Below are 230,686 nucleotides of genomic sequence, written 5' to 3'. Positions count from 1 at the left end.
AACAACAGGAGCACGGTCATGCCGAGTCCGTGCACGAGGTTTTCCACGTTGGGGGGCACGCGGCGTCGGAAGATCAACTCTGGCAGGAGGAAGATGATGCGTCCACCATCCAGCGCGGGGAACGGGAACAGGTTGAAGATGCCGAGGCTGATCGAAAGCCCGGCAATGAGTTCAAGTGTGCGTACCGGTTGGTCGGCGGGATCGGTTGGGGCGGCGTTACCAACATTTGTGTTGGCTGTCGCTTCCATATCGTGACTCACGGTTTGCCCGATGATGTCGTAGATGCCTTTCAATCCAATCACGCGGCTTTGCTCCGGGGTGAGGGTGCCGCGAATCATTTGCGCGGGGAGCGAGATCAAATTACGGATGTTGAAGTAGGTGTACCTCGCGCCGAGGCTGAGAGTTTCAAGGGGCGAATCAGACCGAACGAAGGGCACACCCAGCCCCACTCCGATCATGACGCGGTTTTGCGTCTTGTCGAATTGCGGCTGGGCGATCAACTCCAGTTCCTCTCCGTTGCGGTTCACGAGGAAGGTCACAGGTTGGTCTTGGCCCGCATCCACGATCATGCGGAGTTCGTCGTAACTGCGGATGGGTTGCCCGTTCCCGCTGATGAAAATATCGCCGGATTGAAACCCCGCCGTCTGGGCTGGGCTTCCATCGACCACCGATGACACGAGCACGCGGGTGGTATCGGGGGCGCCGACGCGGTAGAAAATAAAACTGTAGATGAGCACAGCCGTAAGCAGGTTCATCAACGGGCCGGCGACGAGCACGGCGAAGCGCTTCCACGGTGTTGCGGCCGCCAGCCCGCCCGCCACGTTCGGGTCGTTCTCGCCTTTGGGTCTGACGAAGCCTCCGAGTGGGAGCCAGTTCAGCGTGAAGCGCGTTCCCCGCCAGGTGAAGAGGGTGATCGCGCCCGGGGTGGGCAAGCCTAACCCGAATTCTTCCACTTCGATATTGCACCAACGCGCAACGATGTAGTGCCCGAATTCGTGGATGATGACCATGCCGCTAAAGGCAAGGATAAAGACAATGGGTGTGAGAATGGTTTCGTTCATAGTTTTCCTTCGCGCGAGGATTATATCGCCAATTGACAAGACGCTCTGAGACGCAAAGAAGTTTCTAATGCTTTTCATAGGTCTGGGGTAGAATTATTCCATTGTTTTCTACCGTACAAAAGACGAAGCTGAACCGCGAAATGTCGCCATGGCGCCATGCGATACCTGCTTAGGGCACGAAGAAAACCTTAACCGGAAAGGAAAACTCTCATGACCGATAGCGCCTGTCTTTTCTGTAAGATCATTTCAGGTGAAATCCCCGGAACCGTCGTGTACCGCGATGAGCAAACCACCGCTTTCCGCGACATCAACCCGGTCGCGCCGACGCACATTCTGATCGTGCCGAACCGTCACATCGAGTCGGTTGCCGCGCTCGAGAAAGCGGATGAGTCGTTGATGGGGCATCTCGTCACGGTTGCGCGGTCCCTTGCAGAACAAGAGCGCATCGATACCACGGGCTACCGACTGATCACAAATCACGGCGCGGATGGCGGGCAAACCGTGTTCCATTTGCACCTCCATTTGATCGGCGGGCAGAGGATGAAGCACCCGATGGGGTGATGTTAGGATGAAGGATGAAAAAGCCGCCGAAAATTTCGGCGGCTTTTATGTTTTACCTTTTATCCAGCGGGCTTCCCTTCAATTTGCTTTGGGGTTGACCGGCGCGCCAGGAATAATATCCAAGCCCGGCGCCGGCGAGCAACAGCAAAATACCGAAGATACCCAGAATAGACGATCTGCCGCCGCCTTCGGTCGGTTCGCTGACTGTCACCGTTTTGGGTTGCGCCCCAAAATCAACAGATGCCCGGTCGCCTGCCCTCACGGTGAAGTTATAGCTCATCACCATGGTCGGGTTGTAACTATCGGGCACCGCCATGCTGACGTTGTAATCTCCCTGCGGCACATCTTCGAAGCACGAACGATCCGGTTCCAGCGTGTCTGGGTCGAAGGTGGAAACAGTATCCTTGGTCTCGGCATACGAGCCGTTGATGTTCGTCAGACTGACCGCGCCGCCATCGATGCCGAATTCCGTTTCCTGCCGCAACGCGTCTCCGTTGGCATCGTTGAAGAGCAGGACGCACACGATCGTTGTCCCATCGATCGGCGTGGAGGTGGGTGTCGGCGACGGAAGTGTGGGCGCGGGGCCGGCGGTAGGCTCAATAGAGATTACGCCGACAACAAGTTGTTGACCTACTGTTAGATTGCAATCCTGATCGAGGCGCGTGTTTAATAAACGTAGTTGCGCGACGGTGATCCCATGCAAGAGCGCCACCTGCCCGCAGTTATCCCCGTCCACCACTGTGTATAGGATGCGACCATCCGCTCCCGGCGTGGCAGTCACAAATCCCTGCCCGCGCGGCGCGGCGGAGGCTTGCGTCGAAGAGAAGGCAATGCCCACAACAAGAATCGACAGCAAATAAAAGCAAATAATGAGTATGGTTCTGCGGTTCATCGGCGGGATTATATCAGGGTTGGTTATTGCCTCGCGCGCGGCACTTGGAACTGCAAAGCGCGCAAGGGAAAATCGTTTCGCGCTCCTACATTCTTGCTTAGCGATAAGAACAATCGATCTACGAGAGTGTTTCTTAAGTCTTTTTGGCTCTACCGTTTTTAACGGGAAACCATTTTTCAAACACAAAGGACACGACGGTCACAAAGGAAAAACACAAGGAATCTAGGCTCTTTTCCCCCTTTGTGTACTTTGTGTCCTTCGTGGTGAGGCTCTTTCTCGTTGATTACGGGACACCCGTCTTTTTTTTGGACACGGATAACGCGGATTTCACGGAGAAAACCATTTAAAAATCCGTGTTTGACCGTGTCATCCGTCAAACTTGTACTGCGACTGAAAGGAGTGTCGAAGTATCCGTGTACTTAAGAAACAGTGTCTAAGCGTTATATCGCTTTCGGATTTCCGGCAAAAAATAATCGTCGAAGAATCGATCCGCATCGTATTCCGGTTGCCAGCCCCACTCGGCGCGCGCCAGTGAATCGTCCACATCTTCGGGCCACGAGTCGACGATGCCCTGCCGGCGCGGGTTCGGCTCGAACGTAATCTCCGCGCCGGGAAAGGCTTTCAACGCGCGGTCGCGGAACTCGCCGGCGGTAAGCGCGAATGCCGCAATGTTATATACCTGATGGCTCAACTTCTCGCGCGGCGCGTCCATCAACATCAACAGCGAGCGGATCGCGTCGGGCATTGCCATGAACGAAATTTTCGCGTCTTCGCGCGCGAAACAGGCATAGGGCTTCCCCTGCGCCGCGGCGTGGAGCATTTCCGGTCCGTAGTCGCTGGTGCCGCCGCTCGGCAGGGTAAAGGCTGAGATCAAGCCGGGGAACCGAATCGACCGAAAGTCCAGGAAGTGAGGCGGGTTTTCATCCAAATGTTTTTGACCGAAAAACTTGCTGTAATAAATTCCCAGTTTTTCACAATACAACTTATTGCATCCATACATGGTCTGCGGCGCGTTATATTCGTTTTCCTTCACGCGCCCCGCCGAGTTCTTCACCGCAAGAGTCCCCATCCCGTAGGCCGCGATCGAGCTCGGGAACAAAAACTTCACCGACTTGCGATGCTTCTCCGAACGATACGCGGCGAGCATGAGCAACTGCATGGTGCCCTCCACGTTGATGCGATGCGCCTCCTCGCTTGCCACCTCGGCTTTGGAAGACAGCGACGCCGCAAGATGAAAGATCACATCGAAATCGTAATCGTAAAATGTTTTGATCTTGTACACCAGGTCCCCCTGCACATGCTCCGCAGAAATATTCTTGATGCTCTCGGGCAACGGCGCCAGGTCCGACGTTGTGATGTGATACCCGCCGCGCCGCGCCAATGCCTGCACCAGAGCCTGACCAATTTCTCCGCACGCGCCCGTCACCAGCGCCTTCTGTTCAGTCATACAATCTCCTTGTATGCTAGAATGTCGAACGACGATATTGTACTTCATGCGAACCCTACTCGTTATTTTTTTGATGGGATGTCTCACCTCATCCTGCTCGCCAGCGGATGCGATTCCAACCGCCTCAGCCACATCGTCCTCGGAGACTCCGCTTCCAACGCCGAGTGTGGTCTGGTTCCCCCCCTCTGCCACGCCAACCCTTCCAGCGGTGGTGACAGCCACCTCCACACCAGAGATGAAACCCGGCATTGGCGCGTTGATCCTCAATGACGATTTCTCCGATTTCGCCTCATGGGACACTGCCGTATCGGACCAGGGGAGCGCCGCCATCAGCCGCAACCGCTTGACCATTGTTGTGCAACCCGGCATTTATCTCGCCAGCCTAAGGCACGATCTGGCTGTGGGTAACTTCTACGCCGAGATCACCGCGCGAACGAGCACCTGCCGCGGCGACGACAACTACGGGCTGATCCTCCGCGCCGCGGGAAATTCGTTCTATCGTTTTGCTCTCGCTTGCAATGGTCTGGTCTTCGTGGAGCGAGTCAAAACCGGCACGCGGCTGACCATCTTCGAGCCGGTCGCCAGCGGGGACGCCCCCCCGGGCGCACCGGGCGAAGCGCGCATTGGCATTTGGGCGGTCAACGCCGAGATGCGGGTCTTTCTCAACGGTCGTTTTCAATTCAGCATCATCGATAAAAGTTTTCCCAACGGTGGTTTCGGCGTGTACGCGCGTTCGGCGGGCGATACCCCGGTCACGGTTACGTTTTCCGATTTAATCATCTACGATGTCAATTACACCGCGCCCACCAGAACTCCTTCGCCATAATTCAGAATTAAAGAACAAAAGAACTCCGAAGGAGTGGGATTTTTATAGATGGAAGGCAATATATGATGCAACCTCGAAGGCACCGCGTTGAGCTTGTCGAAACGAGTGTCATGTTTTGGAGCATCATGTCATCCCTTCGGGATTTAGAAAAATTAACGTTTCGTTCTAGAATCGTTACATCCCTTCGGGATTGATTCAACGTGAAAGCAATTTGCCGATTTACGAATTACCACTTACCAATTACTATTAAACAATGTCGCGCAACAAATTGAATAACCTGACCAACAAGGAATGGTTGAAGTTCCAGAAGTCGTGGTTCATCCATAATCCTCCGCCGCGCAAGAAGGGCGTGTTGGTTCATCCCGCCAAATACCCAGAGACGATGGCGCAGGAGTTCATCGAGTTCTTCACCAAGGAAGGCGAGACCGTCCTCGACCCCATGGCAGGGACAGGTTCGACTCTCGTCGCGGCATTGCGCGCAGGGCGGAATAGTTACGGCATCGAGTTGAATCCCAAATACGCAAAGATCGCGGCGAAGATCATTGAGGAGGAAAGAAAAGTGTTGGGCGAAGAGGTCGAAGGTCTAACGTCGAAAGTCATCAATGGAGATGCCGCCTCAATTACCAATTACCAATTACCAAGTATTGATTACGTCCTCACCTCCCCTCCCTATTGGGATATGTTGAAAGCAAGAGGCGCAGAGACTCAAAAGAAACGCCGCGACTCCGCCGAGTTGGACGTCCACTATTCGGATGACCCGCATGACTTGGGAAATATTGAGGATTATGAAAAATTCTTGGAGGGGTTGGTTGAGATTTACAAACGACTGAAGCCGTTACTACGCGAGAAGGCGTATCTCACGATCATCGTCAAGAACGTGAAGAAGGGCGGGAAGATCTATCCGCTGGCGTGGGATATTGCGAGGGAACTGGGGAAGACGTACACACTAAAAGACGAAAAAATCTGGTTGCAGGATAACCAATCCCTCGCGCCGTTCGGGATGGGTTCCGCGTGGGTGAGTAATACGTTCCATCATTATTGTTTGCAATTTAGGAACGAGCGCGGAAACCCATGAGCAAAAAAGAAAACAAACAGCCCGAAGGCGACGATTACCTTGAACAACTCCAATGGCAATCGAGTTTTCGAGGGCGCTGGAGCTCTCGTTTTACGCCACGATGGAAATATAAAATCGCGTATGGCAACAAAAAGCAAACCCTGGTCGATAGGATATTAAGTTGGCTGGTAGTGGTTTTGTTGGTTGCGGGCTTGTTTATCGCAACCACGACTCCAATTTCACATGGAGAATATGGTTTGCCAATTGTGGCGGGATCGATTATTTCATTGGCTACCGTTTTCTTTCTGTTTGCCGTTCGAGACGCTAAAAAAGTCAACGATGATGATGACGAAGACTTCGAATGATTACCCCCTCCAACCTCCTCCACCTCCCCTACACCCGCGATTTGACCGAGGCGGGGATTGCCTACGCGCTGAGGTCGTTGCCGCACATGTTCAATCGCATGGGCGCGTCGCCGTATGACAAGTTGCGACGAACTGTCGCGGGCGTGGCGGTGGAGTTGGCGTTTCGGCGGCATCTTTCGGAGCAGAAGATTCCCTTCGATGTGAAAGGCGCGGCTCCGTTCACGAACCCGCATCGCTATGATGTGTCGCTTGGCGGGCGGAGATGCGACATCCAATCTTTTTTCATTTCGCATCGCGATCAAATTTCAGAGATGAAGCGCAACCCGCAGGTGATCTTGAACGCGCCCGCGCTTATCCCCTCCGACCAAAATGCGGCGGAGGGACATTTGGACAGCGACATTTACCTCTTCGCATTTTTATCCGGTCTCATCGCCGCATCGCAGGAGGATTTGAGGAAAGCCGTCGGCGCGGGACAGCCGCATTACTTGGTTCACGTCATGCCTGATGCGTGGGCGCGTCCCGCCGCGTGGGCTCCGCTCGGCGCGCTGGTCGTCAAGTCGGAAGCGGAGGAGACGATGAGGCTCGAGTTGGGCGGGCAGGTCGAAGGGCGAGAGACGCGTCTGCTGGAGGTGGAGATTCCGCCGCGCGGGCGAGTCGAAATCTCCAATGAATTCTTTTCGCTGGCGCGCATCCACAGTAAAACGCCGCCGAACGCGCGGATCGGGATTCGAAAAATGAGCGAAAGCGAAGCGCATGTGATCGGCGCGTTCGATTGGGGTAATATCTGGGTCTACGGCATGGGCATTGTGCTGGCTGGCTATCTATCGCGCGAAGAGTTCAACCGCCGCGCCGCGCCCATCCCTGAAGGCGCGCGAGTGTTTCAATATGAAAAGACGCGCGTCAAGAATCTCGCGGTGTCGGTGGTCGATCTGAAACCCATCGCCAATTTATTCAACCGCATAAAGGAACAAACAATATGAAACTAAAACGCATTGGTTTGGGTTTGTTGGTTTTATCCATGCTTTCATGCAATTTCGTCACGCGGATGATTATCCCCGCGACCGCTACGCCGATCCCAGCCTCGACGCCGATCGCAACCCTCACGCCAACTCCCTCTCCGTTGGTCCCATCGTACATTCCGCCAGAGTGTCAGGCCTCCGCGCCGTTCGCCACGATCTCGCCGGACCTTGCGCTGGCTCAGCCCACCGTCACCTTTGAGCCGAACCCCGAAGTTTCCAAAGACCTGCAAGTGGATGTGTTCGACGAACTCACCAAAAAAGTGGATGCGGTGTACGTGTACCCCGATTTCAACGGCAAAGATTGGGCAGAGATCAAAGCGCGTTACCGCGCCAAGATCGAAGCGGGGTTGGATACCGAATCGTTCTACCTGGAAATGCAGGCGATGATCAACGAACTGGGCGACGAGCATTCGTTTTATCTTTCGCCTCTCGAGGTGGAAGCCTCCGAAGCGGAGTTGCGCGGCGAGAACGATTATGTGGGCGTGGGTATTTTCTCCCTGCCCGATCCCGAGCGGCAGATCATCTCGATCATTTCCACCTTCCCCGACTCGCCCGCCGAACATGCGGGAATTAAACCGCACGATAAAGTGATTGCCGTGGATGGAGTCCCTCTGCAATTCGATGTCGACGCCACGCGCCAAATTCGCGGACCGAAATGTTCGGCGGTGACGCTCACGGTGCAAACGCCGGGCGAGTCGCCGCGCGACATCATGTTGGTCCGCGCCTCCATTCAGGGAAACCTGAACATCGTTTCACAACTTGTGCCAACCGCCGACGGTTCGAAGATCGGCTATATTTTCATCCCCACCTTTTTCGATGAAACGATTCCCCCGCAGATGATCGACGCGCTGGAAGCATTCGGTCCGCTGGATGGGCTGATCCTCGACGTGCGCTTGAACGGCGGCGGGAGCAGTTCGGTGGTGGACCCGATCTTTGAACTGTTCGTAGACGGCGTGCTGGGGAAATTCGTCAGCCGCAACGATTCGCGCACGCTTCAGGTCAAAGCGGACCCCATCAACAACTCGCAGACCGTGCCGATCATCGTCATCGTAAGCGAGGATACCGTCAGCTATGGCGAGATCTTCGCCGGGGTGTTGAAAGACCTCGGTCGCGCAAAAGTGGTCGGGCAGACCAGCCTCGGCAATGTGGAAGTGTTGCACGGCTATGACTTCGACGACAACTCACAGGTGTGGATCGCCTCTGAAACTTTTTACTCCGCCACCTCCGAAACCAATTTCGAACTATCGGGGATCATCCCCGATGTGGAAGCCTTCGCCGAATGGGATTCGATCACCTTCGAGACCGATCCTTCCATCAAAGCGGCAGTTGAGTTATTGGGACATTGACCCCTCCGCCGCTGTAACGGCGGGAGGAGTGGATCGGATTAAATTTGACTCATCCGCTTCTGGTACACTTTTTCGCATGACAAAAAGAAATATCGCATTGAGCATAGTGGGGTTGATTGTGTTCGCCATTCTGCTCTATCAAATCCCCGCGATCAACAGCCGTTTATCGTGGCGGTTTGAAGTGGCGCGAACGTATGTGAGAAATGTTCTTCACCCGGTGGGCAATGTGCCGACGGCAATTCCACAGCCGGCGAACACTGTTGCGCCGACGATTGCGATTCAACCAACGCAGACGAATGACCCACAGGGCGCAAGCGGAGTCGTCACTACGATCATTCCTCCGACGCCCACGCTTGCGCCGCCTCCCGCTCAGGCATTCCTCAATTCCCCTCCGTATGAAAAACAGACCGCGAACAACTGCGGTCCCGCCGCGCTTTCGATGATGTTACACATGTTCGGCTGGAACGGTTCGCAAAAAGATATTTCGGATGTGATCAAACCCGTCAATGGCGACCGTAACGTCAACCCCGAAGAGATGGCGTTCTGGGTGCGTAATTATGCGGGCTGGCTCCGCATCGAATACCGCGTGGGCGGCGACCTCGAAACGCTCAAACGACTGCTCGCCGCGGCGTATCCAGTCATCGTTGAATCCACCACCGCGCTCAACCGCGAAGACTCGGGCTGGGCAGACGACGATCTCTGGGCGGCGCATTATCTATTGCTCACCGGCTACGACGACGCCGCGCAAACCTTCACCGCGCAGGATACCTATCGCGGACCCGACAAAACAATTCCCTACGCCCAACTCGAATCGGAATGGAAGCCGTTCAATTATGTATACCTGATCGTCTACCTGCCGGAACAGGAAGAGGCGATCAAGACGATCCTCGGTTCCAACTGGGACGCGGACCTGAATCGCCAGCGGGCGCTGGAACTCGCCCAAGCCGCCACAGCCGCGGATGCCTCCGACTCGTTCGCCTGGTTCAACGTGGGGAGCAACCTCGTCTACTTCGAACGCTACGATGAAGCCAACGCCGCGTACGACACCTCGCGCGAACTCGGTCTGCCCCAGCGGATGTTCCGCTATCAATTCGGTCCGTTCCTTGCCAACTTCCACGCGAATCGAAACAACGATCTGCTCGCGCTCACGGAGTACGCGCTCCAACGCACCGAAATGTCCGAAGAGACCTGGCTCTGGCGCGGCTGGGCGCTCTATCGCGATGGCGATCTCAACGGCGCGATCAAAGCATGGCGCAAAGCGTTATCGGTTCGCCCCGGGTACGAAGACGCGTTGTACGCGTTGAATTTCGTCGGATCGACGCCGTAATGCAAACTTCAGTTTGTATGAATCGTAAAACTACGCCTTGCGAAACTATGGCGCAAAATCAATTTTGCGTTACGGGAAGCGCCTCATGAAAAAAATTTTTCCAATTCTCATTGCCATCCTCACTGCCTGCGCGAGCGCGCCCGCGAGTCCGATCGTTGCGCCGACATCGCTTCCATCGGCAACCGCCGTCGCGCCGACCTCCACTGCCGTCCCTGCGGCAACTGCCGAGGTGACTGCGCCCAGCCCCACATCCACGAGTGAAGCGCAGATCTTCCGCTTCTCGTCCGTGGACGGGATGCCGCAAGTCTACATTCCCAACGGCATCCTCCACATGGGCGGCTACGATGTCCGCGCCGCGCCGGATGAATTCCCCGCGCGCGATGTGACGCTCGACGCATATTGGATGGACCAACTCGAAGTGACGAATGCAATGTATGCGTTGTGCGTGAATGCGGGCGCGTGCGAGCCTCCGCAGAATCTCGGCACGGCGAGAATCGCCGACTATTTCGGCAATTCTGAATTCAAAGATTATCCTGTGGTTTACGTCGCGTGGGGGCAGGCAAAAACGTATTGTGAATGGGCAAACCGCAGGCTCCCCACAGAGGCGCAATGGGAACGCGCCGCGCGCGGCGACGATCTGCGAACCTTCCCCTGGGGTGAAGACAAACCCGATTGGCGCTTCGCAAATTTCAACATGCTCGTGACGGATACCTCGCGCGTGGGAAGTTACGCCATGGGCGCCAGCCCGTTTGGCGTGTTGGACATGGCGGGCAATGTGGCGGAATGGACGAACGATTTTTACGATTTCGATTTTTATCTGACATCGCCGTTGGCGAATCCGCTGGGACCCGAATCGAGTTCAAGTTTGAACCGCGTGGTGCGCGGCGGAAGTTTGGGCGATGCGGAGATCAACATCCGCGTGTCGAAGCGTTCGTCGGTGCGAGGGTCGAACTTGAACGCCGCGCCGGGGTCGGAATCTTATCTTGGCGATTTTTCCCCCCGCATTGGGTTTCGCTGCGCGGAAGATGAGTAATGGATGGTACGCAGTTTGTAGCGCGGCAAAATTTATGGTCCTTTGGTCGTTGCCGTGATTCTGCGCGCGGAGTGGGCGGATTTCGCGGAATATCACGGATAAAATCCTTTTAAAAAAACGCGTGAAACCGTGTTGTCCGTGAATTCCGTGTCCAAAGAGTTCGTGAGTACAGCGATTCCCAGAGACCTAAATTTATTTTGCCTGCGGCGGCAATTTATTCCCCTCGCCCAACTGGGTCACTTCCACCCATAACGAACCCGCCAGTTCATACCCGATCAAGTGATTGTTCGGCTTCACCTGCAAATTAAGCGGTCCTTTGAACGGCGCGCAACTGAACAGGTGAAATTTTACCCCGGGCACCAGACCCAGGTCTGCGAAGTAACGGAGTTTATCGCCATCGTGAGTGCGCACGCGGGAGATGACGCAATCGGACCCGGATGGAACGTCCAATAAATTGACATCCTTCACCAGCGGCATCACGCCGTCTTTGGATGGAATCGGTTCGCCGTGCGGACAACGCGCGGGGTGTTCGGTAATTTCATCGATCCGATCCTCGATCTGGTCGTTGACCCCCAACGCGAACGAATCCGAAATCTCGTGCGCTTCATCCCAGCCGTATTTCATCACTTTCACCAGGAACACTTCCACCAGCCGGTGACGACGCAACGACGGCATGGCGATCTTCTCCCCTTTGGTTGTCAGCCGCACGCCGCGATATTTTTCGTGATCGAGATAATTCAACTTCTTCATCCGCGCCACCATACGCGCCGTGGCTTGCGCGGACGAATTTGCGTGTTCCGAAAGTTCGGTCAACGCCACAAATTGCGAATCCTGCTGTAGCCTATAGATTTCCGCCGCATAGCGTTGCATTGCGGGTGTCGCCATCGAATCTTCTCCACAAACCGAAATGTTTCACTGGATGTGAAACAGAGTAATCAACCAATGCCTGGAAATTCCCAGCGCAGGCATTATAACATCGGCAACCCGACCACTTTCCTCGGAATAGGAGAATTTCAAAGCGGATCAAAACAAGCGCATAATCCGCAATTTCCCAGACACATCGAACGATCGCTTGGACTTTTGCCGGGACGATGCGAGCGCGGTTCCCTCCACGACGACGGCTGATTCGCCAGCGTAGAGTCGCTCTCCCTTTTAGAAACAGGCTCCCCGTCAAAATGACGCGGAGCCTGTTTTTGTTTCTGCGCATGTCATGCTAAGCCGTTTTTTGGCGAAGCATCTCCTCCACGACAAAGGAGACTCTTCGCTATCGTTCAGAGTGACATGCCTAACTGAATATCCCCATCTCGCCCGTCGGTGTATACCCAGGAAAAACAGACGCGACATCTGCGTTGCCCAAGCGGTGTGTGAGCATCTCGCTCAACACCTGACGATAATCGGTGGTGATGGCGAGGTCGGCGTGATCGTAGAGTTGATCGTTGTGCAAGCCAGGCCACGCGCCGTAGACCTGCCCGCCGTTGACTCCGCCGCCAAGCGCGAACATCACATTGCCATGACCGTGATCGGTGCCGTAGGATTCATTTTGCACGAGGCGGCGACCGAACTCGCTGATGACCACGACGGATAATTTATCGGTGTAGCCCGAATCGAGATCGAGATAAAAATTGGATAGTCCGCTGGCGAGGTTGCCGAGCAAGTCTGCGATGTAACCGCCGTCGCCGTCGTTTTCGTATTCGTGCGTGTCCCAGCCGCCGTAATCAACAGTCGCCACGCGCAGACCTGTGTCGAGTTTGATCATCCGCGCAACGGTTTTCAGTTGCTGGCTGAGTTCATCGTCGTTATAACTCGCGCCGTTCGATGGCTGATACTCTCCCTCCACGATGGGGCTGACGATGTCGAGCGAATCGAGCGTGCGGATGCCCGCGCGATGCAGGAGAGTCTCGCCGTTGTACATCTGACGTAGCGCGGTTTGTTGCGACGCGGCGAGACCGTTATCCCATTGCGAGAACTCGGAGGGGTCGTTGAGATTCACAGTGGGGACAAAATTCAACAGCGACGACGGCGCGCCCGACGTGGACAGCGCGGGCAAAATAGACGACACGCCTTGTGTCTGCAAATGGCGCGTGATCCATCCTGAGGTTGTGCTTTTCTGCCCAGGCGTTCCCAGCTCGATGTATTCCATCGCGTCGAAGTGACTGCGCGTGTCGTAGTTGAGTCCCACCGCGTGGACGACCGCCATCTTGCCTTGCTGGTATAGTCCATGCAACGGGGCAAGAGCGGGATGCAGACCGAATTGATCGTTCAACGGCAACAAATTGCTGATCTTGATGTTCGGTCGCGCCAATTCGTAATAGCCGCGATCGTCGCCAGCCATCGGCGGGACAACGTTGAGCGCGTCCCAGCCGCCGCGTAAAAAGACGACGACGAGCGTATCTGCCGAAGAATTATCCTGCCTGAACGCGACGTTGGTTAATCGCGCGCCAGCCAGTTCGGCGATGGCGGCGGAGCATCCCTGCAAAAAGTTTCGGCGTGAGTGTTTTTGTGTTGGCATGAAAATTATCCTTGTCAGATTCTTAGCCACAGAGCGCACAGAGAAAATGAGTTTTTCTCAGAGGTCTCTGTGAACTCTGTGGCAAAGCAAAGTTATTTCCACTGAAAATCGGGGCTCATGAGAATCACTTCGACCATCGCGGGCAGGACGTAATCAATGTGATCCTGCGGCAATTCATCTTGCGTTCCATAGTCCTGCGCCATGACCGCGATCACTGCCTGACGGTCCGCGTCGGACATGGGGCGATTCAAGATGCGCGGAATCCAAAAGTCCGCGAGGGATTCGGCGGTGCGGAGTTCGGCGGGAGTCTGTGCAACGATGTCCGTGCGGATGATGCGTTGTTGTTCCTCGTCGTCCATCCAATTTTCAGTGATGCCGACCGCAAAGTTCCAACGATACAACAAAGACATCGTGTTCGCCCACGCCTCTTTGACATCGGGATAGCCATCAGGCGGACGCCGCTCGAACATGGCTTGACCCATCATCCCGCACATCCATGCGATTCCGCCAGGAAGTTTGGTGAAGTCCGTGTTGACGGCGCGCATCATCGAGATGGCGGCTTCGATGGGACGTTTGATCTTCGCGCCCCACGTCTGTTTGAATTCGGGCGAAAGCAGGATCGTCTCGACCACGCGCTTGAGTTGATCGGGCGCGGTCAGGTTCGCCATAAAAGTGGACGCGGCGGCTTCCACGACCGAATCAGGCGGATTGTCCGAAATGAAGCGGCGAGCGAGTTTGCGCGAAATGAATCGCGCGGTGCCAGGATGATACGCGAGCAAATCCAACACGTCGCGTCCATCCTTCATATCTTCCTGATCGGCGGGGATGTATCTTCCGAGGATCAATTTATTGAAGCGGTCGTGCCACGGCTTGTAATATAAAAAGCGCCCCGTCTTCTCGACGCCGTCTTCGTACTCGTAAATGTCGTCGTCCACGCGCCAGCCCGTGAGCGCGCGCGCAGATTCATAAACGTCGTTATCCACATAGCCGATTGCGATGCCATTCGCATCTTTCGCGATGGTGTTCGGGTCTTGCACGCCGAAATAATTTTCCGCGCCAAGCGTGTGCAGTTCGAAAAGTTCGCGCGCAAAATTTTCATTCGGTCCCGCATCCGATGAATTGTTTTGATTCAAGTAATACAACATCGAGGGATGCGTCGCCACCGCTTCAAGCATTTGCCTGAAGTTGCCGAGCATGTGCGCGCGCAACACGTCGCGGTTGTATGAAGCGAGCATCGGCACGCCATCGTCCTGCCAAAAATAAACATTGAAATGATTGTGCCAAAAATCGGCAAGCACTTCGACGAGTTGTTTTTTGCTATACACCGCGCGCAAGAAAGTCGCGTCCACTAATTCGTACGCGGGTTTGGAATACCAATCCCAATATGCTTCATCATTTGAATCATACGGGTTGCTGGCGATGTGATCGAAATACAATTCGTCCTGCGTTTTGTGCAGTGTTTCAAATCCCGCCGCGGCGTAACGCGCTTCGAACTCGCCGTCGTCAATCGTATCGGGATTCAATTGTTGCGCAACGTAATTTTGCAGACGTTCATCATCCGTCGCGCCCAACGCGTTGAACGCGTCGAGGTCGCCGACGCGCGCTCCGTACGCCATGCGACTCAACGCGATGATTCCCAACGCAACAGGCGGAAGCACAGGTTCGAGAGGAATGCCCGTCGGATTCATCGGCGGCTCGACCACCCGCGTCGGGTCCGGACCTGGAAACTGCTCCGGCGCGCACGCCGCCAGCGCGGCAGACGTTCCCGCGAAAGCGCCCATCAACTTGAGAAAATCCCTGCGATTCATTTTGGTTCTTTGTTGAAGCATATTTACATCTCCTCGTGAAAACGAAGCGGAAGTGTATCAAAACTTTTTCCACCCCTGAAATCACCCGTTGGTATAAAAACTTAATCATTGACACTGTATCCTTGAGGGGAGCATTCATCCTAAACGGCCCCCAAGACCCCGAAGGGGTCAAATGATCGTAGCAATGATGTCGCACCAAGGGCGATCAACCCCGAAGGGGTGTCAGAGGCGATAAAGATATGTCATCCCTTCGGGATTTGAATCGATGCTGCCAATTTTCTATAACCCTGCCATCCCTGCGGGATTGACATGGTGAGTTTCTAACCAGCAACAACACCAAATATTTCATGAAACGCTTCCACAATCTCCTCTTTCACGCGCTCCATCGAAGGCGGTTCGGGGAATAGATCGGCAAGCGAGACAATTGGCTCATCCTGCAAACCGCAGGCGATGATGCCGTCCCAATATTCCATGTCGGGATTCACATTCAACGCAAAGCCGTGACGCGACACGCCGCGCGCGTCCACCTTGATGCCGATCGCCGCGATCTTGGCTGGCTTCTTCCTATCTTCCGGCGAACAGCGCGGACAACGTGAATGCACATCGGCTTGAATCCATACGCCGGTTAAACCTTGGCGTTGTCCCGCTGCGAGACCGAGTCGCGCCAAGGCGGTGATGATGGTCTGCTCCAGTTTGCGGACGTAGCCGACGTAATCGGCTTCGGGGATTCTTCCATCAGACCTCACAGGTCTCAGAGACCTGTGAGGTCTTAACGGAATGAGTGGCAACAACGGATACCCAACCAATTGACCCGGTCCATGATAGGTCACGTCGCCGCCGCGATCTACCCAGTGGATGGCGATTCCTTTTTCTTTCAGTTGCGATTCGCCCCACAGCAAATTTTCCTGTTTGCCGCGCCGACCGAACGTGTAGACGTGCGGATGCTCAAGAAGCAAAAGAGTCGGCGGGCGCTTCCCCTCCGCGATCTCTTCCGCGTATTGATCCTGCAACTTCCACGCGGATTCGTATTCGATCAAGCCAAGGTCTTCAACAACAAAATTCATTTTGAAACTGGCAGACGCGCGGGTCTGCCCCTACAGAAATATTCTCCGATACAAATCCGATTCCAACAAACTGTTCGGATCGCATCGTTTTTTGAGTTTCTTGAACTTCTCAACCGCTTCATCCCCAAGGAATTTTCGAGTTGACTCGGCGGTCGTCTCGCTGTTCTTGGCGAAATAGAATCGCCCGCCCGCATCCAGCACGATGCGGTCGAACTCTTGCAACACCGCTGACAACTTGGCGCGATTCGAATCGGTCACTTTGAAATCCAACGCGAGCGAGAAGCCGTCCACGCCGTGTGTCAGCAGAAATTTATCGGGGCGGTGACGTTTGGTCACGCCGAGATAAGATGGTAACTTGTTTCGATGTGAAAATCGAATCATTTCGCGCCACGCATCCTCTGCCGTTTCTTTTGGGAGGAACGATTGATATTGGATCAACCCGCCGCGCCCGAAGGAACGTTCCCAGCCGGGCGCGTAATCCAACAGAAAATGAAACTCATCGTGCGATTGTTGAAACGTATGCGCGCGTAATGCCAGTAAATACCTGCCGATGTTGACAAAACGCATCCCAATATTATTCATCATCGGCTTCATGAAATAATACAGCATGGATTTCGGCACCACGCCGAAAAAACGATCGGGCAAATGTTGATTCGAAAGGTCTTCAGTCTTTTGCGGATTCGGGTCTTCGCCTTCGTTGAGTTGCCTCGCGGCGTGGATCTGTCCGCGCCCCAAACTGTTTCCACTCGCAAACGCGTCTAGCCAGCCGACGATGTAATCATGGGTTGGCGCGTGTTCGCGCAGGTCGCTTAAGTGTCGGCTGAGATCCGGCGCGTGCCAGGCGTCCACAGCCACAAGTCCGGAAAAGATGCGTTTCATCTGTAACGTGATGGAAGTAAAGACTCCGAGCATCCCCAGCCCGCCGATCATCGCGTAAAACAAATCCGCGTTTTTCTTTGGCGCGCAAGTGATTAACGCGCCGGTCGACAGCATCGCGGTAAATTCAATCACGTGTTCGCCGATGGGACCGACCTGAAAATTATTTTTTCCGTGGATGTTCGCGCTGAGGCATCCGCCCAGCGTCGTTTTCATCGTGCCGGAGACGACGGGGGGCCACCAGCCGTCGGGTTCGACTCTCTGCCACAACTGTTCGAGCGTGACGCCCGACTCGCATCTCACCACGCCTGAGGCTGGGTCCCATTCGGCGATCTGATTCATCCCCCGCATATCCAGCACGATGCCGCCGCCGTTAAGCGACGCGTCGTTGTAACTGATGCCCGTGCCGCGCGCGGTCACTTTCAACCCGAGTTTCTTCGCGAGTTGAAACGCTTCGTAGATATCTTCTGTACGTTGGATTGGAATTCGATACGATGAGGCTTGGAACGAATGACCGAAATTTTCGAGTTTTGTGAAGGTGTGGTTGAGGTTGAGGGACATTGCAAAACTGGAGACTAGAGACTGGAGACTAATCTCTAGTCTCCAGTCTCTAGTCTCTGCCTTTAGAATGACAATCTTCTAAAAATAAACGACGGCGTATGTTGGATCGCCAGCATGATCCAACGCCAGATCGGCGCGGTGTAAATGACCTGCTTGCGTTTCTTCATCGCTTTCACAATATGCTCTGCGGCTGTAGAGGGTTCAATGGCAAACGGAGTTGGACCGAGCGCGGCTTTGAGCATTTCAGTTTTCATGAAGCCGGGTTTCACCGTCAACACGTTCACGCCGTGACGGGTGAGCCTGTTTCGCAACGCTTCGAGGTACGTCGTCAGCCCGGCTTTGGAGGTGTTGTAGCCGGGATTTCCAACACGCCCGCGATCGCCAGCGACAGAGGAAATGCCAACGATCTGTCCCGCCTTTGCCGATTGGAACATTTCGGCAATCGGCGTGAGCCATGCCATCGCGCCGATCAAATTGACTTCGATCATCTGGCGGTCGTTCTCGAAGTTGTATTTGTCCATTCCGCCGGGCGGTTGGTTGACGCTGGCAACATAGACAACCGCATCCAAGCCACCGAGGTCGGCAACGATCCTGAGGAGCAGGTCTGGAACTTTATCGTACTCCGTCACGTTGTGCGCGTATGAGCGAGCGTTCCCGCCTTGTGAATTGATCTCCTGACACAGCGCGTCCAGCGCATCTTTTCTACGAGCTAGCAGGGCTAGGGAATAGCCGTCTGAGGACAGTTGGCGGGCAAGTTCCGCGCCAAGTCCATCCGACGCTCCGATGATAAGTCCGCGGCGGCGTGGATGAAGTGGAGTGGCTGGGGCAGGTATGGGTGGGAAAGACACGATTCCTCCAGATATGGGACGCTCTCCATTGTAGCATATCCATTTTGACAAGGTTGTAATGGGCATGTAACCCCATCATCGCCCATGCTGGTTATAATTTGCGCCATCATGGTCAAACAGGACAAATGAGTCAGTCCCTTGCGTCGGGATCATGATTAAATCTAGGTTCTTGTGTGAGTATATGGACGATATCCGATCCAAAATTTTAGAAGACGCTTATCAGGTGTTGGAAACTCAGGGCGAATCCCCGATTGCGCGGGAATATCTGCTCAAACTCTTGGATGTGCTTTCCGTCGCCCTGGAAAAATATTCGCAAGGCAATCCCGAAGAATCGAAAAATCTGGCATTGCAGTTGATCGATCATCGCGCCATGCTGATGATGCTCAAACAACAGACCGATGAACTGGACGCGCTCAAAAAGTTGAGCATCAATCTCACCTCCAGTCTCGAACTGGCCGATGTGCTCAATGCTGTGGTCACCGAGGCGATGCGCCTGGTGTTCAACGCGCGCGATGTCAGCATTTTTCTTTATGACGACCAGAAACTCTCGTTCGGCGCGGCGCTCGATTCGGAAGGCAAGCGCAACAAACCGTTCACCAAACCGAGAGGCAACGGGCTAACCTATACGGTTGCGCGCACCGGGGAGATGATCATCGTTGAGAGCACGCGCGCCCATCCGCTCTTTAAAGATATTGCGGATAATTGGGCGGGTTCTATAATCGGAATCCCTCTCAAGGTGGGGAAAAAGGTTGTCGGCGTGATGAACCTCTCCCGCGTGACGGCGGGAAAATTTTCGCATGCAGAACTGCGCCTCTTGAGCCTGCTTGCCGACCAGGCAGCGGTTGCCATCTCTAACGCCCGCTTGCACTTGATGATCAGCCGACAGGCATTCAGCGATACCGTCACCGGGTTACCCAACCGTCGCGCGCTCGATGAACGGCTCGAAGATGAAGCATCCGCCGCGCGCAGGAATAACTACTCCTTTGCCGTAATCATGATGGACCTCGACGGGTTCAAGGAAGTTAACGATACCTACGGGCATGGCATCGGGGATGAGGTATTACGCTATGTTTTTAATTTCATGGCGCGAGGCGTCCGCAACACAGATTTTCTGGCGCGTTACGGCGGCGACGAATTGACCCTGATCCTCACCCAGTCCGATTTATCCTCCGCCCGCATCGTAGCCGAAAAAATCGTCGAAAGCATGCAAAAACTCAAGTTCAAATTGCCCGACGGAAAAAACCTCAAACTTGGGATTTCCGGCGGCATCGCGCTCTACCCCATGCATGGTCGCACCGGTTCGGACCTGTTACGCGCGGCGGATGCGGCGCTCTATCAGGCAAAAAAATACGAACGCGGTTCATTTCAGATCGCGCGCGGGGTTACCGCTCCGCTCTCGAAGATCAAACTTCCCGAATAAGAGCCTCCGCTTTACAACGCGGGTTATAATCGACGAAAACCAAAGTGACAGCCGCCTTGAAGGTGACTGCCGCTTCTCACGGAGGACTCTTCATGCCGCCCAAAGTAAAAATCATCCTCAACCCCATGGCAGACATGGGCAATGCCTGGCGCGTCGCGCGCGACCTGCGCTCCATCACCGCACAACACGGCAACGTCACATGGAGCGGAACGGTCTACCCGGGTCACGCAATTGAATTGGCGCGTGAAGCAAGCGAGGAAGGCTACGAACGAATCATCGCGATGGGCGGCGATGGCACAGTCCATGAAGTGGTCAATGGAATCATGCAGGCGCCTGAGCATAAACGTCCCATTCTCGGAGTTGTCCCCGTCGGCTCAGGCAACGACTTTGCGCACGGCATCGGCGCGACGAAAAAATCAAATGAAGCGCTTGCGCGCGCGCTGAGCGGCGAAGTCTCCACCGTTGACCTCGGCTTGATGACCGACGGCGGCGGGCGCAAAGAATATTTCGACAACACGCTCGGCATCGGCTTCGGCGCGACGGTCACGATCCGTTCGCATCGCCTGCCCCTCTTGCGCGGCTTCCTCATGTATCTCACATCCGTCATACAAACGATTGTCATCGATCATAATCCCATCGCCATGCAGATCGAAACCGACACGGAACAATGGGAACAAAAAGTCATCTACCTCGTGCTATGCAACGGTCCGCGCGAGGGCGGCGGCTTCCTCATCGCGCCCGAAGCAAAAATCGACGACGGCATCCTCCACTACGCCATGATCACCGACGTAAGCCGCGCCATGATGTTCCGCATTTTGCCTGAAGTGATGAAAGGCACGCACGGACGATTCAAAGAAGTCAAAATGGGCACATGCAAAAAATTCTCGATCATCGCAGACCGCCCGCTCTACATCCACACCGACGGCGAAATCTTCTCAGGTCCAGGCACCGATGTCCGCAAAGTGAGTTTTGAAATTTTGCCGAACGCGCTCAAAGTTGTGCGCGGGTAATTACTCCCTGCTGTCCGCTTTCTACCGTAGAATATAGAAAGTGGAAAGTAGATATGCCCGACTTAATCCATTCCCTCCTCAACCAAGACATCGGACACCTCCGCATCATCGCGGATCTATGGGGACTCGATTTGGATTCTACGGATTCAGATTCAGCGCGGGATGAACTGTCCGCTTCTCTCCTCGACTTCGACCTGCTCGGAGACCATTTAGCCTCTCTCCCCCCCGAAGCGGCCTCCGCCCTCGCCGCCCTCCTCGCCTCCAACGGGCGGATCGCCTGGGCGGCGTTCTCGCGTCAATTCGGCGACATCCGCGAAATGGGCGCAGGCAAACGTGACAGGGAACATCCGCATCGCAGTCCCATATCGGCGGCAGAGATTCTTTTTTATCGCGGCATACTGGCGCGCGCGTTCTTTGAAACAGACAAAGGCTCGCAGGAGTTCGCGTATATTCCAGATGATTTACTCAAACTCATCAGCCACAGAGACACAGAGTCACAGAGAGAAATTCAAAAAGAATCTCCGCGTCTCCGCGACTCTGCGGCAATAATTGATCCATTGGGTCGCCCCGCCTCCCCCAACGAAAAAGGGACGGAGATTCCCGCCGACGATTCCATCCTCGACGATGCAACCACCCTGCTCGCCGCGCTGAGAATGGGTCGGGCGGATTGGCAATTTGACCAACGACTCGCCGCATTGCTTGCCGCTGCAAATCTCATTACGAACAACAACATCCAAACTGAACTTGTAAAAACTTTCCTCGAATCCCCACGCGCGGACGCGTTGAAGATGCTCCACGACTCATGGCTCGCAAGCGACTCGTTCAACGAACTCAAACTCATGCCGAACATCGTCTGCGAAGGCGAGTGGAACAACTCACCGCGCGAGACACGCAACACGATCCTCGGGTTCATCAATTCTGTCCCTGCCAACAAATGGTGGAGCGTGGCAAGTTTCGTCCAAGCGATAAAGCAAAACCAACCCGATTTTCAGCGTCCCGCAGGCGACTATGACTCATGGTTCATCAAACGCGCCTCCGACGGGCAATACCTGCGCGGCTTCGACTCATGGAACGAAGTGGACGGCGCGTTGATTCGATATTTCATCAATATTCTCCATTGGTTGGGGAGGGTTGATCTTTCGATTGCAGAGGGAACAACAGAACCCACTTCTTTCCGAATCAAGTCGAAGGTTGAAAGTCACAGGTCAGACCTTCGACCTTCGACCTTTGACGAGAGAGGCAAGGTTGCTGTTGCTTCCAATGGAAAAATTTCTATTCCGCGAGATGCGCCGCGCGTGGTTCGTTATCAGATTGCTCGTTTTTGTGAATGGGAAGACGATGGTTCTGACACATCACTTCGAAAATATCCCGCCAGTAGGAGCGCATACAAATATCACATCACTGCGCGATCGCTGAAACACGCCAAAGAGCAGGGACTCAAAGCCGAGCAATTGTTGTCACTGCTGGTGAAGCATACCGACAACAAAGTCCCGCCGCCGCTGGTGAAAGCGCTCAAACGCTGGGAGGCTAAGGGCACCGAGGCTCGGGCGGAGACTCAAACCATCCTACGGGTGAGTCAGCCCGAAGTGTTGGAAGAGATGCGTAAATCGCGGGCGGGAAAATTTTTGGGCGAGGTATTAAGTCCAACGGCGGTCATCGTCAAAAGTGGAGCCATCCAAAAAGTGATGGAGGCGATGATCGAGTTGGGCTTGTTCGCAGAGGGGAATGATTAGCCGCCCAACGCCATCACAACGGCTTTATTGATGTCGAGCGACTTGCCGCGTTCCAGTTCGAGTTCGATATCGTCGGTTCTTTCCTGTTTCATTTCATCGAGGATAATTTGAATATCGCGATGCGTGTCGCTATTGGCTTCAGGGTGATGCAGGCACGCGCCAAGGACGCGCAAGGCTCGTTCGCGTTGTCCTTCAACGCGCAAGACATAAGCATAGCCAACCAGTGAAAAGATGATCCACGAGCCGAGGTCGTTTTCGATGTTGAGTTGCAACGCCTCGCGCACCGACGCATAGGCTTCGCGAATTTCACCCAGCCCCGCCTGAGAATACGCGAGATTGACGAGCATGATCGAAAGCGCGTAGCGGTTGCCAAGTTCGCGGGTGATCTTGATCCCCTCCACCGTGTGCAGTCTGGCTTCGGCATAGCGTTTTTGAATTCGCAGTAACTCGCTCAGGTTACTTTCGGCGCGCGCCAACCCGTACCGGTCGCCGGAGGTTTTGCAGATCCCGATCGCTTGCAGGTGATACCGTTGGGACGATTCGTAGTCGCCGCGGTTGACACTGCTCATTGCCAGCATATTCAATGAAAACGCCTGCGCAATGGCATCGCCTGTTTTTTCGGTAATCGCGTAACTTTCTCTGCCAAACTGCTCCGCCTCTTCGTAAAGCCCCTGATAGTGATAAATGTAGCCCAAACTCGCCAGAGCATAGGCGGTGAGGTCGAGATCGTTCAACTCGCGCGCGATGGCAAGACTTTGCTGAAAACAGGTTTGGCTCACGTCAACATTATTTTGCTCCAAGCCGATGCGCCCGAGGCGGGCTAATGCCTTTGCCTTCAGGGCATGGTCGCCCGCCGAATGAGCCAGCGCGATACATTCCTCGAAGCGCGCCTTGGCAGTGGGGTAATCCGTCAGCCAGAGACAGGATGCGCCGATATGAAAAAGCATGAGCGCCCGCATGGCGGGGTTTTTATCCTCCGATGCGGCAATGATCGCCAACGCCCGCTCCGAGGCGGATAATGCCTCGTGGTACGCGCTCAGCCGCAGAGATTGGTCCGCCGCGCGTTCGAGAAAGTCCACCGCCCGCGTGGTGTCGCCTGCCAGTTCGTAATGCTGGGCGATCAAGCCGAGATACTCGCCGATCCGTTCGCCGCTTTGTTGGATCAGCCAATCTGCCGCCATGCGATGATACAGTTTGCGCCGGGCTTTGAGCACGCGCTCGTACGTCACCTCGCGCAGGATGGCATGTTTGAAAATAAACTCCTGCGCTCCTGCAAAGGCAGATGGCTGGTGGGAAAACACCAATTCCTTCGTGCGCAGGGCTGTGAGCGCGGAATGAACATCGTGACCGCCCGCCAGCGCCCGCGCAGCCTCGGAGCCGCGCATGGCTTCAACTGCCGCATCCCAAAAGGTGCGCCCGATCACGGCGGCGCGCTCGAGTACGTCGCTTTCGGTGGAAGGGAGTCGGTCGAGACGCGCCTGCAACACACCGGTCAATGTGGCAGGAACGCGCATTTGCGTAAGCCGTTGCGGCACGATCTGCCAGGCTTCATCCCCTTTCACAATCACTCCATCTTCGATCAACACCTTGATCAATTCTTCCAGGTAAAACGGATTCCCCTCCGCGTTCTTTGCCACCGTTTCAACCAGTTCGCGCGGCAGGTCGTTGACGTTTTGCAAAATGTTGCTTGCCAATGCGCGGCTCGATTCGATATCCAGCGATTTGATGGCAATGATCTCGCTCAACGGAAAATCCGCGCCCCAATTTGGGTGTATTTCATCCAGGATCGGACGCGCCGTGCACAAAATGAACAGAGGCAGGGCGGAATCCAATTTCGCAAGATAGTCAATCAACTCAAGCGAGCCGTTATCTGCCCAGTGAATATCATCAAGCAAGATCACAATGGGAAATTCGCGGGCAACCCCGGCAAAAAATTGCGCGAGATGGCTAAATGACCGCGCGCGAATCTGTCGCGCATCGTTGCGAATACCGCGCAAAAATTCGCTCTCTGAAAAATCAAACCCGATCAACTCGCCGATGAACGCGGCGCGTTCCTCGCTCCCCTCGCCGATCATCTCGGTCATGCCTTTTCGCAATTTATCGCGCGCTTCCGCCTGCGTGTCGCTGTCCAAAATCTGAAACCGTTCACTTAACACGTCGCGTAATAAACTGTATGGCAAGCTGGTTGTCTCCTCGTCCGCGCGTCCCTTGAACAAAAAGAAATCTGTCGGGTGAGTATCGAGCCAGGCTTCGAATTCGTAGATCAAACGACTCTTCCCCAAACCCGCGTCGCCTTTGACGACCGCCAGCGTAACGCGTTGATTCGTCGCGCACTGCTCGAGCGCCTGTTTGATGATGGAGAATTCCGCTTCGCGCCCGACCATTCGAGTGGATACGCCTTCGACGCCGCGTCTCCCCAGCCTGAACGCCCGCGGGCGGACGCGCTGTACCACATACGTCTGCAACGGCTCCGCTTTGCCTTTGACAGTAATCGGGGTCTGAATTTGCACATCGAACACCCCGCGCACGAGCTGATAGGTATCGTAGGAGATCAAAATCTGGTTCCCGCCTGCCGAGGTAACCAAACGACTCGCCGTGTTCACCGTATCTCCCATTGCGGTGAATTCGCCCTGCGTGCCGATAGAACTCAATAAGACTTGCCCGCTATTAATTCCCACCTTCAAACTAATAGACATGTTGCCCGCATTCTCTTTGAAAATTTCCTGCATCTTTAACGCGGCGCGGATGGCGCGTTCGGCATCGTCCTCGCGGGCGGCATCGGCGCCCCAGATCGCCATGACCGAATCGCCGATGTGTTTGTCGATATGCCCGCCATATTCTTGAATGACGCGGTCGGCGCGAATCCACAAGTGATTGACGAGGTTCGCCACATCTTCCGCGTCCATGGTTTCGGAGAGCGCGGTAAACCCTGAGATATCGGCAAAGAGGACTGAGACCAGCCGCCGTCGGGCTTGATTCGCCGCATCCTGCTGGGCAGATTGCCGCTCCAGTTCATCCAACTGTCCGCGCAAGACGGCGAGGGTGGTATCCACCACAGCATCCCCCAGTGTTGAGCGCATGGTTTCCTGCGCGGCGATGGCGGTTTTGAGATCGGTGATCTGCTCGGGGATGGCTTTGGCATTCATAGAATGAACGAATTATACAGAGGGACTGTTGGAAATGTATTCTTTTTTCATGACGGCTTTCGCTAAAAATGATGACAGGTGAAGAGGTGAAAGTTGCTATAATCTCTGCGCAGATAAAGGCGCGTTGAATTACCAATTACAAATTACGGTTTACAATTCTCCAATCTCTAATTCTCTACTCTCTTTTTAGCAGGAGTTCCCATGACAAACAAACTCACTTGGCTCGCGCAGGAAATTGACGGATTGAAAGAGCAGGGATTGTACAACCGCATCCGCACGATCGGCTCGGCGCAGGGCGCGCGCATTATCGTGGATGGAAAAGATGTGCTGAATTTTTGCTCGAATAATTATTTGGGCTTGGCGAATCATCCGAAGCTGGTCGAAGCCGCAAAAGAAGCGACGAAAAAATATGGCGTGGGTCCCGCCGCAGTGCGGACGATCGCTGGCACGACCGACCTGCATGTGCAACTCGAACAGCGGCTCGCAAAATTCAAGGGCGCGGAGGATGTCATCACGTTTCAATCGGGCTTCACCGCAAATCTCGGAGCGATCTCGGCGCTGGTCGGAAAAGAAGATGTGATCTTTTCGGACCGCCTGAACCACGCTTCGATCATTGACGGGTGCCGACTCTCGGGCGCGAAGATCGTCGCGTACGAACATAACGACGCGAGCGCGTTGGAAGATGCGATCAAAGAACACGCGTCATCTTTCCGCCGCGCGTTGATCATCACTGACGGCGTCTTCAGCATGGACGGCGACATCGCCCCTCTCCCCGCTCTGGTTGAGGTCGCAAAGAAATACGATATTTTATTTATGGTAGACGACGCGCACGGCGAAGGTGTGCTCGGCAAAGGCGGACGCGGCATCGTGGATCACTTCGGCTTGCACGGTCAAGTGGATATTGAAGTCGGCACGATGTCGAAAGCGTTCGGCGTCGTCGGCGGAATCGTCGCGGGCGATAAAGTCATCATCGAATGGCTACGTCAACGCGGACGACCGTTCCTGTTCTCATCGGCAGTCACCGCGCCCGATGCGGCGGCATGTTTGGCGGCGGTTGACCTGCTTGAAGAATCAACCGAACTTGTGGATAAACTTTGGGACAACGCCAAATACTTCAAGACTGAAATGAAGAAACTAGGATTCGATACAGGCGTCAGCGAAACTCCCATCACGCCCGTGATGCTCGGCGAAGCGTCGCTCTCGCAACAATTCAGCCGCGAACTCTTTGAGGCAGGCGTGTTCGCCATGTCCATCGGATTCCCCACCGTGGCAAAAGGCAAAGCGCGGATTCGCGTGATGATCTCCGCTTCGCACGACCGCGATGATCTCGGTCAGGGGTTGGAGGCGTTTGCGAGGGTTGGGAGGAGGTTGGGAGTGATTCAGTGAGTCGGTGAGAAAGTGATCAGTTATCAGTCATCAGTGGACACGACCTCCAAGTCAAAAACTCGGAGGTCGTGTCTACGTGTCTACCTGTTTACCTATCTACCTACTCTGACGGCACGTACGCGCGCAAGAATTATCTTGCATACGAGTCTAGAAACTCATCCCATGAGGTTTGGATAGCGAGATCGATCATTGAACGATAGTAAAGATAGTCGGGGTCTTTTTCGGAAGCCGTTGAAATATGATAGATCGTGATGCCGTTCGCGCCGCTATATTCTTCAGCGCGTTTTTCAAACAAGACCACCTGCCGGACCGCATCCATCACCGCCTGACTCTTGGTTTTTATTTCCCGATCGGCTACATTACGCTCCAATTCATACGCCATATCATACAAGTCTTTGTCCATTGGCGCATCCCAAAAAGACTGCGTGGCTTCGAACGCGCGTTGATACTCCGCGCGGTTCTCGGGCAATCCGTTCAGCAAAGCGATAGACCAGTCGTCCACAGCGGCAAGAAGCGTATCGAGACGGGCATCAGTAGCAAGCGCAGACCAGGTCTTATCGTATATTGCGCTCTGGCTGGTGGCAATCGCCACGTCATCGGCGTTCATATTTGGGTTGGCAAGTAATTCGGCAAGGAGAACATCATATTCAATTCCATAGTCCTCCACGTATTCCTGCGAACTGGTCAGGGCTGTGCTGTACCCGCGCCAAACCTGCAACATTTCAAGAGACGCCATGTTGCATCCGTCATAACCCACCACATCGATAAAGCCTAAAGATGGAATGGCGTTTTTCAATTCGTCGTAATCGAGCGTGTCGCCGTCCGTCTCGTCGATCAGAACCCAGCCGGGATGCCAACTCCAACCGTGATCCCAAAAATATAACGCGTAGTGATCGGCAGGATAGTTGGCTTTCGACCAGGCGATAAATTCGATCAAAGTTTGCGCGTCGCCCATATTTCTCTCACCCCAATCCGCTACCGCGTTCGCCGAATCTGCGGTCATCCCTTGTGTAACGTAAAACAACTTCGTTGTCTGCCAATCGCCTTGACTGATATCGTACCCTGGGGCGCGGTCTGCCAACACGAGAACATTGACATCCTGACTCGATCCTGTACTAGCAAGTTCATCTTCAATATCCGGGATCACATACTCTTCCAATTCATTATCCCCCACCATGTACACCATCACTGTCCATTTGTCCTGCGCCGCCAACGCGGCGGGCGCGGCGCAAGATTGCCCAACGATGAGCGTAAACCAAACGAACAGAAAAGAAATTCTATTTAATAATTTTGTTGACTTGCGCATTGTCTTTTGCCATAGACCGGATGTGGCGCAGTGTAGCACAGGAGAGACCTGCCAGCAGAACAGGAAAGTTACAACCTGCGTTTTTTACGCCGTCTCCCCCTCATCATCATCGCTTCGATCCATGCGGCGAGCGGTTCGGCGGGCGGATAGGGTTGCGCGTCAAACGATTCTTTTCCGCAGGACGATAACACGCGGTTCGCGGCTTCGAGTCCCGTCACGCAGGCGCGTTCTAAAAAGAAGGCGGGAGTTTCATGCCGCACCCAATCACCCGCGCAGAAAAAATTTTCCCATGGCGTTTCAACACCAAGATGCGTGCCGCGCGCGCCCAACGCGGGCAATGTATGGGTCGCGGCGTTGCGTTGCAGATGCGGCTTGATGAGATGTCCCTTCAATTCGGGGAACGCGCGATAAAAATCCGTCAACACAGTTGTCAGCAGAACGGCGTCGGTTTGTTGCAACACGTCCTCGGGTCCGTACACGTGGACTTCGATGCACGCGCCGCCCGTCTCGTTGCTCCACGCGCGATACTCGTCGTAAATTTTATCGAGCCAGAAAAAATTGTGCATCACAAAGTCGCCGCTGAAAATTCCCGCTTCGGGATGTTTGCGCGGTTGTTTGCTAAACCATAATCGAATCACCACGTGGGCGAGTCCATGTGGGAAGAACAAACCGTCAGTGTGGAAACTGTTGAGGATGAGCGATTCAGCCGAAGGGGAGTCGGAAGCGAGGATGACGAAGCGGGAACGAGTCGAAGAGGGGATTCCATCTGACTCGTAGTGCGTAATCCAATCATCATCTTTTTCAACACGCTTCACACGCGACTTGAACCTGAGCGCGCCTCCGTGTTGCATGATCTTCGCCGACAATTTTTCGCACACGTCGCCGCCGCCGTTGGGAAGATAATCGAAGCGCCACGCGTCGCGCCGCATCACCGTGTAAAAACGGAGGAAGGCGAGGAAGCCCGCGAGCGGAACATCGTCGGGATTTGTGGAGAGCCCGTTGCGCGTGAGACCGAAGAACAACGCGCGGAATGCGGGACCCCAACGCTTGAGCGATTTGCCAAACGTGAGCCCTTCGAGCGGCTGGTCTTCCACGAACGGATCGATGCCGATGGACATGAGGAGCGTGCCCCACACATGGAACAGCGACGCCCAATCGCTGAGGCTGAGCATCCACATAAATTTTGGATGGAATAACAACGGCAGATAATGAAGCGGCGCAGGCAGGATGCTGTTGCGAATCATCGAGCCGATATTCACGCGCCCGATAAAATTGTTTTGACGATAGATCCATTGCTCGTCGTTGGCAGGGATGAGGCGGTCAATGATCCCCTGCCGCCGCAACATCGTTTTGAGATTCAAATACGACGACCAGATGCCATGCACGCCATGTTCGTTTGGGAATTTCCACCCGTTGATGTTGATCTCGTCTTTGCCCGACAATCTTCCGCCTGCGCGTTCATCCGCTTCGAGGAGGAGCGGCTTGAGTCCGCGTTCGGCGAGGTGGAGCGCGGCGGTGAGTCCTGCCACTCCCCCGCCGATGATGATGGCGTCGTAGTGTTCGTCCATTGCGGGGATTATATGTCAGAACGCATTTCCATTTGGTTGTTAAGCAGCCCAGCACGCGCTAATTGGAACTCTATTGCCATTTTTTCGGACAAAAATAGTCCGTTTCATGCTGTATAATCTTTTATATGCCAGACTGGCTTGGCAAAACGATTGGCAGAGTTCGAATAGATAAATACCTTGCGCACGGGGGTATGGCTGAGGTGTATCTTGGCACGCACCTTACCCTGGACAGGCAAGTCGCCGTAAAAGTATTGCATAGCTACATTGAGGAAAACTCAGACCTGCTGGCGCGCTTTCACCGCGAGGCGAGAGTTGTCGCGGGGTTGAGGCATCCCAATATCGTTCAAATCTACGATTTCGACGCGGTGGATGGGCATCCCTACATTGTCATGGAATACCTGAAGGGACCGACGCTTGCATCCTACCTGCGTGAATTGCATGGGCGCAACGAGCGGATTCAACCTCATCAAGTGGCACGGCTCCTCAAGGCATTGACCGCCTCGCTGGATTATGCGCACGAGCAGGGCGTGATCCACAGAGACATCAAACCGGGGAACATCCTCCTCCATAAAAAGACGGGGGAGATTCCTCTCGACCAACCGCTCACGAACGACGTCGAAGCGATTCTCACCGACTTCGGGCTGGTTCGCATTGCCAATTCAGCCTCTCAGACCGCCTCAGGCATGGTCAGCGGGACGCCCGCTTACATGTCACCGGAACAGGCGCGGGGCGATTCGATAGACCACCGGACAGACATTTACTCGCTGGGCATCGTATTGTATGAAATGCTGGCAGGGCGCGTTCCGTTCGAGGCAGACAGTTCATTGACCGTGATCTACAAACAGATCAACGATCCGCCTCCGCCTATCTCCGGCATTTCTCCAGCCGTTCAAAAAGTGATCGACCGAGCGCTTACCAAAAAGCCCGAGGACCGTTATCCGACGTCGAGCAATATGGCAGTTGATTTTTATCTTGCCATTGGCATGAGCCGAGAGGCGGAGACGATCATCAATGCGCTCCCCGAAGAGGCAAAAAGTGTGCACAGCAATGTGTACGGATCAGCGCCTCAGATCGCCGCACCGCAAGCTCAAATGACAGCCTCACGCAAGAATGTATGGATCGGAGTGGGAGCCTTTTTTGTTATAGGATTGATCACGCTGTTGATCGGCGCGTTCTTCTTATTCTCGCGGCTAACCGGGGCGGTTGAAACTCCCGTGAACAATGAAACGCCAGTGAGCGGCCCAGCGTCTGCAACCGGGGACCTTCCCAGCGCGGAAGGGATGGCGGAGATTCCCTCCGACACGTATGTGGTCGGTTCGTTGGCTGGAGATGATTATCACAGCCCTCCAAAAGAGGTATTGTTAGATAGGTTTTGGATCGACAAATATCAAACTACGTATGACCAGTACGCACAATTCTTAACCGCGACAAACGGGCAGTCACAAGAAATACTTGGAGCCGGGAATCAACCGGTCCGCGGGGTGACGTGGGATCAAGCATTGGCATATTGCACTTGGGCGAACAAGCGTTTGCCAACTGAGGCAGAATGGGAAGCGGCTGGACGCGGGTCCGGTCCGAATCCGCGCTTATATCCCTGGGGTGAAGATCCAACCGCGGGAGGTAAGGTATTGGACCTTCCCAGCCAGGATACTTATGAAGTTGGGTCTATGCCCTTCAATCAAAGCCCATTTGGGGTGTATGACTTGGCAAGTAACGTCTGGGAATGGGTTGGGGAACCGTATGCAGAGACACCCGCCGGTTCGAAAATCTTGCGCGGGGGACGATTCGGTTTGCCGATCCTCGACCTCGCATATCGTTTATCGGTCCTGCCGGATGACGAGCGTTATGTAAAGTTTGCCGGCTTTCGTTGCGCCGCCGATCAGGTTAAGTAACTGATGTTACGCAGTTGAAATCAATTCAGTTCTCGTAACGCGACATTTATGTCGCTCTTGCGCAAGGACAGCCTAAAACGCGAGGCGCTTCGCAGTCTCGCGTTACGACCTTTACTGCGTAAGGTGAGTTAAGTAACGGAGTGCTACTATGATAAGAAATGTACACTACAAGTATTTCTGGCTTTCATCGCTCTTGATCATCGCAGTATTGTTATCAAGTTGTTCGATAGGAGCGTCCCCTGAGGGACAAGCCACGCAAACATCCCCACTGACTCCAACAGAAGAGGCTGTAAGCACGCCTACACCTGAGCATGATCACGGCGAGACGGTGGCTGATAGTAATGTCCTGTATCACGATGACTTTACGAATCCTGCCACGGGTTGGCCCGAAGAGAAGTTCGACAATTTTTTCATTGGGTACCACGAGCCGGAGTATTACCACGTCGAAATTTCGAGTCCAAACTACAAGACGACCGTATTTGAACCCGGCAAGCAAAGTTATGGCGACGTCAGCATAGAGGTTAAAGCGTTTGCCGCGGCGAGCAAGACGGCTGAAACTGGTGACTTCAATTTTGGCGTGGTGTTCCGCCGTTCGGGGGATCAGTATTATGCTTTCGCGATCTCACAACGCGCGAAGAAGTGGTATGTTCTCAAGAGTTCGCCAACCGCTTTGACGGTGTTGGCGGAGGGGACCGATGAAGGCATACACGACCCCGATGCGGAGGATGTGTTGCGCGTGGACGCGCAGGGAGCGAGCTTCAAGTTCAGCATCAACGACAAGGTTGTCGGTCAGGTGACCGATTCGGATTATGCGAGCGGCGAGGTCGGGTTCTTCGTTCAATCGTTGGATGTGACTGCCGTTCATATCCACTTCGATGAGTTGACGGTTCGCAAATTTGCCGGCCCCGCCTCCCCAGATTCTACAGCGGCACTTTATCACGATGACTTTACGAATCCTGCCACGGGTTGGCCCGAGGAGAAGTTCGACAATTTTTTCATCGGGTATCACGAGCCAGAGTATTATCACGTTGAAATATCAAGTCCAAACTATAAGACGACCGTATTTGAACCCGGCAAGCAAAGTTATGGCGACGTCAGCATAGAGGTTAAAGCGTTTGCCGCGGCGAGCAAGACGGCTGAAACTGGTGACTTTAATTTCGGTCCGGTGTTCCGTCGCTCGGGGGATCAGTATTATGCTTTCGTGATCTCACAACGCGCGAAGAAGTGGTATGTTCTCAAAAGCACGCCATCCGCATTGACGGTGTTGGCGGAGGGGACAGACGATGGCATTCACGATCCGGACGTGGAGGATGTATTGCGAGTGGACGCGCAGGGAGCGAGCTTCACGTTCAGCATCAACGACAAGGTTGTCGGCCAGGTGACCGATGCGGATTATGCGAGCGGCGAGGTCGGGTTCTTCGTCCAATCGTTGGATGTGACTGCCGTGCATATCCACTTCGATGAGTTGACGGTCAAGCCGCTTGTCTTGGTGGTCATTTGCGACGTCAGAGCGCAGACATTACGCGTGCGAAGCGGACCCGGAACCGATTATTCCTCCTCGGTCTATTTGAAGTCAGGGGAAACAGTTCAACCCATCGGTCGTTCGGAGGATGGAGATTGGCTCTTGATCGCTGTGGATGCCGACAATAACAAAAGCTGGGTTTTCAGTTCACCACAATATTTGACGTGTAACGAGTCCTTGGATGGGCTTCCCATTGTATCTCCATGACTCGTCGGATGAGATCCATTGACGAGCTGACAGCATTGCAGGCAAAACTTGATGAGATGCCCACGCAATTCAGGGAAGGCGCGATAAAAATATGACCTCTGCACTCATGGCATTTCTACATCACCTGTTTGCGTTCACGCTGGTGGCGTGTGTGGTGTACGAATTCATCGCCTATCGCAAAGGACTCGCTCTTGAAGAAACGCGCCTCATCCAGCGCGTGGATTTGTTCTACGGGATTTCAGCGGGGCTTTTGTTGATCGTCGGCTTGTTGCGCGTGTTCTTCTTTGAGAAAGGCGCGGCGTTTTACAGCCAGAGTCCATTCTTTTGGGTGAAGATGGGCGCGTTCCTCATCGTTGGTTTGCTGTCCATTGACCCGACGATCCGTTACATCCGTTGGAATAAAGCAATCAACGAGAACAAAATGCCAGAGATCAGCGACCAAGAATTCAAGCGGACACGCATGATCCTTTGGGTGGAAGTGATCGGGCTTGCCATCATCTTACTCGCGGCGGCGTTCATGGCGCGCGGCATCGGATTGAATTAGCCACCGATTTCACTGATTTACACGAATTAAGCCAACCGGTTTCATAGGTTGGCTTTTCGATTTTCTCAATTCAAGATCAATAACTCACCTGACGCAGTAAAGATCGTAGCGCGAGATTTATCTCGCTTTTCTAGTCATTCTTGCGCAGGCGCGACATGAATGTCGCATTACGAGAACCAACCTGACTTCAACTGCGTAATGTCCGTCAATAATTAACCTGAACAATGGATAAACCAAAACTACCGTTATGTCACCCTGAGGGAGCGGTTTTCAGCGACCGAAGGGTCTCGGATGAGCCTTTCCGAGATGCTTCGGGGCAAAATCGCCCCTCAGCATGTCATGATTCTGTTATCCATTATTGACGTTAATTAAAAATTCCGAGACAATTCGTATGATCGGTGGCTTAATAGTTTAGGAGTTACGCAATTGAACCTGTTTCGCCGTAGTTGCAGTACGGCGGCAGTACAACTGCGTAAGTCCTATCGTTATATGATTTTCGTCCCTTACGCACTTTTCGTTCCACAAGTATCATTTACCCATGCCTCACAAAAAAGCGGAACATAACGACGTGATGCAAAACCGCGCATCGTTGACGCGGTTTGCGTGGTTATCCATCGGCGCGGCGCTAGCGACCATCGCGTTGAAAACCGCCGCGTATTTTCTGACAGGTTCGGTGGGTCTGCTTTCGGATGCCATCGAGTCGTTGGTGAATCTCGTCGGCGCGGGGATGGCGCTGGGCATGTTGACCATCGCCGCGCGCCCGGCGGACGAGAGTCACGTGTATGGTCACAGCAAAGCGGAATATTTCGCCAGCGCGACAGAGGGCTTGCTCATCCTCGGCGCGTCGGCGGGGATCGTCAGCGCGGCGGTTCCGCGGTTGATGAATCCGCAACCGTTGGAACAGTTGGGGCTGGGGTTGGGCGTATCCGTTTTGGCGTCGGTGATCAACTTCCTAGTGGCGCGCAGGTTGACCGTCGAGGGGAAGCGGCGCAAGTCCATCACCCTTGAAGCCGACGCGCAGCATCTGATGACCGACGTGTGGACGTCTGCGGGAATCATCGCAGCGGTGGCAATTGTCGCGCTCACAGGCTGGACGATCCTCGATCCGCTCATCGCTATCCTTGTCGCGTTGAATATCATTTGGACGGGGTATCAACTCATGAGCCGCTCGGTCGCCGGGTTGATGGACGCGTCTCTGCCACTGAGGGAAATTAAACTGATCGAAGATGTGATGGAAAAATATCGCGTTAGGCGCGTGACCTTTCACGCCTTGCTCACGCGACAAGCCGCCGCGCGACAATTCGTGTCGGTACATATGCTCGTGCCGGGCGAGTGGACGGTGCACGACGCGCATCACATCGCCGAGGATTTCGAAGCGGATATTCGCGTCGCACTCGGCGGCGCGGTGACGGTCTTCACGCATCTCGAACCTGTGGAAGACGAACTCTCGATGGAAGATATGAATCTGGATCGTTGATCAAATTGTGACAGGACAAAAACATGCCGATTTTCATTACGCAAAGCTTGGTCGCCGGTATCATTGCCAGTTTCACCTGCGGGCTGGGCGCGCTGCCGCTGGCGATCAAAGCCTTCGATCTTCGCAAGCATACGGGTCTCGCTTACTCTGCGGCGGGCGGACTCATGTTCGCCGCTTCGGTCTACAATTTGATCTTGCCAGGGCTGACCATCTCCTCCGGTCACATCGGACTTGCCGACGCTTTGCCGATGGTGTTCGGGATCGTTCTCGGCGCATTGTTCCTTTCGCAAGTGGATACCTATTTTTCAGCGGAGCGACTTGAGCAAGGAAATTGGAAACGCTGGGGCAACAAAACTCAGGTGCTGATCTTCGTGGCGATGGCGATCCATAGCATTCCCGAAGGCGTAGCGGTGGGAGTCGGGTACGCCTCCTCGGCGGTGTACGAAAACAACCTCGGCAATTACATTGCGGTCGCCATCGCGCTCCACAACATTCCCGAAGGGCTGGCGGTCGCCATTCCCATGCGCGCGGCAGGCGCGTCGATCTGGAAATGTTTTTGGGCGGCGTTCTTCACCAGCCTGCCCCAGCCGATTGCCGCGGTCCCTGCCGCGTATGTTTCGTGGTTATTTCAACCCATCATGCCCGTTCTGATGGGGTTCGCCGCTGGCGCGATGATCTTCCTCGTCATCCTTGAACTGATCCCCGAGGCGTTACATGCCTCCACGCCGATCAAAGTGGCTTGGGCGTTCATCATCGGGTTCTGCGTGATGATCCTGGTGCAAGTGTTGCTCTAACAAAAGACATAACCGCCTTGCTAACCAAAGACCGAATTTACTTCCCCAACCTCAACGGCTTGCGATTTATCGCCGCGCTGCTCGTCATTGTGCATCACATCGAGCAGATCAAAGACATTTATGGATTGCCGAATAATTTCTCCTCGACGTTCATTCAGATCATCGGCGAACTCGGCGTCATCCTCTTCTTCGTGCTGAGCGGATTCCTCATCACGTATCTCTTACTCGAAGAGGAAAACAGAACGCAGACAATCGCTATAAAAAATTTTTATTTGCGAAGAATTTTGCGCATCTGGCCTCTCTATTTTCTGATCGTTGCCCTCGCGTTTGCAGTCCTCCCCAACCTGCCCCTTTTCGTCCTCCCTGGGTATGACCGCGCGACGATCTACGAAAACCTGCCTCTGAAATTATTGTTGTACATATTTTTTCTACCCAACCTTGTCCCAGCCGTTCTCGGCGTGGTGCCGTATGCGTCACTGGCTTGGTCCATCGGCACGGAGGAACAGTTTTATCTCCTTTGGGCTCCCCTGCTGAAATTCATCAAGCGCTACAGGATCGCGTTGATGCTCCTCATCGTGTTCGGATATTTACTCTTCGCCCGCGCCTTGTATTCAGACCGCACGAATTTTCTCGTCTACAAATACGAGATCAACGCCTTCTGGCAATCATTCAACATCCCCAGCATGGCGATCGGCGGATTCTTCGCGCTCCTGCTTCACTCGAATCATCGCGCGCTGAAAATTTTTCTCAACAACTATTTGTTTTATTTCGCGCTTGTCTTCACGTCCATCATGTTGTATCGCGGCGTGTATTTTCCGCATATCACGGTCAACGATCTTCCCTTCCCCTATCTCTACAAGGAATTTTATTCGGTCTGGTTCGGCATCCTCATTTTGAATTTCGCCGCGAACAAAAACATTTTTATTTCTTTGGAACAAAAACCGATTCGCTATCTTGGCAAAATATCGTACGGACTCTACATGTACCATCCCATCGCCATCGTCCTCGCGCTTCATACGACGGGCTGGCTGGGCGCGCCTTCGGACGCCTTTCTCTACCCCCTCACCCTCGCGTTGACGGTTCTCCTCGCAGGCGTGTCGTATAAATATTATGAGTCGTATTTCCTGAATTTCAAATCCAGTTACACCAGCATCAAAAGCGGAGATGTGAACACGTAGGGGCAGATCTGCGTGTCTGCCTTAGAGACTGTTTCTTAAAGGCTTTTTACCACGGAGAACACTGAGATCACCGAGAAAACCTTTTAGAATCCTCTGTGGACTCCGTGTTCTCTGTGGTGAATGCTCTTTTCGTACGCGCGATTCAGACTTAAGAAACACTCTCTTAATAGCAACAACCGTCAATGCGGCGAGGGCGATGAATGTTGAAAGTCGGAGGGAATGCGAATCTGGTCGTGTTGAATCAGCCGAATGTGCTGGAGGCTCTGCGCGAACACTCCACGCCGAGGGTGATGGTGAGTCACGGGAAATTATTGCCACAGGAATTTGGCTTATAATATCGAACATGCAGAAAGGATAGCCGCATGTTACAAGAAATTGTTATCCGTACTGAAAATGCAGACGCGCTCAAACCTTTAGTTCGCGCGGCAATGGATCGCGAAGCGAAACTGCTCGAACATTCCGTCGAGCGGACACGCGCCGCATTGGAAGCTTTCGAAAAACGCTACGACATGACCACGGAGGAGTTCGAGCGGAAGTTCAAAGCGCGCGAAATCGAAGAAACAGTAGACCTCCTCGACTGGTGGATGGAAGTAGAAGCCATGCACCACCTTGAGAATCAACTTCAATCTATGCGCGAGGCGCAAGTTGAATGAGTATTTCGAGAGGTTGCAGACTCTACTTGCTGCATCTCCTTTCGTGCATGAGCCGCTCCTCTCGTTCGACGACCGCAAAGATGCCTGGTTCATTCGCGGCGACATTTACTTCATTGACAATTCCCGATTACATTTTCGGGAATTGTTTGTAGGACAGGGCAACCCAGTAAAAATTGCATACTCCTACCACTATCAGCAAGGGGATGCAACGATGATTTTCCGCTACGACAATTCCCCACATTATCCCGATCTCTCTTCCGCGCCTCACCATAAGCATACAGCCGATGAAATCGTTGTTGAAGCAGGTTTGCCTGATTTCGAATCCGTGCTTCGTGAGATTGAAAATCTTATTGCAGTGAAATAGAAATTTATGGAAACAATAACCTGGGACGAATTCGCCAAAGTCGAACTGCGCGTGGGACGGGTGATCTCTGCCAAGCCTTTCCCCCAAGCGCGGAAGCCCGCCTACATCCTTGAAGTGGATTTTGGCGCGGGACTTGGAATCAAGAAATCGAGCGCGCAGATCACGCATTTGTACAAGCCAGAAGAACTGGTTGGGAAATTAGTTGTTGCGGTGGTGAACTTCCCCAAGAAACAAATTGGTCCGTTTATGTCGGAATGTTTGGTGACAGGCTTCCACAACGAAAACGGCGAAGTCGCTTTGTGCGTGCCTGACAAGTCCGTGCCGTTGGGGAGTAAGTTGTTGTGAGGGTTGGGAGCGGGGTTATAATCTCGTCAATCATTAATCTATGACCGCCTAATGTCCTAATTGAATTAGGCGTTTAGGTGGAAACGTCTGTTTTTAGGCAGTTATATGAGACTAACGGTATAAACACTAGTTAGCCCGTCACTTTACATCATTAAGGCATTGAAAAGTTGAGGCAATTTCAATGAGTGATTTCTTGTTTCGCTACCATCATAGTCCCCACGATTTTTCCTGCTACTCAAAGGAGTTGCGGACGTGTGATCTTTGCGGCAATCTATCCTCTGGTTACCAAGGCGGCGTATTTTACGGAGACATTGACATCGAATTCGTCTGTGAAACATGCCTTATTAACGGCAAGTTGGCTGAGAAACAAGTATTTACTAATTCAGGCAATTTGCATGAACTAAAAATACAGATTCGAGAGAAACAACCAAACTTAAGTATTCTAGAAGTTGAACGCTTAGCGCAGGCTAAAGATGATGAATTAATCCATCGCACACCGACTGTAATAACATGGCAAGATTTTCATTGGCCCATACATTGTGCCGATTATTGTTGTTTTATTAAAGAGGCAGGAAAACCCGATATATTGGAAATTGCCCCTAAGGGCAGAACGCACTTGCTTTTCCATCCGAGAGACGAAAGATTCTCTAGCGATGATGAAGAATTCTGGCAGTGGTTTGATAATATCCGACCCGATTCACCCGATGATAAATCAGTTTCCTATTCAATCGGTGTCTATCTCTTTCAATGTTTGAATTGTCAAGAGTATCTGGCTTTATGGGATTGCGATTAATTCACACATCTATAAAATCAAAACGAGCTAACCGTTACTTATTCTTCCACACCGTAAAATCCTTCAGAATCGAACCGCCGAGGAACTCGCGCATGATCGAAGTCTCAGGGACGAGATTCAAATCGAGCGGCACAAACCATTCGAGGAACGCAAGCAGGCGTTTGGCTTCGATGTATTCGGGTGTGCCGAATTGCACCTGCCTGAGCAACGGCTCGGCAAGAGACTTGATCGCCGCCATTTCATAGACCAGCGCGGAGTTGAACATCACATCGGCATTTTCTTGATTGGGGAAGATATATTTCGCTTCGCCGCGCCGCACCGACTCCCAGCGCGAGATGGTCTGCGTTGCCGTGTAGCCGCGTTCGCGCGCGTCGCGCACGGTGCGTCTCAGCAGGCGCGTGTCGGTGGTAGAGACCCGGTTATGGCGATCCAGGTTCAATTGCGTCAGAGCCGAGATGTAGATGCGGAACGCCTCGCCGCTGAGGCTCGCCGGGATGAGTCGCGGGTCGAGTCCGTGAATCCCCTCGAGGATGATCGGCTGTCCGCGCGCGAGTCGGATAACCTCCCCTGCCTCGCGTTGACCGGTCTTGAAGTTATAACGCGGAAGTTGAACTTCATCTCCATGAATTAATTTTTGCAAATGATCGGCAAGCAACGCGAGGTCGAGCGCTTCGAGGGCTTCAAAGTCTGGCTTGCCGTCTTCGCCGAGCGGGGTTTGATCGCGCGACAGAAAATAATTATCGAGTTCGAGCGGGAACGGCGAAATGCCGAGAGCCAGCAATTGCACGGTAAGCCGCCGCGAGAATGTCGTCTTGCCCGCGGACGAGGGACCCGAAACCAGAATCACATGCGCGCGGTCGATCCGTTCGGCAACCTGACCCGCAATTTGCGAAAGCCGCTGTTCATGGAACGCCTCCGAAACCATCACGATCTCATCGCCATGACCCGCTTCGATCGCGTGGTTCAACGCGCCAACGTTCGAGATGCCGAGTTTTTCGAGCCAGCCGCCGTATTGCAAAAAGGTCGCCAGTAATTTCGGGTATTCGGAGGTCGGCGAAAGTTCATTAGGATTATGCCGACTCGGATACAGCAAGGTAAAGCCATCGCCGGCGGGAACGAGATCGAACCAGCGCAAATATCCCGTAGACGGAACCATATAGCCGTGATGATAGTCCATGCGTTCGTTGAGGCTATAGAGCGTAAGATATGCTTTCTTGCGATATTTCAGCAATTGCACTTTATCTTCCTCGCCGCGCGCCAGAAAATAATCCATCGCCTCTTTCAACGGGACTTCTTTTCGCAAAAACGGCAGGTCGTCTTTGACAAACTTTTGCATCAAGACCTTCAACACGCCCAATTCAGAAACAGACAGCGGATCGCGCCCCTTCACTTCGCAGTAAAATCCGCCTGTGGCGACCGAATGGTCGATGAACAACGTCGCCAGCGGATACATATCCGCGAACACCATCTCCAGCAAAAACGTGAGGGAGCGCCGGTAGATGCGCGTCCCGTCGGGCGTAGACATGGTAACCGGGCTGACGCGCGAATCCATTCCGACGGGGAAGCTTAATTCACGCAGATTGCCGTTGACCACCGCCCCAACGAGCTGTGAATCGTGTTCGACCACCGACAGAAAATCTCCCACGTTGCTCCCGCGCGGACCGGCGATCACGCGCCCATCCGGGAGGTGGATTTCGACTTCAGGTCTAGGAGAGACAAGATTGAATTCTTTCATCTTTCTTCTTTCATTACAGTCAAAGGTCGAAAGTCAAACCTCAACTCGACCTTTGACCCTTCGGCAGGCTCAGGACAGCGCTTTCAACTTTCAACCATAATTTCTCAGGCTTCTTTTCAAACTCATCCAACGGAATTTCTTTGCGGACCAATGCGAGCAATGTTTCTGTCAACATTTTATTCACAGGCGTCGGCGCGTTGAATTGTGCGCCCGCGCGGACGACCTCGCCGTGCAGATAATCCACTTCGCTTTTGCCGCGACCCGAGCGCAAGTCAATGTGAAAGGACGGCATTTTGTTTCCACGCCCCGCGCCAGCCGCCCGGCTGAGGAACGGCTTGGATAACCACAACGGCAATTTCGTCGCAAACGCCAACGCGCGGACGGGCGTGCCAGGCAGGTCAATCACTGCAATGCCTTGCGCCTGCATCACCGCGAGGCATTCGCTCAGCATTGCCACTTCCAATTTATATAATTTTCTATTCGCAAGGATCTCGGCGGCGGTCATATCGAGGATGGCGGAGGTGGGGTTGGCGATCAGGTTCGTCAACAGCTTCGACCATTTCATCGAAGCCGCGTCAGCGAACAAGCGCGGGTTGAGCAGGGCATTATCGAACGCGACCAGCAGACCCGGCACAAGAGGATGTCCCTTGGCAATGCCGATGCCGCGCAATTTTTCAAGGACAATATCGCCCGGTCCGCGTTTGCCGACGGCGGTGGTCACCGTGCCGGGGATGACTTTATCTTTGCCGACAACTTCCGCGATCAATTGTTCGTTTGAAATGCCGTTGGAGAGACACAGCACCGGCGGCATTTTATCCGCGTAAGGCTTGAGGGTTTCGAGAGCGGCTGGGGTGTCGTACGATTTCAACGCAAACAGGATCAGGTCGAAGGGTCCGTAACGAAGCGCATCTTCCATCGAAGAGACGAAGACAACAGACGAGGAGTCCAGCCGAAAAGCATCTTTCGTCTTTCTTCTTTCATCGAGAGTGAGATCGAGCCTCAAACCGCGCGCGCGGAGTTCATCCACTTTCGCGCCGCGTTCGAGAAACACAAGTTGACTGCCCGCGAGCGCGAGGCTCCCGCCGACGTAAGCGCCGATGGCGCCCGCGCCAAAGACAAGGACTTTCATGCGCGCGTTGATGTGGATCGCGGTATCGGGTGTCGCCACGAAAGTTTCCTATTTCAAAGTCTGCGCGTGGGCGCGATCGTTGAGCGCGTCGATCGCCCAGCGATGCAAATGAGGTTGATAGATCACGCGCGCGAAGGCTGTGTTCTCGAAGCGGAAGCGCACGCCCGAAGGGTCGGCATGATGCGCCACGCCGACGATGGCGTGCATAAGTTGATTCAACAGTCCACCGTGCGACACGATGAGATAACTTCCCGCAGGCCGCTGTAACAAGCCATGCAATGCCTGCCCCGCGCGCAGGAACAATGCCCAATCGCCTTCGCCGTCGCCGCCGATCGAATCGTACGGCGTCACGTAGGATGGCTTCGGTCGTAATTGGACTTCGGCAGAGGTTAACCCTTCCATCTCGCCAATATCGCGTTCGAGCCAGATCTCGTCGAGTTCGAGTTTGACGTCCAACACGGAGGTCACGATCTCAGCGGTTTCCTTTGCCCGCTGTAACGTGCTCGAAATGGCGAGGTCGAACTTTGCGCCTTCCACCTTCCAGCGATTCGCCAATGCGAACGCCTGCGCGCGCCCGCGTTCGGTGAGCGGGTAATCAGACTGCCCCTGCCAACGCGACTCGGCGTTGCCGGTCGATTCGCCGTGACGCAAGAATACAAATTGATAGACCGGTTTTGGGGTTGAACTCAAGTTACTCCTCTTTCTTCAATAAATAGACGGGTCTGCGTTTCACTTCCTGAAAAATATACCCGACATAAACGCCAATAAAGCCTAACAAGATCATGATGATTCCGCTGGCGATGAGCAGGACCGCCATCAGCGAACTCCAACCTGGGGCAATCACCTGCTCGGTGTTCTTTGTGACCGACAGCCAAACCACCCAACTCAACTGCACAGCCGCCAACGCAAAGAACACCAACCCCGAACTCAACCCAATATATAACGGGATCAACGAAAAAGAAAAGATCGCGTCGGATGCGAGCCGAAACATTTTTCCCAACGAATATTTCGAATGCCCTGCCACACGCGGCGGCTGGCGATACGGCAGAATGACGCTCTTGTATCCCATCCACGTGATCATGCCGCGCAGAAAACGGTGAAACTCGGGCATGGCTTTGAGCGCGTCTACCGCCTGGCGCGTCATTGCGCGGAAGTCCGCCGCGCCGGCAATCATGTGCGTGCCGCTGATGGTGTTGATGAAGCGGTAGAAGGCATCCGATGTCCATTTTTTGAAAACCGTGGGCTGTGTTTCCGCGGCGCGTTGCCCCTGCACAATGTCGTAACCATGCCCGATCAACTCAATCATTTCAGCGATCAACTCCGGCGGATGCTGGCCATCGCCGTCCATACTGATGACGATATCGCCACTCGAGCGATCGAGTCCGGCGGTGAGCGCCGCCTGGTGACCGAAGTTGCGACTCAACGTGAACACGGTCACGCGCCGGTCAGCCTGCTTCAACGACTGGAGCGACTCGGCCGTCCCGTCGTCTGAGCCGTCGTCCACGTAGAGGAAGCGAAAGTCGTGCGGAAGCGCGTCCACCACGCCGCAAATCCGCGCGTGGATTTTCTCGATCACCCCCGCTTCGTTGTAGACCGGGATGACGAGGTCGACTTTGAATCTGCGTTTTTTCGTAGGCATCGGGATGATTCTACCCCATGAAATCAATCATGCTTGCACAGAGATTCTGCCAGCAGTTCGCGGTCGTATTCGGCAGGAGTTCCGACGAGTGGTTTTAGGTTTTGGCAGATGCTTTGATAGGTCTTTTTATCCACGCGGATGAGGAGCGCGATGCGCTTTGCCATCTTCTGATCGCCAACATGGATGTAGGCTTCAAGGGCGGGCAACCATTCCGACACTTCATAAGGTTGATAGCCAAGCGCAATCGCTTCATCGGCAAATGTTGCCGCGCTCTCCCAATCTTTGCGTTGGCGGGCAAGGTCCATTTGTTGATAGTAATAACACCAATCGTGGGAGGGCTCACTCCCAAAAATTTCGCCCGGAGGGACAGCCTGCGCTCCGGAGGGGTCGATCAAGTTCACGTCCGAAAAGGAAGCGAGGCGTTGTACGTCCAGCCGTTCCTGTGCGGTGAGTTCCGCGCGCGCGCCATCGATCACATGCAGGCACGAAAATGCCGAAGGCTGTGTCACCAGCAAGAGTTTGGTGTAATCGCGCTTCACGGTTACCGTTCCGCGCACGAGCCGTTCCTCCTGCGCGCCGAGAACCGCCTCAAGCCATAGTTCATCGTACATCACCTGCCCCGCGATTTTCAATTCCTGGCGCGGGTGATACACAAGGTTGATCGGACCCCAGACTTCGTATTCCTCCGCGAGCGCGTAATTGCCCGGCAAGACCAGCACGACCGTTGTGCCATCTTCGATCTGTGGCGCGCGCCATGCCAGTTGCCACATGGCATCGCTTTCCACCCGCCAAAATCTACGATAATAATTTGCCGAGAATAACTGGGTGAGGACGCCGCTCATCAACAGCAGGCATAGCGCCGCCCAGCGCAACCGTCCCTTCAATCCATAAAAAACAATCCCGCCCATGAACAACGCCACGCCCGCCACGGATTGATAGGTATAACGATCCCATTGGATATCGAAGATCACGTTCCGCCCCGCGAGGATGATCGGCAATGTGGTGACGAAGATGATCGCCGCGCCAAGCCACAGCCAGTCTCGGCTTGCTTGCGGATCCTCACTCGCTTCACCCAACGGGGAAGCCTGCCCTCGCATGAGAAAGAGATACGCGCCTGCGAGCGATAACACGATCAACGCCAGCCCAATCGCCATCGCGGTGATGCGCGCATCCCCCACGCTCGTGGAAAACTGATAAAAAGGGACGCCCCATGCAAGCAGGCTGGTCTCGACTAAATCGAGAATCATTTCCACGGCAATGTGAAGCACGCTGGTCAACGAAAGCGGGCCAAAGTTACTCAGCACCACGTCTACATTCGTGGCGCGACGCGTGCTTTCGAACAGGAACAAGCGCCAGAATAAGAATACGGCGGCAAATGTCAGGTAGGGAATAGAGGCAACGATCGTTTTGCGAAGCGACTCACGGATGGTTAACTTTCCATCACGTTTCAGCGCGTACCAGATCAAAATAAGACGCACGGCTTCGATGCCGATCAATGCTTCGTAGATGAAAATGCTGAGGGCGGCTAGCAGGATCGAAGCAACAATGAGCGTCGTTTTTCGGAAGAAGGGAACGACCTTTCAGCGCCAGAACTGTGCACGCCAACGACGCCATCGCCGCGCCGTACGCCAGCAACAAATTCTTGAAGGTGGCCGCGTTTGGCTGTTGATAAAAGCCCGGATACACCACAAACAACAACGCGATCAGGGTGGTCTCGATCTTCCGTTCCTTCCAAACCACCCGCAATAGCCAGAGGAAAGCCAGCGCGCTCAACGCTTTGATGATCAGCGCGTACACATGCCAGTTCAACGGGGCGTTGCCCAGCAGGTTGTAATCCAGCGCGTAGAGCCACCCAATAAACGGACGGTCTCCTTGAAATAGGCTCATGATTCCCTGCGCCCCGCGCGCCTGTGCCGTCCAGATCAGGTACCAATCGTCACGGTAGAAGCCGAGCGAAGGCACAAGCGGAGCATATGTTAGCAAGGTGACAGTCATCACAAGAGCGGCTGAAAGCCAGCCTTCCAGGCGGGGGGAAACCTTCGGGAACTTCATTAATATATTCTCCTCGATCAAGCCAGAAATTTCAAAATCAGGCTGGTCAATCTCTCTGCTCGATCATAGTCAAAGTGATGGTCATTGAACAGATTGATCACCTCCCCCGCCAATGCCTCCGCCACCGGCGCGCGCCCAGTGGACATAATTCCCGCCAGCGACGCGTAATGCGAACTGGCGAACAGCCTGTTTGCAAAGATCTCATCCATCATTCTTTTCTTATTCTTCACGCGGATGTTGAACCGCCACGTTTGATATTGTTGCTGTAATTGTATCTCGATTGGCAGACGGGCTGAATACACCGCATTCAATCTTCTTTTTTGTAGCAGGGACAATTCCAACCCGACCGCGACCATACGACGATAGTCCTCCCAGACGGGCAATTCTCCTTCTGTCTGCAACCAATCGCTATCGTCATATTCAAATCGCGTCAGATTCTGAACGGCAGCTTTATAGTCCCTTTCAAGTTCCTCGTGATGCGCAGGAGCGTATTTCAATTGCGTGGATTCGCACTTCCCATCATCCTTCATAAACGCATATCCGCCAAATTCAAGTTCGACGATCTTGGCGTAGCCCGTGCTAAACAAAACAACGTCAGCCGAGGATTCCGATTCAAACTTTGGAATGCACAGACAGCGGTCATCCACGATCAACAATTCGGGATTCAACGATTTCGCCCGCGCAAAAAAATCATCAGGCGTGGACTCGTCCCCGTAGGTATGCGCGTACAGCAAACCACCAAACTCGTGCGTCTTCATTCGCGCTTCTGCCTGATCCAAATCCATGTGCAAGGACTCTGGCGAAATATCCGCAAACTCAAATGGAATCTTCGCCTTCATAAACGTGATCGGCACGATGGGACAAATGTTCGCGGGCAACAGCCACGGCTTTGCCTGTTTTTGGCTCGCCAGCAAATTATAGAGGATCGCAGAAGCGCGCGGGGCGAGGATGGTTTTCATTTTACTAAAAGCGGACGCTAGAGAACGTCCGCTACACAAATAGTATCCTGTGTGATGGCGCTCTCTAGCGCACACATTCTTGATTACACATTCTTGCGGACGAGGAGCGTGAAATCGTACAATCCATAATCGTGAAGCAATGCCACGTTACGCGAAAAATTGCGTTTGCAGAAATCGAAGAAAAATATTGGGTCGCCGTAAAAGAGGTCGGGTCTCTGCGCCATGCGCTCGGCATCGGAATATTTGGTGAGCATGTTGAAGGCAAAGCCCTTCGAGCAAAGCGCGTTCATGCGTTGGAGCGTTGCGCAGGCGAATTTCTGCCAATCGTCGTACGATTCTTCCAATTTGATATTGAAGATCGCACCCGCCAGCAGATAATCGACCATGGGAACTTCGCTCTCGTTCGTGGTGAAATGAGCGTTGGGAAAATCCTTGTGAGATTCACGCCCAGCCACAACCATTTTCTCGAGTAGGTCAATGCCGTAATATTCGAACTGCCAACCTTTACCGTGTAAGAAATCAAACATTCCGCCATAGCCGCTTCCGTAATCGATGACGGAAAATGGCTGCGAGGCGTCAATGACCTTCACGAGTTGCTCGAAGCGCAACGCCTGCGATTCGAGTCCGTTGTAATCCACACCTTTGGGCGTCGCGCCGAATTCTTCGAGTTTTTCAACAAAGTATTCGCCGAGTTTTTTCTGGGTTTCATCCATGCTCATGTTGAAGTGTGGCGAAGATTCCGTCAAATGAAATTTGGACGGAATTCGCGTTCCTTTCCAGTTTCAAAATATTCGCCCGCTTGTTTTCCCGTCATGAACAGCAAATCTAGAATGGAAACATACGGGTCGTACGGAGGATACATCTGCGAGTATTCAGGGTAGGCGTAGTCCATGTATTCAAACGTGATGCCCGCCGCCTCGAATTTTTCAGGCTCCATGTAGGAACTCGCCGAGGGACCGCAAATGTAATGCGTCGCGCCGACTTGTTTCAACACGTTGATCACGCGGTCGGTTTTTTGTCCCTCGACGTTCGATAACTCGGAGGAGCGCATGAATCTCGTGGAAGTGAATCCCAACTCGCGCGCGAGGCGGATCGAGGACTCGATGGTGAAATCGGCGAGGAACTCGTCGCGGCGTTGATAGAGTTCGTCGAGCAGGGACAGATAGCCCTTGAAGTAAGGCGATTTGGAATAGGAAATCGTCAACGTTTTGAGATGACTCTTCGCCCAGGGCTTGGACCAGTCGATGCGCACGTCCTTGATCGGCACGCCCTGGGTAACGCCTTTTGAATTGACTGGGATCGTCAGCCATTGTTTTCCCTGGTGCGTTTTGATCAGGTTGCGGTTACGCCAGCCGTGTTTGTCGTATTGAATATCATCGTAAAAGATGAACAGGTCTGCGCGGTGGACCTGATCGAAGTAACCGCGCCAAGGGATATAGGAAGGTTGCAAAATGACGACGTTCATTTCCCTACCGTCTCGTGAATGATGTACGTGGGACGATCCATACTACGGTCGAACATGCGCGCCAGATATTCGCCGAAGATTCCCAGCGCGAATAATTGGGCGCCGCTGAATAACGCAATGATGGAGGCAAGAAACGGGAAGCCCGGGATGCCGCCCTCCATAAATGAAATGACGACCACATACATGAACACGCCCAGCCCAAACACGGTCATCAAGAATCCGATCCAACTTGCCAGGCGCAGGGGCGCAGTGCTGTAGCCGGTGAGAATCAACAACGCGGCTTTCACCAGCGCGGAAAACCTGTAGTTCGAACGTTCTTCGGGTTTTTCGATCTCAACGGAAACCGATGTAAAGCGCGACGTGCCCCATGAGAGCAACACATCGATGATCAACGTGGGGCTTTGAAAGTTCGTGAAGGCGTTGCGCAACTCGGTGCGAAAGGCGCGGAAGGCGGATATGTTTTTCACAGACGGGACGCCCATCACCCGCGCAAGAATTCGTTTGATGTTCTCGGTCATCGCGTTGCGCAAGAATCCCTGCGGCAGTTTTTTCGGCGCGCCGTAGACCACGTCGAATCCGTTTTCGAGTTGTTTCAACAAAATGGGAATCTCTTCGGGCGGATGCTGCAAGTCCTGATCCATCGTGATCGTAATTTCATATTGAGCGGCGCGAACTCCGCAGAGGGTGGCGTTATGCTGTCCATAATTTCGCATCAGGCGGATGCCCCTCACCCACTTGTATTTACGCGCGAGTTTTTGGATCACATCCCAGCTATTGTCGGGACTGCCATCGTTCACGAGCAACACTTCATATTTTTTTGAAAACGCGGGCAGGGATTTCGCCAATCGTTCGACAAGCGACTCGATCAACGCTTCGCCGCGATAGACGGGGACGACAATGGAAATATTCATCGGGACGAGATTCTACCACCTGCGCGCTTCATAACCGGACCTCGTGCCTGTCCGCCAAAATGGACAGGGCGCGCGCCGCTTCGGCTTTTTTCTGCTCGCCGTCCCAGCCGAGGATGTCGCCCAGCGTATGCGTGAGTTCGAGGATCATCTCGCGCGTTAACCGTCCCAGCATGGCAAGCATGGATCGCCTCAGCAGGAAATCATCGAGGTGAATGATCTTTTCGTGCTGGACGAGATACGCAATTTCGCGGAAGGAATAATCGGGCAGTGACTTGAGGGTGGAGTCGGTGCCGCTGTTGATGTAGGTGGCGATAGTTTCGGCGCGCGTGCCGTAACGCTCGAACAAGATTTTCAGCCGTTCTTGCGAAACGCCCGTCCATGCGAAGAGACTTCCCATTTGCCGATTCGGTTCCAGAACATCGCGTTCATAACCGCGCCCGCCGCCGATGGGCATGGAGCGCGTGTCGCGTTTGCGCGTGAGACCGAGATACGCGAGGGCTTTATCCGCCGCTTGTTCGCCGAACGCGCGGAAAGATGTCCACTTGCCGCCGACGAGGGAGAAGACCGGGAAAGTGAGGTTGGTCCAGTCGCCGCTCAAAACTTCAATTGTGTGGTCGCGCGAGATTTGGCTGACCGTCTTCGCGGTGGAGCGCGGGAGCGGACGAACACCGGAGTAGCGATAAACGATGCGCTGGCGAGTCAGGTCGAGGTCCGGGAAGACGCGTTTCGTCATCCGCAAAAAATAATCCACTTCGTCTTCGGTGCATCGCGCTTCTTCGGGATTCTCGATGGGGATGTCGGACGTGCCGATGAGGACTTTATCGAACAGCGGAAAGATCAACACGATGCGACCGTCGTCGTTCTCGAAGAAAAATTCGTGGTCGCCGATCGCGGCGCGGAGTTCGGGATGATCCACAACGATGTGCGAACCTTTCGCGCCGCCGATGAAGTTCGTGGACACGCCGAGTTTTTTGTTGGTCGAGTCGATCCACGCGCCCGCCGCGTTGATGACAAGCTGCGGGTGAACGTCGTAGGTTTCGTCGGTGAGCTCGTCGCGCAGGATGATCGTGTTCTCCGCGCCGCCCACCATGCTGACGTAATTGAGCGCGCGCGCGTTTACGTTTTCTGCTTCGGCGTCGAGGATCATTTCAACGCCGAGCCGTTCGGGGTTGGTGATCGCGCCGTCATAATACACAGCCGTGTTGACGATCTCTGGGTTGATCTGATTCCATTTGGCAAGCGATTTCTTGCGCGAGAAAAATTGATGACGGGGAACCGTGTGCTGTTTGCCGGTGAACGCATCGTAGAACATCAAACCGATCTTGATAACGAGCGAGCCGCGCTCGCTGGGTTTATCGAGCCAGCCAAAAAATTTTAGCGGCGCATTGAGCAGACCTGAGAATCGTTTGAAAATGGGAATGGCAGTGGGAAGGGGCTTGACGATATGCGGCGCGTTCTGCAACATGAGGTTGCGCTCGCGCACGGCTTCGCGCACGAGACGGAACTCCCCGTTTTCAAGATAACGAATCCCGCCGTGCGCCATGTGCGAAGAGGCAGACGACGCGCCCGAACAAAAATCCCCGCGCTCGACGAGCAAAACATCCACGCCGTTGATGGCGAGGTCGCGGAAGGCGCCAATACCGTTGATCCCTCCGCCGATGATGAGGACGGAGGGGTTTGGATTTTTTTTGAGGGCAGCGAGAGTTTCCGGAACGGTTCATTCGATTCTAAACACAAAGGACACGAAGTACACAAAGTTTTTAATTCAACACAAAGAATCCTTCGTGACCTTTGTGTCCTTCGTGTTAAAAATTATTCCATCCAGTTAAAAGTTCGTGTCACCGCTTTCTTCCAACCCGAGTATAACGTCTTTCGTCCTTTCGAGTCCATTGAGGGATTCCATTGTTTGTCGCGTCCCCAGTTGTTTTTGAGCTCGTCGAAATCCTTCCAAAAGCCGACGGCGAGTCCCGCCGCGTATGCCGCGCCGAGCGACGTGGTCTCCGCTACTTTGGGTCGCACCACTGGCACGTTCAAAATATCCGATTGAAATTGCATGAGCAGTTCGTTGAACACCATACCGCCGTCCACTTTTAGCGATGTTAATTTCACGCCCGAATCTTTTTCCATCGCATCGAGTACTTCGCGCGTTTGATAGGCGGTCGCTTCGAGCACGGCACGGGCAATGTGACCTTTGTTGACGTAGCGCGTCATCCCGACGATCACGCCGCGCGCGTCGGATTTCCAATATGGGGCATAGAGTCCGCTGAACGCAGGGACGAAATAGATTCCGCCGTTATCCTCGACGGACTTCGCCAACGCTTCCACCTCCGGGGACGACTGAATCAACCCTAGGTTGTCTCTCAGCCACTGAACCAACGCGCCCGCGATCGCAATCGAACCTTCGAGCGCGTAGACGGCTTTGCGGTTTCCAATTTTGTATCCCAACGTGGTGAGCAATCCCGCTTTGCTCTGCACGGGTTTCTCGCCGGTGTTCAACAGCATGAAACAACCTGTGCCATAGGTGTTCTTCGCCTCGCCTGCTTTGAAACAGGTTTGACCGAACAATGCGGCTTGTTGATCGCCGAGATCGCCAGAGACAGGGATGCCGTGTAATAAATTGCTCTCGCCGCCGTCCCCGGCGGCGAGGACGCCGCCTCGAGCATTTACATATCCATAAATTTCCGACGACGATTTGATCGTCGGCAACATCGCGCGCGGGATGCCCATTACTTTGAGAATCTCCTCATCCCAATCCAAGGTCTTGAGATTCATCAACAAGGTACGCGAGGCATTTGTCACATCGGTGACGTGCTCACCTGTGAGATTCCAGATCAACCACGAGTCAATCGTCCCAAACAACAAGTCCCCTCGTTTGGCTTTCGCCTTTGCGCCTTGCACGTTATCCAAAATCCATTTTATTTTTGGACCCGAGAAATACGTGGCAAGCGGGAGACCTGTTTTCTTCCGAAAGCGATTCTGTCCGCCCGCGCTTCGACTTCGGTCTTCGTCTCCGCTATCGCTTCGCTCAGACCTCCGCTCAGCGCGAGCCAATTTCTTGATGATCTCATCCGTCCGCGTGTCTTGCCAGACGATGGCGTTGTAGACGGGCTTGCCGGTGTGTTTGTCCCACACGATAGTTGTCTCGCGTTGGTTTGTGATTCCAATGGCGGCAAGGTCAGCGGGTTGAAGGTGTGCGGACTTAAGTCCGCGCTCCGTCACTTCAAGCGTATTCCTCCAAATCTCCAGCGGATCATGCTCCACCCAGCCGGGCTTCGGGAAAATTTGTTTGTGCTCTTTTTGGGCGACAGAAACCACATTCCCGCCATGATCGAAAACAATGAAACGCGTACTGGTCGTCCCTTGGTCAATCGCCGCGACGTATTTTGCCATGAGAAACCTCTACCCCATTGTAAAACAAAAGTCTCCGCTGAAAACATCGGGGACTCTCTTCTAGATTGAAATTCGCTTCGCCACAGAGTCCACAGAGACCTTTGAGAAAATCTCTTTTTTTTCTCTGTGATCTCTGTGGCGAAGAAACTTTTGTTTCATTTCTTCTTTGGCGGCGTCTTTACGGCTTCCACGCCGCCGCTATTCAAAAACTTGAACACACCCACCGCCGCCGCCGACCCCAGCAACGGACCAACGAAGTACGCCACATAAAAGATCCAATTTGCAAGATCGGGATTCTCCAGATCGATGGAGGTGGAAAAGATCGCGGGACCGAACGAACGCGCCGGGTTGAGCGAGGCGCCGCTCATCGGTCCGCCGGCGAGGATGGCAAACGTCACGGTAAGACCGATCGCCAAACCGGCAAACGAACCCGCCTTGCCCGCCACCATGCCATGCAACACCATGTTGACGAGGAAGAAGGTCAACACCGCTTCAACCGCCATGGCAATGAACGGCGAAGGGCTGGTGAGCAAACCGATCGTGGCGCCTTCTTGAATGCCGTTCACGCCGATATTCCCCACAAACAGATTCAGCGAAAATGCCGCAATCGCCGCCCCAAGAAATTGCGCCGCCCAATAATACAACGCCTCGCCCCACCGGACCGTGCCGTTGAGCGCGAGTCCGAACGTCACCGCGGGGTTGAAATGCGCGCCCGAGATATGAGCGTACGCGTACACAAACGTTGCGATCACAAATCCGTGCGCCAGCGCCACCCCCACCAAACCGCCAAAGCCAGAGATTGCCGCGCCCGCGCCGATGAACACCAGCGCAAACGTGCCGATCAATTCAGCCACAAACACTTTTGCATTGAACATGCTTCCTCCACAGATTGATTTGAAGATAAAACCCCTCGCGGGATGATGAGTCACGCCCAATGACGCGCGCCCGCAAGAAACGACTTCCCGCTCATGGATTTTTTCCCAGCGGGCTGTACCTCATCCAGGATGAGAACCCCGCCTCTCGCGCCGACGGCGGGCTGGTTCGCCTGCGTCAGCCTCTGCCCTACCTCGGCGTTTTTCACAAGTTCAACAGCCAAACTGGAAGTTTGGCGTACGTGCGCGCGATGGATTTTTAAAATCGCCCCATCGAATTCCATGAACGCGCCGGGCCACGGGTTCAACGCGCGGACTTGTCTTTCAAGTTCGTTCACATCGCGCGCGAAGTCGAGTCGTCCATCATCCTTTTTCATCATCGGCGCGTACGTTGACAGTGAATCGTCTTGCGGCTCTGGTTGAATTTCGCCGGCGATCCAGCGCGGAAGAGTCTCGATGAGCAAGTCGGCTCCAAGGTGAGATAACGCGTCGGTGACTGAACCAGCCGTCCCGTCGGAAGAGAGGCGTATTGCGCGTTTCGCCAGCATCGCGCCGGTGTCGAGTCCCGCATCCATTTTCATGATGGTCACGCCCGACTCTTCATCCCCATGCAAAATCGCGGCGTTGATGGGAGCCGCGCCGCGCCAACGCGGAAGTAACGAGGCGTGGATGTTGAGGCATCCGTAGCGCGGTAAGTCAAGAACATCTTGTTTGAGAATTTGACCGAACGCGGCAACGACGATGAGTTCGGGCGACCACGCGCGGAGTTGATCCATCGCTTCGGGCGCGCGCAACTTTTCGGGTTGCATGATCGGGAGTCCCAACTCGAGCGCGAGCGTTTTGACGGGAGGCATCTTCACCTCGCGCCCACGCCCGGAGGCGCGGTCGGGTTGTGTGACCACGCCCACCACGTTGTACGCGCCCGCCAGCGCGCGCAGGCTCGGCAACGCAAATTCGGGCGACCCCATGAAGACGATTTTTATCATGCGGCGATTTTAGCATAGTAACATTTTTGCAAGAAAAGCCAGTTGCGCTTTGCCTGTAAAGGTTGTACAATTGCCGAAATTCAAAATCAAGTTATTCGGAGGAATAAAGCAATGGAAACTACAAGCGATGACAAACTTTGGGCGGCGTTGGCGTACGTTTTTTCACCTCTCGTCCCCATCATTATCCTGCTGATGCCCGACAAGAAGGATCGCCCTTTCATCAAGGCGCATAACACACAGGCGTTGGTGCTCGGTATCGTCACCGTTGTTACTTCCACCTTTTGTGTCGGTATTCTCATCTGGTTCTACCAGTTGTACTGCGGCTATCAAGCGTATCAGGGTCAGTTGATTGAGATCCCCGTCATTTCGGGCATGTTCAAGAGCTAAACAACGTTCACGACGAAAGACTCACTGGAAACAGTGGGTCTTTTTGTTTAATTTTTGTGATAGACTTTTTACAAAACTCACCTCGTCTCGCAGGCTGAAAACCAGCGAATTGCGCGTGTCCAGAAACCGGCGGGACGATATAAACATTGGAGACACACATGAACATCGGCAAATCATTTTCATACGCATTCGACGACAAGCAATGGATCAGCAAACTCGGCTTGGGCGCGTTGGTTACTGTCATTCCCATCGTCAACTTTGCCTGGACGGGGTACATGGTCGCCATCATCCGTAACGTGATGAACAACTCGCCCGAACCCCTGCCCACGTGGGACGACTTCGGCAAAAAACTGACCGACGGTTTGCTATTGACCGTGGCAACTATTGTATACTCCCTGCCGATCATTATCGTGTTCTGCCTGCCGATGAGCTTTATGATCGTGCCAGCCATCCTCTCCGGGAACGCAGATATGCAAGGGCTTGCGGAAGCAGTCGCCGGGTTGGGAACCGCGTTGTTTTTCTGTCTCCTGTGCGTGTTCGTGGTCTACTCGCTGGCTCTTTCGGTGATCTTCCCCGCCATTCTTGTGATCTTCGCCCGCGAAGGGACGCTCGCCTCATGCTTCAAATTCCGCGAGGTGTTTGAACTCATCAGCAAAAACTCAACTCCCTTCCTCACGGCATGGGGCGTGAGCATCGGCGCGAGCATCGGCGTGAGTCTCATCGTCAGCACGGCGCAATTTGTTCTGAATTTCATCCCCTGCCTTGGTCAAGTCGCCGCGTTCATCCTCGCTTTTGGGATCATCGTATACACCACCGCCATCTACGGTCATTTGTTTGGTCAATTTGGCAACATTGCGTATGGGCAAAATCAAGCAATGACTCAAGGCTAATTTTGTCTCAACAAACATCCCGCAGGTTTATGAAACTTGCGGGATGTTTGACTCACGCAACCAATCTCCTGAACTCTCGTATAAACCATAGAAAATAAATCAGGAGATCGTTATGAACACTACCAAACCCACCCTCGTCCACGTCATCGCATGGACCACCCTCGCCAGCGGCATCGTCAACATCGTCTGGGGATTTGCCGCATCGGGCACTGCCCTCGGCACCTTGATCGGCGCCATCTGCGTGCCGCTCACCATCCTGCCCACGATCCTCGGCGTATTCGAACTAATCTACGCCGCAAAACTCTTCAGTAATCCTCCGCAAGCCGTCCAGCCATCCACCAACATCGCCGTCTTTGAAGTCGCCTGCGCTCTGCTGGGCAACGCCTTCTCGATGGCGGTCGGCATCCTCTCGCTGGTCTTTTATAACGACGCGATGGTCAAAGACTACTTCACCCGTCTCAATACCGGGACTCTCGCGCCCGCATCACCCTCCGACGTGACGCCTGCCCCGGCCGCGGAAGCGTTGCCCCCACCCGTCGTTGAATCCCCCGCCGCCCTCGCGGAGGAATCTCCAATCGAAACGCCCAAACCGAAACGGACGCCGCGAAAAATGGCAAAGAAGTAGATTCGCAACCAGTCCCCCGAATTCTTCAAGAACTCGGGGGACTTTGCTCTTGACTCTCATCCCCCACAACCGTAAAATCACATCACAATTGAACGGGCAACAGGGAAGAGACTCAAAAGTAGTGACGACTTCAGTCGTTACTTGCTGACGACTGAAGTCGTCACTACAACACGGGCGCCGAAGGTGCAAATCTGGATCAGGCGAAACCAGATGAATCTCTCAGGCAAAAGGACCCTGTCCCCGAATCCACTCTGGAAAGTTTGATTGTCTCGCAGTTCAACTGCGAGACATCAATACCGACGGTGTAAAGTTAGTTAGTTGGATAGTTTGGTAGTTCAATAGTTCGGTAGTTGAAAAACTACAAAACTAATTAACTAACTGACTACCAAACTAACGAACTAATCTCTCAGGTCACATTACAGAGGCGCGCGATTAACTTCGTGCGCCTTTTTGATTCGCCGCATCGTAACGCGACATTCATGTCGCAACTCGCAAGCAGCGAGATAAATCTCGCGCTACACATCACCAAGGAGATTGATAATGAACACCCCTTCCAATTTGAAATATGCAAAGTCCGATGAATGGTTCGACCCCGCGAGCGGGAAAGTGGGCATCACCGACTACGCCCAAAACCAACTCTCCGATATCGTCTTCGTGGAGATCCTGGTCGAAGCAGGAGAAGAGATCGCGGCGGGCAAGCCAATCGCTTCGGTGGAGTCGGTGAAAGCCTCATCGGAGATTTATGCACCCGCCAGCGGAAAAGTCGCGGCGGTGAACAAAGACCTCGCCAACAAGCCCGAGACCATCAACACCGATGCTTTTGGCGCGGCGTGGATGATCCAGCTCGAAGGCGCGACCGCGGGCGACCTGATGGACGCGGCGGCGTATGAGAAGCATTGTGAGGAGAGAAGTCATTAGTAATCAGTGAATAGTGAACAGTGATCAGTACTGATAACTGATCACTGATAACTCCCTCACTGGTCTTGGAGTCACCATGACATATATTCCCATAAGCCCCCACGAACGCGATGAGATGCTCGCAACAGTCGGCGTTAAATCGCTCGACGATTTGTTCGATGCCGTGCCTGCCAAACATCGCTTCCCCAAACTTGACCTGCCTCCCGCGTGGACAGAAATGGAAGCGTTGGAGGAACTGTCCAACATTGCCAGCGCCAACGAGAATGTGCGCGGCGATCTGATCTCGTTCCTCGGCGCGGGCATGTATCATCACTACATCCCGTCGGTGATCGATCACATGTTGAGGCGCGGAGAATTTTATACCGCGTACACGCCGTACCAGCCCGAAATTTCACAAGGCACGTTGCAAGCCATCTTCGAATATCAATCGTTGATGGCGGCGTTGACAGGCATGGACGTGTCGAACGCGTCGCACTACGACGGCGCGACTGCCACTGCCGAAGCGGTGAACTTGGCGAACGCGCAATTCCGCGGCAAACGCAAGAAGGTGGTCATCTCCCCCACTGTGCATCCGCAATACCGCGCGGTGATCCGCACGTACACGCAAGGCATGGACATGCACCTCGTCGGCGATGAAGCGGACGCGGAACTCGATACCGATCCGAGCGATCTGCTCGCACATGTTGGCGAGGATACGTGTCTCGTCATCGTGCAGTACCCCGACTTCTTCGGGCGCGTGTACGATTATAAAAAATTCATTGATGATGTTCACGCAAAGGGCGCATTGGTTTGTGTGGTTGCAAACCCGACCGCGCTGGCGTTATTCAAAACACCCGGCGAAATGGGCGCGGACATTGTCGTGGGCGATGGTCAGCCGCTGGGAATCCCGATGTGGTTCGGCGGACCCAGCGTCGGATTTTTCACGACGCGCAAGCAATACGTCCACAAAATGGCGGGACGCTTGATCGGCGAAACGGTGGACAACAAAGGTCAACGCGCGTATGTGCTGACTCTCACCGCGCGCGAGCAACACATCAAACGCGAACGCGCCACGTCGAACATCTGCACCAATCAAGGCTTGCTCGCGCTGGCGTCTGCGATCTACCTCAGCGTGCTCGGCAAAAACGGATTGAAGCAGGTAGCAAATCTTTGTTATCAAAAAGCGCATTACGCCGCGAGCGAATTGAGCAAACTCAAAGGCTATAAAGTTTCGTCCGAAACATTCTTCCACGAGTTTGTGTTGGAATGTCCGCAGCCCGCCAGCGAGGTCAACGCGCATTTGCTCGAACACGGCATCCTCGGCGGATACGATCTGAGTCAGGATTATCCCTCGCACAAAAATCATTTGCTGGTTGCCGTCACCGAGATGAATTCAAAAGAAGAAATTGACACGCTCGTTGAGGTGCTGTCGGAGGTGAAACATGGTTAGCAATAGCAGCGCTTCGTCTGCGGGACTGACGAACACAGTCCCTCCGCTCAGCGCGAAGATAGTGGAGCCGACGATCTTCGACTTATCCTCGCCCGGACGAGTCGGCGTGCGGATGCCCGAATCAGACGTCCCTGCGGCTGAATCGCCTCCTCCGCATTTGCTGCGCTCCGAACTGCCGCTTCCCGAACTTGCGGAGGTGGACGTTGTCCGCCATTACGTCCGACTCTCAAAATTTAATTACAGCGTCGACGGCGGATTTTATCCGCTTGGCTCATGCACGATGAAATACAACCCGAAGATCAACGAAGACACGTGCCGACTGCCAGGCTTCGTGTTCACGCATCCACTGCAACCTGTTGAGACCGTGCAAGGCAATCTCGCGTTGATGTATCAGTTGCAGGAAATGTTGAAAGAGATTTCGGGATTCGCGGGCGTGACGTTGCAACCCGCCGCGGGCGCGCACGGAGAATTTACGGGCGTGTTGATGATGCGCGCGTATCATAAATCGCGCGGCGACGATAAGCGCGTGAAGATGCTCATCCCCGACGCGGCGCATGGGACGAACCCCGCGTCTGTTGGAATGATGGGCATGACGGTTGTGACGATCCCCTCCGATGAGCGCGGCAATGTTGATCTGAAAAAATTGGAAGAGGCGTGCGACGATACCGTCGTCGGCATGATGCTCACCAACCCGAACACGCTCGGCATGTTCGATGAACATATCGAGAAGGTGATCGCGCTCGTGCATGGATGCGGCGGTTTGATGTATGGTGACGGCGCGAACTTGAATCCGTTGCTCGGCATCGTCCGCCCTGGCGACTTGGGCTTCGACGTGATGCACTTCAACTTGCATAAAACGTTTGCCGTACCGCATGGCGGCGGCGGACCTGGCGTCGGTCCTGTTGGAGTCGGTCCCAAACTCGTAGACTTTTTGCCTGAGCCTTTGGTTGGAATCGTCGAAGATGGCAATGATGAAATGCCTCCGCTGTATGGATTCGTCAAGCCTGCGAAGACGATCGGTCGCATGAAAGCCTTCCACGGACATTTCGGCGGCGGCTTCGTCCGTTCGTTCACCTACATCGCCATGCACGGACCCGATGGACTCAAAGACATCGCGCAATACGCCGTGTTGAACGCCAACTATCTGCAAGCAAGGTTGCGCGACCATTATCACATCCCGTTTGACCGCATCTGCATGCACGAGTTCGTGGCAGAGGGACAATTTGAAGGAAGCGATGTGCGCGCGCTGGACATCTCCAAACGACTGATGGATTACAACTTCCACCCGCCCACAAACTACTTCCCGCTCATCGTCCACGAAGCGTTGATGATTGAGCCGACCGAGACCGAGAACAAAGACACGCTCGATGCCTTCGCCGACGCGATGATCCAGATCGCCAAGGAAGCGAAGTCTACGCCTGAGATCGTCAGGTCCGCGCCGAATAATACGCAGTTCGGGCGCATGGATGAGGTCAAAGCGGCGAGGGAGTTGGTGTTGTGTTGCTGGTTGCCTGAGGGGTATGATTTGAGCGCGTGAAGTAAATTAGAAAAGCCTCGGAGAATAATGTCTCCGAGGCTTTTAATATACTTGGCTAAGTTGTACAGTTGTATAATTTAAGAAGCGTAAAACACGATTCAATCCCTATACAGGAAAGAAGACAAAATGACTGAAACAGGCGAAATCACAATCTTTGAAGATGATAAGGTAAAAATAACCAACCTAAGGGCCATCATTGGAACGAAAACTTATGCAATATCTAATGTTACATCTGTAAGCAAAAGCCAGAAGGCGGCAAGTAACATACCCTTCTTGCTGGTCATTGTTGGGGCGTTTTTTATATTTTTAGGTATAGTCGGTATTCGAGAGTTTTGGGGATTCTTGATTATCGGTTTGATAATTGCCATTTTGGGAATACGTGCCGTTAATACTAAGCCTGCATACATTGTAAAAATAGGAAGCGCGTCGGGAGAAACTAATATTTTGGTATCAGAAGACGGAGCATATATAAAGAGAATTGTTGATGCGATGAACGATGCAATTGTTCGAAGAGGATGAATATATTTAGCGCGGCGGGATACCGCAGGGCTAAAGCCCGTTGCTCAGTACGTGGAAGCCGTTTCGACAAGCTCAACGTGTCACCTTCGGGCTGACGAGCGAGTCGGCTTCCAGCCGACTTTCATGAACTGAGGCAGGGATTTATCCCGCCGAAACGTGGAATTGAACGAGCATTGGGTATAGTATTCAAGCCGCTTTCTAAAGTAAAATCGGAAATCCTTTAGATTGGATGAAGGAGAATATCTAATGAACGCACAAATGATGACGCCTCAACAAATTCGTGTCGCTGGTTTGGCGGCGCTTTCCTGCGAACTGGGTCTGGTTGGGATGATTCGTTTTATGCAACAATTCGAACTGGGACAGGGCGATTACTCCAAAGACCGACACGAGTGGCTGGATAAATTCACAGTTGACGATATTGCCAAAATGGTTCGCGAGAAAAAAGGGACATATAAAACTGGCAAAAAGAAGAAGTGAAAAGGTGAACGACATCGAGAGAGACCTCGGAGTTCTTGAAGAACGCCGAGGTCTTTTCAAATTCCCTGTTACGATTCAAGCCTCTACTGGCACTTCCTACTGTGCGCACAACACAGCAGGAGACGCCTCACACGTTTATGACCATCCCTCACTACCCGTCTATGGACGATGCTCACCTTGCGCGGCTGGCGCGCGCCGAGCCAGAGGCGTTTGCCGAGTTATATCGCCGTCACGTTGCGAGCGTCTATCGCTATCATATGGCGCACACGGGAAACGTCCACGATGCGGAGGATCTCACTTCGCAGACGTTCATGGCGGCGTTGGAGGGGATACGATCCTATCGCGGCGCGGCTCCGTATATTGCGTGGCTGATGGGAATCGCGTCGAGGCTTCGCAGACGCTTGTTTCGGCGCACCAAGCCTGAGGTCCCGTTGAATGCGGCGCTTCACATCCCGACTCCCAGCCTGCCTACCGACAAGTCGGCTTTTCAACGCCTCGAGCGGACTCAGATCATCAACGCGATCAAACAACTCAGCAGTGACCGCGCCGAAGCGTTGATCCTATGTTTCTTCAGCGGACTCAGTTTCGCCGAAGCGGGGTCGGCGCTGGGCAAAAGTGAAGCCGCCGTCAAAATGCTCGTCTCGCGCGGACTGCAAGACCTGCGCGCGCGTTCTTCCATTGCATTGGAGATGGACTATGAATAAAGAACTCTTCGACCAACTCCCCGCCGACGAACAATCCGTCGCCGCGAAATTAAATTCAGTAGCAGACAACATGAAAGTTTCTCAAGACTTTCAATGGACATTGGAGACTCGATTAATGGACGCATATAAAAACAAATCACAGCCTGCAACAGGCTGGTTTGCAAAACTCGTCGTGCCTGTCGCATGGACAGTTGCCGCCGTGCTCGGATTCGTTTTGTTCCACTGGACGATCCGCTCGCTCGTCCCATCCGAACAAGTGCCTGGCTCATCTAGCACTGAAATTTCTTCTGATACATTCGAATCGAATGTAAGGCAGGGAATTATTTGCGAAGGTCCGCTCGCGCTCGCGCATGGCTTTTCGGCATTTATAAGCAACTCAGAGAAAACAGAGTTTATCGATCTTGACCCACAGCGAACAATCGGAGAGTTGCGCTCTTTGTCGTGGTTGGCGAACGGCGAACAATTGGCTCTTGTTGGGAATACAACAGGCACAGGCAATATCTATCTAACCGACTCTACTGGCAGTCAACTTCAACCTGTTCTCTCAAACTCAGAATTAGGATACCTAATGGATGTTGCCTGGTCGCGTGATGGGAAAAGAGTTCTGACATGGTCGGTTGCAAATCCTACTGTGATCTATCTTATCAATAACGCTGAATCTACAGTTACCGAATTTCAACGCGATCAACAGATCGGATCCACTCCGCAATTCTCGCCTAATGACCAGAGTATTATTTTTTATGGTCTAGGTCCAAGTACTGGCCTCTTCGAGGCAAATTTAGAAAGCGGGCTGGTAAGATTAATCAGCGCGCTTGTTGAGTACGACAATAGTTTCGCATGGTCGCCAGATGGCTCAAGACTTGCCTATTTTGAAATGAGAAGAACTTCAGGAGAAGCAGTCTTGATCCTTCAAAATCCAGACGGAAGCAACAAATCTATCATTGCCTCATTGCCTATCCCGAAAGGACACAGTTCGACTATTCCCGATGTTGCTCACCTCAGCTGGTCATCAGATGGAAAATTCCTTGTCTTTGAATTTGGCATGAGCGCGTCCGACCGCGCGATCTATCTGGCATATGCGGACGGCTTAGGGTTAATCAAATTAGCTGACTCAGCCCATGCACCGACAGTTTCATCAGACGGAAATTGCCTTGCATACATCAGTGACAAACAAGTCTTTCTCCTGGATTTGTCGGATATATCTCTGACTTCCGATATACCTGCACCAATCGTATTAGCAGACTTGCCCGCCGGGCGATCCACGTCCGATTTTCGATTGGATAAATTACAGTGGAAGCCGTGAGTACGTTGAAATTACGGCAAGAAATCTCACCAACGCGTCTGACCCCGAAGTTTCGCCCACCGAAAGAATTTTGCTCATCGGAAGATAAATATTTTCACCATCAAGCAAAGCGTCAAACAATTCACGCCACAACTCCCCCGCCTCGCCTTTCAACCTCTACTCTCTACTCTCTATTCTCTATTCTCCTATTCTCTATTCTCCAACTGACTACTCCCGCCTCCCCTTCGTCACAATCCGTATTGGCGTACCTAAAAACCCATATTCCTCGCGGATCTGATTTTCCAAATACCTCAAGTAAGTAAAGTGCATCAACTTCGGGTCGTTGACGTAGATCATAAACGTCGGCGGGTCGGAACGGACTTGCGTGCCGTAGAACATTTTCAACGCGCGCCCCGCATGTGTGGGATGCGGATGAGCGTCCTGCGCTTTGTGAATCACCGCGTTAATCTTCGAGGTGGTCAAACGCGCGAGGCGTTCCTCCTGCACGCGCAACGCCATCGGCAAGACAGTATCCACGCGTTGACCGGTTTTCGCCGAGATGAATAACAGCGGAACGTAATCCATAAAGTTCAAATCGGAGCGAATCTTGCGCGTGTACTCCTCCATCGTGAACGAATCTTTTTCGATGGCGTCCCACTTGTTGACGATCACCACACACGATTTCCATTGCTCGAGGATAAAGCCCGCAATGTGCGCGTCCTGCGCAGTGATGCCCGTTGTGGCGTCGATCATCAGCAGGGCAACGTCGGCGCGTTCGATGGCTTTGAACGAACGCAACACGCTAAACTGCTCCACGCCGCGCTCGATCTTGCCGCGCTTGCGGATGCCCGCCGTGTCGATGAGCGTAACCTGCAACCCTTCCATTTCGATGAGCGTATCGGTCGCATCGCGCGTGGTGCCGGGGATCGGGCTGACGATGGCGCGTTCCTCGCCCACGAGTTTGTTGAGCAGGCTGGACTTGCCCGCGTTCGGCTTGCCGACGATGGCGATCTTGATGCTCTCATCCTCCTCCGCCGCTTCCTCCGCAGGGAAGTTTGCCACAACCGCGTCGAGCAGGTCGCCGGTGTCGCTTCCATGCACGGCAGAGACCGGGTGAGGCTCGCCCAGCCCCAACTCGTAGAATTGACTCGCCGCATCCCGTGTTTCGCGCGCCTCGCATTTGTTCGCCACCACAAGGATCGGCGGGAAGAACGAACCGTCCGGCAATTTCTTCTGCGAGCGGCGCAGGATGTCTGCCACCTCCAAGTCTGCGCCGGTCACGCCGCTTTGCCCATCGTTGACGAACAGCACCACATCCGCTTCGTCGATCGCGGCTTGCGCTTGCGCGCGGATATCCTCGATAAAATCCGCCGAGCCGACCGAGAGCGGTGTTTTGCCGCCATGCGTCGGGTCGATGCCGCCAGTGTCGATCACATGGAAGGCGCGCCCGTTCCATTCCGCTTCGCCAAACAGGCGGTCGCGCGTGGTGCCGGGCGTATCGTCCACGATCGCCATGCGTTCACCGACGAGGCGATTGAATAAAGTTGATTTTCCAACATTGGGTCTGCCGACGAGGGCAACAATAGGTTTAGGCATGTATGATTTCCGATTTACGATTTGCGATTTACGATTTACGATTTACGATTTCAACTGATCACTATTCCCTGCCGCAACCTACGGGCTTGGCGTTCCGGTGCCGGGGACAGAGATGACCACCTCCACGGCGCCGGGCAAAATCGATTCGACCAGCACATTTTCGACAAGGATTTCGATGGTGGGTGTGAGTTGATACGTGCCAGCCTCCAGCCCGGTCACATCGATATTTACGATGATATCCTGCGGCGTCAGCGCGTCGAGCACAGGCAACGGACCCGAGATGATCACATCCACCGTTTGCGGCGAAACCTGCGCGGCTAGCCCATCGCTCAAGCCGGTCACATGGATGGGTTGATTCAACAGCGTTACACTGGTCTGGATCGGCGAAACTTCAACCGTTACTTGCACGGTTTGCGCCCCAACAATGCTGATGTTGGCCGGCAATAACAGCGCGAGCCGCGTAGAGATGGCTTCTTTCGCCTCCTGCAAATTGAGCGTTTCGGTTTCGATCACGCCGGGCAACGCATTCACCAATTGTGGGTCGGAGGCAAACACCGTGATCACCGGCGGGACGACCGAAATATTTTCAAGCCGGTACCCCGCCGCCACCTGTCCGCTGACGATAACTTTTACCGCCACATCGCGGAAACCGCCTTGTTGCGTGACGGGAATGGTGACATGAATCGACGAAGGATTAATCGACACGCCATCCACGACGGCGTTTTGCGCATCGAGCGCCAGCACAGGCAAAGCTTGATCGATACTTTCGCGCGTGCCGGAGAAACTCAACAGGATGCGCGCTCGTTGCACCTGCTCGACCAGCGACTCGGGACCGGAGATCACCACCTCGTTCGCATCAGCCTGCGGATCTCCGGCTTGATAGCCCACCGCCGGCTGTCCGCTCAGGGAGAGGTCGATGGGCAGGGCGCGGGTGGCGAGTCGCTCGAGGGTGACAGAAACAGAAGCAGGGTCCGAAAGAACGAGTTGGATCGGTCGCGCCGCGATCTGAATCTGGATATCCTTTGTATGTTCGCCCGCGCTCAAGTTGGAAATATCCAGGATGGCGCGGATGGAATTTTCCTGCGCGGAGATCCGTTCCCAAACCGAACGAGGCGCGCGCAAGGTGACGTTCACTTTGGCTGGGATTTCACTGGTGATGACGAGCGACGGCTCCTGCCCGACGATTTCAAGCGGCACCGCAATGGGCGCGCGGATCTCATCCGGGTCGGCGGCAGTGACGGCAGAAATCCAGACCGCGACGGCAAGGACAAAGGCGAGGAGGATCGTGCGGATATTGGTAGCGAGCCAGCGCATGTTATTTATCCCTGCGGAAGAATCGTTGGAACCAGACTTTGCGCGGCGTGGAAACATCGGTTTGGTAAAACGCAATGAGGATGTTTTCAAGCCGCTCCGGGTCGATGCGGCGAATCATGCGCCCGGCATGCGCGATGGAGATCGAACCGCTTTGTTCAGAAACGACGACTGCGACCGCGTCGCTCACTTCGGAGGAGCCGAGCGCGGCGCGATGGCGTAATCCCATTTGTCGTTCGGGGTTGCGGGTGAGAATACCGCTTGACGAGAGCGGCATGACGCACGCCGCCGCAAGCACCTTCCCGTCGGCGATAATGGCGCCGCCATCGTGCAGGGGCGTATCTGGGTAAAAGATCTGCAAGAGCAATTCGGGCGTCACTTGCGCGTACATTTGAACGCCGGTCTCGGCGTATTGCGCGAGGCTATCGGTGCGTTGCATGACGATCAAGGCGCCGTGTTGCCGCGCCGAGAGGCGGCGCGACGCTTCGACCACCGCATGGATCACTTTGACGATATCGGCTTGTTGCGGTTGTCCGCTTCCGGTGACGAAGTTGCCAGCTCGTCCCAGCCGTTCGAGCGCGCGGCGTATCTCGGGGGCAAAGATAACCGGGATGGCGAGGAGCAGGGCGGGCAGGGTGCTTTGCACCAACCACGAGAACGCCGGCAATTCAACAAGCGAGGTGAGCAAGATCAGGGCAATGATGAGGAAAATCGCGCCGCGCAACAACACCATTGCCTGCGTATCGCGCAAGGTATAGAGCAATGCAAAAAAGATCAACGTGACCAGCGCAATATCCAGAACGCTGAGCCAGTTGAGACGCTCGAAAATGAAGAAGATGTTATCGAAAAAGTTCGCCATCGGGTGGAAGTGTAATTCGTAATTGGGGATTGGTAAATGGGGCGGGAACATTTACACATGGCTTTCGCGCAACCCGGGTCGACGACTCTTGCGCGCGCGAATATCGTGGAACACGCGGAGGTTTTCCCATTTTGGCACTACCGTTTTTAACGGGAAACCTTTTTCAAACATAGGACTTACGCGGTTGAACCTGTTACGCCGTAGTTGCCCTGGGGCGGATGTGGCACAACTGCCCGCCAACTGCGTAAGTCCTGAAACATAAAGGACACGAGGGTCATAAAGGAAAACACAAGGAATCCGGGTCCTTTTCCCCTTGGTGTCGCTTCGATAGACTCAGTGCAAGCCTGCGTGGCGAGGTATTTTCCTGTTAACTACGGGAGACCCTTAAAGGGTAAGGAATCAGGGGTCTCCCGTAATTAACGGGAAAGAGCTTCACCACGAAGGGCACAAAGTACACAAAGGCAAAAAAAGAGCCTAGATTCCTTGGGTTTTCCTTTGTGACCGTCGTGTCCTTTGTGTTTGAAAAAAAGGTTTCCCGTTAAAACCGGTAGAGCCGGAATCAGTCAAGCGGCCGTGAGAAAGCCTGAAACGCCGGCAAGCTTCGTGTTCGGGCGCAGGCGAGGTATTTTGATTCCCCTTCTTTACAAATTACCCTGTTAGATCGGTCGCAGAACGCGGTCGGCGCGTAGTTGTTTGAAGAACAGCGCCGCGCCGCGCGGCATCGATTCGCTGGCGGCTTCCATCCAAGCCTGTGAGCCGAGAGTTTCCGGCGCGCGGCGCGAATAGCCGAGTCGTTTCCAAACCGTGTCGAAACCCACCAAGTCCATCGGCGGGAAGACGAGTGAGGCTTCGCATTGCAGGGCATTGGAGGCTTCCTCCACTTCATTGAGCATAAGCGGCAGTGATTTCTCTGCGGGTACTTTTGGGTCGATGAAGAGGTCGTCGGTGCGCGCCACCAGGTTTTCCACTTGCCAGCCTGCCACGCCCACCAGTTCGCTCCCGCTAAAGAGCATGAGGAATGCTTTCTCGCCGAAGGACTCCATCACATCGTCAGCATGCATGACGCGCCGTCCCTTGCTCTGGCGCGAGATGAACTCGGCAATCCTTTGCGCGTCGCGGGGGCGGCCGCGCAGGAGTAAATACGTTCCGGGTTGGGTGTTGGATGAGGGAAGTGGACCAGTTTCCGGCTTGGGCGCGAAGCGTTTCCACTCCGCGGTCACCTGTTTCCACAGTTCGTCGTACGAACCGGTGTTTCGGATGATGACCGTCGCCGCGGCGAGTTTGTCGCTTTGCGGAGCCTGCGCCCCGATTCGTTGCAACGCGTCTTCACGAGTTAGGTTGCGCTTGCGCATCAGCCGTTCGACCTGAACTTCCTGCGGCGCGTCGGTGACCCAGATAGAATCGCATTGCTCGCGCATACCCGATTCGATCAACTTGATCGCTTCCACTACCACCACGCGCTGGTTCGCCCGGCGGATGAGTAAATCCACCGCTTGCAACACGTACGGGTGCACGATCTCTTCGAGTTGGGCGAGCGCTTCGGCGTCTGCGAACACAAGTTTGCCCAGTTTAGCGCGGTCGATGTTCCCTTCCTTATCCAAAAGCCATTTGCCGAACCGGTCAATGGTAGGCTGATAGCCCGGCGCGCCCTTCGAGATGACGCGATGCGCCAGCGCGTCCGCATCGATGGTGTAGGCGCCCAGGTGTTCCATCATGCGCCGCACCACGCTTTTGCCGGTGGCGATATTGCCGGTTAGACCGATGATCGTTTTGCCAGTTCTTTTGCTCACAATGACTCCTCAAGGAAACATTATACAACTCCTATTCTAATGTTTTTTGAAAAATAATCCAGTGAAGTTGTCCGCGTTTTCAAATTTGTCAGGACTTACGCAGTGGGCGGGCAGTTGTACTGCCGCCGCCGCAGTGCAACTACGGCGCAACAGGTTCAACTGCGTAAGTCCCATTTGTCAGTTCTGCCCCGATGTTGACGCTCCCTCTGCTTGCGTGTATGATGACCTTGCCTCAGGTTGGTCGGGCGATCGCGGTGGCGCGTTGACGCCATCGAGGAAAGTCCGCACTCCATAGAGCACGGCGTCGGATAGTCCCCGGGGCGGGGAAGCCTCCGTAAGGAGCGAACCTGCCGGAAAAGGGCCACAGAAACAAACAGCCACCCTCACCCCTGCGCCCCTCTCCCAATGGGAGAGGGGATGGGGTGAGGGGGTGATGGTGAAAAGGTGGTGTAAGAGACCACCGGCGTTTGCAGTAATGCAGATCGTCAGGTAACCCCCGCCGGGAGCAAGGCCAAGCAGGGACGAAGCCATCTGCGGATGGCGGGAGACGGCTCGTCTTCATAGGTATCCAATCACGCGGTGGTTGGGTCAGTCCCGGGTAGGCTGCACCGAGCGGCGCGGCGACGCGCCGCCCAGAGAGATGATCGCACAGTGGCGTTCGCGTCACGGACAGAATGCGGCTTATAGACCGACCTGAGGTGACTGATTGAATTTCTTAGAAAAGCCTCAAGCCCTTAAACACGGAAACGCTGAGTCACGGAGTTCTTTTGTTTTTTCGGCTCTACCGTTTTTAACGGGAAACCTTTTTTTCAAACACAAAGGACACGACGGTCACAAAGGAAAACCCAAGGAATCTAGGCTCTTTTTTTGCCTTTGTGTACTTTGTGCCCTTCGTGGTGAAGCTCTTTCCCGTTAATTACGGGAGACCCGTTTTTTCTCTCAGTGTCTCCGTGACTCCGTGGTTCAAAACTTGCACAAGAGGATTAATTTTTTGAATCATCAAAAAGAATTCGAGCTCGCGCAATCCATCCTTGCAAAATCTCTTCAACGCGCGAGCGAGTCCAACACGAAGCAAATCACAACACTTCACATTGCCATCGGCGAGATCGCCGAACTCGATCGCGATCTGATCCAATCACACTGGCGCGAGATCGGCAAAGGCACGCTTGCTGAACAGGCGGAATTGCGCTTCCGCTTCATCACTGCCGAAGTTCAGTGTATGGCATGCTTCCAAAAATATCATCCTGAAGGCGGAGAGATTCATTGCCCCTATTGCGGAAGTTTCGGCGCGAAAATTTTATCGGGCGAGGAGTTTACTCTTGAAGAGGTTGAATAAAAAACAACATGGGACTGCGAGGGCTATCGCCTTCGCAATGACATTCATTCTATTTTCTGGATGTAACCTCCCCGCCGCTTCAACCCCGACGGCAGACCTGTTTGCCACTCTTCAAGCGTCTACGCCCTCCAACTTTACTCCTCCTCCCGCGACCGAATCCATTGCAACGCCTGATTTCAATTTTGCGACTCCCACGTTTACCGCGCTACCTCAAAATTCGATTCCATCCCCGTCGCCTTCCGATCAATTGACCGGGAAGATCGTCTTCACATGCCAGGTCAATAAAGTTCAATCCTCCGACCAGATCTGCATCATCAACGCGGACGGATCGGGATTCCGCCAATTGACCAGCGACAACGCGCGTCATTTTTACGCGTCCCTTTCACCGGATGGGGGAAGCGTGTTGTATTCGGCATTCCGCGAGAAAAATGTCTACGAGATTTATGAATTGAGTCTCACCGCGGGCAATACAAATCGGCTGACAGACCGACTCGGCGTGTCTAACGCGCCTGAAGTTTCGCCGAATGGCGAGAGTATCGTATTCATGCGCGGAAACCCAAACACCCAACAGAATCAAATCTGGGTCATGGATCGAAACGGCGATAACCCCGCGAATGTTCCGCAAGCGTTGGGCTGGGACCCGACCTGGTCACCGGATGGGAAATCGATTCTGTTCGCCTCCGACCGCGATGGAGGCGTTCAACTCTTCACGGTCAGCCTGAAGGGAAGCGCGATCAAGAGGATCACGAATCTGCCGTCCATCCGCGGAAGAAGCGATTGGTCGTCCGATGGGACGTTCATCGTCACGTACTCCGGCGAGCCGTGGAATCGCGAGGTCTACATCATGAGCGCGGACGGGTCGAACACGCGCCAGCTCACGCCGACGGGCGGCAACAGCCAGGGACCATCCATTTCACCGGACGGACAGTGGGTGGTCTTCACCGCGTACTTCGATCATTACGGCGACGATCATGGATGCGAGATCTATGTGATCCGCGCCAACGGCACAGACTTGCGGCGGTTGACGAACAACAGTTATTGCGATTACCAGCCGCGCTGGGGACCTTGATCAGTTTGTAATGTGATAATTCTCAACGAATATCATGTTGAGTGGCGCAGGTCGCCACTCAGCGTCCCCATCAGGTCGAGCGAGACCCTTCGGTCGCAGCGAGCGCTCCCTCAGGGTGACATATTGACACAGGAGTCTCTCATGGATCCAAAGGGCAAAGTTGTGATCGTGACCGGGGCATCGTCGGGGATTGGCGAGGCAACCGCCCGTCAGTTTGGACGCGAGGGGTCGAGGGTTGTCCTCGCCGCGCGGCGCGTGGATAAACTCGAAGCGTTGGCGAATGAGATCAAAGGTATGGGCGCGGGAGCAGATGTGTTGGTCGTGCAGGCAGACCTTTCCAAACTCGAAGATATTCAATCACTGATTCAAAAGACGCTGGAAAAATTCGGTCGCATTGACGTGTTGGTCAACAACGCAGGTTTCGGGCGATTGGATTGGCTGGAGAAACTCGATCCCGTGAAAGATATTCAAGGTCAATTCGATGTCAATGTGATGGGGGTGGTTCAGACCACGCGGCAGGCGTTGCCGGTGATGATCCAACAGCGGTCAGGTCACATCATTCAAATGTGTTCGATGGCGGGACTTGTCGGCACGCCGACTTACACAATCTATTCAGCATGCAAACACGCCGTGCATGGATTCTCCGAAGCGTTGCGCCGCGAAGTGAAGCCATGGGGCATTGACGTTTCGATGGTCTACCCCGGCGGCGTTTCAACAGAATTTGGTTCACACGCGGGCATCAAACGTAAAACAAAAGCCACAACCCCCAAGTTTATGTTGCTCACGGCTGAACAAGTTGCTGACGCGGTGGTGAGTCTCGTGCGCCGCCCGCGCGCCATGTGGATCATCCCCTGGCTGTGGACATTCACGATGTGGATGAACCGCAATTTCAATTGGTTTGTGGATTACACAACGATTAATCGGTTTACGATACCTGAACGGGAAGAAGAGTTAAGGGCGAAGTAGAGAGCGAACGTATACACGGAAACACGTACACACGTAGACAAGTACACAGGTTGTATCCCGTATCTCGTAACGTGTCTACTTGTTTACCTATGTACCTGTGTACATCCTCCCTAATCCGCCACCCCCGCCTCTTTTACATCTTTCAAATTCAATTGCAGAGATACCCGTCCGTTGTATTCGTTTGCTTCGAGCGTGTACATCACATCCACGCGCGGCGGCAGTGACTTTGCCACGTCGCCCATGCGGAAACCGATCGCATCGTATTTCAACGCGGGACCGTCTTCGAGTGTGAGTTTCAAGTGCCTGCCCTCCGAACCAACCGCGCGAAACGATTTCACTTTCACATTCCGCGAAACAAAGATGGCGTCGGGATTTCCGTAACCCGTCGGTTCGAGGAACGCGATGTGTTTCAAAATGCCGAAGTTCATATCCGCGAGGGAAACTTCCATATCGGCGGATAGTGTTTGGCGCAGGTCCTTCCCGTCCAATTTTTCTTTTGCAATTGTTTTGAGCCGCGCCACCAACTCGGTCAAATTTTCATTTTTCACCGTGAAGCCAGCCGCCGCGGCGTGACCTCCATGACGGACGAGCAAGTCTTTGCATTGATCGAGCGCGTCGGTGATGTGGAATTCGGGGATCGAACGGCACGAGCCGCGCGTTTCCTCGGCTCCCTTTGCCGCGACAACAGACGGGCGATAATACTTTTCCGTAAGCCGCGATGATGCCAAGCCGACCACACCCGAATTGAAACTTTCATGCGCGGCAAATAACAGAAACGCATTGGGGTCATCCTGCATGGCGATCTCTTCCGCTTGCTGTTGCATCGTCTTGGTGATCGTTTGTCGCTGGCGGTTCTGCACATCGAGTTGCTGCGCGAGTTGACCCGCGCGCATGAAGTCGGTGGTGGTGAGCAATTCAAACGACGCGAGCGCGGACTCGAGTCGCCCCGACGCGTTCAAACGCGGACCGAGCATGAATCCGATGTTGCCTGCGGTGATCTTGTCAATTTTGATCTGTGCCACGCCCGCGAGTGAAAATAATCCCTGCCGCTTCGTTTCGCGCAGTTGTTTGAGTCCATTGCGGACGAGTGAACGATTCTCGCCGACGAGGGGAGCGAGGTCGGCGACGGTTCCCAAGGCGACCAAATCGAGGAAAGAGGAAAGAGGAAAGATTTCGTCTTCTTTCGTCTTTCCTCTTTCTTGCGCTAGCGCCTCAACAATTTTATAAGCAATACCCACTCCCGCTAAATCTTTATCGGGATACGGATCGCCATGTTGTTTTGGATTGATGACTGCAAACGCGGGCGGCAGGTTTTCGCCGTCGGGGTGGTGGTGGTCGCTGATGATGAGGTCCAGCCCGATGGTCTGCGCGTGAAGCGATTCGTCTGGCGAGCGGATTCCGCAATCCACGGTGATGACCAACTTCACGCCGTCCGCTTTCAACGAATCCAACGCGTCTTTGTTGAGTCCGTAGCCCTCTTCGAATCGATTCGGGATGTAGCCGCGAACATCGGCTCCAAATTTTTGCAATGCTTCCACGAGCAAGGCGGTCGCGGTCACGCCGTCCACGTCGTAATCGCCATACACCGCGATGGGTTCGTGATGTTCAAGCGCAAAATTAATTCGATCCACCGCGGCTTGCATGCCGATCATCTGAAACGGATTCGTGTCTGCCAACGTTTTCGCGGCAACGAACGCGCGCGCTTGCTCCTCCGTGCCGATGCCGCGATTGAACAACACCTGCCGCAAAATCGGCGGCACAACCGTCAATGCTTCGGAGGCTTGTTGCGTGATGGTCTTTGCGATAACCCAGCGTTTGTTGTGTGTCATTTTGTGCATTCTAGATTTCGTGGCAGTTGCACTGCCGCGAAACTCGACGCAGTGCAACTGCGTCGAGAACTTAAACATGTTATTTTCTATTGATTCGATACAGCGTGTCGTTAATTTTTGTTACTTGATACAACTCGGAAAGTTCAGGAACATCAATGGCAAAATAAATCGGGCGCGTGTCAATGTTCGCGTCAATGTATTTCATCAGCGTCGTCGGCAAAATTTGATCTCCTTCATCGAGAACCTCGTGAAAAGAAATATCCATCTTGCCTTCCTCGATCTGCGCGGTGTATATGTACGAATACAGTTTATCCCAATTCGTAAAAACAATTGCGTTGTCTTCAACATTGTTGATAATTCGTTTCGCCTCACGGATGGCTTTATCAGGCGCGAACACGGGATAGATATGATTATCGCGGATGAACGATGTAAAACCTTTTTGGATCGCGAGACTCAAATCTTGCCGCGCATTCCAGATGGGCAAAATAATTAATACGATGGAGATGAGAACCCGCGTCATTCGCAGGGACGGCTGGTTCAGTTTCGTCAACCTCTCCCACGCGGACAGCGCCGCGCCTGCCCCCGCGCCGAACCACACCGACGTGACGACCGCCGCCGGCACATAAAACTCGCGATAGATCGAAAATGAAACCGTGATAGCGAGTCCCCAAATGAGAATGAACGCAATCAGTGGATACAGTCCCTCGCGCCATCTGCCGCCGAAAAACAACCAAACGATTCCGATGATGGTGAGAGTCAACTGCCACCATGGAAAATACGAAACATATTCGATCAGTCTATCGCGCATGTCTGTAGATGTGGCGGTGAAGTAGTACGACGATGCGCGGTTGGCAGGGAAGATGAACTTGAAACGATCCCAAGCAGAATCGTATTCGTCTTCGGTCAATCCCACCGCGCTCAAGTTGACTCGGAAGACCGCATTGTGAACGCTCGAAGGCGGGTCGTTGTAATCGAGGAAGAAAAAGAATCCGAGGAAGAGCGCCACGCCCAGGGTCGCTCCCGCCGCCGCGCTGAACCACTCCGCGCGTTTACGGGCGGTGAACGCCATCACTGCCAGCACGGACGCGCCTGTCATCACGACCGTACTATGAATACCTAAACTTAATCCGCCTGCCAAACCCGACAAGAAAAGATATTGCGGTTTACCTGTGCTTCTCCACAAAAGAAATAACAGCCACACCGTTGCCAGCATCCCTGCGGCGGGAGCGTAGGATTCGGCGACGAGCGCGCGCCACCAGAATCCGTCGGTGAGGGCGAGGACGAGCGAGGCGGAAGTCGCGGCGGTGCGTGAACCAGTCAACAAGCGGACGATGAGGAACGTGTTTGCCACCGCCAACGCGCCGAAAAACGCAGACATCAAGTTGACGCGCCATGCGATGCCGTTGATGGGAATCAGGGTAAAGATTTTTCCGAAGATGATCTGAGTCGCGTAGCCCGTGTGGTGAGTCATGCCGAGGGTGTAGGAAAGAGTCTGGAATTCGGCGGAATCTCCCCATAATAACGAAGGCGCGAGGGTGCGGATGTATAAGGCGAGGGCAGCGAGTCCGATGAGGAGGGCGAGGCAGATGTCAATGGGGGAAAGAGGCGAGGGTCGCCCGTTGCGGTCATCCATAAGGGTCAATCCGAGTATACGCCGGGATTGGAGGGGCGGGCAAGTGTATAATCCAATAAACTCGGAGGCGCCATGTATATTTTAAGACCCGATGAAAAATCGGCCCCTGTGATGCTATATTCGAACATGTCGTTCATTCGGGGGGATGTGGTGACAAAGCAAAGCGTGCGCGTGAATATCTGGTTGCGCACCGATGGCGCGCCGAAACATATCCATGTGTTGAAGCCGCAGACTTTGGTGTTCGGCGGAAGCCCAGCCAAAATGATGTCATTCGAGGAGATTTATTTTCCCGTGTCTGAGTTGGCGGCGTTCCATCCGCTGCCGCCATCCGATGAGCCGCTGGATTATGACGCTTCGGAAATAAACCGCCAGATGCAGGATATTGTGGTGATGGCGGGCACGTTTTTGATGAAGGGGAAGATTCGCATTTCGACTCAGACTGAAATGTCGCAAAGCCTTGAAGTGTCGCGCGTGTCGTGGATGTCGCTGTACGAGGCGGAGATTTCAAACCCGTTCCTGCCGCAGATGACCCCGCTGCATGTGCCGCTGGTATTGGTGAACCCTTCGCATGTGGCATTCGCCTTGCAATGATCGAGTGGCGCAAGGGTTCATGCGCAATATAAACACGGCGAGCGCAACTATACTGAAATCCTTGTATGAATCCTATTGACACCATCCTACATCATCATCCCGTTCTCGTCATCGACGGCGCGCTTGCCACCGAGTTGGAACGGCGCGGGCACGACTTGAAGAACGATCTGTGGTCGGCAACAATTTTGCTCGAACACCCCGAGGCGATTCAACAAGTGCATTACGATTATTTCAACGCGGGCGCAGATTGCGCCATCACCGCCAGTTATCAGGCAACCGTGGAGGGATTCAAGCGGCGCGGTTTGAATGAAAAAGAAGCCATCGCGTTGATTCAAAAGTCTGTGCGGATCGCAACAGCGGCGCGGGATGAATTTTGGGCGAAAGAATCGAATCGCGCGGGCAGGTCAAAGCCGTTCGTTGCCGCGTCGGTGGGACCGTACGGCGCGTTCCTTGCCAATGGCGAGGAATACGTCGGCAACTATGGGTTGAGCGAAACCGAGTTGATGGATTTCCATCGCGGGCGCATGCAAGCGCTGGTCGAAGCGGGCGCCGAACTGCTGGCGTGTGAAACCATCCCTTCCCTGACCGAAGCGCGGGCAATCGTAAAACTTCTCGATGAATTTCCGAACATCGCCGCATGGCTCAGTTTTTCCGCGCGGGATGAGGTGCGCATTTCCGAAGGTCAATCCTTTGCCGATTGTGTGAAACTGCTTGAGGGACATCCGCAGATCGCGGCCTTGGGCATTAACTGCACATCGCCAAAGTATGTTTCGTCACTGCTCCGCGAGGGCAAGCGGTTCACCAGCAAACCTATGTTGGTCTACCCTAACCTGGGCGAAGGATACGATGCGGCCAAAAACGATTGGGATGGGCATGCGGCTGTCGAATCGTTTGGAGAAGAGGCGCGGGTTTGGTATGAAGCGGGCGCGCGCATGATCGGCGGTTGTTGCCGCACCACACCGGAGGATATCCGTGTGATTGCGGGATGGGCGAGGGGATAAGTGAACTATGGGAAAATTAGTAATTGGCAATTTGGTGGTCTGAGGCTGGAGAAACGGAGGGGAGGAAAGTGGAGACTGGAGACTGGAGATTAATGTGAAAGTTGCGATGATGAAGGCAGTGCGGATGGTGGAAACTGGCAAACCGCTCGAGTTGCAGGAGATTCCCATCCCGAACATCAGCGAACGCGAAATTCTCACGCGCGTGCGCGCGGCGGGGATCTGTCACTCCGACGCGCATTATCGCGCCGGGCGTTCTGCCATGGGATTCATGCCGATCACACTTGGGCATGAGGTTGCGGGAGTGGTGGAAAAGATCGGCTCGCAAGTGACGAACGTCAAAGTGGGCGAGCGCGTCTGTTTGCATTACAACATCACATGCGGCGATTGTTATTCTTGCAGTACGGGCAACGAGCAATTCTGCGACTCGGTGAAGATGCTCGGTCATCATGTGGATGGCGGCTACGCGGAGTACATCGCCGTCCCTGCGCGGAACGCGATTCACTTGCCCGACGAGATTCCTTTCGAGGCAGGCGCGACGTTAATGTGCGCCTCAGCCACCGCCCTGCACGCGTTAACCAAAAGCAGGATCAAGGCTGGGGAAACTGTGGCAGTTTTCGGCGTGGGAGGACTCGGTCTGTCTGCCATCCAGTTGGCAAAAGCGATGGGAGCGGTCGAAGTCTACGCGGTGGACATCCAGCGCGACAAACTCGAACTCGCCTCTGAATACGACGCGATTCCCATCGACGCGAGCCGCGCCGACGCGGTGGAGGAGATCCGCAAGTTGACGAAGGGCAGGGGCGTGAATGTTGCGGTGGAGATGATCGGTTTGCGGAAGACGATGGAGCAGGCGATTGACTCTGTGGGCAATCTGGGACGCGCCGTGATGGTGGGATTGAATCAACAACCGATCTCGATCAACACGTACGCGCAGGTGCTCGGCAAAGAAGCGGAGATCATCGGCTCGAACGATCATCTGCTGAGCGAGTTGCCTCTGCTCGTGGAGTGGGCGCGGCGAGGGATTCTGGATACCTCGCGCGTGGTGTCGCAAGTGATACCGCTCGATGCGGGAAAGATCAATCAGCGACTCGATGATCTGGAAAAATTCACCGGCGATGTGCGCGTGGTGATCACCCCATAAGTTTCCGAACGCCGTCCAATTCGCGCGCCGCCCCCATCGCCTCAAAGAGTCGCTGCGCCCGCGCCAGATGTTCGGCTCGCGCGGCTGGGTCCGCGTTCCAAGTGTTGCGCTAATTTCACCCGCACGATTCCCTCCTCGTATTGCAAATGAAATTTCTCCGCCGCCTCCAGCGCTTTGAACCACGATCGCATCGCGACGTTTGGTTTCGCGATCAATGATTCGCGCCAGCCTTTGAAATATCCAAAATATGCCTGACCGATCGGAAGAACATTTTTGTAGGAATGCAACAGGGTCAGCGCTTCTTCGGCGGAAGCCCTCAAGTCGGCGGCGTCAACCATTCCGTCGCGCGCGCGAAGCGTTTCATCCCACAACGTGAAATAGACTTCCGCCGCGGCGGAAAACCCGATGAGCATAGCGTAATTGGTCGGCGAACTTCCCCTCGCCAGCCTGAGCGCTTCCGCCGCGTGCAATTTCGCCTTTCGCGTATCGCCGGTCTTCAAGAGCGCCAGGGCAAATTGGGCATTCGTATTAATGGAGGAAGCGCGGTTCGGAATCTTCTCAAGGATCTGCAACGCCTCCTCCAGCATCGGGATGGCTTCCGCTTCGTTCCCCAACCTCACGCTGTTTGCCGCAACCCCAGCCAGCCCCCATTCGATATGAAGCGGGCTGTTGCGTTTCCGCGCATCGTCCAGCAACACTTTTTGGAGGTTCAGTCCAAAGTCGATGTCGCCGGCAAGATACGCGCTCTCTGCCAGCAAGACCGTGCTATCGCCCCACTGGCGAGAATCGCCAAGTTCCTCGCACAGCATTTTAGAGGCGGTCACCTGTTTGCGAATTTCATCCCACTGCCCCACGCTCACGCGGTACACGCTGGTCACCACGCCGACCGTAATGAGGTTCGACGGCTGGTTGACCTCATTTGCCACGGTCAACGCGCGATGCACGTATCGCTCCGCCTGCGGGTGCAAGCGGGCAAACCCGGACAGCACCGCCATCCCCGAATACGCGTTCGCCAGTTCGGGTGAAGCGCCGGCTTTCTCTGCCGAGTTGAGGAACTGCAAGATCGAGTACATGATCGGCAGGGTTTCGTTCGCATAAAAATACATTCTGCCGATCAATTCATATAACCGCGCCAATTCCAGGGATGCGCCCCGTTCGCTTCCGCGCGCCGAACCGATCCGCGATGGGACATACCAGTGAAAAATCTGGCGGATGACCGGCACGATCAACCCCAGGGCAAACTGCCACGGCGACTTCGGCAATGGCTTGCCCAGCGTGCGAAACGCCTCGCGGATATTTTTCTCGCAATCCGGCAACAGCCCCAAACCGTAATACGCCAGCCCGATCTGCCCGTACCAACGCGCCCGTTTCACTTTGCGGTCGCGGGTTTCGTTCGCGCCGGCAGGTTTGGGAAGGCGCGAGTCCCAGGTGAGCGCGTCTTTGAAGAATTGGATCGCCTCGCGGTTGGCATTATTTTCCACTGCCTGCGCGCCGGCTTTATCCAAATATTTCACCGCTTTCTCGATGATCTGATGATTCCGCGAGGTTTCAGGCGTTTCAGCCGCTTGCGACCAGTGATAAGCAAGCAGGGGATAATACGAATCAAGGTTGCCTTCATTGCTGGTTTCGATCCACTCCGCCACCGATTGATGCAGTTGCCGGCGTTGGGAGAACAACATCAAGTTGTATGCCACCTCTTGTGTGACCGCATGCTTGAAAATATACGCCAGGTCGGGCGTTTCCGATTCGACCAGCGTGAGGCTCAAGCGCGTCAGCGATTCCATATATTCGCGCAAAGCGGGCTTGTCCGAATCGATCGGGTACACGGCTTGAAGCACGCGGAAGGCGAATATGCGACCGATCACGCTCGCCACTTTGAGGGCAAGTTGTTGCGAGGGGTCGAGGCTGTCGATACGGTTGGTGATGGCGGCTTGGAGCGTATCGGGCAGGGTTAATTCGGAGAAGTTCGTGAACGATTCGTTGATCGTCGCCTCATGCTCACGGACGATTAAGAAGCCGCTCTCGCGCAAAGCATACGCCAGTTCCTCGGCAAAGAAAGGATGCCCCTCCGACTTTTCGCGGATCAAACTCCCAATGGCGGGCGGTATGGATCGCACGCCCAGCCGCTGGCAGACCAGCGCCTCCACGTCATCGAGCGGCATGGCTTCGAGCCGAATCAAGCGCGCGCCCGGCGCCGCGAGGATCTGTTTGAAAATTTCAGGCAGGGGTTCCGCAAGCGGGCGGGTATTCAACGTCAGCAAAAGCGGGCGCACTTTTTGTTGCGCATCGACGAGCAACGCCCAGGATGCCGAATCGAACCAATGCAGGTCCTCTATCACGATCAAGAGCGGGGCATCGCTCGCCACCTGGTTGAGCAGGCGCGTCAACAATTCGCGCGTGTTGCTCGCGCGAATTTCGCCCGCCATGGCGGAGGTGAGTTCGTTATCCGGGATGGGAACAGGCAACAGCACGTCGAGAAGCGGAGCGTAACGCGCCAGATCGGGGTCGACGCGGGTGAGCGTCTCGACTACTTTTGTATGAATCAGCGAACGGTCATCGTCGCTGAATTCCTGTTGTATGGTGATCTCATCCACGCCGAGGATGCGGTGAAAGATGGGCCTCCAGGCGTGATAGGGGCTGTTTTTTTCGATGGCATCGCCCTCGCCGCGAAACAGATTTACGCGCAGGGTTTCAGCCTGGCGAATCAAATCCTCGAACAAGCGCGATTTGCCGATTCCCGCCTCGCCTTGAAACACGATCGTCTGGCGCGGCGCGCCGCGCGATAGTTCTTGCAGGGCGTTGCCGAGCAGAATCTTTTCATCCTGACGCCCGATCAGTTCGGTCTTCGAGCGGATGATACTGCGCTTCACGTCCAACGGGTGGAAGACTTCCACCGGCTCCACGCGACCTTTGACCTGTTGGGGCCTGATCGTTTGGAATTCGATCGCGTCTTTTGCGCTGTCGTAGGTGGCGCGGTCGCATAGGATGGGTATCTTGTGCTCGCCAATGATCTCATCCTGAAGCCTCGCCGCGCCCATTAACCGCGCCGACATATTCACCGCATTGCCGATGGTCGTATATTCGCGGCGTTCTTCATTGCCCACCGAACCGCAAAAAATACGCCCCGTAGCAACGCCAATGGAACTGCGCACGCCGAGCGCGTTGAGCTCTTTACGGATCATGAGGGCGGCTTGCACTCCGCGCGCGGGATCGTCTTCGTGCGAGAACGGCGGCAAGCCCAGGGCGGCAACCAGCGTGATCCCTTTATCGTCTACGTTAATTTTGTTGATACTACCCTCGTAGCGATACACCGAACGCTGGAGCAGGCGGGCAATCTCCTGAGCAAATTCCAGTTTGGAAGTTTGATCGAGGTCGGGCAGGTTGATGAACAGCACGGTTACGCGCCGCAGTTCGGCGATCCACGCAGTTTGACCGGCGGCGAGACGGTTGATGATCGCGCCGGGGATATAAGGACGCAGGGAATTTTCCACGCCGCCGGGAATGGTCGGTTTTTCTGGGATGTTGAAGATCGAAGATGGTTTGTTCAGCCCATCCAGCCGCCCGCCCTGGGCTATTGTCTCTTTCAATTCAAATTCGATAGGTCCGCCAATGCTGTCATTGCGAATCAACTTCCATGCGGAGGGTGTGATGAGTATCTCGCCGGCTTGGGCGAGGTTGTTGGCGATGCCCACTTCCACGAGCGGGTTGCCGGTGAGCAGGAATTCCCAGCGGTTGAACACGCCCCCCACGTGGGAGGTGGTGATGTTCCCCATACTGACCGCAAGTTTGAGGTAGAGGTTTTGGTCTTCAGCTTTGTAGTTGGTGAGCTTCTCACGGACTTTGAGCGCGCATTCGGCGGCGCGCATCGTCCACTGCCACTGGTCGGCGCGGGTGGGCGAGCCAGCCGTCCCGTCGTCTGAGGCGATATTCCAGACGGCAATCACCGCGTCGCCGGCAAACTTCACCACATCTCCGCCATATTCGTGGATGATGTCGATCAGTTGCCCGAAATATTCGTTGAGAATGCGCGCCAGACTCTCGACGCCGGTCGGCCCTTTTTCGGCGAGGCGTTCGGTCAGCAGGGTAAAACCGGAAATATCGGCGAATAAAACTGCCGCTTGAAACTCCTCCGTCGCCGGCGAGTCGATGGGAACAGAGTCGGCAACGATGCGTTTTTGAATCAGTTTTGGGACGTAACTTGCGAGAACTTCCGCGAGCGCGGGATTAGACATGCGGAAATGATACCGCCGCATCACCCGTTTGCACAGGGAAACATGCCGGCAGGAATGTTATGTTGTGATGAAAGCGCCCGCCTCCTCGTGAGCGCGAGAAGGCGGGAATTTTTCGAATGGGTTTAGTTATCCGGATAGAATGCGTGGATGTTTGTCATTTCACAGCGAGTGCCGAAATCCTTATTCGTGCCGGAAAGCAGTGTAAGGCCGAGATTGCCGTTCAGGTTCTTGCTTTGCGAGAGAGTGTATTTGCCGATCATGGCATCATCGACAAGCACGTAGGCGATACCATCGTTGACTACCAGCGTGAAATCAGCTTCGACGGGCTGGTCGGCGGGATTATCGAACTTCACGCGCCCAGTGCCGCTGGTTACACCGACACGGCGGGAGAATCCGGCAGCAAGGTCGGCATAGAGCATAAGCACTTGTGTGCGGTCAAGAAAAACCGCGTAGTGATCGCCATTGTCCTGCGCGGCGAACACAAAACCGCACCCTGAGATATCCGCATTTCGATACGCGCTCGACCATTTCAAGTGCGCGCTCAGGGAAAAGTTCTGTGCCTTTTCACTAAAGTGCCAGCGCTGATACCACCCAAGTTGCGCCCATTCTTCGCGGAAATCATCGTATTCTTTGAAACTTCCCTCCGCGCTGGAGAGATAGCCCTCTTCCACATATTTCTGCGCTTCCGCGAGGATCTCCTCCGCTTTTTGGGTCGCCGCCAAATTGGGAGTGCGGGTAGGGCGAGGGGTGTTGGTCGCCGTGGCGGTGGCTGTTGGAACGAGCGTTTGGGTGGCTGTAGGATTTGGCGTGCTGGTAGCTGTTGGATCGGCGAGAGCCCCTCCGCAGGCATACGCCGTCACGCTTAGGATAAAAATGAAGAGTAGAAAAGGATTCGATTTGAAGGGTCTCATTGAATTCTCCGTTTGGAACAAATATGATGTGCCTACAGTACTTCTCCTGACTGCCTAAGAAAAGTTTTGCGCCGTCACAAACTGCCAAAATCACTCAGTATGAATGAACTGTTCGATAATTTCTTGATTTGCAACACGGGCATTGTCTTCGATCTGTACCTCCCGATCGGGTTTTTAACATAATATGACACGTTCGATAAAATTTCAAGAGGAGGGTCGTTAATAAAGAGTTACAAGCCTAGATGCAACACTGCCCACCCTTATATATGGCTACATATGATCCGTTATAAAATGGCTTACAATACAAACACAGCCTCAAGGAGACGACCATGCAACTTTCTGCAGACGTGCAACAAAAAATATTGGATTTTCAACGCGCCGAGATCACCGAATATCACATTTATAGCAGGCTTGCGAAACGGATCAAGTCGCCTGAAAACGCAAGGCTACTGGAAAAATCTCGCAGGACGAACTGCGTCATTACAATGAATGGAAACAGCACAGCGGCGCTGATGTCCAGCCACAATGGCTCAAAGTGTGGTGGTATTACTTCGTCAGCCGCGTGTTCGGGTACACGTTTGGCGTCAAACTCATGGAACGCGGCGAGGAGAAGGCGCAAAAGAATTACGCATCCGTCGCGGAGGTCATCCCAGACGCGGCGCGGATTCAACACGAGGAAGACGAACACGAGGAACAGTTGATCGCCATGTTGAGCGAGGAGCGACTCGAATACGCAGGCTCGGTGGTGCTGGGACTCAACGACGCGCTCGTGGAACTCACCGGCGCTCTCGCGGGACTTACGCTTGCCCTGCAAAACGTGAAGTTGATCGCCCTTTCGGGTTTGATCACGGGCATCGCGGCGGCGATGTCTATGGCGGCGAGCGAATATCTCTCCACGCGTTCGGAGAACACAAACAAGAATCCCGCCCGCGCTGCGCTCTACACGGGTATCGCCTACATCTGCACAGTCTTCCTGCTTATCCTCCCATATCTTTTGTTCGAAAATTATTTTTTCGATCTGGCATGGGCATTGACCACCGCCGTGATCATCATCGCCGCGTTCAATTACTACATCTCAGTGGCGAAAGATGAATCATTCCGCGCGCGGTTTTTGGAGATGGCGGGGCTGAGTCTCGGCGTGGCGTTGTTCTCATTCATCATCGGGTATTTCATTCGGATGTGGTTGGGAATCGAGGTGTAACGACAAACTGAAGTTTGTCTTACGGGCAATATGAAAATTCTCACAGTAGACATCGGCACAGGCACGCAGGATATTTTCCTCTACGATTCGAATCTCGACCTCGAGAACGGATTCAAACTCGTCCTGCCTTCGCCGACCATGATGGTTCATCGCCGCCTCAAGCAGTCGCTTCTTTCGCGGACCCCGATCCTGCTCACCGGGCATCAAATGGGAGGCGGTCCTTCGGCGTGGGCAATCGAAGAATACGCGCGGGCAGGGATTCCCGTGTACATGACCCCGTCTGCGGCGACGACGATCAATGATGAGTTGGAGAAGGTGGAGGCGTTGGGGATAAAGATAGTTGGAGAAGATGAGGTTGAAGGTTTAAAGTGGAAAGTGGAAAGTTTGGAGTTGAGGGATTTTGATTTTGAGTTGATTTCCAAGACGTTCAGGGATTATGGTGTTTCACTTGATGACTTATCTGCAATCGCGGTGGCGGTGTTCGATCATGGCAATGCGCCTGCGGGGGTTTCGGATCGGCAGTTTCGGTTTGATTATTTGGATGAAAGAATAAAAGCCAAGAACTCACTTTCTGCGTTTGCTTATTTATCACACGATGTTCCAAAAATAATGACGCGCTTGCAATCGGTTGTCGATTCGGCGGGAGAGTTGCCATGTCCGCTGGTGGTGATGGATACGGCTCCCGCGGCGGTGTTTGGAGCAAACTTTGATCCTCAAGTGACTGCGCGGAAAAAGAAAATCATTTGCAACGTGGGCAACTTCCACACGCTGGCGTTTCGTCTGGGCAAAAAGGGGATCGAGGGAGTCTTTGAGCATCACACGGGCGAGATTGATTTGCAGAAACTCGAACAGTTGATTCATAAACTTGCAGATGGTTCCTTGAAACACGAAGATGTCTTCAATGACATGGGTCATGGCGCGTTGATGTACACCGATGAGGTGTTTGAGTTTGGGAAGGATGAATTCGATGTGGTGGTGACGGGACCGAGGCGGAGCATGTTCTCCCTCACCCCTACCCTCTCCCACAGGGAGAGGGGGAGTCTGCGACCGTATTTTTCTGTCCCGTTCGGGGATATGATGATCGCGGGGTGCTTCGGTCTGCTGGCGGCAACAGGGGAGGTCCTGCCAGGGTTGGGCGAGGCAATTCAAAGGTCGTTGAGAGGCGAGGGCAGGCGCGGAGTCGCTCCGTGGGACGCGGGATAAAACAGTTGTATAATTCACAGCATCAGGAGTATTGACATGGAAACTGTCACGCTTGAAGTCCCCGAACCTCAACTCGTTGAATGGGTGCGGCGTTTATCACCCGCCGTCAAACAGTCCCTTTTGCGCGTCTTGATTCCCGAAATGGACTCGCTGGAGCAATTGCTTGAATACGGCGATGACCGAATTCGAGAGATTGCCTTGCAACGCGGCATGGACTGGGATCGTTTGAACGAAGAGCAACGCGAAAAATTGGTCGGCGATATTTTGCATGAGGCTTGATGGCGGATCGCGTTGTTTTCGACACAAGCGCAATGATTTCGGGTCTATTGTGGAAAGGAAAATCCTATCATTGCCTGCTGTTGGCGCGGACTGGGGTAATTCGATCTGTGTATTGCAATCCGATGCTGGCTGAGCTCACTGAAAAGTTACGCGAAAAATTCAAGTATACAGAAAATCAAATCCACACGGTCGTTGCCGATATTCGTAAATATGGGGAACAGGTTGAAATACCCGGAGAGTTGAAAATGGTTCACGCAGATGCTGATGATGATAAATTTATCGAATGCGCGATTGCAGGGAATGCATCCTTTATCATATCAAGCGACAACCATTTGCTGACGATTGGCGAATATCAAAAAATCAAGATTCTTTCGCCTGGCGAATTTATTTCTCACTTTGCATAAAGCAACAAGCGGGCAAGCGTGGCATCGCGCCGTGGGATAATCCAGCATCGAGGAGTCAGGTCATGAAACAACGTTTACATCTTGTCACTTTGGGCGTGAGGGATTTCGAGAAGTCGAAAAAATTTTACGAGGAAACTCTCGGCTGGAAGCCAGCCAGCGCGAGCAGTGACGATGTCGCTTTTTTTCAGGCGGGAGGCGTTGTGTTTACGATTTATCCGCGCGAGAAGTTGGCAGAAGATGCGTTGACATCCGCAAAAGGGAGCGGCTTTGCAGGGTTCACATTGGCATACAACGCAAGAAGCGAAACGGAAGTGGACGAGATCATCGCGGACTTGAAATCAAAAGGCGTGAAGATCGTGAAAGAACCGCAGAAGGTCTTTTGGGGCGGGTACAGTTCTTATTTTGCCGACCCCGATGGGTTTCTGTGGGAGGTGGCGTACAATCCGTATTTTTCATTCGATCAAAGTGGAAATTTGCTGCCTACCTGATAGTTCTAAAAATAGGACCCAGACACTTGCGCCGAGCGCCAGTGCGGCGTGAACGCTGAAAACGCTGATCAATGTTTGCTTGTTTTTTTGAAACCTCCGCGTTCATCTGTGTTTCTCAGCGCCCAAAAAAAGAAAAGTGTCAGGTGGCTAGGAAATTTGACGTTGGAATAAAACATACAGGAGTGACACTCTCATGATTGCCAGGCGAATTACATTTTGTTTCGTTTATATTGCGTTCGCGTTGCACCTTATTGTTGCATGTTCCTCCCCTGCTCAGAATTTACAGGGCGAACACTGGACGATCTTTCCTGAACAACAAGCAAGAAAATTAGGCGTCGCTGGTTGGGTAACAACGAGTGGTCATACCGCTGACTATTGGACGCCTGCTCAAGAGAGCGTCTTTGCCCTTGAAGATGGCGTAGCCGTTTTCCTGCAAGAAAATTCAGATCGCTTTTATGAGCAAGGAACGCCTGTTTGGGAAAGACTCGATGAGTACAACCGCCAATACATCGGCATCGTTCTGGATGAAAAGCGAATCGTCTACGCCAATTTCTTTTGCAGTAGTTTTGATATCGATTGGCGAGAGGAGTTTGTTATGGTGCTCGATGGCGGCGATTGTTTTTTTCAATTCAAGTATGATGTCGATTCGGATACCTTGTTTGATCTGCAAGTCAACGGAATAGGATAAACAAGCCGACGCCATCGTCAACGCTGGCAGTACCGCATAGCCCGTGTTTATGAACACGTGCGCGGCCGCAACCTTACAGTGGCGATGGAATATAATGCGAGAGTCTGCGCAATCGGCAGGCAGAAACGAGCGCAACATGGCTTCTCGGGCAAATCGCATGTTGACGGTGGCGATCATTTGGATTGTGATCGTATTCGGTTGTTACTTCTTCACTGTGGCGTTCCCCGGACTGGGGACGAAATGGGAGCGACTCTCACCTCTCCCCGAACGAGCCATCACCATCGAATTGACCGATTTCGGGTTGATCCTTGCCGCCACGGAAAGCAGTAACGTGTATAGAAGAGGTCTGTGGGCTAATGAGCCATGGAAGTTATATGACGAGGTAACCGAAGACATGAATGCCACACCCTGCCAACTCGACGATCAGAGCCGATTCAGCGTCTCTTCGCCGCCAGGGAAAGTCGTTGCGCGCTCAAGCAGGAACTGCGTCGTGTCTGCGGAGAATTCGGCGCATGTGGAAGTGGCGCTGCTCGAAAACGGCGAGGTCTGGCTGTGGACGTATCTGTATGGCGGAATTGGCGGAGCATTCACACCGTTGCTTCTGCTTGCGGGAGGCGCTTTGGGGGTGATCCTTTTGGGGCTCGGTGGGATCATGAAGTTTTGGGAATCATAAGACGACGAGATGTTTGAACTATTCACTGCTATTACGCGCCATCCCGATGGTTTGGATAAAACCAGACTTGATTAACGAGAACCTTCGGGACGTTCTGCGTACGGCGAGCTGTTCATTGAGATTCTCATTGCCTTTGATTGCAGATTTACGCCAGACCGAAGCGGCATCAACTCTTCGATAAGAACAATGGTGATCGATCATCGCCACCTTGCTCTTATGCCGGATACGCCAAGACCCGATCAACGATAAAATCTCCTACTGAACTTGTCGAAAATATTGAGATGTGGATTGATGCGACCGATTTTTCCCTATGCGCTCCGCCTGCTGGGTATTCTTCTTGCGCCGCCTCTGCTGACGCTGATCGTTTTAACCTGTAGACTGCCGATAACAAGTTCGGGAGCGCTGTATCTGCTCGTCGGCTCACTGCTTGTGCTTGGATTGATCGCTGTCCCTCTGTCATACAAACAATCCCTGAAATTGATCTTCGCCGGTGCGCTCGGATTCTGTCTAGTCATCGCCGCCCGATCGATTCTCATGGGGCAGAATCAGTCATCCGAAATTCGCATGGTCACACTGCCCGAAGGGCACGGTCCGCGCTGGCTGGGTTCTATCATTGACGAACAGGACGCTCTCATTTTTGGCGAGGAGTTGTTTCATTTCATTGGAGGCGATTCCACTCGCGAGCATGAGGGTCTTGTCCCTGCTTTCGAGGCGGCATACTCCGAGATGAGAACTCAAGGCATGTACCCATCTCCTATCATCAGCACGTATCTGAACCTTCAACAACCAGACGCCTTCGATGCGGTCATTATTCAGCCGCGGGAACAGCCGACATTTGGAGTGATCTTTCTCCACGGCTTCATGGGAAACGTCACAGCGCAGTGTTGGGAAATTGCGCAAGCCGTAAAAGACATCGGCGGCATGACCGTTTGCCCATCCACAGAATGGACAGGTCAATGGTGGAAACCGCGCGGTCATCAGATCCTGAAACGTACTTTTGAGTATCTTAGAAGGCAAGGTATAACAAGATTCTATCTCGGCGGTTTTTCCAATGGGGGCTTCAGTATGGGGCGTTTGGCTTCCGAATTGGGGAACGAAAGCGGACTTGTCGGCTTGTTCTTTATTGACGGCTTCACGAACGGGACCGGTGTCAGAGGGATGGGTTTGCCTGTTCTCATCATTGAAGGCGCGCGCGATGAACGAGTCCCACCTGCGATGGCGCGTCAATTTGCGGCGGAGGTTGGAGAGTTGGGAACCTACGTGGAAATAGATAGCGATCATTTTCTGATCGTGAAAAAGCCCGAGGAAATAGAGAACGCCATCCATACATGGCTGAACGGGCAAATGAATCCTTGATTGGCACATGAGATCATATTACAAGTAAATGGTTCGGTTCTCCAAGGAATTGGTCCACGAAGCCGACTGTAGACCAGGGCGGAATTCTGCATGTTCGGTAGCGCCTTGACAAATAGACAAACTTCCATATAATGTCATATAGAAGATTGTCTATGTTTCATTGGAGTTGGATTTAATCAAGTTTTCAGTTCAATTGCACGGGAAGATTCTGCAAAATTTTTAGAAAAGGAGGAACCATGGAAAGAGGGTTGCTTTTTCTATTAACCCGCGGCGCATCGCTTTGCGGGTTCTGCAAATGCAGGCGCAAATCCGAAACGCCGCGAACGACGGACCACTTCTGAACGCGCTTTGCCTTTCCTGCCTGACACGCAAGGCTCAGAGGCGCGTGTCGGGCTATTTTTTTGCCATTACACATAGACATACATCTATATAAAGGACTTCACCCATGAACCTGTTCGAAACATCTCAGTTTGCCTTCAGTAAAGCCACAGAGACCTTTTTCGGTCTTTGGCCCCTTCTCTTATTGAGCGTTGTCATCAGTGTGGCGCTCAAACTCTTCATAGACCAAGACCGCGTGGCGGCCTTCCTCAAACGCAACCAACGTAACAGTGTCGTTATGTCCACCGCGCTCGCTGTGGCTACCCCATTTTGTTCGTGCGGCACCACAGCTGTGGTTCTCGGCATGATGGCTTCCACCATTCCATGGGCGCCCATTGTGGCGTTCCTTGTCGCATCTCCGCTGACCTCTCCTCAACAAATGATCTATAGCGCTGGGTTGTTTGGCTGGCCATTCGCCATTGCCTTCATGGCATCCTCCATCATTTTGGGATTGACTGGCGGAGCATTCGCCGGATTTGTCGAATCGCGCGGCTGGCTGAAGGATCAAGCCCGCCTCTCTTCCCAACGTGAAACTGCCTCGCCAGCGCTTGAGCCACTTCCCCGCCCCGGCAAACCAAAGGTCACTGTTCGGGCGACTTTGCGTGAATTTTTTGAGGTGTCGTGGAAATTAGCATTGATGTTCTTTGGCTTCTCCTTCATTGGCTATTTTCTGAACGAGTTGATTCCGCAAGACTGGATTCAAAATGTTTTCGGTTCCGGAGAGACCTTCAGCATTCCACTCGCGGCATTACTCGGAATTCCTTTCTATCTCAATACCGAGGCTTCCATGCCAATCGTCCGCGCCTTCATGGATTCGGGCATGAGCGAGGGGGCAGCGCTGGCATTCCTGATCACGGGCGCAGGCACGTCCATAGGCGCGCTGACCGGCGCGCTCACCATTGCCCGCTGGCGTGTGATCGCCATCGTGCTCGGGACATTAGTCGCCGGCGCGATCATCATCGGGATGGTATACGATCTGCTTACCCCACTCATCATGATCTAGGAAATCACAATGCAAAATATGAAAGTGAAACGCGCGATTATCGTCGGCGCTTCCAGCGGTATCGGCGCGGAACTGGCGCTCACACTCGCCCGCGAGGGATATCAACTCGTTTTGCTGGCGAGGCGCGAAGAGAAACTCAAAACGCTTTGTCAGCGCATTCGATCCGAGATTCGGGAAGGACTTGCTCGCTTCATCGTTCACGATGTTACCGATTTCGATTCCGTTCCGATGGACTTTCTACAAGCCATCGAACTCCTCGGCGGATTGGATTTGATCGTCTTCAACTCGGGAGTTCTAATCCCCACAGGAAAACACGAGTTCAATTTTTCGAAAGATATGGAGGTCATGCAAACCAACATTCTCGGCGCGATGGCATGGCTCAATCAGGCGGCCGCCTATTTTCAATCGCAAGGCCGCGGGCAGATCGTAGGCATCAGCTCGGTCGGCGGCGAGCGCGGACGAAGCGGCGCGCCTGCCTACAACACATCGAAAGCTGCGTTCAACACCTATCTCGAATCGCTTCGGAATCGCCTGTCCCGATATGGCGTGCATATCTTGACCGTAAAACCGGGTTTTATTTCCACCGACATGCTTCAAAATGCCGGCGCAAGTTTCTGGGTTGCGCCGGTAGAGACCGCAGTGTCGGATATCTGGCGCGGAATCCGTCAACGGCGGCAGGAGATATACACGCCCGGTCGTTGGAGATGGATCGCATGGTTTTTGCGCCATGCGCCATCCTCCCTGATGAGGCGGCTGGCGGTCTAGTACTGCCACAAGCCCAACAGAGCATCATCCAACATGATCGAGACCATCAATCAGCCTGTGGAACTCGGATACTACAACATCCATAATGAGAATGAAGAGTCAGCAAAAATCCTCATCTTTCGGTTGAAAAAAAGATTCTTTTCGAGTATTCTTGAAGCATCGACGCGCGAGAAGAGCCGCGCTCGAGCCAACCAAGGAGAAGATGCAATGACCAAGAGAATCGTTCAAATCGCGCTGGTTTTCATGCTCCTGATCGCGTCCTTCGCTTCGGCGGGAGGAGCGCGGGCGTGGGCGCAATGTCCCGCCTACGTCACCGTCCAATGGGGCGACACGCTCGGCGGCATCGCGCTGACGTGCGATACCACCGTGGACGCCATCCGCGCCGCCAACCCCGGGCTGGGATGGTGGCTCTACGCCGGGCAGACGCTCTACATCCCCACTGGATATTCCCAGCCGCCCGTTTCACAACCGACGTATGGCGGCACCTACACCGTGCAATGGGGCGACACCATCGGCATTATCTCCCAAAAGACCGGGGCAAGCGTAGCCGCGTTGCTTGCGGTGAATCCGCAGATCACGAATCCAGGTCTCATTTACGCGGGACAAGTGATCTACCTGCCTGTCGGCGCTGGCACGCCTCCGCCGAATTATCCCCCGCCGCCTCCGCCATCCTCCCCCACCCAGCCTCCAAGCGCGGACTTCTTCAAGCTGGTGAAGATCACGTACAAAGACGGGTTATACATCCGCAATGCGCCCGGCGGGACGAAGATCCTTTCCTCCGCCATGCCGAACACGTATTGGTACGTCAACACTAGCAAGGTACAACGCCTCGCAGACGGCTCGGTATGGATCGAGGTCAAACTCGGCGAACAGATCGACGGCTGTTGGACCGGCTGGATGCTGGTGAAAGATTTCCTCGGCAGATACTTTACCTCGCCAAAAATCGAGTGACGTTTCAGGATTTGTAACTCACCTTACGCGCCGTCCCGTCAAACCTGCGGGACGGCGCGTAACATCAGGCACGAGGACAGGGAGAATCAACTACTTGCATGATTCGCGAGAGATTCTTATAATTTGATCCAAGCGAAAGAGAGACCCAATGGAAAAGTTAATCACTGAAACCGTGGGGAACGAACCGTATCAATACTATCCGCTTGGAGAATACGTTGTCCGCGCGCCTGGGGTTTGTAATGGGCGTCCCACGTTCAAGTACACACGGATCGAGATCACTGGAACATTAGACCGTTTAGCCGCAGGCGAGAACATGGACCAAATCGTTGCGGGGTACCGCAATACAATTTCGCGCGAGGCGGTCATTGAAGCAATCCAACTGATCGCCAGTCAATTCGTCAAGTCATTGCCTCAATTGGAAACAGCCTGATGATCGTCCTCGACGAACAACTGTTGGGTCGAAATATCGAAGAACAGATCGCTCGCTGGTATCAGGGAGCGATTTGTTTCATTACGGACTTGCGTCCTAACACGGTCATCAAAGATGACGCCATACCAAAACTCCTTCAACAGGAAAATCAACCCACCTTCGTCACGATCAACGAACAGGATTTTTGGCGAAAGACTGCAATCAGCGGGCAATTTTGCATGGTCTGCTTTGCCCTATCCGATTCGCGCGCGCGTGAAATCCCGCAACGGCTGAGGAATTTGTTCGACCATTCGTTATTAGATTCAAAACAGAAACATATGGGCAAAATGATTCGAGTTGCAGAAAAAGAAATTAGCTACTATAGCGCAAATGATATGACCGTGAGAAATTTATCACCTCATTGAAAAACACAAAGGAGACCCATCATGCCTGCCCCCCTACCCCGCGCAAAAGTGAAGAGGAACCAAACGTGGAACGCTGAAAGCGTGTTTGCATCCTCAAGTCAATTCGATGCTGAGGTGAAAAGTATCCTCGACGCGCTGCCTTCGATCCAGAAATACAAAGGACATCTCGGCGATAGCGTGGATATGTTCCTCGAAGCGATGAACGCGATGGACGCGCTCGAACAACGCTCGATGAAAGTCCGCGTGTATGCGACGATGTCGAGTTCGGTGGATGCGAACGATGAACAGGGCGCGGCGATGAACGGGAAGGCGATGTCTGCGCTGGCTCAGGTGGGCGCGGCGGCGTCCTATGTGGAACCAGAACTCCTGTCGGTGGGTGAAGCGAAGTTGCATCAGTGGATCCAATCCGAGGCGCGGATGAAAGTCTACGAGCATTTTGTCAACGATCTCTTTCGCAAGCAGGCGCACGTCCGCAGTGCTGAGGTGGAGGAGTTGATGGGCATGTTGCGCGATCCGTTCGGCACGGTGCGCAACACGGCGAGTTTGTTGGCGAATGCCGATTTCAAATTCAAGCCCGCGAAAAATAGCAAAGGCAAAAAAGTGGAGTTGACCCAAAGTACGTTCGACGCGATCCTCAATGAGCCAGATCGCAAGGCGCGTCAATCGGCGTGGGAAAATTACAACGATAAATATCTTGAAGCAAAGAACACGCTGGCGAGCAATCTCACCGCGTCGATCAAAGCCAACGTGTTCAACATGAAGGCGCGTAAATTTAACTCCGCGCTCGAAGCCACGCTCTTCAACGGCAATGTGCCAATCGAGATGTTCCATAATCTCATCAACATCTTCAAAAAGAATTTACCGCTCTGGCACAAGTATTGGAAAATTCGCCGCAAAGCATTGGGCGTGAAGACGTTGAATCCATATGATGTGTGGGCGCCGCTCACAACGAAGACTCACAAAGTCTCATTTGAAAAAGCAGTGGATTGGATCTGCGAGGGACTCGCGCCGATGGGAGAGGAATACGTCCGCGTCATGCGACGGGGATGCCTGAATGACCGATGGGTAGATTGGTCGCCCAACGCGGGCAAACGACAAGGCGCCTTCTCGACGCGCGTGCCAAGCGACACGCATCCGTTCATTATGATGAGTTACACCGACGATGTGGGCAGTATGAGCACGCTCGCGCATGAACTCGGTCACTCGATGCACGCATATTATGCGAGCCGCGCTCAACCGATGATCTATTACACCTACCCTTCGATCATTTCGGAGACCGCGTCGAATTTCAACCAAGCGATGACGCGCGCGCATCTGCTCAAGACGAATCAAAACAAATATTTTCAAACCGCCCTGCTCGAAGAAGCCATGGACAATTTCCATCGTTACTTCTTCATCATGCCCACGCTCGCGCGCTTCGAGTTGGAAACGCATCAGCGCGTGGAAAAGGGTCAGCCGCTCACGGCAGACTCGATGATCGAACTCATGGCGGACTTGTTCAGCGAAGGCTATGGCAATGAAATGAATCTGGACCGTCAACGGGTCGGCATCACGTGGGGAACTTTCACCACGCATCTCTACATTGACTTCTATTCGTTCCAATACGCCATCGGCATCTCTGCCGCGAACGCCATCGCCAAACGGATTCTCGACGGAGTCCCGAACGCCGCGCAAGATCACATCAACTTCCTCAAGGCAGGTTCATCGAAATCGCCAATGGATGTGTATCGCGTCGCTGGGATTGATATGACCACTACTCAACCCATCGAGGACGCCTTCGCCGTGCTGGAGGAGTATGTGGATCGGCTGGGAGTGTTGACAAGCAAGTAAGCGATCAGACCTCCGAGGTTTTGAAAACCTCGGAGGTCTTTTATCACTTGACAAATAGACAACCTTCGATATAATCTCGCGCAGAGAGAGTTCTCATCATGAAATTCGATCCCGTCCTGTTTGCCAAAGCCATCGCCGACGATACGCGCCAGAAGATCATGAGCGCGTGTTGTTGTCGCGAACTCTCGGTCAATGAGATCGTTGAAAAAATCGGCTTCACTCAACCCACCATCTCTCATCATCTCGCCATCCTGCGCGATGCCGGTCTCGTCAACGTCCGCGAGGAAGGCAAGCAAACATTCTATACACTCTATCAGGAACGTATCGCCGTGTGCTGTGGTCAGATCATGCTCAAGTTCGCGCCCGAATCGGAGACCACGCTGACCGTTAAACAGACCATTCAAAGCTAAACGCGGGATGCCATCCCAGGCGGCATCCCGTTTATTATGCAAAAACATATAGATAGGCTTCGATACAAGGAGACAAAATGACTACGAATACTTCCATTCACGATGCCGTCCGCGAGCATTACGCGGAACGGATCAAGAGCAACGCTTCCTGTTGCGGAGGCGGCTCGGCTTGCTGTTCCACATCCGAGAGCGCCCTCTACCCCGCCGAATTGCTCACGACCCTTCCCGAAGGCGAAACGGCTGTCAGTTACGGATGCGGCGACCCAATCACGCTCGCGTCTCTGCAAGCGGGACAGGTCGTCCTCGATCTCGGCTCCGGCGCGGGGCTGGATTGTTTTTTTGCGGCGAAGAAAGTCGGCGAGACCGGTCATGTGATCGGCGTGGACATGACGCCTGAAATGATCGAACGCGCCAAATCCAGTGCGCAGCGGATGAACCTCACCAACGTTGAATTCCGACAGGGATACATCGAAGACTTGCCCGTCGAATCGAACACGGTGGATGTCATCATCTCGAATTGCGTGATCAATCTTTCACCGGACAAGTCGAAAGTTTTCGCCGAAACGTTCCGCGTACTCAAGCCCGGCGGCAAACTGGCGGTTTCAGATATTGTCACCGAGGGTCTATTACCTGAGGCGGTAAAACAAAGCCTGAGCGCGTGGGCGGGATGCGTGGCAGGCGCCGTGCAAGCGGGCGAATATATCGGCATGATGGAAGCCGTCGGCTTCACGGATGTTTCGGTTACGCCGGTGTTCTTCGATAAAGAAACTGTGGATTCCGCGCTCGATGAAATGAAATTGGACGTGAATCAATATCCGCGCGAGGCAGTGTATCGGGCGGTCTACAGCGCGAAGATTACCGCTTACAAGCCCAAGTGATTTCCCTTGGAAAAATCATCCACGAAAGGAGGTGAACGATATGGAACTGGACGTGATCTGTGACGAAACCTGTTGCGGCGGTAGTGGCTGTGGCGGCGGGTGTTGCTAACTCGCACATGAAAAATAACAGGCTGAGGAGTCTAGAGTCTTCAGCCTGTTTGATTTTATGCTGTTCATCCATCAAGGTGTGGTGGTCTCGAGAAAGAGCGACATGAATGTCGCGTTACGGAAATCAAATCAGCATTATTTTTTCGGGCGGGGTTTTGCGGCGCGTTTCTTTTTAGCGGGGATTTCAGGCTGAACAGGGTTTGGGATCTTCGGCAGGGTATCGAAATCGGGCAGGATCACATCCACATCGCGGATGGCGCGAACGAAGTAACCGGAGAGTCCCACTAGCGTGCCAGCCATGCCACAGAGGAAGATCATCAAGCCGAAGCCGGAACCGGGCCCCGTGCCGACGATCCAGCCGAAGTAGCGCGCGAGTTGTCCGCCCGCTTGCATGGCGGGTTCAAAGATTCCTTCGCCTAAAAAACCAGCCACAAGGGGCGTAAGAGGTATCATGGCTTGCGCTAAAAATTCACTGGCAGCAAAGACGCGTCCTTGCACGTCGGGGGGAACTTTCGCTTGCAGGAAAGAATCTAGCGAAACATTGACCATCGGTTCGAATGCCGCATCGACAACGGCGGCGATTACCCAGAAGACCAATATTTTTCCGATGCCCAGAAGCGACAGCCCGAACAGGCTCGACAACACCCAGCCCAAAATAATAGCGCGCACCGGGCGTCGAATCCCGCCGAGGGTGGTGAGGACAATTCCTACAGCCAGCGCGGCAAATGCCGCGGCAGATTGCGCCGTGCCCGCCGAACTGGGGTCGCCGCCTGTGCGGAGCGAGACCATGGTGAATAGGGATGTGACCGAAAGCGCAACCCCGGAGAAAAAGTTTCCAAAGAAGAAAATGAGCATTACACCCAACAAGCCCGGGCGTTGAAAAATATAACGGATGCCGTACATCGCTTCTTTGAGGAAACCGTGTTGCGCGCGCTCCCCTTCCTCGGTGTGCGGGGTTAGCGGAACGTCGACGCTTAACAACGCTGTGATGGAAACGGCGTACGAGAGCAGGTTGACGACCAGGATGCCCGCCAACCCAATGGACCGAAACAGGAACACGGCGAGCAAGGGCCCAATAATGCCGGGCGCGCTATCGAGCAGGGCAAGGAAACCGTTGGCGCGCACAAAATATTTTTTCGATACCATTGTGGTGATCGCCGCAGAGTAGGATGGCGATTGGAAAGCATAGCCGATCCCTTGTAACATCCCCGCCAGATACAGATGCCAGATGGAAAGAGTCCCCGCTCGCTCAAAGACCAACAAAAGCACTGCCGCAATGAGCGAGAGCACATCGTACACCAGCATCATAGCTTTACGCGGATAGCGGTCAACAAATACGCCGGCAAAAAGGATGACAACAAGGTAGGAGGCGAAGTACAACGACTCCCACGAGCCGAGAGCGTTGCCGCTCGATTCGGTGTTGCTCAAGATCCACGCGGGGAGCGCAAAAAAAGCGATGGCGGAGGCGGTTCCGGAAACCATCTGCCCAAACCAGATGATGAAGATCCCTCGCAGTCCCCGCGGACGCTGGAAGGGCAAAGCCCAATTCGATAATGACATCTGAGCGGGAGAATAACACAGCCCAAAAAAGAAAACAACCCTTGACCAGGGTTGTTCGTTGTAAATTCCTTGTAAAATTTAACTGGCGTCAAGCCATCTGCCCGTCTGTCCTTGCAAGGCTGTCGTGGTCAGGCAAAATGGTTTCGGCGTTGCGGATGGAATTGAAAAAGTAACCAGCCAGACCGGTCAATGCGGAAGCCAGCCCGCAGAAAACGATCAAAGTTCCCATCCCGGCTCCCGCTCCCGCGCCAACGAGGTCGGATAACGCGGAAGGCAAACCGGTCCCCGCCATTGCGGCGGGTTCAAGCACAAAGTCTGCAAGCGCGCCGCCGATGAGCGGAGAGATGGGATTGGTAAGCCATGCAATTAAACGGCGGGCAGAGAAAACGCGCCCTTGCAGGTCGGATGAAACTTTCGATTGCCAGATGGCTTGGTTGGATGCGTTCACCAGCGGGCTAAAAAGCGACGCCAGCGCAATACCCACGATCCAAACGGGCAACCCTCCGGCAAACCCAGCGATTGCCATGCCCACCCCGCAGAGAATCCAACCGAAGAGCACGCCATGCACGCGGCGTTTGAATCCGCCCCACGCGCTCATGAGAACGCCTCCCGCCACAGCGGCAATGGCTCCCGCCGATTGAACCGTTCCGAACGCCAGGCTATCGCCGCCCGCGCGCGTCAGGATCATGGGCGCGAGAACGGTAAAGCCGATGCCCGCGAAGAGATTCCCAAAGAAAAAAACCATCTGCAAACCCAACAGGCTGGGGCGGGCAAAGATATATTTGAACCCATACGCGGCTTCGCTGAGAATTCCTCCAGCCTGCGATTTCATCCCTTCTTCCGACCGCGCTGGTTGCGGAATATGGACAACCATCAACGCGCCTATAGCAAACAAAAAAGTGATCACATCCAGAAACAAGACGCCCGTGAGCGTAATCATGGGCAATAACGCGCCAGCCAAAATTGGCGCAATCACCTGGGGTCCCGCTTCGATCAGCGACATCATGCCGTTTGCCTTGCCCAGTTGTTCCTTCGATATCATTGTGGAAATTGCGGCGGAATAGGCGGGCCATTGGAATGCCATGCTCAACCCATAAATAATAGACGCGCCATACAAGTGCCAATATTCAAGGATTCCCAGCGCTTGCAACACCAAGATGATCATTGTGGCAATGCCTGCGCCAACGTCGCTGACCATCATCATCATCTTGCGGTTGTAGCGGTCCACCCACACACCGGCGAGCGGTGAGATCAATAAAAATGGCGTGATGAAGAACACCTGCATCGTCCCCATCGCGAGCGCGCTGCCGGTCTCATTGAACATGTAGATGGTCAACGCAAACTGACTCATCGAACTGGCAAGCACCGAGACGATCTGCCCGATCCAGACGATGGTAAAACCGAACATGCCGCTTGGGCGGTTGGATGTGTTCGCCATGCGCGTTTCTCCTCGATTGAAGTTGCTCCGGCTACTCGACGTAAATCTCCACGTGTTCGCCGTCTTCTCCGTCGGTCACGTCGATGATCTTGCCGGTCATGCCCGAGCGGATGGCTTCCATCACGTTGGACATATCGACGCCTTCCACCTCGGGGGCAAAATGCGCGCCGATCTTCAGACCCGCGTCTACCAACGCGAGCGGGATCTGCACCGAAGCCTTCGACCTGCCCGTGCGCGTGTCGGTGACGCGGATCCTCAGCCACTTGGCGCCGCCAGGCATCCCCGGCGCGCGAGGCGCAAGCGGACGTTTGGCGCTCAACGCCGCGAGCAGTTTCGTCCCTTCCTCCGCGCTGAGTTTGCCTTCCTCGATCATTTTCAAAATTTTCATTCGTTCTTCTGTCGATGCCATGACGACCTCCGTTACGACCCCAGTTCAGGGGTGAGGGTAGATTCTTTGACAGGTTCTTCCGCTGTAGTTGCCGACGTCTCCAATTTTGGAAGTTTGAACTTCAACCAGATCGGAACGACCGTCAACAACAGGGCGATCGCGGTGATTGTAAACGGGAATTGCGGGCTGACACGATCCCATAATTGCGCGCCGATCCACGGGGCGGGGAGCGAAACGATGCCCAAGCTGGTGCTGAACAATCCAAACGCCGTTCCGCGCAAATGTTGCGGCACAGATTTGCTGATCAACGATTGATAGGCGGGAGACATGAGACCGACTCCCGTTCCTGCCATGCCCCAACCTATGAAATACAATGCCGAATTTCCCTGCGGGATGTTGATCAAAAGAAACAACGCGGCCGCCATCAGAATCATACCAGAGGCAATCCCCACGCGCTCGCCTACTTTATCCGAAAGCCAGCCGCCGGGAATCATGGTCAACATCATACTCAAGCCGAATAATGAATTGACCCAGCCGATCTGCTGAATACTCAAGCGGCCGAAATCCTGCATGTAGACCGGGAACAAGTTCCCTGAGAGTTGAAACGAGACATCGCGGAAACCATCGGTGATCAAAATCCATGTCATGAGTCCGCCAGAGAAGATCAAGCCGAACATTGCGCCGAGGTTCGATTTCAACCCGGCGAGAGACAGCGTCGGCTTGGAGGTCTGTCCCTTCGCGGCTTCGCGCGCCATCCCGATTCTCATCACCGCGCCGATCAAGTAAAAGATACCCGCAGTGAGCAACATGAATTTGAATCCATAAGAACCAGCCAACCACGCGCCCACCGGCGGACCGACAACCATCACAATCATAAAGATCGCCTGCGAAACGCCATATACTTTGCCGCGATTCTCCTCTGTGGAATGTTCCGCAATGAACGCGTCGAAACTCGGTCCCACCAGCGCGCGCGCTACCGAACCGACAGCCGCCGCCAGCAACAGCCAGTGCCAGGTATCTGCCAACACCAGCGGAATGAAACCGATCACGCCGAACACGCTTCCGATGGCGATGGCGCGCAAGCGCCCGAGCGAATCAGAGACCCATCCGCCGAGGATTTGCAACAACAGCGGCACAACTTGTGAAAGCGTGAAGAACAAACCGATCTGAGGAATCGACGCCTTCAAATCCTTCAAGTACAACGGCAACAAGCCATCATACATGTTCCCACCGATGTTCGCAAAGATCATCGCGGTGAGGAACAAAATTAGCAAGCCGCTCAACAACGGTTGTTTTTTTACAACATCTGTCATTTCAACTCCTAGCCAATATAAACCTGCACATGCGTATCGTCATCGTCCACGTTGACCATCAACGGCTCGTCGGAGGTCATGGCGGCTTCCATCAGATGCGCAATTGCCCTGCCTTTGCCTTCACCCATGCCTTCGATGTTCTGACCAAACGTGCTGAAGAACCAACCCAACAAGCCCAGCGGCGCGGGAAGACCCAACGTGATACGCCGCGGTCCATCACCGGGCTTCGCGTCGCGGCGATCCACATCAACATAAATCCAGCGCGCAGAGCGCCCGCCCGAACCGAGCGCGATCAACAACACGCCCAACATCAATGGAAGAATCATGCAGTAAAACCAAAAATTTACGCCGGCATTTTGCTGAATAGCATAAATCGCCCATGCGCTAAACACAGTGACAACAACACCCACCCACAACGGGATCAACGCGAAGCGACGCGCCCGCATTTTGATCTGATCGAACTCGGGAGCCGCGGTTCGCCTCGTCTCGCCCGACGCGTCGTTCTCCCAGCCTGAGCTTGGTTCGGGCTGGATGACTTCCATCTCAGCCCCGGCGTCTTCCGCGTCCTCATCGAGGGCGCGCATCAGGCTCGCGGCATCTTCGGCAGAGATCTTCCCCTCTTCCACCATTTGCAAAATCTTCTGGCGTTCTTCCGATGACATTATTTACCTCCATCGAGGGCGTTCAACAGTTCCTCGGCTTGCTGGGCGGTGATCTTTTTCTCGGCGAGCATTTTCAAAATCGCCATGCGTTCCTCCTCTGAAACCGGTTCAGAGGGAGGTTCGGGAGGAACCGGCGGTTTCGGCGCGCCTTTGAAATCCCAATTCCAACGACCGATGACCAACCCTCTTTTTGCATGACCAGCCTGCCGCGCCGCGTGACGCTCCGCCCGGCGCACCGCTTCATCTGCCCGTTTGGTTGCGCGCGCCGTAGCCTGCTCCACCTTGCGTGAAATGCGTTCGCCAAAATCGGACCAGTCGAAGTTCAGGCCCGCAAAGTTGCCCCACTCGTCGGCTGATTCGCCGGCGTCGGCGCGGTTCGAAACCCGCACCTCCCCGCCCGCATTGAGCAAGAGCTTTGCCGCGCCATTGCCAAGCACAACCACGCGCTCGGTCGAATCATCGTTTTGGAAGCCGTTCCAATCCATGTAAATTTCATCGGCGCGGATATCGAGCGTGGCGTTCGTATTCTTCGGCAGCACCACTAGAATATCCTCCCCGGCATTAATGGAGTACTCAGCCTCCGACTGCGGGTCAAGGTAGACGACCACATCCTCCCCCACATTGACCCGCACATCGCCGCGCGTACCGCGCAAGGCAAGATCGTCCGCCACCGAATCGAGAACGACACTGCCGTCCACGCCATGGATGGAGGCGTCGCCGTGCAAGTTGATGACGCGCAAGTTGCCTCGCACCCCGCGCAGGGAGAGATCGTCAGCCAGCATTTCAATCGTCACATCGCCATCCACTTCGCGCAGAGACGCGTCGCCGTGAATGTTTTTGACGAACACGTTTCCCCGCGCATTCGATAGTGAAATATCGCCCTGAATCGTATCGATCGAGATCGAACCGACATCACGGACCGACAGATCGCCGCTCACTTCTTTGAGTTCGCATCCCCCGGCGACACCTCGCAGCGACACATCCCCGCCAACTTTGACGAATTCGATGTACGCTGAGCGGGGAACGCGTAAGGATAGATCGTCGGTGGAGGAAACGGTAACAGCCTCACCCGTCGATTCGACGCGGACTTCTTTATCGTCCCCTTTAACCAACAGCTCGTTCCCCTCCCAGCCGACAACGCTGAGATCGCCGCCAGCCAACTCCACTCGTATTTTTGTATTGCCAGAAATGGGGTATGAACGCGACATGGTTTATTGCTCCTCTCCACGCAACATACGCATGGCTTCATCCGCTGAGATTTTGCCGGATTCCAGATCTTCGAGCACAGTGTTCCGTTTTTCCGGGGTGATTTCGACAGGCTCATCCTTGCCCGGTTCATACCCGAGCGCGCGGATCACCTCGTGCAGTCGGTTGCGGATGGTCGGGTAGGATAGGTCAAGTTCTTGTTCCATGCGGTTGATCTTGCCTTCGCAACGGACAAACGTGATGATGAAATCGAGATGTTCGGGCGTAAGGTGAGCGATCGGTCCGCCGCTGAAACGACCCTCGATGGAGGTATCGCATGTGGAACAGTGCAGACGGGCGATCTCTAGTTCAGATTGGCAGACCGGGCATCGAGTGGGCGCAGAATACATTTTGAACCTCCAGATTTTTTCTATACCGTATCAGGGATGACCTGCGATTGTGCTTGATCGCCCCGGCGGCGCGCAATTGCGCGGTTGAGATTGAGGAAACCAAACGCGGAGAGTACGCCGATGAAACCGGCGATGTACCATAATTGTTCCGGGCGCGGTCCGTCGATGATCAGGCCAGCCAGGTAAGGTCCAATCATAAAAGGGATGCCCCACGCCAAACCGGCAACCGCCATGTAGCGTCCGCGCATCTCTTCGGGCGCGAACTTGGCGGTGATGGCTTGTTGCACCGGCGCGGTGATCATTTCGCCGATCGTAATGACAACCATTGCGACAATGAACATTGTATAACTGGAAACGTATCCATACATGCTAAAACCAATCGCATACAAGAAGGTTCCCAACGCCATCATCAGCATGGGCGGATATTTCTCCACACGGCGCGTGATCGCAAATTGAAAGAGTACGACCATTGCGGCGTTGATGCTAAGGAGCAATCCGTATTTGGTGGGGGGTGTGCCAAATTGATCCCGCAAGTAGACGCCTAATGTGGTGTTCATGTTCATGTAAGCCAATACCTGCAAGACCACAAATCCGAGGAAGAGCATGAAAGCCAGGTCACGAAACACTTTGCCGTAGCCGGCAAACGTCTTGGCAACAGTTTCTTGAGGAGCGTCAGCATGGCGCTGCGGCTTGGTTTCCGGCAAAAGAGTGGCGACCAGCACAACCGTAAGCAGGGAAATGACTGCATCCGAGATGAATAACAGCAGATAGGAAACACCCGCAAGCAAACCGCCGATGGCTGGTCCGATCGTAATCGAGAGGTTGAAGGCAATCCGCAGGATGCCATACCCCGCGGCGCGTTTTTCTTCCGGAAGAATATCGGCGACCATGGCGTCGCGCGCGGGTCCAGCCACATCCGTGAAAATTCCGATGAAGAGGGCGAGCGCGAAAAAGGTCTGAAATGAAGCGGCAAAGCCCATGGCAACCAGGCTGAACGAGGAGGCAATCAGCCCAAAGATAATGATTTTCTTCCGTCCGAAGCGGTCTGTCAATGCGCCGCCGATGGCATTCCCGGCGAAACTGGAGAGGGAGAAGGTGGCAAATAAAATGCCCACATCTGCCATGCCAACGTTGAATTTGCTGGTAAGATACAACGCAAAGAACGGAAAGATCAACGCGCCGCCGACTCGGTCAATAAAGGTGATGAAAACCACCTTCCAGAATGTCCGCGGGTATTCGTTGAACGTGTCGATCGCTTTCTGTATTTGTGTTTGAAACATGATCAATCTTTCTGAAGTTGGAGCGGTTCGGCGTCAAAAGAAAACCACACATCTTGATTCTTTTGAAAACCGGGTGAAAATATCAATATTTTTATCCTGATCTTCATAATTCATAACTGCATTTTACCCATTATTCATAAATTGTCAAGGATAAATCAATAAAATGAAACAATGTTTTGAAATATTGAATTTGTCGTAAAAATATGAAAATTCTGGAGAAAACATGATCCGTTCGCTATATTACTCACCAGGAAAGCCTATACGCAAGGATATTCCCCCTCAGGAATTTACAAAACTTATCCGTGATCGCCGCTCGTTGCTTTGGGTGGATTTCGTCAACGAGCCGGATGAAAACTCCCTCCCCATTTTGCAGGGCTTCGGCTTTCACTCGTTATCCATCGAAGATGCTCTGCAACAAACCCACTCGCCCAAACTGGACGACTGGGGAAATTACCTCTACATCGTCATGAATTACATGGACGTGAAAGAGAACGGCAAACTGTGGGAAAGCGATGTGGACGAACTGGATATTTTCCTCGGACCCAACTATATCGTTACCCATCACGAATTTCCAATCCCCGCCATCGATGAAACTTGGGCGTCGTGCGACCGCGATGTCCGTAACGTGCAAGAGGGTGCCGATCACCTGCTCTACAAGATCATGGATTTCCTCGTGGCAGGGTACATGCCCACCGTCGAGCGGATCGACTCCGCGATCGACGAACTCGAAGACCACATCTTCGATAAACCCTCGCCTCGAACGCTGGAGAGGCTGTTTGCCCTCAAACGCGTGTTACTCGCCATGAGGCGGATTCTCCTCCCACAGCGCGAGGTCTTGAACAAGCTCGCCCGCGACGATTATCGCGTGATCGATCCCAAGGACCGCATCTTCTTCCGCGATATTTACGACCATCTCGTCCGCCTACACGATCTGAATGAAAACCTGCGCGACCTCGTCGGCGGCGCGTTGGATACGTATCTCTCCGTGGTCAACAACCGCATGAACGATATTATGAAGACCCTGACCATCATCACCACCATTTTCATGCCGCTAGCATTCGTCACAGGCTTCTTTGGAATGAACTTCTTCGAACCCCAGGGAAGATTGACCAACTGGACAACCAACCCCATTTTCTATATCACGCTGGCGATCAATGTGCTTTTACCCATCGGCATGTATCTCTGGATGCGCCGCCGCACGTGGATCTAGCCTGTAACCTTGCGCCTTCAAAATCGGGCTTGACACAGAACAGGCGTTCGGGTATTATTCATAGCACAAATGAGCGAAGAATGCCCTCAATTGGGCTGGAGGTTGCTATGATGATGGTTCGAAAAAGCAAAGGTTTAGGCGAACGCCACCAACGGATTTTGGATTTCCTTGCGTCGTATCAGCGTGAAAATCGCTATCCGCCTTCCATCCGCGAAATCGGCGAGAAGACCGGCATTACATCCACGTCGGTTGTGAACTACTACCTCGACCAACTCGAGAAAATGGGAAAGATCGAGCGCGACCGCAAGATCTCGCGCGGCGTGCGCGTCTCCGGATACCACGCTTCGGCAGACACACTACGGGTACCGATTCTCGGACCAATTGCGGCTGGCATCCCCCTCCCCGAACTTGACCCCAACGTCAGCTTCATCTCCGACAACGAAGCCAATGCCGTAGATATTGCGCGGACTCTCCTCCCTTCCAAAGAAAAGGGCGACAATCTCTTCGCCCTCGAGGTCAAGGGAGATTCCATGATCGACGCCATGATCAACGACGGCGATATCGTCGTGATGAAGCCCGCCAGTGAGGCGCGCAACGGTGAAATGGTCGCTGTGTGGCTTCCCCGCGATAACGAGGCAACTTTGAAATACTTCTTCAAAGAGAAGGAACGCTTCCGCCTGCAACCAGCCAACCCCACCATGAAGCCGATCTTCATCAAAAAGTCTGAGCCACTGGAGATCAAAGGCAAGGTGGTCATGGTCATCCGCAAAATGGAACGACCGCTCGCTGCGTAACATAACCCGCTACCATCAAAAGAGGCGACTCAACCGAGCCGCCTCTTTTGAATTGCCTCTCCAAGAAAACGACTGGTTTTTTATGCCAGTCGTTTTTTTACATTATTTGAGTTTGATTCGTCCGCTTGCTGGTTTGGCTTGTTGTTTGCCAAGCCCGAATCCTGAGCCTTGTTTCCTTCCGCCTGCCAGGTTGGCGATGCCGCCAATGAGTCCGGGCAGGAATAGCAGAGCCAGCAAGCCCGCAAGAATGGACAGGAACAGCGGTAATGAACTAGCGGTAACTTCCGGCAACACGCCGCCGGGGGTTGTAGGTCCCTTCCGCAACTGTAGGCGCTCCAGTCAGCGCAACTGAGAGGTTGCGGTTAACGCCATCGCGCAAAGTAAACGGAGATACATATGTGACCGCATATTCGCTTTGATATGCCTTGCCGGTTTGTTGGTACAGCGCGGTCAAGGTGGCGGCATCCGTAACATAGGCATATTGGCCACCGGTGCGACTCGTCAAGGACTGTAGCCCGGCTTCGTCGATGCCAGCCTGCCCGGTGCCCGATGGATCGCCGAAGCCGATCGCGGAGACGGTCAATCCGCTGGGTCCAACATTGCTGACGATGCTCTCTTCCGTGGCGACGCTTTGATTATCCAAACCATCCGAAAGAACGAGGATCGCTTTACGGCCCGAGATACCTTCGAGCGCTTTGGTGGCTTCCATGATGCCTTCATACATGGCGGTATCACTGCCGGTGCGCAGACCATCGATGGCGGCGGTCAGCGCGGATTTGTCTGACGTGACTTCTTGAATTCGATACACTTGCGTATCGAAGGCGATCACGCCTGCCTGGTCAACAGCGCGCATTCCGCTGATGTAGGTCTTTGCCGCGTCTTTGGCGGCGCCGATCTTATTTCCCTTATCCATACTGCCTGAGATGTCGATCACCAGCATGGTGGTGATGGGAATAGCCTCGCCACCCAGCGCTTCCCCACCGCCCCTCACGTCTGTCAACTGCATCAGTTGTCCGTCTTCATGAATCTGGATGGTCGACGGGTCTATGCCGACGGGTTCGCCTGCCGCATTCGTGGCAGAGAGGTACACGGTGACGTTGGGGAAGTTGGAATTGTCCACTTGCGTGATGCGCACTTGCGGGGTTTCAGGCTCCTGCGCGTACACCGTCAGGGCGGGAATAAAAATCAGGGTGAGAATCAGGCTCACATTGAGAGAGAAACGAACGATCCTACTCATGTTATCTCCTTTCGTGGTAGACCAGGTCGGTATTGCCCATGCGAATCTTCTGTCCATTTGTCAATTGCGCGATTTCGATCTTTCGGTTGTTGATAAACGTGCCGGCGAGACTCATATCTTTGAGCGAGAAAGCCGCGCCGTTTCCGGTGAGCATGGCATGTTGCGGGGCTACATCGGGGTCGGGCAAAACGATTTCCGATTTGAGGGGCGAACTTCCGATGGCGACGGCGGGACCGCCTGCGCGCATGAATTTGTCGAGGATGAACTCGGTTCCTTTGAGTTTGCCCGATGCCACCTCAAGCCAGGCGCGCGAGAGCAGGACGACGATCAACGAGATGAAGGCGCCTACCGATGCGCCGAGCAAAACCAAACCGACGGCTTTGCCGGTTAACGGGTCTTGCAGGCGGCTGTGTACTACCTCCAGCAAGATGCCGCCCAACACGCCGCCCAACGAGCCGCCCAGCATGCCTTTCCAAGCTTGTGATTTGCCAACGATGCCTTCGGCGAGACCGATCAATAGACCGAACACGCCCCAACCCAGCGCGCGACCAGCAATGCCCGCGCCGACCGATTGGAAGAGAAACTCGCTCAACGGTAAACCAAGGGCGCCGGCGCCCGAGCCGAGTAATCCGCTAAATACTCCGGATTTGATGGCTTGCACCGGGTTGCGTGTGACCGCGCCTTCGGTGAGACCGATGAACAGCCCCACGCACAAGCCAACCAGCGCGCCGACAACCGCTTCGCTGAGATATAGGTTCGAGGAGAACGAAAGACCGATCTGATCGCTCACCTGCCAGCCGAACAATCCGCCCAATGCTCCGAGTAACGCATAGTAATAGGAACGCATTCGTCTATTCATAGGGGGTACCTCCTTGGTCTTCATTTTCAGGTTTATGCAAGTTCTGCCAGTGGACGACGCTCCTGCGCCCATTGGCTCCATCCATTTCGTAAAACCCAAAGTAACGGGTGGGGTCGAGCGAACCGTCGTTCTGGCGGATGAAAAACCCAGCCACCGAGGAAAACGGCTCTACAACCAATGCCACCTGCCACGGGTCGGGGAAAAAATTATTGTGCAGGAAGGTATCGTAGTGCGAGAGGAAAACTCCCATGCGCGGGTGGGTGTGATACCACCCCACAATTTTTTCGCCGGGGTAAAGGTTTTCAATTTGATCATGAACATCGAGCAGTGTGTCTTTGGTAAAGGTCAGGTAGACCGCGCCTTGCCGGGTATGGCGGGCGGGGATCATGTGATTGATCACAATAAATTGACTGCCACCGGGTGTTTCTTCACACCACTGACCGATCAACACGCCGCCCACTTCCACCTCCGCGCTCTCTGCATGAGCCGTGATACGGAAATATGCGAGCCGGTTCAAAAAGACGGCTACGGTTGGCTGAAGGTCGCCGCGGTCGAAGGGAGAGTCCCAGCGTCGGGCAAACTCCATTGGCGGCGGTGTGGTGTCGGGCTTTCCAACTTCGGGCGGGGCAATTCGAATAAGGGCTGGCATAGGTGTTCTCTTCATGAAGGTAATCAGTGGAAGGTTGCGCGGACCGCTCCGCTTGTGGCGAAGCGGTCCGCGCGCAGGGAAATTACCCCGCGGTGACATCGGCGGTCATCATCAGACGGTCGCCTTCAGGGATTCCTGCCTGGGACAGGGTCTCTTCTTCTTTCAATTCGCGACCCAGCGCTTTGCTATCCAGGCGATAGGACATGGGGCGACCATCCGGACCAGTGACGGGGAGTTCGAGCGAGGTCGTCAACTCGGGGATCAACTCCTTGACCGCCACCTCAGAGGGTACCTCCGCATTGCGGCTACCTCCGGAGGGAAGCACGATCGTAACGGGAATGTCTGCCATTGTTTATCTCCTTTCTTGCTAAGTATGGTTTAGGCTGAACCACAGCCACGTCAATGTTCCGCTATTGCGAGGCAGTGCGCACTGTCAACGCAATTTAATTTTGGGTTTGTCGATCGCTTTCGGCGCGGCAGGCTGAAGTTTCACCTGTACGGCTGGTTTGCTCTTCGCCGGTTCGGATAGATTCAGTTTCACGCGCTCCGGTCGCAACAATTCACGATGGTCCACCGGGAAATCGTTGGGATGTTTCTTGCGATATTCACGGCTCCAGCGCGCCGCTTCGGCGTCCCAAGGGAAGGGCGGTTTGGTCGGGTCGTCGTGGAAGTTCTTCCACTGGAGCATTTCGCCAAGCATCAATACGAGCCTGTCAAGCGAGCGGCTTGCCGCCCACCATGCGGCGTCGATACACACGCTGCCGTTGACGTGGTTGATATTCGGATGCCAGATCGGGGTCAACCACTTCATGCCGGGCCAGCGTTGCGGGTATTGATTGTGCAGGTAAATTTCCACTTGATGATGCTCGGAAAATTTCGGGTTGCCCTGCCGGTCCACATTCGAGATGCTCTTACACTTGAAGGTGACGATGTAGCGCTCCGGCGGCAAGTTCGGGTTCGGAGAGGAAGCGACGAAGGAAATCAAATCACTGCGAGAGGACAGTTCCATCATCAATTCATAGTCGCCGCGCAACCGCCGCATCCGCGGGGTTTCAGCCACCGACATCGCGCCGGCGGTAATATCCGCCGTCAACATCAAGCGATCATGATCCGGGATACCGGCCTCCGTGAGCGTTTCGTCTTCTTTGAGTTCGCGCCCAAGAGCCTTGCTATCTGCGCGATAGGTCATCGGGCGCCCATCGGGACCAACGATTGGGAGGCTTAATACCGATACAAGCTCGGTCATTAGGTCTCGCATTTTCACATCGGCGGGCACCTCGGCGGCGCGCGCGCCTCCGCTCGGCATAACAAGAGTTACATTCAGATCAGCCATAATTCAACCTTCCAATTCAAGAATTTAGATGCGGCACCTGGCAAAAGCCGGTGATCGCCCAACAATCCGCGTGATGAAGTGTGTGACACACGTCGCATTCCTGCACGCCGCGCGCATCGTTTCGAATGACAGGGTCGAGACAATACGGACAGCGATGCTCCTCCACCACCGCCAACTGGATGTTCGGTCGACGCCGCGAACGGCTCTTTCGTGGAGAACTTGCCTTCGCCGCCTTCCGCACCTCGGTCCTGCTTCTGTTCTTCGTGCGGATGCGGGGCCTCGGCGGCGCGCTCGGCGCAGGACTGCGAAACCAGGTGACAGGCTGGTGGACGCGCGGCTCGCGCGATTCCACCGGCGAAATACTCACGCCGATGTTTCGCGGCTCCACCTCGATCTGCGCATGACCCAGCGGCTCCACCTCGATCACCTGCCGCGACGACTGCCTCCAAGCCTGCAAAGACAGCAGGGTCAACAACAAACTCACGGCAAGGTGCGCCGCATCGCTCGCCTCCATTTTGCTAACATCAAACAAGGTCAGCGGGTCGAGGTCCAAGTTGCGCAGTTGAGTTGATAACGTGCTGTCAAAACTGAGCCCGCGAATCTGTGTGGAGGCGTCGCGCCCAAACCTCAGGGGACCAATGCCCAACACCGATTTTGTCAACGATCCGATTAAGATCATTCCAACGAGCATTGCAAGGATGGCAGTGATATACTGCGCCGCCAAGTTCCAATTGCGATAGACGATGCGCGAGCCATACCCGGCGACCAGACCAATGCACGCATCTGCAAAAAACGTGGGGAGAAGCAACGGCAGGTTACGACCAAGGCGGAACCACAGCACAATACCCAGCGAAACGTTGACGACCAGCAAGATCAAGATCGTCAGCTTGCGCATGAACGAATCGGATTCTCTTGCATACATAGGAGCATGAATGGAACTCATCGTCGCGGCATGGGTCGCCATCGGCTATTCCTTCGCGGGCTTCGGCGCATCATCTGTTTTGGCTAAAACGATCTTCTTCGATGAATGTCCTTCGCCTTTCGCCTGAGCCCTGGCGGGTTGGGCATCGGCAAGTTTGACGAGGCTCTTCTTGCGGATATGAACCGGCTCGGAGGTCACGGGTCGGATAGAAACAACTTCTTGCGCCGCATGATCCTTGAACCGAATTCGGTCCCGAACCGCGCCGCTTACCGGGTCCATACTTCGAATCTCATCCTTCAACCGCACGCGCCCGCCGATCTTCAAAGAATCTGCGCCAGCCAGTTTGATCGTCTGTTCGAAGTGACGGAAGTGAAGCGCCTCCGGCAGATCGCCGGTCAACTCGTAGAAGCGGTATTCCATCCCGTTTTGCGCGCGGATGATATGCAAAGACGGGATGCCCACGCTTGCCAGAGTCCGATGCAGGAAATTTTCCTCGCCGGTGATCATGTGCGTAAAGCTCGCTTCGCGCAGGGTGCCGCAGGTTGGGCAGTGCCCCGCCTCGAAGGTGATATCGCTCAGCGGTTTCAGCACATCTTCTTTCGTTTGGCATTTTGGGCATTCCAGCGAGGTGACCAGTTCCTGATCGAGTTCAATAAAGGCATTCTGTCCCAGGTCGGCGCGGGCAATTCGAAGCAGGTCATGAAGCGTGGCGCGTTCGGCGCGCGCAGGGAGTTCGGTAATATCGCCATACGTCCAGTGGCTTTCGCAATCTTCGCGCGGCACGTAGGCGGTCGTGTGCATGTGATTGGTGAGACCGTTGAAATGCGTAACTTTGCCCGGCTCCACTGGCATGCTGTGAATCAACTTTAATCCTTCCTGCGATTGCATGCCGCCGATGATCGAAGCGATCGTCGGCGTCGTTGGCACTTTGCCAAGCAAAACATTCTGCCGCGCCAACAATTGGCAGGAATAGCGCAAAGACAGATCGCGCAAAGCGGCTTCAGTGAGCGTGCATTCGTAGCACGCGCCTTCGCCGGGGACGAACACGCGCATCAGCCCAAGCAGTTCTTGAATCGCGCCGTCCACCCAGGATTTGTTCATCCAATAACAGAAGCGGTTGACCGCCAGCCGCGCTTCGCGGTTATCGAGACAGCCGATGATCACATCCATGCGGCGGATGACCCCCAACCCCAGACCGGTCGTCACATCGGCGTTCAAATATTGCACCCGCACATCCGGGTTCACCGACTTCGCGCGCGCCGCCGCCACTTCGGCTTTACTGCGATTGTTATCTGTTTCGCGGAACAACACCGAACGGCTAAGGTTGGCGGCTTCGATCTTGTCGAAGTCGATGATAAAGAGATTGCCCACGCCCATCAGCGACAGGTTCTTGATCACTTCATTACCGAGCGCGCCAGCGCCGATCACCAACACCTTCGCATTCTTCACTTTCTCGCGCTCCCACCACGAGATGAACTCAAACGTGCCAAGCCGATCTTTTTGAAGGTTGGGAATACGGATCGGCTTCTCCGGCGAGACCGGGATTCGGCGCGGGCCCGTCAACGGCTCGCTCGCCGCAGGATTCGACGCTTTCATATCCGCGCCTCCAGCCAGTTCTTTTGCCTGCATAATGTTCGACTCCTCGATCGTTCGCGCAAACCACCCCACATGCGGGCGCGACTCAACCAAACGACTTTCTTCCATCATCTTCAACGCTTCGCGCAACGTAGTGCGGCTGATTCCCAACTGACTCATCAACTCGCGTTCAGGAGGGAGTTGCGCGCCCTGCGGCAGTGTGCCATCCAGCAGGGATGCGGCAAGCCTGCCCGCCGCAGTTTTGACAAGTGACTTCTGTGAAATTTTTTGTATTTTCATATTTTTTTCTCGTGGTCTTGTGGTCAGACCAATTGCAGCCATTATAGGAATCGCAAGATCGAAAATCAACCAATTTCGTAGGACATGTGTCGTGGCAACGCGCTTGCAGAAATGAAAAGACGACCCGATGGTACTGGGTCGTCTTTCCTTGGTCCTTCTTATGAAGAAGGGATTTTCTTACTCGAGCACAACGTTCGCGCCGGCTTCTTCCAGTTTCTTCTTGGCTTCGTTGGCGGCATCCTTGCCCACGCCGGCAAGCACTTTCGAGCCCGCGGTTTCCGCCATGGTCTTGGCTTCGCCGAGACCGAGGTTGGTCAATTGACGGATCACTTTGATCACGTCGATCTTCTTCGCGCCGGCATCCTTGATGACCACATCGAATTCAGTCTTCTCTTCGACAGGTTCAGCGGCAGCGGCGGCGCCGCCAGCCACAGCGGCAACAGCCACCGGAGCGGCGGCAGAAACGCCCCACTTCTCCTCGAGTTTCTTGACGAGGTCAGCGGCATCGAGCACAGACAGTGTGGAGAGTTCTTCCACGAGTTTATCGAGCTTTTCAGACATTTCTTAATACTCCATTACTATGAGATAGATTTAGTTTTATTGCGCAATAAACTTGCCGATTACGCCGCGGCAGATGCCTTCTCGGAGAAAGCCTTAATGACAGCCGCCAAACCGCGAGCGGGTTCAGCGATCGTGCGGACCAGTTTGCCAGCGGGCGCCTGCAACACACCCAGCAATTGGGCGCGGACAACAGGCAACGGCGGCATATCCGACAGGGCTTTCACCTGCGCGGCATTGAGCGATTTACCGCTCATGAATCCGCCTTTGACCTTGATAAAATCCTTGCCTTTCATCGCGTCGGTCAGGGCTTTCGCGGTGGAAGCCGGGTCGGTAAAAGCAAAGGAAATTGCCGTGCTTTTAATAAGATAATCGGCCGGGAGTTCCATTCCGCTTGCGGCAAAAGCGCGACGGGCGAGAGTATTCTTCACCACGTGGAATTCACCGCCGGCTTCACGCACCTTGGCGCGAATACCGTCCAGATCTTTCATCTTGGCGCCGGTATATTCCACAAGGATCACCGCCTGGCTCTTCTTCAACCACTCATCGTAGGTTGCCAGCACTTCCCCTTTACGTTCTTTTGATACTGCCAAAGGACATTCACCTCCTTTCAAAAAAGTCTTTGCCACGCGCGCGGCAAAGACTTCAGCAAACCCCAACAGGAGGGATGATATGCTTGTCGTCTTCACCTGGGCAGGACATTAAGCGGCGCTCGATAGATGAGCAAAGCGGAACTTTCCCGCTCGCGTCGAAACCGAACGCCACACCCGCCGTCTTTGGCGAAGTGGCTTATAGGATTAACGAGTATAGTCTACTCGGATACCTCGATCTTATGCGTGTCGCTGGCGTTCACCTTGATGCCAGGTCCCATCGTGGTGGTCAGGGTGATGCGTTTGATGTAGTCGCCCTTCGCCCCAGACGGACGCGCCTTGTGCACGGCGTTCATCAACGCGCCGAAGTTTTCATACAGCTGATCGGCGGAGAACGATGCTTTGCCAACCGAAACGTGGATATTGGATGTTTTATCAAGACGGAACTCAACACGCCCCGCCTTCGCTTCTTTGATGGCGCGCGGCAGATCATCGGCATGGACGACGGTTCCAGCCTTGGGGTTCGGCATCAGCCCGCGCGGACCAAGCACGCGTCCGAGACGACCGACCTTGCCCATCGCATCCGGCGTGGCAATCGCAACATCGAAATCCAGCATGCCGCCTTCGATCTTCTTCAAGGTTTCGTCATCGTCGGCAACCAAATCCGCGCCCGAAGAACGGGCATTCGCGGCGCCTTCACCTTGCGCAAAGACCAATACGCGGACGGTCTTGCCCAACCCATGCGGCAGGACGACCACATCGCGCACCTGCTGGTCCGATTGACGCGGATCGAGCCCGGTGCGGATGTGCACTTCAACCGTCGAATCGAATTTCGTCGTGGTAGTTTCCTTCGCAAGCGCAACCGCGTCGCGAACGGAATATTCCTTGTCTAAATCCACCTTAGCCAATGCGGCTTTGTATTTCTTACCGTGTTTTGTAGCCATAGTTTCCTCCGTGGTGCAAGCGAGTCTGTGTTGTCTAATAGTCCAATCGTCTGGTAGTCAGATCGTCGTATGCACGAGACCAAGAGACTATGCGACCAAGCGACTAAGAGACTAGACTCTCCCACAAAATTAATCGGTCACCGTAATGCCCATCGAGCGGGCGGTGCCTTCGATCTGTTTCATCGCGCCTTCGAGATCGATCGCGTTCAAGTCTTTCAACTTTGTTTCCGCGATCTCACGAATTTGCTTGCGCGTCACTTTGCCGACCTTGTCTTTGTTCGGCACGCCTGAGCCCTTCGCCACGTTTGCGGCTTTGCGCAACAGCACAGCCGCGGGCGAGGTCTTCAACACAAACGTGAACGAGCCGTCGGTAAATACCGTAATCTCGGCGGGCAGAACCTCGCCGGGCCTGTTCGACGTGCGCGCGTTGTACTCCTTGCAAAACGCCATGATGTTGATACCATGGCCCGCCAACGCCGGACCCACCGGGGGCGCGGGGTTGGCTTTCCCAGCCTCAAGCTGGAGACGAACGATTGCTTTGAACTTCTTTGCCATTTCTACTCCTATGTGGTTTTAGCGGGCGATTTCTTGTGCGGGACGCCCTCCCACTGCATCAGGCTGACGATTCGGATTCACGCTTCGTTCCGACCTTCAACCTGTTCCTGCCTGTATACTTTTTTCAACCTTCGAGTTTTTCTACATTCGCAATACGAAGTAATTACGCTTTTTCTACCTGTAAAAAGTCTAACTCCACCGGCGTTTCGCGCCCAAAGAAGTTGACCAATACGCGGACTTTTGTGCGTTCGAGGTCGATCTCCGACACGTTGCCGCGGAAATCGTTGAACGGACCATCCACAATGCGCACGCGCTCGCCAACCTTGAACGAGACCTTGACCATCGGCGCTTCGGCTTCCATGCGCTTGACGATCTGCGAGACCTCTTCCGGGCGCAGAGCGGTGGGCGTGTTGCCCATGCCGACGAACCCGGTCACCCCGGGCGTGTTCCGAACCACATACCATGACTCTTCGCTCAACGCCATGTTCACAAGCACATACCCGGGGAAGATGTGTCGCTCCACGGTACGGCGTTTGCCTTCTTTGACTTCGACTTCTTCCTGGGTCGGGATGATCACATCGAAGATCCTGTCTTTCATGCCCATCGTTTCGATGCGTTGCTCGAGGTTATGGCGCACCTTGTTCTCGTAACCGGAATAGCAGTGAATAACATACCAAGCCGGTCCCTCCACCTCCCCAAGGTGAGGCGACGCGTCTGAAGCCGGGGCAGATTTCCCCGGAGAATGAGGCGCCGGTTCGGCATCCTGTCCTATCTCCGTCGATTCTTCAACAGGGGCGGGCGTTTCATCTACAGGAACGTCAACAGGCTCAGGCTCGCTGATTTGCGCCTGAGAGTCCGATTCGACAAGCGTAGAATCTATTGTAGTCAACTCTTCGGTTGACTCAACGGATTTACCCTCAAATTCTTCCTGCGGATCCAACAACGACATGATTCCTCAAATCTTCATTAAACGCCAAAGATCAGATTCAACAACTCGCGAGCGCCGCCATCTGTGAGGCCGAGGACGATGCCCATCACCACCATGACCAATAGCACAAGCCCGGTTAACTGTCTGACTTCGGGCCAGGTGGGCCAAGATACTTTGCGAAGTTCTCCGGCGGTTTCTTTGAAGAACGCGGTGAAGGCGTTCGGTTTGCTGACTTTCGCTTTCCTATCTGCCAAGGTGTTGCTCCTTCGTTTTTTACGGCTAAAACGCCGCCCTTCTCACAGCGGCGTCGCTTTTTTTCAGGCAGGCCAGGCAGGACTTGAACCCACAACCGCTCGTTTTGGAGACGAGTGCTCTACCAATTGAGCTACTGGCCTTCGGTGTTGTCGGATAGTTTCTTAGTTGGCTAGTCTCATAGTCTTTTCTGTCCATGTCAACAATGAGACTAACGAACTATCCAACTACATCGCTATTTCGTTTCGCGGTGCATGGTATGTTTTTTGCAACGCGGGCAAAACTTGCTAAACTCGAGCCGATTCGGATCGTTACGTCGATTCTTTTCGGTGGTGTAATTCCGCTCTTTACAATCACTGCACTGAAGCGTGATTACGGGGCGAACGTCTTTCTTTTTAGAAGCCATGCTAACTACCTAACTTTCTACATCGATTTGTGTCACCCTGAGCGGAGCGAAGGGTCTCTGCAATCACGAGGAGATTCTTCGCTACGCTCAGAATGACATTACTTAAGAATTATTCAATGATCTTAGTAACGACGCCGGCGCCGACGGTGAGGCCGCCTTCGCGGATGGCGAACTTGGAACCTTGCTCCAACGCCACAGGCACGATCAGTTCCACGGTCAGGTTCACGTTGTCGCCCGGCATCACCATCTCGACGCCTTGCGGCAGTTCAATGTTGCCCGTCACATCCATCGTGCGGATGTAGAACTGCGGGCGATACCCGCTGAAGAACGCCTTGTGCCGCCCACCTTCTTCCTTCTTCAGCACGTACACTTCCGCCAGAAATTTCTTGTGCGGCGTCACCGAGCCCGGCTTGGCTAACACCTGCCCGCGCTCCACGTCTTCACGCTCGATACCTCTGAGCAGAATGCCCGCATTGTCGCCAGCCACCACTTCGTCCAATTCTTTGTGGAACATTTCCGTTCCCGTGATGACCGAACTCTTGGTCTCGCGCAAGCCCACGATCTCGATGGGGTCGCCTTTCTTCGCCACGCCGCGATCCACACGTCCCGTCACCACCGTCCCGCGCCCTTGATCGAGAACACGTCTTCCACCGCCATCATGAACGGTTTGTCCATCTCACGCTTGGGTTCGGGAATGTATTCGTCGATCACCCGCAATAACTCTTTGATGCTCTCGTATTCCGGCGCGTTCGGATCCTTCGAGGCGCTGTCTAAGGCCTGTTTCGCAGACCCGCGCACGATCGGCGTCGTGTCGCCCGGGAAGCCGTAGCTGTTCAGCAGTTCGCGCAACTCCAACTCCACCAACTCCAGCAACTCGGGGTCGTTCATCATGTCCACTTTGTTGAGAAACACCACGATGCTCGGCACTTCCACTTGCCTCGCCAACAGCACGTGTTCCCGCGTCTGCGGCATCGGACCGTCCGGCGCCGCCACCACCAGGATCGCCCCGTCCACCTGCGCCGCGCCCGTGATCATGTTCTTGATGTAGTCGCGGTGCCCCGGCATGTCCACGTGCGCATAATGCCGCTTCGCCGTCTGGTATTCCACGTGCGAAATGTTGATCGTGATGCCGCGCGCTGTTTCTTCGGGCGCGATGTCGGTCTGGTCGTACGCTTTCACTTCTCCCGACCCGATCGCCAAGGCCGCTACCTTGGTGATCGCCGCCGTTAATGTCGTCTTCCCGTGGTCGATGTGCCCCATCGTCCCCACGTTCAGATGCGGTTTACTCCGATCGTATTTTTCCTTCGCCATTTTTCTTTCTCCTTCTTTAATTTGATAAAGAAATTTTATAGCAACGATTGAGCCCTCAACGAGATTCGAACCCGTGACCTCACCCTTACCAAGGGTGTGCTCTGCCGACTGAGCTATGAGGGCTTAACGTGCTTACCCGTTCGCACGAGTAGTGGGCAGTGAAGGATTCGAACCTCCGAAGTCGTCTGACAACTGATTTACAGTCAGTCCCCTTTGGCCACTTGGGTAACTGCCCAAAATAAATTATTAAGATCGCCGTCATGCCTCTCGCGGCAACCTCAGAGCCGACGACGAGACTTGAACTCGTAACCGCCCGCTTACAAGGCGGGTGCTCTACCGATTGAGCTACGTCGGCGCGTGCTTCGCGCCCTGCCAAAACCACACGGGAGCTACGACAATTAAGCAGGGCGATTATACCAAAGCCATACTTAACGGGGAAGTTAAACAGGCAATTAAATTGCTCCCGGCGCTTTGTCCCGCCGCAAAATCACGGGAACTCCTAGGAGCAGGGCGCAAGTGTAGCAGGATTCAGAATGTCAGTCAAGAATGACAAACACATTGCGAGGCATGAATTTGCCCCTTGACATGGCGAATAAGAAGTTGTATATTTAGAACACTTGTTCTATGAGCGATATAAATCGATACGACCTGTTAATGGAAGCCTTTGCAGAACTCAAGCCAGAGATAGACGCGGCGCGTCGACTCACGCCGGTTCCCGCTTACCCATCGTTAAACCAGGCGCTCTCTGAATTTGGTGAGATGCCCAGCGAAGCCATGTTCATGGGCGTCGCATCCGATGGATTGCCAATGCTGTTGAACTTGCACGATGCGGTGCCAGGTCCGTTACTGGTCTTGGGCGATGCCGGCGCGGGGAAAACAAATCTCCTTCAAGTGATCGCGCATTCGGCAGGAATGATGCATCAACCGTCCAACCTGCAGTTCGGCGTGGTGACCAACCACCCCGGGGAATGGAACGGTGTTGAAAAAATCCCCAACAATGTCGGTGTCTTTCCTTTGTACGCCACTTCGTCTGAGGAGTTCATTCTTTCGCTGGCATCCTGGGCGCACGGAAATAAAACCAGCTCGCAATCCGTTCTGTTGTTACTTGACGATCTCGAAGCCGCAACCAATCTCGATTTCGACGCGCGACAAAACTTGCGCTGGCTCCTCCTGCGCGGACCCGCCCGCCGCGTTTGGCCCATCGTCACTCTCAACCCAAGCCGTTTAGATTCATTACACCCATGGCTCGAATTGTTCCGCACGCGCGTCTTCGGATCGATCAGGGATGAAAATATCGTCAACCGGTTGAAAGCCCGGGATGCGAAACTCCCCACCCTTCACAACGGAGCGGAATTTACCTTGCGCGAAGGCGATCAATGGCTTCGTTTTTGGCTACCAAGCATAGAATAAAAAGGAGTCCCACATGCACACCGGAATGCTTTGGTTCGACGACACACAATCCACGCTGGATACCAAGATCAAAAAAGCGACGGAATATTACAAAAAGAAATATGGGCGCATGCCCGACCTGTGCCTCGTGCATCCCAACATGATGCGGGATTCTGCAGTGGAAAGCGAAAAGCCTGCCCTGAGAGACAGCGAAGGGATCACCGTGCGCGCCTATCGCCCCGTTCTCCCCGGTCACATTTGGGTTGGCGTGGAAGATAAAAACTGATCGTTCATTGTTCGTTCAGCAGTTGAACTGCTCAACGAACGCCAATACCAAGCAACACGGACAAGAGTCGAGTCCTGTCCTTTGCAAAACCTCCCGTGAAACTGGCTCACGGGAGGTTATTTTTATCCGGTCATCACCACAAATGCCACCGAATGACTCCGGCTGTGGCTAATGCTCACCGACCACGAAGAATACCCAAGCGAGTCTGCTTTTTGTTTCGCCGCGCCATGAAGAGTCAGCATAGGCGCTTTTTGTTCGCCGCCCAAGATTTCGATTTCCTTCCACATCACATCCCCAATCCCTGAACCCAGCGCCTTAGCAACCGCCTCCTTCGCCGCAAACCTTCCCGCCAAAGACTCGGCTCGCTGACCACACTGCTCCAACTCGGCAGGCGTATAGATCCGCTCGAGATAATGCTTGCCATGCCGCCCAATCACCTCCTCGATGCGAGATATTTCAATCAGATCAACGCCGGTCGCAATCTTCATTTCACCAATCTCTAGTCTCCAATCCTCTAATCCTCTAATCTTCTCTTTCACACACCAATTACCGCGTACCCTCACGCCCCCGCCGCCGCAATTGCCAACTTCTCAGGGTCGATGAACCGGCGCGCCGCGCTCAACACGCGCTCACGCGTCACCTGGCGCACAAGATCGGCATAGCGAAGATAATAATCCAAGCCCAAATCATGGCGCTCGATATTCAGCAACGCGCCCACCACCCCGCTATTCGATTCCAACGAAAGAGGCAAACGCCCAACGTAATTGGTCTGGCTATCTGCGAGTTCTTCGGCAGTCACGCCGTCATCCACAAATCGCTTCAACTCGCTTACGATCAGCTCGGTGGCTTTATTCACATTCGACGGGTTCACCCCCGCGTTCACCTCCCACGAACCGGGACCCACCCCCGCGCTCAGGCTCGAACCCGCATAATATGCCAACCCGGCCTTCTCGCGCACCACATCGCCGATTCGCCCCATCAGCCCGAACTGCCCCAAAATGTTATTTCCAAGCGACGCCGGCAAAAAGTCCGGGTCTTTGCGCATGGGACCCGTCGTGCCGATCACAAGATCAGATTGCGACTTCCCAGCGATCAGGTGATGCTTACGGGCAGTTTTCTTTAATGACTTCAAAGGAGGAAGAGCCGGCGCCTCTTTCTGACCTTTCACCTGCCACGCCCCTAGCGAGCGCTTCACCTGCCTGACCGCTTCTGCCGCCTTCACCGCGCCGACGATGGCGATCACCATCCCGCGCGGACCGAAATGCTCGCGATGAAATTTGACCAGGTCAGCCTGCCTAATCTTCTTGACCGTTTCCGGGTGACCATCCTCCGCGCGGCTATATGGATGACCTTTGAATAGGATTTCATCAAACACCATGGAAGCCATGTCAGACGTATCCTGAGCGCGGATCGCAAGACCCGTCAACAATTGCGTTCGCAATTTTTCCACTTCGGCTTTTGGAAATGTGGGATTGATCAACGACCCAGCCAGCAAATTCAACAAGAGCGGCAAGTCCTCTGCCAGCGAGCGCCCGGTAAAACCGGAGGAATGGACGCCCGAACTGAACCCTAAACTTGCCCCGGCCGATTCCAATTCATTGTAAATGGTATCGAACGTTCGCGTCTTCGTTCCGCGCATCAACGCCGAGGTCACAAAGTCTGCCAAGCCGAGTTTCGCATCGGGGTCGAAGAGCGAGCCGGCGGTAAAAAAACCGCCAATAACCACCGACGGGCTGTTAAAGTTGGAACGGGTCAAGATCGTGATCCCGTTCGGCAATACCTCGCGATAAATGTCAGTAGGGCTGGGTAATGCGGAGTGATTGATCGTCATCATTGAGACCTCCCGCCCAAAGGAACATACGTTCCGACGACGCGGCTTTGAGGCTTCAAGTATTCGTTCGCCACGCGTTGAATATCCTTTGCGGTGACCTTTGCCAGTTTATCGAGATAGGTTTGGAACCATTCATACGTGGCAAACATTTCGGCGTAGCCCATCCAGAATGCCTGATTGGTGATGTTCTCGCTTCCATAAGCGAATAACGCGCGCGCTTGTTTGATGGCGCGGACGATTTCCTCTTTTGAAGCTTTCTCTTCTTGCGCGCGTTTGAGTTCCTTATCCAGCGCGGCAAGCGCTTCTTCCGGTTTGCGTTTGGGATGAATCGTCATTGTGATTCCATACAAGAACGGGTCGATCGTTGCGGACGCGCCCCCGTGAACGCTGACCGCGACTTCTTTATCTACAAGAGCGCGGTAGAGGCGCGAGGTTTTGTTCGAGATGCCGCCGCCGAACATGTTGAGGTTGCTGGGACCCGCGAGCAAACTGTCCAGCACGGTGAGGGGGAAAAAGTCGGGGTGTGAAGCGGCTGGGAAGCGGTAACAAGCCTGCACGTACGAAGTTGAACCGGGTCCCTCCACGCTGAGTCGCACCTCCCCGTTTTGCGGAAGTTCAGGGCGGGCAACGCGCGCCGGCGCTTTTCCAGCTGGGATCGACTCGTAGAGTTCACGGATGCGCGCCAGCATTTTGTCGGTTTCGAAATCGCCGGCCACCGCCATCACGGCGTTGTTGGGCGCGTAGAATTCGCGGTAGTGATTGTATAGATCGTCGCGCGTCATCGCGCGGAGGTCAGCCATGTCGCCGATAACCTCGTGATGGTAGGGATGCACGCGGAAGGCGGTTTGTTGCACCGCTTCGCCGAGCATGAAGAGCGGTTCGTTTTCACCGCCTTCGCGCTCAGAAATAATGACCGTGCGTTCAGAGGCGACTTCGTCCAGGTCGAATCGGCTGTTTGTCATGCGGTCCGCTTCGAGACGTAAACTCAGGTCGATTTTGTCGGCCGGCATGGTTTCGAAGTATGCCGTCCAATCGAGATAGGTCATGGCGTTCCATGCGCCGCCTTCGCGCGAGATGGCTTTATCGAGCATGTTGGCGGGAAATTGCGGCGTGCCTTTGAATTGCATGTGCTCGACCCAGTGCGAAATGCCGGTTTTCCCCTGCACTTCGTCGCGCGAGCCGACGCGATACCACAACCACGAAGAAATGATCGGCGCGGTATGAATTTCTTTGAGGAAAACTTTCAATCCGTTGGAGAGGGTGGTTTCAGTGAGCGAGTTTTTCATGGTCGGGGGTGACTCCAAATTTAGGGGGATTGTGCCGACGAACAGATTTGGATTCCATTCCACACGGCATTCGGTTCCACGAGGCAGAAGTACGGCTTGACCACTTCCTGCAAGCCGACGAACGGCTCATGCAGTTGCGTGTCTTTGAGCGGAATGTCGACCGGCACATTCAAACTGATCGGCACCTGGATCTGGTTATTGTTGGGGTCGGTTTTCACGGGCAACGGAAAATCGAGGATCACATTGAGCGGCGTTCCGGCCGGCAGAGTGACCACCGCATCGGCATCGATATCCACTCCGCCGGTATTGATGACGACATGGGCATTGTTGATGGTGGTTGCGTCTGCCAGCACGATGCGCGTGGTGGTTTTGACCGGTACCACAATATCGAGAGGGATCGCCGCGTTGACGGGAATGTTCGTCGAAATGGTGGCTTCGTCCATTCTCACAAAATTGAGATATAACCCGCCCAGCACCCCGGAGAACTGGTCGTTGGCGGTGAGTTGCAACGCGCCTAACAACCGCAATGCGACAAGCAAAATGGCAATCAAGACGATGTTTACGATGAGCGAGAGTATGCCGGTGAACGTCCAAAAGGCGCGTAGGATGCGAGTCGGTTGGGGAACAGAATCAGATGCGGGGGGGGTGGGAACCGGCGCGGAGGCTTGAGTCGCGTTGGCGCGGCGATAGGCGCGCGTCCGCGCAGTTTGACCGGCGTCGCCGCGCACGATCCGCATTAAACGCGCAAAAGGTTTCTCACGTTTTGGGGATGACTGTGTCATACGACCTCCTCGCTTTGGGTACAGTACGCCTGTAATCTTAGCATAGATATGAAAAAATGTATGAAAGTTACGAAGACAGAAGACATTGCCGCAAAGTTATTTTTGGCTATAATCTCTTCGTTCTTCAAAATCGCAGGGCGTTCCAGGAGGCATCGTGACCAACCCATACCATGTCGCCGTGATCGGCGCGGGATCGGCGGGGCTGTTCGGGGCGCGTGAGTTAGCCGCGCAGGGAGTCCATGTATCACTCTTCAACCGCGACATCAAACCGGGCGGACTCGCCGAGTATGGCATTTACCCTGAAAAACATACGATGAAAGAGGGACTGCGCAAGCAGTTTCGGCATGTCTTGGATATGCCCAACATCGATTATTACGGAAACATCACGTTCGGGACGCGGGGCGACCTGACTCTCGCTGGGTTGCGTTCCCTCGGCTTCGACGCGGTTCTGGTGACGGTGGGCGCGCAGGGCACCAAGTCGTTGAACCTGCCGGGCGAGAACCTCGAAGGCGTGTATCACGCCAAAGATGTTGTGTATTATTACAATCGTCTCCCGCCGTACAGCCAGTGGCGCTTCCGCTTTGGGAAGCGATGCGCCATCATCGGCGCGGGCAACGTGATGGTGGACATTGCCCGTCACCTCATCAACGAATATAAAGCGGAGGTGGTCACGTCGGTGGTGCGGCGCGGACCGGCCGAGGTTAACTTTACAAAAGAAGAAATGAAGCATTTGATCTCGTATCTCGACCTGAATGAGTTCGAGCGCGAAATGGCGCGCGTTCTGCCCGCTTTGCAAGCCATCAACCAGGATCCTGAAATTGGACGTCATAAAGTGTTGGATTCTCTCACAAAGGCTGATCCCAAAACCGATAACGCCTCATTCCATTTTGATTTTCTCGCTTCGCCGGTAGGCATGATCGGCGAGAACGGCAAACTCACTCACCTGGAAGTGGAGGATAACATTCTCATCGAAAAAGACGGCAAGACCAGCGCCAAGGGCGCCGGCACGAAGCGTATGATTCCGCTTGACACCGTCATCTTCGCCATCGGCGATCAAGTGGATGAGTCGTTTGGTTTGCCGACGGAATGGGGCGAGTTCGTGAAGACTCCAAACCCGCGCTTTCCTGTGGACGGACTTTCGTATGAATCGCCGATCGAGGGCGTGTTCGTGGGCGGCTGGTCGCGCAAGGCAAGTTCGGGGCTGGTGGGCATCGCTCGCAAGGATGGCACGAATGCGGCGAAAGTGATCCTGCAATATTTGGGGACAAAGCAAGCAGGCGAACTGGATGTTTCTGCCTTGGAGGAAAAATTGAAGTCGCTCGGCAAGCCGGTCGTGTTGAAAGAACACGTCAAAAAACTGGAAGCGATCGAATTGGAAGAAGCCAAAAAACGCGGCATCGAGGAATTCAAGTTCGATAGTAATGAAGAGATGTTGAAAGCGGTGGGGTTGGGGTAAACAAGTTACCCCTCAACTCCTGAACAACGGAGAAGAGGGGTAAAATTTTGCTGTGAATATTTTGTCGTTGGTTTTTCAAGGAAGGATTGGGCAACATGAGGAATCTTCTTGGCTTAAATGTAGTTCTCACGATAATCCTGTTATTGACCGCATGCAGTCAAACCTCACAGTCGAGCTCCACTGTCGTACCTTCGTTCGTCAGACCAACAATTACTCCTGCCGCCATTCCTTCCCCATTCTCCACACTTTCTGTTGAAATCACTCCAACTCAAGTCTTTGTTCCTCCCACGCTCATACCGACTATTGATCCCGCTGTAGTGCCGGAGTTATTGAGTAAGGCATTTTTCATCCAATTCCTTGATGGACCGAATGGTCACAACATACGACAGATCACGGGCTGGGATTATGGTTTGGGCGGAGGATATAGGTTTAGTTGCCCCCCATTTCAATGGATGGACGAGCAACATCTGCTTCTTTTTCCAGCAACTGGGCAGGTTTACGATTCTGCTTATATAACCGGCGTGAATATAGTTCATCAACCAGTTATTATTAATTTTGAAAGCGGGCATACATGGCTGCCATATGTAAACCAAGTTGCATCGCCACTTTCTTGCAATGGCGTGTATTGGTCGAAGGAACTTGGCATGGTTTTAAGACCCGGAAATAACAGCTCCGCCTATGATTACAATGACAGACCAGCTATATTCACTTATACCCTTGATGGACAGGATATTAATCATTATTGGGGAAAGCTCCTTACTATATCGCCAAGTGGGACGAAAATTCTTGTTGATGATGATACAGTCATCGACCTCACTAGCAATAAAATAATTGAACTAGCATGGTACATGAATTACGATTCAGGAACATCAAGATTTTTCTGGTCATCGGACGAAACTCGCATCTATCGGTGTTGTCATCAATATGCCGATATAACCACTGGGAGGAGCTATAGTTTTGATGTGACAGAATTGCGCAGCACAAACGGAGAACCTGCACGTTCTACTATGCTTCCATTTACCAAAGGTCAATGGGTACGAAACGATACTTTTTTTCTCGTCGAATGGAGCTGGATCGATGATGGAGATATTCGATATCTTCCTATGTTTGATCCAGCGAGGAAGATAATTTACGATGTAAGAGCGATGGCAGGAATTTCAGAAGATTTGACCTGCCCAGAAACTTCAACCTCTCCCACTGGTGAATATGTATGGATTATGTGTTATGGAGGGGATTATTTGGTCAATCTGTTCAATTTTGAGAGCACCGCCTATCCCGGATATTCACAAATGGAAATCAACTGGTCAGCAGATGGTCAATCTGCATGGTTAAATGACTTCATAAACGATAAAATCGAATTACTTTCTCTCTCAAACAAGGAGCTAACAACCTTATCACCTTATCAAGTTACCGAACTTTCCTTCCGTTGGCATCCAATAGGTGGGTATCTCGCTTCTTTGTCAACAGATAATCAGGTTTTGGAAATATTAAATTCTAAAACCATGTCTACTGAAAAACTGGTTCTGCCTCTTTCCTTTCGCGATTTGATCTGGAGCCCAACTGGTGAAAAAATCGCTCTTGTAGCTGTGGATGGTAGTTTATGGCAAGTTGATTTTCCAACATTGGAAAATTTAGAACAACTAACTTCATCATTCACTGACGTCCAAGATGCGCACTGGTCACCTGATGGCAATTCCATTGCCATTGTTAGCGGATCAAATATTTACATCGTAGAAATCACAAAATAATCTTTATGAAACGCGACCTGTACTTCAGCAAGCCATTGATGAACGCGGCGGGGTCGTTGGGGTTCGCGCCAGACCTCCGAGATTTTCGCGAAGCACTCCCGAAACATGGTGGAGGGGGTGAAAATCTCGGAGGTCTTGAACTCGGCGCATTCGTGACCAACCCGATCTCGCTTCGTCCGCGTTTGCCGACTGCTCAACCGGCTGTGATCGAATACCCCGGCGGATTCCTCCTCCACACGGGACTGCCGAATCCCGGCATCCATGCCGCGCTGAAAAAATATTCCGCCAAGTGGACGCGCTCCGAATTGCCCATCATCGTCCACCTCATGGCTGACCGCCCCGAAGAGACGCAACAAATGGCGCGCATGTTAGAGTCGCATGAAAACGTGATGGCTGTCGAACTCGGCTTCGCTCCCTTGCTCGCCGACGATATTATTTTGCTCACGCTCGAAATGTGTTTGGGCGAACTTCCGTTGATATTTTCGTTGCCTGTTGAACAAGCGCTGTCGCTCGGTCCGCGTTTGATGCAGGAGGGAGCGCAGGCGATCAGCATCGCTTCTCCGCGCGGCGCGTTCGTATCTCGTAACTCGCAACTCGTAACGGGGCGGTTATATGGTCCTTCGCTTTTCCCACAGACCCTCGAAACCACGCACAACGCCGCCAAACTAGGAATCCCCATCATCGGCGCGGGAGGCGTGTGGACAAAAGAAAACGCCGACGCGATGCTCTCGGTCGGCGCGCTGGCAGTGCAGGTGGATGCGGCGTTGTGGAATCCGTCAATTATTTTCTCTTAAACACCTCACCTTACGCAGTAAAGACGTAATGCGAGATTTTGAACATTAACAAATTACTCTGACATAAGGCCGGTATAGCGTAAGAGCGGTTCAGAACCGTGAGAGAAACGGTCGAGAAAAGCAAGGACCTGAAATCGCAATTGGTTCACTTGGTCTGCCCAGCGATGGAGGTGTAACACTTCCTGCTTCAGCCATTTCCATAATTTTTCAATGGGATTGAGCCAGGAGGCGTAAGTCGGGAACAACAGGGGTGTAAGTTGCTGAGCATGCAAGGCTTCGAGAACTGCGGGCAGTTTGTGAACCGGCCAATTATCTTGAGCCAGATAGATGCGTTGCGCCTGCGGATAAGCGGCGCGCACTTGGGCATAGAAGCGGGGAAGTTCCTTTTTGCCGATCTTGGTGCGTTGCAAATAAGTCACCCGACCCGTGATCCCGTTCAAAACAGCGACCACTCTGGTTTGTGCATTGTACTGGGGTGCATCCATGGCCTTGGGTTGGGTTTTGCCATGCGCATGATAGGTTGGCGCTTTTGCGGGACGACGAAAGTAAGTCAGTTCATCCATGAACAAGATCACCGTAGTCTGCGGGTGGTGCGCTGCTTCTTCAAACGCCTGCAAAATCCTTTTCCATTTGGCTTGGTACGCTGGATCTGGGCTGTGGATGAATCCCAAAGCTTGTTTGCGGCTAAAGCCCAGACGTTTCAAAACTTTGTAAATGCCAGGTACACTACAGCCTTGCAACCAAGCCAAGGCACGCCCCACATCCTGTAACCGCCAGCGCACTCGCTGGCGCCAAATTCATACGGTGTGCGGTGCAAGACGCGCTCCACCTCGGCTTGCACCTGCTCTGTGGGCGGGGAAAAAGATTGGCTTTCGACCTCGACCTGTTTTGATTTTCAACCCGGCCACACCCTCGGCTTGAAAGCGTTTGACCCACTCGCCAATCGTGGTACGATGCACGCGAACCCGCAAGTGTTTGGCCACTGCCTGCCCTTCCTGACCGTCTGCCACCAGCAAAATCGCACGGGCACGCTCTCGCAAATACGGCTTGGGAGGGTTCTTTAGCCAGCGGTTCAGACTGGCTCGCTCCGCCTCTGTGATTTGGAGATGATACTTTTTCATGTCCGCCGCCTCCCGTTTCGGCATGCTTAGTATATGTCAGAATAAATTGTTAATGTTCAATATGTCGCGTTACGGAAATGAGACTGGCTTCAACTGCGCAACATCAGTTAAACACAAAGGGATTTGGCTTTACGACAATGAATCCTTCGTGATCTTTGTGTCCTTCGTGGTGAGAGAATCTTTCGGCTCCAACACCATCACGGGGATATGCCGATGCGCGGCGCGTTCACGATATTTTCCATATCCCTCGTAAAAAGAATTTGCCATCTGAAAATATTTCTCGCGTTCTTCATCAAACGACTCGCGCGCGATGTATTTTCCGATCCTGCCATTGATCCGCACTTCGCACTCGGGGTTTGCCTTCAAGTTGTAATACCAGCCCGGGTTATGCTCCCCGCCAAAATAGGACGCGATCAACGCGAGCTTCTCGCCGTCTGGAAAACTGATCAACGGCATGGCTCGTAGTTTTCCCGTCTTCGCGCCCTTCGTCGTCAACTGGATAACGCACAGCCCCACAATGCGAGTGAGCGTAAGTTTCCCTTTGCTTGCCCACAACAACAAATTATCGGCACGATACAAAATTTTCGACAAAAGCCTTGAAACAGGCTTGAGCATCAAAAAACGATGCGTCATTTTTTGGAACGCGTTGGGCTGGAGAGTCATTTTTCCAACCAGATCGTGACGGGGCCGTCGTTGTGAATTTCCACTTCCATGTGCGCGCCGAATTTTCCCGTTTGAGTCGGGACGCCGTGTCCGCGCAATAACTCGATAAATCGATTCACCAGCGGTTCAGCGACATCGGGTAAGGCGGCTTCAATGAATGAAGGTCGGCGTCCCTTTTGGGTATTTGCGTACAACGTAAACTGCGAAACTACAATTGCTTCCCCCTTCACATCCAAAATGGATAAATTCGTTTTCCCCTGTTCATCTTCAAAGATACGCAAGTTGGCGGTCTTCTCGGCAAGGAAGTTTGCCTGCTCCTCCCCATCTCCGTGCCCAACCCCCAACAAGATCAGCAAACCTTTCCCGATGGAGGAAATGGTTTGCTGGTCTACGGTTACGCTAGCATGGGAAACGCGCTGGATTAATGCTCTCATGGGAGGAAAACGTAAACACGGAAACAAGCACACAGGCTGTATCTCGTATCTCGTATCTCGTATCTCACAACCTGTCTACCTCACTCACGGCAACGCCATCGCCTCTCTCACCTCAACCATCGTCTCCTGCGCAATCACACGGGCGCGCGAAGCCCCATCGTTCAGCACATCCGTCACATAGGCGGGTTTTGAAGCGAGTTCGGCGCGTTTGGCGCGGAAAGGTTCGAGGTGCTTATTCAAGTTCGCGGCGAAGCGTTTCTTGCAGTCCACGCATCCAATGCCCGCGCGGCGGCACTCGACGTTGATCATATCCACTTCATCTTGCGGCGAAAAAATCTTGTGCATCGAGAAGACGTTGCACACGTCGGGGTTGCCTGGGTCGGTGCGTTTGACGCGCGCGGGGTCAGTGACCATATCCTTCACGCGCGCGGTTGTCTCTTCGGGTGTGGCGGCGAGTTCGATGTGATTGTTCAAACTCTTGCTCATCTTCGCTTTGCCGTCAATGCCCAACACTTTCAGCACCTCGGTATGCTTCACCTGCGGCTCGATCAACACTTTTGTGTTGTAGCGATAATTGAACGAACGGACGATCTCGCGCGCAAATTCCAAATGCGGAGCCTGATCGATGCCGACGGGAACGATGTCGGATTTATACAGAACGATGTCGGCGGTCATGAGGACGGGATAGCCGAGCAAGCCGTAGTTGGCATTCTCGGGCTGTTGGGCGAGCTTCTCTTTGAAGGTCGGCAGGTCGGTGAGTTTGCCCATCTGCGTGACCATCGAAAGATACGTGTGAAGTTCCATCACTTCAGGGACGTGCGATTGGATGAACAAGATCGTCTCTTCAGGGCGAATCCCCGCCGCGAGCCAATCGAGCGCCATCTCGATGGTGTTTTGTTTTAACTCGTGAGTCGTTTCCACCGTCGTCAACGCATGGACATCCACGATGCAATAGACGCAATCGTAGTCGTCCTGCAACGCGACGTAATTCCGAATCGCGCCGAGATAATTCCCCAAGTGTTGCCGCCCTGTCGGTCTTGCTCCTGAAAATACGCGTCCCTTTTTTGGCATTCATGACCTCTTTTTTATAGACCTCACAGGTCTTGAAGACCTGTGAGGTCTCTTTGATTATTCTCCAACCAACTTCCTCACCAACTCCACCACTTCCCCCGCCTCGGCATGACGATGCAACTGCGACTTCGAAAACAACAACTGCCCATTGACCGTCACTTCAAAGCGACCCTCATCCGAAGGGATCAACTTGATCTCCTCGATCACATGCTCATAGTGCCTGAGCAGTTCACCCATCAGGCTCACGGCCCGAGCGGTGTAATGTCAGACCGCGCAGTAGACGATCTCTATTTTCAACATCGCGCCTCCACAAGTTTCAAAATTATAACCGAGACCTCCGAGTTCTTAAAGAACTCGGAGGTCTATGAGGTTAATTCGCTCAAAAACTGCCGCACAGTTTCATCCGCAGGCTTCGATTTGATCTGCTTCGCCGTCCCCGCCTGTCGCAAACTCCCGCTCACGATCACGGCAATACGATGACACAACTTCGCCGCCTCGTTCAAATTATGCGTGACGAAAACCGCCGCGCGATGATTCTCCGCCAGCAACGCGGACAAATCTTCGATCAACGTCGCGCGCGTCGGCGGATCGAGCGCCGCAAACGGCTCATCGAGCAGAAGGAGTTCGGGATTCAACACAAACGCCCGCGCCAGACTCACCCTCTGCGCTTCGCCCCCCGACAGTTGACCGGCTCGCCGTTGGGCAAGCGACTCGACCCCGAGGCTTCTCATCCACTTCGCCGCCTGAGCCTTTGCCTCGTCTTTCGACGCGCCGCGGAACCTCAACCCCAACGCAACATTCTCCGCTACCGTCATATCCAATAACAACGGCGATTGGAATACAAACGAAACCCTGCGGCGATATTCGAGTTCATTCCACTCGCGCAACGATTGTCCATCGAATCGAATCTCGCCGCTCGCAGGTTTGAGCAATTGAGCCAGAGTCAGCAACAACGTGCTTTTCCCCGCCCCGTTCGGGCCCACAACCCCCAGCGTCTCGCCGCGTCGAATATCGAGCGAGTCAATATTCAACACCTCTCGCCCATTCCGTTGCACAAGCAAATTACGAATCTCGATCAATTCTTTCTCTCTCCTCTTTTCATCCCTTCGATCAAACTCAGGACAAGCCTTCATCCTTCAACATTCATCCTTTCTTTGCTCCCCTCTGTTGAATCCACGTCAGCGCAAGATTGATCAGGTAGGTAATGATGAGCAACAAGGCAGATAACGCCAACGCGCTCTCAAACTCGCCCTTCGACGTTTCCAACACGATCGCCGTCGTCAACACGCGCGTTTGACCCTTGATATTCCCGCCCACCATCATCGAAGCGCCAACCTCCGAGATCACGGAACCGAAGCCCGCCATCAGCGCGGCGAAAAGCGGGAGTCGCGCCTCCCACCAGAGGAACCAGATCATTTGGGGGCGCGAGGCGCCGAGTCCCAGCAGTTGTTGACTCAGGCGCGGATCCAACGCCGCCAACGCGGCGGCAGTTAACCCGGTGACCACGGGCGCGGCGATCACCACTTGCGCGATGACGATCGCCCATGGCGTGTAAATCAATTTCCAATCCCCGAGCGGACCGCTTCGCCACAACATCATCGCGACAACAAGCCCCACCACCACAGGCGGGAGAGCCATGCCCGTGTTGATGATGCTGAGAATCAGATTGCGCCCGCGAAAACTTCCCAGCGCCAGCCACGTGCCAAAGGGCAAGCCGATCAGCAGGCTCAACAACGTGGCAAAGATGGAGATTTGCAGGGACAGCGCAGTGACGCGGAAGATTTCGGAATCGAAGGGCATGTTCTCAATCACGACCGATCAATCGCGTTCCTGTTTTTCAAGCCGGCGGGTAAGCGCAAGCAATACGATCGAAACAAACACAAGAACGACAGCCAGCGCGAGGGCAACGCCAAGATCGCGTTCAAATCCCAGATAGATCGCCATGGGCATGGTTTGAGTGACGCCCTCCAAGTTGCCCGCAAATAAAATCGTCGCGCCGAATTCGCCGAGGGCGCGCGTCCACGTGAGGATCGCGCCGCTCAGCAATGTTTTCCCCGTGAGCGGAAGCATCACCTCGCGGAACATCTGCCAGCGATTCGCGCCCTCCACGTTGGCGGCTTCCTCGAGTTGCTTGTCAATGCCCGTGAAGCCCACCCGCGCCGAGCGGATGTATAACGGCGCGGCGACAAACATTTGAGCCATCACCACCGCCGCCGTCGTGAATGGAAGCGAGATCCCGAACATGTCCAAGGTCGAGCCGAACACCCCCCGCCGACCGAATGCGATCAACAACGCCAGCCCCGCAACCGACGGCGGGAGAACGATGGGCAGGTCGATCAGCAGTTCGAGCCACGATTTCAATTTAATCTTCCAGTTCGCAAGAATATAAGCCAGCGGCGTGCCGAACAGAATCGCGCAGAAAGTTGTGATCGTGCTGGTCGCCAGGCTTAACTTCAAGGCGTTCAGGGCTTGCTGTGAAAAGGCATAATCAAAAAACTCCGCGTTGATCGAGCGCGCGAAAACAGCCAACAGCGGCAGGAAAAATAATCCCAGCATGAAAATGCTTGGGACGATAAAGATCCATTTCGAGTCGAGGAGTTTTTTCAATTTAGCCCTTTAGCCACTGAGAACACAGAGTTCACAGAGATTTTAATTGATTTTCTTGTTGCTCTCTGTGGCAGGGTTTTTATTTTGGCGGAGCAAATCCCCACTTCCGCAAAATTGCCTGACCCTCATCCGACAGAACATAAGCGACGAACGCCCGCGCCAACTCGATATTAGCGGATTCAACCAGCGGCGCGATGGGATATTTGGCAATAACATTCATTTCGTCTGGAATTTGGATTGTTTCCAATTCGGGCGCGACGACGGCATCGGACATATAAACTATACCCGCGTCCGCTTCACCGAGTTGGACTTTAGCAACCACTTGCTTGACGTTATCTTCATTCGATACGACATTCGCCAGAACGTTGTTTTTGAAATCCGCGCCAAACGATGCGTTCATCAACTCGAACGCTTGGCGCGAATAGTTTCCGACGGGAACCTCTTCGGCGGCGAGGACGATTTTGACTCCAGAATTCGCCAGGTCATCGAGCGAGTCGATGCCTGCGGGGTTGTCGGCAGGGACGATGACCGCCAGTTTATTACTGAGAAAAATTTGAGAAGATTCTTTTGCGGCGAACGAGCCTGCGATCAATGCGTCCATTTCTTTGGCGCTGGCAGAGGCGAACACATCGGCGGGCGCGCCTTCCTCGATCTGAGTCCGCAGGGCTTGCGAGCCAGCGAAGTTAAAGGTGACGGTCACGTTTGGGTTTTGCGACTCGAAATTCTTTCCGATTTCAGTGAAGGCGTCGGTCAGGGATGCGGCGGCGAAAACGGTCAACGCGCGCGGCTTCGATTCATTTGAGTTGGCGCAGCCAACCAGCAGGATGGCGATCAAGATCAAAACAGGCATCGTTCTTTTCATTGCAACTCTTTCAAAATCAGGACGCTGATTCACGCTGAAAACGCAGATTTTCTCCCTTTGGAATCAGCGAAATCAGCGTTTTCACCTGCCCTTGCGGGCGGTGCAAGGGTCTGCGTCCAAACGCATTCTGTAAGGTAATCAGAGGAATTCATTAACTCCGTGTTACCCGGAGTAGTTTACAGACCCAGATCCGCGTCGGTCTTATCGGCATCGGGATAGAACAACGGCTGGCCGTATGTGTCAACGCCAAATTTCCCAATGACCTCTTGTGTGGACGATGCGATCATAAAATTCAGAAACGCCAGCGCGCCGTCGTAATTTACCTTATCCCATTGTTCGGGGTTGATTGTGATCACGTGATACACATTCAACAACGCGTTGTCGCCCTCGACGAGAATCTCCAAATCCAGATTGTCCTTGTTGGCGAGATAGGTCGCGCGATCGGTCATGGTGTACGCGCCTTTTTCAGAGGCGATCGTCAACGTGGCGCCCATGCCCTGTCCCGATTCAAGATACCACGCGGGCGCGGCGGCTTTGGGATCGTATTCGGCTTTCTTCCACAAATTCAATTCGGCTTTGTGCGTGCCAGAATCGTCGCCGCGCGAAACAAACTCCGCGCTCCCCGCGCTAATCGCTTTCAACGCGTCCACCACAGGCTTGCCTTTGATGCCCGCCGGGTCCGCCGCGGGACCGACGATGATGAAATCGTTATGCATGACGAGCGCGCGGTCCTTGCCGAATCCGTTTGTCATGAATTCCACTTCAGATTTCGGCGCGTGGACGAGCAGGACATCCGCGTTGCCTTCCTCACCCATCTTCATCGCCTGACCCGACCCCACCGCCACAGTCTGGACGGTGTAACCTGATTCGGCTTCGAACATCGGGATCAACACGTCGAGCAGACCCGAATCCTGCGTGGAGGTGGTGGTTGCCAGGATCAAGTTCGGGTTGGCTGGCGCGGCGGACTTCGGCGAGCAGGCAGTTGCCAACAGAAAGAGAATTAAGAGAATTGGGAGAATTCGTTTCATGGGAGACTCCTAAAAATAGAGGTGTCCGACGTGAGGGAACGACGGCGATGCTATAGAACTTGCTCCCCGCTATGCGCGGAGTTGTAGCCAGTGAGCGCGTTTAAATCATTGCGAAATGAGACGGTTTGCAAATGATCGAGCAGGGGCGCCAGCAATTTTTCATTCTGGCGCGGCAAAACAAGATCATAGCGTTCTTCGAACAGCGGAATAAAATCAAGGCTGGCTTGATGCGCGGCGGCTTGCAAGCCAAGCGACACATCCGCTTTGCCATTGGCAATCAATGCGGCGGCTTCGGTATGCGTCTTTACTTCATTGTTGTATCCGCCGATTTTTTCAACGGGAATTTTGAGCCTCTTCAACTCGGCGTCGAACCACAGACGAGTTCCCGAACCGGAATTCCGATTGACAAAATGGATCGAAGGGTTGGCAATATCGACAAGCTTCTTGATCCGTTTTGGGTTTCCGTCCGCAAGCATGAGACCCTGTGTGCGGTACGCCAGTGTGACGATTTCCACCTCGCGGTCGGGGAATACATGGCGAACGAACGGGGTGTTGTATTCGCCGCTTTCATCGAGGAGATGCGAGCCGCTGATCTGACACAGTCCTTGCCGCAGATTCACCAATCCATCCAGCGACCCGACAGGCAAACTCAAGATCGAAACATGCTTTTCAAGATGATCGGCAATCCCTTCGAGCGCAAGGTCATGACTCCCCGAAAAAACGATTGCGGGCTTTTGAGTTTTCGGGAGAACGATCTCCCGCAAGAACAAGGCATCCGCTTTGGCGCGATAGAACTTCTCGGTCACTTTGCCCGTTTTGCGGATCTCGCCAACTTCGACAAGTTCCGCCGATTCGAGCGCGAGGATGTGATGCCGAATCCAGGCGGGAGACTGCTTCATCGTCCGCGCGAGATGCGTGAGCGTGGCGGGCGAAGCCATGAGCAACCGCAAAATATCCATGCGGCGGGAATCCGCAAGGAGTTTGAGTTTGTCGAATGAATGGAGCGAGCCAACTTTTCGCATTACGATTTACGGAAACCGTCCCGCAGGTCTTTGTCTCACTCGTCCTGGCGCATGAACAATCCGCAGGACGATGTCCGCCACCTCGATTAAGTTTTTCCTTAATCGAGAGTTTATCACACGAATTTAGAGTTAGTCAAATCAAAATCCGCTTAATGGTCGATGGGGGTTCCAATCACTGCGCTAACCATACCGAATCGGTTCTACTCCCCTCTCGCTTTCCTCTTTCCTCTTTCGTTCCCTCGCATAATAAAACGTCTCGCGCAACTGCGGCGTGACCAGACTCGTCTCGCGGTGACCCATGCGCGTGCCGTGAAATTGCATCAAGCGGAACCAAAATATCGAAGCGAAATTCTTCCATAACACTCGTTCACGCGCCGCGTGCCACAGGTCGCTGAAAATGTTTGTGAGCGTCAAACGAACAAAATCATACGCGTTGAAATGCGCTTCGGGGTAAATCCGTTTGAACGCCATCGCTTCGCGGCGGTAACGGTTGAACACACCGCGCGGCGTTTCATCGTGGATGTGAACGATCTCCGCTTCGGCAGTGTAGGCAATCTTATATCCCTGTTCCTTAGTCCACTTCGCCCAAGCTAAATCTTCGAGTCCCGTCAATGTTTCATCATAGGGATGCGTCTCCCACAAACTTTTCCGAATCGCGGCATTGGCATTGTTACAAAAAGCAGTTGGTTGATTCGAGTCGCTCGCATCGGGATACCACCGATGAAAGATCTGCTGTTCCGAATATTTTGCCGAGTCGGGTCCGCGCTGTTTGCCGTACGTGAGCGCGACCTTCTCATCCTCGAACGGACGCAACAACGACTCCAGCCAATCGGGATACACGGGATACACATGCGCGCTGGCGATGACGACAAATTCACGCGTCGCTTCGCGGACCCCGAAGTTGAGCGACCTCCCAAACGTGAACTCCCCCGCAGCGATTCGCACGATCCACGCGCCGAACGACTCGGCAATGGAAACAGTCGCATCCGTCGAACCTGAATCGACGAGGATGATCTCCACATCGTTCAAAGTCTGCTGTTTGATCCCCTCCAGCAAACGCCCGATGTGTTTCTCTTCGTTATACGCGCGGATGACGATGGAGCAGTTCATAATTCATTGGGTAGGGGCGACAGGCCTGTCGCCCCTAGATTTCATATCCTAATTTCATCAGCAAATCGCCTGCCACATCATCGAAAATCTTCTTGTGCTCATCGGTAAAATATTTTTTCCATTCGCCTGTTTTCCCCGAACGGAAGGTGGGAGAACGGCTGGGGTTGATGGAGGATTCCAAAGAGTCGAGGATCAACTTGCGGGGCGTCTGAAGCGGGATGCGGGTGAGGAAATGATCCAGAATGCGAGTCAGAGTCGCGGCGCGGTCGTTAATCAAATCCTCAAAGTGGATGGAAAGGACTTCGGGGTGATTCAACCAATCCATGTAAGGAGCGAAGCGTTCGGCGATGTTCGGGAATTCAATGCCCGCGTCTGGTCTGCCCAAAATGCTGACCTTGAGGCGCGAATCAAAATCGGGAAGCGACTGATAGTATGCGTGATGGACGTGATTCTTTTCCATCTCGGTGACGTAAAACACATGCGAGACCACCACATCGCGCGGATCGCGAAAGATGAAGTAGGGAATAAATTTCGGCGAACTCACGCGCGCAATCGCTTCGGGTCGCGCAAAGAGATGCGCCGACGCCACATCACGCGGACTGAGTGAATCAAGCCAACGAAGCGACTGCTCAGGCGCGCGCTTGACTCCGCTTTCGCCTTCGTATTCGGCATAGAACGAATGCAATCGCTTCGCATACGGCGCGACATTCGAGAAGCCGAGCAAAATTTGATCGAGCAAGTGCGTTCCGCTTTTGGGGAAGGAGATGCCGAGGAGGATGGGCAGGTTGGTTGGTTGAGCTGAAAACCGAATTCGCTGAACTAACTTTTCAGATTGATAGATAATGGAACGAGCAAATGATTTCAAACGCATAGGGATATTAAACCACACAAGATGTGCTATAATCGCTTTACGATTTATGTTCGATAAGGAGAAGTAAAACATGGAAGCAGTAACGATTTCCTCAAAATACCAAGTCGTCATTCCTCGAGAAGTGCGGAATCAATTTGGTTTAAAACCTGGGCAGAAAATCATGTTTATCCCCTATAACAAAATCCTTCATGTTGTTATCGTTCCTTCCATCAAACAAGCGCGAGGGATGTTCAAGGGCATTGACACAGATGTGATGCGGGAAGAAACCGATGAGGAAAGATAATGAATGTTGTTGATTCATCGGGCTGGCTGGAATATTTTGCCGAGGGGAAAAATGCGATTTTTTTCTCGCGCGCCATCCAGAGCGTCGAGGAATTAATTGTTCCGACCGTTTGCATCTATGAAGTCTTTAGAAGAATGCTTGTGCTTCGAGGAAAAGAAGATGCCTTGCAGGCAGTCGGTGTAATGTCATTTGGAAAAATAGTCGAACTAGACCGCCAAACCGCATTGAACGCGGCCAATCTCGCCAATGACACCAAGCTCGCGATGGCTGACAGCATCATCCTTGCAACTGCCCGCGCAAACGACGCAATCCTTTGGACGCAGGACGAACACTTCAAGGATTTAGACGGCGTCAAATATATCGAGAAGAAATGAAAAGTGACCCTCATCGGGTCGCTTTTTTACTTCGCTTCTTTCATCGCTTCTTTGAACTCAACCAACGCCTGAATCGGAGTGGGGTCAACGCCGTAGCCCATCGCTAAATAATATGCCATGTAATCGCCGAACAAAATGGACGTCCACATGTGGGCGAGGGGAGTTTCGCCGCGCGCGTCGATGTAATCGGTGTTCATGCCTTCGAGCATGAAGGCTTTGCGGGTGAGGTCTGAGCGCAGACGATTACGCGGATGGTCGGAGGGCGCGCGCAAGAAGAGGGTCATCGTGTGCGCGTTGAGTGTCTCTTGCGGATTCATCGTCCCAGCCAGCGTGTTGTGATCGGCTTCAGGGATGAACTCGAAGTTCGCGCCCGCTTTCGCCACTTCGTTGATCTGTCCCTTCCAACGACGCGCAACCACGCTGAGCAAACCCGAGCCCATGAACGTCACCCACCTCCCCATCAATTGACCCGCATAGCGCTTGGCGGGATTCTTCACCGCAGGGACATCGGCTTTGAGATGCTGTTGAGTCCGCTTCATGGACGCGACCGCGTCTTGCATCTCCTTCGATTGATCGGAGAGGAAGCCGAGTCGCTGGAACATGGCGAGCAACAAACCAAACGAGAATCCTACCGCGGCACGCGGCTGACCTGCGTGATCGAACGTCCAGATCGGGATGTTATTTTCTTTCGCGCGTTTCGCTAATTCACCGCCTGTGCAAACCACAACGATTCGACATTCCGCTTTTCGGGCTGACTCGAAGGCGTCAAGCGTCTCTTCGGTGTTGCCTGAGTGCGACGAGCATATCACGAGGGACTCCTCGCCGCGCGCGTGGACGGGGAGTGAGTAATCTCGATGGACTGAGACAGGCAGAGGGGCGAGAGAAGCGCAGTACGCGGCGAGCAAGTCCGCGCCGATGGCGGATCCGCCCATGCCTGCGATGACGACCTGTCGAAAATTTTTCCAGTCGGGCAGATCGTGCTTCATGCCGAGTTGATACGCAAAGGCGAGTTGATCGGGGAGGTTGTCAATCTCGCCGAGCATGTTGAGGGTGTCGAGTTGTTTGAAGCGTTCGAGGTCGTCGAGATTCATTTATGCAGAATCCTTGATGAATGCCGCCAGATCTTTTTTCATCTGCTTGAGCGAGGGGATGTGAATGTACATCATGTGACCCGCTTCGTAGTAACCCATCGTCACATTGCCGCGCAGCGACTCGTCGAGACCGAGATGATTGAACGTGTATTCGGTTGCGAAGTAAGGCGTGCCGAGATCGTAATACCCATTCGCCACGTAGACTTTGAGATACGGGTTGTACGTCATCGCGGCGCGCAACGTTTCGCCGACGTTGACATAGGCGTTCTCAAATTCTTTATACGACCACGGATGCACGAAGCCGCTCAAAATTTCGTACGGCAGATCGGATTCAAATTTCAACTCGCGGCGGATGTAATCGTAGAACGCGGCAGTGTACGGACCCATGATGTTCGTGAGCAACGGATCGTACTCGGCATGTTCGGTGACGCCGAGCCTGTCGCGCCCGATCAAACGCGAGTCGAGCCGACCGACGGTGAGACCGCGTTCGCGCAGGAGTTCTTTGAAATAATGCTGATCGTTGATACGCAGATTCGAACGTTCGATGAATTGCTCCGAGATGCCCGTGAAATAGGAAAGACGCTTCACGATCTCGGCGCGTTCTTCTTTGATGAGCGAATCGCCTTTAAGCAATGCTTGTGCATAATCGCCGAGCGCGAACTCTTCGGCTTCTTTCAACCAGTCCTGTAACGGGCGATGCGGTTTGAGCGCGTCGTGATACCACGCAGTGGCGGTGTAGCCAGGCAGGAACATGATGAACGGCAGGTCATTGTTCAAGTTGAAATCAATCGTAGTGAAATCCAACACGACAGAGACGAGCATGAGCCCGTTCAAGTACATGCCATGCCGTTCTTGCAAATATCCTGATAGACCCGATGCGCGAGTCGTGCCGTACGATTCGCCGATCAAAAACTTTGGCGAGAGCCAGCGGTTGTAGCGCGTGGTGTACAAGCGGATAAAATCACCGACCAGTTCAATATCTTTTTTGAAGCCATGCCATTGCTTCGGCGCAACGCCTTCCACAGGGCGCGTGTAGCCTGTGTTCATCGGGTCAATGAAAACGAGATCGGTCTCATCGAGGATCGAATATTCATTATCCTTCAATTGATACGGCGGCTTCGGCAGATCGCCATCGTCCTTCAACAACACGCGGCGTGGACCCAACACGCCGAGATGAAGCCACACGGACGACGACCCGGGTCCGCCGTTGAACGAAAACGTGAGCGGACGCTTCGCCGTGTCGCCGACTCCGTCTTTGGTGTACGCGACGAAGAAGACCTGCGCGCGCGGCTTCTCGCCCTCCGCTTCTTTCTCGCGGTCGGCTGTTTCCTCTTTCATCACCATCGTCCCCGTTGTGACGGTGTACTTGATGGTCTTGCCGCCGATCTTGATCGAATGTTTCGAGGTGACAAGATTGTCTACGGCTTTGACTTCTTTTTTCTCTTCGGGTTTCTTTTCTTCTGCCATGTGAGGATTCCCTTCTGATTATTTCGAGTAAATATGGATGGACTCAAATGGAATGTTACCGATTATAAGCCGCAAAGCAGATTCGGCAATCCGCTCGAATGGCTTCAACGACAGATAAGCAATATCTGCCAAAAACGGATTTCGAATTTTACGCGCCAGCGGTTTTCCAAGCACATCATACATTTTCCGCAAAGGAGTATGAATCTTCGGCGCGACCGCCAGCAAGGCGAGTTCAGCGCATTTGAAAATTTGCAATTGATGATTCACCTGCATCGAATTTCCATTTGCAAGTTGCACAAGTTTTGAGCCGACGAAATTTGCATGTCCCTGCGCGGCGGCGGTGGCGATGTAGCAATCAGGCGGCGGGACAGGTGGCAACTGGGCATACAACTCGTACATTTTGAGAATGTCATACCTCCACGCGGCGATATAGGCGGCGATCCAAGCCGTGATGCCGAGTCCGCGCACGAGGGTGAAATTCGACTCGTGATATTTCAACAACCAGATCGAAGCCTGCGTTGCCATCAGAAACGACCAGAACGGTCCCGATGCGATGAGCCCAAGAAACACGAGAAACAACGGGACAAAAGCCTCATCCTTGATAAAAGTGGCAAGGATCGCGTATGCGATCAGAAGGACAGCGATCATCCATGGGCGGATGTAGCGCGAGATCCATGTTGCAAGACGCGAACGATAAATCCATGGGAAATAAAGCGGAAGGAACCATACCAGCAGGATCGCAAGTGAATTGGCAGAGACAAACAAATACACGCCAAGCAAAATCGTGTATTGCAAAGCGAGAAAAACTCCTGTGTAAATTCCCAGCCTCACAACGAAGAACTTTGCAAAACGATCTCCCGCAAAAAGGATAAGAAAATAACAAACGATCGAATACGCGATCAGAAAGAGAAAAAAGATTGACGCTTCGGGAAGCATAAGCAACGGAACATACGCGTCGCGATCCCCCGATTGCCATTCGGGTTTGATCGCCTCCACCGCCCAAAACGAAAACGCTGGCACGATCAGCAGAAACGCCGCATAAAAAATCTTCCACCAGCCGCGCGCGGGGAAATCTGTCGGGCTTGACGACTCGCTCATCTCATTTTGGATATTCGGGGATTCAAGACTCATCGCTGATTCCTTTTTGACTCACGAGACGGTACACATCCTTTTTACTCCAACCGCTTCTCTCCGACAGTTCGGCTGATAGCGCCTTCGCAGATTTCCCGCCCCTTGATTCTTTTTCAATCGCCGCTTGCAAGTCCTCCACTTTCCACTTTCCTCTTTCTTCTTTCTTCTCTCCTTCGATCACCAACGTAAACTCTCCCCTCGCTTCTTTTGATTTGAAATACTCCACCGCCCCGCTGAGAGTCCCGCGCCAATATTCCTCGAACATCTTGGTCATCTCGCGCGCCACGCAGATGCGGCGGTCGCCGAGGGATGCGAGCAAATCTTCGAGCGCTTCAATGATCCGATGCGGAGATTCGAGGAAGATCAGTGTGTAGGACAGGTTGGCAATTTGTCCTATGAATTTACGGCGTTCTGTTTTCTTGTGGGGTAGATAACCGAGATAGAGGAACGAGTCTGTGGGCAAGCCAGAAACGCTCAACGCGGCGACAGGGGCTGAGGGACCAGGGACAGGTCGAACGTCGAAGCCTGAAGCGAGCGCGGCGCGGACGAGTTCGTAGCCAGGGTCGTTGATCGCGGGAGTCCCCGCATCCGACACGAGGGCGACATCCCCGCTTGAAAGTTTGGCGAGGATAAAATCCAGTTTACTGAGTTTGTTGTGTTCGAAATAACTCGTGAGCGGCGTTTGAATCTCGAAATGCTTGAGCAAGTTCCCCGTGTGGCGCGTGTCCTCCGCCGCGATGAGACTCGCCTCATGCAAAATGCGAATCGCGCGCGGCGACATATCCTCAAGGTTACCGATGGGTGTGGCGACGAGATAGAGCGTGCCCATGCGATGATTGTATCATTTCGCGAGTGCTATAATATTCGCAAAGAGGAGCAACGATGATCGTCATTTCAGACATGATGGGAACATTGACCACAGGCTCGCCGTTTTTGGGTCTGGTGGATTGGGTGAAACATAACCAAAGCAAATGGCGCGCGCGGTTTTACATGGCGCGAGTGATGCCAGCCTACGTGCTTGCAAAAAATGGGTTGATCGATTGGCAGGAGTGGGGACAAAAATTGATGATCGAGAGTCTCGCGTACATCAAAAATGCCGATGAAGCAACACTCGCGCGCGCCTCGGAATGGACTGTGGAACACAACTTATGGAAGAAACGCCGCGAAGATGTGGTGGCGCGATTGGTCAAGCATCGTGAAGATGGCGCGCAAGTGTACATCGCCAGCAGTTCTGTGGAGCCGTTCATCGCTCCATTCGCAAAACGGATCGGCGCAAATGTGATCGGCACGCCTGTAAAAATTGTCAATGGACGGGTGATGTTAGCGGGAGAATTGGTCGCCAGCCAGAATAAGATTCAACAAGTGTTGTCCCGTCTCGACATACAGCGCGTGGACTTTGCCTACGGCGACACCGAACAGGATATTCCCCTGCTCGAACATGCCGATCATCCTGTGGCGGTGTACCCCGATAAAAATTTGAAACAAGTCGCTTTGCAACGAGGGTGGGAAATTATCGGAGATACGCCAAAGTATGGATGAGGATCAATGCGCGGGAGATTTGGAAATCGCGTTGATGAAAACGATACCTGCAATGATCAGGACGATCCCGACCACTCGCGCCCAATCCAGAGTTTCGCGCCAGATGACCATCCCTGCAATGACGGTGAGAATCAGCCCCACGCCAGACCAGATCGCATACGCCACCCCGATGGGCATCGCTTTCAATGCCAGCGACAGCAGATAGAAAGACGCGCCATAACCGATCACAACCACAACGCTGGGGATGGGTTTGGTGAATCCGTTCGAGAGTTTTAGGGCAACTGTGCCGATCACCTCGGAGAGAATGGCAAAAAAGAGGATGATGAAAGTTTGCATGGGGAGGTCCTTTGCGAAGCAGGAGTCTCTCGATTGTACACTGCGTACTAAGAGAGTGTTTCTTAAGTCTTAAACCTTGATCTTTTGTACACGGATTTCACGGAATACACGGAAAAAAGGCGGCTCTTTTAAAGATTCTTTCCGTGAAAATCAGTGAAATCCGTGGCGTCCGTGTCGAAAAAAGAAGTTAAGAAACAGTCTCTGAGTCAGGACTTATGCAGTTGGCGGGCAGTTGTACTGCCGCCGCCGCAGTGCAACTACGGCGCAACAGGTTCAACTGCGTAAGTCCTAGAGTGTTGAAACGGGCGGGGGAATTCTTTACCCCGTATTCCTCAACCCCGCCGCAATCCCGTTGATGGTCAACGCCATCACCTCTCGCAGTGACTTTGCCTCTTCGCCATCCTGATCGGACAAAGCCCGCAAGCGGCGCAGAGTTTCCACTTGGATGTAGTTCAACGGATCCACATAAGGGTTGCGGAGTTGAATGGCTTGCTGAGTGACGGGTTCCGCCTCGAGCAGAGCGCCATGCCCGCTGACGGCAAGGACCGTCTCGCGCGTCCGCTCATACTCCGCGCGAATAGAATCGAAGACTTCATGCGCCAATTTCTTATCAGGCACAAGACTCACATACAAAGCGGAAATATCCATATCGGCTTTGAGCAGAGACATCTCTGAATTATTGAGCAGGGTGCGGAAAAACGCCCAGCCATCGTACATTTCTTTGAGCAAGCCCATCTCCTTGATGGAAGCAAGTCCCGCGCCGAGGCTGTACCAGCTCGGCAAGTTAAAGCGGCTCTGCATCCACGAGAACACCCACGGAATCGCGCGGATCTGATTGACCGCGCCCAACTTCGCCCGCGATGCGGGACGCGAACCGATCTGCAATCGTTTGATCTCGTCGAGCGGCGTTGCCGATTCCCAAAATTCAATGAAGCCACCCGTTTCATACACCAGGGCGCGATACGCGCGCTTCGCGGTCTTCGACATGTCATCGAGCGCGTTCCGCCATTGCGCTGGGATCGCTTCTTCTTTTTGCGGCGCTGAAGCAAGGAGGACCGCGTTCGCGATCTGCTCAAGATGACGATGCGCCAGATCGGGGTTGGCGTAACGCGAGGCGATGATCTCGCCCTGTTCCGTGACTCGAAAACGCCCGTTGATGCTCCCCGCAGGCTGGGCGCGGATGGCATGGTTCGCGGGTCCGCCGCCGCGCGCAATCGTCCCGCCGCGACCGTGAAAGATGGTGAGTTTTACTCCGTGTTTCTTCGCGGCGCGCGTGATTTCCTCCTGCGCTCGATACAACGACCAATTCGCCATCAGGTAGCCGCCGTCTTTGTTGCTGTCGGAATAACCGATCATCACCATCTGTTCGTCGCCACGAGATTTCAAATGCGCTCGATAGACCTTCGAAGTAAAAAGAAGTTCCAGAATACTCGCAGCGTCTTGAAGGTCTTGAATCGATTCGAACAGCGGGACGATCTGCGGGATCGTTTTACATCCCGCCCATTTTGCAAGCAGAAGCGCGGTGAACACGTCCGCCGCCGAATGCGTCATCGAAATGACGATGGGACCGAGCAACGCGTCCCCGTACACCTCGCCCGTCCGCCCGATCAGCTGAAAGAACGACCAGGTCTCCGCAGTGGCGGCAGTGACGCCCGGTCGATTCGAAAGATTCGGGATCGGGTCGTTCAAGAGTCGAATGAGCAGAATCTCGCGCTCCTTCGACGGAAGACGCTCGAAATCGCTTTCGAGATTCAATGCGCGCAAAATTTCGCTCAGCGCGGCGTTCAAACGACTCGAGTCTTCGCGGATGTCGAGCCGCGCGGTATGCAAACCAAAGACCTTTATTTTTTGCAGCGCCGTTTTCAATTCATCGCGAGCAATATGGGAAGGGAGCGCGGAGGCGATCAATTCCAGCGGCTCGAGCAGGCGACCCGCATCCATGCGCGCGCGATGCGAATACTGCCCGAGCAGATGCGCCTTCATATCTTCATGCGAGGCTTCCGCGAGATCGTCCGCCAACAACGCGAGAATAAGACGATACGGCTCGGTAGCATAACGCTGTTCGATATACGCCACATGCGGAGGGAACGGTCTCTGCCGTTCGATCCATTCCAATAATGCGGGCGGCGGCGGAATACGATTCGAACTCACGCTCAAGCGGCGTCCCAAATCCTGAAACATGCGGCGATGATTTTCCACCGCCAACCCGCGATGCAAGCGCAACGTCTCTGCCGTCACTTCGGAAGTGACAAACGGATTCCCATCCCGGTCGCCGCCGATCCACGAAGCCAGCCTCAGCCACGCGCGCGGAACCTTCAAACCCGCATAATATTTCTCAATCGCATGGTCGAGATCGTCGTACAATTTTGGAATCGAATTCCATAAATACGCGTCCACATAATACAAGCCCGTGCGCGCCTCGTCGGTCACGGTCAACGTATCGGCGCGGGCGCGATCGGTGAGCCACAACGTCGCAATCTCGGCGTGAAGCGATTTCACAGATTCGTCCCGCTCGCGCGCGGAGATCGAATCATCATCGAGCAAATGAAGGAGTTGCGCGATCCGCTCCGTCTTCGAGAGCACCGTGCGGCGACGCGCCTCGGTCGGGTGCGCCGTCAACACCAACTCGATGGATAACTCCTCAAGCAAAGCGGACATCTGCTCGCGCGTCACTCCACTTTCTTTCAGGATGCCCACCGCTTCACCCACCGACTCCGGAACTGGTTCGGGATAGGAAGCCTCTTCACGCTGACGAAGCGCCCGCACGCGCTGATTCTCCTCGGCGAGATTCACAAGGTCGAAATACGCGGCAAACGCGGAGGCGATCACGCGCGCGCCTTCGCTCGGCAGGGCAGAGACCTCTTTCGACAGCCCCTCCGCCGCAACGGCATCTCCGCCTCGCCGCGCCTTCGCCAGCGCGCGGATGCGCTCTTCGGTCTCGAAGATCGCGGGCGACTCAAGCTCGGAGATCACCTTACCGAGCAAATCTCCCAACAGATGAATATTTTGCGAAAGGTCCATTCTGCAAGCAAGTATAACAAAGCAAGAAGGACTCGCTGGCGAGTCCTTCTTGCTGATTAACTCTTCAAGAACTTGACGACCTGTTCGTGAATCTCTTTTGACTGCAACGCGCCGTTCGTGGCGACCCTAGACAACTTTTCTTCGCGTCCAAATCACCAGTTGGAAATTCCGCCATGCATACGAGAGCGGGAAGGTTACGATGTGCACCAATCGGCTGAAGGGCATAAGCGCGAACAACAGGAAGCCCGTGAGGAAGTGAACTTTGTGCGCCAAAGGTAACGCCGTGACGAATTGCGGCGCGGGCTGGAATAACGCCAGCGAGTCCATCCAGGGTGTGGCGGTAAAAATAAACCAGGCGGCGCCCCAGCGATAGACAAAGGCAAGGATCAATCCGAAGAACACCTGCGCAAACAACAAACTTAAAATGACCCAATCCACAGGCGTGGTGATGGCGCGGATCTTCGATGAGGTCAGCCGCCGATAGAGCAGGATGCCCGCGCCGACCAATGCCATGATGCCGAGAATTTTCCCAGCTAACTCGGAGAGGTACAACAATTCAGGCGTGCCATGCGCCATCGCCATCACTTTGGGGATGGTAAACCCCGCAATGTGAATGAGCGTGGTCGGCAGAATGCCATAATGCCAGAGCGTGGAGCCCCAGAACTGCAACTCGTTTTCGAGGAACTGCGACGACAAACTGGTGAACGAATATTGATTCGTCAGGTAACGATAGATCGTGCCGACGATTCCGATGGCGAGCGCCACATAGGGGAAAACGACGAAGAGCAGAATATCAGTCATGGCTCAATTCCTTTTCTAACTTGTTGACAGCAAACAATTAGTACTTCACGAAAGTTCAGGCGACAGTTCGATTTGCTTGGCAAATCGTGTCGCCTGTCTCGACGCAGTGCAACTGCGTCGAGAACTTGCTTTCGACAACAAACAAATTCAGCGCAGTGAGCAATCCGAAGTATGGATTCTCCGACCCCTCGCCAAAGACCTTGAGCATTTTTTCCAACGAGGGCAGTACGCCGTCGCTGAGCAAGGCTTGCGAGAACTCGCTGTAACGATTCTCCGAATCGAAACCGATGAAGCGCAGGATCACCGCAAGATTGTCGGGTAATTCCTGTTCAGCCGAATAACCAATGCCGTGATAGGCTTCGTTCAATTGCGCCATGAACGCGCCGCGTTTGTAACTCTCGCCGTACAAGTGAAACCCAACATACGGATAACAAACAGGTTGCATATCGAAAGTCGTTGTGAATAACTCCTGCATCCGTTGCAAAGAATTTTCCTCGATGAAGTTGGCAAACCTCTGCAAGCTCTCTGCGGCTTCGGGATTGATCGTCCTCATCAAGTCCAAACATCGTCCAGCCTCATGCCCAAAATCCGAAGCGGGATATTCCAACAGCGCGGCGAACGAGTCGAACAACGAGGCGGTTGTATCTTTGTACATACTACAGCCCTCTCTGCGGAGCCTGCCGCCTGCCGAAGCCCGTCTCTGCTTTGCGTTGTTGCGGATCGTACACTTCTTCGATGTCGCCTTCGCGGCTGTACGGCGGGATGACGAACCGATCTTGATACGTGGGGATGGACGTCAGGCGATAGATCGCCTCCGCTTCTTCCGCGCCCATGCCTGCTTTTTCCAGCGCCGCATTTGCTTCCTCTTCGGTCACATCGCCGACGGTCTCATGCCGCTTGTAAATGCGGACAGCGATCATCTTGCGATAGGCTTTGATGACGAGTTCATCGTTGCCAGCCGAAAGCGTGCGCGACATGTAACGCACTGGCACGCGGGCTTTCTCCAGCGAGGAGAACAAGTCCGTTTCGACGCGTTGCGTTCCATTTTCCTGAGTCGCATTGAGGACGGGCAGAAGCGGCGGGACATAGAACAACATCGGCAGTGTGCGATATTCGGGATGCAGGGGCAGAGCCAACTCCCATTCTTTGACGTAGCGATAGACGGGGGAATTTTGCGCCGCTGCGATCACGCCGTCGGGGACGCCGCTTTCTTTCGCCGCCGCGACAACTTTCGGGTCGAACGGATCGAGGATCATCTCCCGCTGACGCTGAACGAGCTGGTCGTCTGGCACTTTGAGCGCGTCGGGGATTTGATCCGCATCATATAGAAGCACGCCCAAATAGCGGATGCGTCCAACGCATGAATGGAAGCAGGCGGGGGCTTGTCCCGTTTCGAGGCGCGGGTAGCACAGGATACATTTTTCCGATTTGCCCGTTGACCAGTTGTAGTATGTTTTCTTGTACGGGCAGGCAGAGACGCACATACGCCAGCCGCGGCATTTATCCTGATTGATCAGCACCACGCCGTCTTCGGCGCGTTTGTAAATTGCGCCCGATGGACATGCGCCGACGCAAGCCGCATTCAAACAATGGTTGCAGATGCGCGGCATGTAGAAGTAAAAAAGTTGTTCGATGGAAAATAGACGTTGGCGATCTTCGGGATTCATATCTGCCAGCAACGGGTCTTTCACCGCGTAGATGTTCGAGCCGCCGAGGTCGTCATCCCAGTTGGGACCTGCCTTGATGTCAATCGGGTTGCCGTCTACACGCGAGATGGGACGCGCAGTCGGCTGGTCGGGACCGAGCGGCGAGTTGAACAGGTCGTTGTAGTTGTACGTCCACGGTTCGTAGTAATCGTCCATGGTGGGCATGGCGGGGTTCGAGAATAAATTCGCAAACGTCTGCAAACGGTTCTGGAGTTTTAACTTCAACTCGGGGTTCTTGGGCTTTTGATCGAGTTCCCAGCCGCCGTGATATTTTTCCTGATCTTCCCATTGGGTCGGGAAGCCAACGCCAGGTTTGGTCTCGACGTTGTTCCACCACATGTACTCCGCGCCTGGGCGGTCTGTCCAAATATTTTTGCAGGCGATACTGCACGTGTGACAGCCGATACATTTATCGAGATGGAAGACCATTGAAACTTGTGATCGTACTTTCATAATTTCACATCCTTTTCTAAAAAACCTGACAGGTTTCCACGATAGATTGACAAATTGTGTACCTTGTCAGCGCAATCGTTTTGACAGGGTGAATACCTGCTAAAACCTGTCAGGTTTATATCTATTAGAACTCTGGCTCGCCAGGCAACTTGCGCACCAGGATAAACGTGTCGCGGTTGACACCCGTCGGACCCCAGTAATTGAATCCGTAGGTGAATTGACCATAGCCGCCGACCATCAACATGGATTTGAGGCGGATGCGCGTGGGACTGTTGTGTCCGCCCGCGCGTTTGTTGCCGCGCATCGGAGACTTGGGGACGCTCACGGTCCGTTCGGGCGCGTGGTAGATGATGCAGATTCCCGAAGGGATGCGCGCGCTGACGATGGCGCGTGTGACGGTCGTGCCGTGATCGTTGTATGCCTCCACCCAGTCGTTATCCACGATGCCGATCTCTTTCGCATCCTTTTCGCTGATCCACAGCGGTTCGAGTCCGCGTGAGAGGGTCAACATGCGGTCGTTGTCGAAATAGTTCGAGTGGATATGCCACTTGGCATGAGGCGTGAGGTAGTTCAACTGCACGGTCTTGCCTTCTTTATGACTCTTATCCAAATCGCCAAACGCCAAATAATCGGGTCGCGGCTTGTAGGTGGGCAGGTGTTCGCCGTGCGCCAGATATCCTTCGTGATCGAGATAAAAATGCTGGCGACCCGTGAGCGTGCGCCACGGGACGAGTCGGTCCACGTTGAGAGTGTATGCCGAATACGGTCGTCCGTCGCTGACGATGCCCGACCAGATGGGACTGTTGAGTAATCGTCGCGGCTGTTGAGTCAAGTCATTGAACGAGACACGCGATGCGCGCGTCGGTTCGGCGAGGTCGGTGAGTTTGAGTCCCATGCGTTCTTCTTCGGCTTGGAAGGCTCGATACGCCACTTCGCCGTTCGTTTCGGGTGCGAGATGCAAAATGATATTCGCCGCATCGCGCGCCGCTTCCAATGACGGATACTTCTGACCGTTCCAAGTTGTCGTCGGCTTGTTATCCAACAATTCTTGATACAAGTCATCCGCCGCCCAATGGATGCCGTGAATGGCGAGTCCTTCTTTTTGCAGTTTGGGTCCGAGTGAAATGAAGCGCTTGCCCAAGTTGACGTAATCACGCTCGGTCACGACGAAGTTCGGCATGGTCACGCCAGGGATGGGTTCGCACTCGCCTTTGCCCCAGTCACGGATGTGCGGCTGCGCCATCTCAGCGGGCGTGTCGTGTTGAAGCGGCATCGCAACCAAGTCACGCACGGGTTCGGGCAAATGAGTCTGCGCCAACTCGCTGACCTTGCCCGCCAGAATTTTGAAGATGTCCCAATCCGTTTTCGATTCCCATGAGGGCGGCACCGCGGCAGACAACGGATGAATGAACGAGTGCATGTCGGTCGTGTTCAAGTCATCTTTTTCATACCAACTCGCTGTCGGCAGAACAATATCCGAATACAACGCCGATGTGTCCATGCGGAAGTTGATGTCTACGACGAGATCAAATTTTCCTTCGGGCGCGTCCTCGCGGTACGTCACTTCTTTGAAAGCACTTTTATCCACTTCCTCCGAAATGAGTTGGTTGTGCGTGCCGAGATAATGCTTGAAGAAATATTCCTGTCCCTTCGCGCTGGCGTTCAACGCATTGCCGCGCCAGATGAACCACAAGCGGGGCCAATTTTCAGGAGCATCAGGATCCTGTACGGCGAACTTAAGTTCGCCCGACTTCAATTGCTCCACCACCCATTGACGAATTTCCGCATCCGACTTCGCCCCAGCCTGCTCCGCTTTTCTGACAATTTCCAGCGAACTGACGTTGAACTGCGGATACGACGGAAGCCATCCCATGCGCACCGCGCGGACTTGCGCATCGAGCGTGTGCTCTTGAGTCATGCCGCGGTGAGATTCGGACTCGGGTCGAGAAACAGGTTGAGGGTCCGTAAAGAGGCGTTCGTATCTCCATTGATCGCTGTTCACATAATGGAATGACGGCGAGTTCATTTGTCGCGGCGGCTTCTGCCAATCCAATGCGAAAGCGATCGAAGCCCACGGCGCCATGGGCGCGAGTTTTTCCTGACCGACGTAGTGATTCAATCCGCCGCCGTTGCGACCCACGCAACCCGTGAGCATCAACGCGCCGATGCACGCGCGATAAATTAAATTGTTGTGATACCAATGATTGACGCCCGCGCCGATGATGACCGTGCATTTGCCTTCGGTCTTGAGGGCGGTCGTCGCCCACTCGCGCGCAAATTGAATGACGGTTTGGCGATCAATGCCTGTGTAGCGTTCCTGCCATGCGGGCGTGTACGATAAATTTTCATCGTCGTAGTCGGCGGGATAATCGCCTTCGAGTCCGCGACCCACGCCGTATTGCGCCATCAACAGATCGTAGATCGTGACGACCGCCTTTTTGCCGCTGGTGGTTTCGATGTAGCGCACGGGCATGTTGCGTTGAAACGTTTTGCCTTCGCCAAACTCCGCAAACGAAACAGAGAGTTGCTCGCTCGCTTCGCTGAAGAACGTAAGTTGCGGACGAATCTCGCTTCCATCCAAGCCGTCTTTCGGTTCCAGATTCCATTGTCCCTTTTGTTGTTGCCAACGGAATCCCAAACTTCCTTGCGGCATACGCGGCGCGTCGCTGATCTCATCCCACACCAAAAATTTCCACTCGCCGTTTTCCACAGCGCGGGTGCGTTCCACATGCGCGGCGCGGATCATTTGCCCAGGCACATACTTGCCGTCCACTTCGTTGAGTTCAACAAGGAACGGCGCATCGGAATACTGTCGCAGATAATTTAAAAAGTAGGGAGTCGGGTTTTTATAGTGGAACTCGTTCATGATGACGTGATTGACCGCCATCCAAAACGCGCCGTCCTGCCCCGCATGGATCGGAACCCACCAATCGGCATACTTCGCCACCTGGCTGAAGTCGGGCGCAAACACAACCAGCTTCGTCCCATTATGTCGCGCCTCCGCCGCAAAATGCACATCGGGCGTGCGCGTCATGCTCATGTTCGATCCCACCGACGCGATGAACTTCGAGTTATACCAATCGGCGCTTTCTGCCACGTCCGTTTGTTCGCCCCACACTTCGGGGCTGGCTGGCGGCAGGTCGCTGTACCAATCGTAAAAACTCATGCTCACGCCGCCGAGCATTTGCATGAAGCGGCTCCCGCCCGCATAACTCAACATGGACATCGCGGGGATCGGCGAAAATCCGATGATGCGGTCGGGTCCATATTTTTTGATCGTGTAAATCGTTGAAGCGGCGATGACTTCCAACGCTTCTTCCCACTTGACGCGGCGGAATCCACCTTTGCCGCGCGCCTGATGAAAGGACTTGCGTCCCGCTTCATTCTCAACGACGGCTGTCCACGCTTCGACGGGATCTTTGTGCTCCGCTTTAGCTTTTTCCCACAAGTCCAGCAACACGCCGCGCATGTACGGATACTTGAGTCGGATCGGGCTGTACTGATACCACGAGAACGAAATCCCACGCTGACATCCGCGCGGCTCGTACGGCGGGATATCCGCTTTCAAGATGGGATAATCCAACGCTTGCATCTCCCATGTGACGATGCCGTCTTTCACATAGATCATCCACGAGCAACTGCCCGTGCAGTTCACGCCGTGCGTGCTTCGTACCACACGATCATGCTGCCAGCGGTTGCGATAAAACTCCTCCCACTGCCGCGCTTGCGGGTTCGATATTTCTTTGATCCAGTTCATAACAACTCCTTTTCCGCTTCCTTCACCATCGCCGCGCGGATTCTCCGCAGGCGATTGCGATATACAAATCCGATTACGATTGCCGCGCCGATGGTTGCGAGAATGCTGATTCCCAGCACCAATAACTCTTTATCTTCCTGCGGTTCGCCAGCGGATGATTTCATAAAAGCGATCAGATCCGCCTGCTCGTTTTCGGTGAGGGGATGTTGGGTGTAGATGGGTTCCATCACGGGTGATTTGGTCCAGCGATTATTGGAGAGTACCGAAGCAAGTTCAATATCGCTTCGTTCGCTGGATACATTGGTCAGGTCGGGTCCCAAAGCCCCGCCGCCGAGGAGCCCATATTCGCCCAAGTTATGACACCCCATGCAGGGAGGTCCCTCGTTCTCAAAATGAGCGTAGCCCATGAACAACTTCTGCCCGTTTTCGATATCCCCTTCCGCAATGGCTTGCACCGACGCTGGTTGCGGGGGCTCAGGTTGAGATAGGGGAACGCACCCGAAAAGTAACGCTACAAAGATCGAAATGACCGCGAGGGATATTGGGTTCACAAATTTATCGCTTCTGCTATTCATGGGTTCACTCACTCCTGACTATTTTTCTCGATCCACAGACTTGTCTGCCGCCTGGGTTCGGGCGATACAACTGTGGATCGTCTCAAGTAGGTTATCGCCGCGGGCGGGCAGGGTGTTCGTGGAAACAATTCGGAAAACATTCTCGCTCAACGCGGCGCGGATCATGGATATTTTCGGATGTTTTTCGATGATGGTCGCCATCAATTCAGCCGCTTTCTCGTTCTGAAGGCGCTCATCGGCAATGACAACGACAGACGGGCGCGCTTCAACCAGCCGCTCGAAAATGTTCTGGTCGTCCAGAGTCCACGGACCAATTAGCTCCACTTCTGCCTCCGCGCGCAGAATCGCCTCCATGCTTTCGCCGAAGAGATATTGAGAACAGAGTAACAGGACGCGCGGTTTTGAGGTCGTTGTGGATGGCATATCGGACAAAGCCTGCCTCAAGAGTACCTGAATTTACGAAGTAATCCCATCCTCCCCCGCCCCGCCTTTGGAATGAAAAAAGAGTGATTAAGAATCACTCTTTTTTATAAAAGGATTAGTTCCTCGCTCCGTATCTACACCAACCCGCCAAATCTCTGGGAAACAAGAACGGCAAAACGGAGAAATGAAAAAAAAGAACGATATCGCAACCTCCGATGCCTTCATACTCGCTAATTCCTGATCACTCTACGAAATTTCCGCTCCGGCAGGCTCAGTAACGATACTTATATTTTCGTGTTGTGCAATCTACAGTCGATACCTCACGAAAGTTCAAGCGACGTTGCGCAGTATAACTGCGTCAAGAACCTATGTTCCAGGACTTACGCGGTTGGCGGGCAGTTGTACTGCCGCCGCCGCAGTGCAACTACGGCGCAACAGGTTCAACTGCGTAACTCCTACGTTCTTGATCTACCGACAGTGTAAGAACCCCGCAAGTTCTGCCACTTGGGAGAAGCGATTTATGCACAAACTAAAAACGCATAAAGGTTTGGTTTTGATGTTCCTCCTGGCGACCATGCTTGCGTGCAATCTAGGGGAACCACAAACGACTCCCCCTCCTTCAACCCAACCGCCTGCGACAGAATTGACTGCGATTGTTGATACGGCGCCCGCTCCCCCGCCGACGGAAACCCCGATCCAGCATCAGAACATTCCCGTCTCCCTGCCTCCAGACCGCAGTAGTCACGCGGGAGATCAAGATTCCTCCGCCACTGCGAGCCAGAAAATGGCGAACGGCGGAGACCGCTTCACTTTCGAGCGATTTGAACGCCCGTTCAACGGCATGACGATGGAGACCTATTTTCCCGAGTTGGATATCACCGACACCTTCGTCTATCAAGACGACACCTGGGTGTACGGCACCATTCAGGTGGTGAATCGCTCCGCGGCAAATGAGTCGCCGTTCCGCTTCGCCATGCAGGTGGATATCACCTTGGACGGCAAAGGCGATTGGCTAATGATCGCCGACAACCCTTCCTCCACAGAGTGGACTACAGAAGGCGTGCAGGTGTACTTCGACACCAACGGCGATGTGGGTAATGCAACCCCGGTGATGACCGATAACAATGCGGCAGATGGAAACGGATTTGAAGCCCTGGTCTTCGACCAGGGAATTGGCAACGACCCGGATTCAGCCTGGGCGCGCGTATCGCCGCTGAATGCAAATATTGTCGAGTTAGCCATGAAGCGGTCGCTGATGGAAAATACGCCCGAATATATGGTCAACATGTGGACGGGGCGTAGTTGCCTGAACCCGGCTCTCTTCGATTTCAGCGACCACTATACCCATGAACAGGCTGGCGCGGCTGACCCGGAATTCCCATTCTTCTATCCGATCCAAGCCGTTTTTGAACTGGACAACACCTGCCGTATGGCGGTGGGCTTCAAGCCAACAGGCAACGAGCCGGGCTTATGCCAAACGCGCGTGCCGGCTGGACCAGCAGACCCGGCTGAACCGGGCTGTCAACTCAACGATGCCATTTGCGCCCAACAAGGACCCGGTTATTATTTCGACCCCGCGACCTGTTCGTGTTACTACTTTGGCTAATGGAATAACTTCTCCAAACGTCATCCCCTCCTGCAAACCCTACATCAACCCCTTGGTCTTCGCCACCCTTGCCGCCTCGCGCCGCGTGGACACATGCAACTTCGACAAGATATTTCGGATGTGGGTCTTGACCGTATTCAGGCTGATCGTCAACGCCTCGGCAATCTCTTTATCGGTCGCGCCCTGAGACACTTTGATCAACACCTGAAGTTCGCGTTCGGTCAAGCCATCGTCGCTTTCATACACCGCGCCATATTTGCTCATCCGTCGGAATTCCGCCAACACATGACCAGCCAGCGTCGGAGAAAGAGCCGCCTCGCCCCGCCTCGCTCCGCGCACCATTTCCAATAAATCCTGCGAACGGATTTCTTTCAACAAATAACCCTGCGCGCCGCGCTTGAGGGCTTCGAAGAGAATCTCATCGTCGCCGCGCACGGTGAGCATTACGATGATCGTTTCCGGCAGGGCGAGTTTTATTTGCTGCGCGGCTTCCACGCCGTCCATGCCGGGCATTTGCACATCCATCAGGATAAGATCGGGCTTGAGTTCCCGCGCCTTAACGAGGGCTTCGAGTCCGTCGTTTGCTTCGCCCACCACTTTCAAGTCCGGTTGCGAATTGATGATTCCAGCCAATCCCTCGCGGAAGAGGGCATGATCGTCAGCCAGCAACACTCGAGTCTGTTTCATCTTTTATCTTCTGTTTCATCTCTAAACGAATTACTCGGATGGACACGGATTGTTTATTGTTACTCCGTGAGAACCTATGCGCGAACAAATTTACGACCAGGTCAAGGTGACGCGCGTCCCGCGTCCTACCTCGGACTGGAGTTTGATTCGTCCGCCGATGTGTTTGGCGCGCGCCTGCATGATCTGCAAGCCGAAGTGCCCGCCTGGGGCAGGCTGGGAGGCGTCGAATCCTTTGCCGTCGTCTTCAATGGTCACAAAATAATTTTCATCGTGGCGACCCACCTGCACGCGGACTTGTTTTGCGTTCGCATGTCGCGCCGCATTGACCAACGCCTCGCGTGTGATGTTGTATACCTGCTCGGCGATCTGTGGAGAAGGCTCGGGCGTAGAGTCGCCATCCGCAAGCCAGACCAGTTTCAGGTCATGTTGTGAAGCGTTCTCGCTCGCCGAATCGCGCAGGCGAGTCCACAAATCCTTTTGAGCGGGCGAGTCATCCATCAGTGTGTTGATGGCGCGGCGGACATCGCTCGTGGCTTTGCCGATCGTCTCGCGGGTTTTACGCAGGCGTTCCAAAGCCACGCCTTCCTTCCCATCCGAAAGAAACTCCACAACCTGGTCGGTCATTACCCCAAGATAACTGAGCGTTTGCCCCAAGCCATCGTGCATCTCCGCGGCAACGCGGCGGCGCTCTTCCATCGTTGCCGCGCGTTCGGCTTGCGCGAACAGGCGCGCATTTTCCAGCGCAATGGCGGCCACGTTCGCCAGTTTGGTTAGCATGTTCGCAGACTCGGCGGCGAATTGATTCTGCGCGGGACTTCCCACGCACAACGCGCCGATCACGCGGTCGCCGATACGAAGCGGAGCGGCTAAATGACTCGCGCGAAATTCATCCGAGAGCATTTGACACCCGCCACGACAGCCGCCTACACCGCACATCATTGCCTGGTCGCCTTCGAGCACGGCATTGGCAAAGTCTGCGTGGGCGGGCATCGTATCGCCAATAATCGCGCGCCGCGGACCGCTGATCGCCTGGAGTTTTAACCAATGCTGGTTGGTATCCACGAGGCAAAGCGAGGCAATGTCGCCGCCGAGCATTGAACGCGCTTTTTCTGTGACAGAATCCAGGACTTGTTGAATATCGAGCCGCGATGAAATTTCACGACTGACCTCGTTGAGCGTTTCCAATTCCTGGGTGCGCTGCATCACGCGCTGTTCCAAGGTGTCAGTCCATCGGGCAAGTTCCCCTTGCGCAACGCGAAGGCGCGAGCGCATCTCATCGATTGCTTGAGATAACTCCCGCATCTCTTCCGGACCTTCAACCTGTATCGGCTCATCCAGCCGATTCTCCCCGATTCTTTTTGCCGCCGCGCCCAATGCTTCAAGCGGCTTCATCAACGAATGGCGCGTCATCCATGCCAGCACCGACAGAAGCGTCAACGCGCACAACAACAAGACGATTTGAATCACGCGAAGATAATTCACCGCTTGCGTCGCGTCATCAAACTCTTGTTGCGAGGCTACAATCATCGCTTCTCGCGCGGCAATACCGACAGAGGCGAGCACGAGCAGAACAAGCGCAACGAACAGAATAACAAGTTGAACATGCAGGCGTTTTAGCATAGGATGATGCGATTATAACATTTTGCCGGATGAGGCGATCCCATAGGGAGCGTAGGGTAATCGCATTTGAAAATCTCGAGACTCAAAACACGGTGTTTTGCCTTCGAATCCGCTAATCTGCGCGAATTTTTCCGAGAAAGGTTAGCGTGAATTCGTGAGGATTAGCGGACAAAAAATCCAAATGCGATTACCCTAATAGGGAGCGCCCGATCGAGAAAATAAAAAACCATTCTTCGCCACAGAGAACGCAGAGTTCGTTGAGAAAAAATCTCAAGGTTCTCTGCGCGCTCTGTCGTCTCGCACCGTCGTGCCTGCGGCATCTATTCCCTCAACGCGTCCTCAAAAAATGCCACAATCATCTGTGAAATCTCCTCGCGCGAAGGGCTGATCTCTCCGCTCACAGGCTTGAAGCCATGTCCCGCATTGGCAACCGGCACAAGTTCCGCTTGCACGCCCGCCGCTTGCAACTTGGCGAGCAGGTCCTCCGATTGCGCGATCGGCACGAGCGCATCCTCTTCGCCATGCAAAATCAAAAACGGAGGGTCGTCGGCGCTCACATACGTCACTGGGCTGGCGAGGGCGAGGTCAAAATCGCCGAACGCGCGTCGGACGGTTTCGCCGCCGCCTTCAAAATCAACCGTCAAATCGGCAGGACCGAACATATCCACCACCGCCTGCACGCGGCTGGAATATTCCAAATACTCGCCCACATCGAAGCCCGCGCTTTCATCGGTTGTGCCGAGCATGGCAACCAAATGCCCGCCCGCGCTTCCGCCATACACGCCGATGCGATTCGGGTCGAGGTTGTACTCGTCGGCATGGGCGCGCAACGAACGCACGGCGCACTTCACATCTTCGATCATCGCGGGGAATTCATATTCAGGCGCAAGACGATAATTCACCGACACGACCAGAAAGCCAGCCTGCTGTAACGCGGGAATATCCGCCGCGCCTGCGCCTTTTGCCTTATCGCCCGAACTCCACCCGCCGCCATGCACATACATCGCAACGGCAAAGCGCCCATGCTCTTCAAACGGATAATACACATCCATCTTCAACGCGACTCCATCCACCGTGCAATACGTGACGTCGCTTTCGACTGTGCCAAGTTTGGATGAGTCAAATGTACTGGATGAAGTTCCCGCTTCGTTTTCAGCGGGGAGGCTGGTCGCTGTTTCGGCAGGCTGAGTCGCCGCCGACGGCTGACTCTGACTCGCACTGCACGCCAACGAGACGACAACCAATAGTGTGATGAATAAAGTTAATCGTTTCATTTTTTCCTTTTGTACCGCAAAATTTATTTTGCGCCTCATGCGCAAAGCGAACTTTTTGTACCGCAAAATTTATTTTGCACTTCATGCGCAAAGTGAACTTTGCGGCACATTACTTCGCCATCTTCAAAATATCCTCCGACGTGACCACCGTCAGATGCGCGGCGGCGTAGGCAACCAGCTCTTCATATGCGGCGAAGATGGCGGCTTGGTCTGCCTCTGTCCGCAGCGTGGATGGGTCGGACTCGGACAGGTTATACGGCGGCGAGAGCGGATCGCCTTTCTTCACGCCGTTCATGTCGTAGTAAAACGATTTCCAGCCTTCGGGTCCACTGCGATAGAAGTTGTTTTCGTGAATCAATGCGGTGATGAATGGCGCGCGGCTTGGGGACAAATTGGAAGTTTGTCGTACCCATTCGGCGAGTCGATCATGCAACATCTTTGTCGGGTTGTATTTCGCCGCGTCGGGACTCGTCACGAAGTTCCACCAGAATCTGTCGCTATCGTCCACCGAGGTGACGCGCGTCACGCTGAAGTCGCTGGGGCGCACGAGCAGTCCGTTGACGAATTCAAACGGCTGTTCGAGTGTTGTGCCTTCCTCGTGATACAGCAAGGTCATCTGCGCGCCGAGCGAGGCATAGACTTTCTGCGCCGCGTCTTTGAGTTTGCCGCTGTTGGGCGCGGGTGCGACGATGGGATTGCGCCCAAAGACTTGCGCCACGTAGGCATACCCGCCAGGCTGTGATCTATCGAGTTCGCCTGTTTCGAGATTCAAGGCATAGGTTTCGTAATCGAGCAGGGTTTGATACAACGCATCGTCGCTCAATCCATCCAAACGCGAGTCGAATCCTGTGTACAGCGGGTGCGGCGGGCGGACGTGGTAACTGATGGTCATGTTCGAGTTTTTGAGGCGCTCGATCACTTCGGGATGATTCTCCGCCAGCGCGCGGGTGACTTCGGCGGTGAAGTAGAAATCTCCGCGCGCGTTGTATTTCTCGAAGAGGTCAACGAGTTGTAAGAGGGTGTCGGCGCTTTCGTCGGCGTGAACCCAATCATGGACGTTGATGATGAAGGAGATGTAGGCGGGGGTTTCAAGTTTCAGGTGCGAGGTGTCAAGTGGGGAATCGGTTGGGGAAACTGAATCAGGTTGAGGCGGAGAAAGAGGCGTCGTTGGGGCGCAGGCAAAAGCAAGAAGGGAGAGCAAGGTCAGGGCGAGGAAAATCTTTTTCATGTGGAATTCCTTCGTACGGCAAATTTCAATTTGCCATTGCAAGGCGCAAAATAAATTTTGCGTTACTTTGCCGCGTACGCATCCGCCATTTGGGAATAGGTTGCCCATTGGACCTGTCCGCTGGCGACGAGGGGATCAACGACTTCGGTGAGGAAGCGTTCGATCACGCCGAAGGGATCTTGCGGGTCGCCAAGAAATTCGCCAGGATGAACGGTGAAATGAAAGACGTTGACCTTGCCCGCTTGCGCGGCTGAAAGCGAGGCGTAGAGACTCTCTTTGAGATATTCAAAATAGGCTTCGTCTCCGCCCGCGTCATCGCTTCGGCGCATGGACGCGAAATTTTCTTTATCGTATTGACCTTCGGGCAAAAAGACGATTGCGCCGTTTGGATCGTGTTGCGTGAAGAGCGTGAAGTCCGCGCCGTCGGTTCCGCCTGCGGGTCGCCAGGGGTTCACGCCGATCAGCGACATGTCGGTGGACTGCGTAGCGGGACTCTTCCAATCGCTGTTCACATCCAAGCCCGCGCATTCGGCGGCTTCGTACAAATTCGGATACAAATTGCCGCCGCTCCAATAACGGATGTCGCTCACGCCGCCCGCCTGCATAATGTAACTGATCTCTTCCTTCATCACATCGCACCATTGCTGAACGGAAAGCGGCTCGGGATTTTTCCCGAGATGCGCGTCTTCGTGGAAGTGCAGGGCGAGTTCATGTCCGCGCGCGGCGAGGTCGGCAAGAATGGTATTGCCCGATTCAATCGCCACCGTCGTGAACGGACTCTGCGCTTGAATCGTCATGCGCCCGCCGTGCGCTTCGACGATCTGGGCTAGGGTCAGCATATCCTCCACGTGTCTCTCGAAAAATTGCGGCTTGTGATAATCCGATTTGCCGCTCGGAAATCCTTGCGCCGTTTCGCCCATCGGTTCGATGTGCATTCCGATATCGAAGAGCAGGATGGCGGAGCCCGCTTCATTTTCGACGGGCAGGCTGGTCGCCGCTTCGGCGGGCGGAGTCTCCGCCGAGGGGGGAGTCGCTGACGCGGCGGGTAGTCCGCAAGCCAACGACGCGAACAGTAGAACGGCAAAGAAAAGGGAAGTTCGTTTGAGCGTGCGCATGAGGTTGATCTCCTTGTGATTCGGCATGGCGTCTTGGCAAAAAAACCAACCATGCTTTCCCCTATTTTCCACGACGCTTGTAACTAAAGTATTATCTGGTTGTAAAAAAAATAACGTCTCACCCTTCAAAATAGTTAACTCGGTTCCACAAGGAAACATCGAGCCAGTTTGGTTTTATGGAACCCCTATCGCGGGTATACTTTGCTCATGCCCTCCCCCGCCTCCATCCTCAAACAGACCTTCGGCTACGATACATTCCGCCCGCTTCAGCAAGACGTGATCGAAAATGTATTGTCGCGCAAAGACACGCTCGCCGTCATGCCGACGGGCGGAGGGAAATCGTTGTGTTATCAAATCCCATCGTTGATGTTTGACGGACTCACCGTCGTCGTCTCGCCGCTGATCTCGTTGATGAAAGATCAAGTGGAGCAACTACGCGCGTTCGGCGTGCCGTCGCTGTTCATCAACAGTACATTGTCGCCGCAGGCATATCAAGAGAGCATGGATCATGTGCGCAATGGTGAAGTGAAGTTACTTTACGTCGCGCCTGAAACGCTTCTCACGCAACGCATCCTCTCGCTTCTCGATTCGGTCCAAGTGGATTGCATCACCATTGACGAGGCGCACTGCATCTCCGAGTGGGGACACGACTTCCGCCCTGAATATCGTCAACTCGTTGAGGTGAGAAAAAGATTTCCGAAAGCGGTTTGTTTGGCATTAACGGCAACCGCAACGTCGAGAGTTCGGCAGGATATTCGCAACACGCTTAAGTTTTCGACAACGAATGAATTTGTCGCCAGTTTCAACCGCGAGAATTTGTACATCGAGGTCATTCCCAAGCGCGAGCCAGTCGGTCAGGTGATCGAACTGCTCGACCGCTACAAAGACCAATCGGGCATCATCTATTGTTTCTCGCGTAAACAAGTGGATGAACTCGCCGCGTATCTCGCCTCGAAAAAATATTCCGCGCGTCCGTATCATGCGGGGCTGGAAGATGCCGACCGAAAAAAGAATCAAGAAGCGTTCATCCGCGACGACGTGCAAATCATTGTTGCCACCGTCGCGTTCGGCATGGGCATCAACAAGCCCAATGTGCGCTTCGTCATTCACTTCGATCTGCCCAAGAGCGTTGAAAGTTATTATCAAGAGATCGGGCGCGCGGGACGCGACGGCTTGCCCGCGTTTTGCACATTGCTCTACAATTATTCGGATGTCGTCAAGATCAACTATTTCATTGACCAAAAAGAAGGCGACGAAAAACGCGTCGCCATTCAACACTTGAACGCCATCGTGAGTTTTGCGGAGGATGAACGCACGTGCCGACGCAAGCCGCTCCTCAACTACTTCGGCGAATCCTACGAAGCCGACAACTGCTCCAACTGCGACAACTGCACCTCCGCCCCGACTCCGCTCGCCGACATCACTGTGTACGCGCAGAAGTTCCTTTCCTGCGTCAAACGCGCGGACGAGAAATTCGGCGCGGGTCACATCGTGGATATTTTGCTCGGCTCGAAAAACGAAAAGGTGATCCGCTGGGGACACGACAAATTATCCACATACGGAATCGGCGAAGAATTGACAAAGAAACAATGGATGCACATCGCCCGTCAACTCTTGAGTATGGGCTACCTCAAACAGGAGGGCGAGTATCACACGCTGAGTCTCACGGTCAAGGCGTTGGAGTCGCTGAAGAAAAGAGAACCAGTTTTCGGCGTCGTGCAAGAAGCGGAGAGGGCGAAGAAAGATGGAAAGAGGAAAGTGGGCATCGAATACAATCACGCGCTGTTTGCCATTCTTCGTCAAAAACGAAAAGAGATGGCAGACGCGGATGGAGTCCCGCCGTATGTGATTTTCTCCGATAGAACGCTGACGGAGATGGCGGCGTATTATCCGCAATCGCGCGAGAGTTTGTTGAAAATTTCAGGCGTGGGGCAGGTGAAGTTAAGTCAATATGGCGAGGCGTTTTTGGAAGTCATACAATCGTTTTGTAAAAACCATGAGTTGAAAGAGATCACCCTCACCCCCAGCCCCTCCCCCTCAGGGAGAGGGGAATCGCTTGGCGAACGGACACGCATTGTTGGAGAATCATTCAACGAAGGCGCAACGATTCAAACGTTGATGGAACGCCAAGGCGTGACGAAGGGAACGATCCTCGATCACCTGACGAAATATGCGCTGGCTGGCAACAAACTTCGCAACGGCGGCGATTTGCAGGAGGCGACATCTGCCACGCCCGAACAGCAACAGATCGCCTTCGCCGTGTTCAATGAACATAGCACGATGTATCTCAAGCCTGTCTTCGATGCATTGAACGGCGCGTTGAATTACGATGAGTTGAAGATTCTGCGGTTGTTATATTTGATCGATAAACAAGGCAATACCGCGTGATGAAAACGGATTGGGATGTTATCGTTGTCGGCGGCGGACCCGCAGGCTTTTTCGCCGCGATACGATGCGCCGAGTTAAACCCGAGTCTCAACGTGCTGATCCTCGAAAAAGCAACGCAAACCTTGGGCAAGGTAATCGTCTCCGGTGGCGGACGGTGTAATGTGACCCATGCCTGTTTTGACCCGGCGCGGTTGGTTGCGTTCTATCCGCGCGGGGGCAATGAGCTACGGGGAGCGTTCGCGCGCTTCCAACCGCGAGACACGATAGCGTGGTTCGAAACGCGCGGGGTGAAGTTGAAGACTGAAGCCGACGGGCGTATCTTCCCTGTGACCGACGATTCGAACACAATTGCAGATTGCCTGCGCAGCGCGGCGAAGTCGGCCGGTGTGGAGGTCTGGGGACACTCCCGCCTCGGTCGTGTGGATCGAAATCAAGATGAGAGTTTCCAACTCACTACGCAAACGCTTCGGGATGTGTTCACGCGCCTGCGCGCCGGGAAACTTCTTCTCGCAACGGGCAGTGACCGAAAAACGCTCGCCATAGTCAAATTGCTCGGACACACTGTCGTCGATCCCGTGCCATCTTTATTCACCTTCAACGTCCGGGACGAGCGCATCAAAGGCTTGGAAGGCGTGTCTGTGGCGTCCGTCTCATTGAAAATGGATTCACTCTCCACCCAAGGCGCTTTACTGATCACACACTGGGGGTTGAGCGGTCCAGCCGTGTTGAGACTTTCAGCATGGGGCGCCCGCGAATTCTATGGAATGAATTACCGCGCCGAACTGACCATTAACTGGCTGGACAACTATTCATTCGACAAGGCTCTCGATGTGTTGCAACGCAACAAAGCATGGAAAGAGAACGCCCGCAAAAAACTTTCCTCGCATGCCGCGTTCTCGCAAATCCCCGCGCGGCTTTGGAAGCGATTGGTTGACTTTATCGGCGATAAAAACTGGGCAGATGTGTCCAAAGAGGAAGTGCGAAAACTCGCCAAAGAATTAACGGCTGGAACATTTACGATTCAAAGCAAAGGGGTTTTTAAGGAGGAGTTCGTCACCTGCGGCGGGGTGAATTTGAAAGAAGTGGATTTTAAAACAATGCAAAGCCGCATCGTGAAAGGGTTGTTTTTTGCAGGCGAAGTCCTGGATATCGACGGCGTCACCGGCGGGTTTAATTTCCAATCCTCGTGGACGACCGGTTGGATTGCGGGAAGCGCCATGGGCGCTCCGGGGTGACTCAGTAGTGATAGCAAGGCTTTGCATCCACATGCTCCGCTACAGAACGCCATCTGGGTCTTCTTATTCACTGATGTTACGCGCCATGCCTGCAAGGGCAGGTGAAAACGCAGACGGACGCAGATTTCTTGGGAAGGCTACTCTGAACAATCCATCTGTATCAGCGTTTTCAGCGTTCACGCCGCGCTGGCGCTCAGCACAAGTGTCTGCGTCCTGTTTTAAAACTATCAGGCAGGTAGTTAATCTGCGTTCTCCAATCTTGCCTTGAGATTACGAAACGCCCTCTTCATGGACGGGTTACCAGTCAACGGATAAACAAACAAGGCAAACCCAAACGCCATGAACGGATTGAGATTCAACCGTATCGCGCGCGTGATCAACACGTGATTTTCTTTTTCTGAAAATGTAAAAGTGTGGAACACATCCCCAATCGTCGGATCGTTCGCCACAAAACCAAATTTGTGCGGAGGTTCGAATTCAGTGACCTTTAGTCTGTTCGGTCTCTCCTTTTGTATCGCAAACTCGCCTTTGGAGACATATTCCTTCCCCACTTGAATCGGCTCGGATGAAACCGCTTCGATCTTCAATTCCCCGCCGCTCCATTCGGGGTGTTTCGTCAGATCAGAAACGTAATCAAAAGCGGGTTGGAGGTTTGTGTTGATGAGGATTTGGACAGAGCGGGTGATTGAGGTCATGGAGGTATTATAAGCCTTGACCACTGCCCATTTGGGAAAGTCGAAGGACAGGTCTCAATCAAATCCCACCACCTGCTCAACACTTGAAATCGTATCCTGCTTCTGATAGTAGGGTTTTAAATGGTAAAGATTGTCACCTCAGGCGCGTTGAGTGTATATATTTTGGTCTCGAGATGATTTTTCAAGGAGGAACTATGTCTGAACTTTCCGAATCCGCTAAGCCCGACAAGAAACGATTTATCCGTCTTCTTGTTCCAATCATAGTCATACTGCTTCTGTTGCTTGTGTATGGAAGTGGGATCTTCATTCTACCGATTGCGATTCTATCTAGTTACAAAGGTGGAAACTGTAATACTGTCCTCAGTCTTGATAATTTCTACACCACTATTTACCCTGCTTTCATTGAGGACAAGACACTGACACAACCCGCCATGGAATGTGCGGTGTATTCCCTTGCGAACCGTCAGGAAGGGGACTCTGACTGGCAGGAAGCGCTGAATTCTTATGAAGTGTATTCTGCATCCTACCCCAATGGTATCTTTGTAGCAAAAGCTCATGAGCATAGCGCTCTGATGCTGGTCAATCTGGCGAAAGAACAAGCGGACGCAAAAAACTTTTCGCAAGCAGTATCGAATCTTAATAACGTTCTGACGAAATATGCAGGCACTGACGCAGCGGCAAGTGCAATCGATCTTTACCCTGAGATGTACATCTCTTGGGGTGTTGGGCTACGAACCGCAGGGGAATTCGAAGATGCACAACAAGTGTTTAGCGATTTCAAGAATTGGGCAGAAAGCAATCAAGAGCCTGAGCATGCTCAAACTGCACAACGCGAACTAGCGCAGACTTATTTGGATTGGGGCTTGCAGTTGCAATCGCAAAAAAAGTTCGAAGAGGCTGAAAGCAAACTTGATTCCGCAGAATCAGTCGAGTCAACTGTTGCCGAGCAGGTACGGGCAAATAAGGAAAAACTTCATACCGAATGGGGAGGCTTCTTGATCGACCAAAATGATTTTGACAAGGCAATGGAACAATATGGAATAGCATCAAAACTGGTTGAGGAACGTGATCCGTCTGCGGCTAAAGATGTTATTGCAAATGGATACGTTCAGTGGGCTGGTGGACTGGTCGCCGAAAAGGATTTTATTGGCGCTCTAGTGTTGCTTGATTTTGCACAAGAAAATGCTGCGACGGATTCTGCGAAGAAATCTGTAGATGAGGTAAGGAGCGACACATATCTTGCGTTCTCACAATCAGATGGCGAACAGGCTCAGAAAGCGATGAAGGATGCCGCGAGAATCGTTTGCGAGCATCATGCAAATCCCAGTTTGCCGATTTTTGGATTGGATGAGGCTACAAAACGTGCCCTTGTTTACGGGGTTGAAACAGATCTCCCTGAGGACCTTGCAGCAAAAACTCCGGGCGCAATGCATTATGTAGCATGCATCACTGAAGACACTAAGATTATTGGGCGAGAACCGCACCTGCTTAAAAACGTTCCGTTGTATTCCAACTTACCACCGGTTTCATTTCATCTGTATTTCAATCGTGTACAATTCTTCTGGACTGTCTCATTGCGAGAGATAAGCACTGGAAAGGAATATAAAGTGACGACGATTGACGGAGGAGAACCGCCACCAATCGACCCAAATTCACTTATTGATCACATGAACAATCCATATTTCTTTGGCGCCAGGCCTGATATTGCAGATCTAGCAGGCTGGCTACTACAATATCTGAAATAAGAAAGATACCCAACAACTATTCACATCGGGCATCTCTTTACCTATTGGTCCGGTAGCAACCAAATCCAACTGTTTTCGAAGGAGCAACTCCCTTCACCGGATTCCTGCCAGCCCAAGAAGCCAAAAATCCCACTCGAACGTCGTTGTTGACTTTCGTCATGAAAGCGGCCTTGGTGTATCCCGTTAATGAATACGTCAAATGCGTTTCCCTGGGCAACCAATAGGAACTGATTGCTTCCATCGTTCTCAACATTCAATGTGTCAGAGAATTTTGTGGTAGACACAGAATATTTGCGCCTACCGAATTCATAGGCGTCAATAAAGTATGCTGGTAAACCGGACAGGCGATAAAAGTAAAACTGGTATTGTTCTCCTTTTGCAAGATCTATTTCTGAGCGAAAGATCAAGCCGCAGATTAGAACTCCCGAAGCATTCCATGTTACATCTGATTTAAAAATAAAATCTGTTGCTTGTATTTTCTCATCAATTTGCTCAAATAGTCCCGCGTCCTTTTGCGGCCCCGTCATTTTTATCGTCACAGGCTGATTCTGTTTCCATGCAAGGTATCCATCCTTATAAGAGATGCCCGAGTTTGGTCCTATAAATACATCCAAATCAGAGACAACATGGTAAGCCTCAAGTGTCGCGGTCAGGGCGATATTTGCCGTGGCAGTTGAAATAAAGGTTGGGGTGCCAGTTGGTGAAAGTGTCGAAGACGGCTGATGTGTACCGGTAGGCGGCTCGGCGGCAACGGTTTGTGCAACCATCGTGCCGGCTTGATCCAATGGAGATTGCCCCCCACAGCCACTTACTAAAATTGCTAGTGTCAATAAGATTGCAATTGATTTGTACATGTTATCTTCCTTCGATTAATCAAACACATGATATACATTGCGGATACGGTCTTTTGAAGTTTAGCGAAGTCACATATCCCCTAATTGACATCCTCCCTACTTTCCGCTACACTTCAAGTTGTCAGACAACTTTCGTCTAGTCCACTTGCCACCAAACAATCTCCAGTCTCCAGTCCCTAATCTCCAATTCTCCAATTCTCTCATTCACCAATTACCAATCACCAATTACTAATTACCACTTACTCCTCCCCCCATGCCCACCCTCCTCATCAAAAACGCCCACCTCCTCACCATGGACGACCACCACACCGAAATCCCCGATGGCGGTCTTTTTATCCGCGACGGTTTCATTGAACAAGTAGGACAAACTTCCAGTTTGTCCAGCGAGGCCGATGAAACCCTCGACCTCAAAGGTCACGTCCTCCTCCCGGGCCTCGTCAACACGCATCACCACTTCTACCAGACCCTCACGCGCGCCGTCCCTGCCGCGCAAGATGCCAACCTCTTCAACTGGCTCAAAACGCTCTACCCGATCTGGGCTCGCCTCACGCCCCACGATATTTTCACCTCGACTCAAACCGCCCTCGCGGAACTTGCCTTGTCTGGATGCACAACGGCTTCTGACCATCTCTACCTCTACCCAAACGGTTCAAAACTCGACGATGAGATTGCCGCGGCCGCGGAAGTGGGACTCCGCCTCCACGCCTCGCGCGGCTCCATGTCGCTGGGCGAAGCGGATGGCGGTCTCCCGCCCGACAGCGTGGTGGACGATGAAGAGTCTATCCTCAAAGACTCGCTACGTCTCATCCAAAAATATCACGACGCGAAACCAGGCTCGATGGTGCAAATTGTTTTGGCTCCGTGTTCACCGTTCAGCGTGACAGGCGAACTGATGAAACAATCTGCCAAGCTCGCGCGTGAATATGGCGTGCATCTGCACACGCATCTCGCCGAGACCGAAGACGAGGAACAATTTTGCTTGGAGAAATTCGGTCATCGCCCAGGCGGGTACATGCAAGAAGTGGATTGGGTTGGCGACGATGTCTGGTTCGCGCACGCCGTGTGGGTGAATGACGAAGAGATCAAAGTCTTCGCCAAGCACAACTGCGGAGTGGCGCACTGTCCCACCTCGAACATGCGACTCGCCTCTGGCGTCGCGCCGATCAAAGAATATCGCAAAGCAGGTGTGAATGTTGGCTTGGGCGTGGACGGCTCCGCATCCAATGACGGTTCACATCTTCTCGCCGAAGTCCGCAACGCGATGTTGTTGTCTCGCGTGAAAGAGGGAATTACAGGCTACTCATTATCCGATGATCCAAATAGAAAACTCATGACCGCCCGCGAAGCGTTATATCTAGGAACGCGCGGTGGGGCGGCGGTGTTAGGCAGAAAAGATATCGGAAGTTTGGAAAGTGGCAAATGCGCCGACTTCTTCGCCGTCAACTTGAACAAACTCGGCTTCGCAGGGATGCACGATCCCGTTTCGGCGATTGTCTTCGGTCAACCCGTCAATGCCGATTACACCGTCGTCGGCGGAAAGTTCATCGTCAAAGAAGGTCAACTCTCCACTCTGGATGAACGTCAACTTGCGGAGAAACACAACCAAGCCGCAAAACGCTTGTTGGCAGGTTAGCACGTTGGAACGTTCAAACGTTTAGACCCATCTTTTGTTTCTCACGCAGTTCAACTGCGTGAGAACGATACGCAATACGAACTACGGAGTATCAATGCCATCCTCCACAAAACTAACTTGTTCCCTTGTTGATATCGCCATGGGGCGCGCGCCCGCCGACCTTGTGATTCGCGGCGGCAGGTGGGTCAGCGTGCAATCCGGCGAGATCATCCCCGACACGGATATTGCCATCGTGGACGGTCACATTGCTTATGTTGGACGCGATGCGCAACACGCCATCGGCAAAAAGACGAAGGTCATCGAAGCGAAGGGACGTTTCCTCGTGCCGGGGTTGCTGGATGGACACATGCACGTCGAGTCGGGCATGGTCACCGTCACTGAGTTCGTGCGCGCGGTCGCGGCGCGCGGCACGACCGGCATGTTCATTGACCCGCACGAGATCGCCAACGTGTTCGGCTTGCGCGGCGTCAAGTTGATGGTGGACGAAGCGCAAAAGCAACCCATCCACGTGTGGGTGCAGATGCCGTCGTGCGTCCCCTCCGCGCCCGGGCTCGAAACGCCCGGCGCATCCATCGGACCGAAAGAGGTGGCGGCGGCGATGAAATGGAAGGGCATCATCGGCTTGGGCGAGATGATGAACTTTCCCGGCGTGTTCATGGGCGATAAAAACATGCTCGCTGAAATGTCGCTCACCCACGCGGCGGGCAAAACCATCGGCGGACATTACGCCTCGCCCGATCTGGGAATTCCATTTCATGGCTACGTGGCAGGCGGCGCGGAGGACGACCACGAAGGCACGCGCCTCGAAGACGCGGTGGCGCGCGTGCGACAGGGCATGAAATCCATGCTCCGTTACGGGTCGGCGTGGCACGATGTGGCCGCGCAGGTGAAGGCCATTACCGAAAAGAAACTTGATTCGCGCCGCTTCATCCTCTGCACCGACGACTCGCACGCGGGGACGTTGACAGGCGAAGGTCACATGGATCGCGTCCTGCGTCACGCCATCGAGCAGGGACTTCCGCCGATGACCGCGATTCAAATGATGACCATCAATACCGCCGAACATTTCGGCGTGAGCAAAGATATGGGTATGATCGCCCCCGGCCGCTGGGCGGATGTGGTGTTGGTGGAAGATTTGAAAAACTTCAAGGCGGATGTGGTGATTGCAAAAGGAAGAGTGATTGCAGAAAGTGGAACGTGGAAAGTGAATTTGTCGAAATTCACCTATCCCGCGTGGGTGAAGAATTCGGTGAAGTTGAAGAGGCGGTTGAAAGCCGAAGACTTTAAATTACAAGTCACAAGTCCAAGGTCACAGGTCAAAGCCAATGTAATTGGCATCATTGAAAACCATGCAGGCACGCGACATTTGACCTTCGACCTTCAACCCGAATACGGCGAGATCAAAGCCGACATCACCCGCGACCTCGCCAAGATTGCCCTCGTCGAACGTCACAAAGCCACGGGCGGCATCACGCTGGGGCTTGTCAGCGGGTTTGGATTCACCGCGAAATGCGCCATTGCGTCTACCGTCGCGCATGACTCGCATCACATGATCGTCGTCGGCACCGATGACGCGTCGATGGCGGTGGCAGGCAACACCTTGGCGCGAAGCGGAGGCGGGCAGGTCGTCGTCCGCAATGGCGAGGTGATCGGTCAAGTCGAGTTAAAAATCGCGGGGTTGATGTCCACCGAGAAAGCGGACATCGTGGCGCGCAAAGCCGAATCCATTTTGGAGGGATTTAAGATGTGTGGGTGCGAGTTGAATAACCCGAACATGCAATTGAGTTTGCTGGCGCTCGTGGTCATCCCCGAATTGCGGATCTCGGACAAAGGCTTGGTGGATGTGACGAAGTTTGAATTTATTCCCGTATTGGAGTCGTGATGGCAAATTTTCCCTTTCAACGATTGCAAGCCGATCTCGCAAAATTGATCGCGAAGACGCCCGCAGGTCAGCGCTTGATCTCGGAGCCTGAACTTGCGAAACAACTCGGCGTGTCGCGCGCCACGTTGCGCGAAGCGATGCGCACGTTCGAAACGCAAGGCGTGATTCGGCGTCGTCAAGGTTCTGGCACGTATGTGGTCGGCAAGATTCGAGCAATTGACGCGGGTCTTGAAAAACTCGAAAGTATCGAGACGATGGCGCGGCGCATGAACTTGGAAATCACCGTCAGCGATCTGCAGATCGAGCAATTCGATGCGGATGCCGACTCTGCAAAGGGACTCGGCGTCGCCGAAAAGACGCGCCTCACGCGCATCCAACGCGTGATCCGCGCCGACCGCCGTCCCGCCGCCTATTTGGTGGACATCCTGCCCGAGTCGATTCTCAAGCCGTCCGATCTGCCCTCCAACTTCAGCGGCTCTGTCCTCGACTTTCTGCTCGCCCGCGGCGACAAACTCGGAATCTCCCGCGCAGTCGTCGGCGCGACTAACGCCCATGCCGACGTTGCCAAGCCGCTCGAAATCCAACGCGATGATGTTCTGCTGAAGTTCGAGTCGCAGTTATTCGATCTCAAGAACAACGTGGTGGATTTTTCGGTGAGTTATTTTATTCCAGGCTATTTCCATTTCCACGTCAATCGGCGGGTAGGAAATACAAATTAAACACGAAGGACACGAAGTTCACAAAGGAAAACCATTGACTTATTCCTTTGTGTCCGTTGTGTCCTTCGTGGTAAAAAAGGAAAAACTATGACAAACAAACTACAAGAAATACAAAAGCGAGTCAACAACTCACGCGAAGAGATGATCCAGTTCATGCTCGAAATTTGCGAGATTCCGAGTATGGATTCCAAGATCGGCCCCGTCGGCGAGCGTGTTCAGGCAGAAATGAAGAAGTTGGGTTTCGACGAAGCCCGCTTCGACAAGATGGGCAACACCATCGGGCGCATCGGAAATGGGGAGCGAGTCATCGTCTATGATTCGCACATTGATACGGTTGGGGTGGGCGATCCGTCCATGTGGGGATGGGATCCGTTCAAAGGCAAAATTGAAAATGGTGTGCTTTATGCGCGCGGCGCGTGCGATGAAAAAGGCTCCACACCTGGGATGATCTACGGCTTGGCGATGGCGCGCGATCTCGGTCTGCTCGACGGCTGGACGGCGTATTACTTCGGCAACATGGAAGAATGGTGTGACGGCATCGCGCCCAACACGTTCGTTGAAGTTGACCCTGGCATCAAACCCGATTTTGTCGTCATCGGTGAGCCGACGAAGATGCTCACGTATCGCGGACACAAGGGGCGGCTCGAGATGAAGATCACGTCGAAGGGACGCAGCGCGCACGCCGCGTCGAATCATCTCGGCGACAACGCCATCTACAAATTACTTCCCATCATCGCGGGCATCCGCGATCTCGAACCGCAACTCGGCGACCATGAATTTCTCGGGCATGGCAAGATCACCGTCAGCGACATGCACGTCAAAACGCCGTCCATCAACGCGGTGCCTGATGAGGCGGTCATCTTCATTGATCGGCGCATGACGTTCGGCGAAACGAAGGAGCAGGTGCGGGCGCAGGTCGAGGCGTTGATTCCCAAGGAGTTCAAAGACAGCGTCAAACTTGAAGAACTTTTTTACGATGAGCCTTCGTATACGGGATTCGTTTTCCCTGTGGATAAATATTTCCCCGCGTGGGCATTGGAGGAAGACCATCCGCTCGTCCGCGCGGGACAGCTGGCGCGTGAACAAATCGGCTTGACTCCCGCCCCCAGCGGCAAGTGGAACTTCTCCACGAACGGAATCTACTGGGCGGGCAAAGCAGGCATCCCGTCAATCGGATTCGGTCCAGGCGACGAAGAGACCGCGCACACTGTCAACGATTCCGTCTCGCTCGAAGATATGGTCAAAGCGACGGAGTTCTACGCGATCTTGCCGAGTTTGATCAAGTAAAAATCTCACTAGTCGCTCTGCGACTATAAGACTAAAAAACCAGGAGACTAACTTATGCAAACCAACTTCAGAGGCCGCGATTTCATCGGCGACCTCGACTTCACCAAAGAGGAAGTCGAAACCGTTTTAGACGTGGCGTGGGATTTGAAACGCAAGCGCGCGCTCGGTGAACCGCACGCGTTGTTGCGCGACAAAGTCCTTGCCATGCTGTTCTTCTTCACGTCCACGCGCACACGCGGATCGTTCGAGGCGGGCATGGCACAACTCGGCGGACATGCCGCGTTCATTGACAGCGAAACGACTCAAATTTCGCACGGCGATACCGCGAAAGAGATCGGCGAAATTTTCGGTCGCTACTTCGACGGCATTGCCATCCGTCAATGCGACTGGCAATATGGCAATCAATATATCAACGAGGTTGCCAAAGCCAGCCGCGCGCCGATCCTCAACATGCAATGCGATGTGTATCATCCCTTCCAATGTCTGGCGGATATTATGACCGTCATCGAAAAGAAGGGACGCGACTTGAAGAAAAAGAAAGTCGTCGTCTCGTGGGCGTATGCCGCGTCGTACAGCAAACCGATCTCGGTGCCGCAATCGTTGATCCTGCAAATGACCCGCTTCGGTTGCGACGTGGTGCTGGCTCACCCGCCTGAGTTCAAACTCATGCCCGACATCATGCAACAGGCAAAGGACAACGCGAAGAAATACGGCGTCGGTTTCGATGTGACCGACAACATGGACGAAGCCTTCAAAGATGCGGATGTGGTGTATCCCAAGAGTTGGGGTCCGCTTCTCACAACGACAGGCAAAGAAGAAGGCAAAGCCCTGATTGACAAATACAAATCATGGATCACCGACGAGCGCCGCATGGGACTCACCAAGGAAGACTCGATCTACATGCACTGCCTCCCCGCCGACCGCGGACTCGAAGTCACCGACGGCGTGATAGACGGCAAACATTCGGTTGTCTACGATGAAGCCGAGAACCGCCTCCACGCGCAGAAAGCCGTGATGGCGTTGACGATGAGTTAGTTAGTCGAATAGTTTGATAGTCACATAGTCGGATAGCCAATAGACTCTATCGAAAATAAAAATGGGGACGCAGAAAAACGCTGACCAACGCTGATTCAAAGAACAAAATCTGCGTTTTCTGCGCGTTACGCGGTCAGCGTCCAAAATGGTTTGTTCGGCTTATTACCGATAAAGTCTAATGACTCTGGAGGCTGTGTGACTATCATATGACCACGAAACTACCGGACTATAAGACCAGGAGACTACATGACTAAACTAGCAGTCGTCGCCATCGGCGGCAATGCCCTCATCAAAGACGATAAGCGCGTCACCGTCGAAGATCAGGAAGTTGCGTTGCGCGAAACAGCCGTCCACCTCGCGGATATGATCGAGGCGGGCTGGGACCTCGCCATCGGTCACGGCAACGGGCCGCAAGTGGGGTTCATCCTGCGCCGCTCAGAGATCGCCGCGAAAGTGGAGGGGATGCATGAAGTCCCGCTTGATGTGTGTGGCGCGGACTCGCAGGGCGCGATCGGATATGAATTGCAACAAGCGTTGCGCAACGAATTTTTTAAACGCGGCATGGACAAGAAAGTCTGCACGATTGTCACGCAAGTGTTGGTGGATAAAGAAGACGCCGCGTTCAAAAAGCCGACCAAGCCGATTGGAAGTTTCATGGATGAAGCCGAGGCGAAGCGACGCGAAAAAGAGATGGGCTGGTCGGTGGTGGAAGATGCAGGCAGAGGCTGGAGGAGAGTCGTCGCGTCCCCGCTGCCGAAAGAGATCGTCGAGCTGGATGCGGTGAAGACGCTTCTTTCCGCAGGGCAGGTTGTCATCACCGTGGGCGGCGGGGGCATCCCCGTGATTGATCGCGGCGACGGTGAACTCGTCGGCACTGCCGCAGTCATTGACAAGGATTTCGCATCGTCACTGCTCGCGAGTTCGATCAACGCCGAAATTTTTATCGTCGCAACGGCGGTTGAAAAAGTGGCGATCAACTTCGGCAAGCCCGACCAGCAATGGCTCGACAAAATGACTCGCGCCGAAGCGCAGGCGTATCTCGAGGAAGGCAAACATTTCGCCAAAGGTTCGATGGCGCCGAAAGTGCAAGCCGCGATCCGTTATTTGGAAAACGGCGGCGGCGCGGCGATCATCACCAACCCCGAAAATATCGGGCGCGCGCTGAAGGGTGAAACGGGAACGTGGATCGTTAGATAGTTTGTTAGTTTGGTAGTTGAATAGTTTTGTAGTTGGGTGGTTGTGCGGCTTTGCGCCGAATGACCGCCCTTTATTATGTAAAGGAGGAACACATGGCAAAGATAAATCGTTTTGAGGATCTGCAGAGTTGGCAGAAGGCTCGCCAATTGGCTAACTACATTTATGATTTAACCGAACAGCCAAAGGTCTCAAAGGATTTTCGGTTGCGCGATCAGATTCAAGGCGCGGCGGGCTCCGTCATGCACAATATCGCTGAAGGATTTGATTCTGGAACCAACCCGAACTTCATCCGATTTCTGGAAATGTCGAGACGGTCTGCGAGTGAAGTACAATCCGAGTTGTATCTTGCTCTTGACCGTAAATACATCACCGATGAAAACCTCAACGCCGCATATTCTCTCGCGACCGAATCGAAACGGCTCATCAACGGCATGATCGGATAGTTGAGGAAATCATCACCGCCGAGCAAGTAACTACATAACGATCAAACTACGAAACTACTGAACTGATGTCCATTTCTCCCCGCGTCTTATTGAGCATTGATTACGAACCCGTCTTCGCGTTGTTCCGTCACTACGATCATATCCGCGACAAAACGATTCGCCGCGACATGGATGGCAGATTCACCTCCCGCGCGATCGATTCGATCCTCGACCAACTCGGCGATTCCAAAGCCAGCATCTATCTCGTTGGCGAGATCGCGGAGTGGTATCCCGACGTGCCGCAAAAAATTGTGGACGCGGGTCACGAACTCGGTCTGCATTGCCAGTTCCATCGTCCGTTGGTAAACGTGGATCAACTCGCAAATGATTTGCGTGACTCGTCCGCGTGGTGCAAACAATATAATGTGCAAGGCTATCGCGCCCCAATGGTCGGCATCAGCGAGGCGGCGTATCCGCTGCTCGAATCGTTCGGCTTCCAATATAGTTCGTCCATCTATGCGCCCGCTGGCACGCTGTTGCAAAAAGGAAAGATGTGGGAGATTCCCGTCAGCACATGGCGGACGCGCGATGCTCATGAAAATTTTGTCGCGCCGCGCGATTTCTCGTTCAAACTTTTGCTCGGTGGAGAATTTCCCTACGGCTCAAGCTTCAGCATCGGTTTCACGCCTCGCCGCATTCTTTCCATCATCGAAGAAGAACTCAAGCGCGGACATTCCCCCGTCATCATCATGCACCCCTACGAGCTGGTGAAGCCTCCCTCCTCTTCACGCCTCACACGCGACCTGATTCGGAATCCCCACCTCGTCCCTTTTCTCTGGGACAAGTCTCCGTTCTTGCGAAACTTGTTGAGGAGTTTCCCAACTTCATCGTTGAAATCGTATCTTGATGAGGTGATCTCCGATTCCATGACGGGGATTGCTTCGCCACTTCGTGGCTCGCAATGACGGGGCGAAGTATTCGTAGGGCGGGTTTTCAACCCGCCATGTGTCAAATGGCAGAAGAGCGTCAGGCTTAAAGCCTGACCTACAATTACCTTATGCAAAAGGTCTAACAAATATTTGTGTAGGATCGCGTTCTCTAACACGCGATTGATGAGAAATTAAGTGACCAACCTTGAAGTCAAAAAACTCTCCTTCAACTCACCTCTGCGCGTGCCAGAGTCTCTTTCGTTCGCCGCGACGTTCACCGCCCTCGATTCGTGGACTGGTCTCGTAAAAGAAATTTACGGCTATGAAACCTATCGCTTTGAAGCCGTGAAAAATAATGAAGTCACAGGCATCCTCGCCCTCACGCATGTTCGACATCCCATCTTTGGAAATTATCTGGCAACGTCCCCGTTCGGCTCGTTCGGCGGATTTGCATTTTCCTCCGCCGAAGCGCGCGATGGACTTTTAGAAGAAGCTCAGAAACTTGCCGATGAGTTGAAGGTTGAATACGTCGTCGTTCGATTTATGGAAGATAACAACGCGCCTCCCCCGTCGTGGATTCAAAACCCGATCTACTCCACCTATTTGCTTGACCTCCCATCCAATCCCGAAGATCTGATGCAAACATTCGGTCACCAACACCGCAAACACACGCGCCAGTCACTGCGCAAGGGATTCAAAGTTACGTTTGGTCAACTCGAATTGCTGGATGAAACTTACGAGGCATTAGCGCAGAGTATGCACGAACTTGGCTCGCCTTATCATTCAATGAAATACTTGCAGACGATGGCATCCCTGCTTGGAGATAAACTCGAATTTATTGTCATCAAAACCGCGGACGATTCACTCGTCGGGAGTGCGGTGCTTGCCTATCACGAAGATACCGCGACAAATTTACACGCGAACATCCTGCACAAATATCGCGCGGAGTATGCGGGCGAGTGTTTGTACTGGAACATCCTTGAGCATTACATCCAAAAAGGAATCAAAGTCTGCGACATGGGACGCAGCTTGAATGGTTCAGGTAATGAGACCTTCAAATTCAAGTGGAAGCCGCGCAAAGTTCCGCTGGCGTATTGGTATTATCTGCCGAAAGGCGGAGAGATCCCTGAGTTGAATCAGAAAAGCCCGAAGTTTCAGTTTGCGATCTGGCTGTGGAAGCGATTACCTGCCTTCGCCGTGCGGATGTTGGGTCCGCATTTGATTCGGGGGATCGTGTGATTCGCGTGGAGCTAGTTCTGCCTGTCTAACCCGAATAGACAAATCAGTTAACGCCTAACGAATCGTCAACACCTGTTTCGCCAACAATTCATTCGGCAAAACGCTCCCCGCATGGCTCGCCGCCACTTCCCCATCTTTCATTACCAGTCGCAAACTCTCTTTATCCGCCAGCGCGCGCAAATCCTCCAGCGGATTCTTCTCGTGCGCGATTAGGTCGGCGACCTTGCCTGCTTCGAGCGTGCCCAGCCACGAATCCCAGCCCAGGGCTTTCGCCGCATTGCCTGTCGCCGCAACGAGCGCTTCCATCTTCGAAAGACCCGCCTGCTCCATCCAATATATTTCGAGCGCGTTCTCGCCGTGATAATTCAACGGCGTGCCCACATCCGAACCCATCGCAACCCGCGCGCCGGTCTCGTGCGCCGCCTTCAAACTTTTTGCCGCATCGCCCTGTGAATCGACATTCTTCCGCATGATCCAGTCGGGGATGTTCGATTTCTCCGCCAAAATAATATCCCACCCCGCTTTCAAGGTCGGCACCAAAAAGACCCCGCGTTGCGCCATCAGGCGGATCACGCCAGGGTCGCGATGCAAATACGTTCCATGCTCCAGCGTGGTCACGCCCGCTTCCACCGCTTTGCGAATCCCGTCAATGCCGTGCGCGTGCATGGCCACCGGCTTGCCAAACTTTTTTGCCTCATCCACCAGCGCTTGAATTTCATCCTCATTGAAATGCGTCACACCGGGCGCGCCGCTTTCCACCAACACCGCTCCCGTCACGCCCATCTTGATCACATCCGCGCCATGCTTCACCTGTTCGCGCACCGCCTTGCGCACCTCGTCCACGCCATCTGCCACGCGATACATGCCCGCGTAATACTCCGCGCCCGCTTCGGTGATGGAAATGAATCGCCCCGCCAAACACAGGCGCGGACCCGCAAAATCACCGCGTTGGATGGAACGACGGACATCGAATTCGAGTTCGCTCCAGCCGCCAAGATCGCGCGCAGTGGTGATTCCCGCCGCGAGATTCTTTTGCGCGTTCGAGAGAATCTTCAACGCCATCTGCCCTGTCGGCGCATAGAACTGACTGTCCGCTTCACCCGAGCCGGAGAGATGGACATGCGTGTCGATGAGACCCGGCAGGATGTACGCGCCATTCAAATCAAGCGTGATGGATTCGCCGCCCGCTTCGCCCTCCCAAGTGGAGGCTGGTCCGGCATAGGAGATTTTTCCATCGCGTATGGCAATGACCGCATCCGCGACCGGCTTGCGCCCGGTCCCGTCGATGAGGGTGAAATGTTTCAGGAGGGTATCCATATCGAAGTCGCGAGAGAAGCGGGATTACATCCAACCTGATTGTATCCGCAAAACGAAAACCCGCCACAGTGGGCGGGCGTGTGCCGAGGGGGAGATTCGGACTCCCGACCAAGGGCTTATGAGTTAGACACACAATGGACAATAATTTTTGCCCACATATGTATGTAAAACTCTGCTTTTGTCAACACTCTTGCCTATATATGGCGGTATTTTTGGATGATTATCATTTTGATAATCCCTTGCACATGAAATGCAGATATATTGATAATATAATACCGCTAGGCGCATGCCAGTATCCAGTAATACTAGAAGCGATGCTTTATCGCGCGCATCGGAGAGTTTTCCCCGCTTGCAGGTTTCCAACATGGTCTTGATCGTTTCGATACTTACCGGATCCAGCGGTTCGAGAGGCACGAAAGGCGCATCAACCTTGTTGATCGGGTTGCGCCAGTTCTCCGGCTCGATTTCGCGTTCATACCATTTCAAAAAGGTTTTGACGGAACGATAATAGCCATGAACTCCAGCGGGACGATGCCCATTTTCATCGAGTGAGATCAGGAATTGACGGATCATGTCGGCACTAATCTGGCTTACGTTGGCTACATTGTTTTCCAAGCAGAACCTGGCAAAGGTATTGAGTTTCTTGCTGTAAAACTCGATGGCGCCGCCGGCAAGATTGCGGGAACGGCAGGCATGCAGGTAAATGCCGATCCACTTTCGCAGATCGTCAGTCTGGTAGATTTCCAGGTTGGGAGATTTGGTGAGAAAGGTGTTTGTTTCCATTCAGTGGGCGCAAGAATATCCGAATGGAAATGGGGGTGGGGAGTTGGTGTCGGTAATTTTTCGTTATTGTTACAAGCTGAATTTAGCCTTAAGGATCCTATTTTATCCTTGCGTGATTATTCACGTAATGAATACCATTTCAAATCAAGGCGAATAGCCTTTCGTCTTTTTACATTCCCGCCTGGAAACGAATGCGCGATTTTCAATATCATTTGATGCGACCATTCGTTTTCGTGCATAGTCTTGGAAGAATACTGGACAGCGTGATGTAGTTTTCTCCAAACCATCTTGCAGGTACAATGGAGGCTATCACACTATGGACGACTCGACTCCAGAATTCCTGAAAAGGCTCCGAAAATTTGTTCAAGCCGAAGCGGACGCTCAATATCGCGCCCTGGAAAAACAATGGTCGCATCCGCTTCAGGAGCGGGTTGCAAGAGGCTGGGCAATCGAAGGACTGCGCGTCGAACAGGTGAAGAACGGGATTATCCGCCTCTCGTGCATCACCAACGACTCGCGCTTTCGTGAAGGCGATCTGGTCTTGCTGCACCGTGATGATCCCCACGATCCGGACGCCCTGCATTGTGAACTGCAGTACGACGGGGAAACCGACCTCGAAGTCAGCCTGATTCGCGGCAATGAAGTTTTTCTTGCTTCCAACCCTGAGAGTTGGATCATGGATCAGGATTGGTTCGACGCCAGCCCGTTTTACCTGGAGGCGCTGAACGCTGTTGCTGATTCACAGTTGGGACGCTCTACGATCCTGCCATTGCTTCAAGGCTCCCTCTCTCCAAAAATAGACTATGCCCGCTACGAGCGCGCCCGGAGCGAATTACAAAATGCCGGACTCAATGACAGCCAAATGGAGGCGGTAGCGCTCTCGTATGCAACCGACCTCCTACACTTGATTCAAGGTCCGCCCGGCACTGGCAAGACTCTTATGCTTGCACATCTTGCGCGTCTTCTCGTAAAAGATGGACGCCGCGTCTTCGTCACTGCCCTTACCCACCGCGCCATCCACAATGCGCTGAATAAAATCTCGCAAGTGGACGATTCGATTCCCGTCTGCAAGATCGGCGAAGGACGGCATGCAAGCGATCTCAATGTTCCGAACTTTGAGAGATTCGATCAATCGCGCTTTGGAGAAAACAGCGGCGGGTATGTGATCGGCGCCACACCATTTGCCCTGCAATCCAGAAGATTATCCGGTGTTGAATTCGACGTGGCGCTGTTCGACGAAGCCTCGCAAATCACTTTGCCGCTGGCGATCATGGGAATGCTGGCGGGCAGTAAATATGTTTTCATCGGGGACGAAAAGCAACTGCCCCCGGTCACGGTATTTTCGGCGACGGAAGCCACACAGGCATCCATATTCGGTTATCTCGCAGGTCGTGGAAACGAAACCATGCTGGATGTGACCTACCGCTTGAATGATACTCTGACAGAATGGCCCAGCCGAACCTTTTATCGCAACGAACTCAAGTCAAGCGAAGAGGCAGCGGGAAGGCGTTTGAATTTATCGCCAGAAACGACTCGCTGGGATTTTGCCTTGGATCCCGCTTCGCCTGCGGTCTTTCTCGATCTCTGCCACCAAAATACGACTGTGCGTAGCCGTATCGAAGCGGATGTTGTCATGGAGTTGATCCTGTCCCTGTTCATGCGGGACGTATCTCCGGAAGACATTGGCGTGGTTGTGCCCTATCGCGCTCAAAGCCGCTTGATACGCAGCCTGATTCGCAGAAATCTGCTGGAGAACGATCTTGCTAACCGCCTCGTAGTAGATACGGTCGAGCGGATGCAGGGACAGGAACGCGAGGTGATTATCGTCTCTTTCGCCACTGCCAGCGCTAAATTTGCCGCGCAGGTTGCAGATTTCCTGTTCCAACCCCAGCGTCTAAATGTAGCCGTGACACGCCCGCGCACCAAGTTGATCCTGGTCGGCAGTCATCACATGCTTGATGCCGATCAATATGACGGAACCCATCAAGAAACAATGGTCATGGTTCGGAACTTGATTGACGGTTGTCATGCCATCACTGTACCCGATGGCAGATTAGACTGAAAACGTCATGGCTCACATCCTGCCCGACACCCCGCCTCAAACCATACCGAAGGAAGTTCTGCAAGTCTTTCGCGCGCTAAAATCCCTGCCCGATACCTACTTCATCTGGCATCACCTTGCGCCGTGGCAAATTGACGCGCCTGATTTTCTTGTGCTGGATGAACTTGGCAAAGCGTTGTTAATCAAGGTCAGTTCTGCGGCAACGGATCAGGCTGATACCGCCGCACAGATGTTACTCCTCGCAAACGAACGCAAACCTTTGGGACAGGATGAAAATGCCTTGCTGGAGAAATTCATCCGTGAATTGAAACTGCCTTCGGACCAGAAGATTGAAACGCTGGTGATTTTCCCAAACATTCCACAGAAACGAGTGCTGGCAAGCCGTCTGGATCGAAAATCTGGAGAAGCCCATTGGATTGGAAAAGAACCGCTTCAATCAGATACCAGCCCTGTATTGGACAAGTATTTGCCATCCACGCCTCTGGATTCGATCTGGCTGGAAAAACTTCGCCAGCGCTTCACCCCCGAGGTGGTTGTTCCGGCTGAGATGACCGTCCGCCCGGCCTTTGAGCGGCGCATGGCAGCCGGCTTGACCAATTACCTGCTGGATTACGATCAGGAAGCGGCGGTCAAATCAGATCTCGAACTGCCAGCCGACGATCAGCCTCTTCCCGGCGATCTGCGGCTCAACATCATTAACGGCGTCACCGGCAGCGGCAAGACGCTTATCCTGTTGTATCGTCTACGCCTGTTGTACCATCTGTATCCAAATAAGCGTTTCCTGGTTCTGACACATAACCGCCCGTTGAGCCGCGATATGGAAGGACGCTTCGCCCGCCTTGAAGGTCGCTCCCCAAAAAATATCGAATGGCGGACGTTCAACGGCTGGTGTTATCATCATTGGCTCCATGAGCCAAAATGGATCGAGCCTCTCAAACTCACTGCCCGCAGGAGGATTATCGAGGAAATTTGGCGGAGCCATTTGCAAGACTCGACCATTTCAACAAGCATGTTCCAGAATGAATTGGATTGGCTGAAAGACCAGGTCCCACTCTCCCGCGAGGAATATCTCAACGCCGACCGCCGCGGGCGCGGGTTTCCATTGAACGCGGAACAGCGTCAGCAGGTGTTCGATGCAGCGCAGGAGTATCAGGCATCCCTGAAGAAAAGAGGCGCATTGGATTGGGGCGACATCCCCCAACTCCTTTGGCAATTCTCTGAAAGCGGTCGGGTGCAATTGCCAGAGTACGATATCGTCCTCATTGATGAAGCCCAGTTCTTTGCGCCATTGTGGATGCGCTTGATCCAGAAATCGCTTAATCCACAAAATGGACATCTTTTCGTCGTGGCGGATCCGACGCAGGGATTTTTAGGGCGCGGCGCTTCGTGGAAATCGCTTGGACTGGAAGCGCGCGGGCATACTCATCATCTACGTCGCAGTTATCGCACGACGCGTGAGATCTTGCAGTTTGCCACCCTGCTGTATCGCCTGCGCCTGGCGGAGGAAAAAGACGATGATATTCTTGCTCCAGATTTGCTCAATATGCCCAATGGAAAGTTCCCGCAAATCATCAGCCTCACTAGCCCTCAAGATGAGATTGCGCGCGTCGCTAACGAAGTACAGAGTCTCGTGAAGCAGGGATTTCCAAAGAAACAAATGCTTTTACTGCACGGCGATGGATGGGGCGTGAACAATCTTATTCAGGCAATTGATGACCGACTCGGGAAAAACGCCGCGTTGGACCCGAAGGATAATTATCCCGGCGATTATGTGCGGGTGACCACCATCAATGCCGGCGCGGGATTGGAAAGCCCGATTGTTTTTCTGGTTGGTTTACGCTTGTTATTTGAACAGGAGCAATCCCTGCGGCTTTCAGACGGAGAGCGGGAAGGGCTGATCCGCGACAATACCCGCAAACTCTATATGGCAACAACAAGGGCAGGTCAACGATTGGTGTTGACGTATTCCGGCGAGTTACCGGAGGTGTTGAAGTCAGCGCTGGAGATGAAAACGTCACTGGCATAATTATTTCATGTCTTATAGATTAAATGACGCAACAGGCGCAAGATACAATCCTCACTAATAGCTGATAAAGGCAAAGATGAAAGTACCTAAAATCACGGAAAGCATAATTCGCGCGGGAGCCAGCCCGGAAAGTTTTCGGCGCGGCAAGGAATATTTTGAGGAAGGCGCGATCTCGAATACCGCCATTCAAGACACGGTGTTGAGCGGCGAATGCGCTGGCACATATTCGCCCTATTATCGGGCGCAAGCGGAACTGGATGAGGCGGGCATTGCCGATGCATCCTGTACGTGCCTCTACGAATATGGCGGCTACTGCAAACACATCGTTGCCCTGTTGCTCGCCTACTTGCATCATCCAAAATCATTCACCATGCGCAAAGCGCCTGAGGAACTTCTAGCCGATCTGGATCGTGACGATCTCACCGCGATATTAACCAAAATGATCCAAGAACAGCCCGACCTGTATGATCGGATCGAAGCCATAACAGCTGTCCCTTCGAAATCCAAAAAGAAGCGCAGGAAAAAAGTGGATATCGAAGTCTATCGCCGCCGTATTCTCAGCATCGCCCACAGCTTGGATGGCATGAGAATGTCGGAAGCGTACTGGCATGTGGGCGGACTGGCGAATCAATTGCGCGAAGTGCAGGAATCCGCCATGAAATTCCTGGATGCTGGGGACGCCGAGACGGCGCATGAAATTCTGCTTGTATTGCTTGAGGAGTCCAGCCGAGGTATTGAATATATTGACGACTCGGACGGCGAATTGGGCGGTTTTGTGGGCGATCTGGGCCCGTCGTTGGCTGAAGCCATTTTGAGCATGGAACTCAGCCAAGTCGAACGCGACAGGCTGGTCCGCAGGCTGGAGAAGTTGATCGATTACGCCGGCGATTATGGGATGGAAGGCAACTTGGATACTGCCGTTCAAGCCGCGAAGTATGGATGGGGAGATGTCCCTAAAAAGATGGAACCTGTTCGAAGAATAGCCTCAAAATTTGATGAGGACGAAGAACCGGATGATTGGGATGAAGACAAGGATTGGGACGAGGAAGACGACGATGAGTTCAGTAAATGGGGTCTTCCTATTATGTCGGGCATCGATGATCTCACTGAAGCCAAATTGAACGTGCTGGATCGGCAGGGACGCACCGAAGAATATCTTGCCCTGTGCAAGAAAGAAGAACGTCATCTGCGTTATGCCCTCAAACTGTGCGATCTCAAGCAAGCAGTAGATGCGGTGAAATACGCCAAAAAGCATCTGACCACTGCCGAAGAGACTCTGGAGGTAGCCCGCCGCTTGCGAGAGTTGCGCCTCGTGGCTGAGGCTATTGAAGTCGGTGAACACGGCATAAAACTGAAAGGATCAAAAGCAGGGCTAGGGGAATGGCTGGGACCTGTGGAAGAGGCGCAAGGACGGACAAAACAAGCGCTGACAGCCTGGTTGGCTGCATTTGTTGAGCATCCATCGCTGGAAACTTATAAGACGATCAAGCGATTGGCTGGTTCAGGCTGGAGAAGTTTGCGCCCGGAGGCGATGGCAAAACTTCGCAAGTCGTATGACAAGCAGGTTTTGGCAGAAGTACATTTGCTGGAAGAAGAGTGGGATGAGGCAATCCAAGTAGCCGAGGGACGCGACGTATGGTATCCCGTTGTCGAAACAGTGGCTGATGGGGTTATGCAGCATCGTCCAGAATGGGTTGCCAAGATCAGTTTGAAGCACGCGGAACGCCTGATGTCCGAGGCCAAAAGCAAGAATTACCCAATTGCCACGGCTTGGCTCAAACGCGTGAAACAAGCTTACAAACTGCTTAGAAAAACGGATGAATGGAAGGACTATTTGGAAGAAACTAGGGGAAAATACAAGCGGAGGCCGGCATTGCAAAACCAACTAACACGATTGTAGTTAGGCTGGTATTTGTTGGTTTTCGATAAACCAGCGATGCAAATGATTGCCCTTTTCCTAAAAGTGTTTTTGGATAATTCGGTTTGTCCTCGGCTAGTTCAGGCAATGAACAGGCAAGAATTTTCCTGCCAAAGATTTTGGAATGCAAATTCATTGCGCCTCATGTATAAAAAGATACGAATTCCGTAATAATGTATACATAAAACATAATTCAGCCAACTACAAATTGCGTCTGTATAGGTTTTATACAATCGGTTTGTGAGGGCAAATCACCTTTACAACCATACTCATTTCAAGTACAAAATAAGTACAGTTGTAAAATGTCATCTGCTGAGGCATATTGGACCAGTCGTACGGGAATTTCAATTCCTTCAGAAAAGGGGGCTTGGATTAAACGTGTACAGGGGCATTCGCCTCGGGTGGCACTTACAAGAACACCACCAACTTCATACTGATCAAACTCATTTTGTATAGGGGAAATCTTCATGTCAAAGAATCGAGAGAGTTCATTTGCATGACCTTCACCACAGTCCGTAATGAAGATCAGAGCTTTTTCGAAACCTTTTGATCCAAAGAGAGGCACCAAGGTTTTTCAATCCTATTGAAAAGGTAATGACCGAGAAAATCGGTTTTACAACCGAAATTTTCGGCCATTATGTTACGGCTTATCATCTCTAACTAAAGTAACGCTCCGTGATTTATGAATGCGAATAGTCCCCAGTCCAGAATTTCTATACGAGGGTCTCAAGTGTAAGTTTTGCGTACTTCATCCAGTGCCTGTAACAAATCATCAAAAGTAATATGTTCATGGTTAAATCCCTCAGCGATTTGATCAGCCAGTTTGTCCACCTGCGAGACTTTTGTCGTAAGCAAAATCGTATCCTCGCCAAGATCAATGAGTGTCAATATTTGACCTTCCTCCAGTTTGTATTTTTTACGCAGACTGGCAGGAAGAGCGGCAGTTCCCTTGCGACGGATTTGTAGCGTAGTCATGGTTTTCCTTTATAGAAATGAGTAAGCGTTCTTGCTGGACGATTGCCTTTGTTGAAATCTTTTTATACCCAATACGCCGGGTGAATAATTGAGGTCATACTGTTTTCTATTTTGTTATGAGGCACCATAAATGATTACTTATTCTCAGATAGTTCCAGCAGTTTGATCCCTTGGTAAAAGTAGAAGAAAGCTTCCGGACTTGTTTTCTTCAGTTTATTGAGTCTGCCGTATTCAGCCTTGGAAATACCCCATGATGAAATGTCAATATTTCTTTGGAATCTCTCAATACTGGTACTTTGTGTCGAGATAAGTCCAGCCAAATACACGACCTTTGATGCGCAAACAATAGCAGTGTCTATCGTAAAGTTCGCCGAGTAAACAAAAGCAACCAGTTTCTTGATTCCGCTTGCTAATTCGATATACTCTCCACCGGCAATTGCTCCACGTGTACCAATCAAACAGGCTGTCTGAAACGAATCCAGGAGAACATCTGTGGGAGTAAGCTCGGGCATTCCACGATAAGACAACTCTTTTGTGGCCGTCCATTCAAAAGTCTTGCATATGAGATCAACATCAGAAACAACATCAAACAATGCACCAATATCGAAAAGCTGCTTCGCCATTTCAATGTCTTTTCCCAACCCATATTGAATTCCGGTGGTATTGGGAGCGAAAGCTGTCAACTTATCTCCTATTAAGCACTCCACCACAGGACAAACTACATCGGTTATCTGTCCTTCAACCGAAAGAATGGGTATGTCTATGTTTACTTTCTGTAATTGTGGGTATGGATTTTCATCAAACAAGATATCCAGCAACACACGACTTTCTTTGTTCTGTATCATGGAGTGAAAAAAGAACTTGTAGTGTTGTTTGGGTAACTCGCCGGGGCGACGATTCTCCTCATAACGGTAGAAAGCACCCTGATCAATTACCGATTCAAAAAACAGAAGGAGGTTTTGCGATTTGGGAAGGACAATGTCAATGTCAATAGAGAATCGACTCGGCTTTCCGAGCAATAGTGTCAGGCATGTGCCGCCCTTAAAAATGAAATCTAGTCCACTCAACCGCAGGTTTTCGACTAGGGTCAAGGCCATGATCATCTTTTCGATCAAGATCGGATCCTTGCCGGCCGCAATCTTCCGAGTCTGCATGATCCATTCTTTGGTCCGGGATTGATTCGAGATCATTGTTTGCTTTTCCGTTGCATTTCGAGTTGTATTCCTGTTTTAGTTTGTATAAATTCCTGTAATGTCTTCCCAGCCTTCCTGCGGCGGGCATATCGAAACATAGTCCTTTGATTCAACCAATAAGTATTAAAAGCGTTTTCGTAGATATTTGATAATTCCGCGCCTTGGAAGGCAAAGAATATGTTTTTGTCTACCAGGATATCCACAAGGGTCTTCTCCAATTTTGGAAAAGGGATATTGTTATGTGTCGTGCGAGGCGCCTCTGAAGTCAAAGGCAACACAATGATTGGACTTGCTTGTGGAAGGATATAATTCTCCATCAGGCTTCGACTGGGATCCAGAAAAACCCGGCCTGTATGTTTTTCCATCAATCGGTTAAAAACTGACTCGCACGCATCTTTGTCAGTTTCGACAAGAATTAAGTTTTGCCCGGGTTGATGGGTCATGAACTCATGCAGTATCATTGTTTCCCAGCATAAGTAGTCCAGGTATGGAAACGTCTTTTGAATGATTTGATGGATCGAAGAAAGCTCCTTAGAAGGTGAATAAAGAAACTTTCTCTTTTTAACTTCTTGTTCTTTAAACGCATACATCCCAGATCCCAGCGGAACGAGGATCTGTTCCTTCTCCAGAGCATACAGAGCTCGCCTAAAAAATTGCTCATTGAAATCATCTGTACGCATCCGATAAAAGCTCCTCAACTCATTTTTGGCAATGGAAACATGCTCAGAAAAGGTAGATTTCAATTCCGGGAGATGCAATTGAGTATAAGTATTTTTCATAGTAACCTCTTTCGTAAAATGGCACTTTTCCATAAATAGTGCCGTTTTACGAAACAAGCCTACTATACCAGAAAATATGCATGGCTGCTACCTACGAAGCACAGATCACAACTTCCTTCTTGACTTGTCTAAAGATTGCTATCCACCGGACTACCTCGCATGTGGGCAGTGTGAATATCCTGATCGGTCTGTGCCAGATAACGCCGCAAAATCTGCAGGTCGGAATGTCCCATCAGTTTTTGCAGGGCAAAGATATCCACGCCGTTACGCAACATCACCAAGGCAAACGCCCGCCGGAAATCGTGCGGAGTGGGAATGGATTTCAGTCCGACCTTTTCCGCGCACCGGCGTAGCAGACAGCGTAACGCGGCATAGGTCATCCTCTCGCCGTGAATGGAGACCCACATGGCAGGGAAGTTGTCATGCCGGTAGCGAAGGTACCCACGAATTGCCCTAATGGTCTTTCGTCCCAGGAACACCATGCGCGGCTTACGCCCTTTGCTCTGACGGATCATCACCGCTCCGGTTGCCATGTCCACATCTTCCAGGTTGATGTTCAGGAATTCTTTCGCGCGAGCGCCAGTATCCAGCAATCCCAGCATCATCGCCTTGTCGCGGACTCCGGAGTAATTGCTTTGGCAGGTTTTCAGAAGTTCATGGATTTCCTCGATCTGGATGGGCTCGATGGGATCAGTCGGCAGTTTCGGCGCTTTGATTTTACGAATCGGGTTCTTCCAACCCTCAGGCATGATCTCTTCCTCTTCGATCCAATACAGCATGGTCCGCAGTGGACGGAAGCAAGCATGTACACCGCCGGGATTGTGCGTCTCGGAGAGTTCAAGTAGATACCGACGGATAAAATCTGGTGTGATTTGAGAAACTTGCGTCAATGCCTGACATTCACAATACTTTAGAAAGTATTGCAGCTTCTTGGTATACAGTTCAATGGTTTCGGGAGAAAGCCTTTGTGATCTGCGGTCGATCAGAAAAGAATCAACCAGAATGGGCAAATAATCCTGCTGGGAAAGTGTGATAAGCCCTTGGTCTTGCGTTTTTAAAGCATACATGGTGATCTCCTTTGTCTAGAGACCACCATACATAAGAAGAGTGTCCCACTTATTTTTGTAGTGCCGAGGGGGAGATTCGGACTCCCGACCAAGGGCTTATGAGTCCCCTGCTCTACCACTGAGCTACCTCGGCGGGGTGAGAGCGCCGCAAATATTACTATGGGAGGATATGTTTGTCAACACGAGCGGATTCTACGAGGGGAGTGGGATATAATCAATCGAAATCAGGAGCCGAATGAAGATTCTCGTCGTCAACAACGATCTTATGGAACGAACGGTCATTCAGCAGGTGTTACAGGTGAATGGTCATGAGGTTGTGATCGCGGAAAATAGCGACACCGCCTGGAAACTTCTGCACAGCGAGGAGATCCGCTTTGTCATCGCCGACCGCATCGGCACCGACATCGACGAACGGGGTTTTATCCGCCGCGTGCGCGATGCGCGCCCCCCTTATTACATTTACATCCTGCTCATCACGCAAAAAGTGCAGGAATCGGACGTGACCACCCCGCGCACCGGCGCGGATGATTATTTGCGCAAGCCGATCGTGCCGGTGGAATTAAAATCGCGTGTGAATATCGGCGAACGCATCCTCAGCCTGGGCGACCGTCTTGTGCAGGCGAAGGATACGCTCGATCACACCGCCATGCTCGACAACCTGACCGGCGCCTTGAACCAGATGGCCTTCATCAACCTGGCGCGCGGCGAGTTGGAACGCGCCCGCCGCAACCAGGCTTCGCTCAGCCTGATCGCCTTTCAGGCTGAAAATTTCAAAGCCATCGTCGACCAGCATGGCAAAAGCATCGGGAACGATGTGTTATCTCTCATCTCGCAAGGGATTCGCGATAAGAGCAGACCCTACGACGGGCTGGGTCGCTACGAAGGCGATATCTTCATCCTCATCCTGCCGGGCGTGGTTGGCGCGGAAGCGGAAAAGGTATCAGAGCGCATCCTCAAAGGCATTGCCAACACCAAAGTAACCTTGCTGGACGACACCGAGTTAAAGGTCAACTTGAGTGTGGGAATCGTTTCCTCCGGGCGCATTACCGCCTCCACCGAGATCGAAGCGTTGATGAGTACCACGCGCGAAGCGCTTGCCCTTGCCAAACGCGACGGGGATAACCAGATCTACACGATCTACGTGTAATCCTATCGCAGAACAACCTGCAAGACGAACAACGCAACCATCCCTGCCAGGATGGTGATCAGCGTATTCCTGCTCGCCCACGCAACGATCGTCGCAAACAACCCTGCCAGCAGGCGATGGTTATCCAGCGAAAGCTCAAGACGATTGGAGCGGATGAATAACTCCGGAAACACAATGGCAGACAGCACTGCTGGGGGAACGTAGCGCAACGCCTTCCGCAACGCTTCCGGGATGTGGAATTTGCCGAACGCGTAGATAAGGCTGAAGCGTGTCCCAAACGTGATCAGGCCGCCCAGTAACATCACAAGCCAAATATTCATTGCTTACCTCACAAAGGTGACAGTCACTTAAAAGCGACTGTCACCTTCTCTCCTCCAAATAAGTTCCAACGGCGATGCCGACCAACGCGGCGACGATCAAACCTAATTTATACGGAAGCGAGTACGCGACAAGCGCGGCGCATCCCGCCGATAACGCCGCCGCCACTGCCGGGCGATCTTTCAAGACCGGCACGACCATCGCGATGAACGTGAGCGGGAGCGCAAAATCCAGCGACCACGAATCGGGGATCGCCGCGCCGAGAAAAATTCCCAACGCGGTGCTGATCTGCCAGATCGTCCACAGCGCCGCCCCCGCGCCGAACAGAAACCAATGACTGAACGGTTGGACGCCTTCATTTTCATAATGAAAGATGCTCGGAGCGTACGCCTCGTCGGTGAGCAGGTAACTCAAAAGCGCCTTCCAGCGTGTGGGAAGAGAAGCAAGATGAGGGGCGAGCGAAGCGGAATAGAGCATGTGCCGCAAGTTCACCACGGCGATCGTTAATACGATGACGAAGCCCGGCGCGGAATCCCTCACAAGTTGGGTGGTGATGAACTGCGCCGAACCCGCAAACACCATCGGAGACATCATCTGCGCCGCGGCGGTGGACAGCCCGGCATCCATGGCAAGCACGCCGTAGATCATGCCGAAGGGAAAGACGCCGACCAATAGGGGAATCTCGGACCGAACGCCCGCCCAAAAATATTTTTGTTGTTCATTCATAGCCGAAAGTATAGCCGAGAATTTTCCCGCCATTACAAGACCGGATTCCACCTCAACGAAAGGAATCCCGCAAGTAGGAATAACAGCAAGCCAAGCGCGTTGAAGAAGGCGCTGATCTCGGTTGTTTCGCGCGTGACGACAAGATAGGTGGGCAGGTTGCGGAATACATCTTGCAGTTCGCGCGCGCTGGTCGCCGCGTAATAGGCGCCGCCCGTCATATCGGCGACCTGCTTCAATGTGACCTCATCCAGTTCCCTGCGGAAGCCTCCGCCCCCGCCGCCGCCAAAACCCAGCCCAAAGCCTGGTCCCCCGAATGGATCGATTTCTGAAAACGCGTCGCCGCAGTTCATTGGAGATGTGTTATTGACTGTTCCGAAACCAATTGTGTACACGCGAATGCCGCGCGCCGCCGCCTGGTTTGCGGCATTGAACGGAGTGGGTCCCGCGTTGTTCGAGCCATCGGTGAGCAGGACGATGATATGCGGCGCGAACTCCCCTTTGGGCAGGGGTTGCGGGGCAGAGTCCGATAGTGTCGAGGGGATGCGGCTGTCAATTTCAGCAATGGCGTCGATGGAGCGGAGGATGGCGCTCCCGATCGCCGTGCGGCGCGCGGGAAGAAGATTCGCGATCGCGTTGACGAGCAAATCCCTGTCTTTTGTGGGCGGTTGGACAAGTTCGGCAAAGCCAGCAAAAGCCACGATGCCGATCTGGGCATCTTCGTTTCGGCTCTGAACAAATTCAGTCGCGGCTTCCTGGGCGGCGATCAAGCGGTTCGGAGGAATATCCGTCGAACACATACTGCGAGAAATATCGAGCGCGAGGATGATCGTGGCGCGGTTGGAGGGAACAACAATATCCGCTGTCGGTCTGGTCAATGCAAGGATCAAACTGGCAATGGCAAACAGGAACAGGATGAACGGCGCGTGTCTTCGCCACTGCGATTGATGCGCCGCCGCTTCCCGCACCAGCGATAGGCTTGAGTAACGGATGACGAAGCGCCTGCGTCGGCGCAAGAGCCACACATACGCAAGAATGAGGAGCGGGATGAGAAACAGCAGATACAACGCGGAGGTCCACAACATGTTCATGCGACCCGCCCAAACCAGAGGAGTGAGAACGCGCCGCCGAGGAGAAAGAACAGAATCCCCAGTCCCGCGAGAATCGAGGTGATTTCCATTTCTTCTTGTTTGATCGCCAACTTGGGCTGAAGATCGCGGTAGATCCGTTGTAAATCCTGTGCATTGCCCGCGTTGTAATACGCTCCGCCGGTGGTCTCTGAAAGAGCGCGCAGGATCGGTTCATTCAATTGTGAGTGGGCGGTGATTCCATCCACGGTAATGGTCGCTCCCTCCAGCGTGCCGATGCCCACCGTGTAAATACGGACGCCAAAGTTTGCGGCAATGTCTGCCGCGGCGACCGGGTCTGGATCCTGGTTATTCTCGCCATCGGTGAATAGGACGATCGCCGAGTATGGATACCAGCCTTCAGGAAGCGCGTCGGCCTGAGGCGCGGTATCCGATTGCGGCTGGGATATTTCGGGGACGGCATTCGCGCTCAAGAACGGCGGATCGCCCGCGTCCACCACGATGGTGTTGAGCGCAACGAGAATTCCATTCCCGACCGATGTGCCTCGACGCGGCACAAGCCGCTCGATGGTGTCAATGATTTCAGTTCGCTCGCCAGTCGGGTTTTGCACGGTGATGCCGCCATCGCTGAACGCGACTACGCCGATCTTTACGCTCGTCGGTTGTTGATCCACGAATTCGAGCGCGGCGGCTTTTGCGGCTTCCATGCGCGTCGGTTTGAGGTCGTCCGCCGACATGCTACCCGACACATCGAACGTGAGGATGACCGTCCCTTCGACGCGCGGCAAACTGATCTTCGCCTGCGGACGCGCAAAAGAAAGGATGAGGATCGTAATGCCAATGAGAAAAAGTATCGCGGGGAGTTGTCGCCGCTTGGATGTTCCGCCCGACGCATCATGCAACACGCCGAAACTCCCCAGGCGCGCGGCGGCTTCGCGTTTCTGTTTTTGGATTCGTTGATACGCCCAAACCAAAAACGGAACGAGTAATAAAAGATAGAGGAGGGATGACCAGATGAAGGACATAAAATTCGGAGATTGGAGACTAGAGATTGGACGACCAGTCTCAGTTTCAAAAAATCATGTCACTCTGAGGGAGCGGGGTTTGCGACCGAAGAGTCTCTTGTTTGGGCGGGAGAGACCCTTCGCTATCGCTCAGGGTGACATGACTTTTAGTTTTTCCTAACCTGTTGCCTCTGCTTCGCAAACTTTACGATCGAGCGAACCAGATCGTCTTCCGTTGAAAGCGACAACACATCCACGCCCGCGCGTCTGAACGCCTCGTTCAAATTTTTCTCGCGTTGTTGCGCCGCGGCGAAAAACCGTTTGCGAAATTTCGCGTCGTGCGTATCTACAAACATCTGCGCGCCCGTCTCGGCGTCTTCCATCATCACCATGCCCACATCGGGCAACTCCTCCTCGCGCGGATCATACAGCCGCACCGCGATCACCTCATGCCGCTGACCCAGCAAGCTCAACGAACGTTCCCAACCCGGCTCGCTGATGAAATCGGAGATGACGAACACCAGCGAACGCCGTTTGATGGAATTCAACACGCTATCGAAAAAGGATTTGAGACTCGTAAACGGCGCGCGAGAGAGACGCGGCTGTTTCATCATATCGTTGATGAGACGCAGCACCTGGATTTTCCCGCCTCGCGCCGGGACCGTGTGCTGGATTCCGCTCCCGAACATCATCGCCCCCACGCGATTCCCGTGACGGGTCAGCAGTCTTGCAAGGACGGTCACAAATTCGGTGAGCATCGTGCGTTTTTCGCGCATCGTTTGCGTCGTGCCAAAATCCACCGAGGGACTCAGGTCAAGCAAGAACCACGCGGTGATCTCGCGGTCTTCGTTGTATTGCCGAATGTACGGCGTATCCATCCGCGCGGTGACGTTCCAATCAATGTAGCGGATATCGTCACCGGGCTGGTATTCGCGCAGGTCGGCAAAGTCCACGCCGAAGCCGTAGAACAGCGTGCGATAGTCGCCCTGCAACAACCCGTCGAGGCGGCGGATGACGTTCCAATCGAGTCGGAGCAACACTTGCTCAGGCGTTGCTGTTGACGTTGACATGTTCATGCAAAGGCACCACAGGGATCGGAATACGGTCGAGGATTTTGTTCAACAAAATATCACCCGTCACATTTTCGGAGAGCGCTTCGTAGGACAACACAATGCGATGACGCATCACATCGAGCGCCATATCCAACACGTCTTGAGGCAGGGCATAGTTGCGTCCGCGCACGAAGGCGAGCGCGCGACCGGTGAGGATCAAATTGATTGAAGCGCGCGGGCTTGACCCGAACATGATGAAGCGTTCCAATTCCTTCAAGCCAACTTCAGATGGTTTACGAGTCGCCGTCACCATGCGGACGGCGTATTCCATCAACGCCGGGTCAACGTACACTTTGTCCACTTCCTTTTGCAGGGCAACGAGTTGATCGGTGGTCAACACTTTTTGCACGGCTTGCAATGCGGCAGTCATCCGCTCGACGATGACGAATTCTTCCGTCGAGGTCGGGTACCCAACCAACACCTTGAGCATGAAGCGGTCCACTTGCGCTTCGGGGAGCGCGTACGTCCCCTCCGTCTCAATGGGATTCTGAGTCGCCAACACCAAAAACGGATTCGGCACCGTGTGCGTCTCGCGCCCGATGGTCACTTGCCGCTCTTGCATCACTTCGAGCAACGCGCTCTGCACTTTCGCTGGAGCGCGGTTGATCTCATCTGCCAGCAATAGATTCGTAAACACGGGACCCAGCGACGTTTCGAATTTGCCCGTCTTCTGATTGTAGATTCGCGTGCCGACCAGATCGGCAGGGACAAGATCGGGCGTGAATTGGATGCGCTTGAACTCGCCGCCAATTGCCTCCGCGAGAGTCTTGATCGCCATCGTCTTCGCCAGCCCCGGCACACCCTCAACGAGAATATGTCCGCGCGCCAGCAACGCCACGATCATCCGTTCGAGCAAATGATCCTGCCCAACGATGACCTTCTTCACCTCGTACAAAACTTTCTCCATCGGCGTTCGGTTTTCAGATGAATTTTGTGCCATGAAATTCTCCTATCTATCCAGTGATTGTGGTCTCGGTACGGGCTACAATGCTTCGTCTTCCACTTCGCCTTCGCTCAGTGTCCGCTCAGCCCTACTCGACCACCGAATCGAACAATTCTCTAATTCTCCCGATTCTCTACCTCCCCACAGTCTCCAGTCTCTAATCTCCAATTACTATTTACCAATTACCAATACCTCAATACGGCGGCGACCCTCCCCCACCTGCCGCCGCTCCAATTGGCACGGCAAACCCGATCCCAATAAAATAACCGTTCTCTCCCGGGCTGACGATCCCCGTGACGATACCGATCACATGCCCATTGCGATTCAACAGCGGACCTCCCGAATTGCCCGGGTTAGCCGCCGCGTCGAATTGGATCAACCCTTCGATCTCCCGGTTACTGCCGGGGATGTGAAACTCGCGGTCGAACCCCGAGATCACGCCGGCACTCATCGAAGCGAACAAACCTAGCGGATGACCCACCGCATACGCCTCATCGCCGATACGCATTGCGCCGGGATTCCCCAACACGGCAGGCGCCCACACTGGCGGCAAACTCTGCGGTTGCAACACGGCGATATCCATTTCGGGGTATTGATCCGCCACCACAGCCACAGACTCACTGCCATCCATAAACAGGATGTGAATCTCGGCGGCGCCTTCGACCACATGCAGGCTGGTGAGAATTTGCCCGCTGTCGTTAAAGATCACCCCACTCCCGAGTGAATCATCTTCGTTATCGTTGGCGTTCGGTCCCTGCGACTCTATCGCCACCAACGAAGGCAGGATGATCTGATACACATCCGCTGAAAATGCGGCGCGCGGCGTGGCAGAGGCAAGCGCGTCGGCGATCGACTGGTTCACCTCAGTTTGAGTAATTTGATTGGATGGGAAAAGAACATAAAACAGACCGATCGCCAACAACGCGGCGCACACCCCCGAAGCGAACGGCAACACCGCCCGCGCCCGACTTCGCAACCTCGCCAACCGTGAAGTATTTGCTTCGGTCATGGTCTTGTGGATTATATGCCCAGACGCCCTCAGCCCGAAAAGATTTACCTTTTTCTCATGTCAACATTTCCACCGCCGCATCGAACAGGATGGATAACCCTTGTTGCGCGGGACGCAGATCAGACGCCATGCGCCACTCGCCTCCATACAACTGGTCGGCAATAGCGAACACCGCCAAGCCTGCGCGTTCATTCGCCCTAGCCACCGCCAGCATCGACGCCGCTTCCATCTCCACGGTAAGGATTCCCTGTTGTTGGTGTTCAAGCACATCCTTGCGCAATTCACGAAAGGGAGCGTCGGTCGTCCACGTGACGCCGAGCTGATGAGATCGATTTTGTTTTGCGAGAATTTGACTGATGCGTTGCGCCATCGCCTGTGAAGAATCAACAGTCCGCTGCGGCGGAAGATAGTGTTGCGAGACGCCCTCGCCGCGAAGCGCGCTCGTCGCAATCACGAGACTGCCAGTGGAAAGCCCGGGTTGTAATCCGCCAGCCATACCAATCAATATGAATTGCTGAACGCCGAGCGCGGCAAACTCATCGGTCAACCCGCCGATGACCGGGGAGCCGATGCCGAAGTTTGTGGAGAGGGCAATGCGTCCGTTCGCGCGTTTGAGGAGATAGAAATCGCCAAGGAAACCTTTGACCTGCTTCACCGAATACCTTCGCAGGACATAATTGGCAAGGCTTTGTTGCGGGGCAAAGATGACCGCGCGCGGAGGCGGAAACTCGGGGAGTTGCCCGTTGGCGCGACGATAAGCGAGAAGAGTGGCGGGGGTGAGGATGGGTTGGGATGTGGAGGGCATGGTTTGGCAGTAATGACTAGGGACGATGGACAATCGACGATAGACAATCGTTTATGGTCGCAGGTCAAAGGTCGCAGGATGGCTTGCGAGGATGAAGATGACCGCTTGAATTATCTCACCGATCAGCGCGGCGTAGACGACGCCTTGAACTTGCAACATGGGAATGAGCCAGAGATATAACGCGATGGATATTGCTAGTGAAATAGCTGTCGCTTTGACGAGAACGGTTTCGCGTCTCTGAGCAATGAGGTGGTAGGAGAGGAACGAGGAAACTGTGTAGGGAATCAAGCTCCAGCCGAATAGGGCGAGTAGATTGACAGCGGGGAGGAAGCCGTCGCTATAGAGGATGACGATGATGTGTTTAGGGAACAGGCTGAGCATGATCGCCATGAGGAGGCTGACGAACATGAGGAGGATAAATCCTATCCGAAAGGAGCGCGCCGCTTCAGGCGCGCGGCGCGAGATAACGGGGAGCAACGCGCCAAGGATGGCGTAATGCCCAAGTTTGAGTCCGTCTACGATGCGGGCGGCGGCGGAGAAGATGCCAGTGGCTGAGTCGCCGAGGAGGATGGAGGTGGTGAGCACACCGAGGCGTTGCGAGAGGACGAGGAGCATCGTTAACGCGGCGAAGGGGAGAGTCAGTTTGAGGAGGGGAAAAATGTTTGGGAAGGGAACCAGGTTGAAGTCGGGAAGCGAGGCGTGGCAGAGGAGGTAGGAAAAGGCGGCGGTGAGGAAATGTCCGATGAGGAGAGAGAGGATGAGGGTGGAGATATCCGAAGAAAAAAACGCGGCGAGGAGTTGAAGAATGCCATGGATGAGGCTGAGGGCAAGGACCAGATCCATGCGTTCGCGCGCGCGGAGGGCGGCGGTGGCAATGGAAAAAAGGGCGAGTGGGAAAAGAGCAAGAGAATAGAGAAGAAGCGGCGATGTGGGTTTGAGGATGAATGTGGCGATGACCCACAAGGCGGAGAGTGTGAGTTGTAGCGCGAACGCCTGCGCGATAAGTTGCGGCGTGGGCGCGCGGTTGAGTTCTCGAATGAGGGTGGTGTCGGTGCCGAAGTTGGTGAAGGTATTGCCGAGCAAAATGATCGCGGCGATGAAGGTGAATTGCCCAAAGTGGACGACGCCGAGGCGGCGGGCAAGCAGGGCAATGAACAGGATGGAAAGCGCTTGCGCCGCGATGCGGGCGAGGAGGAGGTAGAGGGCGTTGCGTTGAAGGCGAGATATCATTTCAAAGCAAAAGACACGAAGCGCGCCAAGTTTATAGGTTAGGGTTTTCGCTCACAGGCGGGCTGTGACCGCCGTATGTATCCGCGAAGCGACGGTCACAGACCGTCTTAGAACAGTAAAAGCGAAAGTTTTGTAGGTATTAAACCTTCTGATCCTTTACGCCCTGCGTGGCGCAAGCTTTTATCTTTGCCGAAGAGTTACGATGGTGAAGTCGCCCCAGTATTTGAATGGGAATTTCGATTCGACCAGGTCGTCTAGTTTGCCGAGGAGGTCGAACATACGCGGGCGTTTGATGGCGAAGTCTTTGTTGGTGGCGGGCGGCGTGGCGACCGACAACGCGCGGATCGATTCGATTTGGAAGCCAGCCCCCCAGGCTTGGGCAACTTGTTTGGGCGTGTAATAGTAAACAGGGTAATGGAGTCCTTCTTTGTGCACGGTGGACTTCCCGCGAAAGCGGCGCGTGGCGAGTTTGAATCGTCCGCGCAGGAGCATGGCTGATTCCCACAGGCAGAAGGGCGGCATGAGCGCCCAAATAATTTTGGCGTTGGGTTTGAGCGCCGGGCGGACTTCATCGGCGACAAGTTTTAAGTCGGCGACACAGTTCAAGCCGCCGAAGTTGGAGAACGCGCAATCGAATTGGGTTTTGCCGAGTTTGCCGAGCGCGGTGTAGGAGAGATGTTCGAAGACGGCTTTGTTTTGCAAGCCAAGTTGTTTTGCTTTTTCAGCGGCGCGTTGTAACATGCCGTCTGAAATATCCACGCCGTGGACGGTGTAGCCATGCTGAGCGAACCAGAACGCATCGGTGCCTGTGCCGCAGGCAAGGTCGAGGATATGCGAGTTTTTCGGCAGTAGCGAGGCGACGTGGGCGTAAACCTTGCGCCGCATCCGTTGGAGGTTGGGGTTGTTTTCGATGAATTCGTCGTATTTGTCGGCGTTGCGGTTGTAGGCTTCGGCGACGGTGGCAAAAGGGGTGTTCGATAGGTTGTTCATTTCAAGTTCCTCGTTTGTTACTGCTTGTGTCGGCGAGCGGACACGGATCACCAAAATCAGGCTGGGGCTAACGATTCACTTTCCTGCCACGCTTCTCCAAACCACATTCAAGGTTTCGAGGGCGGTCATGCGATGGATTCCTCTTGCTTCATCGGTGAGGTAGATGTCGCCTTGCAGGGGGCGGTCATCGCGCGTGTAGAGTCCGCGATTGGGGAGGTCTGAAACTGCCGCCCAAAAATTCCATAACGGCAGATCATATTCAGAGGCGAGCAGAGCCATGTCGCGGTTGACGCGTTCGTCTTTTTCGCGGTTGTCGGCTTTTGTGGCGAGAATGGGGATAACACCTTCGTCAAGCAACTGCTCGATAATTCTTCGCAAATAGTCCGTGTTGCGCGATTCGAAATGTGTACCGATCTGAATGATGACGAACGACGGGCGGTGAATCCGCAGTTCGCATTCGACGGGCGTTTCGGCAAACGTGCAATCGAATTTTCCCTGATGCCATTGAATCCATAACAACGCGCCTGGGGTTGTGCCGTCTTGCGCGGTCGGGCTTTCACGATTGAACGAGCCGCGAAAATTGTCTACGGTCTCTTGCAAGTCGGGGGATAAACTTTGGTACAACGATTCGTCCGTTTCAAAGACGCCGAAAAATTCAGCAGGTCGCGCCTGGCAATCACCGAACAATGAAAACGCGTGAGGGTCGTTGCCGAGGGACAGACCGCGTTCATAAACCTTTCGCAAACTTGGGTCAATGTTTGTTGGGATGATGGGCATGTCTTGCCAATCGAGAATTGGAGAATTAGAGAATTGAGGTGTGGAGGTGAAAGAATTGGAGACTGGAGATTGGAGACTTTCAGTTGGTAATTGGGGAGTAGTAATTTGTAATTGTGGTGTTGTGGTTGGAGATGGGCGCGTTGCAATTTGAGCCGCTGGAGGGGCGAGAAAGGTTGAGGTGGGTGAATCAATTTGAGGAGTAGAAAGAGGCGTGGCGGTCGCACATGCCGTCAACAATACGCAGTACGAAATCCGCAGTATCCATTTCATTGTGTCAGAGTATACAAAAGTTATGTTAAACTTTCGGCATGACTTACCAAGGACTCATCCACAAGTACGGACATCTGCTTGACCTCCCGCCTCACGCTTCCGCAAGCGCCGTCAGCCTGCTCGAGGGGCGGACGCCTTTAATCAAGGCTGACAATTTGTCGCGGCACCTCGGCGGCGGGCCTTCGACAAGCTCAGAACGGCGGTTTGAATTGTTCATCAAATACGAGGGACTCAACCCGACGGGCTCGTTCAAAGATCGCGGCATGACGGCGGCGGTGAGCGAAGCGCTGGGGCGCGGCGCAACGACGGTGATCTGCGCGTCGACAGGCAACACTGCCGCATCTGCGGCGGCGTACGCGGCGCGGGCTGGGATGAAATCCATCGTGTTGATTCCGCAGGGCAAGGTGGCGGCGGGGAAACTCGCGGGCGCAATTGCTTATGGCGCGCAAGTGATTCAAATTGATGGCTCGTTCGACGACGCGTTGACGATGGTGGTTGAGATCACGAACAAGCATCCAATCTGTTTGGTGAATTCGATCAATCCGTATCGCATCGAGGGACAAAAGACTGCGGCGTTCGAGATTGTTGACGAGTTGGGCTCCGCGCCCGATTGGTTGTGTTTGCCTGTTGGGAATGCGGGAAACATCACATCGTATTGGGCGGGGTTCAAGCAGTATTGCGGGCTGAAGTCACAAGATAGCGAATTGAGGTCTCCACAAAATAGCGGACTGAAGTCCGCAATCCTATCCCTGCCGAAGTTGTTGGGTGTTCAAGCGGCGGGCGCGGCTCCGTTGGTGTTGGGACATGCTGTTGAAAACCCTGAAACGGTCGCGACGGCGATCCGCATCGGCAAGCCCGCGCGCGGAGAACAAGCACTGCAAGCGGCGGAAGAGTCGCAGGGGCGAATCATCGCGGTGAGCGACGAGCAAATTTTGGAGATGCAAAAGTTGCTGGCAAAACTTGAGGGGATTTGGGTCGAGCCTGCGTCGGCGACGGGGTTGGCGGGGTTGGCGGCGGAGATAGAAAGTGGAAAGTTGAAGGTGGAGGGACTGAGGGTGGTTGCAGTTTGCACGGGGCATGGGTTGAAAGATTCCGAGATCATCACGAGGGATATGCAGAAGCCGTTGGTCGTACCGCCGAGGTTGGAGGCGTTGGAAGAGGTTATTTTGGGAAAAACCTTTTAAACACAAAGGGCACGAAGGTCACTAAGTTTAAACGAATGACGGTCGAAAAGCCTTTCCGTAGATTTGCTTTTGGTTTGCTTTTGATCTTCCTTTGTGCACTTTGTGTCCTTCGTGGTAAAAGAGTTTATGAAATTCACCATCAAAGTTCCCGCTACATCTGCCAACTTGGGACCAGGGTTCGATACCCTCGGTCTGGCATTGGATTTGTGGAATGAGACGACGATTACATCGGAGAAAGAATTTTCGGTGCAAGTGACAGGCGAGGGCGCGGGGAGACTCGCTTCGGGAAAAAATAATCTCCTCGTCCGCGCGGCGCAGAGGGTGGCGGAACGCGTGGGGAAGTCGCTGCCGCCGTTTCATGCGGAGTGCGTGAATCGAATCCCGTTGTCGTCGGGGATGGGGTCGTCGTCCGCGGCGATATTGACGGGGTTGTTGGCGGGGAACGCGTTGCTGGAGAATCCGTTCTCGCGGGAGGAGATTTTGAATCTCGCGTGTGAAATGGAGGGGCATCCTGATAACGTCGCGCCTGCGATGATGGGAGGCTTGGTCGTGTCCACGGTGGAGGATGGAAAAGTTATTGCGCGGCAAATTTCCGTTGGGATGAATGTGCATGTCACAATCGTATTGCCAAATTTCTACCTCCCCACCAAACAAGCGCGCGCGGCATTGCCGAAGAAAGTTTCGATGAGGAATGCGATTCACAATATCAGCCGCACGGCATTGATCGTTGAGGCGTTTAGAAATGGAGATTTGGATTTGCTCGGCAACGTGATGACCGATAAATTGCATCAGCCGTATCGGTTGAAGTTGATCCCTGGCGCGGCGTCCGCGATGGAGGCGGCGAAAGAGGCTGGGGCGAGCGCGGTCGCGCTGTCGGGAGCGGGTCCAAGTGTGATCGCGTTTTCCACGGGTGAGGCAGGCGTCCCACAAGGGGATGCTATAGGCGAGGCGATGAAGCGCGCGTACGAGGCGGCGGGAGTCGAGGCGCGGATATTTCGTCTAGGGGTGGCGAGTCGAGGGGCGGAGTTGGAGAAGAGAGAGTAGAGAGTGGAAAGTAGAACGTAGAGATTGGAGATTGGAGGCTGAGGAGAATTAGAGAATTGGTTGAGGGGTTAGGGGTGATTCCATTCTTTTGCGAATTTTAGAATACGCGGGCGGATGTACCAGGCAAAGGGGTCGGCTACAGGACGGCGGTCTTTGATGAGTTGCATCGCTTCTTGGGGCGCGTACCCTTGCGCGATGAGGATGCACGCGCCCATCGCGGGCCCGCGGTGACGACCGTAGGCGCAGTGAGCATACACTTTGCCGCCGGCTTGAATCGTTTCGAGGGCGGTTTGCGCGCCGCGCATCAAATTGTGGATGGGAATTGGAAAGAAGGGGCTGTCGATCGAACGGAGCCAGAGAGTGTCGATCGGTTGACTATGAGCATCGAGCGAGGGTCCGAGGGTGAAGCGCATGTTGATGATGAGTCGAACGCCGAGGTCGCGCAGTCGATCATAGTCGCGTTGGAATGGCATGTTGCCGACAAACAGGTTGTCGGTGATCTGAGAGATATTCATGCGGGGAATCGTATCATAATTTTTTCTTCCTACCAGCGGGCGGAATCCTGCTACAATTTCGACAATCAAAATCTCAGCCACGGATACTTCGACACGCTCAGTACAAGTTTCACTGATTTTCACGGAAATAAAGAAGAATAATCAGTGTCAATCCGGGTAATCCGTGGCAAAAAAGGAATCCTCCATGACTCAAACAACCAACGCCATCGTCATCGGCGCGGGCGTGATGGGCGCCAGCATCGCCTTTCACCTCGCCGAGCGCGGACTCAAGCCCGCCATCCTCGAACGCAAAGTGACCGCTTCGGGCGCGACAGGTCACTCCAGCGGACTCGTCCGTATGCACTACGACCTCGCCGCTGAATCTAAATTGACATTCCAAAGTTATCAAATCTATTTCAACAATTGGAAAGAACGCGTCGGCGGCGAATGCGGCTTTCAGCAAACAGGCTTCATCCAGATCAATTCGCGCGAGGAGGAGGCTCAACTGCGCGGCAACGTCGCCAACCAGCAGAAAATCGGGATCAACACATCGGTCATCACCGCGAAAGAAGTGAAGGAACTCTTCCCCGATCTCGCCACCGATCATTTTGATTACGCCGCCTACGAACCCGACTCGGGCTACGCGGACGCGACGCTCACCACAAATTCGTTCATCGAAGCCGCCAAGCGACTCGGCGCGACGCTGATTCAAAATTGCGAAGTGACTGCCATCCGTACAATGGGAGGTAAAGTGATCGGCGTTAGCACGAATCAAGGCGACTTCGACGCGCCGATCATCGTCAACGCGGCTGGGGCATGGGCAAAGCATGTCGCGGGGCTGGCAGATCTCCAAGTCCCGATCGAAACGTGGACGCACGATGTCGCGTTCCTGCATCGTCCGCCGTCGCTGGGACGAATCCCTGCGGCAATTGATCTCGCACTCGAGTGTTACTTCCGCCCCGAGGGCAGCGCGCTCATCCTCGCCGCGGGTGTGGATGAATCCATGCGCAACGATCCGCCCGACGAGGAAGACCAAACGCCGACGCCCACCTTCGTCGAAAAATTGATAGACATCATGGTTCAGCGCATTCCCAAGATCGAGCAGAGCGGCTTACATTCGATCCACGTTGGGCGCGACGGCATCACGCCCGATCAGCGCGCGATCTACAGCGGCACGGACCTTGACGGTTTTTATCTCGCCTGCGGGTTGAGCGGCACGGGATTCAAAACGTCACCTGCGGCGGGCGCGAGTTTGGTTGAGTTGATCCTCGATGGCGCGCCGAAGACGGTGGATATCACGCCCTTCCGATTCAGTCGCTTCGCGGAGGGGAAGTTGATCGAAGGGGAGTTTGGGTATGGGAATATTTGGAAGTAGATGGAAAACAAACTGGACCCATGAGGAGGCAGGTTCGGTTTCAAAAAGCAGTTTCTTACATTGAGTTTTGTCATTGCTTCTCTCATCTCAATTTCTTTTTTCGTAAACCGAATACTTGTGCTAAACTTGAGTAGAAAACTATTCCCACTTGAGAATATCTTCTATGCCCACAAACTATGCAAAAACATTTGAACAACTTGAGGCAGTCGCGTCAAAATTCTGGCCTCCTGAACTTTCAGAAATCGAATCAAGGTTAAGCATTATTCCACTTTTGTTAGAAACTCAAGACGAGTTCATCAACATCATTAGCATTAAAACTCCAAGTCTCGAAAAATTATTTACAGTTATTGAATCAGCAACCTTGCCTGCAAATATATTCTTGAAGCATCTTGTCATACTTGCAGATTTTGGTGGCGAAATGCTTCAAAGGGTCAGTGCTGAATTTGAAACTCTTTTCCCATCGAGCGAATTACATTATTTATGGCTTGGAGAACAAAGAACTTATACGTTTGTTGCGGTACCGAACCGAAACTTCAACAACAAGACACTAAGAATTGACGGCAAGGAATTATTCAATAACCATCCCCTTGATGACTTACAGAAAGACGCTATTGCTTTATTACTATTTGGAAGCGCATACAGCGACGAAAATCAAGAAGTGGCTTCCGCTTTAGCAAAATGTGAAGTTGGCGAGTACTTGGGTAGGAGAAAAGAATTAGCTACATTTATAAGACAACGATATATTTGGGTAAGTCGTATTACTGGAGGCGCAACTTCCAACAATCTTGGACAAATTGCCCAAAGATTTGTAGCTGAATTTATTTCTGAACATTTAGGTTTAGAAAATATCGAGGTCCAGCCTGGAGGCAGATTGCCAAATGTTACTCACACTGATAGCGCAACAGGAAGGATGACATCGTTCGATATTGTTGTTACTGATGGTAGAAAATATGTCGCTATAGAAGTAGGTTTCCAAGTAACGACAAATAGTGTAATTGAGCGCAAGGCAGGGCAAGCACAAGCCCGCTATGAGCAAGCAAAGAAGGCAGGGCATAAAATTGCTTATGTTTTAGATGGAGCAGGCAATTTTCAACGAGAAACTGCCCTGCGAACTATATGTTCTTACAGTCATTGCACAGTTGCATTTTCACGAAGCGAACTTGAAGTATTGTGTGAATTTTTGAGAGAGCAATTCTGAAATGCCCCATTTCGCCGAAAATAGCAAGCCTTTAGAAATCATACATTTCCTTGCGACTAGTCAAGATAAATTCATCTCGGCTTTCAAAGGTTTAAGTGATGTTTGCTTTGTCGTTCTGCCAGCCTGCCAAAGCGTTAGTCAATTTGACCAGCCATTACAAGGGGTTGGAGAGTTAATAGCCAAGGCATCTAAGAATCTTGGAGACACAGCGACTTTGGTTGTAGTGGGTGAAGTTATTGACCTTGTCCAAGTTCAATCTCAGTTACCAAACAATATAATGTATCAACATTGGATAGCAATAAAACGAGAAACTGCAATTGATGATGGTAAAAAACGAAGGCTACCAAGCCAGCATTTTGGAGCATTAGTTTATACTCGTTACAAGGCTTCTCTACGGCACATCAAAACACGACTTGAATACACTTATTGCCCAGTTTGTGATAAAACAACAAAAGATTACGGTGGCAAGAAACATACTTATCACGAAGCAGGAACTCTTATTTCTGATGTTTGGCGAGATATTGATTGTGAGCTTAATGGCGACTTAAGCCCAATGTTTAAGCGATTTTCAGACTTATTTGGCTTGGAGCCTTACAAAACATTAACTGTAATTGACGCCAAACCGCTAGGGCTAAGTCGCCAAGTTAAGCCAATCTTCCATTTTGAGTTTCACGATAATCCATTACCGCAGGAATTGACTAACAAGGTCTTAAATGATGACTGCCTTAAGAGATTAAGTCAGATTCCAGATAACTCTATTGATTTCGCATTTGTTGACCCACCTTACAATCTAAAAAAGAAATACTCTGGCTACTCAGATGACTTAGACATTCAGGAGTATTTCAAGTGGTGCGACTCTTGGATTTATGAATTGTCTCGTGTTCTAAAGCCAGGACGAACTCTAGCCCTATTGAATATTCCCCTTTGGTCAATAAGACATTTCCTATACATGCAAACTGTCCTGAAATATCAAAATTGGCTCGTTTGGGATGCTTTGGCTTTTCCAGTTCGCCTGATAATGCCTGCACATTATTCTATTCTCTGTTTTACCAAAGGCGAATCTAGGGAATTACCATGCTACACAGGAGAGTCCACACATATTCGATTGCCGAGCACACCTAAAACCTTTAATGCGTTTGAGCCCTTGGCTAGCGATTTTTGCCTTCGTGAAAACTGCGTTGATACTCGAATAGCAGCCAAAATTAATGACAAAACAACACTAACTGATATATGGAGCGATATCCATCGCCTCAAGCATAATAGTAGACGGGTTGATCATCCAACACAATTGCCACCACATTTGATGTACAGAGTTATTTCAATTTTCACAAAACCTAATGAAATTGTATTAGACTGTTTCAATGGTTCAGGCACAACAACTTTAACAGCCCATCAACTTGGAAGAAGGTATATTGGCATCGAAGCATCAGATAAATATTGGCGATTATCAAAAGAAAGACATCAAGAAATTCGTGATGGATTAGATCCGTTCCGAAAAATGGAAAGAGTTCTAACTAGCAAAAACAGCCCTGTTCCACGATTAGAAAAACAAGTTTATAGAGTTCCCAAAAAAACCCTACAGCTGGAGGTAAAACGGGTAGCTGGTGAAATTGGTCATATTCCATCGCGAGATGAACTTGTTAAATTTGGAAAATTTCCAATTGAATATTATGATAAATATTTTGTAAGTTGGGGTGAAGTTACTGCCGCAGCTCGAACTACTGGAATGACCGAAAGAAGGAACGGTAATAACGGTCACGAAACTACTCAACAATTACAACTACTTGAAGGCAAAAAAGCGAAAACGCAAGACCGCTGAAGTTGAAGAATAACGTCTAAGAAAACCTAATAATCCTTATTGTTCATCAAAACTGGACAGTGAGTAGAGGGACTGACCTCACCCAGATAATGGTGATTGATCGGTGTGTCGGTTTGACCTATCCCCCCGCCCGCTTCGGCAGGCTCAACGCGGCGCTTCCCAAAGGGGAAGGGGGCTGATCGGTTGATGGTTAAGTTTATTGTCCAAAGATAAAATTTGTTCGATGTGGACTGGGCTTCTCCCCCTTGGGGGAGCGGGGTCGTTTTGCGCGAACAAAATACCTCTGTCGTCGCAGTCCGAGACTCTTCGGTTGCTATCGCTTCCTCAGAGTGACATGATATGGGCGAATTTGCCTCCGCTTGACAGCGCTATCAACTCGGACTATTCTTGCAAACCATGAAAAAACTTGCTCAAAAACTAAAAAATGACCGCTATACCTACCGCGTGACCTGGTCTGAGGAAGACGAGGAATACGTTGGGCTTTGCGCGGAATTTCCAAGCCTGAGTTGGTTGGAACCTACACCCGAAGAAGCCTTGAAAGGTGTTCGCCAAACGGTTGCCCAAGTCGTTGCTGATCTAAAAAAGACCGGAGAACTCGCGCCCGAGCCAATAGCCGTTAGAAAATACAGCGGCAAGTTCATGGTGCGCGTCCCGCCTGATTTGCATCGGCGGCTTGTGCTGGAAGCGGCGGAATCGGGCGTTAGCTTGAATCGTATTGCTAGTGACAAGTTGAGTAAGCAAGAGGCTTAAACTGAAACGGGACTGTGTTTGATCACAGTCCCGTTTTTGATTCATGATCTCACCTTACGCAGAACGTCCCGCAGGTTTGGCTGGAAGTGTCATGTTTTGTGAGAAAACCCTTCGTTGAATTCAGGACAAGCCTGCGGAACGGTGTAACATCAATCATGATTTTTTACCTGCTTGACAGCCCTGTCAATTCAGACTATTCTTCCGACCTATGAAAAACATCCTGCAAAGGCTCAGAGGCATTCTGTCAAAGAATGTTTCGGCTGCTGATTACAGAAAACATCTCTCCGAGAAATACGGAAAGTTTGTCGCGGAAGAATATCTCGAAAAGCGCGCTAAACGCGCAAACATGACGAAATTTCAAAAGGCAATGTCGAAAGTGGCGAAAGTCCCACCGCCTGTGTATGACCGTTTGGAAAAATAAAACGGGACTGTATTCAGCCACAGTCCCGTTTTTGATTCCATGTAAAAGACCTGAGTTCTTTGAGAACTCGGAGGTCTCGTTGACTAGAACAACTTCAACACCGCATCACTCGCCCATGCAAACAGAAATTGCGGAACGAAACTTACTACAACTGTCACTAACGCGGTGACTAGAGTGGTCATGTCGAGGAAGGGTTCGCGTTCGGTAGCGGGTTCGCCGTCTTTCATGTACATGATGACGACCACGCGCAGATAGTAGAATGCCGAGACGAGGGAGGTAAGCACGCCGATGATGGCGAGCCAGACGAAGCCCGCATCTATCACGGCGCGGAAGAGGTACAGTTTGCCGATGAGTCCGATAGTGGGAGGCAGACCGATCAGCGAGAGCATGAAGATCGCCATGGCGGCGGCGAGGGCGGGATGTTTCTTTGCGAGACCCGCGTAATCGTCCAATGCCAAGCCTTTGCCTTCTTTTTTCTCCAAGGCAATGACCACGCCCCACGCGCCGAAGTTGGTGAACACATACGCGACGAGATAGAACAAGCCAGCAGCGACTGAAGTCGCTACTACTTTATCATTGCCATACGGGACGAACGCCATGAGGATGTATCCCGCGTGTGCGATGCTGGAGTAGGCGAGCAGACGTTTGATGTCGGTCTGCGCGATGGCAACCACGTTGCCGACGATCATCGTCGCGGCGGAGATGACCCAGAACACGTCGGTCATATCGGCGGCGATGGAGGGGAAGGCGGTGGCGAACACGCGCAACAATGCGGCAAAGCCCGCGATCTTCGCGCCAGAGGACATGAACGCGGTCACTGCGGTGGGCGCGCCTTGATACACGTCGGGGGTCCACATGTGGAAGGGGACGGCGGCAACCTTGAAGCCGAATCCGATGAGGAGGAGGGCGGCGCCGATGGTTAGAAGCAGACTGCCCGTCGAAGAGGAAGCGGCGGTCACGATGGCGAAAATGTTGGTGGTGTGAGTCGCGCCAAAGATGAGAGCAATCCCGTAGACGAGGAATCCAGAAGAGAACGCGCCGAGCAAAAAGTATTTGAGTCCCGCTTCTTCCGATTCGGTTTTATCGCGCGTGAATGCGGCGAGGACGTAGAGCGGGATCGATAGCAGTTCGAGCGCGAGGAAGACGATGATGAGGTCGGTGGCTTGCGCCATGAGCATCATGCCGACGACGCTGAAGAGGAGCAGTGTGTAATATTCGCCGCGCTCGATGCCCATGCGTTTGACGTAGCCGTAGGCGAGCGCGACGCCGAGCAAGCCGCTGACGAGGAGCAACGCGTTGACAAAGATCGAGAAGCCGTCGAGCGTGACCATGCCGTTGAAGCCTGTCACTTCGTTGCCGATCTGCGCGATGGTGTAGCCAAGTGTGACGGCAAGACCCAGCGCGGAGAGCAGAGCGGTGATGCCTTTGCGAGTCTTCGGGATGAAGAGGTCGAGGAGCAATAGCGCGCACGCCCATACGGTGAGGATGGTGACGGGGAGGATGGTGGTGAGGTCGGATTGATTCATGTTTTAGCCACAGATTTACCCAAAGGGTACGATGTCACGGATTGGCACGAATTTTTTCTTTCTGTTTCAAACGGTGGTCGAGACGCACGCAGTCGAGACCACACATTTGTTATCAAATTTTTACTTGTTACTGGTGGTCTCGATACGCGCCTTCGGCGCACTCGACCACCGATGTATGGATGTTACGGTAGCGGCAACGTCCCAACGAGATGATTGACGGCGGGCGCGATGAGGTTGAAGAACGGCGCGGGGTATAAGCCGATCCAGAAGATGAGGATCAACAGCGGAACAACGGTGACGATCTCGCGCCAGTTGAGGTCGCGGATGGCGTGCCCATGCTTCTTTGTCTCTTCGACAACTTCGCCTTGCGGACCCATGAACATTTTTTGGAACATGTACAAAATATAGATCGCCGCCATGATGACGCCAAGCGCGGAGATCGCCGCAAACCAGACGTTGCCCCAATAGAAGACTCCGTTTTGTCCCGCGCCCCATGCGCCGAGCAAAATAGTGAACTCGCCGACGAAGCCGTTGAGACCGGGCAAGCCCATCGAGGACAGCGACACGATGAGGTAGATCGCGCCGAAGACCGGCATGATCTTCCACAAGCCGCCGTACACTCGAAACTCGCGCGTGTGAGTCTGTTCGTAGACCATGCCGACGAGCAAGAACAACGCGCCCGTGCTGATACCGTGATTGATCATCTGCAAGATCGCGCCTGCGATGCCTTCGGGGTTCAACGCGAACAAGCCGAGCATCACAAAGCCCAAGTGACTCACGGACGAATACGCGACCAACTTCTTGATATCGGGCTGGGCGTACGAGACCGCCGCGCCATAGATGATCCCGATGGCGCCGAGCAGGGCGATCCACGGGGCGGCTTGGAGAGTCGCTTCGGGGAACAAGGGGATGTTGAAGCGCACGAAGCCGTAGGTTCCCAGCTTCAACAGCACGCCCGCCAAGATGACCGAGCCAGCGGTGGGCGCTTCGACGTGCGCGTCGGGCAACCACGAGTGCAGGGGCCACATCGGCACTTTGATGGCAAACGCGGCGGCGAAAGCGATGAACAACCACATTTGAATATTGGCAGGGATGCCTCCTTGCGCGATCAGGTCGGGAAGGGAGAACGTCTTGCCGTGAATGCCGAGCCACAAAATGGCGAGCAGCATCAAAATGGAACCCGCCATTGTGTACAAGAAAAATTTCAGAGCGGCGTAGATGCGGCGCGGTCCGCCCCAGATGCCGATGATGAAATACATCGGCACGAGCGTGAATTCCCAGAAGATATAAAAGAGGAACAGGTCTTGCACGAGGAACACGCCGTTCATACCGATCTCGAGCAAGAGGAAGAAGATCATGTATTCTTTGACGCGCTCTTCGACAGCCGTCCACGTGGAGAGGATCGAGATCGGGGTGAGAAGCGTGGTCAGTAAAACGAGCAGGATGCTGAGCCCGTCAATGCCGAGGAAGTATTGGATGTTCCAACCCGCCACCGTGATCCAGTCGTACCGGGCGACCAGTTGCAAGTCGGTGTTCGAGGCGTTGAAGCGTCCCAACACCCACAACGAGATGACGAACGTCACGATCGAGACGACCAGCGCCGTCCAGCGCATCGCGTTCTTGTTTCCGCTGGGGATAAAAAGCAGAATCAAAACTCCAACCAGCGGGAAGAATGTGAGAAGGGTTAGCGGTTGCAAAATAAATTCCATGTTCAATCCTTTAGGTCAAAAGTCGCAGGTTGAAAGTCGAAGGTCAAACAACGCGACTTTCGACTTTTGACCTTTGACTATTTCATGATCAAATATCCAAGAATAAGCACAACGCCCAATAAAATGGACAGCGCGTACGAGCGCACGAATCCGTTCTGGACCTTACGGAGGGTCGCCGCTAGGGACTGGGTCCACGTCCCCAAGCCGTTCGCGAAAGCGTCAATGCCTTGCTGATCGGCGTATTTGTTCAAGCCGATGAAACTGATCCAGTTATACGCGCCCATGATGACCTTCTCGTGGAACCAGTCATGCCAGAAGCGCCAGTCAATGACTTCGGCGACAAAATAGGAAAGCTTGATATACGGGTTGATGAACAAGAGGTGATAGAGTTCATCCACCCACCATTTGTTGTTCATCCCTTTGAATAAGAGACCAAGCGACGCGAGCGGATCGGTCTGACCTTTTGCGAATGGTTTTCTCGCATAGATCAGCCATGAGATCAAAATAGCGAGCAAAGCCAGAACAGTCGAAACGCCCGCCACTTGCAAATTCAACGGGAGCGATTCCACTTCGCCGAGCGTGTGTTCGAGCCAATGACCGAGATTGTGGAAACCTTCAAACGGAAGGTTGAGCGCGCCGCCTAGCACCGAAAGCGCCGCCAAAATCATCAACGGGACGGTCATCACTTTTGGGCTTTCTTCCGCGTGCGCCGCCGCTTCGTGACGCGGCTCGCCGAAGAAGACCATCCAAATTTGACGTCCCATGTAGAAGGCAGTGAAGAACGCGGCGAGGGTCAACAACCAATACGCGACCTGATTGTGCATGCTTGCATCGAGCAAAATTTCATCCTTCGACCAAAAGCCCGCAAACGGAGGGATGCCAGACAAAGCCACCATGCCAGCCATATATACCCAGAAGGTGACGGGCATGGTCTTGCGAAGCCCACCCATATTGCGCATGTCGCCGGGGTCGAATGTTTCGACACCATGCGCTTCGTCTGCGCCTTCGCTATCGCTACGGCTCCGCTCAGCGCGAGAGTCACCGTGCCCACTTTCCACTTTCGACTTTCCAATTTTCTTTTTCCCCTTGCCATGGTTATCATGATGCGCATGTTCCGCATGATGATGTCCGCGCTCCATGCCGAGGATCACCGAACCCGCCGAAAGGAACAACAACGCTTTGAAGAACGCGTGCGTCACGAGGTGGAACACACCAGCCACGTACGCGCCCATCCCGACCGCCGCAACCATGAAGCCGAGTTGCGAGATGGTTGAATATGCCAACACTTTTTTGATGTCGAATTGACCGGTGGCGATCGTGGCGGCGAAGAGCGCGGTGACTGCTCCCACCAGCGCGACGATATGCTGGGCTTCGGGAACCGATGAATACAACGGCGCCGAACGCGCGACGAGATACACGCCCGCCGTCACCATCGTCGCGGCGTGGATCAATGCCGAAACGGGCGTCGGACCCGCCATCGCGTCGGGCAACCAAACATAAAGAGGAACTTGCGCCGATTTCCCCGTCACGCCCAATAAGAAGAACAACGTGATCGCGACAATGACGCCCGGCGCAACCGTTGAAACTTGTTGGAACACTTTATCGAATTGAAGACTGCCGAATGCCCAAAAGATGATGAACGTTGCGATGAGGAAACCGAAGTCACCGACGCGGTTGGCGACGAACGCTTTAACCGCCGCATACGAATTCGACCACGAGGGTCGCGCCAGCAGATCCAGTTCGTACCAAAAGCCGACCAGCAGGAACGAACACAGCCCCACCCCCTCCCAACCGACGAACAACATCAGGTACGAGTCGCCGGTGATCAACACCATCATGGCGGCGATGAAGAGGTTGAGAAAAACGAAGAAACGGCGGAAGCGTCCCACGTCGTTTTTGAAGCGCACGTCTTCGTGCATGTACCCGATGGCGTAGATGTGGATGAGGGTCCCGACGCCCGAAACGACCAGCATCATCGTGGTGGATAACGAGTCGACGCGGAACGTCCAATCGAGGGACAGGGTTCCGATGCGGATCCACTCCGCGAGATGCCAGCGCAGCGCTTCGCCGTGCGCGCCTGAGAGAGTGACGTACAGCAGGACCGACACGACGAACGTCAACCCTGAAAAGAAACTCGCCACCGCGCCGATCATCCGCTCGCTGAGCTTGTGACCGAGGATGGTGTTGATGAGCAGACCGATGACCGGGAAAAATACCAGCCACGGGGCGAGGAATAAAAATCCTGTGTTTGCTGTTTCGCTTAAGTGCATAAAAACCTCGGAGAATAGATCGTAGAGAATTGAGAATAGAAAGCGCGCAACAAGTCTCTAATCGTCTACTCTCTAATCATCTAACCTCTATCCTTTTAATGAACTCACCTGATCCACGTCAATACTTTTCTTTGTTCTGAAAATTTCCACGATCAGCGCGAGACCCACCGCCACTTCCGCCGCGGCGACCGCAATCACGAAGAAGACCAAGATCTGTCCGCTGAAATTTTCGAACGCGCTTCCGAACGCCACGATGGCGAGGTTTGCCGCGTTCAACATCAACTCAATGGACATGAAGATGATCAGCGCGTTGCGGCGGATCAACACGCCGAGCACGCCGATAGTGAACAAAATGGCAGAAAGGATGATGTAATAATCAACAGGGATCATTGCCGCGCCTTTTTCTCTTTCTTCGTAAGGACGATCGCGCCGACCATGGCGACCAGCAATAGAATGGAGACCACTTCAAATGGAAGCAAATAATTTCTGAATAGCGCGATGCCAAGTTGTTGCAGATTCTCCGTCGCGTTGACCGCGTCGGCGGGCGGGAGGACATTCCCGACCGGGCGGGCTTTCGTCACGAGCAGGTACGCCGCTTCCGCAAAGAGGAGGATCGTCAACCCAACGGCAAGCGGTTTCTGCCACGGAAGAACTTGCGACTTCGGCAGACCTTCCGCGCCCAACAACATGATCACGAACAGAAACAACACCATGATCGCGCCCGCATAGACCGTGACCTGCGCCATGGCAATGAACGGCGCGCCGAGTAACAGATAGAACACCGCCACCGTGACGAAGTTCAACACGAGATATAACGCCGAATACACCGCGTTGCGGCTGAACAACATCCCCAGCGCGGCGGCGATGGCGGCGAGGGAGAGGACGAGGAAAAGTGCTAAATCGAGTGTCATAGTTCTCTGCAAAAGAGAATTGGGGAATTGGAGAATTTGTTTTCTTCCAATTCTCTACTCCTCTAATTCTCTAATCCTTTGGATTTTCCATCTCCGGCACCGAACGCGTGAACACGCCGGTTTCGGTCTTCTGCGGAGTCAACATGGCGGTCGCGGGGACGGGGTCGAGCAGCATATCCTTGGTGTAGATCGCCGAGCGGCGGTCGTAATACGAGAGTTCGTAGTTATCGCCCAGCGTGATCGCCTCGGTCGGGCAGGCATCTTCGCAATAACCGCAGTAGATACAGCGGAGCATGTTGATCTCGTAGGTGGAGGCATACCGCTCTCCGGGCGAGAAGCGTTTTTCATCCGTATTTTCGGAGGCTTCCACGAAGATCGCATCGGCGGGACAGGCGGCGGCGCAGAGCGAACAGCCGATACACTTTTCGAGTCCGTTCTCGTAGCGATGCAGTTCATGGCGTCCGCGGAAGCGCTTGCGGACTTCCCGCTTCTCTTCGGGATACTGGATCGTAACGGGCTTCTCGAACATGGACTTGAACGTAACCCACAGCCCGCGCACCAGCTCAACGGCGGGTTCAAGCGCGCTCATACAGTAATCTCCTCAAGGTGTAATAGATCGTCACCACCGGAACCAAACCAGCAATGACCGACGCGACCGGGATCGCCCACATCCACAGGGCGTTGCCTGTTTGGTCCGCAAGCAAAATCCCTGTGGCAGTGATGAATACGATTGCCAACGACAACGGCACCAATACCTTCCAGCCGAACGACATCAAGCGGTCATAGCGGAAGCGGGGCCAGGTGGCTCGCACCCAGATCATGGCAAACAACAGCAGAAAGATCTTGACGAACATATACACGGGTCCAAGCAGGGGATATTGATCCACACCGGGGCCTAAATACCCGCCGAAGAAAAAGACCGCCATCACCGCGCAGATCACGATCATCTTCTGGTATTCCGCCATAAAGAACAACGCGAACTTCATGCCCGAATACTCGGCATGATAGCCCGCGGTCAATTCCTGCTCCGCCTCGGGCATGTCGAACGGCGCGCGGTTCACCTCGGCAAGGGTCGCGATCCAAAAGATCAACGCGCCCACAGGCTGAAGGAACACAAACCACAATCCGTTCTGCCTCTCCACGATCTCAACCAGGCTCATCGAGTTGCCGAGCAAGATCACGGGGATCAGGGAAAGACCAAGCGCCAGTTCATACGAGATCATCTGCGCCGTCGAGCGCAAGCCGCCGAGCATCGCATACTTGCTGTTCGAAGCCCAGCCCGCCAGCACGATCCCATACACCGCGATCGCCGCAATGGACATGAAATACAACACGCCCACGTTGATATTGGTGAGATACAAATTGACCTCGCGCCCGAAGACATGGATCGAACGCCCCAGCGGAATGACCGCCGCAATCACGATCGAAGGCACCAGCGTCAAGATCGGCGCGAGAAAGAACACGAACTTATACGCTCTTGCGGGCGAGAGCTCCTCTTTGAAGACCAGCTTGATCGCGTCGGCGATCGGTTGAAGCAAACCAAACGGTCCCGCGCGATTCGGTCCCACGCGAGTTTGTATACGCGCCAGCGCGCGGCGTTCATAATAGGTAAGATACGCGAACCCGCCCAATAACGCGAAGACCCACACCAGCGATTTGATAAACCACTCGAGCCACAAAGTCCAATCGCTAATCATGCTTTCACCTTCACTGCTGCAGGCTCCTGTATGGCAAGACCCATTGAGCGCGGCACCAGCGCGATACCCTCGTCAATCGAATCGTCCAGCTTCACAACCGCCTGTCCGCTCGTTCCGTTGAAACTCACATTCACGGTCTGCCCCGCGCGCACGCCTAGTTTTTCCGCCGCGCTGGGATGCAACGACACGCTCGCTTCGCCGATCCGCTGATGCAACAACTCAGCCGTCATGACCGTCGTGCCGCGATGATACAACTTGTTGACGGGCACCGCCAGCAATTCTTTATCTTTCGGATGTGGAACCGCTTCTTTCTGGACCTTCGGGATGCTCACCTTTTCCCCGCGCGTCGCCGCCGCCGACAGATGCGCGCCCAAGCCGTGGTTATTCGCATACGTCGTGCCGCCGTAATACATGTCGCCTCGCCCGACGATGGGCAACTGCTCATGCACTTCGGCAAGTTTGGCGTAATTCAATCCCTCGAACGATTTCACCGTTTCAGCCAGCAGATCGAACACCACCGAAGCGGATGTGCCTTCGAGGATGACTCCCATGTTCCGAGCGATCTGAGCAGTGATGGCGAAATCGGGTTTCGATTCGCCGGTCACCGGCACGGCGGGATAAAAACGTTGCGCGCGTCGTTCGCCGGAAGTGAACGTCCCCTCGCGTTCGGTGAACGCTTGCGCGGGCAAAACCACATCCGCAATTTCGGTCGTCGCGGTTTCCATCACATCCTGCACCGCCACGAACGCCGCGCCTTCGAGCGCCTTCGCCAATTTCGGGTCGTCGCTCACCGGGTCCGCGCCGACGATATACACCGACTTATCCTTCAACGCCCTGGCAAGGTCCTCTTCAACGGTGAAGCCCATCTCCCACGCGCCTTGGTCGTTCGCGCGTTCCCACACGCCGATGAGTCCGTTGTTGGGTTTGCCGGTAAATCCGTTCTCGTTCAACAACTTGGCGCAGGCGGTCGCCAAACTTTGCGAACCAAGCGCGCCAACCCCTTCGCTTCCATATAAGATGACCAAGTTTTCGGATTTCAACAACGCGTCGCCTTCTTTGCTTTTCTTCGTCAGGTCGTGAACCGTTCTGGCTTCATCGCCGTATTCGTAACGGACTTTGTGCGAAGCGTATCTATCGAGTTTCGTCTCGCGCGGATTCATCACGATCAACGTCGCGCCGCGCTCTTTGGCTTGTTTGACTCTGAGATACCAGATCGGCGCTTCCTCATACAAGTCGGAGGCAACGACGAGGATGGTCGTCCCCGCGCCCATGGCTCCAAAATTCGTGCCCGCGCCCACGCCGACCAGCGACGTCAACTCGCCGCCCGCCATGTGCGAATAGAGATAGGCTTTTCCGCCCGCGTGATCGGCGAGCGTTTTCAAGTTGAACAGGTCTTCGTTCGAGAGTCTGCCCGAAGCGAGAATAACAAAATCTTTCTTATCCTTGCTGAATTTCTCAGCGGCGAGTTTCGTCGCGGCATCCCATGAAGAGCGAGCCAACTTCTTCTCTTTGCGGATGAGCGGCTTCGTTAATCGATTCTTGCTGCCCGCGTAGTGATAGGCGAAGCGGCCCTTATCGCAGATCCAAATTTCGTTCACTTCTTCGTTCTGCCGCGGCATCACGCGCTTGACGACAATCTCGCCGTCTGTTCGGGCTTCGCGGCGGGTGTTCAAGGTGGTGTTGCATCCCACCGGGCATTGCGCGCAGATCGAAGGGGAAGCCGCCAGTTCCCATGGTCGGGCGCCGAAGCGGAAGTCTACAGTGGTCAACGCTCCCACAGGACAAATATCCGTAGTGTTGCCGGAGAAAACCGAATCAAACCCGGGCTCCGAACGAGAAACGATCTGCATCGAGCGCTCGCGCTTGTCGAATTCGAGAACCGCGTCCCCGGCGATCTCGTCTTGAAAACGGATGCAACGCGCGCATTGGATGCATCGCTCCTGGTCCAAGAAGATCAACTCGCCGAGCGGTTTTTGCTTGGCAAGGTGCCTCTTCTCATCGTATATGAAGCGGCTTTTGCCGGGACCGTGCGTCAGGGTGAGGTCTTGCAGGGCGCACTCGCCGCCTTTGTCGCACACCGGGCAATCGAGCGGATGCGAGGTGAGCAAAAATTCAAGGATGCCGTTCTTGGCTTCGGCAACCTTTGCCGACTGCGTGACCACAACCAAACCCTCTTCGACCTTGTTCGTGCAAGCCGTTTCCAGCTTAGGCATGAACTGGATCTTCGGCGCGCCGTTTTCCATCACAAATTGCCCTGTGGCGCGGTCGCGCATGGGGCGGCCGAGTTCCACGAGACACATGCGGCACATGCCGGCGGGTTCAAGTTTGGGATGATGGCAAAAGACGGGAATGTCTACGCCTGCAAGTTTTGCCGCGTCGACAACCGAGGTTCCTTCTTGAACCGTGACTTGTGTTCCATCTATGGTAAGAGTGACTAGTTTACTCATTATGCTTTTACCGCATTATCGAAATCTTTTCTAAATCGTTCGATGCCGGAGACCACCGCCATCGTGGAGAATTCACCCAGCGCGCACAGGCATTTGCCTTGCATCTGTTTCGCCACGTTGAGGAGCAAGTCCACATCCGCTTTGACCGCCTGGCCACTGTGGATGCGTTCAGTGAGATGAGACATCCAATAGGTGCCTTCGCGGCAGGGCGTGCATTTGCCGCACGATTCGTGCTGGAAAAAGTGGACGGTCTTGTTGACGAGCCAGTCCATCGAGACGGTATCGTCAACGATGATGACAGAAGCCGACCCAAGTTCCGATTTCAGTTTACGCACTTCCAGGTAATCCATGGGCGTATCGAGAAGCGCATCGTCATCCACAAGGATCAACGACGAGGAGGCGCCGGCCGGCATGATCGCCCTGACCTTGCGCGAGTCTTGCACGCCGCCGCCGTGTGTGTAGATCAATTCACGGAAGGTTGTGCCAAGCGGCAACTCATAATTGCCGGGTTTGCGCACGCGGCCCGAGAGTGAAAAGATTTTTACGCCCGGAGCGTCTGCCGTGCCCATGGTCTTGTACCACTCCGCGCCGTTCGTCATGATCATCGGCACGTTGGTAAATGTTTCGACGTTGTTGATGATGGTCGGCTTGTTGTACAGACCCACCGCCGGCGGGAACGGAGGACGTACGCGCGGCTGTCCGCGTTTGCCTTCGAGCGATTCAAGCAGAGCGGTCTCTTCGCCGCAGATGTACGCGCCCGCGCCGAGGTGAGTGTAGATGCGCAGCGAATATTCGGTGCCGAAGAGTTTGTCGCCCAGATAGCCATCTTCTTCCAATTCGGCGATCTTTGCGTCGAGCGACTCAGCGATCTCCCAAAACTCGCCGCGCAGGTAAATGTACGCCGCGTTCGCGCCGACCGCGTAAGCGCCGATCATCAACCCTTCCAAGAACTGGAACGGATTGCCTTCCATGATCTCGCGGTCTTTGAATGTGCCAGGCTCGGACTCGTCCGCGTTGGCAACGATGTAATGAGGCCAGTTCTTGCTATCAATGAACGACCACTTCATACCCGTCGGGAAGCCCGCGCCGCCGCGTCCGCGCAGACCGGAGTTCTTGACCACATCGGTCACTTCGTTCGGCTTCATCTTTGTGACCGCGTTCTTGAACGCGGCAAGTCCGCCGTTCTTTTTGTAGACGGAAAGTTGGTTGATGTCGGGTACTTCGCGGTGACGTAAAAGAATGTGTGTCATAATTAGGTAGTTGGATAGTTTGGTAGTTTAGTGTTGGACGAAGGTACTTTACGCAGTACTCTTCCTCAACCCTTCCACCAACTCAAGAGTCTTCTCAACGGTCATATTCTCGTGATACTTGATGCCCTCCGGTCCCTGCGTTTGGAACATGGGAGCTTTGTCGCATGCGGCGAGACAGGTCACTGCTTCGATCGTGACGGCGCCATCGGACGTGGTCTCGCCGACCTTGATGCCGAGATTGCCGCACAGATCGTCCATGAATTTGTCCGCGCCGCGCAAGGCGCAGGGCAGGTCGGTGCAGACTTGGATGCGGTGTTTGCCTTCTTTTTGCTCGTGATACAAGGTGTAAAAACCGACGACTCCCGCAACTTCCGTCTCGGTGATGTCGAGCATCGCGGCAATATCCTGCATCGCGGCTTTGTTGATGTAGCCTTCCTCGCGCTGGGCAAGGAAGAGCAAGGGCATCAACGCCGAGCGCTTGCCCTCCGGCGGGTACTTGGAAAGGATTTGCTTGACTTCTTTTGGATATTTCTTTGAAAGCATAATGTCTCACACTCGTCTTTGAACCGCGAAGAGCGTAAAGATTTTTATCTTCGCGCTCTTCGCGGTGAGAATATTATCGGTCAATGTCTCCTAGCACGATGTCGATCGAAGCAAGGATCGCCACCAGGTCGGCGACAAGATGTCCTTGCGTAATTTTGTTGATGACAGACAAGTTATCGAACGAAGGCGTGCGCATGTGCACGCGATGCGGTTTGGGTCCGCCGTTGCCTTCGAGATAGACGCCCAACTCGCCGCGCGGCGATTCGACCGCGCTGTAGATCGAATTCTTCGGCGCGGGGAAGCCCTCCGTCCAAAATTTGAAGTGATGGATCAGCGCTTCCATGCTCACGCCGATCTCGGCGCGCGGCGGCGGAACAAATTTACGGTTATCGCTGAGCACAGGCTGACCCGGTAATTTCTTCAACTTCTCCAGTCCCTGCTCGACGATCTTCAACGATTCGCGGAACTCTTCAATGTGGACGATATAACGAGCGAACGTGTCGCCCTCGGTGCGGACGGGGACGTTGAACTCGTATTGTTCATATCCGATGTATGGGCGGGCTTTGCGCAAATCCCAGTTTACGCCGGAGGCGCGGAGCGTGGGACCCGTAACGCCGTGCGAAAGGGCGGTCTTTCCGTCGAGGATGCCGATACCAACCAAACGGTCGAGAAGAATCGGGTTCTTCGTCAACAGCGCTTCGTATTCATCCACGCGCGCGGGGAAGATCTTGATGAAGTTCCGAACGGCAGAATCAAATTCCACTGGTACATCGCGCCACACGCCGCCGGGGCGGAAGTACGTGGTCATCATGCGTTGACCCGAACACAGTTCGAGAATGTCCATGATATATTCGCGCTCGCGGAAGCAATACAGGAACATGGACATCGCCGCGAGATCGAGACCGAACGCGCCCATAAAAACGAGGTGCGATGCGATGCGCTGTAACTCGGTGATGATCACGCGGATCACCTGCGCGCGCTCGGGCACGTCGAGCCCAACCAATTTTTCAACCGCCATGCAATAAGCGAGGTTGTTGCCCGTTGTGTTCATATAATCGAGGCGGTCGGTCATCACTTCGGCTTTGAGGAACGTCTTGGATTCCATGTTCTTCTCGACACCGGTGTGCAAATAACCGATATCGGGAATCGCGTTGACGATCGTCTCGCCGTCGAGCTCGAGCAACAAGCGTAACACGCCGTGCGTAGACGGGTGTTGCGGTCCCATGTTCAACAACATGGTCTCGCCCGTCAGCGCGCGCTCGGATACGAGATGCTTGTATTGTTCGTAACCTACTTCTTCGATCTGTGCCATCGTAGACCTTTTTTGTAGTGGCGATTGAAATCGCCAAATTGCCGACTTAAGTCGGCACTACGTTATTCTTTCGCGTAAATCTTCTTCAAGTCAATATCGTCGTAATTGAACGTGAACTGCGGCTCTTCATAACCCAGCGGGAAATCTTTGCGAAGCGGATGATCCTCCATCCCTTCGGGGGTCAAAATTCTGCGCGGGTCGGGATGCCCCTCGAACACGATGCCAAACATATCGAAGACTTCGCGCTCGCGCCAATTGGCGACATCATACACGCGCGTCGCTGTCGGGACTTTGAGCTGGTCGCTGTTGACTGCGACTCTTAACTGCAACGTGATATTTTGCGCCAGCGATGATAGTTGATAGATCACATGAAAGCGGGGAGTCTGTTGCGGGTAATAATCCGTCGCAGTAAGCGCGGAGAGCAGTTCGAATTCATATGTATCGCGCAGGAGGGTCAGCGCATCCACGATCTGTTCCGCTTTGACGAAGACGTGCGCTTCGCCCCGGAACTCTTCGACGGAAGAACCGAACTGCTCCTGTAACGCCTGAACGACTTTTTCGAGTTTCTTTTCCATTCCGAACTCCGTAACACCGACTTAAGCCGGTGTTACAAACTTATCAGCCTTCACTTTTTCGTACAACGTCACGATGCCATGGATCAACGCCTCAGGGCGCGGAGGGCAGCCCGCCACGTACACATCCACAGGGATGATCTCATCCACGCCTTGCAGGATCGCGTAATTGTTGAACACGCCTCCACAGGAAGCGCAGTCCCCCATCGCGATTGCCCACTTCGGTTCGGGCATCTGGTCGTACAAGCGGCGGACCACAGGCGCCATCTTGCGCGAGACTCGTCCCGCCACGATCATCAGGTCCGATTGACGCGGGCTGGCGCGCATCAGTTCCATGCCGAAACGGCTCATGTCGTAATGAGAAGCCTGCGCCGCCATCATCTCGATCGCGCAGCATGCGAGACCGAACAGCATGGGCCACATCGCGTTCGTGCGCGACCAGTTGACGAGTTCTTCCAATTTTGTAGTGACGATCCCCATGTCGCCGAGTTTTTGTTCTACTCCCATTCAAGGGCTCCTTTCTTCCACGCGTACACAAACCCCACCAACAAGATTACGATAAAAATGATCATTTCGATCAAACCGAATAGCCCCAACTGACGGAACACGATCGCCCACGGCAAAAAGAAAACGACTTCGATATCGAACAGGATGAACAAGACCGCGATCAAATAAAAACGGACGGGCATGCGGCGCGTCCCTTCACCGTAGGGAGTCATGCCCGATTCATACGGCATGGATTTAGACGCAGACGGTTTCTTCGGTCCGAATAAATTCCCCAAGCCAATAGCGATCAAGGCGACGAGAGTCGCCAATACGATCATCAATGCGATTGCTACGTATTCCAGCATTATGTATCCTCAAAACGCCCATAAAAGGACGATCTTTGTAAGGTTCGCGACAGTATAACATAAGAGTTTTGAAAGTGCCACTTTTCACAAGGCGGGGACAAAAAATAAGGGCAGGTTTGTCACCTGCCCTACAAAGGGTTACCCCAAATAATCCCTCAACTGCCTGCTCCGCGAGGGATGCCGCAACTTCCGCAACGCCTTCGCTTCGATCTGGCGGATGCGCTCGCGGGTCACATCGTAAAACGCGCTCACCTCTTCGAGCGTGTGATCTTTACCATCTTTCAAGCCGAATCTTAATTCCAGCACTTCGCGCTCGCGGTCGGAGAGCAGATTGAGCGCGCTACGAACCTGCGCGCGGAGCATCTCGCGCGTGGCGGAATCCAACGGCGAGGGCGCGTCTTCGTCTTCGATGAAGTCACCGAGCGAACTGGAATCCTCATCGCCGATGGGACCGTCGATCGAGATAGGCTCCTCGGCGGAGCGAAGCACGCGGTCTACTTTTTGCATGGCGGAGTCCAGCCTGTGTTGCAGAGCGGAGTCCAGCGGCTGTTCCTCTGAATGCGCGCGCAAGATCGCTTCCACATCCACTGCGGGGAGATAGCCCACTTCGATGGCTACTTCTTCGGTGGTTGGCGCGCGTCCAAGTTGCTGTGTGAGGGTGCGTTGAACGCGCATCACGCGGCTGATGGCTTCGAACAAATGCACAGGGATGCGGATCGTCCGCGCTTGCTCGGCGATGGAGCGGTTGATGGACTGTCGAATCCACCAGGTGGCGTAGGTGCTGAATTTGAATCCGCGGCGCGGGTCGAACTTGTTGACCGCGCGCATCAACCCCAAACTACCCTCTTGAATCAGATCTTGGATGTTAATGCCGCGATTCAAATATCGTTTCGCCACGCTGACCACCAACCGCAAGTTCGCGCGGATCAACGTCTGGTTCGCCTCCACCGCGCGGGCTTGAGCCGAGTCCATTTCTTTGCGGAGGATGTCGTCGGTGGGCAGATGATTGAACAGAGTCCGCTGGTTGGGAAAATCGTGATGCGAGTTAAGATGCTTGAGGAGCCAGTCGGCATACGCGGGCGGAAGCAGGTAGAGGCTGAGAAAGACCGAGTACGCTTGTCGGGCGATGCTGTTCCACAGTTCGTCCATCCCCCACATCCCATTATCCAGATAGTTTCTCAGATACGAAGGTTCCTTCGATTCGGAGGAGGCGCATAACGCTTTCGCTTCATTGAGAAGGTAAACAAGATTCGGCGCAACACTGTTGAGCCGCGCCGTGTCTTCGAGCAGACGTTCCCACGAGGTGAGCATTTCGGCGATGAGCGCGTGGTAGATGGCGCATTCGGTCGTGAGCCCCTTGCGAAGCGGATGACGACTCAGCGACACGATCAGGCGATTCGCTTCGATCATCGTCGCCAGATGGAACTCGCTGGTGGCGTCGAGCAATTTGACTTGACC

213 protein-coding genes, 5 tRNA genes, 1 other RNA gene, 2 pseudogenes and 1 riboswitch (2 of these 222 cut by a window edge) are annotated in these 230,686 nt (G+C 53.7%); of the genes and pseudogenes, 88 read left to right on the top strand and 133 right to left on the bottom strand.

The window, feature by feature from the left end; genetic code table 11:
• Positions 1-1,061: the 5' portion of a site-2 protease family protein gene (locus IPM31_09465; protein MBK9007208.1), read on the bottom strand. Its footprint begins 58 nt before the window's first position; 1,061 of the gene's 1,119 nt are visible here — the first part of the coding sequence; it begins with the start codon at positions 1,059-1,061; its stop codon lies off the left edge, out of view.
• A 210-nt stretch (positions 1,062-1,271) separates the two neighbouring features.
• Here IPM31_09465 and IPM31_09460 point away from each other — a divergent pair, with 210 nt between their 5' ends.
• Positions 1,272-1,622, top strand: a complete 351-nt coding sequence (locus IPM31_09460; GenBank protein MBK9007207.1) for a histidine triad nucleotide-binding protein — start codon at positions 1,272-1,274, stop codon at positions 1,620-1,622.
• A gap of 52 nt (positions 1,623-1,674) precedes the next feature.
• On the opposite strand, the gene IPM31_09455 is transcribed toward IPM31_09460, so the two are convergent.
• Entirely contained in the window at positions 1,675-2,514 is an 840-nt protein-coding gene (locus IPM31_09455; GenBank protein MBK9007206.1) for a LysM peptidoglycan-binding domain-containing protein, read from the bottom strand.
• 433 nt (positions 2,515-2,947) lie between these two features.
• Positions 2,948-3,961 carry an NAD-dependent epimerase/dehydratase family protein gene (locus tag IPM31_09450; protein ID MBK9007205.1) on the bottom strand — a complete coding sequence of 338 codons (1,014 nt, stop codon included), beginning with the start codon at positions 3,959-3,961 and terminating at the stop codon, positions 2,948-2,950.
• A gap of 46 nt (positions 3,962-4,007) precedes the next feature.
• Here IPM31_09450 and IPM31_09445 point away from each other — a divergent pair, with 46 nt between their 5' ends.
• The 7 genes from IPM31_09445 to IPM31_09415 all read left to right on the top strand — a co-directional run bounded on the left by IPM31_09445 (position 4,008) and on the right by IPM31_09415 (position 10,931).
• Entirely contained in the window at positions 4,008-4,787 is a 780-nt protein-coding gene (locus tag IPM31_09445) for a hypothetical protein (protein ID MBK9007204.1), read from the top strand.
• A 253-nt stretch (positions 4,788-5,040) separates the two neighbouring features.
• Entirely contained in the window at positions 5,041-5,862 is an 822-nt protein-coding gene (locus tag IPM31_09440) for a site-specific DNA-methyltransferase (GenBank protein MBK9007203.1), read from the top strand.
• Positions 5,859-6,206 carry a hypothetical protein gene (locus tag IPM31_09435; GenBank protein MBK9007202.1) on the top strand — a complete coding sequence of 116 codons (348 nt, stop codon included), beginning with the start codon at positions 5,859-5,861 and terminating at the stop codon, positions 6,204-6,206. Before IPM31_09440 ends, IPM31_09435 begins: the two co-directional genes overlap by 4 nt.
• A complete protein-coding gene (locus IPM31_09430) occupies positions 6,203-7,186 on the top strand; it encodes a hypothetical protein (GenBank protein ID MBK9007201.1) in 984 nt (327 codons plus the stop codon). The genes IPM31_09435 and IPM31_09430 overlap by 4 nt, the downstream gene beginning before the upstream one ends.
• Positions 7,183-8,571: a PDZ domain-containing protein gene (locus IPM31_09425; protein MBK9007200.1), complete on the top strand. Its 1,389-nt coding sequence runs from the start codon at positions 7,183-7,185 to the stop codon at positions 8,569-8,571. The genes IPM31_09430 and IPM31_09425 overlap by 4 nt, the downstream gene beginning before the upstream one ends.
• A gap of 76 nt (positions 8,572-8,647) precedes the next feature.
• Positions 8,648-9,898, top strand: coding sequence for a C39 family peptidase (locus IPM31_09420; protein MBK9007199.1), 1,251 nt, complete (start codon positions 8,648-8,650; stop codon positions 9,896-9,898).
• Between the two features lie 85 nt (positions 9,899-9,983).
• Positions 9,984-10,931, top strand: coding sequence for an SUMF1/EgtB/PvdO family nonheme iron enzyme (locus IPM31_09415; GenBank protein MBK9007198.1), 948 nt, complete (start codon positions 9,984-9,986; stop codon positions 10,929-10,931).
• 192 nt (positions 10,932-11,123) lie between these two features.
• Here IPM31_09415 and IPM31_09410 read toward each other — a convergent pair whose 3' ends face one another.
• The 6 genes from IPM31_09410 to IPM31_09385 all read right to left on the bottom strand — a co-directional run bounded on the left by IPM31_09410 (position 11,124) and on the right by IPM31_09385 (position 18,597).
• Entirely contained in the window at positions 11,124-11,816 is a 693-nt protein-coding gene (locus tag IPM31_09410; protein MBK9007197.1) for a metal-dependent transcriptional regulator, read from the bottom strand.
• Between the two features lie 400 nt (positions 11,817-12,216).
• Positions 12,217-13,440: a DUF1501 domain-containing protein gene (locus tag IPM31_09405; protein ID MBK9007196.1), complete on the bottom strand. Its 1,224-nt coding sequence runs from the start codon at positions 13,438-13,440 to the stop codon at positions 12,217-12,219.
• Positions 13,441-13,532: 92 nt separating this feature from the next.
• Entirely contained in the window at positions 13,533-15,269 is a 1,737-nt protein-coding gene (locus tag IPM31_09400) for a DUF1800 family protein (protein MBK9007195.1), read from the bottom strand.
• 299 nt (positions 15,270-15,568) lie between these two features.
• Positions 15,569-16,312, bottom strand: a complete 744-nt coding sequence (locus tag IPM31_09395) for a lipoyl(octanoyl) transferase (GenBank protein ID MBK9007194.1) — start codon at positions 16,310-16,312, stop codon at positions 15,569-15,571.
• Between the two features lie 30 nt (positions 16,313-16,342).
• A complete protein-coding gene (locus IPM31_09390) occupies positions 16,343-17,749 on the bottom strand; it encodes an FAD-binding oxidoreductase (protein ID MBK9007193.1) in 1,407 nt (468 codons plus the stop codon).
• Positions 17,750-17,811: 62 nt separating this feature from the next.
• Positions 17,812-18,597: an SDR family NAD(P)-dependent oxidoreductase gene (locus IPM31_09385; protein MBK9007192.1), complete on the bottom strand. Its 786-nt coding sequence runs from the start codon at positions 18,595-18,597 to the stop codon at positions 17,812-17,814.
• Positions 18,598-18,778: 181 nt separating this feature from the next.
• Here IPM31_09385 and IPM31_09380 point away from each other — a divergent pair, with 181 nt between their 5' ends.
• The 3 genes from IPM31_09380 (at position 18,779) to IPM31_09370 (ending at position 22,760) form a co-directional block, all read left to right on the top strand.
• Positions 18,779-20,017, top strand: coding sequence for a GGDEF domain-containing protein (locus IPM31_09380; GenBank protein MBK9007191.1), 1,239 nt, complete (start codon positions 18,779-18,781; stop codon positions 20,015-20,017).
• Positions 20,018-20,109: 92 nt separating this feature from the next.
• Entirely contained in the window at positions 20,110-21,027 is a 918-nt protein-coding gene (locus IPM31_09375; protein MBK9007190.1) for a diacylglycerol kinase family lipid kinase, read from the top strand.
• A 53-nt stretch (positions 21,028-21,080) separates the two neighbouring features.
• Positions 21,081-22,760, top strand: coding sequence for a helicase-associated domain-containing protein (locus tag IPM31_09370; GenBank protein ID MBK9007189.1), 1,680 nt, complete (start codon positions 21,081-21,083; stop codon positions 22,758-22,760).
• On the opposite strand, the gene IPM31_09365 is transcribed toward IPM31_09370, so the two are convergent.
• On the bottom strand, positions 22,757-25,906 hold the full coding sequence (locus IPM31_09365; protein MBK9007188.1) for a tetratricopeptide repeat protein: 3,150 nt from the start codon (positions 25,904-25,906) through the stop codon (positions 22,757-22,759). The genes IPM31_09370 and IPM31_09365 overlap by 4 nt on opposite strands.
• 201 nt (positions 25,907-26,107) lie before the next feature.
• Here IPM31_09365 and IPM31_09360 point away from each other — a divergent pair, with 201 nt between their 5' ends.
• The gene (locus tag IPM31_09360) at positions 26,108-27,292 is read left to right on the top strand and encodes a glycine C-acetyltransferase (protein MBK9007187.1); all 1,185 of its coding nucleotides are present in this window, start codon (positions 26,108-26,110) and stop codon (positions 27,290-27,292) included.
• 130 nt (positions 27,293-27,422) lie between these two features.
• Here IPM31_09360 and IPM31_09355 read toward each other — a convergent pair whose 3' ends face one another.
• Complete coding sequence (locus IPM31_09355; protein ID MBK9007186.1) at positions 27,423-28,598, bottom strand: hypothetical protein; 1,176 nt, start codon at positions 28,596-28,598, stop codon at positions 27,423-27,425.
• 68 nt (positions 28,599-28,666) lie between these two features.
• Positions 28,667-30,166, bottom strand: a complete 1,500-nt coding sequence (locus tag IPM31_09350) for an FAD-dependent oxidoreductase (GenBank protein ID MBK9007185.1) — start codon at positions 30,164-30,166, stop codon at positions 28,667-28,669.
• A gap of 125 nt (positions 30,167-30,291) precedes the next feature.
• On the opposite strand from IPM31_09350, the gene IPM31_09345 reads away from it, so the two are divergent.
• The 10 genes from IPM31_09345 to IPM31_09300 all read left to right on the top strand — a co-directional run bounded on the left by IPM31_09345 (position 30,292) and on the right by IPM31_09300 (position 39,935).
• Complete coding sequence (locus IPM31_09345) at positions 30,292-32,058, top strand: protein kinase (GenBank protein MBK9007184.1); 1,767 nt, start codon at positions 30,292-30,294, stop codon at positions 32,056-32,058.
• Between the two features lie 148 nt (positions 32,059-32,206).
• Complete coding sequence (locus IPM31_09340; protein ID MBK9007183.1) at positions 32,207-33,787, top strand: SH3 domain-containing protein; 1,581 nt, start codon at positions 32,207-32,209, stop codon at positions 33,785-33,787.
• Between the two features lie 91 nt (positions 33,788-33,878).
• Positions 33,879-34,331, top strand: a complete 453-nt coding sequence (locus IPM31_09335; GenBank protein ID MBK9007182.1) for a DUF2214 family protein — start codon at positions 33,879-33,881, stop codon at positions 34,329-34,331.
• 571 nt (positions 34,332-34,902) lie between these two features.
• On the top strand, positions 34,903-35,808 hold the full coding sequence (locus IPM31_09330) for a cation transporter (GenBank protein MBK9007181.1): 906 nt from the start codon (positions 34,903-34,905) through the stop codon (positions 35,806-35,808).
• A gap of 23 nt (positions 35,809-35,831) precedes the next feature.
• Positions 35,832-36,602, top strand: a complete 771-nt coding sequence (locus tag IPM31_09325; GenBank protein MBK9007180.1) for a ZIP family metal transporter — start codon at positions 35,832-35,834, stop codon at positions 36,600-36,602.
• Positions 36,603-36,619: 17 nt separating this feature from the next.
• Positions 36,620-37,780 carry an acyltransferase gene (locus IPM31_09320; protein ID MBK9007179.1) on the top strand — a complete coding sequence of 387 codons (1,161 nt, stop codon included), beginning with the start codon at positions 36,620-36,622 and terminating at the stop codon, positions 37,778-37,780.
• A gap of 362 nt (positions 37,781-38,142) precedes the next feature.
• Positions 38,143-38,433 carry a hypothetical protein gene (locus IPM31_09315; GenBank protein MBK9007178.1) on the top strand — a complete coding sequence of 97 codons (291 nt, stop codon included), beginning with the start codon at positions 38,143-38,145 and terminating at the stop codon, positions 38,431-38,433.
• Complete coding sequence (locus IPM31_09310) at positions 38,426-38,797, top strand: hypothetical protein (protein ID MBK9007177.1); 372 nt, start codon at positions 38,426-38,428, stop codon at positions 38,795-38,797. Before IPM31_09315 ends, IPM31_09310 begins: the two co-directional genes overlap by 8 nt.
• A 6-nt stretch (positions 38,798-38,803) precedes the next feature.
• Positions 38,804-39,142, top strand: coding sequence for a tRNA-binding protein (locus tag IPM31_09305; protein ID MBK9007176.1), 339 nt, complete (start codon positions 38,804-38,806; stop codon positions 39,140-39,142).
• Between the two features lie 181 nt (positions 39,143-39,323).
• Complete coding sequence (locus tag IPM31_09300; protein ID MBK9007175.1) at positions 39,324-39,935, top strand: CbrC family protein; 612 nt, start codon at positions 39,324-39,326, stop codon at positions 39,933-39,935.
• 34 nt (positions 39,936-39,969) lie between these two features.
• Here IPM31_09300 and IPM31_09295 read toward each other — a convergent pair whose 3' ends face one another.
• The 14 genes from IPM31_09295 to IPM31_09230 all read right to left on the bottom strand — a co-directional run bounded on the left by IPM31_09295 (position 39,970) and on the right by IPM31_09230 (position 55,073).
• The gene (locus tag IPM31_09295; GenBank protein ID MBK9007174.1) at positions 39,970-41,670 is read right to left on the bottom strand and encodes a nucleoside kinase; all 1,701 of its coding nucleotides are present in this window, start codon (positions 41,668-41,670) and stop codon (positions 39,970-39,972) included.
• 40 nt (positions 41,671-41,710) lie between these two features.
• Positions 41,711-42,799: a ketopantoate reductase family protein gene (locus IPM31_09290; protein MBK9007173.1), complete on the bottom strand. Its 1,089-nt coding sequence runs from the start codon at positions 42,797-42,799 to the stop codon at positions 41,711-41,713.
• A gap of 48 nt (positions 42,800-42,847) precedes the next feature.
• Positions 42,848-43,489, bottom strand: coding sequence for a histidine phosphatase family protein (locus IPM31_09285; protein ID MBK9007172.1), 642 nt, complete (start codon positions 43,487-43,489; stop codon positions 42,848-42,850).
• A gap of 1 nt (position 43,490) precedes the next feature.
• The gene (locus tag IPM31_09280; GenBank protein ID MBK9007171.1) at positions 43,491-44,438 is read right to left on the bottom strand and encodes a glycosyltransferase family 2 protein; all 948 of its coding nucleotides are present in this window, start codon (positions 44,436-44,438) and stop codon (positions 43,491-43,493) included.
• A gap of 23 nt (positions 44,439-44,461) precedes the next feature.
• A complete protein-coding gene (locus IPM31_09275; protein MBK9007170.1) occupies positions 44,462-45,916 on the bottom strand; it encodes a hypothetical protein in 1,455 nt (484 codons plus the stop codon).
• Positions 45,879-46,490, bottom strand: a complete 612-nt coding sequence (locus IPM31_09270) for a hypothetical protein (GenBank protein ID MBK9007169.1) — start codon at positions 46,488-46,490, stop codon at positions 45,879-45,881. The genes IPM31_09275 and IPM31_09270 overlap by 38 nt, the downstream gene beginning before the upstream one ends.
• 17 nt (positions 46,491-46,507) lie before the next feature.
• Entirely contained in the window at positions 46,508-47,449 is a 942-nt protein-coding gene (locus IPM31_09265) for a hypothetical protein (protein MBK9007168.1), read from the bottom strand.
• A gap of 83 nt (positions 47,450-47,532) precedes the next feature.
• Complete coding sequence (locus tag IPM31_09260) at positions 47,533-48,162, bottom strand: class I SAM-dependent methyltransferase (GenBank protein MBK9007167.1); 630 nt, start codon at positions 48,160-48,162, stop codon at positions 47,533-47,535.
• Between the two features lie 29 nt (positions 48,163-48,191).
• On the bottom strand, positions 48,192-48,914 hold the full coding sequence (locus IPM31_09255) for a WbqC family protein (protein ID MBK9007166.1): 723 nt from the start codon (positions 48,912-48,914) through the stop codon (positions 48,192-48,194).
• On the bottom strand, positions 48,911-49,825 hold the full coding sequence (locus IPM31_09250; GenBank protein ID MBK9007165.1) for a glycosyltransferase family 2 protein: 915 nt from the start codon (positions 49,823-49,825) through the stop codon (positions 48,911-48,913). Before IPM31_09250 ends, IPM31_09255 begins: the two co-directional genes overlap by 4 nt.
• 28 nt (positions 49,826-49,853) lie before the next feature.
• On the bottom strand, positions 49,854-51,431 hold the full coding sequence (locus IPM31_09245; protein MBK9007164.1) for a glycerol-3-phosphate dehydrogenase/oxidase: 1,578 nt from the start codon (positions 51,429-51,431) through the stop codon (positions 49,854-49,856).
• Positions 51,432-51,637: 206 nt separating this feature from the next.
• Positions 51,638-53,215: a glycerol kinase GlpK gene (gene glpK / locus IPM31_09240; GenBank protein ID MBK9007163.1), complete on the bottom strand. Its 1,578-nt coding sequence runs from the start codon at positions 53,213-53,215 to the stop codon at positions 51,638-51,640.
• Positions 53,216-53,370: 155 nt separating this feature from the next.
• On the bottom strand, positions 53,371-54,090 hold the full coding sequence (locus IPM31_09235; protein ID MBK9007162.1) for an aquaporin: 720 nt from the start codon (positions 54,088-54,090) through the stop codon (positions 53,371-53,373).
• A 50-nt stretch (positions 54,091-54,140) separates the two neighbouring features.
• On the bottom strand, positions 54,141-55,073 hold the full coding sequence (locus IPM31_09230; GenBank protein ID MBK9007161.1) for a methionyl-tRNA formyltransferase: 933 nt from the start codon (positions 55,071-55,073) through the stop codon (positions 54,141-54,143).
• A 111-nt stretch (positions 55,074-55,184) separates the two neighbouring features.
• On the opposite strand from IPM31_09230, the gene IPM31_09225 reads away from it, so the two are divergent.
• From IPM31_09225 to IPM31_09180, 10 genes are all read left to right on the top strand, one after another.
• On the top strand, positions 55,185-55,460 hold the full coding sequence (locus IPM31_09225) for a hypothetical protein (GenBank protein ID MBK9007160.1): 276 nt from the start codon (positions 55,185-55,187) through the stop codon (positions 55,458-55,460).
• 158 nt (positions 55,461-55,618) lie between these two features.
• Positions 55,619-56,350, top strand: coding sequence for a DUF4013 domain-containing protein (locus IPM31_09220; GenBank protein MBK9007159.1), 732 nt, complete (start codon positions 55,619-55,621; stop codon positions 56,348-56,350).
• 112 nt (positions 56,351-56,462) lie between these two features.
• Entirely contained in the window at positions 56,463-56,975 is a 513-nt protein-coding gene (locus tag IPM31_09215; GenBank protein MBK9007158.1) for a hypothetical protein, read from the top strand.
• A gap of 92 nt (positions 56,976-57,067) precedes the next feature.
• Positions 57,068-57,220: riboswitch (glycine riboswitch) on the top strand.
• Positions 57,221-57,515: 295 nt separating this feature from the next.
• Positions 57,516-57,893: a glycine cleavage system protein GcvH gene (gene gcvH, locus IPM31_09210; protein MBK9007157.1), complete on the top strand. Its 378-nt coding sequence runs from the start codon at positions 57,516-57,518 to the stop codon at positions 57,891-57,893.
• Between the two features lie 76 nt (positions 57,894-57,969).
• Positions 57,970-59,322: an aminomethyl-transferring glycine dehydrogenase subunit GcvPA gene (gcvPA, locus tag IPM31_09205; GenBank protein ID MBK9007156.1), complete on the top strand. Its 1,353-nt coding sequence runs from the start codon at positions 57,970-57,972 to the stop codon at positions 59,320-59,322.
• Positions 59,315-60,859, top strand: coding sequence for an aminomethyl-transferring glycine dehydrogenase subunit GcvPB (gene gcvPB, locus IPM31_09200; protein ID MBK9007155.1), 1,545 nt, complete (start codon positions 59,315-59,317; stop codon positions 60,857-60,859). Before gcvPA ends, gcvPB begins: the two co-directional genes overlap by 8 nt.
• Before the next feature lie 126 nt (positions 60,860-60,985).
• Positions 60,986-61,378 (top strand): hypothetical protein, encoded by a 393-nt coding sequence (locus IPM31_09195; protein ID MBK9007154.1) that lies wholly within the window; start codon positions 60,986-60,988, stop codon positions 61,376-61,378.
• A 246-nt stretch (positions 61,379-61,624) separates the two neighbouring features.
• The gene (locus IPM31_09190; protein MBK9007153.1) at positions 61,625-61,855 is read left to right on the top strand and encodes a hypothetical protein; all 231 of its coding nucleotides are present in this window, start codon (positions 61,625-61,627) and stop codon (positions 61,853-61,855) included.
• Between the two features lie 137 nt (positions 61,856-61,992).
• A complete protein-coding gene (locus IPM31_09185) occupies positions 61,993-62,559 on the top strand; it encodes an RNA polymerase sigma factor (protein MBK9007152.1) in 567 nt (188 codons plus the stop codon).
• Complete coding sequence (locus IPM31_09180; GenBank protein MBK9007151.1) at positions 62,552-63,862, top strand: PD40 domain-containing protein; 1,311 nt, start codon at positions 62,552-62,554, stop codon at positions 63,860-63,862. The genes IPM31_09185 and IPM31_09180 overlap by 8 nt, the downstream gene beginning before the upstream one ends.
• A 207-nt stretch (positions 63,863-64,069) precedes the next feature.
• Here the strand turns inward: IPM31_09180 and der are convergent, their stop codons facing one another.
• From der to IPM31_09160, 4 genes are all read right to left on the bottom strand, one after another.
• The gene (gene der, locus IPM31_09175) at positions 64,070-65,437 is read right to left on the bottom strand and encodes a ribosome biogenesis GTPase Der (GenBank protein ID MBK9007150.1); all 1,368 of its coding nucleotides are present in this window, start codon (positions 65,435-65,437) and stop codon (positions 64,070-64,072) included.
• A 78-nt stretch (positions 65,438-65,515) separates the two neighbouring features.
• Complete coding sequence (locus tag IPM31_09170; protein MBK9007149.1) at positions 65,516-66,751, bottom strand: hypothetical protein; 1,236 nt, start codon at positions 66,749-66,751, stop codon at positions 65,516-65,518.
• A 1-nt stretch (position 66,752) separates the two neighbouring features.
• Positions 66,753-67,607, bottom strand: coding sequence for a TIGR00159 family protein (locus IPM31_09165; protein MBK9007148.1), 855 nt, complete (start codon positions 67,605-67,607; stop codon positions 66,753-66,755).
• A gap of 656 nt (positions 67,608-68,263) precedes the next feature.
• The gene (locus tag IPM31_09160) at positions 68,264-69,397 is read right to left on the bottom strand and encodes a dephospho-CoA kinase (GenBank protein MBK9007147.1); all 1,134 of its coding nucleotides are present in this window, start codon (positions 69,395-69,397) and stop codon (positions 68,264-68,266) included.
• Positions 69,398-69,630: 233 nt separating this feature from the next.
• On the opposite strand from IPM31_09160, the gene rnpB reads away from it, so the two are divergent.
• The 4 genes from rnpB to IPM31_09140 all read left to right on the top strand — a co-directional run bounded on the left by rnpB (position 69,631) and on the right by IPM31_09140 (position 72,768).
• Positions 69,631-70,097, top strand: an RNA gene (gene rnpB / locus IPM31_09155) — RNase P RNA component class A.
• A gap of 291 nt (positions 70,098-70,388) precedes the next feature.
• Positions 70,389-70,733 (top strand): hydrogenase maturation nickel metallochaperone HypA, encoded by a 345-nt coding sequence (locus tag IPM31_09150; protein MBK9007146.1) that lies wholly within the window; start codon positions 70,389-70,391, stop codon positions 70,731-70,733.
• 37 nt (positions 70,734-70,770) lie between these two features.
• On the top strand, positions 70,771-71,802 hold the full coding sequence (locus IPM31_09145; protein MBK9007145.1) for a PD40 domain-containing protein: 1,032 nt from the start codon (positions 70,771-70,773) through the stop codon (positions 71,800-71,802).
• Between the two features lie 141 nt (positions 71,803-71,943).
• Complete coding sequence (locus IPM31_09140) at positions 71,944-72,768, top strand: SDR family oxidoreductase (GenBank protein ID MBK9007144.1); 825 nt, start codon at positions 71,944-71,946, stop codon at positions 72,766-72,768.
• A gap of 110 nt (positions 72,769-72,878) precedes the next feature.
• Here IPM31_09140 and recJ read toward each other — a convergent pair whose 3' ends face one another.
• Both recJ and IPM31_09130 read right to left on the bottom strand, forming a co-directional pair.
• Entirely contained in the window at positions 72,879-74,597 is a 1,719-nt protein-coding gene (gene recJ / locus IPM31_09135; GenBank protein MBK9007143.1) for a single-stranded-DNA-specific exonuclease RecJ, read from the bottom strand.
• A 79-nt stretch (positions 74,598-74,676) separates the two neighbouring features.
• Positions 74,677-76,230 (bottom strand): DUF2723 domain-containing protein, encoded by a 1,554-nt coding sequence (locus IPM31_09130; protein MBK9007142.1) that lies wholly within the window; start codon positions 76,228-76,230, stop codon positions 74,677-74,679.
• 72 nt (positions 76,231-76,302) lie between these two features.
• Here IPM31_09130 and IPM31_09125 point away from each other — a divergent pair, with 72 nt between their 5' ends.
• The 3 genes from IPM31_09125 (at position 76,303) to IPM31_09115 (ending at position 78,960) form a co-directional block, all read left to right on the top strand.
• Positions 76,303-76,821 (top strand): hypothetical protein, encoded by a 519-nt coding sequence (locus tag IPM31_09125; protein MBK9007141.1) that lies wholly within the window; start codon positions 76,303-76,305, stop codon positions 76,819-76,821.
• Positions 76,822-76,886: 65 nt separating this feature from the next.
• On the top strand, positions 76,887-77,822 hold the full coding sequence (mmuM, locus tag IPM31_09120) for a homocysteine S-methyltransferase (GenBank protein MBK9007140.1): 936 nt from the start codon (positions 76,887-76,889) through the stop codon (positions 77,820-77,822).
• 109 nt (positions 77,823-77,931) lie between these two features.
• Positions 77,932-78,960: a zinc-binding dehydrogenase gene (locus IPM31_09115; protein MBK9007139.1), complete on the top strand. Its 1,029-nt coding sequence runs from the start codon at positions 77,932-77,934 to the stop codon at positions 78,958-78,960.
• A gap of 41 nt (positions 78,961-79,001) precedes the next feature.
• On the opposite strand, the gene IPM31_09110 is transcribed toward IPM31_09115, so the two are convergent.
• Together IPM31_09110 and IPM31_09105 are read right to left on the bottom strand one after the other, a co-directional pair.
• Complete coding sequence (locus tag IPM31_09110) at positions 79,002-83,192, bottom strand: AAA family ATPase (GenBank protein MBK9007138.1); 4,191 nt, start codon at positions 83,190-83,192, stop codon at positions 79,002-79,004.
• 122 nt (positions 83,193-83,314) lie between these two features.
• The gene (locus tag IPM31_09105; protein MBK9007137.1) at positions 83,315-84,103 is read right to left on the bottom strand and encodes a hypothetical protein; all 789 of its coding nucleotides are present in this window, start codon (positions 84,101-84,103) and stop codon (positions 83,315-83,317) included.
• A gap of 329 nt (positions 84,104-84,432) precedes the next feature.
• Here IPM31_09105 and IPM31_09100 point away from each other — a divergent pair.
• The 16 genes and pseudogenes from IPM31_09100 to arsM all read left to right on the top strand — a co-directional run bounded on the left by IPM31_09100 (position 84,433) and on the right by arsM (position 97,444).
• Positions 84,433-85,304, top strand: a pseudogene (locus IPM31_09100) (VIT1/CCC1 transporter family protein).
• Between the two features lie 30 nt (positions 85,305-85,334).
• Positions 85,335-86,507, top strand: a complete 1,173-nt coding sequence (locus tag IPM31_09095; protein ID MBK9007136.1) for a DUF1786 domain-containing protein — start codon at positions 85,335-85,337, stop codon at positions 86,505-86,507.
• 36 nt (positions 86,508-86,543) lie between these two features.
• The gene (locus tag IPM31_09090; GenBank protein ID MBK9007135.1) at positions 86,544-86,786 is read left to right on the top strand and encodes a hypothetical protein; all 243 of its coding nucleotides are present in this window, start codon (positions 86,544-86,546) and stop codon (positions 86,784-86,786) included.
• A complete protein-coding gene (locus tag IPM31_09085) occupies positions 86,786-87,190 on the top strand; it encodes a putative toxin-antitoxin system toxin component, PIN family (GenBank protein MBK9007134.1) in 405 nt (134 codons plus the stop codon). Before IPM31_09090 ends, IPM31_09085 begins: the two co-directional genes overlap by 1 nt.
• 62 nt (positions 87,191-87,252) lie before the next feature.
• On the top strand, positions 87,253-87,678 hold the full coding sequence (locus IPM31_09080) for a VOC family protein (GenBank protein ID MBK9007133.1): 426 nt from the start codon (positions 87,253-87,255) through the stop codon (positions 87,676-87,678).
• Positions 87,679-87,871: 193 nt separating this feature from the next.
• The gene (locus tag IPM31_09075; protein MBK9007132.1) at positions 87,872-88,366 is read left to right on the top strand and encodes a hypothetical protein; all 495 of its coding nucleotides are present in this window, start codon (positions 87,872-87,874) and stop codon (positions 88,364-88,366) included.
• Positions 88,367-88,502: 136 nt separating this feature from the next.
• Positions 88,503-89,039: a hypothetical protein gene (locus IPM31_09070; GenBank protein MBK9007131.1), complete on the top strand. Its 537-nt coding sequence runs from the start codon at positions 88,503-88,505 to the stop codon at positions 89,037-89,039.
• Between the two features lie 291 nt (positions 89,040-89,330).
• A complete protein-coding gene (locus IPM31_09065; protein ID MBK9007130.1) occupies positions 89,331-90,395 on the top strand; it encodes an alpha/beta hydrolase in 1,065 nt (354 codons plus the stop codon).
• A gap of 445 nt (positions 90,396-90,840) precedes the next feature.
• Positions 90,841-91,776 carry a permease gene (locus IPM31_09060; protein ID MBK9007129.1) on the top strand — a complete coding sequence of 312 codons (936 nt, stop codon included), beginning with the start codon at positions 90,841-90,843 and terminating at the stop codon, positions 91,774-91,776.
• Positions 91,777-91,785: 9 nt separating this feature from the next.
• Positions 91,786-92,541, top strand: a complete 756-nt coding sequence (locus IPM31_09055; GenBank protein ID MBK9007128.1) for an SDR family NAD(P)-dependent oxidoreductase — start codon at positions 91,786-91,788, stop codon at positions 92,539-92,541.
• A 207-nt stretch (positions 92,542-92,748) separates the two neighbouring features.
• Positions 92,749-93,492: a LysM peptidoglycan-binding domain-containing protein gene (locus tag IPM31_09050; protein ID MBK9007127.1), complete on the top strand. Its 744-nt coding sequence runs from the start codon at positions 92,749-92,751 to the stop codon at positions 93,490-93,492.
• Positions 93,493-93,640: 148 nt separating this feature from the next.
• The gene (locus IPM31_09045) at positions 93,641-93,922 is read left to right on the top strand and encodes a DUF433 domain-containing protein (GenBank protein ID MBK9007126.1); all 282 of its coding nucleotides are present in this window, start codon (positions 93,641-93,643) and stop codon (positions 93,920-93,922) included.
• Positions 93,922-94,326, top strand: a complete 405-nt coding sequence (locus IPM31_09040; GenBank protein MBK9007125.1) for a hypothetical protein — start codon at positions 93,922-93,924, stop codon at positions 94,324-94,326. Before IPM31_09045 ends, IPM31_09040 begins: the two co-directional genes overlap by 1 nt.
• A 21-nt stretch (positions 94,327-94,347) precedes the next feature.
• Complete coding sequence (pepF, locus tag IPM31_09035) at positions 94,348-96,156, top strand: oligoendopeptidase F (GenBank protein MBK9007124.1); 1,809 nt, start codon at positions 94,348-94,350, stop codon at positions 96,154-96,156.
• 98 nt (positions 96,157-96,254) lie between these two features.
• Complete coding sequence (locus IPM31_09030) at positions 96,255-96,566, top strand: winged helix-turn-helix transcriptional regulator (protein MBK9007123.1); 312 nt, start codon at positions 96,255-96,257, stop codon at positions 96,564-96,566.
• Positions 96,567-96,643: 77 nt separating this feature from the next.
• Positions 96,644-97,444 (top strand): arsenite methyltransferase, encoded by an 801-nt coding sequence (gene arsM / locus IPM31_09025; GenBank protein ID MBK9007122.1) that lies wholly within the window; start codon positions 96,644-96,646, stop codon positions 97,442-97,444.
• 243 nt (positions 97,445-97,687) lie between these two features.
• Here arsM and IPM31_09020 read toward each other — a convergent pair whose 3' ends face one another.
• The 8 genes from IPM31_09020 to IPM31_08985 form a co-directional block, all read right to left on the bottom strand.
• Entirely contained in the window at positions 97,688-99,112 is a 1,425-nt protein-coding gene (locus tag IPM31_09020) for an MFS transporter (protein ID MBK9007121.1), read from the bottom strand.
• Positions 99,113-99,200: 88 nt separating this feature from the next.
• The gene (locus IPM31_09015; GenBank protein ID MBK9007120.1) at positions 99,201-100,520 is read right to left on the bottom strand and encodes an MFS transporter; all 1,320 of its coding nucleotides are present in this window, start codon (positions 100,518-100,520) and stop codon (positions 99,201-99,203) included.
• Between the two features lie 61 nt (positions 100,521-100,581).
• Positions 100,582-100,959 carry a hypothetical protein gene (locus IPM31_09010; protein ID MBK9007119.1) on the bottom strand — a complete coding sequence of 126 codons (378 nt, stop codon included), beginning with the start codon at positions 100,957-100,959 and terminating at the stop codon, positions 100,582-100,584.
• Positions 100,960-100,970: 11 nt separating this feature from the next.
• A complete protein-coding gene (locus IPM31_09005) occupies positions 100,971-102,251 on the bottom strand; it encodes an MFS transporter (GenBank protein MBK9007118.1) in 1,281 nt (426 codons plus the stop codon).
• A gap of 8 nt (positions 102,252-102,259) precedes the next feature.
• On the bottom strand, positions 102,260-102,913 hold the full coding sequence (locus tag IPM31_09000; GenBank protein MBK9007117.1) for a hypothetical protein: 654 nt from the start codon (positions 102,911-102,913) through the stop codon (positions 102,260-102,262).
• Complete coding sequence (locus IPM31_08995; protein ID MBK9007116.1) at positions 102,913-104,121, bottom strand: hypothetical protein; 1,209 nt, start codon at positions 104,119-104,121, stop codon at positions 102,913-102,915. Before IPM31_08995 ends, IPM31_09000 begins: the two co-directional genes overlap by 1 nt.
• A 3-nt stretch (positions 104,122-104,124) precedes the next feature.
• A complete protein-coding gene (locus IPM31_08990; GenBank protein MBK9007115.1) occupies positions 104,125-104,508 on the bottom strand; it encodes a DUF2089 domain-containing protein in 384 nt (127 codons plus the stop codon).
• A gap of 20 nt (positions 104,509-104,528) precedes the next feature.
• Complete coding sequence (locus tag IPM31_08985; protein MBK9007114.1) at positions 104,529-105,788, bottom strand: MFS transporter; 1,260 nt, start codon at positions 105,786-105,788, stop codon at positions 104,529-104,531.
• A 223-nt stretch (positions 105,789-106,011) separates the two neighbouring features.
• On the opposite strand from IPM31_08985, the gene corA reads away from it, so the two are divergent.
• Together corA and lexA are read left to right on the top strand one after the other, a co-directional pair.
• Positions 106,012-106,998: a magnesium/cobalt transporter CorA gene (gene corA / locus IPM31_08980; GenBank protein MBK9007113.1), complete on the top strand. Its 987-nt coding sequence runs from the start codon at positions 106,012-106,014 to the stop codon at positions 106,996-106,998.
• 107 nt (positions 106,999-107,105) lie between these two features.
• Positions 107,106-107,792: a repressor LexA gene (gene lexA, locus IPM31_08975; GenBank protein MBK9007112.1), complete on the top strand. Its 687-nt coding sequence runs from the start codon at positions 107,106-107,108 to the stop codon at positions 107,790-107,792.
• 102 nt (positions 107,793-107,894) lie between these two features.
• Here the strand turns inward: lexA and IPM31_08970 are convergent, their stop codons facing one another.
• From IPM31_08970 to IPM31_08875, 20 genes and pseudogenes are all read right to left on the bottom strand, one after another.
• Positions 107,895-108,083, bottom strand: coding sequence for a hypothetical protein (locus IPM31_08970; protein MBK9007111.1), 189 nt, complete (start codon positions 108,081-108,083; stop codon positions 107,895-107,897).
• The gene (locus tag IPM31_08965; GenBank protein MBK9007110.1) at positions 108,064-109,029 is read right to left on the bottom strand and encodes a VWA domain-containing protein; all 966 of its coding nucleotides are present in this window, start codon (positions 109,027-109,029) and stop codon (positions 108,064-108,066) included. The genes IPM31_08970 and IPM31_08965 overlap by 20 nt, the downstream gene beginning before the upstream one ends.
• Before the next feature lies 1 nt (position 109,030).
• A complete protein-coding gene (locus tag IPM31_08960; protein MBK9007109.1) occupies positions 109,031-109,888 on the bottom strand; it encodes an FHA domain-containing protein in 858 nt (285 codons plus the stop codon).
• Positions 109,881-110,537: a hypothetical protein gene (locus tag IPM31_08955; protein MBK9007108.1), complete on the bottom strand. Its 657-nt coding sequence runs from the start codon at positions 110,535-110,537 to the stop codon at positions 109,881-109,883. Before IPM31_08955 ends, IPM31_08960 begins: the two co-directional genes overlap by 8 nt.
• Before the next feature lie 82 nt (positions 110,538-110,619).
• Entirely contained in the window at positions 110,620-110,886 is a 267-nt protein-coding gene (locus tag IPM31_08950; GenBank protein ID MBK9007107.1) for an EsaB/YukD family protein, read from the bottom strand.
• Between the two features lie 84 nt (positions 110,887-110,970).
• The gene (locus tag IPM31_08945) at positions 110,971-111,870 is read right to left on the bottom strand and encodes a hypothetical protein (protein ID MBK9007106.1); all 900 of its coding nucleotides are present in this window, start codon (positions 111,868-111,870) and stop codon (positions 110,971-110,973) included.
• Between the two features lie 16 nt (positions 111,871-111,886).
• Entirely contained in the window at positions 111,887-112,834 is a 948-nt protein-coding gene (locus IPM31_08940) for a hypothetical protein (GenBank protein ID MBK9007105.1), read from the bottom strand.
• Positions 112,835-112,837: 3 nt separating this feature from the next.
• Positions 112,838-114,667 (bottom strand): ThiF family adenylyltransferase, encoded by a 1,830-nt coding sequence (locus tag IPM31_08935; GenBank protein MBK9007104.1) that lies wholly within the window; start codon positions 114,665-114,667, stop codon positions 112,838-112,840.
• Positions 114,668-114,844: 177 nt separating this feature from the next.
• Positions 114,845-115,228 carry a 50S ribosomal protein L7/L12 gene (gene rplL, locus IPM31_08930; protein ID MBK9007103.1) on the bottom strand — a complete coding sequence of 128 codons (384 nt, stop codon included), beginning with the start codon at positions 115,226-115,228 and terminating at the stop codon, positions 114,845-114,847.
• Between the two features lie 59 nt (positions 115,229-115,287).
• Positions 115,288-115,818: a 50S ribosomal protein L10 gene (locus tag IPM31_08925; protein MBK9007102.1), complete on the bottom strand. Its 531-nt coding sequence runs from the start codon at positions 115,816-115,818 to the stop codon at positions 115,288-115,290.
• A 218-nt stretch (positions 115,819-116,036) separates the two neighbouring features.
• Entirely contained in the window at positions 116,037-116,759 is a 723-nt protein-coding gene (locus IPM31_08920; GenBank protein ID MBK9007101.1) for a 50S ribosomal protein L1, read from the bottom strand.
• A gap of 129 nt (positions 116,760-116,888) precedes the next feature.
• Positions 116,889-117,314, bottom strand: a complete 426-nt coding sequence (rplK, locus tag IPM31_08915; GenBank protein ID MBK9007100.1) for a 50S ribosomal protein L11 — start codon at positions 117,312-117,314, stop codon at positions 116,889-116,891.
• 163 nt (positions 117,315-117,477) lie between these two features.
• On the bottom strand, positions 117,478-118,005 hold the full coding sequence (nusG, locus tag IPM31_08910) for a transcription termination/antitermination protein NusG (protein MBK9007099.1): 528 nt from the start codon (positions 118,003-118,005) through the stop codon (positions 117,478-117,480).
• 275 nt (positions 118,006-118,280) lie between these two features.
• On the bottom strand, positions 118,281-118,496 hold the full coding sequence (secE, locus tag IPM31_08905; GenBank protein MBK9007098.1) for a preprotein translocase subunit SecE: 216 nt from the start codon (positions 118,494-118,496) through the stop codon (positions 118,281-118,283).
• Between the two features lie 68 nt (positions 118,497-118,564).
• Positions 118,565-118,637 (bottom strand) — tRNA-Trp (locus tag IPM31_08900).
• A 92-nt stretch (positions 118,638-118,729) separates the two neighbouring features.
• The gene (rpmG, locus tag IPM31_08895) at positions 118,730-118,900 is read right to left on the bottom strand and encodes a 50S ribosomal protein L33 (GenBank protein ID MBK9007097.1); all 171 of its coding nucleotides are present in this window, start codon (positions 118,898-118,900) and stop codon (positions 118,730-118,732) included.
• A 109-nt stretch (positions 118,901-119,009) separates the two neighbouring features.
• Positions 119,010-120,211: pseudogene (gene tuf / locus IPM31_08890) on the bottom strand (elongation factor Tu).
• A gap of 50 nt (positions 120,212-120,261) precedes the next feature.
• Positions 120,262-120,334, bottom strand: a tRNA-Thr gene (locus IPM31_08885).
• Positions 120,335-120,363: 29 nt separating this feature from the next.
• Positions 120,364-120,446: transfer RNA gene (locus IPM31_08880), tRNA-Tyr, on the bottom strand.
• Between the two features lie 47 nt (positions 120,447-120,493).
• Positions 120,494-120,566, bottom strand: a tRNA-Thr gene (locus IPM31_08875).
• A 269-nt stretch (positions 120,567-120,835) separates the two neighbouring features.
• Here IPM31_08875 and IPM31_08870 point away from each other — a divergent pair.
• Both IPM31_08870 and IPM31_08865 read left to right on the top strand, forming a co-directional pair.
• Positions 120,836-121,621 carry a hypothetical protein gene (locus IPM31_08870; GenBank protein ID MBK9007096.1) on the top strand — a complete coding sequence of 262 codons (786 nt, stop codon included), beginning with the start codon at positions 120,836-120,838 and terminating at the stop codon, positions 121,619-121,621.
• A gap of 13 nt (positions 121,622-121,634) precedes the next feature.
• Positions 121,635-121,886 (top strand): hypothetical protein, encoded by a 252-nt coding sequence (locus IPM31_08865; GenBank protein ID MBK9007095.1) that lies wholly within the window; start codon positions 121,635-121,637, stop codon positions 121,884-121,886.
• 122 nt (positions 121,887-122,008) lie between these two features.
• On the opposite strand, the gene acpS is transcribed toward IPM31_08865, so the two are convergent.
• From acpS to IPM31_08845, 4 genes are all read right to left on the bottom strand, one after another.
• Complete coding sequence (acpS, locus tag IPM31_08860; protein ID MBK9007094.1) at positions 122,009-122,374, bottom strand: holo-ACP synthase; 366 nt, start codon at positions 122,372-122,374, stop codon at positions 122,009-122,011.
• 71 nt (positions 122,375-122,445) lie between these two features.
• Positions 122,446-123,720, bottom strand: coding sequence for an insulinase family protein (locus tag IPM31_08855; protein ID MBK9007093.1), 1,275 nt, complete (start codon positions 123,718-123,720; stop codon positions 122,446-122,448).
• Entirely contained in the window at positions 123,717-125,003 is a 1,287-nt protein-coding gene (locus tag IPM31_08850; GenBank protein ID MBK9007092.1) for an insulinase family protein, read from the bottom strand. The genes IPM31_08855 and IPM31_08850 overlap by 4 nt, the downstream gene beginning before the upstream one ends.
• A 20-nt stretch (positions 125,004-125,023) precedes the next feature.
• Positions 125,024-125,785, bottom strand: a complete 762-nt coding sequence (locus IPM31_08845) for a hypothetical protein (GenBank protein ID MBK9007091.1) — start codon at positions 125,783-125,785, stop codon at positions 125,024-125,026.
• Between the two features lie 154 nt (positions 125,786-125,939).
• On the opposite strand from IPM31_08845, the gene IPM31_08840 reads away from it, so the two are divergent.
• The 3 genes from IPM31_08840 to IPM31_08830 all read left to right on the top strand — a co-directional run bounded on the left by IPM31_08840 (position 125,940) and on the right by IPM31_08830 (position 129,783).
• A complete protein-coding gene (locus IPM31_08840; GenBank protein MBK9007090.1) occupies positions 125,940-127,241 on the top strand; it encodes an FAD-dependent oxidoreductase in 1,302 nt (433 codons plus the stop codon).
• A gap of 95 nt (positions 127,242-127,336) precedes the next feature.
• Complete coding sequence (locus tag IPM31_08835; protein MBK9007089.1) at positions 127,337-128,989, top strand: DPP IV N-terminal domain-containing protein; 1,653 nt, start codon at positions 127,337-127,339, stop codon at positions 128,987-128,989.
• Positions 128,990-128,994: 5 nt separating this feature from the next.
• On the top strand, positions 128,995-129,783 hold the full coding sequence (locus IPM31_08830; GenBank protein MBK9007088.1) for a hypothetical protein: 789 nt from the start codon (positions 128,995-128,997) through the stop codon (positions 129,781-129,783).
• 53 nt (positions 129,784-129,836) lie between these two features.
• On the opposite strand, the gene IPM31_08825 is transcribed toward IPM31_08830, so the two are convergent.
• From IPM31_08825 to IPM31_08760, 14 genes are all read right to left on the bottom strand, one after another.
• Positions 129,837-130,532, bottom strand: a complete 696-nt coding sequence (locus IPM31_08825) for an IS630 family transposase (GenBank protein ID MBK9007087.1) — start codon at positions 130,530-130,532, stop codon at positions 129,837-129,839.
• Between the two features lie 48 nt (positions 130,533-130,580).
• Positions 130,581-130,904 (bottom strand): helix-turn-helix domain-containing protein, encoded by a 324-nt coding sequence (locus IPM31_08820; protein MBK9007086.1) that lies wholly within the window; start codon positions 130,902-130,904, stop codon positions 130,581-130,583.
• A 129-nt stretch (positions 130,905-131,033) separates the two neighbouring features.
• Positions 131,034-131,567 carry a nitroreductase family deazaflavin-dependent oxidoreductase gene (locus IPM31_08815; protein ID MBK9007085.1) on the bottom strand — a complete coding sequence of 178 codons (534 nt, stop codon included), beginning with the start codon at positions 131,565-131,567 and terminating at the stop codon, positions 131,034-131,036.
• On the bottom strand, positions 131,564-132,001 hold the full coding sequence (locus IPM31_08810) for a D-tyrosyl-tRNA(Tyr) deacylase (GenBank protein ID MBK9007084.1): 438 nt from the start codon (positions 131,999-132,001) through the stop codon (positions 131,564-131,566). Before IPM31_08810 ends, IPM31_08815 begins: the two co-directional genes overlap by 4 nt.
• 84 nt (positions 132,002-132,085) lie before the next feature.
• Positions 132,086-133,072, bottom strand: a complete 987-nt coding sequence (trpS, locus tag IPM31_08805) for a tryptophan--tRNA ligase (GenBank protein MBK9007083.1) — start codon at positions 133,070-133,072, stop codon at positions 132,086-132,088.
• 57 nt (positions 133,073-133,129) lie between these two features.
• Positions 133,130-133,309, bottom strand: coding sequence for an Rdx family protein (locus IPM31_08800; protein MBK9007082.1), 180 nt, complete (start codon positions 133,307-133,309; stop codon positions 133,130-133,132).
• A gap of 125 nt (positions 133,310-133,434) precedes the next feature.
• The gene (locus tag IPM31_08795; GenBank protein ID MBK9007081.1) at positions 133,435-134,205 is read right to left on the bottom strand and encodes an ATP-binding cassette domain-containing protein; all 771 of its coding nucleotides are present in this window, start codon (positions 134,203-134,205) and stop codon (positions 133,435-133,437) included.
• A gap of 10 nt (positions 134,206-134,215) precedes the next feature.
• Positions 134,216-134,872, bottom strand: coding sequence for an ABC transporter permease (locus IPM31_08790; GenBank protein ID MBK9007080.1), 657 nt, complete (start codon positions 134,870-134,872; stop codon positions 134,216-134,218).
• An 18-nt stretch (positions 134,873-134,890) separates the two neighbouring features.
• Positions 134,891-135,628 (bottom strand): molybdate ABC transporter permease subunit, encoded by a 738-nt coding sequence (gene modB / locus IPM31_08785; GenBank protein MBK9007079.1) that lies wholly within the window; start codon positions 135,626-135,628, stop codon positions 134,891-134,893.
• A 130-nt stretch (positions 135,629-135,758) separates the two neighbouring features.
• A complete protein-coding gene (modA, locus tag IPM31_08780; GenBank protein ID MBK9007078.1) occupies positions 135,759-136,541 on the bottom strand; it encodes a molybdate ABC transporter substrate-binding protein in 783 nt (260 codons plus the stop codon).
• A gap of 176 nt (positions 136,542-136,717) precedes the next feature.
• The gene (locus tag IPM31_08775; GenBank protein MBK9007077.1) at positions 136,718-137,569 is read right to left on the bottom strand and encodes a substrate-binding domain-containing protein; all 852 of its coding nucleotides are present in this window, start codon (positions 137,567-137,569) and stop codon (positions 136,718-136,720) included.
• A 50-nt stretch (positions 137,570-137,619) separates the two neighbouring features.
• Positions 137,620-138,591, bottom strand: coding sequence for a helix-turn-helix domain-containing protein (locus tag IPM31_08770; GenBank protein MBK9007076.1), 972 nt, complete (start codon positions 138,589-138,591; stop codon positions 137,620-137,622).
• 180 nt (positions 138,592-138,771) lie between these two features.
• Positions 138,772-139,701 carry a glycosyltransferase family 2 protein gene (locus IPM31_08765; GenBank protein MBK9007075.1) on the bottom strand — a complete coding sequence of 310 codons (930 nt, stop codon included), beginning with the start codon at positions 139,699-139,701 and terminating at the stop codon, positions 138,772-138,774.
• Positions 139,702-139,735: 34 nt separating this feature from the next.
• A complete protein-coding gene (locus IPM31_08760) occupies positions 139,736-140,572 on the bottom strand; it encodes a sulfotransferase domain-containing protein (GenBank protein MBK9007074.1) in 837 nt (278 codons plus the stop codon).
• A gap of 70 nt (positions 140,573-140,642) precedes the next feature.
• Between IPM31_08760 and IPM31_08755 the strand changes: the two genes are divergently transcribed.
• Both IPM31_08755 and IPM31_08750 read left to right on the top strand, forming a co-directional pair.
• Positions 140,643-140,855, top strand: a complete 213-nt coding sequence (locus IPM31_08755; protein ID MBK9007073.1) for an AbrB/MazE/SpoVT family DNA-binding domain-containing protein — start codon at positions 140,643-140,645, stop codon at positions 140,853-140,855.
• Positions 140,855-141,229 (top strand): type II toxin-antitoxin system VapC family toxin, encoded by a 375-nt coding sequence (locus tag IPM31_08750; protein ID MBK9007072.1) that lies wholly within the window; start codon positions 140,855-140,857, stop codon positions 141,227-141,229. The genes IPM31_08755 and IPM31_08750 overlap by 1 nt, the downstream gene beginning before the upstream one ends.
• Positions 141,230-141,255: 26 nt before the next feature.
• On the opposite strand, the gene IPM31_08745 is transcribed toward IPM31_08750, so the two are convergent.
• Genes IPM31_08745 through rsmI form a run of 4 tightly spaced genes read right to left on the bottom strand, consistent with a single transcriptional unit; the run spans position 141,256 to position 145,747 of the window.
• A complete protein-coding gene (locus tag IPM31_08745; GenBank protein ID MBK9007071.1) occupies positions 141,256-142,320 on the bottom strand; it encodes a bifunctional phosphoglucose/phosphomannose isomerase in 1,065 nt (354 codons plus the stop codon).
• Positions 142,321-143,787 (bottom strand): peptidase S10, encoded by a 1,467-nt coding sequence (locus IPM31_08740; GenBank protein ID MBK9007070.1) that lies wholly within the window; start codon positions 143,785-143,787, stop codon positions 142,321-142,323. It lies immediately after the preceding gene.
• 18 nt (positions 143,788-143,805) lie between these two features.
• Complete coding sequence (locus IPM31_08735; protein MBK9007069.1) at positions 143,806-144,918, bottom strand: hypothetical protein; 1,113 nt, start codon at positions 144,916-144,918, stop codon at positions 143,806-143,808.
• Complete coding sequence (gene rsmI / locus IPM31_08730) at positions 144,908-145,747, bottom strand: 16S rRNA (cytidine(1402)-2'-O)-methyltransferase (protein MBK9007068.1); 840 nt, start codon at positions 145,745-145,747, stop codon at positions 144,908-144,910. The genes IPM31_08735 and rsmI overlap by 11 nt, the downstream gene beginning before the upstream one ends.
• Positions 145,748-145,800: 53 nt before the next feature.
• On the opposite strand from rsmI, the gene IPM31_08725 reads away from it, so the two are divergent.
• Positions 145,801-146,457 (top strand): haloacid dehalogenase-like hydrolase, encoded by a 657-nt coding sequence (locus IPM31_08725; GenBank protein ID MBK9007067.1) that lies wholly within the window; start codon positions 145,801-145,803, stop codon positions 146,455-146,457.
• A 3-nt stretch (positions 146,458-146,460) separates the two neighbouring features.
• Here IPM31_08725 and IPM31_08720 read toward each other — a convergent pair whose 3' ends face one another.
• The 8 genes from IPM31_08720 to IPM31_08685 all read right to left on the bottom strand — a co-directional run bounded on the left by IPM31_08720 (position 146,461) and on the right by IPM31_08685 (position 157,529).
• Positions 146,461-146,793, bottom strand: a complete 333-nt coding sequence (locus tag IPM31_08720) for a multidrug efflux SMR transporter (GenBank protein ID MBK9007066.1) — start codon at positions 146,791-146,793, stop codon at positions 146,461-146,463.
• A 318-nt stretch (positions 146,794-147,111) separates the two neighbouring features.
• Positions 147,112-149,814 (bottom strand): phosphoenolpyruvate carboxylase, encoded by a 2,703-nt coding sequence (ppc, locus tag IPM31_08715; protein ID MBK9007065.1) that lies wholly within the window; start codon positions 149,812-149,814, stop codon positions 147,112-147,114.
• A 126-nt stretch (positions 149,815-149,940) separates the two neighbouring features.
• Entirely contained in the window at positions 149,941-150,615 is a 675-nt protein-coding gene (gene narI / locus IPM31_08710; GenBank protein ID MBK9007064.1) for a respiratory nitrate reductase subunit gamma, read from the bottom strand.
• Between the two features lie 55 nt (positions 150,616-150,670).
• Positions 150,671-151,270 carry a molecular chaperone TorD family protein gene (locus tag IPM31_08705; GenBank protein ID MBK9007063.1) on the bottom strand — a complete coding sequence of 200 codons (600 nt, stop codon included), beginning with the start codon at positions 151,268-151,270 and terminating at the stop codon, positions 150,671-150,673.
• A gap of 1 nt (position 151,271) precedes the next feature.
• Positions 151,272-152,774: a nitrate reductase subunit beta gene (gene narH, locus IPM31_08700; GenBank protein MBK9007062.1), complete on the bottom strand. Its 1,503-nt coding sequence runs from the start codon at positions 152,772-152,774 to the stop codon at positions 151,272-151,274.
• Between the two features lie 124 nt (positions 152,775-152,898).
• Positions 152,899-156,531, bottom strand: a complete 3,633-nt coding sequence (locus IPM31_08695) for a nitrate reductase subunit alpha (protein ID MBK9007061.1) — start codon at positions 156,529-156,531, stop codon at positions 152,899-152,901.
• A complete protein-coding gene (locus IPM31_08690; GenBank protein MBK9007060.1) occupies positions 156,528-157,106 on the bottom strand; it encodes a c-type cytochrome in 579 nt (192 codons plus the stop codon). Before IPM31_08690 ends, IPM31_08695 begins: the two co-directional genes overlap by 4 nt.
• An 18-nt stretch (positions 157,107-157,124) precedes the next feature.
• Complete coding sequence (locus IPM31_08685) at positions 157,125-157,529, bottom strand: hypothetical protein (protein ID MBK9007059.1); 405 nt, start codon at positions 157,527-157,529, stop codon at positions 157,125-157,127.
• Positions 157,530-158,049: 520 nt separating this feature from the next.
• Here IPM31_08685 and IPM31_08680 point away from each other — a divergent pair.
• The gene (locus IPM31_08680) at positions 158,050-159,135 is read left to right on the top strand and encodes a hypothetical protein (protein MBK9007058.1); all 1,086 of its coding nucleotides are present in this window, start codon (positions 158,050-158,052) and stop codon (positions 159,133-159,135) included.
• A gap of 39 nt (positions 159,136-159,174) precedes the next feature.
• On the opposite strand, the gene IPM31_08675 is transcribed toward IPM31_08680, so the two are convergent.
• From IPM31_08675 to IPM31_08655, 5 genes are all read right to left on the bottom strand, one after another.
• Complete coding sequence (locus IPM31_08675) at positions 159,175-159,822, bottom strand: response regulator transcription factor (protein MBK9007057.1); 648 nt, start codon at positions 159,820-159,822, stop codon at positions 159,175-159,177.
• Between the two features lie 90 nt (positions 159,823-159,912).
• Complete coding sequence (locus tag IPM31_08670) at positions 159,913-161,442, bottom strand: GAF domain-containing protein (protein ID MBK9007056.1); 1,530 nt, start codon at positions 161,440-161,442, stop codon at positions 159,913-159,915.
• A 320-nt stretch (positions 161,443-161,762) separates the two neighbouring features.
• Entirely contained in the window at positions 161,763-162,716 is a 954-nt protein-coding gene (locus tag IPM31_08665; GenBank protein ID MBK9007055.1) for an alpha/beta hydrolase, read from the bottom strand.
• Between the two features lie 109 nt (positions 162,717-162,825).
• Positions 162,826-163,944, bottom strand: coding sequence for a hypothetical protein (locus IPM31_08660; protein ID MBK9007054.1), 1,119 nt, complete (start codon positions 163,942-163,944; stop codon positions 162,826-162,828).
• A gap of 62 nt (positions 163,945-164,006) precedes the next feature.
• On the bottom strand, positions 164,007-165,086 hold the full coding sequence (locus tag IPM31_08655) for a hypothetical protein (protein MBK9007053.1): 1,080 nt from the start codon (positions 165,084-165,086) through the stop codon (positions 164,007-164,009).
• Positions 165,087-165,266: 180 nt separating this feature from the next.
• Between IPM31_08655 and recQ the strand changes: the two genes are divergently transcribed.
• Together recQ and IPM31_08645 are read left to right on the top strand one after the other, a co-directional pair.
• The gene (gene recQ / locus IPM31_08650) at positions 165,267-167,447 is read left to right on the top strand and encodes a DNA helicase RecQ (GenBank protein ID MBK9007052.1); all 2,181 of its coding nucleotides are present in this window, start codon (positions 165,267-165,269) and stop codon (positions 167,445-167,447) included.
• Positions 167,447-168,682 (top strand): NAD(P)/FAD-dependent oxidoreductase, encoded by a 1,236-nt coding sequence (locus IPM31_08645; GenBank protein ID MBK9007051.1) that lies wholly within the window; start codon positions 167,447-167,449, stop codon positions 168,680-168,682. The genes recQ and IPM31_08645 overlap by 1 nt, the downstream gene beginning before the upstream one ends.
• Positions 168,683-168,921: 239 nt before the next feature.
• On the opposite strand, the gene IPM31_08640 is transcribed toward IPM31_08645, so the two are convergent.
• Positions 168,922-169,377 (bottom strand): SRPBCC family protein, encoded by a 456-nt coding sequence (locus IPM31_08640; GenBank protein ID MBK9007050.1) that lies wholly within the window; start codon positions 169,375-169,377, stop codon positions 168,922-168,924.
• Between the two features lie 194 nt (positions 169,378-169,571).
• On the opposite strand from IPM31_08640, the gene IPM31_08635 reads away from it, so the two are divergent.
• Complete coding sequence (locus IPM31_08635) at positions 169,572-171,122, top strand: hypothetical protein (protein ID MBK9007049.1); 1,551 nt, start codon at positions 169,572-169,574, stop codon at positions 171,120-171,122.
• Between the two features lie 41 nt (positions 171,123-171,163).
• On the opposite strand, the gene IPM31_08630 is transcribed toward IPM31_08635, so the two are convergent.
• Entirely contained in the window at positions 171,164-171,976 is an 813-nt protein-coding gene (locus tag IPM31_08630; GenBank protein MBK9007048.1) for a hypothetical protein, read from the bottom strand.
• 253 nt (positions 171,977-172,229) lie between these two features.
• Here IPM31_08630 and IPM31_08625 point away from each other — a divergent pair, with 253 nt between their 5' ends.
• The 9 genes from IPM31_08625 to IPM31_08585 all read left to right on the top strand — a co-directional run bounded on the left by IPM31_08625 (position 172,230) and on the right by IPM31_08585 (position 182,319).
• The gene (locus tag IPM31_08625; GenBank protein ID MBK9007047.1) at positions 172,230-173,609 is read left to right on the top strand and encodes an 8-oxoguanine deaminase; all 1,380 of its coding nucleotides are present in this window, start codon (positions 172,230-172,232) and stop codon (positions 173,607-173,609) included.
• A gap of 94 nt (positions 173,610-173,703) precedes the next feature.
• The gene (gene ade, locus IPM31_08620) at positions 173,704-175,491 is read left to right on the top strand and encodes an adenine deaminase (GenBank protein ID MBK9007046.1); all 1,788 of its coding nucleotides are present in this window, start codon (positions 173,704-173,706) and stop codon (positions 175,489-175,491) included.
• Positions 175,491-176,210, top strand: a complete 720-nt coding sequence (locus IPM31_08615; GenBank protein ID MBK9007045.1) for a GntR family transcriptional regulator — start codon at positions 175,491-175,493, stop codon at positions 176,208-176,210. Before ade ends, IPM31_08615 begins: the two co-directional genes overlap by 1 nt.
• 87 nt (positions 176,211-176,297) lie before the next feature.
• The gene (locus IPM31_08610) at positions 176,298-177,497 is read left to right on the top strand and encodes a YgeY family selenium metabolism-linked hydrolase (GenBank protein MBK9007044.1); all 1,200 of its coding nucleotides are present in this window, start codon (positions 176,298-176,300) and stop codon (positions 177,495-177,497) included.
• 54 nt (positions 177,498-177,551) lie between these two features.
• Complete coding sequence (locus IPM31_08605; GenBank protein MBK9007043.1) at positions 177,552-178,532, top strand: ornithine carbamoyltransferase; 981 nt, start codon at positions 177,552-177,554, stop codon at positions 178,530-178,532.
• 246 nt (positions 178,533-178,778) lie between these two features.
• Positions 178,779-179,729: a carbamate kinase gene (gene arcC, locus IPM31_08600; protein MBK9007042.1), complete on the top strand. Its 951-nt coding sequence runs from the start codon at positions 178,779-178,781 to the stop codon at positions 179,727-179,729.
• 92 nt (positions 179,730-179,821) lie between these two features.
• Positions 179,822-180,172, top strand: a complete 351-nt coding sequence (locus IPM31_08595) for a four helix bundle protein (GenBank protein MBK9007041.1) — start codon at positions 179,822-179,824, stop codon at positions 180,170-180,172.
• Positions 180,173-180,237: 65 nt separating this feature from the next.
• Positions 180,238-181,116 carry a hypothetical protein gene (locus IPM31_08590; GenBank protein ID MBK9007040.1) on the top strand — a complete coding sequence of 293 codons (879 nt, stop codon included), beginning with the start codon at positions 180,238-180,240 and terminating at the stop codon, positions 181,114-181,116.
• A gap of 159 nt (positions 181,117-181,275) precedes the next feature.
• Positions 181,276-182,319 (top strand): GNAT family N-acetyltransferase, encoded by a 1,044-nt coding sequence (locus IPM31_08585; GenBank protein ID MBK9007039.1) that lies wholly within the window; start codon positions 181,276-181,278, stop codon positions 182,317-182,319.
• A 54-nt stretch (positions 182,320-182,373) separates the two neighbouring features.
• Here the strand turns inward: IPM31_08585 and IPM31_08580 are convergent, their stop codons facing one another.
• Both IPM31_08580 and IPM31_08575 read right to left on the bottom strand, forming a co-directional pair.
• On the bottom strand, positions 182,374-183,636 hold the full coding sequence (locus tag IPM31_08580; protein ID MBK9007038.1) for an amidohydrolase family protein: 1,263 nt from the start codon (positions 183,634-183,636) through the stop codon (positions 182,374-182,376).
• A gap of 123 nt (positions 183,637-183,759) precedes the next feature.
• Positions 183,760-184,419, bottom strand: coding sequence for a hypothetical protein (locus IPM31_08575; protein MBK9007037.1), 660 nt, complete (start codon positions 184,417-184,419; stop codon positions 183,760-183,762).
• Positions 184,420-184,735: 316 nt separating this feature from the next.
• On the opposite strand from IPM31_08575, the gene IPM31_08570 reads away from it, so the two are divergent.
• The 3 genes from IPM31_08570 (at position 184,736) to IPM31_08560 (ending at position 190,407) form a co-directional block, all read left to right on the top strand.
• Entirely contained in the window at positions 184,736-186,481 is a 1,746-nt protein-coding gene (locus tag IPM31_08570; protein MBK9007036.1) for an AAA family ATPase, read from the top strand.
• Between the two features lie 7 nt (positions 186,482-186,488).
• Positions 186,489-188,507, top strand: coding sequence for a DEAD/DEAH box helicase (locus IPM31_08565; protein MBK9007035.1), 2,019 nt, complete (start codon positions 186,489-186,491; stop codon positions 188,505-188,507).
• 76 nt (positions 188,508-188,583) lie between these two features.
• A complete protein-coding gene (locus tag IPM31_08560; GenBank protein ID MBK9007034.1) occupies positions 188,584-190,407 on the top strand; it encodes an SWIM zinc finger family protein in 1,824 nt (607 codons plus the stop codon).
• 744 nt (positions 190,408-191,151) lie between these two features.
• Here IPM31_08560 and IPM31_08555 read toward each other — a convergent pair.
• The 5 genes from IPM31_08555 to IPM31_08535 form a co-directional block, all read right to left on the bottom strand.
• Positions 191,152-191,400 (bottom strand): hypothetical protein, encoded by a 249-nt coding sequence (locus IPM31_08555; GenBank protein ID MBK9007033.1) that lies wholly within the window; start codon positions 191,398-191,400, stop codon positions 191,152-191,154.
• Between the two features lie 134 nt (positions 191,401-191,534).
• Entirely contained in the window at positions 191,535-192,515 is a 981-nt protein-coding gene (locus tag IPM31_08550) for a nucleotidyl transferase AbiEii/AbiGii toxin family protein (GenBank protein ID MBK9007032.1), read from the bottom strand.
• A gap of 71 nt (positions 192,516-192,586) precedes the next feature.
• Positions 192,587-193,372 (bottom strand): hypothetical protein, encoded by a 786-nt coding sequence (locus tag IPM31_08545; GenBank protein MBK9007031.1) that lies wholly within the window; start codon positions 193,370-193,372, stop codon positions 192,587-192,589.
• 128 nt (positions 193,373-193,500) lie between these two features.
• Entirely contained in the window at positions 193,501-194,439 is a 939-nt protein-coding gene (locus IPM31_08540; GenBank protein MBK9007030.1) for a tyrosine-type recombinase/integrase, read from the bottom strand.
• 61 nt (positions 194,440-194,500) lie between these two features.
• A tRNA-Met gene (locus tag IPM31_08535) sits at positions 194,501-194,572 on the bottom strand.
• A 102-nt stretch (positions 194,573-194,674) separates the two neighbouring features.
• Here IPM31_08535 and IPM31_08530 point away from each other — a divergent pair.
• Complete coding sequence (locus IPM31_08530) at positions 194,675-195,586, top strand: diguanylate cyclase (GenBank protein ID MBK9007029.1); 912 nt, start codon at positions 194,675-194,677, stop codon at positions 195,584-195,586.
• A 2-nt stretch (positions 195,587-195,588) separates the two neighbouring features.
• Here the strand turns inward: IPM31_08530 and IPM31_08525 are convergent, their stop codons facing one another.
• The 11 genes from IPM31_08525 to IPM31_08475 all read right to left on the bottom strand — a co-directional run bounded on the left by IPM31_08525 (position 195,589) and on the right by IPM31_08475 (position 205,855).
• Entirely contained in the window at positions 195,589-195,906 is a 318-nt protein-coding gene (locus IPM31_08525; GenBank protein MBK9007028.1) for an AzlD domain-containing protein, read from the bottom strand.
• 40 nt (positions 195,907-195,946) lie between these two features.
• A complete protein-coding gene (locus IPM31_08520) occupies positions 195,947-196,630 on the bottom strand; it encodes an AzlC family ABC transporter permease (protein ID MBK9007027.1) in 684 nt (227 codons plus the stop codon).
• A gap of 32 nt (positions 196,631-196,662) precedes the next feature.
• Complete coding sequence (locus IPM31_08515) at positions 196,663-197,718, bottom strand: VWA domain-containing protein (protein ID MBK9007026.1); 1,056 nt, start codon at positions 197,716-197,718, stop codon at positions 196,663-196,665.
• On the bottom strand, positions 197,715-198,740 hold the full coding sequence (locus IPM31_08510; GenBank protein ID MBK9007025.1) for a VWA domain-containing protein: 1,026 nt from the start codon (positions 198,738-198,740) through the stop codon (positions 197,715-197,717). The genes IPM31_08515 and IPM31_08510 overlap by 4 nt, the downstream gene beginning before the upstream one ends.
• Positions 198,741-198,886: 146 nt before the next feature.
• Positions 198,887-199,795, bottom strand: coding sequence for a DUF58 domain-containing protein (locus tag IPM31_08505; GenBank protein MBK9007024.1), 909 nt, complete (start codon positions 199,793-199,795; stop codon positions 198,887-198,889).
• Positions 199,764-200,771: a MoxR family ATPase gene (locus tag IPM31_08500; GenBank protein MBK9007023.1), complete on the bottom strand. Its 1,008-nt coding sequence runs from the start codon at positions 200,769-200,771 to the stop codon at positions 199,764-199,766. The genes IPM31_08505 and IPM31_08500 overlap by 32 nt, the downstream gene beginning before the upstream one ends.
• A 196-nt stretch (positions 200,772-200,967) precedes the next feature.
• Positions 200,968-201,783, bottom strand: a complete 816-nt coding sequence (locus IPM31_08495) for a trypsin-like peptidase domain-containing protein (GenBank protein MBK9007022.1) — start codon at positions 201,781-201,783, stop codon at positions 200,968-200,970.
• Between the two features lie 55 nt (positions 201,784-201,838).
• Entirely contained in the window at positions 201,839-202,588 is a 750-nt protein-coding gene (locus tag IPM31_08490) for a nucleoside phosphorylase (GenBank protein ID MBK9007021.1), read from the bottom strand.
• 51 nt (positions 202,589-202,639) lie between these two features.
• Positions 202,640-203,818, bottom strand: coding sequence for an oligosaccharide flippase family protein (locus tag IPM31_08485; GenBank protein ID MBK9007020.1), 1,179 nt, complete (start codon positions 203,816-203,818; stop codon positions 202,640-202,642).
• A gap of 180 nt (positions 203,819-203,998) precedes the next feature.
• Positions 203,999-204,808 carry a class I SAM-dependent methyltransferase gene (locus IPM31_08480; GenBank protein ID MBK9007019.1) on the bottom strand — a complete coding sequence of 270 codons (810 nt, stop codon included), beginning with the start codon at positions 204,806-204,808 and terminating at the stop codon, positions 203,999-204,001.
• A 75-nt stretch (positions 204,809-204,883) separates the two neighbouring features.
• Positions 204,884-205,855, bottom strand: a complete 972-nt coding sequence (locus IPM31_08475; GenBank protein MBK9007018.1) for a hypothetical protein — start codon at positions 205,853-205,855, stop codon at positions 204,884-204,886.
• 38 nt (positions 205,856-205,893) lie between these two features.
• Between IPM31_08475 and IPM31_08470 the strand changes: the two genes are divergently transcribed.
• Positions 205,894-207,039, top strand: coding sequence for a threonine synthase (locus tag IPM31_08470; GenBank protein MBK9007017.1), 1,146 nt, complete (start codon positions 205,894-205,896; stop codon positions 207,037-207,039).
• A gap of 126 nt (positions 207,040-207,165) precedes the next feature.
• The gene (locus IPM31_08465; GenBank protein ID MBK9007016.1) at positions 207,166-208,083 is read left to right on the top strand and encodes a homoserine kinase; all 918 of its coding nucleotides are present in this window, start codon (positions 207,166-207,168) and stop codon (positions 208,081-208,083) included.
• 68 nt (positions 208,084-208,151) lie between these two features.
• Here the strand turns inward: IPM31_08465 and IPM31_08460 are convergent, their stop codons facing one another.
• A complete protein-coding gene (locus tag IPM31_08460; GenBank protein ID MBK9007015.1) occupies positions 208,152-208,679 on the bottom strand; it encodes a dual specificity protein phosphatase family protein in 528 nt (175 codons plus the stop codon).
• Positions 208,680-208,782: 103 nt separating this feature from the next.
• Between IPM31_08460 and IPM31_08455 the strand changes: the two genes are divergently transcribed.
• The 4 genes from IPM31_08455 to IPM31_08440 all read left to right on the top strand — a co-directional run bounded on the left by IPM31_08455 (position 208,783) and on the right by IPM31_08440 (position 213,719).
• On the top strand, positions 208,783-209,952 hold the full coding sequence (locus IPM31_08455) for an FAD-binding oxidoreductase (protein MBK9007014.1): 1,170 nt from the start codon (positions 208,783-208,785) through the stop codon (positions 209,950-209,952).
• 163 nt (positions 209,953-210,115) lie between these two features.
• Positions 210,116-211,150, top strand: a complete 1,035-nt coding sequence (locus tag IPM31_08450) for a restriction endonuclease (protein MBK9007013.1) — start codon at positions 210,116-210,118, stop codon at positions 211,148-211,150.
• A 1-nt stretch (position 211,151) separates the two neighbouring features.
• Positions 211,152-212,969 carry a site-specific DNA-methyltransferase gene (locus IPM31_08445; GenBank protein ID MBK9007012.1) on the top strand — a complete coding sequence of 606 codons (1,818 nt, stop codon included), beginning with the start codon at positions 211,152-211,154 and terminating at the stop codon, positions 212,967-212,969.
• A gap of 396 nt (positions 212,970-213,365) precedes the next feature.
• Positions 213,366-213,719 carry a type II toxin-antitoxin system HicB family antitoxin gene (locus IPM31_08440; GenBank protein MBK9007011.1) on the top strand — a complete coding sequence of 118 codons (354 nt, stop codon included), beginning with the start codon at positions 213,366-213,368 and terminating at the stop codon, positions 213,717-213,719.
• A 504-nt stretch (positions 213,720-214,223) separates the two neighbouring features.
• Here the strand turns inward: IPM31_08440 and IPM31_08435 are convergent.
• The 15 genes from IPM31_08435 to IPM31_08365 form a co-directional block, all read right to left on the bottom strand.
• Positions 214,224-215,666 (bottom strand): NADH-quinone oxidoreductase subunit N, encoded by a 1,443-nt coding sequence (locus IPM31_08435; GenBank protein ID MBK9007010.1) that lies wholly within the window; start codon positions 215,664-215,666, stop codon positions 214,224-214,226.
• A gap of 182 nt (positions 215,667-215,848) precedes the next feature.
• On the bottom strand, positions 215,849-217,375 hold the full coding sequence (locus tag IPM31_08430; GenBank protein ID MBK9007009.1) for an NADH-quinone oxidoreductase subunit M: 1,527 nt from the start codon (positions 217,373-217,375) through the stop codon (positions 215,849-215,851).
• Positions 217,376-217,452: 77 nt separating this feature from the next.
• Positions 217,453-219,645, bottom strand: coding sequence for an NADH-quinone oxidoreductase subunit L (locus tag IPM31_08425; GenBank protein ID MBK9007008.1), 2,193 nt, complete (start codon positions 219,643-219,645; stop codon positions 217,453-217,455).
• An 87-nt stretch (positions 219,646-219,732) separates the two neighbouring features.
• Entirely contained in the window at positions 219,733-220,035 is a 303-nt protein-coding gene (nuoK, locus tag IPM31_08420) for an NADH-quinone oxidoreductase subunit NuoK (GenBank protein ID MBK9007007.1), read from the bottom strand.
• Positions 220,032-220,556 (bottom strand): NADH-quinone oxidoreductase subunit J, encoded by a 525-nt coding sequence (locus IPM31_08415; protein MBK9007006.1) that lies wholly within the window; start codon positions 220,554-220,556, stop codon positions 220,032-220,034. Before IPM31_08415 ends, nuoK begins: the two co-directional genes overlap by 4 nt.
• A 70-nt stretch (positions 220,557-220,626) precedes the next feature.
• The gene (nuoI, locus tag IPM31_08410) at positions 220,627-221,115 is read right to left on the bottom strand and encodes an NADH-quinone oxidoreductase subunit NuoI (protein ID MBK9007005.1); all 489 of its coding nucleotides are present in this window, start codon (positions 221,113-221,115) and stop codon (positions 220,627-220,629) included.
• A gap of 16 nt (positions 221,116-221,131) precedes the next feature.
• Positions 221,132-222,253: an NADH-quinone oxidoreductase subunit NuoH gene (gene nuoH, locus IPM31_08405; protein MBK9007004.1), complete on the bottom strand. Its 1,122-nt coding sequence runs from the start codon at positions 222,251-222,253 to the stop codon at positions 221,132-221,134.
• Entirely contained in the window at positions 222,250-224,700 is a 2,451-nt protein-coding gene (nuoG, locus tag IPM31_08400) for an NADH-quinone oxidoreductase subunit NuoG (GenBank protein ID MBK9007003.1), read from the bottom strand. The genes nuoH and nuoG overlap by 4 nt, the downstream gene beginning before the upstream one ends.
• On the bottom strand, positions 224,700-225,950 hold the full coding sequence (gene nuoF / locus IPM31_08395) for an NADH-quinone oxidoreductase subunit NuoF (GenBank protein MBK9007002.1): 1,251 nt from the start codon (positions 225,948-225,950) through the stop codon (positions 224,700-224,702). Before nuoF ends, nuoG begins: the two co-directional genes overlap by 1 nt.
• A 48-nt stretch (positions 225,951-225,998) precedes the next feature.
• The gene (locus IPM31_08390) at positions 225,999-226,493 is read right to left on the bottom strand and encodes an NAD(P)H-dependent oxidoreductase subunit E (protein MBK9007001.1); all 495 of its coding nucleotides are present in this window, start codon (positions 226,491-226,493) and stop codon (positions 225,999-226,001) included.
• 73 nt (positions 226,494-226,566) lie between these two features.
• Positions 226,567-227,805, bottom strand: a complete 1,239-nt coding sequence (gene nuoD / locus IPM31_08385) for an NADH dehydrogenase (quinone) subunit D (GenBank protein MBK9007000.1) — start codon at positions 227,803-227,805, stop codon at positions 226,567-226,569.
• Positions 227,806-227,867: 62 nt separating this feature from the next.
• On the bottom strand, positions 227,868-228,380 hold the full coding sequence (locus tag IPM31_08380; GenBank protein ID MBK9006999.1) for an NADH-quinone oxidoreductase subunit C: 513 nt from the start codon (positions 228,378-228,380) through the stop codon (positions 227,868-227,870).
• 21 nt (positions 228,381-228,401) lie between these two features.
• Positions 228,402-228,884: an NADH-quinone oxidoreductase subunit B gene (locus IPM31_08375; protein MBK9006998.1), complete on the bottom strand. Its 483-nt coding sequence runs from the start codon at positions 228,882-228,884 to the stop codon at positions 228,402-228,404.
• Positions 228,875-229,228 carry an NADH-quinone oxidoreductase subunit A gene (locus IPM31_08370; protein ID MBK9006997.1) on the bottom strand — a complete coding sequence of 118 codons (354 nt, stop codon included), beginning with the start codon at positions 229,226-229,228 and terminating at the stop codon, positions 228,875-228,877. The genes IPM31_08375 and IPM31_08370 overlap by 10 nt, the downstream gene beginning before the upstream one ends.
• 138 nt (positions 229,229-229,366) lie before the next feature.
• Positions 229,367-230,686: the 3' portion of a sigma-70 family RNA polymerase sigma factor gene (locus tag IPM31_08365; protein ID MBK9006996.1), read on the bottom strand. It continues 273 nt past the right edge of the window; 1,320 of the gene's 1,593 nt are visible here — the last part of the coding sequence; its start codon lies off the right edge, out of view; it ends in the stop codon at positions 229,367-229,369.

Origin of the sequence: Candidatus Defluviilinea gracilis, from assembly GCA_016716235.1 — a bacterium.
Taxonomy (GTDB): domain Bacteria; phylum Chloroflexota; class Anaerolineae; order Anaerolineales; family Villigracilaceae; genus Defluviilinea; species Defluviilinea gracilis.
This window is presented reverse-complemented; position numbering and strand designations above follow the sequence as displayed.

Coding starts and splice junctions, on each gene's coding strand:
- IPM31_09455 (MBK9007206.1), bottom strand. CDS start 2,514: ATGAACCGCAGAACCATACTCATTATTTGCTTTTATTTGCTGTCGATT.
- rpmG (MBK9007097.1), bottom strand. CDS start 118,900: ATGGCTTCTAAAAAGAAAGACGTTCGCCCCGTAATCACGCTTCAGTGC.
- IPM31_08865 (MBK9007095.1), top strand. CDS start 121,635: ATGCACACCGGAATGCTTTGGTTCGACGACACACAATCCACGCTGGAT.
- der (MBK9007150.1), bottom strand. CDS start 65,437: ATGCCTAAACCTATTGTTGCCCTCGTCGGCAGACCCAATGTTGGAAAA.
- IPM31_09345 (MBK9007184.1), top strand. CDS start 30,292: ATGCCAGACTGGCTTGGCAAAACGATTGGCAGAGTTCGAATAGATAAA.
- IPM31_08625 (MBK9007047.1), top strand. CDS start 172,230: ATGCCCACCCTCCTCATCAAAAACGCCCACCTCCTCACCATGGACGAC.
- trpS (MBK9007083.1), bottom strand. CDS start 133,072: ATGCCAAAAAAGGGACGCGTATTTTCAGGAGCAAGACCGACAGGGCGG.
- IPM31_08950 (MBK9007107.1), bottom strand. CDS start 110,886: ATGGCAGACATTCCCGTTACGATCGTGCTTCCCTCCGGAGGTAGCCGC.
- IPM31_08755 (MBK9007073.1), top strand. CDS start 140,643: ATGGAAGCAGTAACGATTTCCTCAAAATACCAAGTCGTCATTCCTCGA.
- IPM31_08685 (MBK9007059.1), bottom strand. CDS start 157,529: ATGCCATCCACAACGACCTCAAAACCGCGCGTCCTGTTACTCTGTTCT.
- IPM31_08795 (MBK9007081.1), bottom strand. CDS start 134,205: ATGAAGGCTTGTCCTGAGTTTGATCGAAGGGATGAAAAGAGGAGAGAG.
- IPM31_08595 (MBK9007041.1), top strand. CDS start 179,822: ATGGCAAAGATAAATCGTTTTGAGGATCTGCAGAGTTGGCAGAAGGCT.
- IPM31_08940 (MBK9007105.1), bottom strand. CDS start 112,834: ATGGCGACCCATGCCGCGACGATGAGTTCCATTCATGCTCCTATGTAT.
- recQ (MBK9007052.1), top strand. CDS start 165,267: ATGCCCTCCCCCGCCTCCATCCTCAAACAGACCTTCGGCTACGATACA.
- IPM31_09270 (MBK9007169.1), bottom strand. CDS start 46,490: ATGAAGTTCCCGAAGGTTTCCCCCCGCCTGGAAGGCTGGCTTTCAGCC.
- IPM31_09090 (MBK9007135.1), top strand. CDS start 86,544: ATGGAAACTGTCACGCTTGAAGTCCCCGAACCTCAACTCGTTGAATGG.
- IPM31_08735 (MBK9007069.1), bottom strand. CDS start 144,918: ATGAGTCTTGAATCCCCGAATATCCAAAATGAGATGAGCGAGTCGTCA.
- IPM31_09405 (MBK9007196.1), bottom strand. CDS start 13,440: ATGCCAACACAAAAACACTCACGCCGAAACTTTTTGCAGGGATGCTCC.
- IPM31_09350 (MBK9007185.1), bottom strand. CDS start 30,166: ATGGACGAACACTACGACGCCATCATCATCGGCGGGGGAGTGGCAGGA.
- IPM31_09000 (MBK9007117.1), bottom strand. CDS start 102,913: ATGTCATCGGAAGAACGCCAGAAGATTTTGCAAATGGTGGAAGAGGGG.
- IPM31_09420 (MBK9007199.1), top strand. CDS start 8,648: ATGACAAAAAGAAATATCGCATTGAGCATAGTGGGGTTGATTGTGTTC.
- IPM31_08610 (MBK9007044.1), top strand. CDS start 176,298: ATGACAAACAAACTACAAGAAATACAAAAGCGAGTCAACAACTCACGC.
- IPM31_09230 (MBK9007161.1), bottom strand. CDS start 55,073: ATGATAAAAATCGTCTTCATGGGGTCGCCCGAATTTGCGTTGCCGAGC.
- IPM31_09255 (MBK9007166.1), bottom strand. CDS start 48,914: ATGAACGTCGTCATTTTGCAACCTTCCTATATCCCTTGGCGCGGTTAC.
- IPM31_09380 (MBK9007191.1), top strand. CDS start 18,779: ATGGACGATATCCGATCCAAAATTTTAGAAGACGCTTATCAGGTGTTG.
- IPM31_08520 (MBK9007027.1), bottom strand. CDS start 196,630: ATGAATGAACAACAAAAATATTTTTGGGCGGGCGTTCGGTCCGAGATT.
- IPM31_08955 (MBK9007108.1), bottom strand. CDS start 110,537: ATGCCAGCCCTTATTCGAATTGCCCCGCCCGAAGTTGGAAAGCCCGAC.
- IPM31_09300 (MBK9007175.1), top strand. CDS start 39,324: ATGAGTGATTTCTTGTTTCGCTACCATCATAGTCCCCACGATTTTTCC.
- IPM31_08435 (MBK9007010.1), bottom strand. CDS start 215,666: ATGAATCAATCCGACCTCACCACCATCCTCCCCGTCACCATCCTCACC.
- IPM31_09215 (MBK9007158.1), top strand. CDS start 56,463: ATGAACACTACCAAACCCACCCTCGTCCACGTCATCGCATGGACCACC.
- recJ (MBK9007143.1), bottom strand. CDS start 74,597: ATGACACACAACAAACGCTGGGTTATCGCAAAGACCATCACGCAACAA.
- nuoK (MBK9007007.1), bottom strand. CDS start 220,035: ATGATCCCTGTTGATTATTACATCATCCTTTCTGCCATTTTGTTCACT.
- IPM31_08690 (MBK9007060.1), bottom strand. CDS start 157,106: ATGAATAGCAGAAGCGATAAATTTGTGAACCCAATATCCCTCGCGGTC.
- IPM31_08445 (MBK9007012.1), top strand. CDS start 211,152: ATGCCCCATTTCGCCGAAAATAGCAAGCCTTTAGAAATCATACATTTC.
- IPM31_09365 (MBK9007188.1), bottom strand. CDS start 25,906: ATGAATGCCAAAGCCATCCCCGAGCAGATCACCGATCTCAAAACCGCC.
- arcC (MBK9007042.1), top strand. CDS start 178,779: ATGACTAAACTAGCAGTCGTCGCCATCGGCGGCAATGCCCTCATCAAA.
- IPM31_08450 (MBK9007013.1), top strand. CDS start 210,116: ATGCCCACAAACTATGCAAAAACATTTGAACAACTTGAGGCAGTCGCG.
- IPM31_09075 (MBK9007132.1), top strand. CDS start 87,872: ATGATTGCCAGGCGAATTACATTTTGTTTCGTTTATATTGCGTTCGCG.
- IPM31_09060 (MBK9007129.1), top strand. CDS start 90,841: ATGAACCTGTTCGAAACATCTCAGTTTGCCTTCAGTAAAGCCACAGAG.
- IPM31_08870 (MBK9007096.1), top strand. CDS start 120,836: ATGAGCGATATAAATCGATACGACCTGTTAATGGAAGCCTTTGCAGAA.
- nuoH (MBK9007004.1), bottom strand. CDS start 222,253: ATGATTAGCGATTGGACTTTGTGGCTCGAGTGGTTTATCAAATCGCTG.
- IPM31_08675 (MBK9007057.1), bottom strand. CDS start 159,822: ATGAAACAGACTCGAGTGTTGCTGGCTGACGATCATGCCCTCTTCCGC.
- IPM31_09395 (MBK9007194.1), bottom strand. CDS start 16,312: ATGAATTTTGTTGTTGAAGACCTTGGCTTGATCGAATACGAATCCGCG.
- IPM31_09440 (MBK9007203.1), top strand. CDS start 5,041: ATGTCGCGCAACAAATTGAATAACCTGACCAACAAGGAATGGTTGAAG.
- IPM31_09195 (MBK9007154.1), top strand. CDS start 60,986: ATGACTGAAACAGGCGAAATCACAATCTTTGAAGATGATAAGGTAAAA.
- IPM31_09220 (MBK9007159.1), top strand. CDS start 55,619: ATGAACATCGGCAAATCATTTTCATACGCATTCGACGACAAGCAATGG.
- IPM31_08615 (MBK9007045.1), top strand. CDS start 175,491: ATGGCAAATTTTCCCTTTCAACGATTGCAAGCCGATCTCGCAAAATTG.
- IPM31_09305 (MBK9007176.1), top strand. CDS start 38,804: ATGGAAACAATAACCTGGGACGAATTCGCCAAAGTCGAACTGCGCGTG.
- IPM31_08815 (MBK9007085.1), bottom strand. CDS start 131,567: ATGACTCTCCAGCCCAACGCGTTCCAAAAAATGACGCATCGTTTTTTG.
- IPM31_09130 (MBK9007142.1), bottom strand. CDS start 76,230: ATGGATGACCGCAACGGGCGACCCTCGCCTCTTTCCCCCATTGACATC.
- IPM31_09410 (MBK9007197.1), bottom strand. CDS start 11,816: ATGGCGACACCCGCAATGCAACGCTATGCGGCGGAAATCTATAGGCTA.
- IPM31_09095 (MBK9007136.1), top strand. CDS start 85,335: ATGAAAATTCTCACAGTAGACATCGGCACAGGCACGCAGGATATTTTC.
- IPM31_08765 (MBK9007075.1), bottom strand. CDS start 139,701: ATGAACTGCTCCATCGTCATCCGCGCGTATAACGAAGAGAAACACATC.
- IPM31_08630 (MBK9007048.1), bottom strand. CDS start 171,976: ATGTACAAATCAATTGCAATCTTATTGACACTAGCAATTTTAGTAAGT.
- IPM31_09055 (MBK9007128.1), top strand. CDS start 91,786: ATGCAAAATATGAAAGTGAAACGCGCGATTATCGTCGGCGCTTCCAGC.
- IPM31_08770 (MBK9007076.1), bottom strand. CDS start 138,591: ATGCGAAAAGTTGGCTCGCTCCATTCATTCGACAAACTCAAACTCCTT.
- IPM31_08505 (MBK9007024.1), bottom strand. CDS start 199,795: ATGAACATGTCAACGTCAACAGCAACGCCTGAGCAAGTGTTGCTCCGA.
- IPM31_08485 (MBK9007020.1), bottom strand. CDS start 203,818: ATGATATCTCGCCTTCAACGCAACGCCCTCTACCTCCTCCTCGCCCGC.
- IPM31_09460 (MBK9007207.1), top strand. CDS start 1,272: ATGACCGATAGCGCCTGTCTTTTCTGTAAGATCATTTCAGGTGAAATC.
- IPM31_08725 (MBK9007067.1), top strand. CDS start 145,801: ATGATCGTCATTTCAGACATGATGGGAACATTGACCACAGGCTCGCCG.
- IPM31_09145 (MBK9007145.1), top strand. CDS start 70,771: ATGACATTCATTCTATTTTCTGGATGTAACCTCCCCGCCGCTTCAACC.
- gcvH (MBK9007157.1), top strand. CDS start 57,516: ATGAACACCCCTTCCAATTTGAAATATGCAAAGTCCGATGAATGGTTC.
- IPM31_09125 (MBK9007141.1), top strand. CDS start 76,303: ATGTATATTTTAAGACCCGATGAAAAATCGGCCCCTGTGATGCTATAT.
- ppc (MBK9007065.1), bottom strand. CDS start 149,814: ATGGACCTTTCGCAAAATATTCATCTGTTGGGAGATTTGCTCGGTAAG.
- IPM31_08965 (MBK9007110.1), bottom strand. CDS start 109,029: ATGAGTAGGATCGTTCGTTTCTCTCTCAATGTGAGCCTGATTCTCACC.
- IPM31_09375 (MBK9007190.1), top strand. CDS start 20,110: ATGCCGCCCAAAGTAAAAATCATCCTCAACCCCATGGCAGACATGGGC.
- IPM31_08695 (MBK9007061.1), bottom strand. CDS start 156,531: ATGAACTGGATCAAAGAAATATCGAACCCGCAAGCGCGGCAGTGGGAG.
- corA (MBK9007113.1), top strand. CDS start 106,012: ATGATCCGTTCGCTATATTACTCACCAGGAAAGCCTATACGCAAGGAT.
- IPM31_09010 (MBK9007119.1), bottom strand. CDS start 100,959: ATGGCATCGACAGAAGAACGAATGAAAATTTTGAAAATGATCGAGGAA.
- IPM31_08745 (MBK9007071.1), bottom strand. CDS start 142,320: ATGAATCTCGACGACCTCGAACGCTTCAAACAACTCGACACCCTCAAC.
- IPM31_08995 (MBK9007116.1), bottom strand. CDS start 104,121: ATGTCGCGTTCATACCCCATTTCTGGCAATACAAAAATACGAGTGGAG.
- IPM31_08845 (MBK9007091.1), bottom strand. CDS start 125,785: ATGACACAGTCATCCCCAAAACGTGAGAAACCTTTTGCGCGTTTAATG.
- IPM31_09170 (MBK9007149.1), bottom strand. CDS start 66,751: ATGCGCTGGCTCGCTACCAATATCCGCACGATCCTCCTCGCCTTTGTC.
- arsM (MBK9007122.1), top strand. CDS start 96,644: ATGACTACGAATACTTCCATTCACGATGCCGTCCGCGAGCATTACGCG.
- IPM31_08415 (MBK9007006.1), bottom strand. CDS start 220,556: ATGACACTCGATTTAGCACTTTTCCTCGTCCTCTCCCTCGCCGCCATC.
- IPM31_08800 (MBK9007082.1), bottom strand. CDS start 133,309: ATGGGTGAACTGCTCAGGCACTATGAGCATGTGATCGAGGAGATCAAG.
- IPM31_08555 (MBK9007033.1), bottom strand. CDS start 191,400: ATGACTACGCTACAAATCCGTCGCAAGGGAACTGCCGCTCTTCCTGCC.
- IPM31_08945 (MBK9007106.1), bottom strand. CDS start 111,870: ATGGCTGATCTGAATGTAACTCTTGTTATGCCGAGCGGAGGCGCGCGC.
- IPM31_09065 (MBK9007130.1), top strand. CDS start 89,331: ATGCGACCGATTTTTCCCTATGCGCTCCGCCTGCTGGGTATTCTTCTT.
- IPM31_08580 (MBK9007038.1), bottom strand. CDS start 183,636: ATGGATACCCTCCTGAAACATTTCACCCTCATCGACGGGACCGGGCGC.
- IPM31_08545 (MBK9007031.1), bottom strand. CDS start 193,372: ATGAAAAATACTTATACTCAATTGCATCTCCCGGAATTGAAATCTACC.
- IPM31_08540 (MBK9007030.1), bottom strand. CDS start 194,439: ATGTATGCTTTAAAAACGCAAGACCAAGGGCTTATCACACTTTCCCAG.
- rsmI (MBK9007068.1), bottom strand. CDS start 145,747: ATGGGCACGCTCTATCTCGTCGCCACACCCATCGGTAACCTTGAGGAT.
- nuoD (MBK9007000.1), bottom strand. CDS start 227,805: ATGGCACAGATCGAAGAAGTAGGTTACGAACAATACAAGCATCTCGTA.
- gcvPB (MBK9007155.1), top strand. CDS start 59,315: ATGGTTAGCAATAGCAGCGCTTCGTCTGCGGGACTGACGAACACAGTC.
- IPM31_08660 (MBK9007054.1), bottom strand. CDS start 163,944: ATGAAAAAGATTTTCCTCGCCCTGACCTTGCTCTCCCTTCTTGCTTTT.
- narI (MBK9007064.1), bottom strand. CDS start 150,615: ATGACTGATATTCTGCTCTTCGTCGTTTTCCCCTATGTGGCGCTCGCC.
- IPM31_08640 (MBK9007050.1), bottom strand. CDS start 169,377: ATGACCTCAATCACCCGCTCTGTCCAAATCCTCATCAACACAAACCTC.
- IPM31_09450 (MBK9007205.1), bottom strand. CDS start 3,961: ATGACTGAACAGAAGGCGCTGGTGACGGGCGCGTGCGGAGAAATTGGT.
- IPM31_08475 (MBK9007018.1), bottom strand. CDS start 205,855: ATGAAATGGATACTGCGGATTTCGTACTGCGTATTGTTGACGGCATGT.
- IPM31_09330 (MBK9007181.1), top strand. CDS start 34,903: ATGCAAAACCGCGCATCGTTGACGCGGTTTGCGTGGTTATCCATCGGC.
- IPM31_09085 (MBK9007134.1), top strand. CDS start 86,786: ATGGCGGATCGCGTTGTTTTCGACACAAGCGCAATGATTTCGGGTCTA.
- IPM31_09355 (MBK9007186.1), bottom strand. CDS start 28,598: ATGCGCAAGTCAACAAAATTATTAAATAGAATTTCTTTTCTGTTCGTT.
- IPM31_09105 (MBK9007137.1), bottom strand. CDS start 84,103: ATGAGACCCTTCAAATCGAATCCTTTTCTACTCTTCATTTTTATCCTA.
- IPM31_08985 (MBK9007114.1), bottom strand. CDS start 105,788: ATGTTTCAAACACAAATACAGAAAGCGATCGACACGTTCAACGAATAC.
- IPM31_08645 (MBK9007051.1), top strand. CDS start 167,447: ATGAAAACGGATTGGGATGTTATCGTTGTCGGCGGCGGACCCGCAGGC.
- IPM31_09185 (MBK9007152.1), top strand. CDS start 61,993: ATGACCATCCCTCACTACCCGTCTATGGACGATGCTCACCTTGCGCGG.
- IPM31_09435 (MBK9007202.1), top strand. CDS start 5,859: ATGAGCAAAAAAGAAAACAAACAGCCCGAAGGCGACGATTACCTTGAA.
- IPM31_09400 (MBK9007195.1), bottom strand. CDS start 15,269: ATGCTTCAACAAAGAACCAAAATGAATCGCAGGGATTTTCTCAAGTTG.
- gcvPA (MBK9007156.1), top strand. CDS start 57,970: ATGACATATATTCCCATAAGCCCCCACGAACGCGATGAGATGCTCGCA.
- IPM31_09235 (MBK9007162.1), bottom strand. CDS start 54,090: ATGTTCAATGCAAAAGTGTTTGTGGCTGAATTGATCGGCACGTTTGCG.
- IPM31_08425 (MBK9007008.1), bottom strand. CDS start 219,645: ATGCACTTAAGCGAAACAGCAAACACAGGATTTTTATTCCTCGCCCCG.
- IPM31_09110 (MBK9007138.1), bottom strand. CDS start 83,192: ATGTCTAATCCCGCGCTCGCGGAAGTTCTCGCAAGTTACGTCCCAAAA.
- IPM31_08525 (MBK9007028.1), bottom strand. CDS start 195,906: ATGAATATTTGGCTTGTGATGTTACTGGGCGGCCTGATCACGTTTGGG.
- IPM31_08760 (MBK9007074.1), bottom strand. CDS start 140,572: ATGCGTTTGAAATCATTTGCTCGTTCCATTATCTATCAATCTGAAAAG.
- IPM31_09335 (MBK9007182.1), top strand. CDS start 33,879: ATGACCTCTGCACTCATGGCATTTCTACATCACCTGTTTGCGTTCACG.
- IPM31_09015 (MBK9007120.1), bottom strand. CDS start 100,520: ATGTTCGGTTTTACCATCGTCTGGATCGGGCAGATCGTCTCGGTGCTT.
- IPM31_08855 (MBK9007093.1), bottom strand. CDS start 123,720: ATGATGACGATCAATCACTCCGCATTACCCAGCCCTACTGACATTTAT.
- IPM31_09280 (MBK9007171.1), bottom strand. CDS start 44,438: ATGCCTACGAAAAAACGCAGATTCAAAGTCGACCTCGTCATCCCGGTC.
- IPM31_09165 (MBK9007148.1), bottom strand. CDS start 67,607: ATGGCGAACTTTTTCGATAACATCTTCTTCATTTTCGAGCGTCTCAAC.
- IPM31_08670 (MBK9007056.1), bottom strand. CDS start 161,442: ATGCTAAAACGCCTGCATGTTCAACTTGTTATTCTGTTCGTTGCGCTT.
- IPM31_09115 (MBK9007139.1), top strand. CDS start 77,932: ATGAAGGCAGTGCGGATGGTGGAAACTGGCAAACCGCTCGAGTTGCAG.
- IPM31_08635 (MBK9007049.1), top strand. CDS start 169,572: ATGTCTGAACTTTCCGAATCCGCTAAGCCCGACAAGAAACGATTTATC.
- IPM31_08750 (MBK9007072.1), top strand. CDS start 140,855: ATGAATGTTGTTGATTCATCGGGCTGGCTGGAATATTTTGCCGAGGGG.
- IPM31_09445 (MBK9007204.1), top strand. CDS start 4,008: ATGCGAACCCTACTCGTTATTTTTTTGATGGGATGTCTCACCTCATCC.
- modB (MBK9007079.1), bottom strand. CDS start 135,628: ATGCTGGGATTATTTTTCCTGCCGCTGTTGGCTGTTTTCGCGCGCTCG.
- IPM31_08380 (MBK9006999.1), bottom strand. CDS start 228,380: ATGGAAAAGAAACTCGAAAAAGTCGTTCAGGCGTTACAGGAGCAGTTC.
- IPM31_08495 (MBK9007022.1), bottom strand. CDS start 201,783: ATGACCGAAGCAAATACTTCACGGTTGGCGAGGTTGCGAAGTCGGGCG.
- IPM31_08810 (MBK9007084.1), bottom strand. CDS start 132,001: ATGAGAGCATTAATCCAGCGCGTTTCCCATGCTAGCGTAACCGTAGAC.
- IPM31_08790 (MBK9007080.1), bottom strand. CDS start 134,872: ATGCCCTTCGATTCCGAAATCTTCCGCGTCACTGCGCTGTCCCTGCAA.
- IPM31_08655 (MBK9007053.1), bottom strand. CDS start 165,086: ATGCCGAATCACAAGGAGATCAACCTCATGCGCACGCTCAAACGAACT.
- IPM31_08510 (MBK9007025.1), bottom strand. CDS start 198,740: ATGTCCTTCATCTGGTCATCCCTCCTCTATCTTTTATTACTCGTTCCG.
- IPM31_09140 (MBK9007144.1), top strand. CDS start 71,944: ATGGATCCAAAGGGCAAAGTTGTGATCGTGACCGGGGCATCGTCGGGG.
- IPM31_08605 (MBK9007043.1), top strand. CDS start 177,552: ATGCAAACCAACTTCAGAGGCCGCGATTTCATCGGCGACCTCGACTTC.
- IPM31_09360 (MBK9007187.1), top strand. CDS start 26,108: ATGACAAACAAACTCACTTGGCTCGCGCAGGAAATTGACGGATTGAAA.
- IPM31_09005 (MBK9007118.1), bottom strand. CDS start 102,251: ATGACAGATGTTGTAAAAAAACAACCGTTGTTGAGCGGCTTGCTAATT.
- IPM31_09290 (MBK9007173.1), bottom strand. CDS start 42,799: ATGAAAGTCCTTGTCTTTGGCGCGGGCGCCATCGGCGCTTACGTCGGC.
- IPM31_08740 (MBK9007070.1), bottom strand. CDS start 143,787: ATGGCAGAAGAAAAGAAACCCGAAGAGAAAAAAGAAGTCAAAGCCGTA.
- IPM31_09315 (MBK9007178.1), top strand. CDS start 38,143: ATGTTACAAGAAATTGTTATCCGTACTGAAAATGCAGACGCGCTCAAA.
- IPM31_09370 (MBK9007189.1), top strand. CDS start 21,081: ATGCCCGACTTAATCCATTCCCTCCTCAACCAAGACATCGGACACCTC.
- IPM31_09390 (MBK9007193.1), bottom strand. CDS start 17,749: ATGTCCCTCAACCTCAACCACACCTTCACAAAACTCGAAAATTTCGGT.
- rplL (MBK9007103.1), bottom strand. CDS start 115,228: ATGTCTGAAAAGCTCGATAAACTCGTGGAAGAACTCTCCACACTGTCT.
- IPM31_08470 (MBK9007017.1), top strand. CDS start 205,894: ATGACTTACCAAGGACTCATCCACAAGTACGGACATCTGCTTGACCTC.
- IPM31_08515 (MBK9007026.1), bottom strand. CDS start 197,718: ATGAACATGTTGTGGACCTCCGCGTTGTATCTGCTGTTTCTCATCCCG.
- IPM31_08575 (MBK9007037.1), bottom strand. CDS start 184,419: ATGGAAACAAACACCTTTCTCACCAAATCTCCCAACCTGGAAATCTAC.
- IPM31_09250 (MBK9007165.1), bottom strand. CDS start 49,825: ATGAATATTTCCATTGTCGTCCCCGTCTATCGCGGCGAAGCGTTGATC.
- IPM31_08720 (MBK9007066.1), bottom strand. CDS start 146,793: ATGCAAACTTTCATCATCCTCTTTTTTGCCATTCTCTCCGAGGTGATC.
- IPM31_08920 (MBK9007101.1), bottom strand. CDS start 116,759: ATGGCTACAAAACACGGTAAGAAATACAAAGCCGCATTGGCTAAGGTG.
- IPM31_08530 (MBK9007029.1), top strand. CDS start 194,675: ATGAAGATTCTCGTCGTCAACAACGATCTTATGGAACGAACGGTCATT.
- IPM31_08390 (MBK9007001.1), bottom strand. CDS start 226,493: ATGCTTTCAAAGAAATATCCAAAAGAAGTCAAGCAAATCCTTTCCAAG.
- IPM31_08570 (MBK9007036.1), top strand. CDS start 184,736: ATGGACGACTCGACTCCAGAATTCCTGAAAAGGCTCCGAAAATTTGTT.
- nuoG (MBK9007003.1), bottom strand. CDS start 224,700: ATGAGTAAACTAGTCACTCTTACCATAGATGGAACACAAGTCACGGTT.
- IPM31_09190 (MBK9007153.1), top strand. CDS start 61,625: ATGAACGCACAAATGATGACGCCTCAACAAATTCGTGTCGCTGGTTTG.
- modA (MBK9007078.1), bottom strand. CDS start 136,541: ATGAAAAGAACGATGCCTGTTTTGATCTTGATCGCCATCCTGCTGGTT.
- IPM31_09080 (MBK9007133.1), top strand. CDS start 87,253: ATGAAACAACGTTTACATCTTGTCACTTTGGGCGTGAGGGATTTCGAG.
- IPM31_09425 (MBK9007200.1), top strand. CDS start 7,183: ATGAAACTAAAACGCATTGGTTTGGGTTTGTTGGTTTTATCCATGCTT.
- IPM31_08820 (MBK9007086.1), bottom strand. CDS start 130,904: ATGAAAAAGTATCATCTCCAAATCACAGAGGCGGAGCGAGCCAGTCTG.
- IPM31_08560 (MBK9007034.1), top strand. CDS start 188,584: ATGAAAGTACCTAAAATCACGGAAAGCATAATTCGCGCGGGAGCCAGC.
- nuoF (MBK9007002.1), bottom strand. CDS start 225,950: ATGACACACATTCTTTTACGTCACCGCGAAGTACCCGACATCAACCAA.
- IPM31_08705 (MBK9007063.1), bottom strand. CDS start 151,270: ATGTACAAAGATACAACCGCCTCGTTGTTCGACTCGTTCGCCGCGCTG.
- ade (MBK9007046.1), top strand. CDS start 173,704: ATGCCATCCTCCACAAAACTAACTTGTTCCCTTGTTGATATCGCCATG.
- IPM31_08680 (MBK9007058.1), top strand. CDS start 158,050: ATGCACAAACTAAAAACGCATAAAGGTTTGGTTTTGATGTTCCTCCTG.
- IPM31_08775 (MBK9007077.1), bottom strand. CDS start 137,569: ATGAAACGAATTCTCCCAATTCTCTTAATTCTCTTTCTGTTGGCAACT.
- rplK (MBK9007100.1), bottom strand. CDS start 117,314: ATGGCAAAGAAGTTCAAAGCAATCGTTCGTCTCCAGCTTGAGGCTGGG.
- IPM31_08590 (MBK9007040.1), top strand. CDS start 180,238: ATGTCCATTTCTCCCCGCGTCTTATTGAGCATTGATTACGAACCCGTC.
- IPM31_09225 (MBK9007160.1), top strand. CDS start 55,185: ATGGAAACTACAAGCGATGACAAACTTTGGGCGGCGTTGGCGTACGTT.
- IPM31_08370 (MBK9006997.1), bottom strand. CDS start 229,228: ATGCTGGAATACGTAGCAATCGCATTGATGATCGTATTGGCGACTCTC.
- IPM31_08490 (MBK9007021.1), bottom strand. CDS start 202,588: ATGCCCTCCACATCCCAACCCATCCTCACCCCCGCCACTCTTCTCGCT.
- IPM31_08665 (MBK9007055.1), bottom strand. CDS start 162,716: ATGAAACGATTAACTTTATTCATCACACTATTGGTTGTCGTCTCGTTG.
- glpK (MBK9007163.1), bottom strand. CDS start 53,215: ATGGCAAAATACGTCGCGGCGATTGACCAAGGGACGACCAGTACGCGT.
- IPM31_08465 (MBK9007016.1), top strand. CDS start 207,166: ATGAAATTCACCATCAAAGTTCCCGCTACATCTGCCAACTTGGGACCA.
- IPM31_08500 (MBK9007023.1), bottom strand. CDS start 200,771: ATGGCACAAAATTCATCTGAAAACCGAACGCCGATGGAGAAAGTTTTG.
- IPM31_09020 (MBK9007121.1), bottom strand. CDS start 99,112: ATGTCATTATCGAATTGGGCTTTGCCCTTCCAGCGTCCGCGGGGACTG.
- IPM31_08430 (MBK9007009.1), bottom strand. CDS start 217,375: ATGGAATTTATTTTGCAACCGCTAACCCTTCTCACATTCTTCCCGCTG.
- IPM31_09430 (MBK9007201.1), top strand. CDS start 6,203: ATGATTACCCCCTCCAACCTCCTCCACCTCCCCTACACCCGCGATTTG.
- IPM31_08935 (MBK9007104.1), bottom strand. CDS start 114,667: ATGAAAATACAAAAAATTTCACAGAAGTCACTTGTCAAAACTGCGGCG.
- pepF (MBK9007124.1), top strand. CDS start 94,348: ATGCCTGCCCCCCTACCCCGCGCAAAAGTGAAGAGGAACCAAACGTGG.
- IPM31_09070 (MBK9007131.1), top strand. CDS start 88,503: ATGGCTTCTCGGGCAAATCGCATGTTGACGGTGGCGATCATTTGGATT.
- IPM31_09340 (MBK9007183.1), top strand. CDS start 32,207: ATGATAAGAAATGTACACTACAAGTATTTCTGGCTTTCATCGCTCTTG.
- IPM31_09040 (MBK9007125.1), top strand. CDS start 93,922: ATGATCGTCCTCGACGAACAACTGTTGGGTCGAAATATCGAAGAACAG.
- IPM31_08565 (MBK9007035.1), top strand. CDS start 186,489: ATGGCTCACATCCTGCCCGACACCCCGCCTCAAACCATACCGAAGGAA.
- IPM31_08835 (MBK9007089.1), top strand. CDS start 127,337: ATGAGGAATCTTCTTGGCTTAAATGTAGTTCTCACGATAATCCTGTTA.
- IPM31_09415 (MBK9007198.1), top strand. CDS start 9,984: ATGAAAAAAATTTTTCCAATTCTCATTGCCATCCTCACTGCCTGCGCG.
- narH (MBK9007062.1), bottom strand. CDS start 152,774: ATGAAAGTACGATCACAAGTTTCAATGGTCTTCCATCTCGATAAATGT.
- IPM31_08480 (MBK9007019.1), bottom strand. CDS start 204,808: ATGAACAACCTATCGAACACCCCTTTTGCCACCGTCGCCGAAGCCTAC.
- IPM31_09260 (MBK9007167.1), bottom strand. CDS start 48,162: ATGGATGAAACCCAGAAAAAACTCGGCGAATACTTTGTTGAAAAACTC.
- acpS (MBK9007094.1), bottom strand. CDS start 122,374: ATGAAGATTGCGACCGGCGTTGATCTGATTGAAATATCTCGCATCGAG.
- IPM31_08375 (MBK9006998.1), bottom strand. CDS start 228,884: ATGGGAGTAGAACAAAAACTCGGCGACATGGGGATCGTCACTACAAAA.
- IPM31_08850 (MBK9007092.1), bottom strand. CDS start 125,003: ATGAAAAACTCGCTCACTGAAACCACCCTCTCCAACGGATTGAAAGTT.
- IPM31_08455 (MBK9007014.1), top strand. CDS start 208,783: ATGACTCAAACAACCAACGCCATCGTCATCGGCGCGGGCGTGATGGGC.
- lexA (MBK9007112.1), top strand. CDS start 107,106: ATGATGATGGTTCGAAAAAGCAAAGGTTTAGGCGAACGCCACCAACGG.
- IPM31_09180 (MBK9007151.1), top strand. CDS start 62,552: ATGAATAAAGAACTCTTCGACCAACTCCCCGCCGACGAACAATCCGTC.
- IPM31_08990 (MBK9007115.1), bottom strand. CDS start 104,508: ATGTATTCTGCGCCCACTCGATGCCCGGTCTGCCAATCTGAACTAGAG.
- IPM31_08960 (MBK9007109.1), bottom strand. CDS start 109,888: ATGAATAGACGAATGCGTTCCTATTACTATGCGTTACTCGGAGCATTG.
- IPM31_09265 (MBK9007168.1), bottom strand. CDS start 47,449: ATGAAAACCATCCTCGCCCCGCGCGCTTCTGCGATCCTCTATAATTTG.
- IPM31_08440 (MBK9007011.1), top strand. CDS start 213,366: ATGAAAAAACTTGCTCAAAAACTAAAAAATGACCGCTATACCTACCGC.
- IPM31_09030 (MBK9007123.1), top strand. CDS start 96,255: ATGAAATTCGATCCCGTCCTGTTTGCCAAAGCCATCGCCGACGATACG.
- IPM31_09325 (MBK9007180.1), top strand. CDS start 35,832: ATGCCGATTTTCATTACGCAAAGCTTGGTCGCCGGTATCATTGCCAGT.
- IPM31_09050 (MBK9007127.1), top strand. CDS start 92,749: ATGACCAAGAGAATCGTTCAAATCGCGCTGGTTTTCATGCTCCTGATC.
- IPM31_08830 (MBK9007088.1), top strand. CDS start 128,995: ATGAAACGCGACCTGTACTTCAGCAAGCCATTGATGAACGCGGCGGGG.
- IPM31_09045 (MBK9007126.1), top strand. CDS start 93,641: ATGGAAAAGTTAATCACTGAAACCGTGGGGAACGAACCGTATCAATAC.
- mmuM (MBK9007140.1), top strand. CDS start 76,887: ATGAATCCTATTGACACCATCCTACATCATCATCCCGTTCTCGTCATC.
- IPM31_09295 (MBK9007174.1), bottom strand. CDS start 41,670: ATGAAAGAATTCAATCTTGTCTCTCCTAGACCTGAAGTCGAAATCCAC.